Below are 181,921 nucleotides of genomic sequence, written 5' to 3'. Positions count from 1 at the left end.
AAAATCAAATTCTATCGGATACCCGCGACAATGGGTATTTTTTTTGCACGACAAACCATATGTCGTTATAATGTACTCGTCTGACGGAGGATAGGGCAACGCTGGGAAGCGACCCGAGCACCGTTAGACACTCGAAGCACCAGGCGGTGAAAACCACCGCCTTGCTTTCTTTTTTGTACCGTGCTTTGAGGCAAAAGCGATAAATCCCAGCCCGCTTCCAGCGGGTTGTTCTTAACCTAAAGCGTTGCGCTTCAGATTAAAATGCGCCATAAATTACAATTGGCGGGGATTTATGATATTGCAAAAGAATACGAAAAAGGTCTGGAGTTGACATGGCAGTCACTTTCAGAAAAACAAACACCTACCATTTATATTGATTTAATCGATCGTTTGTTGAGAAGAAAAAGTGATGCCGTAAAAGTACGTGAGATTATAGGGCAAATTGATGAAAGTTCAATGATGGATGTCATGAAACCTTTTTATATACGTTGCCGCGGAATTCTTGCGTATTTAGAAGGGGACTATAATTTAGCAAACGATGAACTTCATAAATCATTAATTACTTTTGAAAAAATTCAGAATTCGCCTTTAATCGAAGGAGAAACCAATATAACTAAAGCGTATTATTGTTGCGTTCTTGCTAAATCCGGAAATCTGACTGAAGCAAAGAAGTATTTTGCTCAAGCAAAAAATTATCTTATAGCCGCCGGAGAAAGCAACTTGATGAATGAATGTGTTAATGCAATGAAATAATAAAAAAAACCTCGCTGAAAACGAGGGTTTTTGTTTGCCTGTATTATTTGAGATTGCTTCGTCGTCCCTAAAAAAGGGACTCCTCCCACAAGTGGACTATAGTCGCAATGACAATCATTATTTAAATCAGCGACTTTGCCAAATCGACTGCTGAAGCGGCATCTGCTGAATATCAGATTGCCCTGAAAGGGCATAACATGTTAGCCCAGGGCAACGCCCTGGGTTAAGAGATATTAAAAAAACATAAGCCCTGAAAGGGCGCGATAATCAATGGCGCAATCGCTGGCAAAGATAATCGAAGAATTCAAAACAAGTTCATCAAAATGGGTCAAAACCAAAGGACCATAATACGTATCGTTTTATTGGCAAAATGGGTACGGTGCATTTTCGGTTAGTCAGTCTGACGCAGACCGTGTTGCCAAGTACATCGAAGCACAGGAAGAACATCACCATAAGACCTCGTTTGAAGAGGAATTTCGTGCGTTTTTGGAAAAATATCAAGTTCCTTATGATGAGCGATATGTGTGGAATTAGCGAGTATTTCGCCCTTTCAGGGCTTGATAGGGATGGATGTGCTGTTTCCCCAGGGCTTTGCCCTGGGCTAATATGTTATACCCTTTCAGGGTTGTAAAATAAAAAAACCCTCGCTGAAAAACGAGGGTTTTTGTTTGCCTGATTACTTAAAAGATTCTAACAAAAAGAAATAAACACAGTGTTAATCCGTGTCTCATTAATTATTTTAGAGTTTTTAAATCAGCGACTTTGCCAAATCAACCGCTGAAGCGGCATCCGCAGCGTAACCGTCAGCGCCAATCCTGTCGGCGTAAGCCTGTGTAACGGGCGCTCCGCCAATCATCGTCTTTACAGTCAAGCCCGCTGCTTTAATTGCCTGGATTGTCTTTTCCATCGACGGCATTGTCGTAGTCAGCAATGCGCTCATACCGACAACCTTCGGATTGAGCTCCTTAATCTTATCAACGAATTTCTGCGGCGAAACGTCCACGCCAAGGTCAACAACGTTGAAACCTGCACCCTTTAACATCATAACGACAAGGTTCTTGCCGATATCGTGCAAATCGCCCTGAACTGTTCCAACAGCCGCCTTTGCCAACGGCTGAACGCCGGCTTCAACGAGCTTCGGTTCCAAAACTTCCATCGCTGTCTTCATCGCTCTTGCGGCAATCAAAACTTCCGGAATGTAAACTTCGTTGTTTTTGAAACGAACGCCGATAACGTTCATGCCTGCGATGAGGCCGTCGTTGAGGATTTTAGCCGGTGCCATATTTTCGGCTATCGCGGCTTTGGTGATTTCCAGAGCCTTGTTCTGGTCGCCTTTGATTACAGCTTCGCTTAACGCTTTTAAATCTGCCATTTTTTACCCTTTAATATTATAAGACTAAATACCGATTCCAATTCCAATTTCCACAATTCCGCCGCTAATTAAACCTAATTTGTGTTATTGATTCAAGGAATAAGTCTAAAAAGCGGTTTTTTTAACTAAATGAGTGTACAAAGCAGCAGGATAGTGATAAAAAAGAATTTGTGTCTTATATTTATTTCCTGTCATTTGTGGAAAATGATAGAAGTTTTAAGCGAAACGACTATGAGCGATTATATAGTATTAGTAAAACAGGTTCCCGACATAACGCAGATTACAGACAATGCCTTTAATCTGGAAACCGGTACTCTAATCCGTTCGCGGCTGGCAAGCGTCATCAACGAGCTCGACACGCAGGCTCTTGCGATTGCCAACCGGATGAATCAGTTGAGCGAAAAGCCGGGCAAAGTTATCGCGCTGACGATGGGGCCGCCGGCGGCTGAAGATGTTCTGAAATATTGTCTGGCAAGGTGCTGCCATAGCGCAGTGCTTCTTACGGATAAGGCGCTTGGCGGAGCCGATACCTGGGCGACGGCAAATCCACTTGCGTTCGCAATAAAAAAAATCGCGGCTGAACTTCTCAATAACTCGAAAGATTATTACGTCGTCTGCGGAATGCAATCGGTTGACGGCGACACCGCACAAGTGCCGGCGCAAATTGCTGAAGAATTAAACGTGCCCTGCCTGCCATACATTACCAACGTCGAATATAAAAATAATCATTTTGAATTTACCGGCATCATCAGCGGCGGAAGTCAAATCATCAGCAGTAAAAAAACGCCCGCTGTTATCACGGTTGCCAAATATGAATATCCGCTGTTCGCAACTTTCGACGGAACACGAATGGCGAGCAATTTTAAATTTATCCAGTGGGGTGCAAACGACATCAACGCTACAAATGTCGGAATCGCCGGCTCAAAGACAAGAGTGATTTCCGTTTTCCCGCCGGGCAAGACAACGAGAAAATGTCAGGAACTGAAAACTGCCGACGAACTTGTCAAAGCAATCGCGGAAAATTTCGGCAAAGAAAAACAAAATGGCGAATCAGGCGATAATGGTTATGTTCTACCGGCGAAACGGAAAAATTTCGACCGAAGTTTCGAGGGTACGAAAAAGGAAAGCGAAGATTATGAAATTCTTTCTGATGTTTTAGAGAAACTCGAAATTAAAAATCTCGAAGAGATTACAGAAGAAACAAAAGAAAAAATTCTTGCCGCTGCCGGTGAACATTTTCATAAAAAAGCTCTCGAAGATATGCTCGCCGGTTTGCAGGCTGTTGAACCTGCATATAAAGGCCAGGTTTGGGTTGCCGCAGAACGAGACGAAGACAAAATTCATCCGGCGACATTTGAACTTATCGGTAAAGCGCGACATCTTGCCGACTCCCTCGAAACGCAGGTCGGAGTTGTAATTGCCGGAAATAATTTACAAACGAAAGAACTTATCGAAGCAGGTGCGGATTTTGTTTACGCAATTGAGCATCCGCTGCTTGAAAAATTTGACCCTGTTACGTATCGCAAAGTTTTCGCCGATACGATTGGCAAATACTGGCCGCAGATTGTTCTTTACGCAGCGACGCCACAGGGCAGAATTATGGCGCCAATGATTGGATACAGACTCGGCTGCGGCTTAACGGCTGATTGCACGGGACTGGATATTCGCGACAGCAGCAGAAAAAATCAGGTTGCTGTTTTAATGCAGACACGTCCCGCGCTTGGCGGAAATGTAATGGCGACGATTTGCACGAAAGATTCGCAATGCCAGATGGCGACGGCTCGGCCGGGCGTTATGAAAAGACTGCCAGCAGACCCAACGCGAACAGGAAAAGTTATAAAAGAAACCGCGGATATAAGCGCAACGGATATAAGTCTTGAAATTATCAAAACGGAAAAGGGCCACGGCAAAGTCAATCTCGGTGCAGAAGTTGTCGTCAGCGGCGGCAAAGGAATGCAGAGCAGAGACAATTACGAAACGCTCGTGAACAGTCTCGTTTCAACGTTAAAAAATAAATTACAAACAAGCGTCGAGAAAGGCGCATCTCGTGCGGCTGTCGAGCAGGGATTTATCGACCGTATTCATCAGGTCGGCCAAACCGGCACATCTATCGGGCCTAAACTCTACATCGCACTTGGAATTTCCGGCGCGATACAGCACATGATTGGCGTTGCCAACAGCGATATCATTGTCGCAATCAACAGCGACCCCGCGGCGCCGATTTTCAAACACTGCGATTATTATATAGTTGGAACGATTGAAAAAATTGTACCGCAATTTGTAAATGCACTGGCGGAAAATATATGAACAAGACATCAATATTAATTGTCGGGGCGGGGCCTGCGGGATTGTCGGCGGCGATTACGCTGAAACATCTTTTGCCGCAGACTGAAATTTGCGTAATTGATAAAGCAGCGGAGCCGGGCAATCATAACCTGTCCGGCGCGACGGTCGAGGCTGGCGCGATTGAACTGCTTTTGGATAAAGTCAAACCCGGCTGGACAAATACAGAACAGGCGAAAGAAATTTTCTCTTATCGTGTGGCAAAAGATAATGTGATGTTTTTCGCCGGCAGCAAGCTCGCTTTCAATATTCATCCAATGCTGAAACTCGCGAAACTTTTCAAAATTAATTTCGGACAGATGAATCACGAAGGCGATTATATTTTGTCGGTCAGCAAACTGACAAAATTTCTGTCTCAAATCGCCAAAGAAATGGGCATCGAAATTATTTATGGTTTTGCCGCTGAAGATATAATTTACGATTCGGCGAAAAATATCGCAACTGGTGTTAAACTTGTTGACCAGGGCGTTGATAAGCATGGCAATAAACAGCCGAATTATGTCGCGGGCGAAATTATTAACGCAGACATGATTGTTCTTGCCGAGGGCTGCGACGGTTTGGTTACTGAAAAATTTATTACAAAAGCATCGCTGGAAAGACAAGCCAAACAGCTTTACTCCGTCGGCGTTAAGGAATTGATTCGTGTGAGCGACGAGCAGTTCGCAAAATTCACAACAAGCAGAGCTGTGCACGCAATGGGGTATCCGCTTTGGGCGCCTGTGTTGGGGCCTGCGATGTTCGGCGGCGGAACGATGCATCCGGTAAGTCAAAATCATATCGCGGTTTCTATGATTGTCGGATTGGACTGGAAATACTGCGATTTCAATCCACAGGATGCACTGACGAATTTCAAGAATCATTCTTTTGTGAAAAAATTCATCGAAGGCGGAACTATCGTCGAAGCGGGCGCGAAAATGATTCCAGAAGGCGGATATTTCGCTCTGCCGCGTAATCCGCAGACAAGCGCAATTGGAAAAACAAACGTGCTGATACTCGGCGATTCGGCGGGACTTGTAAATATGATAAAAATCAAAGGCATCCACAACGCAATCAAGTCCGGCATTGCCGCGGGCAAAGCAATTGCTCAATGCACAAACAATTATATCGCAACCGCTTCGAAATATACCGAACTGCTGAACTCGATGGGCGTTATCGCGGAAATGAAACTGGCGTCGCGGTTCAGGCAGAACGTCGCGAAATTAGGGCCGTTGTTCGGTATGCCGCTTTCAGTGCTTGGCCAAACTATTCCGCCTTTCAAAACAGAAGAAGATTATCACGTAATGTCGGCGAAGAATTATAAATACAAGCCGGCGAAAAATTACGACAAGGACACCTTCACCGCAATGGCTGCAACACAGCATCGTGAAGAACAGCCATGTCATTTAATCATCGTAAATAAAAATATCTGCGCGGCAAAATGCGGGCCGGAATTTAATTCGCCCTGCATTTCATTCTGCCCGGCGGGTGTTTATGAAACTGTCGGCGATTACGCAAAGCCGGCAAATCCGTCGAATTGTCTGCACTGCAAGACCTGTCAGCGGAAATGTCCGTTCGATAATATCCGCTGGACGGTTCCAGAAGGCAGCGGCGGACCAAGATATAAAAATATGTGATGCCACAAACATTTTTTAATAGCGAGTTGAACGGTTTGTAAATCATTATGCAGGCTTCGCTAAGCCGCAAATCAAGGTTGCAGTTATTTAAGACCGTTGGTATAATGATATTTTTGAGATGCAGGGATAAAGGGTTCGGCCCTCCTCTGAACCCTCCCTCATCTTGTATTTATTTTGCTAATGCAAAAATTTTCCGCAGAGCTTTGGGATTAATATCACCGTTTTCGCCGATGCTCCATTTTCTTTGGGCTGCGCGTTCAACCACGAGTTCGCAATCCTTCGGCGTGAGATTATATTTTTTCAGCGAAGTCGGCATACCAAGCGAATTGAAAAATTTAATCGTCTTTTCAATCGCTGCATTCGCTTTTTGTTTTTTCGAGCCTTTTTTTACGCCGAAAATATTTTCAGCAAGCATCGCAAGTTTGTCCGCTTTGTTTTTCAATTCATATTTCCACATCGCGGGCAAAACAATCGCCAGAGTTTCAGCGTGAGCCAGTCCGAAGAACGCGGTCATCTCGTGGCCAATGCCGTGAGTGCTCCAGTCCTGCTGAACGCCGCAGGCAATCGTGCCGTTGAGTGCCATCGTCGCACACCACATAAAACTCGCGCGGGCGTCATAATCTTTTTTGACGTTCATTACCGCAGGTGCGATTTCGATAAGCGTTTTGTAAATCGATTCGGCGAATCTATTCTGCAATGGCGTGTTCAAATCTTTTGTCGCGTATTGTTCGCTGACGTGGACAAAAGCATCGACGATGCCGTTGCGCAATTGTTTTTTATCGAGCGAGTATGTTGTCTGCGGGTCGAGTATCGAAAATTTCGGATATGTAAAAGGACTGCCAAAGGCAAGTTTTTCCTTTGTGCTTAATTTCGAAATAACACCAAACGAGTTCATTTCCGAACCTGTCGCGGGAAGCGTTACTACCGTTCCCATCGGAATTGCGGTTTTAATAAGTTCGCCGCCAGAGGTAACAATCCGCCAGGTGTCTTTGCCATTGAAAGGAATTGCCGCGGCGATGAATTTCGAGCCGTCCATAACAGAACCGCCGCCGACGGCGAGAATGAAATCGACTTTTTGCTTTCTGCCAAACGCAACGGCTCTGCTCAAAGTTTCAAAAGTCGGGTTCGGCTCAATACCGCCAAACTCAAAGACACTGCGTTTTTTCAGAGCAGCCTTTACCTGTTTGTAAACGCCGTTTTTCTTAATCGACCCGCCGCCGTAAGTTAACAAAACGCGTGCTTTTGGGTCAATAAGCGTGTTTAATTGCGAGATTGTGTTTTTGCCGAATACGATTTTGACCGGATTGTGAAACGTAAAGTTTTGCATACTTTATATCCTTTAATTCATAAGACCGATATTATTTAACTTATTAAACGGAATATTGCCAATATAAAGAATTTTAAAAATTTTAAAAAAAAGCTCAATTATTTGCTCTCACTATGCCGAGTTGTTTATTAGGCTTTAATAAACAAAATAAAACTAAAATGGCTCGATGTCTCGATAAGAGTCAAGTTTAACTTAAACCGGCTTATTCATCTTGATACGTTTCGTCAGGGCTGATCGTAAAACGGTAGGCATGGCAAAAAGCTAAAACGCAAAAAAGAAAGAGCCATAAAACAAAGGCGGGATTTCGCTTCGATGTCCCGCCACTTTTATGCGCTATTATAACCACAGAGATTTTAATTTTTAAAATATCATATCTATATTATATCTGGTGCTGATGAAAATATCGAGGAACACGGCTGCGTATAAAATGAACATTCTCAAAAGATGCCACGAGAGATTCGAGCCGGCGATAAAATACACCGCGATTACTGAAACCGCGCTCACGCCGTAGAGAGCCGCCGAAATGGGAATCACAGAATGATTGTGCGTTATGAAAACATCCGCAACACTCAACATCAGCAGTATTCCAACGGTTATCACCAGCCATTTACTGTCACCTGCGCCGGCGAGTATAATAGTCTCCAGCCCTGACGCGATAAGCACCGAACATATCAAAACAGGAATCGAAGCCCAAACCACAGGCGGAACATTCAAAACAGGTTTATAAAAAGCGGCGAACAAAGTAATCATAAATAAAAGTATTACGCTGATTCTCCCTGTCTTTATCAGTACGGCAATTCCCATAACTAATCCGGCGATGCAGACGTGATAAAAGCCCGGCGCAAAAACATCAGACTTTTGTCCAATCGGGTCGATAACGCCAAGCATCGCATGCGGTGAAAGATGCGTTTGCACAGGTATCGGATAAAAATATTTTTTCGCAGCGTATTGATACGCAGACAAAATAAAAAGCACCGAAAGAAAAACAAGCAGGCCTGAAATGATTTTCGTGTTCAATCTGTCAAGATTCGTCCAGCGGTAAAAGAAAACAGCCGGTACAAACGTCCACGGAACCATCGCATACACTAACCCAGCGAACGGATGGTAACACAAAAGAGAACAGGCATACGTACCGAAACCGTAAACCGCGCCGCCGGCAAGCGAAGCGAAAAACGACAGCACCCATCTTCGACAAAGAATGAAAACACCTGCCGATGCGATAATTGTTTCCAGCGGAAAAAGACGTTTGTACGAAACAAGGCTCTGCTGATGCGGATAAAAAAGCACAATGGCAAAAACAGTATAGAAAATCACCGCAGCAGGAAAAGAGACAAATAACGGTGGTCTTTTGGTTGTAAACATAATTGTTATTCGTGAAGCGTGAAACGCGAAGCGATACACAATACTAAATACGAGATACACTTCACGAGATACGCTATTTAATTATAACGTTTCCGTTTCCACGTTTGATAGTACCGATTTTATAAACAGTTTCGCCAAACGAACGTAATTTTTTCGCGACAGAAGCCGCAAAGTCCGGCGCAACAACCAGCACATAACCAATACCCATATTAAATACACGGAACATTTCTTCTTCTTCGACTGGTCCGTTTTGCTGCAGGAAATCGAAAATCGGCTCTTTCTTCCAGCTTGATTTGTCAAGCACGGCATCGCAATTATTGGGAAGTACGCGCGGGACATTGCCGGGCAGTCCGCCGCCGGTGATGTGAGCCATAGCGTGAACGATATGCTTGGATTTGTATTGCGATAATAATTTTATAATCGGACGAACGTAAATTTTCGTCGGAGCCAGCAGCGCTTCGCCGATGGTTCTGTTGCCAAGTTCGGCAATTACATCATCAACTTTCAATTTCATTTTCTTAAAGCAGATGTGTCTGGCAAGCGCATAGCCGTTACTGTGCAGGCCGCTTGAGGCAAGGCCAAGAATTACATCGCCGGTCTTTACCTGCGAGCCATTGATTATTTTGTTTTTTTCGACAACGCCGACGGCAAAGCCCGCCATATCGAAATCGTCTTTTCGATAAATGTCCGGCATTTCAGCGGTTTCGCCGCCGATAAGAGCACAATTGGCGAGTCTGCACGCGGCCGAAACGCTTTCGACAAGCTCGGCAACCTTCGCCGGTTCAAGTTTATTAACCGCAAGATAATCAAGGAAGAACAGCGGCTCTGCTCCCATCACAAGCATATCGTTGACATTCATGGCAACAAGGTCAAAGCCGACAGTGTCAAATCGCTGCATATCCCTTGCGACGAGCATTTTTGTGCCGACGCCGTCAGTACAGGCGGCAAGTACAGGGTTCTTATAATTCTTTTTGAAAAGTTTTTCGCTGTAGTCCAGCCGAAACAATCCGGCGAAACCGCCGTGGATGTCTATTACGCGGGGGCCGTACGTACTTTGTACCGATGAGCGAATCCTATCGACCATCACGTCGTTGGCGTCGATGTCAACGCCTGATTTTGCATAAGTCAAATATTCAGTCATTACAGTCCATTAGAAAAATTAAGATTTAAGATTGAATATCGAAAATTTTCAATATTATAACTGCACAGGCTCATCGTCGAAGAGCTGCATTTGATAACGTTCCATCATAAATTTGCTTACAATCGCCGTAACCGGCAGAGGATATTTTCCGCTCCAGCACGCGGTGCAAAAATGATTTTTCGGCAGCGATGCACATGCGAGCATTCCCTCAAGCGAAAGATAGCCGACGCTGTCAACATCAAGGTATTCTTTTATCTGCTGCATATCTCTGTTGTTTGCAAGCAATTCTTCCCTTGTCGGGAAGTCCACGCCGTAGAAACATGGGAATCTAATCGGCGGACAGCTCACACGCATATGTATTTCTTTTGCGCCTGCGTTTCTCAAGGCGGTGATTTTGCCTTTTGTGGTTGTGCCGCGAACGATTGAATCGTCAACGACAATAACTCGTTTGCCTTTTACCACTTCCTTAACGACCGAAAGTTTCAGTTTGACCGCAAGGTCGCGAACGTCTTGGCCGGGAGAAATAAATGTTCTGCCGACGTAATGGCTTCGCACAAATCCCATATCGAACCGGACCTTGCTTTCATCGCTGTAACCGATAGCCGCCGAAGTGCCGGAGTCCGGAACTGGAATAACGACGTCAGCATCGACAGGATGCTCTCTGGCAATTTGTGCCCCGCATCTTCTGCGGACTTCGTGAACGTTCTCACCAAAAATATAACTGCTCTGCTTTGCGAAGTAAATATGTTCAAAAATGCAGTGAGCGGGAGTAATACTTTCCGGCTTGACGAAAAATCTGCTGCGCAGGCCATTTTTATCAAGCGTAACAATTTCACCCGGCTGCACTTCGCGGACATACTCGGCGTCAATCGTATCCAACGCACAAGTTTCACTTGCGAAACAGTAAGCACCGCTTTTGGTTTTGCCAATGCACAAAGGTCTTATGCCATAAGAGTCGCGAGCCGCTTCGATTCTGTCCGGAAACAAAAACAGCAGCGAAAACGCGCCCTGCAAATGCCCCAGAACGTGTCCAAGCGGATCCGGCTTGGCAACATGCGAAGGCTTTGCCAGCAAATGTATAATTATTTCAGTATCGTTCGTCGATTTGAAAATATTTCCGTACGCTTCGTATTCATCGCGAAGCATTGAGGCGTTTATCAGATTTCCATTGTGAGCGACCGCAACCTGCCCGCGCGAATATTCACTCAAAAGAGGCTGCGCATTGCAGATATTTCTCGAACCGCTTGTCGAATAACGGACATGACCGATTGCAATCGGATTTTTGAGCGCTGCCAAAACGTCTTTTCCGCTGCGAAAAACTCGTGTCGTATGTCCCATTCCGACGTGCAATTTGATTTCTTCACCATTGCTTGTCGCTATGCCGGCAGATTCCTGCCCACGATGCTGAAGACTATGCAAAGCATAAAAAGTCTTTTCAGCGGCATCAGGATCTCCGAAAATTCCAAAAAGACCACAATTTTCTTTTTTGTCCATAAATATTATCCAGATAAGTGCTGTAAAAAAAGTTGCCTTTGAAGTATACGGTCAGTTTATCCATAAGCGCGATGCAAGTCAAATTCTTTTATACCCTTTAGGGCAGTAAAATTCCATCGCGATTAGTATAGTAAAATTAGTGTGTTGCAAAAGACATAAATAGTTTGTATTTTATAACACCACAGGTGTTTTTAATAGCGAGTTTGACGGTTTATAAGTCATTATGCCGGCTTCGCTAACCAGCGATGTTCAAACGTAATTTTTTAAGACCGTTGGTATAGTCTTATATGGAGAGGTATTTATGGCAAGGTCAAAGCCGAAAGTAATCGTTTTTGGCAACGTATATATAGATATGGCCATGCGTTGCGAACAATTCCCTGAAAAATCCCAGCCGGTGCACGGCAGCAGTTTCTCATACACCCCAGCAGGATGCGGTCTTAACCAGGCGATTCAGGCGGCCCTTTGCGATTGCGATGTATACCTCGTCGGCAAAGTAGGAAATGACCAGTTCGGCGATATGATTCGTGATAATTTGGCCGATTTCGGCGTTCATTGCGATTTTATCTTCAACGCCGAGGCGAAAAGTACCGGCGTCAGTGTCTCTTTCGTAAACAGTGCCGGTGCGAATCGAACTGTCATCTCCGAAGGCGCAAATAAAGCGATAACTCCTGCGGATATCAGCACTGCCGAGTTTGAGCGGGTGATTTCCAGCACGGACGTGTGCCTGGTGAATGCACAACTGCCGTCTGAATTTGTCATCAGCGCAATACGAGCCGGCAAACTCTCGCACGCAAAAGTAATTCTTGACCCATCGCTTTCCAGCGAACAGTTCCAAACTCAAAGCGGAGAATTACCGCTGGATTACTACACGGCCGACATCATAGTACCGAATTTTACCGAAGCGGCAGAACTTAGTACTTCGCCAAATCATAACATTCACACCGCCAAACTTATCGGTTCGGACCTTATCGCAAGAGGCGTAGGCTGCGCGGTAATAAAACTCGGCAGAAAAGGCGCACTTGTCGTCGATAAAAACGGAACCGAACAGATTCTGCCTTTTGAAGTTCAATTTGCCGACCATACCGCCTGCGGCGACGCATTCGACGGCGCTTTCGCGGCCTGCTGCGCGGTGGAGAACGATGCCAAAAAAGCCGCTAAATTCGCCTGCGCTGCGGGCGCTTTGACGTGTTCGAAATTCGGCGCGCAGGAATCGCTGCCAAAAAGAGAGGAAATTCTTGAGCTTTTGCAGGAACTGCCCTGATAGCTATTGCGTGTTAGCCGGTTGAGCGATAGTTGCAGACACCTGGGCAATTGTGAACCAAAATGTCGAGCCTTGGCCGGGCTGTGATTCGAGGCCGATTGTACCGTTGTGCCGTTCGACAATTTTTCTGCACGTGGCAAGACCAATTCCCGTACCTTCGTATTCTTTGCCATGCAGGCGTTTAAACATTCCAAATACAGAACTGTGATATTCAGGCTTTATGCCAATGCCGTTATCCGTTACTTCTATTTGCACCATGCCGTCAGCGGCAGGTTTTGATGTGATTTTGATTACTGGTCTGTTGCCCTTCTTCTGATATTTTATTCCATTGGCTATAATGTTCTGCATTAGTTGTGTCATCTGTGAAACGTCTCCAACAATGAGCGGCAGAGGTTTTGGTACTTCGAGGATCACATTTTGTTCTTCGATAAGAACAGCCAGCTCGAACTTGCCAATTTGCGAGACTATTTCATTAAGGTCAACTTTCTGGAATGGATGCGGCTGTGTGCTTACTCTTGAATAAACAAGCAGACCGTCAATCATTTTTTTCATCCTCTCGGCGCCGTCAACCATATAATGCAGGTTTTCCGCTTCTGAATGGTCTATCTTGTCTTTGAGAGAATTTTTAAGCATTTCGGCAAAGACCGTTATTTTCCGCAAAGGCTCGCGCAGGTCGTGCGATGCGACATACACGAAATTTTTAAGTTCCGCGTTTGTTTCCTGAAGTTTATCAGAAGCCTTTGTCAATTCGATATTCAGGCAATTTGTCATAAACTGTTTTTCAGCCAATTCTCTCATTCGCTGTTTCAAATGCCCTATCAGCGAATCAAACGAGCGGGCAAGACTTCCAATTTCATCAGTGCGTTCCGTGTATAGTTTTGTGCTAATATTCTCGTTTTTGTCGAGCTCGTTAAAATTAGACGTAAGTGTATCCAGCGGCTTGAGCACTATTATCTGTAAAATATACAGCAGGCTGGCCATAATCAAAAGTGCGATTAATGCCATCGTAAAGATAAAATAATGAATGGTATTTTCGCCGTAGTGGTATATTTTTCTCGGCATATCTATTTGCAAGGTAATATGCTTATCCGTGCCGATGTCATAAACGTTAGTATATCCTGAAATTATATTCTTATCCAATATTTCAACGACATCTTGAGTTTGTGATGCCGCCTTGATTTCTTTTTTTGAGATTTTAACATCCAGGCAGGTATTCTTGCGCAATTTCTCGATAACATTATTATCCAGATAACGGCCCAGTATTAACATTCCATTTATTGGTTTTTTCCGGTTATTATTTGTTATCGGTTGAGCCGCAACCAATACCGGAATATCGGATAGTATCACAATCCCTGTTTTACAGTCTTCAGGCTCTTTAAGATTCGCTAACAGCTTTTTGCTAAGAAGAAGCGCCTCGAGTCCTTCAGGGAGATTGGCGTCAGTTTTATTTACATAATCGACAACTGATGAATGGACAACTTTTCCTTCCTTGTCCAAATAAATCATAAAATTAAGTTCTAAATTTGACAAAACTTCCATTGTAATGTTAGCAGTGACAAAGTCAGACTTCTTGCCGAGTACGTAATCACGTGCATCGTCCCATATCGCCCAATCGCCGCACGTTCTGGCTAAACCATTGATTTCATTGTTGATACTGTGCTGGGCACGTGTAAGATTTGTTTGGACATCCTGCTTCTCAAGTTTTTGGAAACCTGACAGAACTATTGCTTGGGATGCGAATAGAATGAGAGACAGCAACAGGACAAATATCAGTCCTATACAGATAGCAACTTTTCGTACCAGTGATGTCTTAACGTTATCCATTAGTGCTCTTACAAAGTATATATCTTCTTTCGGCTATATTTTAGAGGTGAATTACTAATATGCGTTTTGGAACGATTTAATAATTATTTTAGACTTTGTAATAATTGTTATAGGACTCAGGTATTGACCACTGTGCTCGCCATTGCCGGCACTTGGCCTATTGTAAACCAGAATGTCGAGCCCTGGTCGGGCTGTGATTCGAGGCCGATTTTGCCATTGTGTCTTTCAACAATTTTCTTGCACGTGGCAAGGCCAATTCCCGTACCTTCGTATTCTTTGCCATGCAGGCGTTTAAACATTCCAAATACGGCACTGTGATATTCGGGCTTGATTCCTATTCCGTTATCTGCTACTTCTATTTGCGTCATACCGTCAGCGGCTGATTTGGATGTGATTTTGATTATCGGTTTATTATCTTTCTTCTGATATTTTATTCCGTTGGCGATAAGATTTTGTAAAAGCTGGGTTATCTGCGATTCATCACCCATTATAACCGGAAGTGGTTTTGGTACTTCGAGGATTACATTCTTTTCCTCGATAAGAACAGACAGCTCGAATTTGCTGATCTGGCTTACAATTTCGTTAAGGTCTATTTGCTGGAACGGGTGCGGCTGCATACTTACTCGCGAATAAACAAGAAGCCCGTCAATCATTTTTTTCATTCTCTCTGCGCCGTCAACCATATAATGCAGATTTTCCGCTTCCGAATTGTCAACTTTGTCTTTGAGAGAATTTTTAAGCATTTCCGCAAAGACCGTTATTTTCCGTAACGGCTCACGAAGATCGTGCGATGCAACATACACAAAGTTTTTTAATTCTTGATTTATCATTTCCAATTGTAATGTTCGTTCCGTTACCGCTGATTCCAAATTAGAATGTAAATTCTTAAGATCATTCGCCATTTCCCTAAATGTGAATGAAAGAAGTTCCATTTCCGTTATTTTACTCGGCGTAAACACCGCATTATAATCACCTTTGGAAATTTTACAGCTCGCTTTAACAATAGCCTCAACAGGATAGGCCAGTTCGGATGATATTATAGCCGTGTGCCTAAACAGATAAGCGAAAAACGTCAGATAAAACAATACCATCAGACCTATGGCCAGATATCCAACGATTTCGAAATTTTTTACCAGAGCAATCGCTGGTGCAATAATTATATTTCTGTCGGCGATAATGAACAATTTCCAGCCTGTCTCGTCAACTGTTGTCTGTGTGAGAAAATATGATGCAGCACCTATATTGAGCCTTTCAACGCCTTTCTGTTTGTCCATAAGATTCGTTACCGATTCAGCAATTTCCTTCCGGCTGTTTTTCAGATTAAATTCGTTTGGTTTGAATGTGTCCTGATAAACCTTATTCGTGTAAACGTATTTCTGAAGTTCCTGTAAGCCGAACACTTCAGCTGCTTCCTGTGGCATTGCCATAATGATACCGTTGGAATCAACCAGAAACGCCTTGGCGTTCCACGGAAGATTCAGTGCCAGAATATTTTTTATAAATTCATCTATCGTGATATCGATACCCACTACGCCCTCGAGAAATTCTCCCTTGTAAATCGGAACAATGCACGACATCATCCACCCTTTTCCCGCCGGGTCGAGATACGACTCCGTCCAGACAGGTTTTCGTTCCGGATTGTGAATTGCGTCGGCCAGATAATAAAAATTGTATTCCGGTATATTCATATCTGCCGGATATTGAGAATAACAATCTTCCATGAATGGATAATAACGATTCATCGAATCGTAGGTATTAAGATAAACCGCGACAATATTTCGGTTGCTTTCATAAATATTTCGGTAAATAGGGTCGAGCGATTCGGACCCCACCGCCTTTTCTTTTTCCGCGTCTCTGATCGGATATAGCGATGAATAAAAAAGGCTGCATCCCCCATCATCTTTCAATTTGTAATAAACACCGTTCTTCGCAAACTCATAATTCGCAGTATCTGCTGTTCGCACAAACAAGTCGGGCTTATTAAAAAATAGTTCGGTTTCACGCTGAAGCACGTAAGCCAGCGATGTAACAGAATTAAGTTGTACGTTAATCCTTGAAGCCTGGCCGGTGGTGATTTCCTGCAAATGCGATTTACTGATTTTTTCAAGAGTTTGTTTGGTCTGAAAAGCGTTGTAAGCATTAACCGTAAAATATATTATAACTAATGCCAACTCAATCACCAAAAGCGGAAGCAGAGCGGCTTTGAAGAACCGCTGCGAAATGTAGCGCTTCAGAGGAATTTTATTATTTGATTTCTCAAGCATTTGGCATTTCTCCATTATACCATTAGTATTTCGGCACTTTTTGAATGAGTCTGTATCTATTTCTATTTCAGTAAATACCTGATTTCAAAAAACATTGAATTTCCATTCAATTATTGGACGATATAGTAGAAGTCTGACGTAATCATTGAGGTGTTAAAATAGACAGAAAACCTTTAATTGGAATAGTCATCTTTTTTGCCTGCACCGCAGTTCTTTCTGCCGCACAGGAAACCCAACCGCAAAAGAAACTTGGCGTCACATTCGATGCGACGTATGTAAGCAGATATATATGGAGAGGCTTCGATTGCTATCCTGACAATCACGGCGGATTTCAGCCGAGCATAGATTTGGACCTTTACCAAACAGGCTTTGGCGTTAACATCTGGGCGTCGATGGCAAACCAAAGCGGCTTCGAAGACAGCAAGGAACTGGATTACACCCTATATTATACCGGCAGCTTCTTCAAAGATGATATTTTTGCAACAGATTATAAAATCGGATGGGCATATTATTCCTATCCCGGCATGTCAAGAAAAACAGCCAATATGCAGGAAGTGTTTTCTTCGTTTTCATGGCCGAAGATTTTACCCGGCGGTCTTGTGCCAAGTTATACTTTTGTATATTTATGGCCGGCCGAATCGCATTCGGATGTTCGCGATTACGGCGGCTCGTTTCACATTTTTGGTTTGGGATATACTTTGAACTTTCCGAAAATTCTGCCAAACACAACCTGCCAGCCGGTACAACTCGGCGTTGATGTGGTTTACAACGACGGCGCTTACATTCCTAATACAGGCTATAATTCCGTCGATCACGACTGGTCGCACGCAGTTTTCAAAATAGCATCGCCATTCGAGCTTACAAATAATTTCACCTTCACACCCGGATTCTATTATCAGTCATCGTGGGAAGATTCCGTAAACGAAAATGATGAATATTGGTTCAGCTTAAGTCTCTCTTATAAATTTTAGGCAAACGATTTTCTAAACTTAAAAAAGCAGTTTAATCGCAGCGGCGGCGGCAAGAAACTGCACCGCGATATTGAACCATTTTTGAGGAACTTTTTTGAGGATGAAAATTCCCGCTACTGCGCCGACGGCAATAAGCGGAAGCATCGCAATATCAGCCGCCATCGTCTGCATCGTGATTCTGCCTTCGGTCGCGAAGATTCCCATCTTGAGCCAGTTCAGAATCAGGGCATACAATGCGCCTGTGCCAATAAATTCATACTTGGGCAGTCTCATCGCAAGCAGATAAATTGTCATTATCGGGCCGGCCGCGTTGGCAAGCTGTGTTGTAACGCCCGCCAGAAAACCCATCATAACAGCGAAAAACATACTCTGCGAAAAATCATCTTTCAGATATTTTTCTCTCAAAATATTCATCGCAAGCATCACAAGAACTATAACGCCGATGACAGGCCGAAGCGTCTGGTCGTCAATCAGGCGAATTATAATTGAACCGGCCGCGATGCCAACCACCGCCGCGGGTAGAAGTTTTAAAATTATTTTCCAGTTCGCATGGCGATGATAATAACCAACCGCGAACAAATCCGCCAAAGCAAGAATCGGCAAAAGCAATCCTGTCGAAGCACGCGCTGAAAAAAACGAGGCTATCAGCGGCACCACGACAATGCCCACGCCCGGCAGTGCGGTTTTATTCAGGCCGACAAGAACTGCACACAAGCCAAGTATCAACCATTGAGCATTGCTGAAATCCTGCGGAAGCAAATTTATTAAATTAGACAACATAAAGAGCGGGTATTTTACAGCAGATTCGTGCTGAACGCAAAAAAAATGGCTGTACCGAAAATTCTCCGGCACAGCCATATACATTTTAAACAATCCCAAAACTATTTAGTCTTAGGTGCGTTTGGGTCTGCTGGTTTTTGGCAGGCTTTCGCTTTTTTGCAATTCTTCATACTTTTAGCCTGCATCGCAGGACATTTCGTTTCGCATTTTTCCTTATCTTTCATAGTGCATTTTTGGGGACATTTTGAGCAGTCCTTTGTGCATTTGGATGAGCAGGTCTTGTCGGAGGTTTTTGCATCCTTTTGGCCAAACCACGAAGAGAACCAGCCCTTCTTTTCGCCTTTGCTTGCTGCGTCCTGTTTGCATTTTTCCATGTTTTTACGTTTCGCAGCACATTGCTTTACCGTATTGTTGTCATTAACGTCTTTGCATGCCTTTACGGCCTGGCATTTTTTGTCAGCTTTGCCTTTTTTGTCGCCGGCATAAGCCATCGTCATACTGAACAACAGTATAACAAACAAAGCCAGTATTACTTTAGTATGTTTCATTCTCTATCCTTTCAGAAATAGACCTATTGAGTAGATATACTCTCATGCCGAAACAAATTTCGGAAAATTATACTATACTGCTCGCAATTAAATTTTCGGTCTGTTTCCGAGATATTCAGTTTTCGGCAGTCCGCCGGTAAGCGGAAGTGCATACTCCACAAAGGCTTGTGTTATGCCGTTGCCGTCTTTATTAATATATTCATCAGCAAGCGATTTTGTTTTTTCAGCGACGTTTTTCAGCTCTGTTCTGAACAGTTCAACGCCGTAGTTCTTGCCGCTGCCTATGCGTTTCATCGCGACCGAGCCGTTGAGTTGCGTCATCGCGAATTGAACCGCGTGTCTGCCGCACCATCTTGCTTCAGTTACATCGACAGCCGACTGCAAACCTGCGAAACTTCTCTGCAAATAGCCGAAAGTGTCTGCGCGAACGCGTTTAACTTTCAATTTTGCCTTAATCTGTGATGCGAGGAAATCAGCCAAAGCGCCGGTACCTGAAAGCTGAACGTTGCCGTGCGAGTCGCGCTCGTTTGTTTCGGTAATCTTTTCAGCCCACGTCTTGTGGTCAACATCGCTCATACCTTCGCTAACCGCGATAACACAGCGACCTAATTTTTTGTAAACCGAATCGACATCCGAAAGGAATTTATCCATTGTGATTGGTCTTTCCGGCAGATACACGAGGTGCGGGCCGTCATCGTCTCTCTGTTTGCCAAGGGCCGCTGCCGCTGTCAGGAAGCCTGCGTGGCGTCCCATTATCACATCGATTTTAATGCCCGGCAGTGCCCTGTTATCCAAATCATCGCCCATCAAAGCGCACGATACGAATTTCGCCGCTGTGCCGAAGCCGGGGCAATGGTCTGTTACGAGCAGGTCGTTGTCGATTGTCTTCGGAACGTGGAATGCCCTTAATTCATATTTCGCTTCGATAGCCATAGTATTGATGATATGGCAGGTATTGGCTGAATCGTTGCCGCCGATGTAGAAGAAATAGCGGATGTCGCGTTTCTTGAAGACATCAAGAACCTTCTTGCAATATTCAGCGTCTGGTTTGTCTCTGCTTGAGCCGAGTGCTGATGATGGGCTGGCGGCCGTAACTTCCAGTTCAGCGCCGGATATTTTCATCAGGTCTATGAAATTTTCCTTAACGATACCGCTTACAGCGTGGATAGCACCGTAGAGGTTCTGTATTTCAGGATGTTTCTTTGCTTCTTCAATAACGCCGACCAGTGATGCGTTGATAACGCCTGTTGGGCCGCCGGATTGACTTACGATTGCATTTGCTTTCGGGGCACTTGCCATTTTTATACCTTTCAAAAATCAGATTACTTAAATTTTCGGCGTATTATACATATTTGACGAAAGTTCGACAATATTTTATAATGATAAAATTAGAAAAAGGAACAGCAATGAAAATCGGCATAATTACGGACACGCACGACCATCACGTCAACGTTTTGAAAGCGATAGAGATTTTCAACACCCAGAAGGTTCAATATATCTTCCACGCCGGCGATATTGTCTCGCAATATACGGCTAATGCGTTTAAAGACTGCAAAAACGCGAAATTTATCGCGATTTACGGCAATAACGACGGCGAAAAGTTTGTCCTAAAGAGCGTAGTGGAGAGTTTTGGCGGCGAAATCTATCAGGACCCGTATTCCGGCGAAATCGGCGATAAGAAAATCTTTATGACGCACAAGCCCAGCGTTCTGGAGGAAATTATCGTCAGCCAGAAGTACGACATCATCATTTACGGCCACACACATTTTAGAGACATTCGAACTGTCGGCAGAACATTGATAATCAACCCCGGCGAAGCAACCGACTGGGTCTGCGGTAAAGGAAACCTCGTCATTCTCGACACACACAGTTTAAAAACTGAAGAATTTGCTTTATAGCTTAGTCGTGCGTGAAGACCATTTTTTGAACGTCTGTGCCTTCGATTGCTTTCAATTTCTGCTCGAGTTCTGCGCATTTTTTAGCATCGCCGGCAAGTTCCAAAATCATCAGGCCATTCGGCGAACAGAAATCCTTGCCCGCATCGTGCAGACCGAGACGTGTTTTTACATAGCATCCGAATTCTGTTAAAACCTGCTGAATCTGGCCAACGTGTTTGATTCTGTCTGTGATATGAACGCCGAGAATAATATGTGGGTCTTTAATCATAATTCATTCCTTTAAATAAAATCTGTCAGCGCGGAATTGTATCCGAACAGATGAAAAAAACAATAGGACTGTTTTTGCTATTTCAGGAATGTGCCGATGTGCTGGAGTTTATCTTTAAGTTTAACTCTGGTAATAATTCCGCTGTGTACCTGTGGGGAATACCAATATGTTTTATCAACCGGAAATCCTTTGTCTATCTTCGCCAGATTATTTTCATCAAACTTTGGCCCAATACTGAATACCGCCCATGTAACAGGCGATATTTTAGGGTCTTTGTATGAACGATACGTCTGACCTGCGCTGCACGGATAACCGTCAGCTATCCACAGATATTGAGTCGTAGGCGAACCCGAATAATCGTATCTTTTCCCGACAGCTATATATTTGTATGGAATACCGGGATTGAATTTGTCCTCGATTTTAGAATATGACACGCTGCCTGCTTGTCCGCCGGGCATATATCCGCCTTTGACAAGTTCCTGTGGAAGAGCGTACATATAAGGACGAGCTTCAGGGTTGCAATCCACACGAGTTGGCGGATAATTGCCAAAATTATCAAAAGAATAAGCCTCAAGGCCAAGACCGATGTCGGATAGTTCGGCATTAACTACAACTATTTTTGCTTGTAAACGAGCCTTTGACAATGACGGCAGAAGTACCGCAAGCAGCAAAGCTATTATTGATATAACTACCAATAATTCCGTTAGTGTAAAAGCTCGTTTTAGTTTCATCATTTTTTATTCACATCCACTTAATAAAGGATTGCTGCACTTGAGCCAATCCGCAGACATCATTGCGAAATCTTCAAAGTTCACTACGCAGTCTTTATTAATATCGCCGGCGGCAAATACGCCTGTCAAATCGCATCCGTCACCGAGAATCTGACCATTACCATCATAATTTACAACCCAAAGGCAATAACCTTCCGTATTTGGCTTCGTCCCATCTTCCTGGTCAAAAATAGCGATGATGTCAAACTGTGTGGTCAGGTTATTTGAACCTGCGGTAATTCCCGGCCCAATGCCGAGTTTAACAGGAAATGTTCTGCCCGTACCGTCTTTTACTGTTAATGTTGTATCCGGCGCCCACGAACCAGGATTGACAAAGTTTACATCTTTAACACGAACAAGTCTGCCCTGATAATATTCGCAGCCGGTTGCTCTGGTCTGGTCGAATATAAAGGCATCGCTTGAATTTTTAACCTTATCTAATTCTACAACCTCCGGCTCCGGCAGACCCGCGCCGAGTTCGACAAGTGAAATCGCAACGTCATTATCAGGGTCTGTACTATGTCGTTCGCCGAGATTGATTTTACCGGCATAAAACTTCGCAAGGCCTGTTATTTGAACCTTATCGCCTGGCATAAATCTGTGGCCGGTAACTGGATCGTGATTTAATTGGTTAACAAGAGCTGCCCACTCTTCGTTTGTATATCTGCCATAACCACCGGCATATATCATATTTTGATAATTTTGCCCCATCCACAAAGCAGTGCCCGAGTGGTCTGCTGCAACATCACCCTGAATGTACATCTGCCATTGACCGCCAGGATTACCTGTAATTTCATTATAATTCGGCGTTCCATTCAGCATATATTCCGGTCTGTTCAAAATAGTTCCCTCAACAGCAACTTTCTCCGTACTGGTTACCCACGAGCTTTTTGCTCCGCCCGTAGAATTTGGCTCCTGCAAATTCCAGTTGCTCTCCGCCAAACAAACTGTAGAAAATAACAACATAGTAATTGCCAAACTAAAGAATCTTCTTCTTCCTGCTTCTCTCATGATCTTCTTTTCCCTTTTTGCGCATAAAAAATTAAAATTCGTACTACCAACGCGCATAATAATAAGAAAAATGTATTACCGCGTCAAGGAATTTTTGTCGGTTGTCATTAAATTTTACCGATAATCCGCGGGGACAATCGCATCTCGTGAAACGTATCTCGTATTTCGCTTCACGCTTCACGAGCGACGAGATACATCACAATTGCGGGAATTTACGACCATAAAGGGTATCAAATAATTTGATAAATTTTTAAGTTTAGGTAGAATGTACTAAAAGTTTTTAGGAGGTAACTTGATGACGTTGAAATCGATTGTACAGGAACTGCCGAACAGCACTGAATATCAATCATTGCTTAAGCCGCCGAAAACAAAGGGCTTACATTCAGGCAGGGTTTTTTTGAACCCCGGTTTTGATTGCGGCCTGCACAACACCGGTAGTCAGGAAGAAATGCTGATTTTCCTGTCCGGAAAAGGCCAGGCAGTCATTGAAAAGAAAGTTATCGCCGTTGAAGCAGGACAATTTGCCTATATTCCGCCGAAAACAGAACATAATATTATCAATAATACAGATGAACCTTTAATTTATATTTTTTGTGTTGCCCCTGTAGGGACGACAGGAACGGTTACGGACACGGGAGAAAAAAAATGAGTGACATAGAGCGCATTGGAGTTTCGCTCGAAAGCGATTTGCTCAAGCTTTTCGACAAGGAAATCACGGAAAAGGGATACAAAAATCGTTCGGAAGCAATTCGTGATTTGATCCGCGAACAACTGTCGAAAGAAAAACTCGAACACAAAAGAACTCCCGCAATCGGCGCGATATACCTCGTTTACGATCATCATACTGCACACATTTCGTCAGTATTCAAAAAACTCGGCCATGACAAACCGGTCAAAACAATCTCATCAATCCACGTCTATATAGACAGGAACAACTGTCTTGAGGTTCTTTTGGTCAGGGGAATGGCGTGCGACATTAATACACTTGGCGAAAAAATGATTAGCCTTCGCGGAGTAAAACACGGATATATAAATCTCGTCGCTGTGGAAAAAGAAGAATAAAAACAGCCCGGCCATCAGGCCGTTCTGCAATTTTGATTTTTACATTTTGATTTTTGATTTATTTTATGTGTGTGCCATCATATACGCACGCAGAACTTCGCCCACGCTCCATGCCTGTGCGAAAGCGCCTCCGCAAAGATGCGGCTCGTCGCCGTCAAACACTTCACTTATGCTTCCTATGCATCCGCTGTTTGCGAAATGTTCAAGAAGAGGTTGGAGTCTGTCGATGCTTATTTTTTTGCTCTGCTTACTGTGATTATTGACTTTCAGGTACGCTTCGGTAAATCCGCCGATGAGCCACGGCCATACTGTGCCCTGATGATATGCCCTGTCGCGCTCGCTTGGCCCGCCGCGATATGTGCCGATATATTTAGCGTCGCCCGGCGCAAGAGTCCGCAGCCCGTAAGGCGTTAATAGATTTTCCTCGACACACGCTACGACCGCTTTTTGTTTTTCAATATCCAAAGGCGAGAACGGAAGCGATACCGCGAAAATCTGATTCGGCCGAACGCTTGTGTCTTTGTAATCGTTGTTTACACAATCGTAAAGGTATCGGCCATGCTGATACCAGAAACATCTGGTGAAACCGTCAGAGATTCTTTCGGACAGGTTTTGAAATCTTTCGGTCAGCACCGCGTCTTTGCCGCGATAAAATTCCGCACAATTACAAACCGCGTTGTACCACAGCGCGTTTATTTCCACAGCCTTGCCGTTGCGAGGCGTCATTACTTCACCATTACACTTTGCGTCCATCCACGTCAGTTGAGTATCGAGCGAACCGCCGGTGATTAAGCTGTCGGTGTCGGCTTTGATTCCGAATTTCGTGCCCTGCAGATAAGAATCTATAATCCAGCGAATGACCGGCATCAGTCTTGAACTGAAACCTCTTGTGTCGTTGCTGGCTTTTAGATATTTGAACGCCGCATGAATAAACCATAGCGACGCATCGATACTATTATAGCTTGCGCCGGTCTGGTCGTCGCCGAAGAAATTGGCAATCATACCTTCGTCGGCGTTGTACGCAAAGTTCAGCAGTACCGCGTTGGCATCATCGTACCTACCACAGCAAAGCAGCAGACCTTCGAGCGATATAAACGCGTCTCTGCCCCAATCGGCGAACCATGGGAAGCCGGCGATTATCGATTTTGTTTTAAGTTTTTCAACCTTCTTGTCTATAACGAACTGGTCGCCGGCCAATGCAAGCAGTTGAATAGTGTCGTCTTTTACTTTGAGATTACTTACTAATTGCTTGTGCTGTAATTTCAGGTCGTCGATTATTACATCGATATCCAGACCTATCATTTTAGAACTGAACGTGCTGTTGCCGAAGCCGGACCATAACACAATTCTTACAGGGCCGTCGATAGTTCTTCTAAAATAGCCAGGCGACCACAAATCCTCCGCATAATCGAATCCGCGTTTCTTTTCCACGCGGTAGAAGAAATTGTGCCACCATTGCTTTTCTTCGATGAAAGCCATTTCGTCGGTCGCCATCAGAAGCTGCACTTCCGGCATATCACTGTTTTTTACAATCAGAAAATCTTCTTGCAGTTCAGAGCTGAATTGCTCACTCCTCTTGCCGAGATGATGATAACTTCTCATCGCGGCCAGCGGCCTGACGTTGAATTCGAATTTTTCACGAACTAATGTAAAATTATATTCGATTGCGACAATATCAGCATCGCCTGCCAGATAAATGCTTTTGACAAGGTCGAACTGCGGCGTCGAGTAATTGAAATGCACACCAACGTCTTTACTAAAACCTTTCGGTAATACCGCAGGCTTATCCGTTGAAGGCGGGTCGAACTCGAAATGATTTAGATTGAACCTGTCGCGTTCTGTGATTATTGTTTCAAGACAGTTGGCCAGCGCAACAGTTCTGTTGATGACCGGCTTAATCGCGCCGACAAGCAGACCATGATAACGACGGGTATTTGTTCCGCAAAGACTGCCGCACGCGAAACTGCCCCGCCTGTTGGTCAGCAGCCATTCGGTGTTCACAAGCCTTTCGTACTCGGTCTTATTCGCATGTTGCGGTTTTGATATTTGAAGAGTTTGTTCAGCCACGACTCTTTTAGCTCCTATATATACTGATCACTATTGAATTTTCCCGTTAATCCGCGGGTAAGTGCTTTAAAATATTACCTTACTCTTCCAATCGCGGGAATTTACTACCCTTAAGGGTATATGAATCACTATATTACTACCTGTTCGGTCTCACTGGTTTTCTTGCGGACTTTCGGATGTTTGCCGCATCTCTTTTCGAGATTGCCAATGATGTTCATAAAATTAATATAAGAGTCATAAGGTGAATCATAAGGATTAAAATATTTATGAACATCGCCGTCTGAAAACCACTTGGTGCACATATAATAAAAATGGTCTGACGTCTGCAGCTTGCGCCAGTCAGAAAGCAATTTAACATCGCCTGCCTTTTTAATATTCTGTTCCATACGGTAAATTTCGTGCAGCGCGTTCGACTGCATCGCATTGCCCAGCCATGCCGAGACATCTCGTTCCGTATCCGCCCAGCTTATCAGCGTCGGCACATCTATTGTATCCGTTGCCGGATAAGATGCAATCGCTTCTGAAGGCGTTTTGAAATTATTATCCGGATGCTTTAATACCTCGCCTGGCAAATACCTAAGGAAATCGAATATGCCGGTATCCTCCCATTGATGTTCGCCGAAAGTTTCATAATCCATAAACAGATTGGCTACGTATCCGTTGCCGTTTATCTGATTTACCCAATTTGTGAATTTTTCCGTTTTTAAAGGCCATTCATTCCAGCCTCGGTTCGAGAATCGAAAAGCTATATCATCGCTCAATGCGTAATTTTTGAGCAAAATCTTGATTTTGCCGTCTCCCGGCGGCTTATACAGAAAATTAGGACTCCTGCCCCATAGTATTTTGTCAGCACCTTCTGTAATAACGCCATCAAAAATACCCATAGACTCCAGTTCGGCCGCTAAATCATTACTATATATTAGTTCGGTATTGCGGAAAACCCTCGGCCTTTGCCCAAAAAGCGTTTCAACTGTATCAATATGCTTAAAAATCTGGTCTCTGAACTCGCCGCGCGAGTATAAAAAGCTCAAGCTGTGATAATAAGTCTCGGCCAGAAATTCCACACAGCCGGTTCTTGCCAGCGCATCGAATGTGCTCATCACTTCCGGCGCGTAATCGGCCAGTTGTTCGAGCAAAATGCCGGTGATACTGTATGCCACGCGAAATCTGCCTTCGTGCTGTTTAATCAAATCGAGAATTACTCTGTTGGCGGGCAAATAGCATTTGTTGGCGACTTTTTGACAAATGGATTTGTTTTTGAATTCGTCAAAATATCTGTGGTCGTGATCGAAAACGGTATAGTGCCTCAACCTGAATGGCTGATGTACCTGAAAATAAAAGCAAACTGATGGCATATATATCAATCCCTTGATAACAAAATTAAATATAAAATATAAAAAAATTGGAGTCCCTGCGGGACGACTTCCTTAATTTTTCATTTTACATTTTTATTTTTTATTTTCGGTTAAACGCAGACAGCTTGTTCTATAACCTGTAAATATACCTGTTTGCATTTTTCAGCGGCGTCTTCCCATTTCAACTTCCTGACCTCATAGTTTCCATGTTCTTTGAGTGTCATTTGCAGAGGCGGGTATTTTAATACCGCGACGATTTTATTTGCGATTTCGTTTACGTCCCAAAAATCCGCTTTCAAAACGTGCGTCAGAACTTCTGAAACGCCGCTTTGTTTGCTGATTAATACCGGCACATCGTTATTGAGCGCCTCAAGCGGTGCGATGCCGAAAGGCTCTGATACGCTGGGCATAACATAAAGGTCGGCTCTTTCATAGACTTTGCGGACGTCTTCACCGCGTAAAAAGCCTGTGAACAATACTTTTCCGCCGATACCGAGTTGGGCTGCCAGTTCGATTGTTCGTTTCATCATATCGCCGGAACCTGCCATAACGAAGCGGACATTGTCCATAACTTCGAGAACCTTCTTGGCTGCGCCGAGGAAATATTCCGGGCCTTTCTGCATTGTGATTCTGCCGAGGAACAGCACGATTTTTTCATCTCTGCTGATTCCGATTTTGCCCAGTCCAAAACTGCTGCCGTTCTTTTCGATACCGTTATAAACAACTTCAACTTTGTCGCCGGCTACACCGTAGCGTGACAAAATAATATTTTTTGTAAGATAGCTGACAGCGATAATCCTGTCCGCCGCGTGCATACCTGCCCGCTCAAGATTGTAAATCATTTGATTCACATGTTCGCCGCTGCGGTCGAATTCAGTCGAGTGAACGTGAATTACCAGCGGTTTGCCGCTGATTGCCGCCACTGCGATACCGGCCGAATAAGTCATCCAGTCGTGTGCGTGAATAACATCGAAACTTTCCTGCTGCGCCAGTCTAACTGCTGCCGCGGCGTAACGATGCACTTCAGAATACATATCGCCTGCGTAATGACCGTTGTCCTGCAGATGGTCATTGTCAACAATGCCCGTCATTCTTTCTTTTTTGGTGCGGATAATCTCTTCGATTTCGCTTTGATATGATTCCGGAGTGTCATAAGGCTGCAACGGAGAATCGATGGTCTTAATCCGCAGATTTTTTATCTCTTCGGTTTCCCATTCGAGATGGCCGCCCTTGATGTCGGCTGGTGTTCGGAGATTTATATGGCTGGACATACCTTCGGCACGTACCATTCTTGGCAGAACGAACGTAATTTCCAGACCCAGTTTGCTCATAGCTTTTGTCAAACCATAGCAAGCTGTGCCAAGACCGCCACTAATGAATGGCGGGAATTCCCAACCTAACATAAACACCTTCAAGATTTACAATTCTCCGATTATAAAATAAAATTATGTATAATATGTATAATCGGTTTTTTCCCCATCTATAATTAATAAATTGTTCCTATAAAATCAATTTTCAGTATCGTCAGGCAGGCTTTTGATGGTTATAGGACGTAAAGTTATGGAAAGTCGAAAAAAAGTGTAATAAATGCTTAAAAATACAATCGAGGAAAAATATTATTAAGTTTTTAACAAAAAAAACCGACCACTATTAATTTAAAATATCTTTTTGAGATTTCAAATATTGTAGAGGTCGGTTTCGTTGTTTTCGAATCTGTAACTATTACAGATCTTGCGGCTTCAAAGTGCTGCGTCTGTTAGCCTTTGTTCTTTCGCAAGCGCCATCAAGCATACAATAAATTTTATCGCTTAAAGCGCCAAGAGCATCAGCAGATGTCATCATCTTTTTGCTCTTTACATATGCTTTGACTTTGCTTGCAACAATCAAAGACTCTTTTCCAGCTTTTTTCTTTGCCATGTTAGGATTCCTCCATGCAAATAAAACAACAATTCCTTTTTATTATCGGCTCATTACGACAGAACCGACTTACTGGACGGTATTCTGTGCCTTTATAAGACCTTTTGCAACAAAAAATTTGCGAAAAAGTACAAAATTTTGCATTTATTGGCTGTTTTACTCACTTTTTTACATTATCCGACCCTTGTTTTTGGTCGAAAACACTTTCAGAGACCGTTTTACAGCATCTTTGGACTTACTCGTTTTACGCAGTTAATACGAGCGAGCCTCTGAAAGCGAATTATGAACAGTAACGATGAAAATGTGAATAACCAGAAATCGGCTTTGGAGGACTATGTTACGGTCGCTATCGCCGAGGATGTCGATTTAGCAAATGACTATCGCGACATTCTCATTAAGAATAATATTCCCGCTATAACAGCGACGCAGAAAAGTTATTCGATGGCCGTAATTGGTATAGCGGTGATGGTGCCGGAACATCTGCTCGACCAGGCTCAAAAAATTATCGAGTCGGAGCAGGATTTCGACAATTTCTTAGACGACGCGTTCAATGATTCTGAATGGGACAACCCATACGACAACCAAAATAATTTTAACGATGGAAACGAGATTTAAATGCAAACGACATTAAATGAGGTAATAGAAGTGGAAGAATATAAAGCAGATTTAGATAGTTGTTACGCAAAGGCAAGACAGCAGACCGCTGAAAGACGTGCAAGTGCATCCGATAGAAGAATGAACCTCGACCGCCGCCGCGGCCCCGGCGTAAGACGCTCTGACGATAGGCGCGCAGCCGAAGAAGGCCAGATGACCGATGAACAGTTTACATTTGTAATGGCCGTTAACCAATATAAAAAGCAAAACAACAAACCTTTCCCAAGCTGGACAGAAGTTTTGGAAATCGTCCAAACACTCGGCTATAGAAAAGTCGCAGAGCCATGCTCAATCGGCGATTTGCAAAAACAAGACTCGCAGGAAACCGAAGAATAAATTAAAACGCGCACGTTTTATCGTTCGTAAATCCGGCGATTCAACGGGAAATAAAGACTTATAACGCTTTTTCGCAAAAATCAGAATGCGCAAGTTCTCGCAAAATTTTGATACAATTCAATATCAAAAAGAGAGTTAGCGGAATTTTCATTTTTCCCGTTTTTTTTCAAAATTGCGCGCAATATGCGCACGTTTCAGACAAAACACTCAAAAAACATTTTAAAACATTCACAAAAATCAAAATTTTCTAAAATTCACAAATTTCGCGCAGGTTTCGGCTTGCGCAAAATTTCAGGTACACTATATGTTGTATGCGCAAGTTCTGATTTAACCAAACGTGCGCGACTTTTTCGCAAAATCACGCAAGGCGCAAGTTTTGATGGTAACAAAATGAAACAAAAAGACAGTAAAATGAAGTGAATTAAACTAAATGAGCAATGAAATGCAGTAAAATCGTAAGAAATCGTAAAAGTTGAAAATGGGGTTTTGGAAAACTTGCGTTACTTTTACGCAGCCACTAAGGCACCAAGGCACTAATATTTTTTTCTTAATTTTATTTTTTATCGCTGATTACACTGACAACACGGATTTTGAAACCACGAAAACGCACGAATAGACACGAAGATTTTCTGAACGTCCAACATCGAACACTGAACATCGAACATCCAATTTGGAATTTTGATTTTATTATGTCGTTGATTTCGGCAGAAAAAAAATTTCATGAAAAACATCCATTTGTCTTTCTGCCTTATCAAACCGCTTCAACACATATATTTACGATTTCGTTTGACTTTTTAGAAACTGAAACCCGCTCGCTTACGGTCGCGGCTCTGATTGTAACGAAAATCCAATCTTCCCCGAAGGGGTCTTCGACAATCTTCAATTATTTGATGTGGTTTTTTCTGTCCATCAGCAGAATTGTCTTTGCGAACATATCGGGGCTTAATCTTTCCTTGAGCATTTTTTTCGCTTCAACAATATATGTTCTCTGACTCAAGTGTGTTACAATCACGTGTTGATTGTCAAGTTCGCCAACCATTTTTACAAAATCATCAAGGTGCATGTGTTCGCCGGCAAGCGCCCTGTCGGTATGCTCATCGGCGATGAACGTACACTCGGCAATCAGAAATTTACTCTTGGCGATGAAATCGTATTTTGAAAAATCCACATATCTCGTATCGCCCAGATACGTCGCAATCGGAGTTTCGACCGGATAATCAATCTCGATATTTTTCTTCTTCAGCTCGACAAGCTCGTGGCCGGTAAGACCGAGATATTCTTCCTTTAGCTTTTTCTTTGTTTCAATAACGGTAAAACCCAGTGAACCTTTGCAGTGTTTTGTCGCGAAAGCACGAACGAAAAGATTCGGTTTGATGAAATAGTCCTTGCCGTCTTCCATCGGAACAAGATTGGCCTGTATTCTGCTGCCGTCGAGTCTGCCCCATGTTTTGATTATATCTTCAATACAAGACAGCACATTTTCAGACGCTAAAACAGTGCCCGCTTTTTGTCCGCAGAATTTTCTGTGCGAAAGATAATACGCGATACCAGCCGCGTGGTCGATATGGCCGTGCGTGAGCAAACAATTGTTTATGCTTATAAGCTGGTCGGGCGCTTTGCCGATGTCGAAACAGACATCAAGCTGCGGTATCGACACGACAGTCTCTTCGCCCGCTACCGAGTAGCCGACGATATCGTAGTCTTCGATTTTTATTCGTGCTAAATTGTGACTGGCCATATAACAATATCAAAAATTAAATATCAAATATCAAAATTAATAGAATACTTTAGCATAATTCTATAGCTTTATAAACAAAAAAGCCTCCTGAAAATCAAGAGGCTTTAAAATATTAAATATGAATTTTTAAATCTTAAATTCGTTACGTACCTTCGGTCGGGCTTTGGTCGGCGTTTGGCTGGGCGTCGTTTGCAGCCGGTGCGATTGCTGCCGCCGCCGCGACTGGTTCGACCTTTGGCTTTTCTTCAAATAAGCCTTCGAATTTCAGGTGGTCTTCGTCCTGCACTTCGATTTTGATAACGTTCTTGCCTTTGAATTCGCCGCGGAGAATATTTTCCGAAAGCGTATCTTCAATATAACGTTCAATCGCACGACGCAATGGACGAGCTCCAAATTCAGAATTATATCCCTTCTCAATGAGGAATTCTTTTGCCGCCTGTGCGACTTCCATACGATAACCCTGTTTGGTCAGGCGTTTGAATACCTTATTGAGTTCGTATTCGACGATTGTAGTCAAATCATCCTTTGTAAGAGAATGGAATACAATCATATCATCAAGCCTGTTCAAAAATTCAGGTCTGAAGTGACGTTCGACTTCCTTATTAAGCATATCCTTCATTTTTTCGTAGTTCGCTTCAGCGGTGCGTTTGCCGAAACCGAAACCGGCCTGATTCTTAATCAGGTCTGCGCCGATGTTGCTTGTCATAATCAAAATGACGTTCTTGAAATCGATATGTCTGCCGAAACTGTCTGTCAATCGGCCTTCTTCCATAATCTGAAGAAGCATATTGTAAACATCCGAATGCGCCTTTTCGATTTCATCAAGCAGCAATACCGCATAAGGTCTGCGTCTGATACGTTCGGTAAGCTGGCCGCCTTCTTCGTAACCGACATATCCCGGAGGAGCGCCGACAAGTCTGCTGACATTGTGCTTCTCCATATATTCGCTCATATCGATTTGAATCAGAGCGTCTTCATCGCCGAACATAAATTCAGCAAGCGCTCTTGCGAGCAATGTTTTACCAACGCCGCTTGGGCCAATGAATATAAACGAACCCATCGGACGATTCGGGTCTTTCAAACCGCTTCTGCTCCTGCGAACAGCTTTGGAGATAGCCGTAACAGCCTCATCCTGGCTGACAACTCTTCTATGTAATTCGCCTTCGAGGTCGAGCAGTCTTTGCGCTTCCTGTTTTTCCAAACGCTTGAGCGGCACGCCCGTCATCTTGCTGACAACTTCAGCGATGATTTCAGTATCAACTTCGCCGGCGTTTTCTTTATTCTTATCATACCATTCCTGCTGAACCTGTGCTTTCTTATCTAAAAGTTTTTGGCACTGGTCGCGAAGCGCCGCGGCTTTTTCATAATCCGCAGTCTTCACAGCTTCGTCTTTTTCGAGCTGAATCTTTTCGATTTCCTTCTCAATCTCCGCAAGATTCGGCGGAGTCGTCATATTCTTCAAGCGGACGCACGCGCCCGCTTCATCGATAACATCGATTGCCTTATCAGGCATACATCTGCCTGTGATATATCTGCTGGAAAGCTCAACGGCCTGATAGAGCGCTTCATTGCTGAAGGTTACTCTGTGGTGAGCTTCGTATCTGTCGCGAAGACCTTTGAGAATTTCAAGAGCCTCTTCTTTGCTCGGCGGCTCAACAACGATTGTCTGGAATCTTCTTTCTAAAGCCGCGTCTTTTTCGATATATTTTCTGTACTCGTCGAAAGTCGTCGCACCGATACACTGTACTTCGCCTCTCGAAAGAGCGGGCTTCAAAACATTCGAAGCATCGATAGCGCCTTCTGCGCCGCCTGCTCCGACTAATGTATGAAGTTCATCAATGAACAGCACAACATTTTTCGCGCGTTTGACTTCGTTGATAACAGCTTTGATTCTTTCTTCAAACTGACCTCTGTACTTCGTGCCGGCAACCATCAATGCAAGGTCAAGCGATACGATTCGTTTGTCGCGAAGTATTTCGGGAACCTGCTTATCACAAATTCGCTGCGCGAGTCCTTCGACGATTGCGGTTTTACCAACGCCAGCTTCGCCGATGAGTACAGGATTGTTTTTCGTTCTTCTGCAAAGGATTTGCACAAGTCTTTCAATTTCGATTCTTCTGCCGATAACGGGGTCAAGTTCGCCTTCAGCGGCAAGCTGTGTCAGGTCTCTGCCGAAACTGTCGAGAGCGGGTGTTCTGCTCTTCTGACCGCCGGGTGCGCCTTTAGCTCCGCCGCCCATCGATGGGTCCATTTTCATATCAAGCGAAGGCATACTGTTGTCAACGCCTGCGCCGAGCAGATTCAAAACTTCCTGACGAACGTCTTCGAGTTTCAGGCCGAGATTCATAAGAACCTGTGCGGCTACGCCTTCAGTTTCGCGAAGGAGGCCGAGCAGCAGGTGTTCGGTTCCGATGTAATTATGATTGAGCGACCGAGCTTCTTCGATTGCGAACTCGATAACTTTCTTTGCGCGGGGAGTGTGCGGAAGTTTGCCCATCGTAACCATATCGGGGCCGCTCTTGACGAGCTTTTCAACTTCCAGCCGGAGTTTCTTTATATCGACATCGAGGTTTTTCAGAACATTGGCTCCGACACCCGAACCTTCTTTAACAAGTCCGAGCAGGATGTGTTCCGTGCCGATGTACTCGTGATTGAAACGCTGCGCTTCCTGATTTGCCAGCGCCATTACCTTCCGTGCTCTGTCCGTGAAACGTTCAAACATATTTTACCTCATAAGCTGTGTATTGATTCTAATGACCAATTCTAAATCTTAAGTATTCAATTTTCAATGATAACCTTACTTTATAATGTTTTAATTGCCGTAAGGTTCATTTTATCGGACGACAATCCGACAATAACCACATTTATATTGGTATCAAGTGAGTTATCGACTAAAGAAGACCATCACTGAATGAAAAAAACGCCTTTTTTCGCCATTCTAATCACAAGACATCCCTAATAGATAAATCAAATATCAAAATGCAAAAATCAAAATTTTTGAACGGCTTTTGGCCGGACTTTTTAAATATAGTGCAATGAGCGTACCATTATCGGAAAGATGCGAAAAAACAGGTTTAACCTATGAAATCTTCAATCTACAATCTTCAATCTTCAATTTGTCTGGCAGTAACTGCCAAAATCCCCTGCCGTTATGGCTGTTCCACAATTCAAAATTAAGCATTAAGAATTAAAAATTCTACCTGCGGAAGTTATTTACAGAACACCATTCTCAATGACACGATTAGCAAAAACACGCCGAATATTTTTTTTAGGATATGTTCGGGAATGCCGACGGCGAATTTAGCACCGATAAGGCCGCCAATCAAAAAACCGATGCACATCAAGCCGGCGATTTTTAAATCCACGTAGCCCTTCTGATAATACATCCACGCAGCCAAAATGCCGATAGGCGGAACCATCATCGCCAGCGTAGTGCCCTGCGCGGTGTATTGCGACATTCCAAATAGTAAAACCAGAGCGGGGATAATCAGCGTCGCCCCGCCGATACCGACAAGACCACTCAAAATTCCCGCGCAAAGACCCAAAAGCAGATAAAGACTAATATTGAACATTCCAATTCCTTTCGTAAATCTTTGTAACAATTTAGCCGTATGGTTTTTGTAGGGGCAGACCTGCGTGTCTGCCCAAAAGGGCGAACACATAGGTTCGCCCCTACATTCGGCTAAAGTATTACAAATCTTTTGATTTTATAAAACAGGCGTGTATTATATAGGAAAATCAGCGTCAGGAAAGTAGTAAAAATGTTCGAAAAATTTTATAGGGCGGTGTTCTTTTCCATATTCGCGGCTGTCGGTATATTGGCTGTTTCGCTTGCCGTACTCGGGCCGGAGTGGAAGAATCTCTATAAAATCAAAGCTGCCGCGGCGATTTCCGAGCAGAACAATACCAAAATCACCCGGCTTTTGGCCGACCATCAGGAGCTAATTAGTCTGATAAACACCGACCCGAACGTCTTGCGACGCCTGGCCGCGGTTGAGCTTGGCCGGGATGTCAACGACCCAAACGACATAGCCGCCCAGATTACCGCTGACTTCCTTTCGCAGGCGAAATTTGTCGTCGATGAGGTCGAAAATCCCGATATTGCCGTTCCGCAGACGCCACACTGGCTGATTCGCGCGACGCTTAATTCATCCCGTGTAGTATTATTCGCTTCCGGAGCAGGCCTGATATTAGTTTCGTTCGTCTGCTTCAGCGCACCGGAGCAAAAAAACGCCCGCAAATCGGACAGAGCCTGATGCAGATTGGAAAGTTAAATTTCAAATGGCCGATGCTGCAAGCGGCACTTAGCGGATACACCGACCGCGCAATGCGAGTTCTTGCCCGTCGATTCGGATGCGAACTGACCTTCAGCGGCGTTATGCTCGACAAATCAGCCTGTCATAAATCCGTAATGCGGATGAAAAATTATCAAATCAAAGACGACGACCATCCCATCGGCGGCCAACTTTTAGGCACAGACCCGAAAATTATGGCTCAAGCCGCGCTGAATTTCGTCACGCAGGGTTATGACGTTATCGATTTAAACTTTGCCTGCCCCGCTCCGAAAGTCCTGCGGAGAGGACGAGGCGGCGCAATGATGGGCAATCCAAATTTAGTAATCGAAATTTTCAAAACGGTCAGAGATGTCGTGAAACTTCCGCTGATGATTAAATTGCGAATCGGCATCGACGAAACCGAAGGTGCGCGTGAAGATTTCTGGAAAATATGCGAAAACACTATCGCAGGCGGTGTTGATGCGCTAATCGTCCACGGCAGAACGACCTCGCAGTATTTCAGGGGCAAAGCCGACTGGACGGTTATCGCCGAGCTGAAGAAAAAATATCCGCAGACGACAATCATCGGCAGCGGAGATTTGTTCGAGCCAGTGGACATAATCGCAAAGATGAAAACCACCGGCATTGACGGCGTAGCGATTGCCCGCGGCGTTATCGGCAGGCCGTGGATTTTTAAAGAGATAATCGACCTGCTCGAAGGCAAAACAGAAATTTACAAGCCGGATGTTCAGGAACAGGGACGAATTATTCTCGACCATCTCGATTTGCTCGGCGAACTCTACGAGCCGAAGAAGCGGGTGTGGTATTTCCGAAAATTCCTCGCCCATTACAGCAAATACCACATGGGCGAAAAAAGAAAGCTGAAAATGCAGCTCGTAACCGCCCACGATGAAGAGCAGTTAAGAGCGGTAATCAAAAATTACTATGGCGTTTAATATATGTAAAAAATTTAGTGCCTTTGTGCCTTTGTGGCTATATACTAATGAAATATGGTGAAAGACGATAAAAAACCCAAACACATTCCAAAGATGGAAAACAAAAAAGCTTTTTTCAATTACGAAATAGTTGAAAAAATCGAGGCGGGTATGTCGCTTCAGGGCAGTGAGGTGAAATCGCTCCGCCTTGGTGGCGCAGATTTGATGGGGTCTTTTGCCAGAATAGACAGTATGGAATGCTGGCTTATGGGCTGTAATATCGCGCCGTACAAAGAGGCGAACCTTCGCAATCACGAACCGCTGCGGAAACGAAAACTGCTGCTGCATAAAAAACAAATTCTGAAAATCTCAAACAAGCTCCAGCAGAAAGGCCTGACTTTGGTTCCGCTTCGGATTTATTTTAACGACCACGGTATGGCGAAAATAGAACTTGCGCTGGCGACCGGAAAACGACAATATGATAAGCGTGAAAAACTTAAACAAAGACAGCAAAAAGGCGATATGGATAGAGGCCTGAAAAAATATAAACGATGATGTTAACCACGAATGAACACGAATTGACACGAAATAAAAATTTATTAGGAGTATATTATGGCAGATGAAAAGAAAATTATAGTTGATGAAGACTGGAAGAACAAAGCGCAAAAGGAAAAAGAAACCGCAGCGGAAAAATGCGGATGCGGACAAGACCACGCGGCCGGTCAGCACAAACTTCCGCCGGGCGACATTAACGCTTTAATAAGTTTGCTTGCGACGCAGGCGATGTATTCGCTCGGTCTTATCGCAACTGAAAAAGGTCAGGAACCTGCAAAGGATTTGCAGCTGGCGAAATTCAATATTGATATCCTTGATTCTCTTGAGCAGAAAACAAAAGGCAATCTGACGGAGCAGGAACAGTCCTTTATATCAACAACATTATCGCAGCTAAGAATGGCGTTTGTTGAAATGTCGAAATAATGCCAATTGGCATTTTTTGCTCTCGCGTTTTGAGATTTGTAATTTTTTCGGCAGGCTTCGCTTACCCGCGGAGTATGTGTTAGAATTGATTCGAATCAAATAATATGGCTAATATACTCAAAGAAATAATCGACCACAAACGACAGGAAGTCGCGCAGCAAAAAGTATCTGTTCCAGTTGAGCAGTACAAAGAGCAGATAAAAACTCTGCCCAAATGCCGCAATTTCCATCAGGCCGTTACGAAACAAAATCCGCGAGGCATAAATATTATCGCGGAGGTAAAAAAGGCTTCGCCTTCTGCGGGTCTTATTCGTCCGGACTTCGACCCCGTTGCAATCGCGAAGATTTATGAACGATGCGGCGCAGACGCTATCAGCGTTTTGACGGATGAAAAATATTTTCAGGGCAAACTCGAATATCTGACGCAGGTGAAGAACGCTGTTTCGATTCCTGTGCTGCGAAAAGATTTCGTTATTGACGAGTATCAGATTTATCAGGCGCGTGCGGCGGGCGCCGATGCGATACTGCTGATTGCCGAGGCGTTCGAGCCAACCGAAGGCAAATTTCTCGACCTAATGATTCTCGCGGCCGAGCTTTCACTTACGATTCTGCTTGAGGTTCATTCGGCTGATTCACTTCTCCGAGCAAGGAGTATGATTGGTTTTCCGAAAGCGCATTACAGCGTAATCGGAATAAACAACCGCAATCTTGAAACGATGCAGGTAGATTTGAATACAACGATAAGACTTGCCGAGCTTGCGGATGTGAGCAAAGGACTCGTTACGGAAAGCGGATTTAAAACAAGAGCAGACGTCGAAAAAGTCAAACGCTTCGGCATCTCGGCGATTCTGATTGGCGAAACACTCTGCAAGACTCCCGACATCGCAGTGAAATTCGCCGAGCTTTTCCACTGATATTTACCGAGACGTTACTTTCAGACTGTCATAAGTTGCCTGGGCATCGTTCAGGAAACTCTGAACTTTCTGTTCGTTGACAGGCACATCATCGCCAAATCGTTTTTTCATACTCAACGCGAATTGCGCATCCTGAATCATACTTTTAAGGGCTTTCATCGCCTGCACGCGCGAGTGCGTCGCATCGAGCTGTTTGATTCCCAAATCGATAGACGCGTTCAATTTTTCCAATCTCTGCGATATTCTATCATATAACTCCCGCGCCTTTGCCATTGAATTGTCTGTGATTATTTTTGCGGCTGCCGCGTTACAATCTGCCAGTAAATCCTGTCTGCTGGCATAAATTTTATCCGCCATTCCGCAATCGACGGCGTCTTTAGCCGGCAGAGTCAGCAGTTCGCCTTTTTTCGACCAGGTTTTCACGACAACATCGTTTGGCTTTTTATTTACAGAATCAATAAATGCGCGTTTTCCATTCTCTTTTATTTCCAAGACTTCGATATCTTTATTTTCCATCGCAATCGCGAGATTCGCAGGCCGGTTTTTTTCCGACGCCAGCGAAGCCATATAATTACGCCAAGCCGAACTCATTTTCTCTCCAACAGTATCACCCAACGCCGATTTCATATCAGTCGGCATACCGTTGCTATCAATAGAAATCATCGTCGCTGCGCCGATTACTGTGCCCGGCGCCATATAAATTTTATCGCACGCCATCGCAAGCACCGCCGCGGCCGAATGTGCTCCGCCGTTTTTGCCGCCATTAATATACGTGTAAACATCGCAGTATTTACAATCCTTCACCGCTGCGCACATCCGCTTGCACAAATCAACTCTTCCGCCCGGCGAATCAATCTCCAGCAAAATGAATAACGGCCCTGCCGCGACCGATTTTTTTAGAAATTCTTCAAAGGCGGTGGTTTCCATTCCCGCCATGATGTCGCTGACTTCTATGAGTACAAACGAATTGTTCCTGCCGGTTGCGTTACGTGTGATGGTAAAGTCAGACAGGTTGATTTTTACGATTCCTTTTTCCGTCGTGTTTGCATCGAAAAGGCCTGCGCTTTCCGCACCTGTCAGATAACCGTGATAAGTTTCGCCGGTTTTTTTATCAACTATCGTATCAGCGGAACCAAAAGACGCCGCCAGACAGATAACGATTATCGCGAAATTCATTAATGTTTTCATATTTGCTCCTGTTTGGTATTAATCCGTTGATTTTAACATTCCAGCCTTTATTTTCCAAATATATTTTATGGACAGATTATAGAAATGTTAGATGCGCTATGTCGGAAAACTCCTCGTTTTTGACAAAAAAATCAGATTATCGATGTTACCTGATTGATAGCCTTGATGATTTCGGAAATATCGGACGAATCGGTAAGGCAGAAATCGTAGCCCTTTTTCAGTACCGCCGCGATTTCATTTTCTTTAAGACCCTCGGCGAAAGCGATGACTTTTGTGGTTTGCAGTTCCGAGTTGTTGCGTATGTTTTTGCAGATATGGTCTGCGTCAATGCTGGCCGCTGTAAGATTCACAAGGATAACGTGCGGCTCGAATTTCTGTGCGATGAGGCCGGCATCAAATCCGCTACCTGCGGTTTCAACATCGTACACCGGCATTTTGCGAAGTTCAGCCGCGGTGTTATTGGCAAGTTCCCAGTCGCTGTCAACGATAAGCACTCGGATTTTGTCGTGCTCAAGCTGGTCGGTCGGCATATTATGGCTTTTCATGAAGCGCAGCAGTTCGGATGCGGGGATTCGTCTGTCCCTGCCGCCGGGGATGCGATAGCCCTTTAGCTGGCCGCTGTCGAACCATTTCGTTACTGTTCGCGGCGCAACTTTACAAATCTGGGCAACCTGGCCTGTTGTTAAAATGTCTTTTCGCTTACCGTTCATAATTTTCCATATTCTAAATTCCGCGTGTAAATAGAGCGATTTTAAATACTTATAAACCGCTGATGCCACACGAGGAATGTTATCAAAGTCATTGTCTATTCTTTTTTCGACCTAAAGGGTGCCTAATTTAACACAACTTCTGAAATTTACCATATAAAACTTTGCCTATTTTTCCAGCACTCACATAAACCATTGCCAAGTTACCTCAAACACTTCCTAACTACCTAAAAACCTCCAAAAAGAGGATATTCCTGCTTGACTTTCGGTCTAATGCGATTATAATTATCGGACTTTAACATTTTGCAGCTTTGGAGAAATGCAGAGGAGATTAGTTTACCCTGCTTTTTTGGTATGTAGTTTTGGTTTAAATCAATCACAATGATTTTTCAGGAGAATGCAAGATGAAGATTACAACGATAATGTTGGTGGCAGTAATTTTTATATCAATTGCTGATGCGGCGAGCTGGCAATTGTATTCCACGGTTGACCCGGGCGGCGGAGCAAACTTGCCAAACACGCTAATGGCCCTCAATCCTCAAACCGGCGAACAAACACAGATTGGGCCGCAAGGAGACACGCCGGCAGAGTTTGCACTTGACTTTGATACCGTTTCGGGTTTTTTGTACGGAGTTGCATATACAGATTACCATATTATAAACAAGATAAACATTTCTACGGGACAATCAAGTGTAGCAGCAACGCTCCAAGAAAGTATCCAGGCACTGGCTTTTTCACCAGATGGTACGCTCTATGGCATTTCAGAAAGGAATATTCTTGGGACGATAAATCTCGGAGCCAGTACCTTTTCACAAATAGCAACATTGGACATACCCGGCATGGCAGCAGGAATAGATTTTTCCCCACAAGGCGAACTCTATCTTGTGGACATGTCTGGTTACAATATGTGGTTACGTGTGGTCAACGAAACATCTGGGGAAATCATAAACAGCATCCCCATTACAGGTAATTGGGCTGTTGGTGATATAGATTTTGCTCCTGATGGATATATATATCACACAAATTATAGTTGGTGGCTAATGAAAATTGATACATTAACAGGCATACAAGCAGGAGTTGGTTCTGGAGAACTGGGACCTCTTGGCGGAATTGTTTCACTGCAAAATGGCTGCTCCGGCGGAAATGAAGCATCAATAAATCTTAACGGCGAATACTGGTTTGGCAGTTTAAAGGCAAATACGCTTCCTTTCAGTAAGCAAGGAACTGTAACAATCTCCGGAAATCATTGGGTGCAGCAGTGGGAAGATAATTATGGGAGTCACAGTTTTATAAAAAACTTTACAACAAGTAAGGTTTCGGATGGTTCATATAATATCAATTTCCCGACTGGCACATATAATATCGCATGGAATGGAAATATGATGGTACACACCGATAACACAGCAGACTCTTTCGGATATATGGGCATAGACATAATGATTCGCAAGGCCGAGAATGCCAATATGACCAGCGTGGTCGGCGAATATGGCGTCTTTGGACACTCGCTTGATTATGTAGGCGACTGGGACATTAGCTGGGATGAGGATGCGTGGGGCACGTTCGTTTTGCGTACAGATCACCAGTTATGCGGTACCTCGACAGACAGCAAAGGGGATACCGGCGGGGGCTGTATGAATTGGGACATGAACAGCGTAACTACTATGATAAGAATGTATTCGCCGGATAGTGTAAATTATGCAATGCCGTGCAAAGGCGGGCTCGTACTTGCCGCTACTACTGAACATGACGACGGCGGCGGAATGAGCTATGAATTATTTGTGCGGGAAACCACTAATCCTATTACTTTTGCCGAGATGGCAGGAACTTATCAGGTTCGTTTTCTTGAAACAGGCCCGGGAACAGGCGACGTTTACACATGCAGTCAGGGAAGATGCGTTATCGGAAACGACGGCAGTATGTCTATTGATGCGTATTACTCCGACGGCGAACACGACGTGTTTACCACTGCATATACATTCTTTCCAGGTCAGGCAGTAGATCTCAATGGCGATGGTATTCCTGATGAAACCGCGAGTAATCTAATCTCTCTTGATGACGATGATGTTTCCGATGGAATTATCAGTCCCGACAAAAATTTGATATTGATTCCGGAATACAAATGTTCCGATCCTCGCACAAACGATGATTGGATTGGAGGAATATTGTTGATTCGCGAAATACCGGAAGCCGAAGCGGATTTGAATGGCGATAGCAATGTAGATTTCGGCGACCTCGCTGTTTTTGTGGAACAATGGCTTTGCGAAGAAGTAAATTCGGATTTCTATCAGACAGACCTGCAACATATTGTGAATTTTTTGGATTTCAATGTTCTCGCTAATAATTGGCCAGACAGCACCGGCAAATTGGCTGATTTTGCAGGCGATTGGTTAAAACGTGATGCGTACAATGCCGACATCGCCGGAGGTGATAGCTTCGTTGATTTCCTCGATTTCGCAGCCTTTGCCGAAAACTGGATGAAATAGAAAATTTTCCAAAATCCCCCTTTTGCGGGGATTTTCTAATTGACAAATAGTAACAATTCCTATATAAGATTTATTATTAATTGGATTATGATATGAAACAAAAACTTGAAGATTTCTGTAACCTCTGCAAAGAAAAAGGGTTGAAGGTAACGCCGCAGCGGATTGAGATATATAAAACGCTGCTGGAATCCAAAGAACATCCTTCAGCCGAGATAATTTACGCGGAAATCCACAAGAAATTGCCAAACGTTTCGTTCGACACTGTAAACCGGACACTAAACACACTGGCGGAAATCGGCGCAGCGTTTATTGTCGAGGGCACAGGCGAAGTTCGACGTTTCGATGCCAATTTGGAAAGCCATCAGCATATTAAATGCATAAAATGTAAGAAAATTTTTGACTTTTCGTACAAAAACTTTGAGAATATAAACGTGCCGGAAAATCTCGCAAACAACTTCAAAGTTTTGCGTGCGACTGTTTATATTGAGGGATTGTGTAAATCATGTCAGGAAAATAAAAATAATTAAGGCTTATATATTAGAAAGGTAAAACTATGAATTTAAAAGGAAGCAAAACAGAAAAAAATCTATTAACGGCATTCTCCGGCGAATCACAGGCCCGTAACAGATACACATATTGGGCATCAGCTGCAAAAAAAGAAGGCTTCGAACAAATTTCTGCTATCTTCACTGAAACAGCCGAGCAGGAAAAAGAACATGCAAAAAGACTGTTCAAATTTCTCGAAGGCGGCGAAGTAGAAATCACAGCAGCGTTTCCCGCAGGCGTAATCGGCAAAACAGTTGATAATCTCAAGGCCGCTGCCGAAGGTGAAAATTACGAGACAACAACAATGTATCCTGAATTCGCAAAAATCGCGAAAGAAGAAGGCTTCACAGAAATAGCGGTTGTGTTCAAAAGCATCGCTGTCGCTGAAGCAAGACATCGCGACAGATACCTTGCTCTTGCATCAAACATTGAAAACAATAAAGTTTTCAAACGCGAAAAACCAGTCCGCTGGGTTTGCAGGAACTGTGGTTATGTTCACGAAGGCACATCACCACTGGACAAATGCCCGGCATGTGCTCATCCAATAGCTTATGCGGAAATCGATGCGGAAAATTATTAATCGAGTCTTAAACTTATTTGAGGTGTCTTATGGAAAGAAAAGGTATTGTAACGATGAAGGGCAATCCGATTACGCTTATCGGCAGCGAAGTAAAAGTTGGCGATAAGGCACCGGATTTTGAAGTAACAGCTAACGATTTGTCGAATATTCGTTTAAGTTCGTTCGCCGGGAAAATCTGCGTGATTTGTGCAGTACCTTCTCTTGACACCGGCGTTTGCGACACAATGACGCGTAAGTTTAATCAGGAAGCCGCTTCGCTGGGCGATGACGTCAAAGTTCTGACAATCAGTACGGATTTGCCTTTCGCACAGAAACGCTGGTGCGGCGCGGCCGGCATTAAGAACGTGGTAACATTAAGCGACCACAGGACAGTTTCGTTTGGCCAGGCTTACGGAGTATTGATAAAAGACCTGCGTCTTTTGGCGCGAGCGGTGTTTGTTGTTGACAAAACCGGCGTTATACGGTACGCAGAACTTGTGCCTGAAATCGCGCAGGAGCCAAACTACGCACAGGCTATAAAAACAGTAAAGGAATTAAAATAATGAGATGTGTTACCAAAGATGTATTCGCAGTCGGAGCTATCGACTGGGACAGAAGATTATTCGATGAAATTATTCCGCTGCCGGACGGAACAAGTTACAACGCATATTTAATTAAAGGCAGTGAAAAAACTGCGTTGATTGAAACCGTTGACCCGCCGAAATGCAATGAGCTTTTGACGAATCTTGCTGAACTTGGCGTTAAAAAAATTGATTATGTTATCGCCAATCACGCCGAGCAGGACCATTCCGGTTCGTTGCCGAATATTTTGCAGCTTTTTCCGGATGCCAAACTTGTTACTAATAGCAAATGCAAAGGAATGTTGATTGACCTGCTCGAAATCGAAGAAGATAAATTCTTTGTCGTAGAAGATGGTCAGGAAATTTCGCTCGGCAATAAAACGCTGAAATTTCTTTTAACGCCGTGGGTTCACTGGCCGGAAACAATGTCAACTTATCTACCGGAGGACAAAATTCTGTTCTCGTGCGATTTCTTCGGCTCACATCTTGCGACATCTGAATTGTTCGCAACCGATATGGAAAAAGTTATCGAGTGCAACAAGCGTTACTACGCGGAAATTATGATGCCGTTCAGGAGCATAATCTCGAAAAATATCGAAAAGGTTCAGGCACTTGATTTAAAGATTATCGCACCGAGTCACGGCCCGTTATATAACAATCCGCAATTCATTATCGACGCATACAAAGAGTGGATAGATGACAGCAAGGTAGCAAATAAAGTCATCGTTGCTTATGTCTCAATGCACGAAAGCACAAAACTGATGGTCGAACATCTTGTTGACGCACTTATGAATCGCGGCATCAGCGTTCAGCAGTTTAATCTTGTCGGCGCGGATATTGGCGAATTAGCTATTGAAACTGTTGACGCAGCGGGTATAGTGCTTGCTTCGCCGACGTTTTTGACCGGTTTGCATCCGGCGGCGGCTTACGCGGCGTTTCTGGTAAACGCGCTTCGTCCGAAAACAAAATATCTGGCATTTTTAGGCTCTTTCAGTTGGGGCGGCAAAATTGTCGAACAGTTGAAGCAGATGGTTCCCAACACAAAGGCTGAATTATTCGAGCCTGTGCTGGTAAAAGGGCTGCCAAAAGAACAGGATTTCAAAAAGATCGACGAACTGGCGGAAAAGATTGCTGAAAAACACAAGGAACTGATAAGGAAATAAAACAAAAAATGCTCGAAAGAATCAACAGGGCTTATAAACAGATAGCAAGAGCAACAACTGCGCTCGGACGCAGAGTCAATATAATGGAAGTTTGCGGTACACATACCGTAAGCATTTTTCGGGCAGGGCTTCGGGACGCGTTTCCGGAAGGTTTGAAACTTTTAAGCGGGCCGGGCTGTCCTGTCTGCATCACAGACCACGGCTACATCGACACCGTAATCGAGCTGGCCGACAGAGACGACTGCATTATCGCAACCTACGGCGATATGATTCGTGTGCCCGGCAGAAAAGGTTCGCTTGAGCAGCGAACATCCAAAGGCAATATTAAAGTTATGTTGAGTGCCGAAGATGTACTGAAACTCGCCAAAGAAAACCCGGCTAAAAAAATTGTTTTCGTTGCGGTAGGTTTCGAGACAACCGCACCGGCGACAGCCGTTATCGTAAACGAAGCGCATCAGCAGAACATCAAAAATCTTTTCGTATTCAGCAATCATAAACTTGTAATCCCTGCGATAAGAGCGCTGCTTTCGGAGGTGAACAATAACATCGACGCGTTTCTTTGTCCCGGCCATGTCAGCGTAATAATCGGTTCTGATGCGTATAAGCCGATTGTCGAGGAATATAAAAAGCCGTGCGTTGTCGCGGGTTTTGAACCGATGCAGATAATCGACGGTATCGCGGAAATTTGCAAACAGCTTGCCGATGCCGCGCCAGCAGTTTCATCGGTATATCCTGCCGCGGTAAGCAAACATGGAAACAAAACCGCGCAGAAAATCGTTGACGAAGTGTTCGATGCTGCCGACGGTTACTGGCGGGGACTGGGCGTCATCAAACAAAGCACATTAAAACTCAAAGACAAATTCAGCAGTTTCGACGCTGAAAAACAATTAAACATAAATTGCATACCGGAAGAAGACCTGACAGGATGCAGGTGCGGCGAAGTTCTGTGCGGACTTATCGACCCGCCGCAGTGCGCTATGTTCACAAGCCAATGCACTCCGGACAAACCGGTCGGCCCGTGTATGGTCAGCAGCGAAGGCGCGTGCGCAGCGTGGTTCAAGTACGGCCGAAGGAGAAGGCACAGACAATGAGCGGAGAAAAAATTCTACTTGCTCACGGCGGCGGCGGCAGAATGACCGACGAACTTATCCGCAATGTGATACTTTCCGCTTTTGGAAATTCCACTCTCAATAAACTCACAGATTCAGCCGAACTTCAAACCAATCAAAACAATATTTGCTTCACTACCGACGGCTTCGTAGTCAAACCGCTTTTCTTCAACGGCGGCGATATCGGTAAATTGTCAATCTGCGGCACAATAAACGACCTTGCAGTCAGCGGCGCAAAACCGATTGCGTTGAGTATGTCGCTTATTATCGAAGAAGGATTTGAAATTGAAGTTTTGCGACAGATTATGAATAGTGTCGCCAAAACAATCAAAGAAGAAAACGTGAAAATTGTCTGCGGCGATACAAAAGTAGTCGAAGCAGGCGCGGCTGACAAACTTTTCATTACAACTTCAGGCATCGGATTGAAACTGCCGAAAGCGAAAATGGGTTTTGAAAGAATTTCCGCCGGCGATAAAATTATCGTAAGCGGAACTCTCGGCGATCACGGTATGACGATAATGTCGCACAGAGAAGGAATGAAATTTGAAACGGAAATTCAAAGCGACTGCGGCTCGGTCGCTGAAATTTGTGAAAAGATAATTGACTCACTGGGTGAAAATATAAAATTTATGCGCGACCCGACACGCGGCGGTCTGGCGGCAACACTAAACGAAATCTCCAATCAAACGAACTACGGCATTGAAATAGATGAAAACACTATACCGGTTCATCCATCAACACGCGCGGCAGCGGACATGCTGGGCTTTGATATTTTGGATATCGCAAACGAAGGAAAAGTTGTTATCGTTATTTCGGCCGAGCGGGCTGACGAATGCCTGCAAATCTGCAAACAATGCAAAAATGGAAAAGACGCAGCTATAATCGGACAGGTCATTAAAACTGACGAGCCGATTGTCGAACTGATTACAAAAATCGGAGCAAGAAGAATTGTACAAATGCCGTCAGGCAGAGAATTGCCGAGGATTTGCTGATGCACGAGGCGATGGTTGCGGAAAGTATTATCGATTCGATTCTCTCGCAGGTTCCAAACAAACACGGCAGAGTCATTCGCGTCGTTATAAGCTGCGGACAGATAAACGCGATAAACGACGAGGCTATGAAATTCGCATTTGACATCGCAGCCGAGGAAACAATTTGCAAAGACGCGAAACTAAAAATCAAACACATACCGCTAAAAGCGACCTGCGAAAACTGTAGTAAAAAATTTAATTATGATTTGTATGACCCATGCTGCCCGAAGTGCAGCAAAAACGATATTAAAATCGGCGAAGATGCGCCGCTGTTACTTGAAGAAATTGAGTTCGAGGAAAACTGATGAAAATTAAATTAGCACAAAAAATACTGGCAAAGAATGATGATTACGCCTCGGCGAACAGAAAATTTTTCAAACGAAACAATATTCTGTGCATTAATATGATTTCATCTCCGGGCAGCGGGAAAACAACAATTCTCGAACAGACCGCAAAGGCTCTGAAGAAAAAAATTAAAATAGCGGTCATCGAGGGCGACCTTTACACTGAGCGCGACGCCGAGAGAATCCGCAAGACAGGTTTACAGGCTATTCAGATTGAAACCAAAGGCGCCTGCCACTTAAACGCAGACCAAATCACAAAGGCCGTGCATAAGTTAGATACTGAAAACCTCGATGTGCTGGTAATTGAAAACGTCGGCAATCTCGTGTGCCCGTCGGACTTCGATTTGGGCGAGATTGCGCGCGTGGTCGTGCTCTCGACAACAGAGGGCGACGACAAATGCGTAAAATATCCCGGCTCATTCGCAAAGGCCGATGTTCTGCTGATTAATAAAATCGACCTGGCAAAACATCTGGATTTCAGTATCGCCAAAGCCAAACGCGACGCACGAAAATTAAATAAACATTTGAAAATTTTCGAGATTTCGGCTAAAACATTAGCCGGTTTGGACAAATGGTTTAATTGGCTCATTATGTTTAGCGGCCGCCGCGCGAGGCGGCCTAAATAAGGATTAATATGGATTCTTTTCAGTATAAAAAAGGCAAACTGTTGGCCGAAGATGTTGACGTTGAGAAAATCGCTAAAGCCGTCGGCACACCTGCATACATTTACAGCAAAGCGACAATACTCGACCACTTCAATAAAATCAAAAAAGCGTTCTCCGCTCTCGACACGACGATTTGTTATTCTGTCAAGGCGTGCGGAAATATCAATATTTTGAAAATGCTCGCAAAGGCCGGCAGCGGTTTTGATATCGTCAGCGGCGGCGAACTTTTCCGCGCAAAACAAACTGACGTCAATATGAAAAAAATCGTCTTCGCAGGCGCAGGCAAAACCGATGAGGAAATCACCGCGGCATTGAAAGCCGGCATCGGTTATTTCAATATTGAATCCGAAGCCGAACTGGAAAATCTTATCGGCCTGGCGAAAAAAGTCGGCAAAAAAACAAAGGCCGCTCTGCGTGTCAATCCTGATGTTGACCCGAAGACACATAAATTTATCACAACCGGCAAAAAAGAAACTAAATTCGGCGTGGATATCGAACGTGCTGAAAAAGTTTTCGCGCAATATGGCAAAAATCAATATGTAAACCTTTGCGCAATTCACGTGCATCTGGGCTCCGGTGGAAAAACTATTGACCCATATTGCGAAGCGATTAAAAAAATCCTGCCGCTGATTGATTCGCTGCGCAGCAAAGGTTTTGCAATTGAAATGCTCGACCTGGGCGGCGGATATGGCGCAGCGTATCAAAGCGACAGCGTACCGGGCGCAGCCGATTACGCAAAGGGCATTGTCCCGCTGCTGCGCGGCAAAAACCTTAAACTCGTTCTCGAACCGGGAAAAAGCATTATCGCAAACGCCGCAATTCTGCTTACGAAAGTTTTATATCTCAAACAGGGCGGCAATAAAAAATTCGTTATCGTTGACGCCGGTATGAACGATTTAATCAGACCGTGTCTGTATGATGCGTTCCATTTTATCTGGCCGGCAAAAGTTACAAAAGAATTTACCGCTGTGAAACGTACTGAAAAACTGAATATCAAAAAGCTTGAGTTTGTCGATGTTGTCGGACCGATTTGCGAAGGCGCAGACTTCTTCGCAAAAGACAGGGCATTGCCTCCTGTCAAACGCGGCGATTTAATCGCGGTTTTCACAGCCGGCGCGTACGGCCATACAATGTCGAGCAATTACAACGCCCGGCCGTTATTACCTGAAGTGCTGGTTGACGGCAAAAAATTCACCGTCATCCGCAAACGCCAAAGCTATAAAGATTTGATTGCGTTGGAAAAGTAAATTACCCCTTGACGCAAATCAGGGGAGTTAATCTTGCGACTTTTTTTGCGAGGCCAGCGTTGGCAGTCGCCTCGACAACAGCGCTTACATTCTTATAAGCACCAGGGGCCTCCTCTGCGAGGCCCCGCATTGAGCGGGATTTGATAATGATTTTTCTTTGCGCAAGGTCTTTGACAATCTGATTGCCCTGATATTTTTTTGTTGCCGCTGTTCTGCTCATACTTCGCCCCGCGCCGTGGCAGGCGGAACTGAACGCTAAGTTCTCGCTCTCGGTTGTACCTGCTAATATATATGAAGCCGTTCCCATACTTCCGCCGATAAGAACGGGCTGGCCGAACGGTTTATATCTGGCTGGCAAATCACTGCTTCCGGGTCCGAACGACCGCGTTGCGCCTTTGCGGTGAATCAGCAGTTCTTTCATTTTGCCGTCAACTTCGTGTGCTTCTATTTTAGCAGTGTTATGACTTACATCGTAAAGCATTTTCAATTCTGCCTTCGGAAAAATCTTCGCAAAAGTTTTGCGAACAAGAGCAGTAAGAATTTGTCTGTTTGCAAGCGCGCAATTTATTCCTGCCCGCATCGCGCCCAGATAATCCTGACCAAGCGGACTATTTATCGGCACAGACGCAAGCTCCCTATCCGGCAATTCGATTCCATATTTCGGCGCATCGTTCGCCATTTGCCGCAGATAGTCAGTTCCAATTTGATGACCCAGCCCGCGCGAGCCGCAGTGAATGCTTATAAGCAAATCACCTTTTTTTATTCCGAAACCTTCGGCAATTTGTGTGTCATAAATTTCAGCAACGCGCTGCATTTCGAGATAATGATTTCCGCTGCCGAGCGTTCCCATCTCATCACGCTGCCTGCGTTTTGCATCGGCTGAAACTTTAGCAGGATTCGCGCCTTTGATAACACCGTGTTCTTCGATGTAGTCGAGGTCTTCTTTTGTGCCGAAGCCTCGTTCGACAGCCCACACCGCGCCGCCCGCGAGCATATTATCCATCGCTTCATTTGTCAGCGATATCGTGCCGGTACTTCCGACGCCCGCTGGAATATCGCGGAACAACGCATCGGCAAGTTTTTCTTTATTGCTTTTAATATCGTCGAGTGTCAAACCGGTATGAAATGTCCGCACACCGCAGGAAATATCGAACCCGACGCCGCCGCCTGAAATCACGCCGCCCGCGTCCGGGTCGAACGCCGCGACTCCGCCGATGCAAAAACCATAACCCATGTGCGCATCGGGCATCGCGAACGACGCCTTGACAATGCCCGGCAGCGCAGCGACATTGCAAACCTGCGACATTGTTTTTTCGTCGATGTCGTTTATCAAATTATGGTCGGCGAAAATCACACCCGGCACAGTCATTCTGCCGAAAGGCTCAATCCGCCAGCAATATTCCGAAACACGTTTTAATTCAGGCTTCGCCATATACCACCAAAATTAACCACGAATTAACACGAATATACACAAATTATTTATACATCTATAACGCATTGACAAATCCATTTGCCATTTTCGTTTTTTACGCATAACTGATTGAGAGTTACTGCCTTGGATTCGACAGCAGGAGAGTGCCTTCCGAAATTGACTTTCTCACCCCACGCAACAGCAGAAAGTTTTAAGCTATCGATTTTGACTTCATATTTGCTGAACAGCATTTTGCGAACGTCCATCTCGAAAATAATTTTGCTCATCCACTTGAAAAACAAATCCTCTTCATCTTCGCCGAGACATTCTATATTCACAGACTGCGCAGGGATTACCGCTGAAGGGTCAGTAACGATTGCGGTAAGTCCGACGGCAGCATCTTCAAACGCACCGCCCAAACTGTCGGCCTGTGCTCTTATGCCGATATCGGATTGATGTGCAAAATGTTCCCACATATTAATTAGTAACGATAGCGTTCCGGCTTAAACGGACCATCGACCGGAATGCCGAGATACTTCGCCTGCTCCGGCGTAAGTTTCGTCAGACAAACACTTAATCTGCCAAGGTGCAGTCTTGCGACTTCCTCATCGAGATGCTTGGGCAGCGTATAAACTTTGTTCTCGAGGCCGCCTTTTGCGAGCATTATCTGTGCAAGACTCTGATTTGTGAAGCTGTTGCTCATTACGAAACTCGGATGACCTGTCGCGCAGCCGAGATTTACAAGTCTGCCCTCGGCCAAAACGATAATCGACCTGCCGGACTGAAGCGTCCACTTGTCAACCTGCGGCTTGATAACGTCGCGTTTGCAGTTTTTGTTCTTTTCAAGATATGACATTTCTATTTCGTGGTCGAAGTGTCCGATGTTGCAGACAATCGCTTCGTTTTTCATTTTTTCCATGTGCTCGCCGCGGATAACATTGCAGCAGCCGGTAGCACTTACGAAAATATCGGCCTGCTCGACGACCTGCTCGAGTCTTTTAACTTCGTAACCTTCCATTGATGCCTGCAAAGCGCAAATCGGGTCGATTTCAGTAATGATAACTCTCGCACCAAATCCACGCATCGACTGGGCACAGCCCTTGCCGACGTCACCATAACCGCAAACGACAACGCATTTGCCGGCAACCATAATATCAGTAGCGCGTTTCAAACCATCGGCCAGCGATTCACGACAGCCGTAAAGATTATCGAATTTGGATTTCGTAACGGAGTCATTAACATTGATAGCCGGGAACAAAAGAGAACCGTCGTTCTGCATCTGATAAAGTCTGCCGACGCCGGTGGTTGTTTCTTCGGAAACGCCTTTGATTGCCTTTGCGATTTTTGTCCAGCGCTGCGGCTTTTCAGCAACGCTCGCTTTCAGGCGACTCATAATAATCTGCATTTCGTGATTATCGCTCGGCTGATTCAAAAGTGATGGGGTTTTCTCTACCTTGACGCCCTGATGAACAAACAGTGTTGCATCGCCGCCGTCATCGACGAGTAAATCTGGTCCGTTTCCATCCGGCCAAATCAGTGCCTGTTCGGTGCACCACCAATATTCCTCAAGCGATTCACCCTTCCAGGCGAAAACAGCAGCAAGACCTTCCTTGGCGATAGCTGCCGCCGCGTGGTCTTGTGTACTGAATATATTGCACGATGCCCAGCGGACTTTGGCGCCGAGTTCAACGAGCGTTTCAATCAGCATTGCTGTCTGGATTGTCATATGAAGCGAACCGCTGATTCGCAGCCCTTTGAGCGGTTTTTCTTTGCCGTATTTTTCACGAAGTGCCATCAAACCCGGCATTTCATTACGGGCAAGGTCGAGTTCTTTCCTGCCCCATTCGGCAAGAGCTATATCTGCTACTTTGTACAGTAAAGACGCGTCATATTTCATAATATCCATTTTTTTACTCCATTTTCTGAATTTTATCGGTGTTAATATAAGGAATAACCCTGCTTTTGGCAAGCAAACAAAAAATTTATCATACCTATTGACAAAACCTCGTTGTTCTGGTATTATATATTAAGATTATGACACTTAAACACAAAAATTATTCGTTTGGTTGGTGGCGACTCGTTGAAAATAGCTAACGAGCAGTGAGCATAGTCTAAATATACAGACATTTTAATATTGAATCATTTCACGGCTTGTTGGCAACAACAAGCCGTTTTTTTTTGTCTATATTTTAAAAATTTGGTTGGTGAGAAAAAAAATGAAAGAACTAAACGAACAAATAAGTCAGGCCGTAACAGGCCAGATAATTCCGCTGGTACGGGAAATTGAGATACCCGAACCGGTCGATTTCTTCGCGAAATTGAGCGATTACGGCCGAAAACAGCATTGCTGCCTTTTGGAATCCAAAGACCATCTCGAACAAAACAAAGGCGAACTGACCTTCGGTACCGCCAATCCGGCACTGTACATCAGCGGCAAAGGCAAAGATTTCCAAATAATCGCCCTAAGCTCCGTCGGCAAAAGAATGATAAAGCATTTCCAAACCGTCGCGCGAGACCGATTTGATTTTGGCCGAAAAATAGACTTCCAGCCCGACCGCATCACCGGCACTCTCGATGTATCCGACGATATAATAGATGAACAGTCCCGCCTGAAATCTGTGAACCAAATGAACGTCATCCGCGCAATAAACTTCGCGTTTATCCTTTCGGGTAATCCTTTCCGTATTACGTGCGGAATGCTCGGTGCGATGAGCTACGACTTTATTGACCAGTTCGAAAAACTGCCCGCCAATAAATCAGCTTTGATTGACGTGCCGGATTATGAGCTTTATTTCGCGGACAATATTTTCCTGATGGAGCACAAAACCGGCAAGGCATACATCGTTGTCAATGCCGTCATAACAAACGATGACAAAAAAGAAATCATCGCTGATGCCCAAAAATGTTTCGATTCATATTTTGCCGCGTTGAAAATGCCGATTCCAAAAATTGAAAAATACACCGGCACTCTGCCCGCGCCGAGCACAGATACCCCATTGGCCGAATATGAAAAAATCGTCGAAACCGCAAAAAAGCACATCATCGACGGCAATATTTTCCAGGTCGTGCCCAGCAGAACAATTATTGAGCCGTGTCCCGATGAACCGCTGGACGTTTACAAGAGACTTCGCAAATTAAATCCTTCGCCGTATATGTTCTATATTAATACACCGAACACTGTTCTAACAGGCGCAAGCCCGGAACTGAATCTTCGAGTAAGCGGCACGGAAAATCGTCAGGTTGAGATTCGTCCGATAGCGGGCACAAAACCGCGAGGCAAAATCAAAGGCAAAGTTGACCCCGACACCGATTTCAGATACGAAGCGGAATTGAAACTCGACCGCAAGGAACTCGCAGAGCACATGATGCTCGTCGATTTGGCAAGAAATGATATCGCACGAGTCGCGAAAAAAGGTTCGCGCATTGTTACCGAATTACTCACTGTCGAAAAATACGAATCGGTAATGCACCTTGTCAGCAACGTCAAAGGCACGCTCGACGATAATTATGATGCGCTGATTGCGTACCTTGCGACGATGAATATGGGCACGCTCACCGGCGCACCGAAAATAGAAGCGATGAAAATTATTCGCCAACTCGAAAAAAATAAACGCGGCTACTACGGCGGCGCGGTAATGTACCTGACCGTTGACGGCCAATTCGATAGCTGCATAACTATTCGTTCAATGCAGATAAAAAATCACACCGCTTATATCAGAGCCGGCGGCGGAGTCGTTTACGACAGCGTCCCGAAAACAGAATTCGAAGAAACGCAGCACAAAGCAAATTCCTGCCTCCGTGCAGTGCGAGGTAATTAATTATGAATCCCAAAGTATTATTTATTGATAATTTCGATTCGTTCACATACAACCTTGTTGATGACTTCTGCAAAAGAGACTGCGTCGCGAAAGTATACCGCGCAGATACGCCGCTGGAAAAGCTCAAAAAAATCGAACAGGAATTTGAACCCGATTTGCTCATCATCTCGCCAGGCCCCGGTAATCCGTCCAGCGCAGGCGTTACGCTCGAAGCGATTGATTATTTCAAAGACCGCCTTCCGATTTTCGGAGTATGCCTCGGCCATCAGGCAATCGTGCAGTATTTCGGCGGCATTGTCGGCCACGCACCGGAAGTTATGCACGGCAAATCGTCGCGCGTTACGCACAACGAAAAGGGAATCTTCGAAGGCGTTGAAAATCCTTTGCAGGCCGGCAGGTATCACAGTCTTTGCGCAACTAAAATGCCGGATTGCCTGCAAGTTACCGCTGAATATGAGAACATCGTGATGGGTCTTCAGCACAAAGACAAACCAATTTTCGGCGTTCAGTTTCATCCTGAAAGTATTCTCACGCCGGCCGGCGGCAAAATCATACAAAACCTTTTGAACATTGCGTTAAAGACAAGGAGAACTGCGTTATGACAAAAATTACTGAATATCTTGAAATACTCCTCGAAGGCGGCGACTTAAAATACAATCAGGCAAAAGACCTGCTCGACACGATTTTCAAAGGCGACGTCGCCGAGGTTCAGATTGCCGCATTTCTTGCCGCGATGAGAATGAAAAAAGCAACAGCAGGCGAATTCGCCGGCCTTGCTCAATCGCTGCGAAACCACGCGGTAAAAGTTACAACAAAAATTCCAAATTTAATCGACACGTGCGGAACAGGTGGCGCACCACTCAAGACTTTCAATGTCTCGACTGCCGCTGCGCTGGTTGCCGCAGGTGCCGGCGCGTATGTAGCAAAGCACGGCAACCGCAGCATCACGAGCAAATCAGGTTCGGCCGATGTGCTTGAAGCGCTGGGTGTAAAAATAGATTGCACACCGGAAGTCATCACCGAATGTATCGAACATGCACATATCGGTTTCATGTTCGCGCCGATGCACCATCCTGCGATGAAATTCGTACAGCCGATTAGAAAAAGTCTGGACTTCAGAACTGCGTTTAACATTTTAGGTCCGCTGGCAAATCCCGCCGGTGCACAGGCGCAGGTTATGGGCGTGCCGGATGAATCGCTATTGGAAAGAATCGCCGAAACATTTGAAATCCTCGGCGTAAAACGTGCGATGATTGTCCACAGCCACGGTCTGGACGAAATCAGCGTATCGGCTCCGACTAAAGTTGTGGAAATTAAGGACAAAAAAAGGATATCATATAAAATTGTGCCGGATGAATTCGGAATTCAGTCGCCGAAAATGGCCGAGCTTGTCGGCAGTAACGCAGAATACAACGCCGGAATGATAAAAGATATTCTTTTGGGAAAAAATCGCGGACCGGCAAGAGATATGGTGCTTTTAAACGCCGCAGCCGCTATAATGGTGGCAGACCTTGCCGCCGATTTGCATCAGGGTTTCAAAATAGCCGCGCTGTCCGTTGACAACGGTGCAGCGGCAAAGTGTCTGGAAGACCTAATTGAAATTTCGAATGGGAAAAAGCTATGATGGTTCCAAAAGTAAAAATTTGCGGACTCACAAACTTTGAAGATTCTTTATTGGCCGTCCAGCTCGGCGCAGATTTGCTCGGCTTCAATTTTTATCCCCAAAGCCCGCGCTACATCGAGCCAAAAGCCGCTGCGAAAATCATAAAAAAACTGCCTGCGTATGTTGATACTGTCGGTTTGTTTATCAATGAAAGCACAGATTACATCCGCAATACGGCAAGCGATTTGATGCTCACGTGGGTTCAGCTTCACGGCGATGAAAGTCCGGGCTTTTGCGCTTCGCTTGATAATATGTCCGCGATGGTCATAAAAGCCATTCGAATAAAAGACGGCAATGACATCGAATATGCCAGAAATTTCGCGACCGACGCCCTGCTGCTCGATGCGTATCATCCGACGCTTTATGGCGGAACTGGCGAACGCTTCGACTGGAAACTGCTGCCGCAGCTTACAGGTCATAAATTCGGCAGAACGTTTCTCGCAGGCGGAATCACACCCGAAAATGTCATCGAGGCAATCGGACAGGGCTTCTACGGCATCGACATCTGCAGCGGAATCGAAAGCGAGCCAGGCAAAAAAGATCATAAAAAAATGACAGAGCTTTTCAATAAAATCAGAGCCATTATTACAGGCATAGGTGTACAATGAAACAAAACGGACGATTCGGGCAATTCGGCGGTTTTTACGTTCCTGAAGTTTTGATACCCGCACTTGAGGAAATGGAAACGGCCTTTTATAAATTTTACAAAAATGAAAAATTCGTCAAAGAGCTTGACACATTATATAAGGATTACGCAGGCAGGCCGACGCCGCTTTATTACGCGACGCGGTTCAGTGAGCTTGTCGGCTTCAAGGTTTACATCAAACGTGAAGACCTGCTGCACGGTGGCGCACACAAAGTCAATAACTGTCTCGGTCAGGGCTTGCTCGCCAAATATATGGGCAAGACAAAACTGATTGCCGAAACAGGAGCAGGCCAGCACGGTCTTGCGACATCAATGATTGGCGCACTGTTCGGAATGAATACAAAAATTTTTATGGGCGCGATTGATATTGAACGCCAAAGCGTAAACGTACACAAGATGAGACTCTGCGGCGCGGAAGTCATCTCCGTCAAAGGCGGCACGGAAACTTTAAAAGACGCAATCAACGAAGCGCTCCGCTACTGGACAGCGAACGTTGCTGATACATTTTACCTGTTCGGAACAGCCTGCGGGCCGCATCCGTATCCGGTCATTGTCAGACATTTTCAGTCGTGCATCGGAACAGAATCGCGTCAGCAGTGCCTTGAGAAAATCGGCAAACTGCCGGATATCGTTACCGCATGTGTCGGCGGCGGAAGCAATGCGATTGGAATCTTCAGCGCGTTTCTTGAAGATAAAAAAGTAAAACTCGTCGGCGTCGAACCCGCAGGCAAAGGCATCGAAACCGGCAAACACGCCGCACCGCTCAACGCAGGCAATGTCGGCATTCTGCACGGAACGAAAATGTATCTGATGCAAAACAAGGAAGGCCAGATTCTCGACACCGAATCGGTTTCCGCGGGATTGGATTACCCCGGCGTAGGTCCCGAACATTGTTACTTGAAAGATACCGGCAGAGCAAATTATGTCGCTATGAAAGATGAAGATGTTTTGAAAATTTTTGATATTTTCACAAAGTGTGAAGGAATTTTGCCGGCATTAGAAAGCTCACATTCATTAGCGTGGGTTTATAATCAGAAAGGCAAACTGCCGAAAGACACAACTGTCGTCGTAAATCTTTCCGGTCGCGGCGACAAAGACGTTGACATAGTAGAAAGAAATAAAATTAAATAAATTCTCTGTGGTCTCTGCTGAAGCGGAGCGGAAGCCCCTGTATCTTCAGGATTTTGTTACCTTGAAAACAAAATCAGAAGGGGTGAGCTTTGTGGCTAAAAATAAAAATTAAAACTCTGTGGCAAGGATTTGTTATGAGAACGTACAAACAGGTTTTTACTGAATTAAAACATCCGGCCTTGATACCATTTTTTGTTATTGGTGATCCGGATTTTGATACAAGTTTGGAAATTGTAAAAGCGGCCATTGACGCAGGTGCAGATGTGCTTGAGCTTGGCATCGCGTTTTCAGACCCAATTGCCGACGGCCCGACAATCCAGAAAGCGAACATTCGCGCACTATCCGCCGGCATTACAGTCGAAAGAGCAAAAGAGTTCATCGCGAAGGTAAAAGCGTACAAGGATATTCCGATTGGTTTGCTGATGTACTACAATTTGATTTTCCAATACGGCACAGAAAAGTTTTTCGCCGATTTCGCGAAAGCCGGAACAAACAGTGTGCTGATTGCAGATTTGAGTATTGACGATGTTGATGAAATTTATGAACCTTCTCGCAAAGCGGGACTCGATACGGTTTTCATGGTAACACCAAATACTGAAATCGAACGCGCGAAAAAAATCGCTGAAAAATGCACGGGCTTTATTTACACCGTTTCGCTGCTCGGCGTTACCGGCGGCAGAGATACATTATCAGACATGATTAAGCCGTTGATTAGCAGATTAAAATCTATTACTGATGTGCCGGTTTGCGTGGGTTTTGGCGTAAGCACACCGCAGCACGCAGTTGAGTTGGCAAAAGCCGGCGCTGACGGCGTAATTATCGGCTCAAGAATCGTAAAAATTATCGAAGACAATTTGAGCGATAAAGCCGTTATCGCAAAAGAAGTTATGAAATTTATCAAAGAGGTAAAAGCAGCTCTGTCATAAATTTTCTTGAACAACCCAAACTTGCCGCCGTATAATGCTCCTGTTAGTGGATTATTCCTATCTTTAAGGATATTGATATGTTCAAGCGGATTGCGGCGATCACGTTCATTTTCATTTGCACTTCTATCGCGTGGATAATTCTCTCGATTACCGTATTGGACAGAACACATACGCAGGACAGAAAACTGCGAGAATCCATCAGTAAGATTTGGGGCTCGCAGCATTTGCAGTCTGCCCCTGTGCTTTATAATGATAATCCTGCGTCATCTTCCGCCAACAAACTACCCATTGAATCCAGCGATATTAATGTAAACCTCAATCTCGAACACCGCCAAAAGGGATTGCTGTGGTATTCCACATATAAAGTCAAATTCACAGGTAAATACAAAATTACAAATGATGCCGACCAGACCAAAACATTATATTTTGATTTCCCGCTTCCGGCACAAAACGCTGTTTATGACAATTTCAAATTCGCAATCGGCGGTGATGAACTAAAGGAAATTTCATTTAACAACAACAGTCTGACAAAAGAAATTAAAATCGAATCACATCAGGCAAAGGAAGTTGAAATATCTTATGAATCGCAGGGACTTGATAAATGGTATTACGATTTCGGAAACAATGTTACACAGATTAATAATTTTACTTTGGCCTTAAATACGGATTTCAAGAACATCGACTTTCCAGATGACACAATGGCACCAGAAATTAAAGAGCCGACTGACAACGGCTGGAAACTCGTATGGAAATATGACAAGACGCTGACGGATGTAAAAATCGGTTTGACAATGCCGGAGAAATTAAATCCCGGCCCGTGGGTCGCGAAAGTTACAACTGCCGCGCCAATTTCATTGTTCCTGTATTTCTTTGTTCTCTTTGTTCTCACCACCGTCAAAAAAATAACCATTCACCCAATGAATTATTTCTTTATCGGTACTGCATTTTTCAGTTTTCATCTTCTGCTGGCATATTTGATTGACCATATATCAATTCTCTGTGCGTTCTGGATAAGCTCGGCGGTTGCGGTATTTCTGGTTATTTCATATATGAGGCTCGTTGTCGGCTTGAAATTCGCATTTGTTGAAATCGCGATAACGCAATTGGTTTATCTGATTTTCTTCTCGTATAGCTTTTTCTTCAAAGGCTACACCGGCCTTATGATAACGATTCTGTGTATTTGTACATTATTTATTGTAATGCAATTTACCGGCCGGGTTGACTGGGGCAAACTTTTTGAAAAACAGCAGCCCCCGCCTTTGCCAAAATAACACTTTATGCTAAATGCTGTTCAACAAAGCTGGTATCGACTTTGTTTTGCAGATAACGGTTATGTGAAAGAATTTTCAAACACGCTGGGATTGTCGTTTTAATCGGCCCAATTCTGAATTCGTTCAAAGCGCGTTTCATCGTTATTATCGCTTCTTCTCTTGTCGGCCTGTGAACAATCAGCTTTGCAACCATTGAATCGTAATGTGGCGAAACCATCGCGCCCTGGAACAGATGCGTATCAACACGAACGCCCATACCGCCGGGCAGAATAAATCTGTCAACTTTTCCGGGACACGGCGCAAAATTTCTATCCGGGTCTTCGGCATTAATTCTGCACTCGATAGCAACGCCTCTATGTTCGATATCTTTCTGCTTGAGAGTTAAATTTTGCCCTGCCGCAATTTTCAACTGCCATTTAATCAGGTCAACGCCTGTTACCATTTCCGTAACGGGATGCTCAACCTGAATTCGCGTATTAACTTCGATGAAATAAAATTTCTTGTCGCGGTCGAGCAGAAATTCCACCGTCCCTGCGTTTTCATAATTAGCTTCTTTGATAACCCGCAACGCCGATTTGCACAGCTCTTCACGAGTATGATTATCGAGCACCGGACATGGCGATTCTTCGATTAATTTCTGATGACGTCGCTGAATAGAACAATCGCGTTCGAAGAAATGTAAAGTGTTGCCGGATTTATCAGCCATTACCTGCACTTCGACGTGCCTCGGCTCGATGATATATTTTTCAAGATAAACTGTGCTGTTTTTAAATGCGATTTCCGCTTCAGCCTTTGCGGTTGAAATAGCGTTTCGCAAACTTATATCATTATGTGCGACGCGCATTCCGCGTCCGCCGCCGCCGGCTGCCGCTTTTACAATAACTGGATAACCTATTTTATTCGCAAGTTTGATTGCTTCGTTTTCGTCTTTGATTTGACCTTCAGAACCGGGCACAACAGGAACTTTCGCTTTTTTAGCAATGTCTCTTGCCGCGACTTTATCGCCGAGCATTTGCATCGATTCAGGTCTTGGCCCGATGAACGCGATGTTGCAATCTGCACAAATCTGTGCAAAGTGCGCGTTCTCTGCCAAAAATCCGTAACCCGGATGAATCGCGTCAACGTCCGCGACTTCAGCGGCGCTGATGATTGCCGGGATATTAAGATAGCTCTGCGCGGGACTGGCAGGCCCGATACAAATCGCCTGGTCTGCGAGTTCTATATATGATGCGCCTCTGTCGGCCTCGGAATAAACAACTACCGATTCGACGCCGAGTTCTTTGCACGCGCGAATTATTCTTAACGCTATTTCGCCTCTATTGGCTATGAGTATTCTTGAAAACATAATTTTTATGGAACAAAAGATTATTAAAAAAAGTTTTTTTATAAAACAGTCTCGGCCTTCAGGCCGAATCCGCAATTTTGATTTTTAATCTTTGATTTTTTATTTTCAACTAATCTGGTCTGACTTTGAACAATACCTGACCATACTCAACTGTTTGGCCGTTGGTAATCATCACTTTTTCGACTGTACCGGCAAGTTCCGCTTTGATTTCGTTCATTACCTTCATCGCTTCGATGATACAAACGACGGTATCGGCAGTTACGTGGTCGCCGACTTTGACATAAGCAGGTGAATCTGGACTTGGCGATGAATAGAACGTACCGATGATTGGCGATTTAATGCCGGCCAGTTTATCGTCTGCCGGAGTGCCTGCAGAAGGAGCAGGAGCCGCAACAGCCGGAGCTGAAGCAGGCATCATCATCTGCATGGGAGCCGGAGCCGCGATTGACATTGATGAATTAGGCCTTTTGAGATGGATTTTGCTGTCGCCGTCGACTATTTCCACCTCCACAAGGTCTTTTTCAACCATAAGTTCAATCAATTCCTTAACTTTTTTCAAATCGTTCTTTTTTTCGTCACTCATTCTCGAGTCCTTTTAAGGTTAATTTAACTGGGGTAGTATAGTAAAAATCGTTATTTTTGCAACGGAAAATTAAAACACCTTGGCGTTTGCACTTTCGTAAGGGATGTGTATAATCAAAAAATTACACTTTTCAGGAAGATAATGACAGAAAACCTAACCGAACTATTAAAAAAACAAGTCGTTTTTGGCGATGGAGCTATGGGAACAATGCTCTATACCAAAGGCGTGTTCATAAACACATGTTTTGAGGAGCTGAATCTGACGAATCCTAAACTCGTCGGCCAAATCCACGATTTGTATGTCTCGGCAGGCAGCGACTTTATAGAAACTAACACCTATGGTGCAAACGAACTGCACCTGGCAAGATTCGGCTTGGCAGAAAAAACTGCCCAGATTAACGCCGCCGCCGTAAAAATCGCAAAACAATCGTCCGCAACCAGAGGGTCATCTGTCCTCGTTGCCGGCTCAATCGGTCCGCTCGGAATCAAAATTTCACAGGCCGGCCTGATAAACGAAAAGGATATCTCGTCAGCTTATACAAACCAGATAACCGCCCTTTCAGACGCAGGCGCGGATTTTCTGCTCTTTGAAACTTTCCACAGTCTCAAGGAATTACTGACTGCAATCGAATGCGCAACAAAGGTTTGCAAACTGCCGATTGTCGCGCAAATGGTCATAAACGACCACAACGAAACACTTTACGGCGACAAAATCGATTATGCCCTTGCCAAAGCATCGGACTTTGAGCAGGTTGCCGTTGTCGGCCTGAATTGTTCGATTGGCCCAGCCGCGATGCTTGAGGTTTTGCCGCTGCTAAAGAAAGCGACTTCAAAACCGCTTTCTCTCCAGCCCAACGCCGGCCTGCCGCAAAATGTCGATGGCAGAACCGTTTATATGTGTACGCCGGAGTATATGGCCGAGTACGCCAAACGATTTTACGAAAAAGGCGTCCGAATCATCGGCGGTTGTTGCGGTACAACACCCGAACATATCAAGGAAATGGTAAAAACCGTTCGGCCTTTGCAAAAAGCAGATTTAAGTTCAACTGTAATTGAGGTAAAGCCGCAGACAAAGCAGGTTATCCTGCAAAAACCTGTCGAACTGAAAGACAAATCAAAATTCGGAGCAAAACTCGCTGCCGGCCAAAAAGTTTATTCGGTGGAAATTTCGCCGCCGAAAGGCACGGACGTTTCGAGTCTTATCGAAAAGGTAAAGCTCTGCGAAAAATTTGGAATTGATGCAGTGAATATTCCTGACGGCCCGCGAGCAAGCTCCAGATTGAGCGCGATGATTACAGCGATAAAAGTCCGCCAGCTTTGCGAGAACATTGAAACGATTCTGCATTTCTGCTGCCGCGACCGAAATATTATCGCGATGCAGTCGGATTTGCTTGGTATACAGGCCGTGGATTTGAAAAATGTTTTGATAATCACCGGCGACCCGCCAAAACTCGGCGAGTATCCCGACGCGACAGCCGTTTTCGATTTAGATTCGATTGCGCTGACAAGAGTCGTGAGCCAGTTGAACCGCGGCGTTGATATCGCGGGCAATAATTTGCCGACACAAACAGCTCTCGTTATCGGCGTCGGCGCAAATCCCGTCTCGTCGGATTTGGATAGAGAAGTAGAACGTTACAAAAAGAAAGTCGAGGCAGGCGCAGAATTTTCTATAACGCAACCGGTCTTCGATGAAAAAAGTTTATTTAAGTTCCTTGAACTTACAAAAGATTGTAAGATTCCAGTAATCGCCGGTATTTGGCCGTTCACAAGTTACAAGAACGCAGAGTTTATGGCCAACGAAGTGCCCGGCGTTGTCGTACCGCCTGAAATTTTGCAGCGTATGAGTAAAACAAAAGACCAGCAGGATGGCAAACGCACCGGCGTGCAGATTGCGATGGAATTGATGGATAAGATTAAGGATGTCGTCGCCGGATACGCGATTAGCGCACCGTTTGGAAATGTGAATATGGCTCTTGCCTGTGCCGGCAAAATCGAAATCGATAAAATTTAAAATTAAAAATATTTGTGTCTATTCGTTTTAATTCGTGGTTAATATTTTTATGAACAATCCAATAAAAGTTACATTGCTTTCAATTACTCCTGAACCTCAAAAGCTCATCGAGGAGGCGGGCAGAACGTGTTATTTAAGTTTTGAAAAAATCGGAGCAAACTCCGCAAGCGATTTTATTCAGCGATTGATTAAAATGGGACACGACTCACCGCTGGAACACGCGTGCGCAACTTTCCGCATCGAAAATTGTTCACGTGCGATGACGCACCAGCTCGTCCGTCATAGATTGATGAGCGTCTCACAGCAATCGCAAAGATACGTCGATGAGGAAAATTTTCATTTTGTAATTCCCGAAACTCTGCCGAAAGAACATATCAAAGAATTTGAAAACGATATGGAAACAATCCGCCTGATGTACAAAAAATGGCGTGATAAAGGTTTGAAGCGGGAGGATGCAAGATTTGTTTTACCGAACGCCTGCACAAGTGAAATCGTCGTTACCGCGAATTTCCGCGAATGGCGGCACATCATAAAAATCAGAACAAGCCAGAAAGCTCAATGGGAAATCAGAATCGCATGCACAGAAATTTTGAGAACTCTGAAAAAGCTCGCGCCGGATTGTTTCTGTGATATCGAAATCAATCAGAACATCGCCGCCGAATAAAACGTTTCGCAAATTTAAATTATGAATTAAAGACTAAAAACTATTCGTGCCTTTTGCGTAGTCCCCGATTCTTCTGAATTTTTCTACCTTGAAAAGAAAAATTAGAGGGGATGTCTTGGTGGTCGGAGCAAAGCGGAGACCCCCGAATTTTCAGGATTTTTGCAACCTTGAAAGCAAAAATCAGAGGGGGCTAAAAGTTACGTTCTAAATCTATAATTCTTCTCAAAAACTTCTTCGAAGTCGTAAACGCAATGAAATTCTTCAATTGAATCTTCCGGCCGCGCGTGCATCCATTTATTTTCGACCATCAGGTAAACGATATTTCCAAAATCGTTTGTTGATTTGATACCAAGCTGATTGAGTGTAACTTTCGCCATCCTGCCCCATTTGTCGGACGCCAAATCCGCAAGCCCTTCGCAGAGTTGCCTGCCGGAAATATGATGCAGTTCATCATCGGGTTTGTCAACGCCGTGGAATTTCTTCACCGTGTATTCCAGCCCTTCATGTATGAACTGAAACGCCCGCAACGAATACCGCCCGTCAATTTTTGCGATTTCCTGAATACTTTTCTTCATATCTTTCCTGCCACAGAGTTTTTAACTTTTATTTTTAGCCACAGAGAACACAGAGACCACAGAGATTTTATTTATTATATTATTATATATATGTTTTAAATCCATTTAACTTTTAAATGCCTGTTTTTTTCGCAACCAGATTCTAACATGCAAAATTCTATTCCAAGAAGCATTTCTCTATCAAATGGATAATTTGAATTAGGATGAAGTACCCCATTTACCATAATAGGATACTGACCAAAAGCACATAGTAATAATGCCGAAATAGGATTACGAGCATATTCTATAGTTCCATCTGCTGTCTTTGCGAAACGAATAAATGCCGAATCTCGCAGTTCCGTAGTTAAATATGGTTCGCCTTCCGCACGGCCTTCTTTAACATTGATATCCACTGTTGCTTGAGAAGTCCCCGTCAAAATATCCTCGCATGCAGATTTTCTAAAACAACACGCTCCAGCTCTATGATGCAAAGTTGCTATTGCAATTATACATGGTTGTCCTAATTCAGAACACTGCCGTGTTTTATTACAGAGTTCACCAAGAATATGGTTAGTTAAAAACCTATAATATTGAGGACTGGGCTGTGCAGGATATGACGGGGGTAAAGCACTCTTTTTAGTTGCGATATCTATTGTTATACAAGTAACTTCAACATAAAAATTTCTGCCTTTTTTCGTACAAAGAAAATCTGGGCCACCCTTAGATAAATTTTCATAAGGTTGCACTTCAACATCGTAATTTAGCAGAAGCTCTACAGTCTCTGCTTCGCAAATAGCTGCTTCTGGATCGGCGTTGAGCAAATTCTCCCATTTTCCCAAACGTTGTTTATCAAAATGCTGAAGCCATCGCCGATGTTGTTCAATTGCTTCAATATAACTTATTTTTAGATCATTTCGCAATTCCATTTTTTCTCTCTGTGTTCTCTGTGAGCTCTGTGGCTAAAAAAGTTTTAGTCTCGGTGGCTATCATAAAGAAACCCTTTTAATTCCATTGACTAATCTTTTTTCGCCAAAGTTGATTATCAGGCCTCGTTTCAAGTTTGTGGCTTTTAGATAAGAAAGTGTTTGAGCCAATGCAACTTCCGGCATTTTTGACAAAGATTTTAATTCTATCACTACTTCATTTTCAACAAGTAAATCAAGTTTCTGTCCTTTTATCGTTTTCTCTTTATAGACGATATCACAATCAACTTGCCGTTGAAATTTGATGTTATTCAGAGTAAACTCATGACACAAAGCTTCTTCATAAATGGATTCGAGCAATCCCGGCCCAAGTATTTCGTGCACTTCAATTGCAGCACCAATTATTTTTGCTGTCAGTTCATCACTCATGCCAATTTTACCTCTGTGAACTCTGTGTTCTCTGTGGCCAAAAAGTAATACCTCTGTGGTCTCTGTGAGCTCTGTGGCTAATGGACTCTCTGTCCGGATTTTGCACCGCTGTCAACGCCGAGCATAAACACTTCAGCGCCACCCGGCCCTGCCGCACAAACCATACCTTCGGAAACGCCGAACTTCATTTTGCGAGGCTGCAAATTCGCAACGCAAATTACTAATCTGCCGACAAGTTTTTCCGGCTCATAAGCCTTCGAGATACCCGCGAAAACATTTTTTGTTATGCCGCCGATATCAAGTTCTAAATGCAGCAGTTTATCCGCGCCTTCGACCTTTTCTGCTTTGACAACTTTCGCTACACGCAAATCGATTTTCTTGAAATCGTCAATCGTGCATTCCGCTTCCAATGGTTCATCAAGAGTTGTTACCGGAACCGCAGGCGCAGCAGGTTGCTGTACTGACTCGTTTTTGCTTTCTTCTATCATAGCGTCAACTTTCTGTTTCTCGACTCGTTCTGCGAGTCTGATGTATTCGTTAATCTTTTTATTTTCCAACAATGTCTCGACATCAGCGAACGTCATCGCCTCAATGCCGAGAATTTTTTCAATCTTTTCAACAAACACCGGCAGCACAGGCTTGAGATAAATCGCCAAAACTTTCACTGCGTTCAAAATCACAGTCAGCGTTGTGCGCGTCTTTTCAGCGTCTGTCTTTAGCGTCGCCCACGGCTGATTTACTTCGACATATCTATTCGCGATATCGGCAAGTGCCGTGATTTGTCTGATAACCGAAGCGTAATCTAATTTTTCATAGCAGTCAATAATCTGCTGCTTTGCCGTGACAAGCTGATTAATTAATTCTTTGCCGGTCGCGTCAACACTGCCGAGCATTCCGTCGATTTTACCAAGCATCGGAACAGACCTGCTCGCAAGATTGGCCAGTTTCCCAACAAGGTCGGAATTTACCTTCGCGACAAAATCCTCAAGATTCAAATCAATGTCGTCAACGCCGTCGGTCAATTTACTCGCGTAATAGTATCGCAGATATTCAGGGTCAAGATGTTTTGCGTAAGTAGCGGCCTTAATAAACGTGCCTTTCGATTTGCTCATCTTTACGCCGTTGACCGTCAGGAATCCGTGAACGAAAAGCCTGTTAGCAACTTTGAAACCGCTGCCCATCAGCATCGCCGGCCAGAACAGCGCGTGAAAATACATAATGTCTTTACCGATGAAGTGATAAAGCTCCCAGTCTTTGCCATTCCATACTTCGTTGAAATCGAGACCGTTTTTACTACAGTAATTTTTGCAGCTTGCCATATAACCAATCGGCGCATCGAGCCAGACGTAGAAAAATTTATTTTCTTCGCCCGGAATTTTAAAACCGAAATACGGCCCGTCGCGTGAAATATCCCAATCTTTCAAACCCGCCGAAAACCACTCATCGAGCTTGTTTGCGACGCTTTTGCCTGTATAACCGGCGGCCATTAAATCTTTAAGCTGCTTCTGATAATCCGCCAGCCTGAAGAAATAATGAACGCTTTTTCTTATAACCGGTTTCGTTCCGCACTGCGAACAGACGGGATTAATCAAGTCTGTCGGCTGATATGTCGCTCCGCAGCTATCGCACGAATCGCCGTATTGATTTTCAGATTTGCATTTCGGACATGTACCGCGAATGAATCTGTCCGGCAAAAACATACTGCACTTTTCGCAATACGCCTGCTCAATTTCACCTTTGACAATCGAACCTTTTTCAGACAGCTTTTGAAATATTCCTGCGCTTAGCTGTTTGTTCTCGTCAGAATGTGTTGAATAATAATTATCGAACTGAATATGAAAACCCGCAAAGTCGCGTGTGTGTTCGGCGTAAATTCTTTTTATCATTTCCTCCGGCGCAATGCCTTCTTTGCGTGCGCTAATCATTATCGGCGTGCCGTGTGTGTCGTCCGCGCAGAAGTAAAGGCATTTATTCCCATTCTCTTTTTGAAACCGCACCCAGATATCCGTCTGCAAATATTCAACAAGGTGCCCAATATGAATCGGCCCGTTGGCATAAGGCAGCGCTGAAGTAACAACAATTTTCCTGCTCATTTATTGTTTTCCATCCTGATTGTCAGATTGTTCATTTGATTCTTCGGAATCGACTTCGATATCATCGTGTTCCGGCTCCGGCCTGCCGCTCGGCTGCTGAACGATTTGAACCTCTTCAACCGGCACGGCAAAAATTGTTCCGTCATCACCCCTGATGGAAATAAGCTGCGTCAGAACCTGCGCATCGATTACGATTCCTTCGCCCTGTGAAGTTTTCACGCGAGCTTTTCTTCTCGGCAGCCGTTTTGACAGGTCCCGATATGTATGGTCTTCGTATCGCAGACAGCATTTCAATCTTCCGCAGTAGCCGGAAATTTTCGATGGGTCAAGCGTTGCCTTTTGCAGTTTCGCCATTTTCATATTTACAGGCTTGAGAATTTTCAAAAATCTCTGACAGCAGCACGGCTGTCCGCAAACTTCGATATCCGCCGCGATTTTCGCCGCGTCGCGCGAACCGACCTGCCGCATTTCGATTCGAGTCTGAAATTCTTTCGCTAATCTTTTTACAAGCTCGCGAAAATCGATTCTGGTTTCCGAGGTGAAATAGAAAATAATCCTTTCGCCGCCGAAGATATGTTCGATATCCACAAGTTTCATCGGCAGATTCAGCTCGGCTATGATTTGCTTGCATCGCTTAAGCTCTTCTTTGGCGCCGATTGCGATGTGATGTTCTTCGCTCAAGTCCTGCTCGGTCGCGTAGCGAACGAATTTCCCGCCGGTCGTCACCGGACATTCAGCCTGCGGCACGCCGTAATATTCGACAACCGCTTCTTCGGTTTTCTTAAACGCGCATGATTTATAGCAGAACCGCCCGACAACTTCACCGATTTCAAGGCCGCGCTCGGTTTTTATCATAACCTTGCTGGACGCCTTGAGCATATTTTTTTCCTCGTGCGTAAACCAGCCAGTTGTGCCCATCTTGCCGTAGCGAACAAGCATTTTCTTCTCGACCGGATGATGTGTCGGTTTATTTTTAGGATCTATCGTATCGCTCATAATAACCTTAAAAAGGATAAATTTTGTTTGTTTAGCGGACGCCGGTACGGCGGCCAAAAAAATCTAAACTTTTATTATATCATAATTTGTGCAATTCAGCAACATAAGCTCAAAAACCAGTTTTTCATTAACGGAAGCATCGATAAACCGAACGCTTTCATAGCAAATTTCAACCAAATCCGCACATCCCACCTGCCCGAACCTCTGATTTATGACTTTTATATCCGTAAGCTGGTCGAAGTTAGTCAGCTTATCTTCGCCGCCCAAAGAAACCTTCATCGCATCGGTCAACGCTGATATCAGTACTGAAACGAAGAGTTTTTTAGCCATCCTGCCCAAATCAGCCTTGCTCGAACCGGCTTTCATCTTCAGCCAGGATTCGGTAATCGCACCAGCCTGCGTATTTATCCACTGCGCGAAATCCACTGCATCGGCAAGCTGAAATCGACTGAATTTATTGATGAACTCTTTTTTCAATGTGTAAAACGAAGGCTCAAGTTTAGTCAAAACCGCCGCCTGACCGATACTGCCGTTCGTTAGCCGTGCGAAATATTTCGCTTCGGTTTTATTGATGTCCGGCAGTTTTTCGATGATTTTCTCTTCGCTCAAAGGCCCGAAATGCACAATCTGACTCCGCGACTTCGTTGTTGGAAGTAAATTATCAAGTTTGCTGCACAGTAGAATGATGAAGCTTTTGTTCGGCGGCTCTTCCAAAATTTTCAGAAGCGCGTTTTGACTTGCGATATTTAATTTTTCCGATTCGCTGATAACGTACACTTTGGAAGCCGATAAACTTGGCTTAATCTGCATCTTTTCGATAAGAAACTCACGAATAACATCTATCGGCAAATCAATCGGTTGTTTTTTTCGATTTTGCGCATCGCTGCTGAACTGAACCAGCTCCTTATATATATGATGGAAATCCGGATGATTGTCCGCATCGAGCATTCTGCACGATTCGCATTCCCCGCACGAATCTATATCGTTAGCCCCCTGACCTGTGCAGGGGGTATTGTCCGGCTTTTGGCATAATAATAACTTCGCAAATGCTTTTGCAGTTGTGAATTTTCCGATACCGTCATTTCCGTCGAAGATATATGCGTGCGCCAGCCTGCCGGTTTCAAACGCCCGTCGTAACGAGCTAACCGCCTTACCCTGGCAAAATATATCGGAAAGATTCATTAAATTTTAAAGAATGATGAAATGGTCTTAACTATTTGTTTATGAACAGTTTGAATATCTTTTGTTGCATCGACAACAACGATATTCTTGTGCGTTTTCGCTAATTTCAGAAATCCGTTTCGAACTTTTTTCTGATAGTCTTGTTTCTTCTGTTCCATCCTGTCAAGGCTGCGGTTCATTCGCTGCTTGGATGTTTTGAGGTCAACATCGAGAATGATTGTCAAATCCGGCCAAACTCGTTCGAGCGAATTTTCAGCGATATCTATTACGGTTTGGATACCGACACCACCCGCAAAACCCTGATAAGCGCAGGTGCTGGAAACCCAGCGGTCTAAAAGCACGCAGTTTTTCTTTTTCAGGGCAGGCGCAATACATTCATCCCAGAGTTGTGCCCTGCTTGCCATATATAGGAGTAACTCGGTACGGTCGGAGATATGATTGGCAGGGTCGAGGAGGATATTCCTGATTTTTTCGCCGGTTGCCGTGGAGCCTGGGTCTCGAAAGCAGGCGACTTTAACCTTATTATTGACAAGGAATTGGGCAAGCAAATCCCTTTGCGAGCTTTTGCCGCATCCATCCGGCCCGTCAAGCACTATTAACTTTGATTTTAGATTCTTAATCATCCCCTCACTTTACCTGATAACCCCCTGGCGGTCAAACATTTACAAACCGGGAAAAACCGTTAGCCCCCAGATTCATTCTGGGGGTTCTAAATAAAAAATTCTAATAATTAAAAAGTTCTTTCATCGCGTAGTTTTGCTTTGCGGCAAGATTAATCGCGCGTAGAACCTTGACTCTTGTTTTTTCGGTAAGTTTCCGCCCTTTGCAGGCTCGGGAGACCATTTTATGCGTCAGCTGCTGTTCCGGAGCGGCGACGACAAGGTCGTGCGGCTTCAAATTATGTTTTGCCATCAACTCAATAATCGGTTGCGGCCCCAAATTTCGTTCTGTTTCATTATTCATCTGCGACAGTTTAGCGAAATGATTCTGCTTGTCAAACATTGGTTGGTTTTAAAATCTGCGATTATCGTGTCAAAAGCTCAAACTCTTCCGGGCTTAAAGTTTGGCGCAATTTGCTTAGCGCCTCAAGTTCAATTTGGCGGACGCGCTCTTTTGTAATTTTTAAATCCTCGCCGATTTGCTTCAAAGTTTTAAATTCTTTTTTCACCATCGTGCCGGAAAGCCCGAAGTGATAACGAATTACGTGCTGCTCACGCTCGTTCAAATTCTGTTCAATCGCCTGCATCAAACTCCGATGCGCATTATCAATATCATCGCTGCCGGCGTTTTCAACAGCCGCGATTTGAAATTCCTCTTCCGGCAGTTCCGCCCCCATCATCGCCTGCTCGGCGGGCAAATATCTTGCGAACGCCCTGCTGATAACCCACGATGCGTAAGTGCTGAACCGGAAACCTTTTGTGTAATCGAATTTCTCAACCGCACGCATCATCGCGATATTGCCTTCGCTTACCAAATCGCCCAAATTCGCACCGCTGTGCCGACCGGCAATGCGAACAACAAGTTTCAAATTCGCTTCGATAATCAGATTCTTCAGCCGGTTCGCCTCATCCAAAAATTCCTGTGCCTGGTACGCCGCCTTGCCGCAAAAACTATGTAAGTTTATTCCTTTCATCTTTTCCGCCGCCAGATACTTCAAAAAATTATACCGCCGAAAAAGTTGTAACTCCTGCTCACGATTGAGCATAGGAATCTTCGTTACCGCCTCAATAAACCGCTGCCAATCATTGTGGCTGATTTTAGCCGAAGCATTCTGCAAAATTTTCCTCGGCGTTCGGCGAATCGACGGCAAATCAGAAAGGATTTTTTCCTCCGCGTCCGCCTGCACAAATTCATCGCTCGGAATGTAATCTATCTTTGTGCCAAGCAGTTTCCGCACCCGTCTTTGCGTAATAACACGATAAATGGAACTGCTGCTGTGGCAGTACTTTGCGGCAATTTTTTCCACGTTTTCGCCCGCCTGATACAGCTTGAAAATTTCCGCCGCATCGGCCGACTCAATTTGCGTTCGGCGGTTTAAAAATATCGGTTTCTTCTGACGCTTTTCATACTCAACAACCAACAGCCGAACCGTTTCAACTGCCCGTCCAAACTGCTCGGCGGCTTTTTTCATTATCGCAGTCTTGCTAAGCTCCTGCTGACCCGACAGTTGCGCGACATATTTCAATATCTCGCCTTTGAGTTTTAAATCAATCGTACTGTAACTGGCGGCTGACTCAACAAGCGATTTATTTGCCGTAACAAATTCATCCACAAAGGTTTGCGAAAAACCCGTTTTCAAAACATTGTCCGGAAAAACATACCTTCGGCCAATCAAACCTTTGGTCTGCCAGCGTTCGAGCGTTCTGATTGAAACGTTCAAATGCTCGGCCAATTCCTTGAGGGTGTAGATTTTTTCGCTTTCCTGGTCAGTGCGCAACCGCAGTCGGGCACTTGCTTTATGAATGTATTTCGGCAGGCTTTTTAATAATTCGCCGCCGGAAATTGGAACCGTAGAGGCGGAATTTTTCGGCCGGTAGCCTGTGATTTTGAAACAGATAAATTCGTAAGGATATTCCTGTTCCGGGGAAAGAATTTTATAGAGCGATTCAGCGGCAGCGAGCTGTTTTATCTGCTGGGCACGCGGCACAAAACTCGTCTCCATAAAGAGTTGCGACAAAACAGGATTTTCAATTTTTCTCATTTTTTATGTTAGCCACAGAGTTCACCCCTTCTGATTTTATTTTCGAGGCAACAAAATCCTGAAGATTCAGGGGCTTTCGCTTCGCTTCAGCAGAGATCATAGAGATTTTTTTTATCGCTGATCCCCCGCCTTCGCGAGGACAAGCTTCGCTGAAATTTTTCTAAAAACTATTGTAGTCTTAATGCTATACGAAAGTCAAGCAAACACGTCAAAATTTCGCAAGTAACCAAGTGTCGAGCCTGACATAAAATAAGCACTTATGACCGATTTAGCATAAAATAAGAATGCGCAAGTTTTAATCTAAAATCTTTCTAACTATCTGGCATACAAGAGATTATCGTTTTTTGCAATTTTTCCATTTTTCATCAAAAACACTATCAAAGATGCGCACGTTTGGGACATTTTCCAAAATTTAGGCTCAAAATCCGTTCAAAAACATTCAAAAATCCAATTTCCACAAAATCAGCGCAAGTTTTCGCTTGCGCAAAATTTCAAACATACTACTAATAGTAGTCAGTAACCAGCAGCCAATAGAAATTGCGCATTTCTGTCGCAAGATCGCGCAAGTTGTCCCGCTTTGCGGGATCTTCGCAAGCTTCGACAAGTTTCGCAAACAAAAAAAATCATTAGATCACAGTAAAACGCAGTGAATTAAACTAAATGTGTAATGAAATGAAGTAAAATCATCAAAAATCGTAAAAGTTGAAAATCGGTGCTCGTAAAACTTGCACTTTTTTTAACTGCGGATTTCGCGGATTTTACTTTCATCACCTCCGCCTGCGCGGGGGCAGGCTCCGAAAAGAAGGACACAGAGATACTAAAATTTTAAATTATTTTTAAGACACGGATTAACACAGGATTTGCACGGCTATTTGATTTTAAATTTTTATTGTATGTGGAAACAGAAAGGATAGAATCGAAATTCAGTGAAGAGTTAATTCGTCCCCGTTCGGGGATCTCCGCTACGCTTCGATGAATAACTAATAGTTGTGGAAATTTAAAGCTTTCAAAAAATAGACTTTAGGAGATTATCAATGCGAAAATTCATCGACATAGTTTTCTTATCAATCCTCATTATCAACACCAGTGCATTTGCATTTTTGTTCGGAGAAACAAAAAAAGAATCACGCCCCGTAGCTGCAACCGTAAACGGTGCGAAAATATATGAAGATACATTAGTCAAAATCGCAAAACACCGATACGAAGAAGCAGTAAAACAAAAATCATCTTCAGCCCTTCAGGACATAAGAAAAGATGTGATATCAGACATGATTTTTACGGAAGTCGTTCTTCAGAAAGGGAGAAAAAACTTTTTGTTGGTCGATAACGATGAGGTTCAATTTCAGATCAGCAAATCAGAAGAAGGACCGTATGAAGAACTTAAAAAAAATAAAGACTACAAAGGTGATTTTGAAGAACTCGAAAGACATACACGAGCAGGTATGCTTTATGTAAAATTGCTTACAAAAGAATGTACAAAAAATATTAATCCTACAGAAGAACAGATGAAAAAATACTATGAGGATAACATTCGTAATTTCCAAATCGAAACAAAATACAGTTACATACCAATATGTTTTGTGCCTGACAAAGAAAGCAATGACCCAAATTTTACAAAACTTAAGTGCAAAGAGAGGGCTGAAAGCGTTTTAGAAAAAATTCATAATGGAGCAGACTTTAATGAAATGTACATTCCAGAAGCTGAGGCCATTGCACGAAGGATGCTGGCTAAGCATAGGATTAAACCACATGATCCAAACCAATTAATCAGCAAGAATTTTGTAAGAACGAAGAGAGATGTGGAATTAAGTCCGGAAACAAAGGATGTTCTTTTATCCTTAAAACCAGGCCAAGTTAGTAATGTTATCACCTGTAAAGATTATGATGGGGAAACATATTTTACCATTTTTAAATTGATCAGTAAGAAAGAAGGCTATACTCAAAAGTATGATGAAGTGAAAGATAGATTGCGGGAGTATGTATCTAATGAATTACAAGAAATCGCGGTAAATAATTATAATCAAAAACTCATTACCGAGGCAGATATAAAATTTACAAATTCTGCGGATGATTATAGATTGCAGGATAAAAAAGAAGTAAATAAGCCGAATATAAAAAAGTAAAACTTGTTTTACAAACCACGCCATAGTGATGGCGTGGCTAAGCGATGCGGATTCGATATTTCTGCGGGAAAGTTTTTTTTCGGACAGGTCTGACGATTCTGACTTGTTGGACGGTTCGGATACTGGCCGCCGTGCCGGCGGCCGCTAAACAAGGTATGTGAAATCAAATGGGAATAGATTTAAAAAAATTGCCGAAAGTCAAAATTGTTAGTGTGCTTGATAATGACAAGAAACTTTTTGCCGTTGAATTAAATTCGGCAGAATCCAGTATTGATGGATATGCGTTTATATTCACCACACCTAAAGAATTAATTTATGGTAAGTTTGAATTCAATAATCAAGCAGAAAAAAACAGAGGAACTTTTTTGCCGGACGAATCTGACGATTCTTCGACATTAGAGACAGGCAAAGAATATGACTGTATTGAAAGCTATTGGGGCGAGAGGGCAAAACTTGTCCTTGAAGACGGCGAATGGGTTAAGACGCAATTCAAAACACAAGACGCCTACGGTCAGAGAGATAAAAAAACAGGCCGGCTTACAATCAGTCATCCATCATTTAAACCGGAAGCAAATGATAAGTCATGGGAAATCGTTAAAGGGGCATGGGATCACGAACATTGCGGCATCTGCTGGGAAACTATTTGTGATCACGAATGTCATTCTTCTGCATATTATATCAGAACAAAAGACGAACAATGTGTTTGCGAAAAATGTTTTGACAAGTATGTTTCAAAAAAGAACTGGGATTTTACAGATTTAATTAAAGGCAAGGAAAGCAACAATACTAAATCCGAGAAAACAATTAGTTTGAGGGAAGCAGTAATAACAGGAATTATTATCGACTTCGTATTGCTGCTGCTCGCTTCAATGATAATGGATGGCGGACAATGCTTTCATTTTACGTTTTCCGTATTCGGTGGACATTTGGCAGGGAATTTCATAGTAATGTGCCGCAGATTTTCAAGAATGACCAAAGGCGACAAAGATTTTATTCGATATGGGATGCTGATGCTTATTCCGCTTTCCATTCCCATAGCAATAGTTGCGGCTTGTTATGCTGAATGGCTTTATGCAACATTGCATTTAAACACATTCTACAAATTTATCGGGCTGGAAAAATAAACCTGGCGAATCTTATGTTTGCTTTAAGGCAAAATTGCGAAGCAATATAATTTCAAAAAGATAAGCACGGAGGAAGCTTGTTTACACAGTGATTATTTTAAAAATTATAAAGTGTTCGTTAGAACACGTCTTAAAGCAAAGTAACTTCGTGCCTTCGTGGTGAAAGAAAAAATTAGTTCAGAATGACAGAGAATGATTTGGGCGGCAATACGGTATAGATTCCCCCACAGGGGTTGTAACCGTTTTCACGGGAATGACGCATCACAGTTTCGGCGGCAGCACATTTTTTTTCAGGCAGGGCGGACGATTCAGACGTGTTGGACAATTTAGATTAAAACGAACCCCGTCAAAGTGTTGACGGGGCTAAGCGATGGAGTTTTGTATTAACTTTGCGGGATTAATTTTTCGATAATCATTTGCGCGACGTTTTGCGAAGCGTTCAGGCCGGTGAGCGTTTTTGTAAGTTCGGCAAGTTCGAAACTTAAATCCGTAAGTTTCTTCGGATTGTTCAAAAGCGAATCTGCTGTATTTGCAATCAGAGCGGGCGATTCAAAGTACGGCATAAACTCCGGAACCAATTCTTTCTGCGATAAAATATTTACCAGCGAAAGATATTTTGTTTTCACCAACCTCTTGCCGACAAGATTCCACAGCAGCTTGCTCGACTGGTACATGATAATCATAGGACACGCGGCGGCGGCGACCTGAAGCGTTGCAGAACCGCTGGCGACAAATGTGAAATCAACTTTTTTCGCCGTATCAAAAACGCTATCGACTGAATATGTGCAGCGGAGAGAACGAACTTCGGTTGCGCGGAGACGATTCGCAATCGTTTCATTCGCGGCGACGACGGTAACTTTTATCGCGGGGTGGCGAGCTTTTAATGTTCGCGCGATTTGCTGCATCGCAGGCCAGAGCGAATTAATTTCCGCTTCGCGCGAGCCGGGCATTAATGCGATTCGTGCGGTGGTGATTGCGAAATTACTATAGCTTTTCACGCCGACGGAATTTGAATCAATATCCTCCAGCAGAGGATTGCCGACGAACTTACATTCCATACCCTGCTTTGCGAACCAGTCCGGCTCGAATGGCAGAATCGCAGCCATGCCGGCAGTGCAAAGATTTTTCAATTTCTTGATTCGCCAGGCAGCCCATGCCCAAAGCTGCGGCGCAACGTAGAAAAATGTTTTTATGCCTTGCGCTTTGGCGGCTTTGGCGATGTGAAAATTAAAGCTCGGCGAATCACAAACAACGACTAAATCCGGTTTGGAATCGCTGAAAAATTTTTGAGCCTTTTTGACGGCCTTGTAGAAAAATAAAATCTGGCCGAAGGCTTTGTATGTCATCGCGGCTCTTTCGGTTGTATTAAGTATGATTGAACAGCCGGCATCGGCCATATTGTGGCCGCCGAAACCGGAAAATTCAAAACTATGGCCGGTCTGCTTTAAAGCGGTAATCAGTTTTGCGCAGAGCCTGTCGCCGCTGGGCTCGGCTGCACTGAAAAATATTTTGTAAGTTTTATCAACCATAAACATCCTTAATATACGAAAATGCGGAAAAATTCAAATATTTTAAAGTAAAAAAATCCGCAATTTGTTACCGTGAGTATTCGTCTATCACTATAGTAACAGAAAAAGCAAGATAATACCAATATAACTGATTATTATTTATCTTGTTTTAGCGGTTTTTGGAGTATTTGTTTGATTTTGTTTGTTTGAATCCATATAATAGTATTGAGCAGCCTGAAAGTTTATACGTGTTTCAGAAATATGAATTGTATAAAAACAACATATTTGCACATGGTTGTTGTATTGTGTGCTCTGTGGGTTTGTCAGGCTGTAGGGGAGCCTAATAACGGCAGTTTCGAGCGATTCGTTCACAACGAATCCACAGGTTATAATGACCCCAACGACTGGAGTACTTTAAATGTTGTAACCGTTGTAAACGGATTTTGGCCTGATAATTTCCCCGGTACCAAAAACCGATGGCTGATAGATCTTGATTCAAACTTTCGGGCATTTAAAGGCGAAAATCTTCTGGTGTTAAGTTCCGGTAATTCCGACATTGAATACAGTAAGGCCTGGCGGCAAATATCAATAAGCGAAGGCGATAAATTAATCGGCGTCTATTTCTTCGGCGCGTGCGATTACCTGAATTATAACGATTGGGCTGAAATTAAATTAGTTCCCCTCTACGATTCAAACCTTTCAACTATAATGGTGGCATTTGCAGATATTGCCCTGCTGGGCGATTACGGCTCTTTTGAGGGATGGACAAAATTCGAATATACCTTCAGCGCGGCAGAGGCCGGCGATTATAATTTAGTCCTGTTCGTCAGCGATAAGAACGATAAGCAGTTGGAATCTTATCTGCTTGTGGACAGTATTGTTTTGTGCAAATATAACGAAGAAAATCCTCCGCCGGAAAAAGGCGATTTTAACTGCGATGGCACCGTCGATTTCAGCGATTTTAACCGATTGGCCAACGACTGGCAGTATGACTGTAATAGCGCAACCTACGACCCCAACTGCAGTTGTCTGCTCGGCTCGGATATCGACGGCAGCGGGCCGGTAGATTTCAACGATTTAAGAATCTTTTCCGACAACTGGCTTTGCGGCATACGAGAAGAAGAGTGATTTTAGATTGAAAATTGAAGATAGAAGATTGAAGATTTGTTTGCACATTGAACGTTGTGCTTTGCAGAAAGCATAGTATCCCCAATCCCGACGCTTTTACGACAATGAGCGTCTGTTTCCCCCATCACAAATTGAGGCTGGTAATTAAAGTCCATTTCTGGTATAAGTTGCCATTCTTCAAATAGTCAAAAAAAACAGGATAAAATATGTTTGCTATTATCAGCGATATACACTCGAATCTCGAAGCACTGACGACAGTTCTTGCGGATATCGAACAACGCGGTATCAAAAAGATTTACTGCCTGGGCGATATCGTCGGCTATGGGCCGAATCCCAAGGATTGTCTCGATTTGGTTATCCAAAAGACACAGGCTTGTGTGATGGGCAACCACGACTACGCGATTCTGTATGAGCCGGCGAATTTTAATCTCGGCGCAGAACGCGCAAGCTTCTGGACGAGAAGCCAGCTTGAGGCAGAAGATTCCGTGAAAAAAAGACATAATCGCTGGAACTATCTGGGCAAACAGCAAATGAGATGGACTATGACGGCAGATCTCGACGGTGTGCCGGCAACACTGGATTTTGTGCACGCTTCGCCGAGAAGGCCTATCAATGAATATCTTTTCCCAGACGATGTTTATACCACGCCGGCGAAAATCACGGCGCAGTTCGACCGCGTAAAACATGTCTGCTTTATCGGGCATACTCATCTGCCGGGCGTTTTTCTCGATGACCCTGATTTCTATGCGCCTGATGAGCTTGATTATGTTTATCCAATTGTGCCGGATGAACGCGCAATTATAAATGTCGGCTCGGTCGGGCAGCCGAGAGATAAAGACAGCCGCACCTGTTATGTTTATATTGAAGAAAACAACGTGCATTTCGTTCGACTCGATTACGATTATAAAACCACACAGAAAAAAATTTACGACATTCCTGAATTGGATAACTTCGAGGCCGACAGGTTGGGCGAAGGAAGATAAAACGAATTTAAGATTGAAAATTTAAGATTGAAGATTTAAGATTGAAGATTTATGAAAAAATTAATTAGCGTTTCAGTACTTTGTATCTTCCTTGCAATCAGCGGAGTTGTTAATGCCGAGATCACGGCGGTCAACGGCGAAAGCAAAACATTTACTCTCGGCTCAACCGCGGCCAAAGAACAAAATCCTTATAAACTGGAACTTTCACTGACTACCAAAGGTGCGGGAATAAGCGTCGCAAAATTCCGCGACTACAGCAACCGCGACCGGAAAAATCCGCAGCCGTTTTCGGTTTTGTCGTCAATTGACAATATCAACTCACTGGCGAACAAACGACTGCTGCTGCCGGGAATTGGAAAATCATTTCCATTAGATAAACTCAACTGGGTCAGCGAAGGCGTAAATAAAAACAAAGACGGAAGCGAAACGATAAGCTTCAACGCTGTGATTCTGCAGGACGATTACGAATTTATAAAACTGACGAAAACTTACACACTGCGAAGCGAAGATTATCTTTTAGACTGCAATGTTACCATCACAAATCTCGGCAAAGATGAAGTCAAGGCGGGACTCGAGATGTTCGGGCCGGCAGGGATTACACGCGAAGACCAGAGAATAGATATGCGAACTGTGACAACAGGGTTTGTCAATCCTTACGGTCTGGTTGAGGTAACAAAAAACAGCCCAAAAAATGTTATAAAGGCCGGCGGAAAAGAAAAAGTCTTTCACAAAAACGCCGACTATAAATTTATGTGGACGTCTGTGTCGGACAAATATTTTACTTCCATTATTCGTCCCGTACCGACAGACAACAATCTTTACTGCGACTGGGCCGCGAATAGTTATGCTGTCAGTATCGACCCTGATGCTTATGTCAAAGACAATGAAAATATCGGCGTAATACTCGAAACGCAAACGGCATCAATCGAGGCAGGCAAAGAAGTTACTTATAAATATCAAATCTACATCGGACCGAAAGATAAAAATCTTTTCAACTCCGTGCCGCTTTACACGAAACTGGGATTCATTAACACAATTGATTTTCAGGCGTGCTGCGGCGTTATCGGTTTTAGCTGGTTGAGCTTTTTTATTCTCGACGCGATGGATTGGATGAAACATTTTGTTCCGAACTATGGCATTATCATCATTTTCTTTGTGCTTGTAGTTCGCCTGGTACTGCATCCAATTACCAAGAAGAGCCAGGTATCGATGATGAGAATGGCAAAGCTGGGGCCGATGGCCGAAGAGATTAAGAAGAAATACGGCGACAACAAAGCTGAAATGCAAAAACAGATGGCATCGCTTTATCGCGAACAGGGTCTGGCTCCAATGCTGGGCTGTCTGCCGATGTTCCTGCAAATGCCGATATGGGTGGCGCTTTACAGCGCAATCAACACCGGCATTGAATTCAGAGGCGCATCGTTTCTGCCGTTCTGGATTACCGACCTTTCGCAATCTGACGCGCTGTTTTATTTCCCATCAGCCGTAGAAAATATTCCTTTCATAGGCTCATTCATCGGAACAAGCTTTAACCTTCTGCCTATTCTTTTGGGTGTCGCTATGTTCGCGCAGCAAAAACTTACGCCTTCAACGGCGCCTTCTGCAAATCCGCAGGCTGCTCAACAGCAGAAAATGATGCTGTGGATGATGCCGATTATGATGCTGATGTTCCTGTATCGCGCACCATCGGGATTGAATCTTTATATTATGGCAAGCACGGCTGCAGGCGTCGCCGAACAATATGTAATACGCAAACATATTAAAGAAAAAGAAGCGCTCGAAGCGACAGGACTTGTGGCGACGACAAGCAAACTCGGCGGAAAACTGAAAAAGAAAAAACCAAAGCCACCGATTAAATTCTCATAACAAAAATTAAATATCAAATATAAAAAATCAAAATTGCTGAATCCCGATAAATCGGGATGAAGAATTAATTGTATACAAAATTGTAGAATTATGGCCAATCAGAATTGTGTTTTTTTATTGACACAACGAAAACACAAGAGATAATTATATAGATAATTAAATATTATTGTAGCCGAGATTTGTGCTAATTACACAAATGCGGAGGACCCAAGTTTTTTGGGGCGTATTCCGAAAGGATAGGGTACTTTCAAACCCGAGCCCGTCAGCTAACTTCGCAGGCATTTGAAAGGGCAATGGCGCACCCTTTAGGGTGGTAATTTTCGCGATTGAAATAGCAGTGATTTTTAAAGCGCTCATCCGCGGATTCACTGAAAGGTTCTTTCACGAACGTTACAAACGAACTGCCAACCCGGCAGTTTTTTGTTGCGCACCTTTTGCCCAAAGGTGAAAGGAAAAATGAATACTGTAAAAAACTGGTTTAAGAATTTGACCGTGTTTCAGATTCTCGTTTCCGGGTACGCTCTGATTACAATCATCGGCGCGATATTACTGTCGCTGCCGATTGCGAGCACATCCGGAGAACATCAGCCTTTTCTCGATGCATTATTTATTTCGGCGTCTGGAATAAGCACTTCAGGATTAACAACTGTCGATATCGGCTCCTATTACAGCAAGTTCGGCCAAATCGTGCTGCTGTGCATATTTCAAATCGGCGGCATCGGTTATATGACATTCATCATATCGCTGGCATACATGCTTAAAATGCGGCTGCCAATAATCGCAAAGGCTGTTGCGCAGGAATCCATATCCGGGCCTGATTTCAGAACACTTGGAAGATTTTTTATATCTGTTCTGGCATTTACGTTTTTTTTCGAGTTGGCAGGAGCGATAGCTCTTGCGATGCTCTGGAAAAAAGATTTTCCAACAAGTCACGCAATTTATCTTGGAATTTTTCATTCCATAAGCGCTTTCTGCACGGCAGGATTCGGTCTCTTTTCTGACAGCCTGATGAAATACAAATCAAGCATCACTATGAATATCACCATTGATATTTTGTCCATCATCGGCGGCATTGGCTTTATCGTGCTTTATGATTTTTGCAGCTACATTTCAAAAATGGTCAAACATCAACGGCCGCGAAGATTGTCGATTCATTCAAAGTTAATCATCATCGTTTCAACTTTAATAATGCTGCTGGGAACAATTATAATTCTTTTCGCCGAGGAGTGGCCGAGCGATATGAGTTTCAAAGAAAAACTTATGCTATCGAGTTTTCAGTCGATATCCGCATCCACTACTGACGGATTTAACTCTGTTGATGTCAGCGCAATGAATCCGAGGAGTCTGACGTATATTATGTTTCTTATGTTTGTCGGCGCGTCGCCGGGCAGTACGGGCGGAGGAATAAAAACTTCTACGCTTGGTCTGATTATTGTATTTCTCTGGTCGCATCTGCGAAATACAAAAACAGATATTAGTATTTTCGAACGCAGAATTGTGCCTGAACTTATTTACAGAGCCTTCAGCGTTTTTAGCTGGTTTATTCTTATCATTACCGCTGATGTGATTATATTATCCGCAACTGAAAAAACATCTTATCTGCATACTCTTTTTGAAATTGTTTCCGCTCTGGGCAACACCGGTTTGTCTATGGGCATAACTTCAGGCCTAAGTCCTGTTGGGAAAGTCATACTAACGATAACAATGTTCATCGGACGAATTGGACCTTTGGCAGCAGGCTTTTTCCTGATTGGCAGACAAAGACCTGTTCTCTATGAATATCCGGCAGAAACCGTATTTGTGGGCTAAACAACTTTTATTTTTCTAAAAATTGTGTATAATTTTACTTATGTATGACATAAATGACACAATTATCGCGGTATCGAGCGGAGCGACTCCTTCCATAAAGAAAATCATACGCGTCAGCGGTGATAAAACTTTTGATTTATTAAAGTCATTGGCCGGCTGTGATTTAAGAAAACAAAAAACCATTACGCCGGTTCATATAGATTTCGACGGGTTGGGAGTTGAATGCCTGATTTATTCTTTCGTCTCTCCGCATTCATATACTGGCGAAGACACCGCAGAAATTCACATCTGCGGATGCGATGAAATAATCGAAAAACTCTTCGCGAAATTTCTCGCTTCCGGATGTCGGGCGGCACTTGCGGGCGAGTTCACTTACAGAGCCTACGTCAACGGCAAAATAGATTTGTCACGAGCCGAGGCAATCGCTGAAATCATCGAAAGCTCAAATCAATATCAGCTCGCAGCGGCACAAAAACTTTTCGGCGGCTCAATAGAAAAAAAAGTTTCGCAAATACGAAAAGATATTCTCGAACTGTTAAGCCTTATCGAAGCAGGTTTGGATTTCAGTGCAGACGATATCGAAATCATCAGCAAAGATAAAGCAAAAGAATCCGCAGAAAAAATCCTAACCGACCTTAATGAACTACTCGGCGGCTCAATAACTTTCGAACAAATTTCACAAGCACCAACTGTCGTAATCGCAGGCGCGGCAAACGCGGGCAAGAGCAGTCTTGTAAATGCGCTGCTGGGCGAAAACAGGAGTATTGTTTCCGACCAGAGCGGAACAACACGAGATGTTCTCGAACACTGGCTTGAACTTGACAAGTGTGATTGCGTGCTTGTCGATTGCGCGGGCGTTATTACAAAATCAGACGATACGCTTCAAAATCTCGCAAATGAGGCGGCAAAAAGAGCTGTACAAAATTCCGATGTTTTGATTTTCTGTGTTGATTCATCAAAAGAAGAGTATGCGGAAGATTTGGAAATTATAAAAAACATAGTATGTAGGGGCGAACCTACGTGTTCGCCCACTGGGCAGGCACATAGGTCTGCCCCTACAATATTCCTTGCGACAAAATGCGATTTACCAAGCAACCAAAATAAACTCGAAACAATATTTAAACAAAAATTTTTGCAGACAAGTGTAAAAAACAAAACCGGTCTTGATGAATTAAAGAATGCCATTGAGCAAAATATCATCAGTCAAACCGCGGCGTCATCAGAATCGCACGATAAAACAGCTCTTACGCAAAGACATAAAGCAGCAGTCAGCGATGCGGTAAAAAATATTGAAAACGCAATCACAGAAATTCAAAACGGCAACGAAGAAATCGCGGCGGCTGTTTTGCGGGCGGCTTTACAGAATTTATCAAAGTTAGAAACTGAACATATCGACGAGGCGATTCTCGATAATATTTTTTCACGTTTTTGCATAGGCAAGTAACTTGGCCACAGAGCTCACAGAGAACACAGAGGTTTTTGTTTTATTTTTTTAACCACGAATAACCACGAATTAACACTATTTATTTAAACGCTGATTACACTGATGACACTGTTTTTTTAAACCACATAAATTACCCCTTCTGTTTTGTCCCTTACAAGGATGGAAAAAATCTGAAGATTCAGGGGCTTTCGCTTCGCTTCAGCAAAGTTTTTTCTTGTAATGAAAACCGCTTTTGTTATAATGCAACATTGTTGCAACAATAATATGATGAAATTATCACGAAAAATCGTTGTTTTTATCGCATTAGCGGTCTTTTTGCTTAACGCCGCCAATGTTTTTCTGTATATCCATCTTGCTGAACACTCACACGATGAAGGCGGACACGATGAACATCACTGTCCTATCTGTCAGCAGGCAGCAGTAAATAAACCACAGGCGGTCATCTTAAATGACACCGTCAGCTTCGAACTGCCGCCGATTGTTCATACAAATCTTTGCAAATCAGAAATTTTTATACAAAATTCAGATTTTCGCATTCCATATCTTCGGGCACCTCCGAGCTTAGCATAGAATATCCAATTCAATAACTTAATATCCCGCCCAAAGGCGGGATGACGCGTTGTCGTACCGACAACGGCTAAACAACGTGGATTTCCCTTATAGGGTTTCCGCTATGTTCCAAATTTTATTAAAACCAAATTTATATGGAGATATTTTATGTTAAGAAGAAGTTTTTGCGCAATCATAGTTTCGTTGGCAACCATTCTGTTTGTTTCATCTGCGGCATACTGCCATGAACATATTTTTGTCGGCGCTGATAATAACCAGCTTTTAATTTATGAAGTACCTTCAGTTATCGAACTGATACCGACAGGCGACTATATCGGCGATAAACAAATTTATGTCGCTGAACTCGACTGCTGGCATTCAGCGGAAGAAGATTATCGACTTGATAACAATGATAAAGCAACAACGCCGGGTTGGCTGATTTCTCTTCAGCGAGTCAGTTATTCTGACCCGATAAATTTCTGGATGGAAGACGAATCCACAACACTTGAGATTCTGACTTCAAATGGTTCAACTTACAATTTCGATGCTCCGGCATGGGACGATGAAGAAGGCTGGTATTTTCATAATCATACAGAGTTTCTTGCTCTGGCATCCGGCGCGGGCGAGACGTTTACCGCAACATTTAAATTGTTCGACAACGGAACAACTGATTTCGCTGATTCTGCAGAGTATACGCTGACATTCACAACTATTCCTGAACCGGCAACGCTTACATTGCTCGGCGCAGGTTTGGTTTCCGTTTTGAAACGTCGAAAGAAATAATGACGCGAAAGCATTTCAAAGCATTTACACTGGTAGAACTGCTGGTGGTGATATCGATAATCGCTATCCTGCTGGCAGTTCTAATACCGGCATTAAAGAAAGCCCGTCAACAGGCGCAAAAAATTATCTGCTCGAGTAATATGCGGCAGATGGGTGTTGCGCTGCAATGTTATTTTCAGGACAGCGACACACGTTTGCCGGATAGTTCGTGTCATATAACAGACCCAAATCAATACTGGCTGAAAATTTTATCGAAATATCTCAAACAAAATCTGCTTTTCAAGTGCCCTTCCGACACAGCAAAAGAATTCATCGACTGGAGCAAGCCGCTCGGCGCGCAGGGAAATAAAAGATGGTCGAGCTTTGCACTTAACGGCCTGCTCGATTCAAAATGCAGCAGATACAAAGGTCAATACAACAGAACACGAATGATTCCAAAGCCGCAGTATTGCATTTACGTCGCTGAAAGTCCGTCGAGCTGGACATCCTACGACCACATTCATCCGGAACAGTGGGCTGATATTCGAGAGGCAAAAGGCAAAATCGCTTACGACAGACACAGCAAGAAATCAAATTATCTTTTCGCTGATGGACACGCGGAGATATTAAAACTTGAAGATACATATAGCTGGCCGGGGAATTGTTTCTGGTTTCCGGAATGCGCACCTGTCTGGCCGAAAGATGAATAAAGGAAGATTAAAATGAAAATGATTATTATAATTTTAACTTTGATGTGCAGTATATGCGCAGCTGATTGTTCGCTCGACCATTTTTTAATCGGCTGCAATCCAGATGGTATCAACGGCACAAGCGACGATAATAAATTGTTTGTCAACTGCACGCAAAAATATCGGCACAGCGATCCGGACAACAATGGAGAAGCAACATGGCTGTACTGGCATTATCCGCTGTATTATAACTCACGTTACGACCGGTATCAGATTGGCGAGCCGGGGTTTGATGTTATCGGTGCAACTGACCCGAACAGGCAACTATCCGGAACAGCAAATGTCGATTATCGAATCATTGTCGAATGCGTTTCGATAACACCAGGATTCAAAGCAGTTGATACCGATACAATCGGCATCACACTCGACGAAGCCGGCGATTCATTTAATCACAGTGTGCTTTCGGATACGCATATTCATTTTCAATATCGCGCACCGGCATCAACGGGCGGAACTGAATTGCAGTGGATTACTTTTATTATCTATGACGAACTCGGCAAATACGAAGCATCAGAACCTTTTAGTATTGCTTTCGGGTCTGACCCGCTCGCGGGCGATTTGGTTATTGACGGCAAAGTTGATTTGGAAGATGCCGCAGAGTTCAGCTACTACTGGCTTGAAGAAAATGGCAGCAGAGAAAATGATTATTACGAACGTGCGGACGTGAACAAAGATAGCAAAGTCAATTTTCAGGATTTTGTGTTGCTTGCGGAAAATTATTTAAAATAAAAAACCCCCAGAATCCCCTGCGAGGACTGTAGTAAATCTGGGGGCTAAATATTAATTCATCGCCGTGCCGGCGACGGCTAAACAACATTGTTATTTCTGATCCTTTGCTTCAAATTCAGCGTCGATGACATCGTCGCCGCCTTTGCGGTGGACATTTTCCTGCTGGCCATCGGTTGGTTTAGGACCTTCCGGTGCCGGCTGCTGTTGTGCGCCGCCTGCGGCCTGCTGCTTCTTTGCGGCTTCTTCATAAAGAATCTTGCCAAGTTCCTGCGCTGTGGTGTTTAAATTTTCCATAGCCTTCTTTATCGCATCGCCGTCTTCGCCCTTAACAACTTCCTTCAAATTATTAACGGCAGACTCAATTTTGCCGCGGACATCGCCAGAGACCTTTTCGCCGTGCTCTTTCAAAGTTTTTTCAGTTGAGTAAACCAACTGGTCGGCCTGATTTTTCAGGTCAACAACTTCTCTGCGTTTCTTGTCTTCGGCAGCGTGAGCTTCAGCGTCCTGCTGCATCTTTTTAACTTCTTCGTCGCTCAAGCCGGAGCTTGATTTAATTTGTATCGACTGCTGTTTACCAGTGCCGAGATCTTTCGCTGAAACATTCAAAATACCGTTTGCATCAATATCGAAAGCAACTTCAACCTGCGGCATTCCACGAGGAGCAGGCGGTATATCAGAAAGCTGGAATCTTCCGAGCGTTCTGTTATCGCGTGCGAATTCTCGTTCGCCCTGCAGTACGTGAATATCAACCGTTGTCTGACTATCGGCAGCGGTAGAGAAAACTTCTTTCTTGCTTGTCGGAATAGTCGTGTTGCGTTCAATCAATTTTGTCATAACGCCGCCGAGTGTTTCAACGCCTAACGAAAGCGGAGTAACATCCAGAAGCAGAATATCTTTTACGCCCGCGTCGCCGGCAAGTACTGCGCCCTGTACCGCTGCGCCAATCGCAACAACTTCATCAGGATTCAGACTCTTGTTCGGCTCTTTCTTGAATAAATCGCGAACTATATTTACAACTTTCGGAATTCTTGTTGAACCGCCGACGAGCAGAACTTCCGCAATGTCAGACGGATTCATCTTCGCATCGCTCATCGCTTTTATGCACGGGTTTTTCAATCTCTCGAAAACCGGCTCGGCGAGCGCTTCGAACTTGCTGCGTGTAATAGTAACCTGTAAATGTTTCGGGCCGGAAGCATCGGCTGTGATGAACGGCAGATTTACAGTCGATTCGACCTGGTTCGAAAGTTCACATTTCGCTTTTTCAGCAGCTTCTTTCAGACGCTGATGAGCCATCGGGTCTTTGCGAAGGTCAATGCCTTCAGTTTTCTTGAATTCATCGGCAAGATAATTAATCAACACTTCGTCAAGGTCGTCGCCGCCAAGGTGCGTGTCGCCGTTGGTACTCAATACTTCAAAGACGTTGTCGCCAATGTCAAGAATTGAAATATCGAACGTACCGCCGCCGAAATCGAACACAGCGACTTTTTCGTTTTTCTTTTTCTCAACGCCATAAGCCAAAGCAGCGGCTGTCGGCTCATTAATAATTCTTTCGACCTTCAAACCTGCAATCGTGCCGGCGTCTTTGGTAGCCTGACGCTGGGCATCGTTGAAATAGGCCGGAACGGTAATGACCGCTCTGTCAACCTTTTCGCCGAGGTAATCTTCAGCGGTTTTCTTCAAATCCTGCAGAATCATCGCTGAAACTTCAGGAGGTGTATATTCTTTACCTCTGACGTTGACTTTTACCAGCTCGGCAGCCCCGCCGACAACTTTGTACGGAACAGTCTTTTCTTCAGCGGCAACCTCATTATGACGGCGGCCCATAAACCTTTTTATAGAAAAAACGGTATTTTCAGGGTTCGTTACCTGCTGATGCTTGGCTATCTGGCCAACAAGGCGTTCACCCTTGTCAGTAAAACCTACAACTGACGGAGTAAGCCTGCTGCCGGAGGAGTTAATCAACACTTTCGGTGAAGTGCCTTCCATCACGGATACGACCGAGTTGGTTGTTCCTAAATCTATACCTATTATCTTTGCCATAGTTTGTGTCTCCTTAGACTACCTTTAGACTATTTAATGTTACATCTCTATAAAGTGCAAACTATGTGCCAGCATTGGGAAAATTTGTAACATATTACAAAATAAAGACTTGTAAATTTTGCCGAATTAAGATACAAGTGCCATTTTGGCAGATGTGCCGCAGAGTTTACAGTTAATGTAATGCTGAACGCCCAGAGGCGTCGATAAAGGCTCATTAAAACATTTTTGTACTTTATCAGGATTTTTTATTTTGATATTTTACATTTCCTTATAATATAAGCGAAATAGTTGAATTCTTTTGGCGTGTCAGTTTTATTTGAAAGGAACGGAAAGAGATGCCAAGTATTGTAAATGCTCTTGTAGCGAAACGAATTTTCTTAACCAAAGGTGTCGGACGACACAGATATCAACTTAAATCCTTCGAGGAAGCGCTGCGAGATGCGGGCGTTGCGAACCAGAACCTTGTTCAGGTTTCGTCAATTCTGCCGCCAAAATGCAAAATTATCAGTAAGGATTCAGGCCTGAAAGAACTTGTGCCTGGTTCAATCGCGTTTTGCGTTATGGCAAGATGCGATACAAACGAACACGGCAGATTAGTCGCAACCTCAATTGGTATAGCCGCTCCAAAAGATAAGAATAACTGGGGTTACTTGAGCGAAGTTCACGGCCACGGTATGAACGAACAACAGGCCGGCGATATGGCTGAAGACTTGGCGGCCGAAATGCTCGGTACGACTTTGGGTATGGAAGTTGACCCAAACAAAGCCTGGAGCGAAAAAGAACAGGCATACAAATCCAGCGGACTGTTCATCAGAACATCGAACTGCACACAGGCAGCCAGAGGACAAAAAGGCCTTTGGACAACAACAGTAGCAATCGCTATGTTCATATTTGAGTAATCAACAAATAGCCACAAAGACACCAAGACACGAATAAATTGAAGATTGAATATTGTAGATTGAAGATTGTTGTAAATATCTCGCCGAAGGCGTTCCTTAAATCTTCATTCTTCAATCTTAAATTTTAAATGACTTGGTGCCTTTGTGTCTTAGTGGCAACAATATTTCGGAGAAATAAATGAAGAAATATAATTTCGGCGACCTGCCAAAAGAATACTCAAATTATAAAGACGCGAAAATAGTCGTTCTGCCGGCACCGTTCGACGCGACAAGCACGTGGATTAAAGGCGCAGACAAAGGGCCGGGCGCGATTCTCGAAGCATCGGCGAATATGGAAACCTACGACATCGAAACCGATTCGGAAGTTTACAAGCAGGGAATCTTCACAGACAAACCAATCAAAGAAAAAAAATCCGCTGACAAAATGGTTGCCGAGCTGAAAGCAAGAACGCTCACGCACATTCAAAACAAAAAATATGTCGTAACACTCGGCGGCGAACATTCAATCAGCGCAGCATCAATTCAGGCGCACGTCGAATCATTCAAAGATGTTTCAGTGATTCAGTTCGATGCGCACGCAGACCTTCGCGAAGAGTATCACGGCACAAAATACAATCACGCATGCGTAATGGCTCGCGCTCGTGAAATCGCGCCTATAGTTCAGGTTGGAATCAGAAGCGGTGCTGTCGAAGAAGCAAAAGCGATGAAGCAAAAGAACGTTTTCCTCGCACAGGATATTTATGACAATGACAAATGGTTCAACAAATGTCTGAATATGCTGACGAAAAACGTGTATCTGACTATCGACCTCGATGCGTTCGACCCATCGATACTGCCGTCAACAGGCACGCCGGAGCCGGGCGGTTTGGGATGGTATCAGGTTATGAAATTCCTGCGGCTGCTGATGACAAAGAAAAACGTCGTTGGGTTCGATATCGTCGAGCTTTGCCCGAATCCAACCAACAAAGGCTCTGACTTTTTGACCGCAAAACTAATCTATAAACTGTTGAGCTATAAGTTCGAACTATAAAAATGTCCAGAATTTTCAAAGATTTTTTGCATAAAGGCCGATAATAAAGAAATAGTTCCCCGCTTTCGCGGGGATGACACATTTTTTTATGAAAGGATTTACTATGTGTGCATGCGGAAGTTGCGGATGCGGAAAAAAGAAAGTCGCTAAAAAGAAAGTTGCAAAGAAAAAAGTCGCAAAGAAGAAAAAATAACACCTTTGCTTTCTAAAAAATGAAACGGCCTTTAGGAATTTCCAAAGGCCGTTTTTGTTTGCGCAAAAGAGATTGCTTCGCCAAAAGGCTCGCAATGACAAAAATGTCATTTTGTCAATTCTACAGTCGCTGTTGCTTTAATCGACATCGGCATTGTCATACCCTGCGGCATATCCTGATTAGGTTCCATTTTCATCATACCTGAAAAGTTCATCGTCATATCAGTTTTCTTTGTCATACCGGTTTTTACATCGACTTCGCTTGTACCGTTGATTGTGCCGGCAAGCTGCATTGACATCTTATTGTTCGGGTCAATCACTATCGGCTTGGAAGAGTCGCCCATATCCATTTTCGATACCATATCAATCGTCGCGATGCCGTCCTTAACGCCCTTGAGCATATAAGTAGTATCGATATCAATCGGCATCATAAAATTCATACTCTTTGTATCGTACCAGCTATCGCCAATCGCGACCGGCTCGGCAGGATACATATTCATCATATTGCCGGTAAGTTCCTTGACCTGATCTTCATTGAACATCTTGCTGATAATATCGCCCATCGGCTGCGAGTTAGCATCGCCTTTTATTTTTTTCATCATCTCCGACAGGCCACGGATATCAGATGTTTCGCCGGTTGGTTTGATTTTCATTTGGAATTCACTGCCGACCATAGCTGCGAACATATCAGCCATCATTTTTTCGTGCGGCGGGGTGTTGGCGTCGGCTGATTTAGGCTTTGTCGAGTCGAACTCCATTTTGCCCATCGGGCCTTCCATACTCATTTTCATAGATTTGTATGACATTTTGACATTCATATTGCCGTTGGCATCAACACCGACGCAATCGAGGCCCAGAACCATTTCCTGCGTTTGCTTCATTTTGAATTCCGACCCGTTCATTGTCTGGGACATGTCCTGTACCTGGGTTATCTTCATTTCGTGGGAGTCCCCTGCCTTTAGACGAAGTTTCAGGTCCACCTTATCTGCCGCAGAGCAAACTGTTGCCAGCAGAATCACCACACTTAATACCGAAATCACTCTTTTCATTTTTAGCTCCTTAATAAAAAAGTTGTCTATAATAATATATCCAATAAACTTGATTTTGTTACATAAAATTTATATTAAATTTCGCTTTAAGCAAACACGGCGTAATACCACTACAAATATTAACCAAGCGATAACTATCAAACATATTATCGATAAAGGATTTACATACGGCAGCGTAATATTTTTGCGTGTAGCCGTGAAAAAGGCCATTGTCGCTGCCCAAACTGCCGTGAAAACAATTATTGCCGTAAACATCATAAGCACCGGTATTTTGTGCAATAGTAAACGGAGAGCCATCATAAGCGGTATTATAAACAGAGGAATAAAAAATAACCTTATATCCAATGGATTAAATCGTACCACCTCATTTGACACGGTAAGTGCCGGCATAATCGGAGCAATCAATTTCGTTAATAAAGCCAAACCGGAAGTTAAAAGCATAATAAGTATTGTATCGGCGACTATTACCACAAATAACGCCCAGAACCTTTCTCTTCTGCCGCCATTAATAAGCATCGGCGAATGAATTGGCAGGTACGCTTGGATCATAATTATTCCCGGTATTACAAATAATATATTGCCTATGCCGCGAGACATATAACATATCCCCAACCATATCGACATGGTAATAACAAAAGAAATCGCACCCCATTTTCTCTGCGAGAAAAAAAGAGCGAAGGCTTGATATAAACTGCCCCAGATATATCGTTCAAAGTTAGGGCCGGCATTCGTAATTCGTTTAATAAAAAATGCTTCCAACGCAGGAGAGATTTTCCAGTTATCTTTTTTTGCGGCAATTTTGCTTTCAGTATAAATTTTTATTCTTTGCTTGTTCCACGCATCAAAGAAGCTAAGCCAGAATCTGCCGCAATATTTTCTTGCGATGTCATTTTTATTCCAATGCAGATACGCCAGAACATTGACGAAAACGCCGGCAAAAATAATAGCCAGCCATTCTTTTACAATAATATACTTAATAATTTCCGGAATATTAAATTCTCGCGACAAGCCGGACAAACCTATAAATCCAATTGTAGCAGTCCAACTCGGAAAGCGGAATACAACCCATGCGCCGAGCCAATATAACATTGTACCGGCCATAGTCATAGAAAACGCTGTCGTTAATATATCTGCAAAATTGGGGGCGGGGTAAAACAGAAAAATTATCAGAAACAAAAATTCCACAGCAAAGCAAATGGAAAACAAATACTTCACCGGAATTTTATGATGGCCGGGTAGACAAAACGCGAAAGGTTTTGTAATTATCTCAACCGGTATTGAAGCTGTAAACAATCCGAAGAGATAACACCAGATGAGAACGCCTTCAAATATGCCTGTGCCGCCCTTGATTGCAAATATAATAATTGGAACAAGCGAACCAATAAAGCCGAGCCAAAGCAGGCGAACGTGTATCCGTTGATACAGATGTTTCAAATTAATCGCTAAAATCGACATAGTAAAATCCTTCGTTATCCGCAAACTACGATTTTATATAAATCATCCAAAGGCAGTGTTTTGATTTCTATTTCACAGTTAATATTTTTTGCAGCACTACGCAGTTGTTCTTCCGTATTATCCTGCACAATTATTACGGCTTTGTTACCGTTTCGTTCGCATTGTATGACATTTTTAAAAGGCAATTGGCTCGGCAGAGAACCATTCAAAGATATAAGCGTGAATTTCAGGAACTCTTCGCGCAAACTATCGAAACTGCAATCACGAATAATTTGCCCTTTCTGCATAATGATTGTATGGTCGATAACTTTTTCGACATCGCTTAAAATATGCGAGGAAATTATTATCGTTCTGTTTCCATCCTGAATCAAATGCAATAACAAATCAAGAAACCGGCCTCTTGCCAGCGGGTCGAGAGCGGATGCGGGTTCATCGAGAATTAATAATTCAGGATCGAAACCAATCGCGAGTAATATCGCAAGCTGCTGACGCTGGCCGGGCGACAATGAAGCAACTCTTTTATCCAGCGGAATTTCAAAGTCGGCAACGAATTTTTCTTCAAGTTGATGATTCCAGTTTTTGTAATAAGCGCTGACATATCGAATCAATTGTTCTGAAGTCATCCAGCCGAGAAGCTCGCCTTCCTGATGGACGTATCCGATTTTTCCGAGTTCAATGGGAGAAAGTTTTGCGGCGTCAGTTCCAAAAGTTTCGCACGTGCCTGCATCGGCAAGATACAAACCTATGATATGTCGAAGCAGAGTACTTTTCCCACAGCCGTTTGCGCCGAGCAGTCCGATGATTTGACCGCGAGAAATATCGAGGTTGATGTTGTCGAGTGCATTAATTTTTCCGAACCGTTTGGAAAGGCTGCGTATTTGAACAATGATATTTTCGTTATTCATTTTTATCCCCTTCATTGGCGGAGTTGAACTGACGGAATTGTTTTTTGAAATATTCTGCGGCCTGTTCTTCGGACAAGCCAAGCTGGATAGCGGTAACTGCGGCTTTGTTCATAATGCTCTCGAGCATCTGGTCTTTGATTTGTTCCCTGTTCTCATCCTTAATTTTGGCTGCAAAAAGCCCGATGCCCCGTCGTCTTTCGACGAGACCCTGCGTTTCGAGGAGTGAGTAAGCCTTGCTGATAGTCATAGGATTGACTTTCAGCCGTGTGGCAAGTTCGCGGACGGTTTCGAGTTGGTCGCCCTCTTTCAGGTCGCCAGTCATAATCTGCTGACGGATTTGGCGGACTACCTGCTGGTAAATCGGTACGCCGCTATGATGATCTATTTCCAATAACATGAAATTTAATCCTTTTGTATTACTGTATTACTTAACTAATACACTTATCGAATTTTGTCAATAGAAAAGTTTAAAAAATTTATGAAAACCTGACAAATATGTTAAAAACCCTGTTTTCAGTACTGAAAACGCAGAAAACTAAAGAAATGACTCCTGACACCGTTTTTCCCCTAACAAAAACATTACATTAAATTTACCAATATTTAACTACCTTCCCATAAAACCCTAACATCCTATCTATATTATACCAGCCAGATGTTGAAGAAATGATTTATGAACAATTTTTTGGAGAAAGAAAACATGAAGAAGTTAGTAAGTTTGTTAGTTCTTGTTCTGGCGGTTAACTCAATGGCAACAACAATTCAGATTACCGAATGGATGTACAAAGGTACAAATGGAGAGTTTGTGGAATTCACAAATCTCGGCAGCACAGCAATCGATATGACCGGCTGGAGTTATAGCGATTCCGATGCCGCCGCCGGCGACCTTGACTTGAGCATATTCGGAATAATCGCACCGGGCGAATCGGTAATATTGACAGATGCCGATGCAAGTGCCTTCAGAACCGCATGGGGACTGTCGGCAAGCGTGAAAATTCTCGGCAGCAACACTAACAGCAATCTCGGCAGAGCTGATGAAATTCATCTTTACGATGCCTCCGAAGCTGAAATCGATTTACTTATTTTTAGTGATGCCGCTGGCAAAGGCCCCCGCACAGAAAACAAAAGCTGCACAATACCACAGGCAGATTTCGCATCGACAACGGCTTCAAGCAGTTGGGTTTTGTCTTCAGTCGGTAATAATGGTTCATGGGCAAGTACTAGCGGCGATATAGGTAATCCGGGATACAATAATTACACCATTCCGGAACCTGCAACAATCTTCATCCTCAGTGCCGCAACCATGATTTTAAGATTCAGAAAAAGATAATCATACAGCGAATTGAAAGGCAGTAAGATGAAAAAAGTTTTGATTACACTCGTAATTCTTACAGCAGCAGTAAATGTTTTTGCTGCGGGCGAACTTGTCCTGAACGAATTCAACGCGGTCGGTTCTGAAAAATATCTCAAAACAGATTTATATGCAGATTCTACAAACGTTGATGCGTACTTTCAGGAAATGGCCGATGGTTTGCACTCGGACAAAATGACCGGCACACTGCTCAACGGCAGAATTCAGGGCAACGGCGGAGACTGGCTTGAATTCGTTGTAACGCAGGACCATCTTGATATTCGCGGCTGGCAAATTAGCTGGGCAGAAACCGATACACTCGAAGCCGATGAAGCAGACGGAACAGATATATGGTACGGCAACGGAAATGTCGAGCAGGGAATTTTACAGTTCTCGCAAAGTTCAGTATGGAGCAATCTGCGAGCAGGCACGATTATCACCATCGTTGATGAATCTTATATCTACGTTGATAAAGATAATCAGAACAGAACGTATAATGTCGGACCAAGCACGGGCGATGCGATTATTAATTTGAACACCGATACAAGTTTCGATCCGGACGCAAACGACTGGTGGATAAACGTCAGCACAAAAACAGAAGACGCTTCATCAACACCGCTAATTACGTCCGTACACAATGTTTTGAATCATTCTCAATGTGACTGGGGCTGTGGAAATGACGCATGGCAGGCACAAATCAACGACGCACAAGGCGACCTTGTTTGGGGGCCTGTTGGCGAAAACCTCGGAACTGAATACTGGGGAGGCGGCGGAGTTAATTCAAAAGAAGCAGCAAGAATCGAAACGAATCCTTCATCTGCGATAACAGGTGCGAACTTCGTCGATGCAGACACAAGCTCATTTGGTTTGCCGAACAGATGGAACAGTTCCGAAAGCATACAGGATTTTTCTGTTATTCGTGCATGGTACAACCCGCCTGCCGATTGTGCGGGTGCGATTGCGATGGGATTCAAAAATTATTTCGATGTAAATAATGATTGTTATGTGAACTTTAAAGATTTTGCACAATTCGCTGAAAACTGGATGGATTGCATCAACCCTGCGGATTCATCCTGTTCAAAGCCCTGGCTGCAATAAACGATACTTTAATTTTCTAATTTTGCAACCTGTATGCTGCTCTTCGGAATGGCATACAGGTCTATTTTAAAATGAACTATGACAGGATTAATATGAGAGATAAAAAAAATATTTCACATCACGCATTCACACTTGTTGAACTTCTTGTGGTAATTTCAATTATCGCGGTTCTGCTGGCGGTGATAATGCCGGCGATGAGTAAAGCAAGAGCATTGGCAACCGCGCTGAAAAGTATGTCGAATATGCGGCAGTGGGGAATAGGAGCGATTGCGTTCGCTGAACAAAATAACGGAGTTCTGCCGTGGGAAGGAAACAAGGATGAAAACTTAGGTTCGGTTTTTAAAAACGACGACTGGTGGGCAAACTCAATTCCGAAAATGCTTGGCCAGCAATCATATCGACAAATCAGTGAAGCGGCGATAGCAAATAAAGCAACCGTCCCCCTGCCGCCAAATAAGGATTCTATTTTCGTTGACCCGGCCGCAAAATATCCACAGGGCTTTACAAAAGACGCTGTGATTTTTTATGACAGCAGCGCAAATTATGAATATCAACTGTTCTTCTGTTATGTTTGGAATTCGGAATTAAATAACGGCCCGACGGTGAGTACAAAAGATGATATCGAAAATGTCAAACTCGTAAATATTAAATCATCCGGCCAGACCGTACTAATGCTCGAAATGCGAACGACAAGTGAAGAGCTTAATAAAAAAGATTACGATTATTACAAAACACGGCCGTTACTCGGCAGGCATCGCGGCGACTGGAAACGGTTTGCCAGAAGACATCTCAACGGCGGCCATATGGTATTTTGCGATGGACACGCGGCGAGAGTCAAATACGATTACGCAACTACAAACTCGGACAACTCACGCGATCCAGACTATCGCAGCGGCAACTGGAACAAACCCGGCCTTATCTGGAATGCTTTCGGGCCATCAATAAAATAAATCAAAAACCGTGTTTTCAGTATTGAAAACACAGGAAAACCAAAAAAATGACTCCTGGCACCGTTTTTCCTGTCAGCGCATAAAAAGGCCGAGTGAAGCATCCTTCGCCCGGCCTTTTTTATTTCATATTTTACACTTTTTAAATACCGCCATGAATAATCCAACGGTCAGGGTGCATTTCATCATCGCCACATCGTGCTTTGACAGAACCAAATTTATGTACAATGTTTTTCCCGCTTTCGTCAACTAATTCAATTTGACAACCGACACTAAAGCTATGTTCACCGCATTGGGGAAATGATACCGGATTGTCAACCGAAATAATAGCGATGACATTTAATCGGCCAAAACGTTCTTTCGCTTTTTCTTCTGAAATGCCGGAATATATCAAGCCCGCTTTTTTGTAATTCTTATCAATTAAGGCCTGGAAAAACTGACGGACTGTTTCTGCTGCGGCCTGCTCATCAGTCATACTTCCCTGCGGAATGCCAATGAGCTGACTGAGTTGGTCAACTACTGTGACATCTTTGGGTACTTCATCTTTAAGTGTGAACATTTTTTCGTCTATCCGCACATTATATTCATAAAATTCCCTCGTGGAAAATGGTTCAGAGTTTCCATCATCATAAAGTTCAATAGAAGTAATTAAATTCGTTGCCTGATTTATATAGTAAATTTCTTTCTTCTGTATGTTTCTGTATGTTACAACAATCACAGTTGGTTCCTGCTTGTTTGATGGTGTTGTAGTATTGATGTCAATGACGCCTATTTTTTGTTTTTCGAGAAAGTTTTCCATAACCAATTTAGGCTGAGATTGTTCTATTAGGGTTTTCATCCATTTTTCAATTTTTTTACTTTGGAAAATAAGATGGCTATTCTTCTTTTTGAACCATATCTCTGCTTTTTCCGGTGTCCAGGTAATGAGCTTTGGACCATCTTCTGTTTCTGGCAGGTAATATCTTGCCTTTTCGATACCGCCTTGTTCATTAGATTTAATCCAAAACTCCCAAGGCTCTCCGTTACTATCAGGGTGGTCTTTCCTATATTCTTTCACATGCAAGTAGTGGATATTATTATAAGCTTCAATTATCTGTTCGATTCCTAAAGCTGTTGGTACGGTTCTATCAAAAATACCAATGCTTAATACTGCCGCAACAATTATTATCGCGGCAACTGCAAATTTTGTGATTCTGCTTTTCATAATTATTCTCCATACACTCGGCTGCAAATGAGCCGATTGTGTTTTATGTTTTTCAAATGCTGCCAATGCGTCATTGATAATTTGTTCGTCTTTTTCAAATGGCATAACAGCGGATGATTTTTGTGTTTCAAAAAATTGTTTAATTAGCTTTTCTATTTTTTCTGCAGTACTCATTTTATACCTCACCATCTAACAATGACCGCAGTTTATCTATTCCATACCGGTATCTGCTTTGAATTGTATTGATTGACACATTTTGCGATTCGGCTATTTCTTTGAAGGTCAATCTGCTTTGGAAATACAGGATTATTATCTCTCGCTGTTCATACGGAAGCAGTCCTAAAGCAAAATTAATTTTTCGAACGCGTTCATTATTCATCGCCTGCTGCAGCGGCTGCTTTAAATCCGAATCGGCGATTTCCATTTCATTAATGTCCGCTGCTGATTTGATTTTGTCCCTACAAATATTCCGCACACGATTTGCAACCGATGTTAAAAGATAACTTTTCAGCGAAGTTTTCAACTGGAGTTTTCGACAGCAGCCGGCAAACGAGACGAAACAATCGTGCACAATATCTTCAGCAAGAAATTTATCATTTGAAAGAGTAACCGCCAGTGCCAGCATATTTGTTTTGTACTTTTTATATATGCAGCAAAGAGCATCACTGCTGCCCCGCTTCAATTTCCAAATCAGCCATTTATCTTCGAGCATACGTATCCTGGAAAACTTAAAATTGCGAATCGCTGATAATAAGACACACACGTTTCTAATTTAGTCTATAAAAAAAGCTGATTTTTTTAGAATCAGCTTTAATTTTTTTATTTGGCATTACTCGTTAGTAACGCCGAGCATTTGCGTTATGCTGTCAAATTCATCAAGCGAATAAAACTCGATAATGATTTTCCCCCGCTGTCCATTTTTTTTAGCTTTAATATCTACACGAGTTCCGAGACGTGCGCGAATTTTTTCCTCGAGATCTTTTATGTTCGCAGGCTTTTCAATTATCTGTTTTTGTTTTTTCTCATCGCCTGCGGCAATCGCAAGACGAACAAGCCGTTCAACTTCACGAACACTCAAACGCCCTGCCAGCGCACGATTTGCTAAACGCTTTCGCAAATCATCCGTCGGCAGCGCAAGTATCGCGCGAGCGTGTCCCATATCGAGTGCGCCATCAACAAGCATCTGCTTTACTTCAGCAGGAAGATTCAGCAGACGAATATAATTGGCAAGCACGGATCTGTCCTGGCCGAGTTTTTGTGCAGCCTGTTCCTGCGTAAGATTGAACATCTCCATAAAACTCTGATACGCTTTTGCTTTTTCAATCGGATTCAAATCCGCTCGGTGGACATTTTCAACGATAGCAAGCGCGAGCATTTCTGTGTCATCCGTCTTGCGAACCATCGCAGGTATCTTTTTCAGGCCTGCTAACTGCGATGCCCTAAATCGTCTTTCTCCAGCCACAATCTCGTATTTACCATTATTGGGTCTTACTATAATAGGCTGCAGTACTCCGTTCTCTTTTATAGAGCCGGCAAGATCCTGCAACTGTTCATCGTTCCAGTTATGACGGGGTTGGAATGGGTTTGGAACAATGGTTTCAAACTCCAATTCCACCACATATTTATGTAACTCTTTATCAGCACTAAAGTTAGGTGCGGACTGTGTAACCACATTATCCATATTTTCCTGTACTGTGCTGATAATTGGGCCTAAAAGTGATTCGAGTCCCCTGCCGAGGTGTTTGGGTTTTTCCTTGTTTTTTGGTATCATTATTCGTTCCTTGAATAGAGTTTTTAGTACTCAAGTGTCAATATTTAGCTAACGCCTGAAAGGCTTTTCTAACATCATTTTGGACGGATTTCCAACAAAAAATCGTAAAAAATACCGTTTTTGAGCAATTTTTTGTACAAAATTAGTGTTTATAGAGCATTTTAAGAAATTTGAAAAGAAAGCAGAGGCCAAAAGGCTGTTCTGTGTTCCACGTGAAACAGTTTGACGATTTAAGATTGAAGATTGTCCCAAAGGGATGCCTTCGGCAAAGATTTAAGATTTGGACGGAGTACTTGGACGTCGTTTCCAATTTTAAATATTAAGTTTTACATATTAAATTCGTATTGTTTCACGTGAAACAAAAAAAGTAAAGCCGCAGGAACAAAACAAGATAATACATGATACAAACTTGAAAAATCCCAAACAATGAGGATGGTAAGGCTCTATAATCATAGTTCAATAGACACAAAACACGAAAACATATTTTTTACGTGTATTATATCTGTATTAGTTATTCAAAAAACAAATAAAGCGATTAATTTAACAGTATGTGGTTTAAAATGTAATGATTACGTAAAATAGCAAATCTGACATAGATACCGGCAGTGCGACATAAGTAAAGGGCAATAAATTCTGCAATGACTAATTATAAGGAGCATATCCTTAAAAATTATTAGACCCAAATGGAAACTTTTGTTAAACTGCTCGCTTGAATACCATAGGTATTTTTGCTTGCGATTAACAAATCACTTGGCAAATCCCCAAGGGACGCCGGCGGAATTACATTCGCAGTTTTTAAGACCATTGGTATCAATACTATATTAGTAATTTTTATCGGAGCTAAATATGATTACGCCATTAGAAAAGTATGATCCGCAAATTTATGAACTTCTGCGCCAAGAGGGTGCTCGTCAGAGCGCTTGTATTCGTCTGATACCATCAGAAAATTATGTATCGAAAGCAGTGATGGCAGCAACGGGAAGTTGTCTGACAAATAAATATGCTGAAGGTTATCCGGGCAAACGTTATTATGAAGGTCAGCAAATCACCGACCTTGTCGAGTCAATCGCAATCGAACGCGCAAAAAAACTTTTCAAAGTTGACCATGCGAATGTTCAGTCGCATTCCGGCGCGGTTGCAAATCTTGCGGCATACAGCGCAGTTGCTGCACCGGGCGATACAATAATGGGACTTGCTCTTCCTTACGGCGGACATTTGAGTCATGGCTGGAAAGTAAATTTCACAAGTAAAATTTTTAATTCTGTAAGTTATGAACTCGACCCAACAACAGGGCAGTTTGATTTTAATAAAATTGAAGAGCTCGCTGTAAAGCACAAACCAAAAGTTATTATCAGCGGCGCAAGCGCATATCCGCGAATTATTAATTTTAAAAATTTCAGTGAGATTGCGAAAAAAGTTGGCGCTGTTCATTTGAGCGATATCGCGCACATCAGCGGTCTTGTTGTTGCGGGAATTCATCCGAGTCCTGTTCCTTACGCTGATATAGTTTCGACGACAACGCATAAAACTTTGCGAGGCCCGCGAGGCGGAATGCTGATGTGTAAAGCTGCACTGGCAGAAGCGATTGACAAGGCTGTGTTCCCCGGATTGCAGGGCGGCCCGCATATGCACACAATAAGCGCTCTTGCTGTTGCGCTCCACGAAGCCGATACGCCGGAGTTTGTCGCTTACGCGAAACAGGTTGTCGCAAACGCAAAAGTACTTGCGGAGTCACTGATGGAAAAAGGATTTACTCTTTTCACTGGCGGAACTGACAATCATTTAATTCTTATCGATTTGAGAAGTAAAAATATTCCCGGCAAGAAACTTGCCAAAGCGCTCGACAGGGCACGCATTGAAACGAATTACAATACGATTCCCGGCGACCCAGCCAAGCCGTTTAATCCGAACGGTCTTCGCATTGGAACGCCTGCGATTACGACTCGCGGCATGAAAGAAGAACAGATGAAAATTGTCGCTTCACTAATTGCGAAAGTCGCTGACAATATTGATAATGAAGATGTCATCGCACAGGTCAGCAGAGAATCGCTTATGCTTTGTTCGCAGTTCCCTGTACCGGATCATTTTATTATTCCGGCGAAAAGTTAGCTATAAAAACACGGACGCTGATGGAACAGCTTATAAATACAGGCAAATTGAAAACCGCCTGGCTCGGTCTTAACGTCAGGGCGGCCGGCCTGCTTGAGTCGGCTTGCGCAACGGGTCTGTACGAAGTGGTTTCCATCGCAGACGGTAATCTTGCAAACGCAAATCGAGCCGCGCAGGTTTATAACTGTACCGCGTTCGACGATTATCGGCAGTTTATTTTGCAGAATCAGCCGGATGTTCTCATCGTTGCCGAGCCGTTAACAAAGTGCGCTGAATTTGTAAAGATGGCGATAAATAAAAAATGCCATATTCTTAAACTCATTCCTACTGCGCCGAATTTCGAGCTTGCGTCGGAGTTCATCACGCTGGCGAAAAAAAATAATGTAAAGTATGTTACCGCGGCACCGGTTCGATTTTCGCCGGGCTTTGAACGGCTTGGCGATTATTTGCGAAGCGTTGAACGCCGCGATTTTTATTTTGTGAATATGTGCGCAACTTTCGGCGACGATTTTTTTCAGCCAATCATTTCGTATCCGAAAGCGGAACAAAAATTATCTGGCGGGGGAGCGCTGCTTAATGATTGTTTTGAGCTGTTGAGTCTGCTGGTGGAAAATTTTTCTCTTCCGAATCAGGTTTACGCTCTGCTGACAAATCAGAGCCCCGACAAAAAAGCCAAACAATATTTCGGCGAAGATACCGTTACCGCGTCGCTTGTTTTCAAAGAAGGACTTATCGGCACATTTATGGCCGCACGGCAAACAGGCAACAACAATGTTGCGCCGGTAAGAATTTATGGCTCTAAACAAAATATTATCGCTACGCCGAATCGTCTTGCTATCTATGATGAAAATGACAATCTGTTTTCTGAAAATAAATATCCGCTCAAGGCGGACAAATGCATTACAGAAATGTTTATCGATTTCGGCAGGGCACTGCTGGAACCTGACAAATATAAATTGCGAAACAGTTCCAGGCTCGACCTTGCAACGATGGCACTCATTGAAGCGGCTTACTTGAGCACAAAAACCGGTATGCCTGAATCGCCGGGCAGATTTTTTGAAATTTCTGAAAAAGAAAGATTTCCATTCGTATGATTATAAAACCTCAAGCAGCTTTATTTATCGTTTTAATTTCGGCTTCATTGTTTGTCGGCGGCTGTTCTTCTTTTAAATCAGGAAAAGAAAAATTGGTGAATAAATGTTCCGAGCCGGCCAACGTTTATTCGGCGGGCAGTTCAGTTAAGGGCAAACCAATTAGTTACACAAAACTCGGCAGCGGTTCCAACGTTACATTATTATTCGCATCGATTCACGGCAGCGAAAGGGCGGGAACGCCTTTGCTTAATCATTTCAAAAATTATCTTATGGAAAATTGTGAATTGCTCGACGGCAAAACCGTGATTATCATCCCGGTTGTAAATCCTGACGGCTTCACGAAGAAAACAAGGCATAACGCAAACAACATTGATCTTAACAGGAATTTTCCCGCGGCCAATAGAGAGAACAATAGAACAAATGGAAGTTTTGCGTTGAGTGAAATTGAAAGTTACGAGCTTTACAAAATAATCAACATTTACAAGCCGTCAAAGATTCTTGCGTTTCACGAAGCACTGAATTGTATTGATTACGACGGGCCTGCAGAAGACATAGCAAAGCGTCTGGCAGACAAGTGTAAATTGCCCCTGGAAAAACTTGGTGCGCGTCCCGGTTCACTCGGCTCGTATATCGGGCTGGAACTTAATATGCCGATCATCACCGTCGAGATGGCGAAAGAAGATTCAAAAGCATCCGAAGCGCAGCTCTGGGGCGATTATAAAGATATGCTGATAGAGGCGATTGCATATTAATAAAGCCCGCCCTACAAAAATTATCCGATTTTTCGGGCAGCTTTAATTATTAGCGATTCGTTTGTCGAGCACTTCAAGCATGTGACGGCAGACTTTTTGGACTTCATCCGTCTTCGGCAAATATGAAATAAGTTTTTCAGCAAGTTCGCGTTTTTTAATTTCTTTCAGCGTCGCGACAAAATTTATATCATATATCCATCCCAGCAGACCGAATATCATATCGTTGAGTGTTTTGAATTCTTTGTATGAAATTGTTCTGCCTTCAAGCACCGCCTGCATAATATGCACCGAGCATTCGTCTGTGGCAGGGTAACCGAAAATCGCTAAGCATTTTTCCGGGTCGGCACGCAATTCGTCAACTCTGCTTAGCATAACATAAAAAATGTCCAGCTTGTCAATGTCGCGAATCAATTTCGCGAACGGCTCAATATCCTTATCCAAATTTTTCGGAAAATCTTTTACGCTGTGGAGTTTGACTGCGGTTGTGATAATATCTTTTTCTTTGCTGTCGAAACAATCAAGGACTTTGTTATCCGCCAGAATTTCCAAACCCATCTGGCTGTGGTCTTCTGTTCCGACATCACTGTAAGTCTTGTATTTTCTGTACTGCTCGAATCTGCCGGTGTCGTGCAAAAGCGATATCACCTCGGCAAGCATTGACTGCTCGACACTAAATCCCAACTCCTTTGTAATAATCAGAGTATCTTCCAGCATCCTTCTTGTGTGGTCGTCTTTGAGCTTTATATCATCATTTACCTGTTTATCGCCGCCATAATACCCGGCAACGTAGTCAAAAAACCATTTTTTTAAGCCTTCAAGCTGCTCTTTTGTCATTTTTACTCCAAAACTGAAAGGTAATAATTTACTCTAAAATGGTTCAATGTTCCATATTTTCTTGAAAATCAATCTTCACAGCTTAAAATGTGGAAAATTAGAAATGGAGTCAAAAATGGCAACTATAAAAGATGTTATAGTCAGAAAACCAACCGAAGCGGAGACTAAAGAGTGTAAAAGCTGGCCGATATGGGCGTGCGATAAGAGCAGTTTCGATTGGGATTATACCCAAAAGGAAACCTGCCTTATTCTGGAAGGCAAAGTAACTGTCAAGGACAGGCCGGGCAACGGCAACGTCTCCTTCGGACCCGGCGATTTAGTTATTTTCCCAAACGGACTAAAGTGCACATGGCACGTCAGCGAAGCTGTAAAAAAACATTACAACTTTGAATAGAATACAATAATAGCAAAAAAAGTCGCTCAAAGCAGAATCGGACGCGGTCACAGCACCACTTGCTCTATGTGGAGCAAACTCCGCCAAAAGCGACTGCAAAAAGTATCCGTATTATTCATCGGGTATCTTTGGAAAAACTTCTATAAGATTTTGATGTCAGTGACAACAGTATGTCACTCTGCAATAAAAAAGGCCGAGTAATTTACCCGGCCTTTGAATATTTACCTGCTTAACTTGCCTATTTTACTTCATCGTCAATCCACTGACAGACTTCTTTTACATCCTGCAGTGTAATGTCGCCCATGTGCGCGATTCTGAAAGTCTGATCTTTCAATTTGCTATAACCATTACCGAAAATGGTATTATGCTTTGCCTGAACCGCTTTAATCACATCGCCGATAACAATGCCGCGAGTGTTCTTAACCGTTGTCAGGGTGTTTGAAGCATATTTCTCTTCGCAGAACAGACCAAATTTTTCCTTTGCCCAGCTTCTAACAAAATCGCCCATTTTTTTATGTCTTGCCCAAACATTTTCCATTCCTTCGGCGAGGAATTTTTTGCACTGATAGTTAATCGCCATAATGTGCGGAATCGATGGCGTTGTCGGGGTCTGGTCTTTGACAGCGCTCTTTTCGAATTCCTGGAAGTCGAAATAGTATCCGCGGCCGGTAACTTTCTTGCTCTTTTCCAGCGCACGATTGCTGACAGCGAAAACAGCCATGCCCGGCGGAATCGCAAATGCCTTCTGAACAGAAGCGAAAACAACATCCCAGCCGAGTTTATCAAAATGCAGCGGAAGACCTATCATACCGCTGACAGCATCGACAAGCACAAGAACGTCAGGATATTTTTTCTTCAACATTTCACTGATTTCGTAAACCGGATTTGTAAGGCCGGTACTTGTTTCATTATACACAATCGTAATCGCCGAGTATTTGCCCTCGGACAGTTTCTTGTCAATCATTTCTACAGTTGTCGCTTTGCCCCAGTCAACTTTAAGCTCTTCGACGGTTCTGCCGCACGCTCTGGCAACGTCGGCGAATTTATCGCTGAACGCGCCGCACATTGTGCAAAGAACTGTTTCGTTGTGGTCAACGCAATTTCGAATACTGCCTTCCCAAACGCCTGATGCGGATGATGTACTCAAATAGACGTGCTGTTCAGTGAACAGAATCTTCTTCAGCATATCCACAGTTTCTTTGTGCAGTTGTGCATACTCTTTGCCCCTGTGGCCAAGAGTATATCTGCTCATTTGCTGCAATACGTCAGGCAGGACATGCACAGGCCCGGGTATAAACAGTCTCGGCGGATTTTTCCAGTCAACCATTGTTTGCCTCCAAAAAATTAATTGTTTTTAGCCACTGATTTCACGGATTTATTTAATTACTTTAACCACGAATTAACACGAATAAACACATTTTAAAAATATAAATCAGTGTTCATCTGTGGCTAAAGTTTACAGTTTATTTATTGTTAAACCTGAAAATATTTTCGGATAAAAGAACGTGGACTTCTGCGGCATCTTTTCGTTTTCCGCTGCGACCGCACGTACCTGTTCGACTTTCGTAGGATTCATAAAGAACAGAACCTGCATTTGTTTCTGGTCAACTTTACCGATAGCTTCGTCAACAGCTTCGCCGATATCCTTGATGTATTCAATATTCGATTCGCCGGCAAGCGCTTCATCGCCGATGCCGAGCACGCCTTCGAGAATTAATTTGTGCAGCACAACAACATCAAGCGATTTTGAAGCATCGCTCATCTGTAATGACTTGAGCGCATCTTTGTTGGTCAAAACTATATAATAGAAATCTTCGCCGTCGTAAATTCCAAAAGCGTTTTGTCCCTGCTCAAATGCCCTGGTCATTCTTTTCTGCATCAGAGCCTGTGCTTTTTCTTTCGCTTCTTTAAATTCAAATTGTGTAACTTTGAAATTAGCCTGCAATTTTTTTATCAACTCATCAGTGTTATAATTTTTCAAATTTCCAACAAGCCTATGCGTCGGCAGAACAACAAGTCCTTCGTTGTGCATATTCACAAACGCAATCATCAGCCATTGAGCATTCGGATTTTTTGTCAGATTGTAATAATTCAGCGCGGTTTCATAACGGTGATGGCCGTCAGCGATAAGCCCTTCTTTTTGCGTCATCATATCCGCAATTTGTTTAACTTCATCCTGCGAATCAATTGCAAATATCTGATGCTTCACGCCATCGTCATCGACAAACTCTATCAGGCTTTTTCCCTTGGCAGCCTTTGCGATAATTTTGTCAGCTACCTGCTTGACATCGTCATACAACATAAACACAAGCTCGAACTGCGCGGCTGTTGCCTGCGTAAGTTTCAGTCTGTCTGCCTTTGGGCCATCGAGAGTTTTTTCGTGCGGCTGAACACCAGAACCGAATTGTGCGAGCTTCGACAGGGCGATGAATCCGCTGCGTTTGGTTTTTTTACCGCCGATTTCAAATTCCTGAACGTAGGCGTAAATCGTCTCTTTGTCGTCCTGCTTGAGAGCCTTGTGGGCTATCCAGTCATTAATATGTTTGCCAGCACGAATGTACTGATTGTTTTTGTCATTGTCGCCGGCTTCCTGCTTGCCGAGTATTACCCTGACAATATTGTACGGATTCTGTTTATAAAGTTTATTCTGCTGCGCCGCGTTGATAACATCATAAGGCGGCGTGATACATTTGCCGGTATCGCCGACAACTTCGGAGTTAAATCTATAGGCTTTAAATCCCTTGATTTCCATAGTTTTTGATATTCCTTCACTTCAGTAATTGTAAAGTCTTTTTTAACAAGCGAGAATCTTACCATAAGGCTGTTTATATTTCAATATATAAAAATATAATTCCCTAAAATTTTTATTTCGCGGGTATGTTTCACATATATTTATTAAATATATGTGAATATTATCACAAAATATTAAAATTCCTATTTTCTACATCCTTAATTCTTTACTTCGCCAGTCTCCATCATTAGAATCAGTGCAGATTTAAGGAGACCTCTAAAATGTATTGCCCAAAATGTGGATTGGATAATCTGGAAGACGAAAAATTTTGCAAAGCCTGTTCAGAGCCGCTGCCGGTAATACCGGATTTGCCGCCGGAGATTGCCAAAACAAGCAAGCTGGCGATATGGTCGTTTGTGCTTTCGCTGATGGGATTATTTACATTTATGGTAACAGCACTGCCGGCGATTATCTGCGGAATCATCGGCCTTGTGAAAATCTCTAAAAGCAATGGCCGTCTTCGCGGCAAAGGTTACGCTATTACGGGAATTGTCGTGCCTGTGGCTTATAGTATAATTCTGCCACTGATGCTTGCGATATTGCTGCCCGCACTGGTTCGCACAAGACAGGTAGCAACAAAAATGGTTTGTGCTACAAATCTCAAGACTTTAGGTCTTGCGATGATGACCTATACAGCCGAAAACAACGACACATATCCACCCGCTGGAAACTGGTGCGATTTACTGAAAGATAAAGTAAAGCCGGAAAATTTACGTTGTCCATCAATTCGTAAAGTTGAAGGGCAAACAAGTTACGCCTTGAATATAAATGTCGCGGGAAGAAAAACGTCTGAAATTCCACACGATACCGTCTTACTCTTTGAGACAACACCCGCAGCAAATCCTGCAGGAGGACCAGAATTGTATACTACCAGCAATCATGGCAATGTAGGCTGTAATATTTTGTTTGCGGACGGACATGTCGAATTTGTTTATAAAGAAAATTATTATTCTCTTCGCTGGAAGCCGGAGTAAATTAGTTTTTTACGCCCCCGACACAGGTGCCCTTAGCAGGGTTTCCGTTACACTTCAACGGGGGCTAACAATATTATTTGCTTGTCTGCTGAATTTTTGCCCATTCATCGCGAAGAGTTGCGGTACGATTAAAAATTAATTTGCCGTCCCTGCCCTGAGCAGAGTCGAAGGGTTGGCTGTCCAAATCAACGCAGAAATATCCCATTCTTTCAAATTGCCATCTGCTCAATGCTTTTGCATCTTTCAAATACGGCTCAACTTTGCAATTCGAAAGCGTTGTCAGTGAATTCGGATTAAGATATGCTGTGAAATCTTTTCCCTCTTCAACATCATCCGGATTTTCTTTTGTGAATAAATGGTCGTACATTCTCGCTTCGGCAGTTATCGCGTTCTTTGCGCAGACCCAGTGCAGAGTAGATTTTACTTTTCTGCCGTCCGGAGCATCGCCGCCTTTTGTCGCGGGGTCGTACGTGCAATGAATTTCTGTTATGTTGCCCGCTGCATCTTTTGTTACGCTTGTGCAGGTGATAAAATACGCATAACGCAAACGCACTTCTCGGCCGGGCGTTAAACGGAAGAATTTTTTCGGAGCATCTTCCATAAAATCATCGCGCTCAATATAAATTTCGCGCGAGAACGGAATCTGCCTTGTACCCGCCAATGGGTCTTCGGGATTATTTATCGCTTCGAGTTCTTCAACTTGCTCGGCCGGATAATTATCAATCACAACTTTGACAGGATTGAGAACGGCCAATACACGAGCACTAGATTTATTCAGTTCTTCGCGCAGGCAGTGCTGGAGTAATGAAAAATCGATAGTGCTGTTAAATTTATTAACGCTGATTTTTTCGCAGAAGTTTCTAATCGCTTCCGGCGAAAAACCACGTCGTCTCATTCCGCTGATTGTCGGCATACGCGGGTCGTCCCAGCCGGAAACTAATTTATCCTGCACGAGCTTTAGCAGTTTGCGTTTGCTCATAACTGTATAAGTCAGATTCAAACGCGCGAATTCAATTTGCTGCGGATGATAAATGCCGAGTTGGGTAAGGAACCAATCGTAGAGCGGTCTGTGATTTTCAAATTCGAGTGTGCAAATCGAATGTGTTATTTTTTCGACAGAGTCTTCAAGGCCGTGCGCCCAATCGTACATCGGATACAAACACCACTTGTCGCCTGTGCGGTGATGTGTCGCGTGCACGATACGGTACATAATCGGGTCGCGCAAATTAAAGTTCGGCGATGCCATATCTATTTTAGCGCGGAGCGTTTTTGAGCCGTCTGGAAATTCACCTTTGCGCATTTTTTCAAACAGGTCGAGATTTTCTTCAACGCTTCTGTTTCGGTACGGGCTGTCATTGCCGGCTTGAGTTGGTGTGCCGCGAGTCTGGCGGATTTCTTCGCCGGTCAAATCGCAGACATACGCCTTGCCTTTTTTAATCAGCTCAACTGCCCAATCGTACATCTGCTGGAAATAGTCCGAGGCGAAAAATAAATTCTGTCCCCAGTCCCAGCCGAGCCATTTTACATCTGCCTTTATCGAGTCAACGTATTCCTGCTCTTCCTTTTCGGGATTGGTATCATCGAAACGCAGATGGCATTTGCCGCTGAATTCCTTTGCGATGCCGAAATTAAGACAGATACTCTTTGCGTGGCCGATGTGCAGGTAGCCGTTCGGCTCCGGTGGGAAACGTGTAACAACTCTGCCATCCCATTTTCCGCTTTGGCAGTCATCGGCGACTATTTGACGTACGAAATCCAATTTTTGCTGATTTTCATTTGGCGTTGACATTTTTGTATACCTAAGTCTTTGTTTTTTAGAGTCTTACGAACAAGAAAAGATTATAATCATCGAAAATTTGCAGTCAAGAACATTAAAAAAGGAAAATTTCGTGCAAAATATGTATATTATCTTAAAATGGATTCTCGCCTGCACGGGAATGACAAAGGTATTCTTAAAGGAGCTAAAATATGGCAAAAGGAATTGTTGTTTATTATTCAAGAAGCGGCAATACCAAAAAAATGGCGGAAATTATTGCCAAGTCAATGAATGACAATGGTTTACCAACCGACTGCAAATCTGTGGACAAGACTTCAGTTGAGGATTTGACCGCTGCAAACGCGATCGTGATGGGTTCACCGACTTATTACGGCCAGATGGCACCGCAGTTAATGCAGCTTCTGACTGATTCGGTAAGTAAACATGGGCAACTTGCCGGCAAAATCGGCGGGGCGTTCGCAAGTTCAGCCAACATCGGCGGCGGAAATGAAACCACCATCCTCGGCATTCTCGAAGCAATGCTAATTCACGGAATGGTTGTCCCCGGCGAACCATTAGGCGACCATTATGGGCCGGTGTCTATCAACAGCCCGGACCAACGCGTGGAATCACAATGTGTTAAAGCAGGTAAAAAAATCGCTGAATTGACAAAAAAACTCTTTAAATAGACGAAAGCTTTTATAATAATAGGTTTTTTGCGGTAAAAATGCGGATTTTGGTTTGACAATTGTTTTATCTGCGTATAAAGTTTTATAGAAATAACCATTATTTAGAATGGAGGCTACGATTATGCAGGAATACGAAGAACTCAAAAGACTTGTAGATGAAGCAGACAGCGACATCAAAAAGGCCGAAGGCGGAAATAAAGCAGCCGGCACGAGAGTTCGCAAACAAATGCAGACGATTAAACAGGCCGCTCAAACTGTCAGGAACAAGGTTCTTGAAATGAGAGTAGTCGAATAATACCGACAGGTATATTCACATAACAAAATTAATTCTGCACCGTGCGGGTAAGACTTTCACTCATATCCTTGTTTCTTCAGAGGATGACAGGGGCGTGTTGACTTGTTGAGTTGAAGAATCCATTGCTATGAATTGCTTTAGTACATTTATTATTATATATAATATAAAAGAAAGGTAAATATGCCGCCAGTACAACTTTTTGATCTATCAACAATAGATTTGAACAAGATAGTCTTTGACAAACCAGCCATCGAAGAAGTTAATCCACAGCGATATGAAATGCAGCATCTCGACGGGATTATTTGGTACAACAAAGAGAAATTTCTCGTTCTTGGTTACAAAGATGTTACAGAAAAAGAATTCTGGGTTCGCGGCCATATTCCGGGCAGACCACTGATGCCGGGCGTAATTATGATTGAAGCAGCGGCACAGCTTTCGAGCGTTTTTGTTAAGAAAGTTTACGAACTAAAAGGCTTCATCGGATTTTCAAGCATCGAATCTGCGAACTTCAGACGACCAATCGGGCCGGGAAGCAGGTTATATCTGCTTGGCTATATATCAACATTCAAAAGCCGAAAATACACCGCTGTCGTTCAGGGCATTGTTGACGGCAAAATGGTTTTTGATACGGTAATCTCCGGTATGAATGTGTAATGGACTGCAAACCAGAAACAATTTTTGAAAATTGCTTTCCAGTTGAAAATAACATAAAAGACCTGCCGACATCGGCGGGTCTTATTCTTTTTATAGATTCACAAGATTCACCAATCGCTCTTTTAACCGCTGCAAACATCAGGCGAACCGTTAAAAACAAATTGGCCGAGCAGCAGGATAACACCAAACGCGCTGATTTAAAAAGCATCACCGCGAAAATTTATTATTCCGCTATTCCCTGCAAATTCAGACTGGCAGTCAATCACTACACGACCGTCAGAAAAATATTCGCAGAGAAATACAAAGATTATATTACGCTGGTGTATCCATGGTTTCTTGTTGTTAATTTAAATGACAGGATTCCATTTTTTTATATAACACGCAAACCGACATTCAAGGCCGGCGAAAAAATATTAGGACCGTTTCCCTCGCAAAAATCAGCAGCGACTTTTCAGACAACACTCGAAGATGTTTTTGCGCTTTGCAGAAAACACGAATTTATAAATAACCCGCAAAGCTGTTCCTATTTGCAGATGGATGTCTGCTGCGGAGTATGTGCCGGGAAAATAACCATCGAAGAATATAAAAAAAATATCGCGGACGCTTTCGCTGCCGGCACAGAACCTGATATCGCTATAAATAATTTGCAAAACCAAATGCAAACCGCGGCAAAGGAATTAATTTTTGAAAAGGCAGCGGCGCTGAAGAAAAAAATTGAGAAACTCATAACGCTGAAAAAACCGGCGTATAGATGGACAGGCGATTTACAAAAATTAAAAATTATTCATATCGATAAATCATTTAAAGTAAAACCACAGGATTCGAAAGTTAAAAAACAAACGTATGCTGTTTTTGTGATGGATGTTTTTGATATAACCGACCTCGGCGATTTTATTATAGAAAACACAGATACCATCACAGAGTTAATCGGGCAAACACGCGAGGTTGCTCATACAGTCAACGCCGAAACGCTTGACAGATTCGCGATAGTTACATATTTTCTTTACCGCAGCAAACCTTCGGGAGTTTGGAAAATCGTAAATGAAAAGACCGAATACAAGTCCTTATTTTCCGTCTAAAATTTCACAACGTAAAATAAAGGGTTACGGCGTTTTTTTGAAATTGTGGATACGTTTTTCATTTCAAAAACCAATATCAAAAAATCAAACTTGCTCGAAATTTCACTTAAAAACCAAAGAAATGGCTGATTTTTCGATTTTGTGCGCGAATTTAGCTTAATTCCGCGCACGTTAAAATTGTTCGGCGCAAGTTCGTGAAAAAACGGTTACTAAATGATACTTTTTTCAACAAATTCGCAGTGAATTGTAAGTAAAGTGAATTAAAATCAACCAAAAACGACAAAATACGCAAAAGTTGAAAAGGGCACTTGCGCATTTTTTTTCCAAAATCGCTAACACACCAACAATAATGGTTTTACAATTCAAGACCCGTTTTAAACGCTGATGACGCTGATTTTTTTCTCACCACAGAATCGCGAAGGGCGCAGAGATATTTTTGTTCCAAAACTTTAACCACGAATAACCACGAACCGACACAAATTTTTTAGACGCAGATCCGCCTGCGGCAGACAAGTTTTTTTCACCACGAAGGACAGAAGATACACGAAGTATTTTCCTGTTGAGAATAAAAAAAGGGCAGATAAAATAGTTGTCAGTAGATAGTAAACGTGAGGTTGTAATATTTGAAACGTTGAATGCCAGAGGTATGGAACTTACACCTGCAGATCTATTAAAAAATTATTTATTTTCAAAAATGCAGAGCGAGGCTGATTTGGCGTATATCGAATTAATGCCAGAGGATTTATCAATCGGTCAAATGAATTGGAATTGCTGTTTTTATATCCCCCGCCACACCCTTGTCTTCGACTGCGAGTGCAGGCAGGTGCGGGGGCTAATTGTTGTATGCCGCCTTGTTTTGTGAGATAAACACAACATTGGGCCGGATGGAAAGGTTATCGAATCTGTAAGTGATGGTAAAAAATTATCCGTGCTGCTGGAGAGCGTAAAATAAAATTAAAAATCAAATATCAAAATGCAAAATTGTGGAATTACTGAATTAAGAGGCCTCCGTGCCGGAGGCGGCTAAACACGATTCGGATTTAAGATTTCAGAAAACACATTTACCATTCCATAAAAAAAGGCGAACACGCGCGTTCGCCTTTTTTGTGTTATATTATAAAACCCCGTCATAGTCCCGCAGGGGGGATTAAAATGATGACGGGGTTAAACGTAGGTTATTTTACAAACAGGTAATAAAGTTTACCTTCCTGATAAGTTCTGCCCGCAAGCGAGCCGGCTTTATCGCCCTGACCCATATAGACATCACATCTGCCGGGAGCACGAATTGCACCGCCTGTATCCTGGTCGAGCGCGAAGCCTGCGTATGGGCTGTCAGTAATCACGCCGCCTTTTTCAACAGGTAATACTGTCGAAAGGAAAGCAAGGCAGCCCGGCGGGAAAATCGTTTTGTCCGTAGCGATAGTTCTATATGCCGTTACTTCTTCGTTGATGCTGCCGCGCGGTTCGCCTTTTTCAATCTGGAAAAATACAAAACGCGGATTCGTCTTCGTGTAACTTTCAACTTCATCCGGATGCTGTTTAAAATATTCAATCATCGCTTTCAAACTCATGTGTTCGCCGTTAAATTTGCCGGCTTCAAGCATCGCTTTGGAAACACTCTTATATTCCTGACCGTTGCTGGCGGTATAGCCAACGCCGGTAAGTTTGCCGTTAGACAAACGAATTTTCGCCGAGCCTTGTACGTGCGCGATGTAAACTTCAAATGGGTCGCCGAGCCAAATCAACTCCGAACCTTTTAGCATACCTGATTTTTCAATTTCATCTCGTGGAGGATACGGCACAACGCCCGCTTCTGTTTTACGGCCGAGGATTTCACCCTTGTTACCTTTCACAAGATCTTTTGGCATTTTGTAAAGCGGATACTGAAATTTTTCAGTTCGTGTCATTGAGCCGTCGAATATCGGCGTGTAATAACCGGTATATAATACCGTGCCTCTGTCATCGCAGCCGACGGAAATGTAAACATCAAATTTCTCGCGAATCGCGGTGTTGAGTTTTTCGCCTCTCAAGCCGGACTTCATCAAATCCTTGAACATTTTTAAACTGTCAATCGCCTGTTCGCGCGGAATGTCGCCGTAAGGATAGTACTGCTGTGCCGACGGTTTCTTTAAATAGTTAAGACTTTTATCGATTGCCTTTTCAAGATTTGTCAGGTCATAGCAGGCAAAAGTAAAATCTGGAATGTCCGCAGGGTTCGTGATCTTCCGCAAAGCCAGTTCGCCGGGCGGCAATGGCTTATCATACTGCGGCTTAGCTCTTTCCGGTTCAATTTTTACTGCCTTGTGGCAGCTTGCGGAAAAGAATGCTATAAGTGTTAGTTCTACAATCAGTAAAGTCCGTTTCATAATATACCTCAAATCCATTAAAATAATAATATACGCGAATGGTGGATTATACCTATCTTATCGAAAACGTTAAAGAGATATTTATTATTCAAGGTTGAAAAATATTTGTGTTTCTGGTAGTTTGCAAATTGGATACTTTACAACTCGCGAATTTCATTAGAGAGAAACTATGAAACACAGCAGGGTAAGCAGAATAGTAAGCATCCTGACAACGCTCCAGTCGGGCCAAAAATATACGCCTGCCGACCTCGAAAAACTCTTAGGTATCAGCAAACGCACTGTATTTAGGGACCTGAAAGAGCTGCAAACCATTGGCGTTCCATATAAATACGACAAAGAAGGCGGCTGCTACCAAATCGACCCCAAATTTTTCCTGCCGCCGATTGATTTTAACCTTCAGGAAGCATTGAGCGTCTTAATGCTTGTACACAAGATGCGGCACAATTTACCGCTGCCGTACAAAAACTCGGCCTTGCTGGCGGGAATGAAGATAGAAAACAATCTGCCCGCCGATATCCGGCAATATTGTCAGAGCTCGCTGGCTAAAATCACCGTCGCAAAAGAGCAGCATTCCTCCGTCAAACAACTCGATGTGATTTATCATACGATTCAGCAGGCAATTAGAAAAAAAACAATGCTGCAAATCGATTACGCCTCTTTGTTCGAAAACGGCGGGATTAATACCGTTTTGCACCCATACCATTTACTCTACAAAAACAGAGCCTGGTATGTAATTGGTTTTTCAACATTGCATAACTCTGTACGTACATTCAATTTAGCGAGGATCGAGAAAATTAGTGTTCTTGAAAAATGCTTCGCAGACGGCAATAATTTCGATGTTAATGATTATATCGGCAGGGCATGGTCTTTGATTCCGGAAGGTAAGTTATACGACGTTAAACTACTGTTCACACCGATGGTCGCCAAAAATGTTGCGGAAGTGCAATGGCATCAAACACAGCAGGCACAATGGCACGAAGATGGTTCTGTTACACTTGCCTTTCGTGTGGACGGCATCAACGAAATTAGTTGGTGGGTTTTAAGCTATGGCGACCAGGTTCAGGTCATCTCGCCGGCGACTTTAAGAGATAAAGTTGTTGAGCGAGCAAAAAAAATGATTGAAAATCATAAAAATTTTCAAACCGAGCCTGTGAGTTGCGATGTGCACAACCTGTGAGTTCCACAACAGGTTCTGTGAGTAAGTCGACGGCTTGGCTGTTATCAGTACTGATATGTGAGATGGCGGGTTTTGCCTAACACCCTTCGTAACAAGTTTTCCACAACGGCCGGCGAGCGATATTAAAGCATAAACCATTGCTTACTAAAGGGTTATACCCTGGCATACACCCAGTCGTAACAATTTTATACGCTATAATACTACTAATAATATTTTAATATATTACTATTAGAAGTAATAACGGACAGAGCAGAAAAATATCTGAAAGGTTATAAGAATATATTGGAAAACTTTTTTGCTAAACCTTTTCTTTTCGTGTAAAATAGCGGTTTCAATTTATGGAAGAAAATAATACTTTTTGAGGTATGGACAATGAAAGTAAAGTTTAACAGAGCGGCACTCTCCGAAGCACTTGGCCTGGTAACAACAGTAGTACCCGCACGAACGACTAAACCGATCCTGCAGGGTTTGAAGATACAAGCGGACAAGGATAAAGTCTGTATCAGCGCAACGGATTTTGAAATGGGAATCACCTGTATGCTTTCGCAGGCGGAAGTCGAAAAGGAAGGGCAGGCGGTTGTTCCAGCCGAAAGACTGGCAGCTATCGTTCGGGAATGTGTTGATGAAGTGCTTGTGATGGAAGTTTCAGAAGCTACATGCAGAATTAAGGGCAGCGACAGTCACTTTACGATTTACGGACATCAGCCGGAACAGTATCCGCAGGTGCCGGGCTTTGACGGTGAGGCACAAATTGAAGCTGACCTTGTGAAACTTCAGGAAGCGCTGAAGCATTGTCTGTTCGCAACCGCAAAGGAAAATACCCGATATGCATTGAGCGGCATTTTGTGGGAGCCGTCCGGCAAAAAATTAACACTTGTTGGCACTGACGGCCGAAGACTCGCGAAGTATAAACTTGCCTTGAACGCCGAAGTGGATAAAAAACTCGAAGGCGAAAAGTATATTATTCCCGCCAAAGCTATGGTGCTTTTGGATAAAGTTGGAGCCGGCGAAAAAGATAAAATTTCAGTTCGTTTCGCCGACAGTAAAGCAATATTTGCCTGTGGAAAAGTTGTTATCAGTACAAATCTTGTGGAAGGCACTTTCCCGAAATATGAAGATATTATTCCAGCCGATTACAAAAATAAAGTGCAGTTAAATACAGCCGCGACTTTGAGCGCAGTGAAAAGAGCCGCGCTTTTAACGAATGAAGATTCCAAAGGCGTGAAACTCGCGCTGGGTAAAAAGTCATTAGTGTTTACAAGCAGAGCGCCGGAAATGGGCGATGCGGAAATTGCGATGGAAGTCGATTATAAAGGCGAACCGATGGAAATCGGATTCAATCCGCAATTCCTTGTGGATATGCTGCGGGTTATACACGAAGATTCATTCGAGCTGCAATTAGGGCAGTCCGACAGGCCGGGTATGATAAAAAGCGGAAGCAATTACGTTTATATTGTGATGCCTGTAAGTTTGACATAAGCTGATTGGTATGAATGAAGAATTTATATTAAGTCAGACGAATAAAAAAATACTTGCCAACAGACCTGCCGCCGCAGAACCAATCGGCAGGGATGTTTATAACTGGCTTAGCAAATACACAAAGAACACAAAAAAAAATACGAGCATATTAACATTACTCGAGCAAATAGTCGGCAGTGAAATGATGATCCATTGCAAGGCGGATTCAATTAGAGGCGGTGTATTGAAAATAAAGGTGAGGTCCGGGCCGTATATGTTTCAGATGCGGAATATGAGCGGCGAAATTTTACGGCAGTTGCAAACGGCTTATCCTTCGTCGAATATTAATGAAATTAAAATAATAGCAGGTTAATTTTATACCAATTGGTATTATTGCTCGCGCGTCGTGAAGTTTGTAACTTCGCAACCTGCTTCGCTTTCCCCGCGGAGCACCGCCCGAGAATTTTTTAGAACCAGTATTGTAGATAGGCAGCAAAATCAGTGGAAACAAACAAACCAGAAACAAAAGCGCACAGTTACGACGCAAGCAGTATTAAAATTCTTGCCGGCCTTGAAGCGGTAAGAAAAAGACCGGAGATGTATATCGGCAGTCGACAGCAGGGCGGATTACATCATCTTGTTTATGAAGTTTTGGATAACTCTATCGACGAAGCGATGGCAGGGCGATGCGATTCTATTATCGTTCGCATTCACGTTGACGGGAGCTGTTCGGTTGAAGATAACGGCGGCGGTATTCCCGTCGATATGCACAAAGAAGCGGGTAAAAGTGCGCTGGAAGTTGTTTTAACAACACTTCACGCGGGCGGCAAATTCGACCACGACGCTTATAAAGTTTCCGGCGGTCTGCACGGTGTCGGCGTCAGCGTTGTGAACGCGTTGAGCGAATGGCTCGAAGCGGAAGTTTTCAAGGATGGAAAACATTATCAATTCGGCTGCGAACGCGGCAACGCCAAAGGGCCGGTTAAAGAAATAGGCACCTCCAGCAAACAGGGAACGCTTGTGAGATTTCTGCCGGATGAGCAGATTTTCGGCGATATACATTTCGATTACGAAACGCTGCAGAAACGCATTCGTGAAGTAGCGTATCTCAACGGCGGCGTAAAAATTACTTTTATGGACGACCGCAATGGGAAAAAAGACGTTTTTCATTTTGTGGATGGTTTGAAAGAATTTGTCAAACATTTAAATGAAGGCAAAGAAGCCGTTCACCCGGACGTTATATATTTTCAAAGAGAAGACGCTGAAAGTAAAATGGTTTGCGAAATAGCGATGCAGTACAACACAAGTTATGTTGAAAACACGCTGGCGTTCGCGAACAATATCAGAAATATCGACGGCGGTACGCACTTGAGCGGATTCAGAACCGCGCTTACCAGAACGATGAACGCTTACGCGCGAAAGGCTAATTTTCTCAAAAACGGCCAGGCTCCAACCGGCGAGGATATTCGCGAAGGTTTGACTGCGGTTATCTCGGTGAAATTGCCTGATCCGCATTTCGAGGCGCAGACGAAAGTGCGCTTGAGTAATCCGGAAGTGGATACATTTGTCGAAACGACGGTTAATGAGCAGCTCGGCAATTATCTTGAAGAAAATCCCGGCAATGCGAAAAGAGTTTTAACAAAAACGATTCAGGCGGCAGCGGCGCGCGAGGCTGCAAGAAAGGCTCGTGAGCTGACTCGTCGAAAAGGTGCATTGAGCAGCGGCGGTTTACCGGGCAAACTTTGGGATTGTTCGAGCCGAGAAATTGAAAATACAGAACTGTTCATCGTAGAAGGTGATTCGGCAGGCGGTTCTGCAAAAGGCGGCAGAGACAGAAACATTCAGGCGATTCTTCCGCTGCGAGGCAAAATTCTTAATGTTGAAAAAGCCAGAATTGATAAAATGCTGGCACACGAAGAAATACGAACGCTCATCAGCGCTTACGGAACAGGAATTGGCACAGATGATTTTAATTTTGAAAAAAGACGCTACGGCAAAATCGTACTGATGACTGATGCGGACGTTGACGGCGCTCATATCAGAACACTGCTTTTGACATTTTTCTTTCGTCAGATGCCGATGCTTTTCGAGAAAGAAGTTATATACATTGCGCAGCCGCCGCTTTATCAGGTTTCCGTGAAAGGCAAAAAGAACGACGAATATATTCTCAACGAGCAGGATATGCGAAGGAGAATGATAAACCGCGGTACCGACGGCACGGAACTAATTATCAGCGCAAAGTCGGGGATTAAAAAATTCAACGGCGAGCCTCTGAAAGAACTTATAAAAACGTTGAGCGACCTTGAACGCAACATTTTTGTTCTCGAAAGACGCGGAATCACATTTAAATCGTTTATTGAAACACAATATACTGACGGTAAACTGCCGGAGTATCATATCCGTTTTGAAGGGCAGTCGGAATTTTTCTTCAAACAGGCGGATTATGAAAAACGCCGGGCAGAACTTGACAAATTAGTGGAAGGTGAACAGGTCGAAAACGTCGAAAGATGGTCTGCCGAAGAAATGCACGAAGTTACACGTGCGAATGAAATAAACGCCAAATTAAAAGACAAATTTGGACTTGATTTTCAGGATTTCCTGCTCAAAGCCGAGCGGAAAGTCTCCGGCGAGTCGGTTCCAACCAAATTTAAACTTGTTAACGGCCCGGAAGAGCACGAAGTCGCTTCGCTCGACCAAGTTACTGCCGCAGTTCGCCAAATCGGCGGCAAGGGAATCGAAATTAAACGGTTCAAAGGTCTGGGCGAAATGAATGCCGAACAGTTGTGGGAAACCACAATGGATCCGAGCCAAAGAACTCTGCTGAAGGTTACAATCGATGATGCCGGCGAAGCAGACAGGCTATTTAGTATCCTGATGGGCGACGATGTTGAAAAAAGGCGTGCGTATATTCAGGATCATGCACTTGAAGTGCAAAACCTTGATGTATAGTATAATACCACAGGTATTTTTTAATGTATTTGGTATAAGATTGACATAGACAACGGATTTGTTACACTTAATGGTAGCAAACTTGAAAGGATTGAGAGATGAAAACGATTTTCAATGTCTTAATGATAACGATGATTTGCGTTGTTTTGGGTGGATGTAACAGCAAACAAAAGGTAGCGGCCGGCGAAAAAATTAATGATAAAAAGTTGGCCAGTACGTCCGACAAGCAAAAGCAGCAGTTGGAACGGAAACTCGACAGAAAATATACTGACGCCAAATCGCATTATGAACTTGGCAAAATTTATCACCGTGAAGGCCAATGGGACAAGGCTGAATGGGAATACAGTAAGGCTCTAGCGTTTAATCCTGCTAACTTTGAAGCGCAGGCTTCTATTGTAAAGTTGAGCGCAGACAAAGGTGAAAAGCAGAGAAGCGATGTGCTTGCCGAGCAATATATTAATCAGGCCAGCGTCAGCGCGAAAAATTCATTGCTGCTGGGACGCGCGTTTCAGGACAGGGGCATGGACGAATATGCTTTGCAGTCTTATACACAGGCGCATCGGCTCGCACCGAATTCAGTTGTGATTAATAAACAGCTTGGCTATTTCTACCTGCTTAAAGGCGATAACGCCAACGCCGAAATTTATCTGCGAAGGTCGTTTGAGCTTGACCCGTATCAGCCTGATGTTGCATCCCAGTTGGGCAAACTTGGCGTTCAGGTTGAGATTCCAAAGAAAGCAAAAGGTATAAAGAAGCTCGACAAGAAAAAACAAATCAGCGGTCAGGGCCAGATTGACTAAGCGGATGATTTAAAATAGTTAGATATAAAAAGTAAAAGCCTTCGGATAATTCTGAAGGCTTTTTTTATGGTGTTAAGGAAACTTATAGTAATAATAGTTTTAGTTAAAAAGAGCCGAAAGATTCCAACACACATAGCGGCATAACAGGATAGATTCCACCGAAGTTCCGCTTCGCTCCAACCGCCTGCGCGGGAATGACAGTATCAGTGTATCGGCTCGATTAAACTGAATTTGATATAATTTATTCTTTGCCGCGATAAACAATTACGCCTGTCGGGCATTTTTCCATTGCTGTTTTGAATTGTTCACTTGGTTCATATCTGGCGTAATCTAATTTTGCGAGATTGTTATTTACTGTAAAGGCGTCTGTTTGTTTTGTGCATAATTTACAGCCGATGCAGCCGACTTTGCAGAATGCTTTTGTGTCTTTTCCTGTTTCCTGACTTCTGCACGCGACGGTCATAATTTTATTCTGTGTGAACGGAACCATTTCAATAATTCCTCTCGGACAGGCTTTCACGCAGGCTCCGCAGCCGGTGCATTTGTTGTAATCGATTGTCGAGAGACCGTTTACCATTTGGATAGCGTTAAATTTACACGCTGCCTTGCAGTCGCCAAAACCGAGACAGCCGAATTTGCAGGCCTGAACATTGGCGATTGCGTTGGCTGAAGTGCAGGACTGAATGCCGGCGTAGTTGCCGAAATAGGTTTTATTGTCTTTTGTAGAATGGCAGTGAATGACCGGTCTTTTCAGTGCGCCGCCGGAGCTGATTTTCAGATTAAGGATTTCAGCTATTTTTTGAGATGCCCCCGCTCCGCCGGGCGAACATTTGCCGAGTAGTGTCGGGTCGGCGGCAACTGCCTTTGCGTACGAAGAGCAGCCTGCGTAACCGCATGTGCCGCAGTCGATACGCGGAAGAGCCTGGTAAATGCTTTCGATTTTCGGGTCAACCGCGACCTTAAGTTTTTTGTCCGCTACTAAAAGTATAATAGAAAAAGCCACGGCCAGTGCAAACATTGTCAAGCCTGCCGGCCAGGAGTTATTCCAAAGTGTAATTATATCAGCTAAAATCATCATTAATCCTATTTAATCATTCCTGCAAAACCCATAAATGCCATCGTCATAATACCTGCCGTTATCAAAGTAATCGGAGCGCCTCGCAAAGCCGCCGGCACATCTGAAAAGTTAAGCTGTTCACGAATACCCGCCATAATACAGATTGCCAGAGTGAAGCCGATGCCCGCTCCGAAACTCAAAACAGCCGCCAGCGGAAAGTTATCAACATTCCACACGTTAAGGAATAAACACAAACCCAATATCGCGCAGTTGGTTGTAATCAGCGGCAGAAATATTCCGAAGCTTTCATACAGCGGCGGGAAAAATTTTCGCAAATACATTTCGACAAGCTGCACCGCGCCGGCGATAACCAATATGTAGCAAACATAACGTGTAATTTCCAGTCCGTACGGCACTAATATCAAATGGTCGATGAGCCACGTCAGACAGCCGGCCAGCGTAATCACGAACGTAACAGCCATTCCCATTCCGAACGCCATATCGATTCTGCCCGAAACGCCGAGGTATGGACAGATACCAAGAAATTTGGTGAGTACCAGGTTGTTGACTATCACTATCGATGTGAAAGCCAGTACTAAAACAGAAATTTTATCCATAGTTAAATCCTTTAGGATTTTTTACCGGTTAATAAATTAACAAGACCCAGCATCAGACCGAGTGTGATAAACGCACCGACCGGCAGCGACATCGCGACCCAGGGAACAAAACTTTTCCACATAATCTGAACGCCGAAAATCGTTCCTGCCGAAATCAGCTCTCTGACAGAAGCCAGCAGACACAGAACAATCGTAAAGCCAACGCCCATACTTATCGCGTCAACAGCGCTTATGAATATTCCGTTTTTGCTTGCACACGCTTCTGCGCGGGCGATGATAATGCAGTTTACGATAATCAGGCCGACATACGGGCCGAGCACTTCACTCATCTCCGGCATAAACGCCTTCAAAAATAAATCCGCGATAGTAACAAATGTCGCGATGGTCAATGTGAACATCAAAATCCGCAGATGCGGTTTGAGAAGATTCCGCATAAGACTGACAACGATATTACTGCAAAAGAGCACGAACAAAACGCTCAATCCCATTGTCAAGGCCGGTTTAACTGATGCTGTTACCGCCAGCGTCGGACACATACCGAGCACCAGACGCAGAACCGGAACTTCCGTCCACAATCCGCCGACAACGGCCTGTTTAGCTGTCATTGAATTTGCTGCCATTATTTAATTATTCCTTTTTGCTTGAGCTGTTGTTTTACAGGTTCAATATAATGATTGAAAATAGTTACTACCGCCGTACTGCTGACAGTTGCGCCGCTAATTGCGACGATTTCATTATCAATAATTTTGTCGTCGCCTTTTTTGACGAGATTTAACATTTCAGCCGGTGCGCCTTTGTATTGGTCGTTGTAAAAGCTTTTCGCGATTTTATCGCCGAAGCCCGGCGTTTCACTGCTGGCCAAGACGTTGAAGCCGAGGATTTTTTCAAAAGCCGCGTCAACCGCGATTACCAGTTCAATTTTGTCCGCGAAGCCGGTTCCCTCTGCTTTGAAACAGAAACCGACGGTCTTATCGCCCGCGACAGCTTTGTATATATCTGTCGTAGCGAATTTGCCTTTACTCAATTCGATTTTAACTGCCGGCATTACGACTTCAAATTTGTTCGCGTCTGTTATAAGGGTACTCATAAGTCCGCTAAGTTTGCCGGCTTTGTTTTGCTCTATTTTGCCGGACCACGCCGAGTTCGTCAGCGCAAGCAGCAGCCCGAAAATAAATGCCGAAAAAATCAGCAGCCAGCTTTTCTCGAAATATTCAGTGATAGCCTTAAACATTTGGTTTACCTCCTGCCGGCGTAAGTTTTGTGAAACGGTCGATAAGCGGGCTCACAGAGTTCATCAATAAAACAGCGAACATAATACCTTCCGGATATTCGCCGACGAGTCTGATTAACATTGTCAAAGCGCCGACGCCTGCACCGAAAATCCACATTCCTTTTTTCGTCAGCGGTGCGGTAACAGGGTCTGTCGCGATGAAGAACGCACAAATCAGTAAACCGCCGCTTGCCAAATGCAGCCACGGTGCGACATAATGATGCGGGTCAAGCTCGCAGGCGATAAACGCGCAAATAAATGCCGAGCCGAGAACCGCAACAGGTATAATCCAGTCGATTGTTTTTCTGATAATTAAATAAATTCCGCCAATCAGCAGCGCTATCGTGCTTGTTTCGCCAAGACAGCCTGCCGTTGAGCCGATTAACATATTTTTGAAAATGCCTCTGATTGCCGCGATTTTTTCATCCTGCGGTGCGGATTTATTTTTCAATGCTTCTTTAATTAATCCCAAAGGTGTTGCCTGTGTGATAGCAGCCGGTGCAACTGAAGATGCTCCGACTTTCGGCATATTATTGTCTAATGTCGCAGGCACCGTCCATGAAACCATCATTCCGCCGAAACAGGCCGTCAGGAAACATCTGCCTGCCATCGCGGGATTGAAAATGTTTGCGCCAAGTCCGCCGAAAACCATTTTACCGATCACGATTGCAAAGCCTGAACCAATAATACACGCCCAGAACGGAATTGTCGGCGGAAGTGAGAACGCCAGAATAATGCCCGTAACTACTGCGCTCAAATCACCAAGCGTGTTCTGTTTTTTGCGGATGCAGTTGCATATCACCTCGAAAACCATACACGAGATGATGCAGCTTGCCAGCACGACCACGGCTTTCATTCTGAAAAACACAAACGAAGCAATTGCCGCCGGTACAAGACCAATAACAACATCAAGCATTATGCTCTGCGTCGAGTGATGCTTGTTTATATGCGGTGAAGGTGAAACTGTTAAAATTTGTGCCATTTATTCTTCCTAATCATTTCGGCATAAGTTTTTTCTGTCTTGCGACGAGAATTTTTCCGGTTTTTATATAACCTGTCAGTTCGATATCAGCCGGGCAGATGTAAGTGCAGCAGCCGCATTCGATGCAGGCCGACAAATAATACTGCTGTGCGATGTCGAGCATATTGTTTTTAACCGCGTGCGCGATTTTCGTCGGATTTATATTTATCGGACAGCCTGCGATACATCTTCCGCACCTGATACAGGCCGTTTCTTTTCGTTTGACGATGTCATTTTCTGTAAAGACTGTAACAGCGCCGGAAGTTTTAGTCAGCGGCGTTGATAAATCCGCGACAGCAAAGCCCATCATCGGTCCGCCGAGAATCACTTTAACCGCGTTGTCTTTTAATCCGCCGGCAAGTTCGATAAGTTCGCCGACAGCCATACCGATAGGTGCGTAAAAATTGCCCGGGTTTTTAATTCCGTGTCCGCTGACGGTAACTGCACGATGCGTAAGAGGACTGTTCATCGCAACAGCTTCAGCGATTGCCGCGGCGGTCGCGACGTTACTTACAAGCACGCCAATCATCGGCGGAACTCCGCCTGTCGGAACATTTTTATTTAAAACAGCTTTGATGAGTTGTCTTTCGCCGCCCTGCGGATATTTTGTGTGCAGGGGAGCGATTTTCATACCTACCGCGAACGGAGCAGCTTTAATTGCTTTTTCAAATATTTCAATCGCGTCCGGCTTGTTGCATTCTATACCTATATATATGTTGCCGCAGTTCAGCGTCTTTCCGATTAATGCAGCGCCGGCCAGAATCTGGTACGTCCATTCGATCATCATTCGATAATCGCACGTAATATACGGTTCGCATTCACAGGCGTTGATTATTATATCTTTGATTGGTGCTTGAGGATTCGCCTTGATTTTAACGCTTGTCGGAAAACCCGCGCCGCCCATTCCGACGATGCCGGCGTTTCGCACAGCGTTGAAAATCTGTTCCGCTGAAAATGGAGCGATGTCGAAAGTCGAATCGAACCTTGCCGGGTAAGGCTGTTTGGGCTGATTTTCTGCGCTGGATTCTATTATAATCGCCTGCGCTCTGCCGAGTACCGGATGAGAGCAAAGTGCGATATCCTTAACGATGCCGTTGACAGGCGAGTGAAGCGGTGCGGACACGAACGCATCAGCGTTTGCGATGAGCTGGCCTGCGGTTACAGCGTCTTTCTTGTTCACCAATGGTGTGCAAATAGCGCCGATGTGCTGACTAAGCATTATTGAAAGCTGTTTAGGCACAGGAACTGGTTTTATTGCGCAGTGTGAACTTAATTTTTTGCTGTCTGCCGGATGAACTCCGCCCTTGAACGTCAATTTTCCTGCAATATTAATTTTGTCTTCTCCGAAATTTCAAAAGTTTCAAAGTAAATACATACAATAAAACAATCGCTATCGCCAAAGCGAACGCGATTATATTTACCGCCTTTGCGTTTTTCAGTTTTTCTATTAAAAGTCTTTCACCGACAACGATAGAAAAAATGAAAAGAATCAGCGGCACGAGAAAGGCCAAGATTACTTTAGTCAGAACATTCGGGGCATCAGATTTGCCAAGCTTTTTATAAACTTCCTGGCAATGATCTTTCATTCCGCAGCTCTGACATTGCTGCTGGTCCATTATTGAGCCTGAAATATAGAATAAGCCGCTCTTATAAATTAAAGTGGTCTATTTTGCAAGCCAATTTTTAACAAATCAACGGATTTAAAGGCCGTTCAATACCGTATTATTATGATAAATCAGAAAAAAATTATAAATCACATAAACTATTGTTAATAAATAAGTTATAAAATTATTAAAGAAACGTCCTATAAAATGACGAATTGACAATATATAAATGATGTTGGACAATCATGAAGTGAGGCAGACGATTTTTCCTAAATTCACATTTTTGTCTTGCTTTACATTATAGGACAGTGTAAAATTTGTGACGTATATTAGTTTGGAGTTTGGGAGGTAGAGATAGAAGACATTGGTTCCCATTCCCGAACTCTCGTTAAGTTAATTAAGCCGAACACGTAGCGTACCGAACAGTGAAATTCCAAGTACGCTGAAAAATTAGAGTTTATTTCTGCGCGTATAGTGGAACAGGAAAGAGCACAATTTACGCCAGGGAACGGTTCTGAAATGGGTGATGCGTCAAACACATCAGCGGTGCAGGTATTGCGCCAGCAGTTTGTTGTCGGCACGTCTCCTGCTTTTAGCTCTATTCTCGAAACAATCAGCGCTGTAGCATCAAGACAATGTTCGATGATTATCAGCGGCGAGACAGGAGCAGGCAAGGAAATGGTCGCGCGGAGAATCCACAACTGCAGCGACCGCAAAGATAAAGTCTTTGTACCCGTCGATTGTACGACGCTGACAGGCCAGCTTTTTGAAAGCCAGTTATTCGGCCATGTCCGCGGCGCGTTTACCGGCGCAGTCAGCGATACGCTCGGTTTCTTCAGAGCAGCCGACAGCGGAACAATTTTCCTCGATGAAATCAGTGAAATCCCCCTCGACCTGCAGGCAAAACTTCTGCGCGTTCTTCAGGAATCCAGAGTTACACCTGTCGGCTCGGTGAAATCACATCCGATAGATATCCGCATTCTGTGCGCGACGAACCGCGATTTGAAACAAATGGTCAACGATAATAAATTCCGTGCGGATTTGTATTATCGTTTGAATGTCGTTACGGTTTACGTTCCGCCTCTGCGTGAAAGGCCGGAAGATATTTTAAATCTTGCGGAGCATTTCCTTTCGCGTCAGTCGGAATTATATGATGAGCCTTATAAAATTTTGAGCGATGAGGTGAAGAAGCTTCTGGTCAATTATTCCTGGCCCGGCAACGTGCGTGAACTTGCCAACGTTATGGAAAGGGCGTATGTTCTGACAAATACAGAGACAATAAAGCCCGCCTCGCTGCCGACGGAAATTCTCGTTGCTGTCCCGATGGCAAAAGGCCAGGGACGTCTGCCGACACTCGATGAGGCGCAAAAGAATGTAATTATGCAGGCACTGACAGCCTCCGGCGGAAGAAAAATGGCCGCTGCTAAAATCCTCGGCCTTGAAAGACGAAAATTAAATCGTCTGCTCGAAAGATATAATATTTCTACATCATCCTCTGAAGACTAACCGCTCACTTGTCATTGCGACTATATGTAATTTAGCAAGATTACAAAACCGATACCTATAATAAATGAGAAACAGGCAGAAGCCATAAAGAAAATTGATAGTCTTCGGCCGGTTTTGAGTTATTTGCGAATCTTTGCAATAAATTCTTCGTCAGCCCCAATACGTTTTTTGAAAAGCATTTCAACTCCTTGAGAACCCCGTCATATGATGGCGAGGCTAACCGATTTTGATTACCCCTCGCTTACCCTTGCGCAGGGTCTACGCTCCGCTCCGACGCTTCGCTTCAGCGCTCATGGCAGATGAACGCATCGCCGTGCCGGCGACGGCTAAACTTACGGTTCTGATACGGCAATTTATTCTACAAGTTTTAGATTTTTCAGCCATTGAGTGCAGTTTGGGCTCCAATCGCAATGCCGGCCCTCACGGAAACCCATTCCAAAGCCGTGACCGCCTTTGCTGAATATGTGCATTTCACAATTTTGCACGCCGGCGTTTTTCAACGCAGTAAAAAACATAAGCGTATTTTCGACCGGTACAACATCATCGTCAGCGGCGTGGATGATAAACGTCGGCGGTGTGTTTGCGTTGACCTGCATCTCATTCGAAAACTCATTGACTTGCGCATCGTTTGCATCGCGTCCAATCAGATTATCTCTTGAGCCTTTATGTGTGTATTGCTTCTGGAAAGAAATGACCGGATAGAGCAGAATCATAAAGTCCGGCCTGCACGAAGCATCATTAACAATATCATCAGCATCAGGTTTCTGCCAGTGTGTGCCAATAGACGAAGCAAGATGTCCGCCGGCGGAAAAACCAAGAATGCCGATTTGATTTTGCTTCAGATTATATTTGGCTGCATTTGCGTGAACGAAACTTATCGCTTTTCTGCCATCCTTTATCGGCCAGGGATACAAAACAGTGTTCGGTTCCGGGTCAATATGATAATTCAGGACAAACGCCGTGATGCCGATGGAGTTCAGCCAGTCGGCGACATCATAGCCTTCGTAGGTTTTACAGAGACCGCAATATCCGCCGCCGGGACAGACGATAACACCTGTGCCGTTGCGGTTCGATTTCGGAAGGAAAACTTCCAGTGTAATTTTCGGCTGTGAAGGCCATAAAATTATCGTATCGTCAGGGCTGCGTTCTTCGGCGAATGTTTCGCCGGCTGAAATAGCTGTCATAATGATAATTCCAAATAAAAAACAATTATACCCTTCAGGGTAGTAAATTCCCGCGATTGAAATAGTAATTTGTTATTATCAAAGCACTTACCCACGGATTGGCGGGAAAATTCAATCGCGATCAGTATATAACCAAATTTTTTCATAATTACACCGCCTGCTGTTAAAAAGTCCATTTATGTTAGCCGCAGGGCAACACCTTTTAATAACATCAAATTAACAAGTCATAAATAAATTTAAAAGTAAAAATTTTCCCCTCCCCTTAGGAGGGTTTTCGCTTCGCTCCAATGAATTTTCTTTTCAAGGTCTCCGCAAGGGGCATTGTAAAATAAAATTCCTGAAGACTCGGGGATGGCCTTCGAAAAAAATCAGAACCAAAACGGTAATGGTTTGTTGTTATTCTGATCATATTTTGATTATTGAGACCTCTGAAACAGAAAAACGCGGATTTTAACCGTTTTTTTCGGAAAAATAGACAAAAAAATCCGATTTGCAAGATACTTATTATTCGTATATAATGAAGTGTTCAGATTAATCTATAATTTAGTGTAAAAATGAATAAGAAAAGGCAAAATACAAAGAAAACTATGGCTCCTCCAAAAATACCTCCGGTCAATCGTCCAAAAAAACCGTTTCAGTGGCTTTTATTCCTTCTGGCAGCGCTGGCTGTTGTATCATTACTGCGCGGCAACTATCAGACCTCGGATGAAATCCAAAATGACGACTTCGAGAAATATCTGGCCGAAGGAAAAATCGAAAGCATTGAAATCGGCGATACCGAAATAGTCGGCAAATTCAACGCGGCCGGCATAGCCGCACGGCCAAAAGGTTCGAAAACCTTCCGAACAAGTTACCGCTCTGAAATGTACGACAAATTAAGCGAAAATATCCAGGCTTCGCCGGTGCCGGTGAAGTGGACGTTCTCGCGGCCGCAATGGCTGATGCCGCTGTTGAGCTGGATTGTGCCGCTTGTGATAATGATTGCGTTCTTCTATTTCGTATTCGTCAGGAACGTTCGCAACGGGCCGGGCGGTATGCTGATGAACTTCGGCAGAAGCAAACATAAAATGCACGGCAAAGAACAAATGAAAGTTACGTTCAACGATGTTGCCGGCATCGAAGAAGCGAAAGAAGAAGTCGCGGAAATTATAGAGTTCCTCAAGTATCCGAAAAAATTTCAGAAAATCGGCGGCAGAATTCCGCGAGGCATTCTTCTCGTCGGCCCTCCGGGATGCGGAAAGACTCTGCTGGCAAAAGCTATTGCAGGTCAGGCAAACGTTCCGTTCTTCAGTATTTCCGGCAGTGATTTTGTTGAAATGTTCGTCGGCGTAGGCGCATCGAGAGTGCGCGATTTGTTCCAGTCGGCAAAAGATAATTCGCCGTGCATTATCTTCCTCGACGAAATCGACGCTATCGGCAAGAAACGCGGACCGGGTTTTGTCAGCGGCGGACACGATGAAAGAGAACAAACACTCAACGCAATTCTTGTCGAAATGGACGGCTTCGAGACAAATGATCAGGTAATTGTTATGGCCGCTACGAACCGCGGCGATATTCTTGATAAAGCTCTCACAAGGCCGGGCAGATTTGACAGACAAGTTTTTGTTCCGCTGCCTGATGTGAAAGGCAGAACAGATATTCTTAAAATCCATGCGAAAAAAGTCAAGATGGGGCCGGATGTTGAACTTGAAAGAATCGCACGCGGAACGCCTATGTTCAGCGGTGCAGACCTTGAAGCAATCATCAACGAAGCTGCAATATCAGCAACGATGAACAATAAAGAATTCGTTGAAATGGACGACCTCGAAGAGGCACGTGACAAAGTTCGCTGGGGTCGTCAAAAACGCAGCAGAAAAATCGACGAAGCAGAAAAGAAAGACACCGCTTATCATGAAGCCGGACATACTCTTATTCAGTCGCTGCTTAAAGACGCCGACCCACTGCACAAAGTCAGCATCATACCGCGAGGCCCTTACGGCGGCGCAACTTTTTCACTGCCGGAGAAGGATAGAAATTTTTACACAAAGAAATATTGTATGGCACAGCTTCAGGTTTGTTTCGGCGGAAGAATTGCCGAGGAACTTTTCTGTGACGATATCTCAAGCGGAGCAAGTGCAGATATTCAGATGGCCACCGCAGTCGCAAAAGAAATGGTTCAGGAATGGGGTATGAGCGAAACACTCGGCCCGATAGATTTCAAAAATAAACCACAGGAATATTTTGGCGCGGGTGGACAGGATTATTCGCAAAAGACCGCCGAAGTCATCGACGCTGAAATTAAAAAACTTATCGACTCGGCATACAAACTCGCAAAAGCAGTCATCGAACAGAATCGCGATAAGCTCCAGGCGATAGCCGATGCGCTGCTGAAATATGAATCGCTCGACTCTGTGGAAGTAAAAACAATTCTCGACGGCGGGATATTGAACAAACCTACCGTAGGCGATTTGCTCAAAGCCGAACAGGATAAACAGGCCGCCGCGGCAGTTCCTCCGCCAATACCAACGGAAGAAACAAATAGTACCGAGCAGAACAGCAGCGAGCAAAAGACCGAAAATAATTAACATTATAAAATTCGGATTATGGATTATGGATGATGGAATGAACAGAAAACTGTTTATACCGTTAATAATCGCAGCGTTTTTGCCGACGGTTTTCTGCACGGCGGCTGAACAGGTAAGCGACGAACTTGCGGCAATACAAATTATTCTTCAGCATCCTGCTGTTACGCCCGGCGTAAGCAGCGCAATAGAAATAAAATTAGACGTTGCAAAAGACTGGCATTTTTACGCTGACGGTGAAAACGCACTCAAAATCACCGCACAAGGAAACAAACTATATTTTTCCAAACCTGTGTTTACAAAATCGCATCCATACTTTGACAAATTAACAAATCAAAACATAAATGTTTACAGTGAGACATTCAGCGTTTTCATTCCATTTACTACGGACGCAAACAGTACAACCGCGGATGTGAACATCGTGATTGAAGGCGTGGCGTGCAATAATCAGTTATGCAAGAAAGCAAACTATCAGCTTTCCAAAACAATAACAATCTCCGCGGATGCACAAATGGATTCGCCGGTGTTTGACATTCCTTCGCAAACAATGAAAATTGCACAAAGCCAGAACGTCGTCGCACCGATGACGGCTAAACATATCATTTTACCTTTGGCGATACTTGCCGGTTTGCTTTTGAATGTTATGCCTTGTGTTTGGCCGATATTGCCGATTATCGTAATGCGGTTAGTAACACAGGCACAACGTGGCAAAGCGAAAAGTCTTGCGCTCGGCGTAGCGTTCGGGCTGGGCATAATTTTATTCTTCGCGGTGTTGGCGGCGGTAAATATTATTCTCAAGTTGAGCTTCGGCCTTGTGTTTCAATGGGCAGACCAATTCAGAAATCCTGTTTTCAGAACCGGTATGTCTCTTCTAATTGTTTTACTTGCGCTGTATATGTTTGGACTGTTTAGTTTCGGCATTCCCGCATCAGTCAGCAGCGGCAAACAAAAAGGCGGCTTCATCGGCTCTGTTGGTATGGGCTTTCTCGCCGCGGTTTTGAGTACGCCCTGCAGTTTCGCAATTCTTACTTTTGTTCTCGCCTGGGCACAAACGCAACCAATCCCACTGGCCACAATAACAATACTTCTAATTGGCGTTGGGATGGCGGCGCCTTATGTCATACTCACAATGATTCCAAAACTGCTTAATGAAATTCCAAAGCCTGGCCGATGGATGGAATTATTCAAACACGCCACTGGTTTTATTTTGCTAATTCTTGGTGTGGGGTTTCTAAAATCGTTAGGTGAAGATAAAATTATAAATATTCTTTACTATACAGTTGTACTTACAGTTTGCGTATGGCTGTGGGGAGTATGCGTAAGTTATGACACTCCACAGGCGAAAAAATATTCAATCAGATTCATCGCTGTACTGCTGGCTTTGATTTTTTCGTTTTTTCTTTTGACCGCTCCGCAAAAAAGATCGATTAACTGGCAGCCTTACGACGCCAACATGATAACTCAATCACAAAACTATGGCAAACCCGTTCTAATAAAATTTACTGCTACTTGGTGTTTTTCCTGCAAGATATTAGATAAAACTGTTTATTCCAGTCAAGAGGTGGCTGATTTAATAAAACAGAAAGGCGTTCTTGCAATCATGGCTGATACTACAGATTTTGGCCCGGCAGACACCGCTTTAAAAAACATTTATAATGAACCTGCTATACCAGTTACTATTTTGCTTCTGCCAAAACGTGAACCCGTAAGATTACGAGGAAACCTGATTAAAAACGAGCTTATAACAACATTGAAGAGTCTTACAGATGGCAGAAAAAATGAGTAAAAAAAATACTTTGAAAATAGACAAACAACAAGCTGCTGAACGAGTAAAAGCGATTTTTCCAATATTGAAAAAAACATATCCGAACGCAAAATGCGCGCTGGACCACATAAATCCGCTTGAGCTGCTTGTCGCAACGATTCTTTCGGCGCAGTGTACCGATGTGCGGGTGAACATCGTTACAAAAACGCTTTTCAAAAAATACAAGACCGCTGCCGACTGGGCAAACGCACCGCTTGAGCAAATCGAACAGGATGTAAAAACTACCGGCTTCTACCGCAATAAGGCATTCAATATTAAAAACGCCTGTCAAAAACTCATCGATAACTTCAGCGGCAAAGTTCCATCAACAATGGATGAACTGCTTACGCTCAACGGCGTTGGCAGAAAAACCGCGAATGTGCTGCTGGGCAATGCGTTTGACACGCCGGGCGTTGTGTGCGATACTCACGTAATAAGATTGAGCCGACGGCTGGCGCTTTCGGAAAACAGCGACCCTGTTAAACTCGAATTCGACCTTATGGAAATTGTACCGAAGAAAAACTGGACGCTGTTCAGTCATCTGATTGTTTTTCACGGCAGAAATATCTGTCAGGCAAGAAAACCAAAATGCGATGTCTGCCAGATTGCGAAATACTGCCCTGCGATAGATAATCCGAAATTATTATAAGAAAGGAATCGCTATGAGCGACAAAATAGACAGGTTCGGCGTTGAGGCAGAAGAAACATGGCGCGTGTTCAGAATAATGGCTGAATTCGTCGAAGCGTTTGAAGAGCTTGCGACAATAGGGCCTGCGGTTTCCATATTCGGCTCGGCACGAACAAAAAAGAATGATAAGTATTACAAGCTCACTGTAAAAACAGCGGAGATTCTGGCAAAGGCAGGCTTCGCAATCATCAGCGGCGGCGGCGGCGGTATTATGGAAGCCGCGAACAAAGGCGCTGCTAAAGTCGGCGGGAAAAGCGTCGGCCTGAATATCGATTTGCCGCACGAACAAAAACCAAATCAATATCAAAACCTTTCTCTGCACTTCAAATATTTCTTTTGCAGAAAAGTGATGTTCCTCAAATACGCCAACGGCTTTATCGCCTTTCCGGGCGGATACGGCACAGTTGACGAATTCAGCGAAGCACTGGTTTTGATACAGACATTCAAACAGGCGTATTTTCCGGTAATTCTTATGGGCAGCGAATATTGGGGCGGTCTTGTGGATTGGATGAAAAAGACAATGCTCAAAAAACACAAATATATTGGCCAGAATGATATGGATGTTTTCACCGTCTGCGACGACCCGCAGAAAGCCGCGGACATAATTATCGAATTTCAGCAGTCCGGTAAACAAGGTGGAATACAGGAACCGGCAGGATTGAAAAAGCCTTTGCATCCATTCTGTTATAAAAAATAATTTTTTTCAGGACACACTATGATTCCGCTAATTGTAATTTTGACAATGGTAATTTTGTTTATTGGCTATCGCACTTATGGACGCGTTATTGCCAAACAGATGAATCTTGATGATTCCAGTAAAACCCCGGCTGTGGAAATAAACGACGGCGTTGATTATGTGCCGGCGAAAATGCAGATGCTTCTCGGTCAGCATTTTTCAGCGATTGCCGCGGCGGGGCCGATTGTCGGGCCTGTACTTGCGGGACTTTGGTTCGGCTGGCTGCCTGCGCTTCTTTGGCTTGTTATCGGCGCAATATTCATCGGCGGAGTTCACGATTTTTACAGTCTGGTCGCTTCGGTTCGTCACAAGGCCGCGAGTATCGGCGAAATTGTCAAACAATATACGCCAAAATCAGTTTACATAAGTTTTCTTATCTTTGTGTGGCTTACGCTGATTTATGTTATCATCGCTTTTACAGACATAACCGCCAACACATTTAAAACCACAGTACAAAGCGAAGCGTACGGGCCGGCGGTCGCCGCGTCTTCTATTATGTATCTGCTGCTCGCGATAGCGCTGGGAATTTTACTTTACCGTTTCAAAATCAATCTCACACTGGCAACGATAATTTTTGTTCCGCTGGTTTTATTTATTGTTTGGTATGGGCACAGATGTCCGCAGGTTGTTCTTGATGCGCTGGCGAGTCTTTCTGTTAAGCAATGGGATGTGATTCTGCTGGCGTATTGTTTTGTCGCTTCGGTTATTCCGATGTGGCTGCTGCTTCAGCCGCGAGGTTATCTCGGCGGATGGATGCTCTATGCCGTTATCATTGTCGGATTTATCGGCGCATTCAGCGGAAAATTTCCGGTACAATATCCGGCTGTAAATCTCGATGGTTTCGCAAGCCTTGCAAACGGCAAAATGCTGATACCGACATTATTCATCACTATAGCGTGCGGCGCGTGCTCCGGTTTTCACGGCGTAGTCTCTTCCGGCACAACATCCAAACAACTCGCGAAAGAAAAAGACGCAATGCCGATTGGCTACGGCTCGATGCTTCTGGAAAGTCTTGTCGGAGTACTTGCGCTTATAACAGTTATGATTCTTCCAAAAGGCGATGCGCTTATCAGCGGCGACCCGAATTTGATTTACGCAAACGGAATCGCGCGATATCTCGGCCTTGTCGGCGTAAAATTTCAACTGGCTTTTCCTTTCGCGCTTTTAGTTTTCTCGACATTTGTTTACGACACGCTCGATGTCTGCACAAGACTTGCACGTTATATCTTTCAGGAATTGACGGGTTTGCAGAGCAGAATCGGCGGCGTTATCGCAGCGGTTGCGAGTCTGGTGCTGCCGTTTATTTTTCTGATGCTTGTAAAGGAAAAAGGTTATTTGGTCGCATGGCCGATTTTCGGAAGCAGCAATCAACTGCTGGCGGCGCTTACGCTTTTGGCTGTTTCAATCTGGCTGAAGAAAACCGGAAAGAAAGCGATTTACGCAATTGTGCCAATGATTTTTATGCTCGTAATGACGCTGTGGTCGCTGGTTAATTTAATTACACCGCTGGCCAAATCTCTGCCTGCGATTATGCACGGCCAAACTGTGAAAATAGACATTATCATCGCGGGCGTTTGCGGAACTGTTTTTCTGCTGTTGAGTCTGGTGCTGATTAAGGAAGCCTGCGGAGTACTGTTGTTTAATAAAAAGAAATAATTTTTAATCTATGAGCCATAAAATAGAACTTGTCGCAATGCCTCCGGAGGCAGTTGAAAAATTTCTCGCTGAAGGAATTGCTCACTGTCTGATGTTTGAAATTACAAAAGACCTGCTTCCTGAAGTTGTGGCACAAGATGCAATGTTGCGATATCGCAGCGGACAGGATTGGTTCTGGTGCTTGCCGAGATTTTTCAAAAATTTATCTGACGGAGCAATCGTTGGTTCGGCTTGTTTCAAAAATTCGCCAGACAATGGTCTGGTAGATATCGGTTACGGAATTTTGGATTCATACGGCGGTAAAGGATTTGCTTCGGCAGGTATTGCCGCGATTTTAAATGAAGCCTTCAACAGGCCTGAAGTAAAAGGTGTAACCGCGGAAACATCTGTTGATAATATCGCTTCACAGCGTGTGCTTGAGAAAAACGGTTTCAAAAAAACAGGGACAAGAGAAGACCCGGAAGACGGTTCTCTGATAGTATGGAAATGTATGAGGAAAAAATGAAAACTGCACTTTTGTTAATTGATATTCAAAATGATTATTTTCCCGGCGGCGCACTCGAATTGGAAAATACAGTTGAGGCCGCGAACAATACCGCTAAATTATTGGCCGCAGCAAGAAAAGTAAAATTGCCTGTCATTCATATTCAGCATATAAACAAACGGCCGGGCGCAACTTTTTTTGTCGCCGGCACAAAAGGCGTTGAGATTCATAACTCCGTTGCGCCAATCGCAGGCGAGAAAATCATCGTCAAACATTATCCGAATAGTTTCAGAGATACAGAGCTAAATAAATTTTTACAGGAACATAACATTCATGATCTGATTATTTGCGGAATGATGTCGCACATGTGCGTACACGCGACGGCTCGCGCGGCCTGCGATTTTGGATATGAATGCTTTGTCGCTCACGATGCCTGCGCAACTAAAGCTGTGATGTTTAACAACCACAAGGTTTCGGCGACAGATGTACATGACGCTTTTATGGCCGCTCTGAATGGTTTATATGCACAAATGAAAACTACTGACGAAATTGCCTCCGCTATTGAGGCGAAAATAATTTAGTTTTGCTGCAGATGTTTCAACAAATAATTTTTATCCGGCCCGCCGAGATGCTCCCACGGCAAAGTTTCATCAACTTCAAATTTTCTTGCCGAAAGCTGATGGACATTTAAACCGAAATTCTCAAACGCCTTTTCCCAGATTTCAAAATTGAAACACTCATCCCACAAATCAAATCTCGCGCCGGTCTTATACGCATACTCAATCACATCAGCGATTTTTCTGTCGCCGCGGCCTATCACGGATTCGAGAACACTGCGCTGAATATGATGGAATTTAAAATTCAAAAATCTTGCGCCAAACCTTTTTTTCTCATCAAGAATAATTTCCTTTGCCCGCTGGAAATACTCCGCACTCTGCTGCGGCGCCCAGCTGAAAGGCGTGTGAGGCTTCGGAACAAACCAGCTTACGGCCGCGGTGATACTCGCGGTTCTGTTGCAAACTTTCTTTCGCAATGTCGCAAGCTCAAAACAAAGCTTAACGATATTTTTAATATCATCCTCCGTCTCGCCAGGAAGGCCTGTCATGAAATATAATTTCACAGACTCGAAACCATTTCTATACGCTTCTTCAACCGCAGCGAAAAGATTTTCATCGGTTATCGGCTTATTGATAATTTTTCTCAACCGCTCACTTGCCGCTTCGACCGCGATTGTCAAGCCGCTCTTGCGAACTGATGTCGCCAATTTCGGCAGCAGTTTCAACTGAACATCAACACGCAAACTCGGAAGCGAAATTCCAACTTTCTTCGGCTCAAAATATTCGTTGAGAGAAGCTATCACTTCTTCAAGATATGGATAGTCAGCCGTTGAAAGACTCAACAGACCAATCGTATCAAAGCCTGTGGCGTCGTACACTTTTTTGGCAATCTCCAAAATTCTCTGCGGACTTCTAAAGCGAATCGGTCTGCGGCAGAAACTTGCCTGACAGAAATTACACCGGCCGGGACAGCCTCGCATAACTTCAATACTAATCCGTTCGTGCACCGGCTGCATAAAAGGCACAATCGGTTTTTCTGGGACAACTGAAGTATCCAAATCATCGACAACCGCATCGGAAATTTTTGTTATGCCCGCCTTATAAAAAGGCGGAACATAAATAAAGGAAAATTTATTCGCAACCTCGGCGAGTAAATCTTTTTTCGAGAGATTTTTATTCTCAACCAAAAATTTTGACAACTCAACTATCGCTTCTTCGGCCTGGCCGAGAAGGAACATATCAAAAAACGGCGCAATCGGCTCACAGCAATTCGCCATTCCAGCCCCGCCGAGAATAATCGGGTCATCTTCGCCGCGATCATCGCTGCGCAATGGAATGCCGACAAGGTCGAGTGCGTTCAATACATTTGTATAACATAACTCATTTGTAAGGCTGAACCCGATAACGTCGAAGTCTTTTGCCGCGGCTTTCGATTCGAGCGTATATAGCGGAATGTATTTCTGCTTCATTACATCCTGCGCATCGTGCCAGGGCAGGAAAATCCGCTCTGCTGCAATGTTCGGCTGTCGGTTCAGGGCTTCGTATATAATCGCCAGGCCTGTATGACTTGCGCCGATTTCATATACATCGGGGAAGCAAAGGCCGATTTTCAAATCGCATTTGTCTAAATCTTTTTTTATCTGATTGACTTCGCCGCCGATATAGCGTGACGGCGTGCGCACAAACGGCAGTAACTGCTGCCGGATTAAATCATCCAAAATATTGACTTTTTTATTCTTCATTTTATTATTATAATCTAAAGTATGAAAAATCAGAAATTTAAAATTTTGCCAATCTCGTTAATTGCCATAAGTATTGTTTATCTGCTGATAACCCGTATGCAGCAAGCACCTCGGCTTGTATCCGTCGAAAGCCCAAACAGGCTTGTGATGAACACCATTGCGAAAATCATAGCGGTTGGGCCGGATGAGAAAACCGCACAGGCAAGCATCAACGCCGCGTTTGATGAGGTGTATCGGCTTGAAAAACTAATGAACCGGTTCGACCCTAATTCACAATTATCGCTCGTTAATCGTCAGGGGGCGAAAGAGCCGGTAAAAGTTGACAGGGATTTGTTCGAGATTCTGCAAAAATCAATTTATTACAGCAAACTAACCGATGGCGCGTTTGATATCACAGTTGGGCCGCTTGTGGATATGTGGAGAAAATGTGCAGAGGCAAATTCGATACCGACAGAACAGCAGCTTGCCGATGTGAAAAAAATTATCGGCTGCGACAAAATAATCCTCGACGCTAATGATTATTCCGTAAAATTAGCAGTCGAAGGTATGCGGCTGGATTTGGGTGGAATCGCAAAAGGGTTTGCCGCTGACAAGGCGCAGGCGATAATGGAAAGCCGCGGCGCAACCGGCGGACTCGTTGATTTAGGCGGACAAATCGGATGCTTCGGCACAACTCAAAATGGCGGCAAATGGATTATTGGGATTCGCAATCCGTCGAGAGATGCAGCCGACAATATCATTATGAAACTGGAGCTTTCAGATATGGCCGCTTCGACCAGCGGAAATTACGAACGCTTTTACAAAATCGCCGGCAAAAAATTCAGCCATATCTTCAATCTGCAAACAGAACAAAGCGCCGAGTTAATTTCAAGCGATACGATTATCTGCCCGAACGGTACTCAATCAGATGCACTCTCAACTGCGGTAAATATTATGGGCGCGGCAAAAGGTCTTGAGTTGATTGAAAAAATCGAAAACACAGAAGCGATAATCGTTCCCATTGAAGATAAAAACAAATTGATAAAAAGCAAAGGTGCGGAAAAATTTATCGTTGCAGATTAAATAATTGACCACTGCCGGAAATTGCGAAAAACGCCAGATTATTGTTGAAGCGAAGCGGAAATCCCGCTTGCGGGAAAGCTTTTTAGGTTTAAATATAGGCAATTTGGGTGTTTTCGCGTGTAAATACATGCAATTTGATACTTTTTGAGTGTAATAATACGCAGGTTTGCAAGGATTTTGCGCATTTTTTTGCTGTAAATTTTGAGCATTCACGGTAAACTTTTGGCCTATGGAAGAAATACTTATATCTAACGATTTATCCTGGCTGTCGAAAATTCGGCTCGCTTTGGCTCTGGCTATTGGCGTTATGCTTGTCGGGCTGCTGCCGTGGGAACGTATTCAGCCAACGTACAACGGCGTTTTCGCATTCTTCACCGGAAGTATAAGTCTTTCGGATTTAATGCTTTGCGGTCTACTCGCTTTGGCTGCCGGTTTCGTAGCTTCGGCGGTTTGTACGCCATTGGGTATGCAAATGGGTATTCTGGCAGTACCTGCCGGGATGACATTCTGGTCGCTTAAAAGCTCGGCTATTTCTACTCTTTTCCAGGCTGCTCCTGCCGCAAGTTCAAGGTTGGCAGTATATTACGCACTTCGTTACGAAGGTTTCATTTGGCTTACATTCGCCCTTCTTGGCGTTATCGGCGCGTATGCCGCTGACAAACTTTTCAGAAGAAACACACTCGATTTGCCCGATAGATTCGAGGCAATGGTAAGACTTCAACCCATTGCCCGCATTACAGTTACAGTTATAGGCACTGTCATCGCGGCAACGTATCTGCTCAATATTTTAGCATCGGACATCAGCTATCATGATCAGAAAGCGGGTTTTGTTGTCGGTCAGCCGGCGAATCTGCAAATCGCATTCGGCGTTATCATCGCATTTATGGCCTGCGGCTTTTGCGGCAAGCTATTTTTGGGAGCCGGTTATATCTGGCCGGCAATTGGAACAGCACTTGTAAGCACATTTTCAATAATAACTTACGCTAAGCTATCAACCTTGGAATATATGGCCGGTTCATGGTCGGCAGTATTCTTTACAAAGACGGTTCTGGCTATTTTGCCGGTTCAGATGGTCGCTTTCGGCTTTATCGGGTCGGTTTGGGGCTATTGGCTGGCGGTTCGATACCGCTATTGGCGCGAATTCGAGGCATAATACCAACTATTTTATTTCTGTTTTCCGCAAGTCTTTTCCCGCAAACACTTTAAATTACTCATTTTTTATCTTTTATTTTCAAATTTTTCAGTTATCCCCCTTATTAATCTTGCCGAATAATACTTCGGTATAAGTATTCGGTAAACAGATGTTCTTATATTACGTAATATAAGAAGCAGGAATGGAACCTGAAACCGGAGAAAGGAGTACCGGAAATGTTAGTCTTAAGCAGGCAAAAAAACGAATCGATAATGATTGGCGATGATGTGGAAATCATCATTGTTGACGTCCGCGGCGACAAGGTAAGACTTGGTATCACCGCACCGAAAACTATAAGCGTTCACCGCAAGGAGGTTTACAACGCAATTCAGGCTGAAAAAGCCCAGCAGCAGAACAACGAGCCTGTCAAACCACCGACAGCTTAACAATATTTCTTTTTTCTTCTTCTATCCTCCAAAATAAAAAAGGCCGTTTCATACGGCCTTTTTTGTTATCTATATTAAGCATTTCGCTTTATTTTTTACTTTCCGTTACCGTGTTCGGGTCAGCGGTCTTCTTTTTCTTATCCACTTTCTTTTTTTCCGGTTTCGGATATTTGGGCTTATAATTCTTTGGCTTGACGGCATTTGGGTCAATGAGTGTTTCTTTACGCAGGCTGACGGCACGGTCAATCATATCTTCCTTGACCGGCGGAACGTAAGGCTCAAGTTTGAAATTCCACGCGTATTCATCGATTCTCGTGCGGAACATATCATCGAACATATCGAATGGGAATTTATCTCGCAGCGGACGTGGTAAGTTGCGATGGGTAACGAGGGTTGCGTAATTTTCTTTGGCGATTCTGACGTTGTAATCGCCGTACCATTCGAAGCCGACGGTTACCGGCGAGGTGCCGATTTCCTCATCGTTGAGCAGTACCAGCGCGCCGGCTGGCTCGGTCGTGATTGTGAGCTTGCGCTCAACACAGCCGACCAGAAAACTGGAACTTATGAAAAATCCGATTAAAAACAGCTTCCGTACCATATTATAACTCCGTAATTTTCGAAAATTATCAGCGAATTTCCAATAATTGTCAATTCTATTCCCCAAAATCAGAGGGTCTTTTTAACCGCTATTTTAACCACGAATAAACACGAAACGACACGAAAAAACTTTATCTTAACGTTCAACATCGAACTTCCAATGCGGAACGCTGCGACGAGAAAAATAAAATGTCGCTTGTTGAGAAGAAAAAAGAGAATATAATTAAGTGAAGAGTGAAAAGAGCAAACTTCCATAATTTTATTCCGGATGCCCTGTTTTGAAAGCATAAAACATGAAATGGCCAGAAATTGTAGCAAACAATTGGAAAGATTTTGATAATATCATTACCCAAATGATAGACCATGGCCGTCTTTTAAAAGAAAGGTTTTTCTTTAGGGGCCAATCTGCTGATTGGCCTCTTTTCCCATCGTTCACTAGAATCCTAAACCAGACAGAAGGCTATGGCTTTTTGCTAGCTCCGTTTGAAGCAGTAGTTGTGAAAAAATTCATGTCCACAGCTAGACAGCACCTTCTGGTAAATCTGGTGCCAACTGATGATGATATAGTTGGATGGTGGCAATTGATGCAACACTATAGGGCACCAACACGATTGTTAGACTGGACTAGCTCTCCTTATGTCGCAGCCTATTTTGCAGTCATAGAACACCTTGAGAGGGACGGTTTTATATGGGTAATGAACTATAGTTGCTTGGAAAAAGCTGTGGATGCAGAGATTAAAAAGGAGCGTTGTTCCACTACAGAAAGTGATACTTGGTATGTGCGAAACCTCCCTCAAAGTATAAATTTTATTCGTGCGATTGACAAAAATCACAGCAATCCGAGAGCAGTAGTTCAACAAGCAGAATTAACATACACAATTAATGTTTTTAGTGATCATGGTTTGATTATTCAATCTCTTCTTGATAACAATATTAACAGTACATGGGAAAATAAATCATCGGATGTTCCATTGGTTGAGCGTAAATATTTCAAGATTGTCATACCCAAGGAAAGCAAACGGGATTATTTGGCTCGTCTCCATACTGCTAATATATCAGCTTCTTCATTGTTTCCTGGATTAGACGGAGTAGGAGCAGCAATAAAAGAAGAAATTGACTGGCAAATACACGTTGCAATCAAATCAAATTCGAAACATAAAGATACTTCTAATAATCCGGAAAATTGAGATTGCTTCGTCGTCTTCAAAAAAGGGACTCCTCGCAATGACATCGCCGTGTTGGCGGCAGCTAAACGGCTGGATTCCCCCACAGTGGTTTCCGCCAATGCTCCAACCGCCTTTCGCGAGAATGACACGGAGTGATTCAAGAGAAAACCCTGCCGTAGTGACGGCAGGGCTAACCAGATTTGTATATGCCAAAATGGCATTTTCAAATTCTTCTTTGCAATTATAACTGCCTGTTTTATACTGACTTACAATTCTGCAAGTTTAGGCACAGTCTTTGCTATTTAATGTAGGGGCAGACCTGCGTGTCTGCCAAGTTGGGCGAACACCTCGGTTCGCCCCTACAACGATGTGAAAGGTGGTTTTTATGAAATTTGATAAATTTACATTGAAAACACAGGAAGCACTGGCAACCGCACAGCAAATCGCAATGCAGCAATCAAGCACTCTGCTAACTCCGCTGCATTTACTTGCCGCGATTCTGCGCGATGACGATGGCGTCGCTATCTCTATCCTCAAAACCATCGGCACTACCGTCAACCGCATAAAAGATATAACCGAAAACGAACTCAAACGTCTGCCGAAAGGAAACGTCAACGGACAGATTATGCCAGACCCTGCTCTGAATCAAATAATACTCGACGCGCAGAACCGCGCGGACAAAATGAAAGACGAATACTTGAGCGTCGAACATCTTTTTCTTTCGCTGGCCTCTGTGCCGAGCAACGCAAAAGAAATTCTCGCGCTCAATTCCATAACCGAAACGCAAATCGAAGCAGCGCTGAAACAAATTCGCGGCAGTGGAAAAATTACCGATGAAAATCCGGAAGCGAAATACAAAGCTCTTGAAAAATACGGCATCGACTTAATCGAGCAGGCACGCTCCGGCAAACTCGACCCAGTAATCGGACGCGAAGACGAAATCCGCAGATGTATGCAGGTTCTGAACAGACGAACGAAAAATAATCCTGTGCTCATCGGCGAGCCGGGTGTTGGCAAGACCGCAATCGTCGAAGGGCTTGCGCAGCGAATCGTCGCGGGTGATGTGCCGACAGGTTTGAAAAATAAAAAAGTTATCGCGCTCGATATGGGTGCGCTGATAGCCGGTACGAAATACCGCGGCGAATTCGAAGACAGATTCAAAGCTGTTCTAAAAGAAGTAATATCATCGGCAGGCGAAATTATTCTGTTCATCGATGAACTGCACAATATTGTCGGCGCAGGCAAAGCCGAGGGAGCTGTTGACGCGGGCAATTTGCTAAAACCTTCGCTTGCGCGAGGCGAGCTGCGGTGCATCGGTGCGACGACGCTCAATGAGTATCGTAAATATATCGAAAAAGACGCGGCACTGGAACGAAGATTTCAACCGGTAATGGTTGACCCGCCGAGCGTCGAGGAAACCATCGCGATTTTGCGCGGTTTGAAAAATCGATACGACACCCATCACGGCGTGCGAATTGCCGATGCTGCGATTGTGGCGGCGGCGACTTTGTCAAACAGATATATTTCCGACAGATGGCTGCCAGACAAAGCGATTGATTTGATTGACGAGGCGGCATCGAAACTGCGCATCGAAAATGATTCGCTTCCCGCAGAGCTTGACGATATTCGCCGAAAAGCGATGCAGCTTCAGATTGAAAAAGAGGCGCTGAAAAAAGAAACTGACCATGCGAGCAAGAAAAGATTGGAACATCTTGAAAAGCAGCTCGCAGAATTGCAGAGTCAGGATAGAGCATTGACCGCAAAATGGGAAAGCGAAAAGGCGGATATAAATTCCATTAAGGAGATAAAAGAAAAAATCGACCGCGCGAATAACGAATTTGAAGAAGCGCAGCGTAAAGGCGATTTGGAAAAAGCGGCAAGGCTCAAATACAGTACGATTGCCGATTTGCAAAAACAGGTAAAACAAAAAGAAGAACTGCTTGCGCAAAGCAGCGCAGCGAAAATGATTCGCAACGAAGTTACCGAAGAGCATATCGCGCAGGTTGTTTCGAAATGGACGGGCATACCAATTTCCAAACTGCTTGGCGGCCAGCGTGAACGATTAATGCACATGGAAGATGAACTGCATAAACGTGTCATTGGTCAGGATGAGGCTGTTCGCGCATTGTCCGATGCAGTGCGGAGAAATCGCGCGGGACTCGGCGATGCGGGCAGGCCAATCGGCGTGTTCCTGTTCCTGGGACCGACTGGTGTTGGCAAAACGGAATTGTCGAAGGCGCTTGCGGACTTTTTGTTCAATGACCCAAACGCAATGATTCGTGTGGATATGAGCGAGTTTATGGAGCAGCATAGCGTTGCGCGTTTGATTGGTGCGCCGCCGGGATATGTCGGCTATGAAGAAGGCGGACGATTGACTGAGGCTGTTCGGCGAAAACCGTATTCGGTTGTGCTGCTGGACGAAATTGAAAAGGCGCATCCGGATGTGTTCAATGTTATGCTGCAAGTTTTTGATGAGGGCAGACTCACCGATGGTCAGGGCAGGACTGTCGATTTCAAGAATACTGTGATTATTATGACGAGCAATATCGCGAGCGAACAAATTATAAAACTTACCGAAGAGCAGGGCGCTGAATGGGAAATTGAGGCGCACGTTAAAGAAGTATTGCGAAAATATTTCAAGCCGGAGTTTCTGAATCGAATCGATGAAAGCATCGTGTTCCATACACTGTCGAAGGATAATCTGAAAAACATTATCGATATCCAGCTTAAACGATTGGCGCAGCGTCTTGCGGACAGACACATTAATATTCAATTTACTGACGCGGCTAAAATGCTGCTGATGGATGAAGGATATGATGTATCGTTCGGCGCAAGGCCTTTGAAGAGAACGATTCAGCAAAGGCTGGAAAATACGCTGGCTGGGCAACTGCTCGAAGGTAAATTTGCCGAGGGCGACAGCGTAAAAGTTGACGCGAACTCGCATAATTTTACGTTTGAGAAAATTTAGATTGCGTGAATATTAGGGATATTGAAAGGTACGGATATGGAGCAAAATAAATTTACCGGCGATAAAAAAGCACCGATGAAAACTTTTTTAGCAGCAGCAGAGAGAAAGTTTATCGACAGAAATGTTGCGAAAATTCCAAAAGGGATTGAAACTTATCATTTAACGCTTACGACTCTTCTATGGTCGGCAGGCATGATTGTTTTCGGATATCTGGCGAAAAATAATCTGCACTGGCTGTGGCTTTTATCGCTGATGCTGTTTTTGCAGTGGTTCACGGATGGGTTTGACGGTGCGATTGGCCGGTACAGAGACACAGGGCTGCTGAAGTGGGGGTTCTTTATGGATCACCTGCTGGACTTTGTTTTTATGGTCTGCATCTTCATCGGCTATTCGTTTTTGCTGACTGGGTTTCCTCGCGATATTATTTTTCTGCTAATCGGTGTATTCGGCACGTTTATGGTAAGTTCGTTCCTTTCGTTCGGCGCAACGGGCGAATTTAAAATTACATACCTTGGCACAGGGCCGACGGAAATTCGTATTTGGTTTATTGTACTCAATACGGTTTTGATTTTCTGCGGCACGAAGTGGATTGAAAAATTAATGCTGCCTATCCTGATTATTTCGCTGCTCGTTTTGTTCGTAGTAATTTTCCGCACGCAGAAATATATCTGGCAAATCGATATGCAGGACAAGGCGAATAGGCCGAAATAATTATTCGCCGATGATTTTGACGAGGATGCGTTTTTTGCGCAGGCCATCAAACTCATAATAGAAGATATGCTCCCATGTGCCGAGGTGCAGTTTGCCGTCGGTTATAGCGACGACAGCTTCGCGACCCATTACCTGCCGCTTCATGTGAGCATCGGTGTTGTCCTCCGCACCGTTGTGCTGATATTGCGAATGCGGTTTTTCCGGCGCGAGCTTTTCGAGCCAGACTTCATAATCGTGATGCAGGCCGGACTCGTTATCGTTAATGAAAACCGATGCGGTGATGTGCATCGCGTTGACCAATACAAGGCCGTCCTGAACGCCTGATTCTTTAACCAGCCTTTCAACCTCATTATGAATAGAAACAATCGCACGCCGCCGCGGCACATTCATCCAAAGTTCTTTTGTCAACGTCTTCATAAAACCTCTTACTTATAAATTAAATATCGTTTTCTGATTTTATTAAATTCACTAATCTCTTTTCGCCACTGCTTTCTTAATTCCGCAACCGGCTGCCGCTTCTCGATTGCTTTTCTAATTATATCCGTGCCGCAGAGTCTATCGAAATGTTTTATCTTCCACTCGAAATTTTCAGGATACATACGCGCTATCGTATCTACAATCGCAACGCCTGTGTAAAAAGAGTCCATTTTGTTTCGGTTGGTAATAATGATTTCACAGCCGAAACATTTTTCATCTTTAAACTTCGATGCCGTCGGCGTAAGTTCCTTCGGCACAAATTTCAGGCCTGGTAAATTAATTTTGTTCAACTCCGCTGTCAGCTTCTGCGCGTCAATCCACGGAGCGCCGAAAACCAAAAACGGATTGTCTGTTCCTCTGCCTTCGGAAATGTTTGTGCCCTCAATCAGGCACGTGCCGGTATAGACGGCCGCAGCATCAACGCTCGTCATATTCGGAGAAGGATTGATAAATTTCAAGCCCGTCTGGTCATACCAGTATGAACGCCGGCAATGTGTCATAGGTATAACAATCAACTTCGCCTGGGCGTTATCCTTTAGCCAATGTTCGCCATTGAACATCTTCGCAAGTTCACCTGCCGTCATCGCGTGGCGGGTCGCAATCGGATACAGGCCGACAAAAGTTGAAAAATTTATATCAAGAACATCGCCCTGCACGTTGACAGCATTAATAGGATTGGGTCTATCCAGCACGACGAAAGTTTTGCCGTTGGCCGCCGCCGATTCCATCGACAAAGCCATCGTGGAAATATAAGTATAGTATCTGCTACCGATGTCCTGAATATCGAAAACGAGCACATCGACATTCTCGAGCATTTCCGCAGTCGGTTTATTGTTTTCGCCGTAAAGACTGTAAACCGGAATATTGCCATCAGCCAGACTGTCTTCGATTTTTTTGCCGTCGGCGGCAGTACCTGCAAAACCGTGTTCGGGACCGAACAACGCAGTAACCTTAACGCCGGGCATCTGCCGAAAAACATCCGTGATGAACCTGCCGTTGCTGTCGCAGGCGGTATGATTGGCGATTATGCCAATGCGCTTGCCTTGAAAAATATGCTGATATGAATTGACATTATCCAGACCCGTACGCACGGGCACGCAGCCGCTGATGCCGGCCAGTAATACTATCGTAATATATTTAAATAATCGCACGATTCGTCTCCGGATAATGAATTGTCTTTCAGAAAAGATATACTATAATAGATTTTAGAAAATTGCTATTGATTTTGAGAAAAAAATGAAACTGAAAATAACAGCCGCAATCTGCATAATATGTTTTAATCTCACCGCGTTTGTTTATGCCGCCGATTTGCAAACTCAAATTGCCCAAATCGTCAACGGCGAAATCACCGATGGAAATATTCCCGGCGCGGTTATTTACGCCGGCCAAAATGACAAAGAATTATTCTTCGGTTCGTTTGGTAATATGGTAACAGTTCCGCATACCGAGCCGATGCAGAAAGATACAATTTTCGATATCGCGTCTTTATCCAAACCTGTTTCGACGGCAGTTTGTGTTTTAATTCTCATCGACAGGGATAAAATCAGCCTCGACGATTACGCATCTAAATTCATTCCCGCTTTTGTCGGCTGCGGCAAAGAAAAAATCCAAATCAAACATTTGCTTTCGCACACTTCGGGGCTGCCGGGCTATACAAGCGCCGAGCCGATTCAAAAAAAACACGGCTCACCATGCCCTGATAAAGTTATTGAAAAAATCTGTTCGCTGAAAACGCAATCCGCGCCCGGTGAGAAATCCTGTTACAGTTGTCTGGGTTATATCACACTTGGAAAAATCGTTGAAAAAGTATCAGGGCAAACTTTAGACGTTTTCGCAAAGGAAAACATCTTTGAGCCTTTGAGTATGCACGATACATATTACAATCCGCCTGCCGAGATGAAAGCGAGAATCGCAGCGGCTGAATTAAAAGACGGCAAATTAAATCGCGGCGTTGTACACGACCCGCTGGCAGAATTAATGGGCGGCGTTTCGGGAAACGCAGGCGTTTTTACAACTGCGTCGGATTTGACGATTTACTGCCGAATGATTTTGAACGATGGTAAGGCAAACGGCAAACAAATTTTGAGCAGCCAATCCATATCGCTTCTGACAACGGGAAAATATTTCGGCAGAGCTTTTGGCTTCGATGTCAACAGCAGCAATCATTCGTGGATTAAGGGTAAATGCTTCGGTGCGAAAACATTCTGCCACAGCGGATATACCGGCACATCAATCGTCTGCGACACGGAAAGCAAAAAATTCGTAATCATATTGACCAACAGAGTACATCCAAACGATAAAGGTTCGGTTAGCCAGTTACGAATCCAAATTGCTGATGCGGTATGCAACTACTCCATTAATCACTGATTACGCAGATTGCACTGATTAGAAATTAATTTTTTGTAAACTTCTTCGATTTTATCGACCATTGTTTTCGGCGAGAATTTTTCTTTTACAAATTCTCTGCCACTCATACCTAACTTATTTCTTAAATTTTCATCGGCAATCAATTCCGCACAGACATCAATCAACCGCGATACGTTTTTCGGTTCGACAAGTCGGCCGGTATCTTTATTCACAACTTCCGGCGCACCATCGACATCAAAGCTTACAACCGGTTTGCCGCAGAGCATCGCCTGCGGAAGAACACGAGCAAGCCCCTCACGCAGTGAACAATGAACCAATATATCAGACGAATGAATAACCAGCGGCATTTGTGAAGTCGGCAACAATCCAGTAAATCTAAATCTATCCGCAAGGCCAAGAGCATTTATGTCGTTTTGCAATTTGTCTTTCAAAATTCCATTGCCGACAAAAAGCCAAACGCAGTTATCAAATTTTTTCGCAAGTTCTTTTGTTGATTCAATTATATATTCGTGTCCCTTGAGATGAAACAGTCTCGCTATCGTTACGAGAACAACGGCATTTTCAGAAATATTATATTTTTTGCGGAATTCGTTTCGCTGCTGCGGTATCGCCGGATTGAAATACTGCTCTTCCTCAATCGCTGAATAGGCTGTCGTATATTGCTCCGGCTTTCCGATTCCAACGGCTAAAGATTTTTCCGTCATCGCATCGGCAACACAAATAAACGCATCTGTTTTTTTTGCGGCGATTTTTTCAGCGGTAATATAAAATTTATTGAGCAGCGAATTTTGATATTCGTGGAACGAAAGGCCGTGAACACCGTGAACAATACGAGATTTGAGATTATACGCCGCAAGTCTTCCTAATATGCCGGCTTTGGCCGAGTGTGTATGAACAATGTCCGGCTGAATTTCCGCTAATATTTTTTTCAACTCATAATAAGCTGGAATATCATAAAACGGATTTATCTGCCTGCGGAGTTTGTCAATGATTATCGTTTTGTATTTTTGATTTTTGGTCTGCTCAAACAGTTCGCCTTCGGGGCCGAGTGCAGGGCCTGTAATCAAAGTTACATCATGCCCGCGAGCCGCAAGCTCTTTGCAAGTGATTAAGGTGTTCTCTTGAGCACCACCTAATATTAGTCTTGTTATAATATGCACTATCTTCATAATAAAATTGAAAATTGAAAATTGAAGATTTATGGTCCCGCCTTTGGCGATGTTGTTTTACAAATTTTAAATTTTCATTCTTCATTCTTAAATCAGTATTTAATCCACATAAGGCACAGACCATAGGCCGGTGCGATTGGGCCGGCGGCAGTACGTTTTTTCGCTTCGAGAATTTTATCAACAACTTCCGGCTGCCATCGGCCGCGGCCTACCTCGACCAGCGTGCCGACAATGTTTCTTACCATATTATACAAAAAGCCGTTCGCTTCGACATCAACATATATCCAATCTTTTTCCTGCGTAACATCGCAGCGCAAAACTGTTCTGACTGAACTTGAACGCTTATCGGTTGCGGTCGCGAAAGATTTGAAATCCTTTTCGCCGACGAATTTTTTCGCGGCTTCCTGCATCGGCACGATATCTAATTTGCCCGGCCTGTGCCAGCAATGGTTCACCTGCAACACGGGACGAATTTTGCCGGTGTAAATCGAGTAGCGATACATTTTGGTTTTGGTATCTGTAATCGCGTCAAATTCATCGGGGACATCAACCGCTTCGGTAACGGCAATTTCCTTCGGCAAATGTATGCTTATCGCTTTTGGCATTCTATCCGTTGGAATTGGAGTATCGACTCTGATATTCGCGACCTGGCCAAGCGCGCTTACGCCGGCGTCGGTTCGGCTTGAGCCGTTGATTTTGACGTCTTCGGAGCAGAGAAGATTGCCCAGCGCAGACATTAATTCGGCTTCGATTGTTTTTCGGCCCGGCTGCTTTTGCCAGCCGGAATAACCGCTGCCGTCATATTGAATTGTAAGTTTTATATTTCTAATTGCCATTTTTACCACAAATAAACACTAATTACAAAAAAAGGCTCTGATAATTCAGAGCCTATTGTAATCTAAAAATTATGATAAGTAAACGTTACAATTTTTCCGCGATTTAGACTGTGTTCAAGTCTTAAGAAATGCCAGCAGGTCGGCGTTGAGTTTGTCTTTGTGTGTGTACGCAATACCATGTGGTGCGCCAGCGTATATCTTTAGGGTTGCGTTTTTGACTAACTTCGATGAGCAGAGAGCCGCGGCTGCGATTGGCACAATCTGGTCGTCGTCGCCGTGAATTATCAGAGTCGGTATGTCGAATTTTTTGAGGTCTTCTGTGAAATCTGTTTCGGAAAACGCTTTGATACAGTCGAATGTGTTCTTGTGGCCGGCCTGCATGCCCTGAAGCCAGAATGAGTCTATCATACCCTGCGAGACTTTGGCGCCGGGTCTGTTGGCTCCGAAGAATGGACCGCTTGCAAGGTCTTTGTAGAACTGCGAGCGGTCGGCAGCAGAGCCGAGACGAATTTTGTCAAATGCCTCAATCGGCAGGCCTTCTGGATTGGCCGCCGTTTTCAACATCAGCGGCGGGACGGCAGATATCAGCGCAGCTTTTGCCAGACGTTTCGTACCGTGACGGCCGATATATCTGGAAATTTCGCCGCCGCCTGCGGAGAAACCGATTAGAACAGCACTTTTCAAATCGAGCGTTTCGATAAGCTCCGAAAGGTCGTCGGCATAGGTGTTCATATCGTTGCCGCTCCATGGCTGGCTCGACCGACCATGACCACGACGGTCATGGGCAATACAGCGATAGCCGTTGGATGCCAGAAACATCATCTGTGCTTCCCAGCTATCCGAACTAAGCGGCCAGCCGTGACTAAATACCACAGGCTGCCCTTTACCCCAGTCCTTATAATAAATCTGCGTACCATCTTTAGTTGTAATCGTACTCATTGTTTGTCTCAACGTGAGCACTCCTTAGCAGTTGGTTCATCAATCCAGTATCCCTGGCGATTGTAACATCGATGCAGCTCGGTTTCATAATCACGAGTTAGCAGAGACTCCTCTGTATATTCCGGTGCCTGCTTGATGGTCTTGCGGGAGAGATTTACGAATACTTTCGACTCGCTCCAACTGACACGCTCTATCCATTTCGGCGAAACCAGTACCTTTTTCCCCGGCCACCAGTTCTGTGTATCAATGATTAGATAACGAATCGCCCATGTCTCATCATCGATGATAAAATCATCGACATGGCCAATCTCGCCGTCTGCGGCCTGGATGTGATGGCCGTCCACATCGTGAGTGCTGCGCAAATTCGGATCCCACACTTTCTCACCTTTGGTGGGTTTTCCCCACATTGCACGGTCATGCACAATGTACGGATAAGCTCCCCATGTGTATAGACCGTTCCAATACATCGGGTAGCCATAATACCCGTAGTAGGCATCTTCGAATTGTCGCGAGACGGGCTTGTCACTGTCCAGAGATGGACTGTCCTCAATCTGCTTTTTGGTTAAATCAATAGTGATGTATTGTTCTTCTTTATTCACGGCTACCAGCGAGTACGGAGATATCAACACCTGTCTGCCCGTAAGCCAGTTTCCTGTGTCGGCAACCAGATAGCGAACCATCCAGTGGTGGTCGTCAAAGTAGAATTCTTTGACCTTTCCTATTTCTCCATCGAGGCCGTGTAGTTTGTAACCTTTTAATGTTTTGGCTTTGTTTAGCATAATAGTAATCCTTGCATTATTTGAGTTTAGTTATTGTTTGTTATTTACGCTTGTAAAATACCAATTAATTAGTTTGCGTTTTATCATATACCTTTCTTTTTAAGGTTCGACTCTACCTGTCTTCAGAAAATATTTACTTCCTTTTCTTTATTTCTGTTTCTACTTCTTTTGCCCCCTCGGCATAAAACTTTTCTTCATTGGGGGCAAGTTCGTAGAGCAATCTAAGAAACTCTCCGACATGTACACGTTCCTCGTTCGCTATATCCTTGAGCACTTCCACGGCAAGCTTGTTATTTGTTGACTCCGCAAGCTGCATATACAACTGAATCGCTTCGTACTCTGAAGCCACCGTAAAACGAATTGCTCTGGTAAGCTCATTATCCGTGAGTTTCCTGTCGTTGGCCAATCCTGAAAATGCTGTTCCAAATTCCGGCATGTTTAATTTCCTTTCTGAATTTTTTTTCGCTTGCTATTGTTCAGACTACATTAGCCTAAATTCTCTGCCGCGAAATCCCAATTAATCAGTTTATCCAATACTGCGCTGACATAGTCCGCGCGTCGGTTCTGATAATCTAAATAGTAGGCGTGCTCCCACACATCGATAGTCAATAGCGGCTTCATCCCTTTGGTCAAAGGTAAATCCGCATTGCCTGTCTTGACTACCTTGAGCTTGTCGCCATCAAGTACGAGCCATACCCAGCCGCTGCCGAACTGTGCCATTGCCGCAGTCGCCAACTCCTTTTTGCACGCATCCACAGTACTAAAAGCAGCCTCAATCTTTTTCTTCAACACGGCCGGTGGTTCGCCGCCGCCCTTTAGCTTCAGACTGTGCCAGTAAAATGTATGGTTCCACGTTTGTGCTGCATTGTTGAAGATTGCGGTCTTGTCGGCCTTGCCGGCTGTCTCGGTGATAATTTTCTCCAGCGGCATATCGTCAAACTCTGTTCCTGCTATCAGCTTGTTCAGATTATCGACATATCCCTTGTGGTGCTTGCCGTAGTGAAAGCTAATCGTTTTTGCGGAGATTACCGGTTCCAGCGAGTTATCCGCGTATGGCAGGGTTGGCAGAACATGCGGTGATACAGTTGTGATTGTTTCATTGCTCATAATTTTGACTCCTTTAATTTGACCTAAGTATTATCTTTTATGATTTTGCCTCATTATATTCTAGGTGAGATTCATGTGGCTTGATCGCCGCTTGCCTGGATCGCTTGTCAACGGAATGCTTTTCACACAGGGCGTTTTGTGCCAGTCTTTCCAAGTCTGCATCTGTTACCGTGGGAAGAAAACGCTTTCGATAAAGCTCATCGTGCAAGATATTCACAATGGCAACCAGAGGTGACGCGATCAAAACACCCAGCACACCGAAGGCGGCCACACATAAAAGCATGGAAAATATCACCGCTACCGGATGCAATTTCATATTGCGTGCCATGATGAGGGGAGTGGTCACATTGTTCTCCAAGGCTTGAACTGCAATATAGACGAGCACGACCCATAGCGGGGTCATGCCTCCTTTGCCGACTGCGAGCAGCAGTGCCGGTACTGCGCTGAGGATCGGGCCCAGATAGGGAACAGCTTCCAGGACGCCCGCGATCAACCCCAGAACCAGCGCGTCCATGAATCCGAATATCGGCCACATGAGCAGAAAAACCAGCAGGCCAATCGTCGCCATCCCCAGCAGCGTCGCCAAAGCCCAGCGGGGTACAAATTTTCCAATGCGTTGCAGGATGATCAGCGCTTGATCGTGGTGTTGTGCCGGTAAAAGGGAAAACATTGCCCCAAAGATCGGGCGGGGATTCATTAGTGTAAGGGCCACGCCGAAGAAGACCGTCACCAACACGACCAGTATCTGAGCCGCATTGAACGCCACCGCCGTGAAACTGCCGGCCACGCCATTCAGCATGTTGCTCAAGCTCGAACGAATATATCCCGATTCTTTCGCGGCTTTGGGTGGAGCCGGTTGAGTGGTTCGCTGCGTGACTTCGGGTTTGCCCGCGGTCGTCTCGGTCTGGGCAATTTCAGTGGTAACTTCCGCCTGAAGTTTTTCCTCGGAAAGTACGGCTTTTTGCTCCATTTTAATCAGAGGCTTTTGAAGATGTTCCCAGTAACCGGGCAACTGTTTAGAGATGTTTGTGAACGAGGCCTTCATCGGAGCAAGGAAAGCCCAGCCCGTTAAGACAATGACAGCGACCAATGCCGCCGCGGCCAGCCCTGTTGCGCCTTTTCTTCCACCCGTCACTGCCCGCATCCGGGAGATTACTGGATTGATTGCGAGCGAAATAAGCAGAATGAGCAGAAACGACAACAGAATGGGAGACAGCAGCGAAAATGTTTGGATGAAGGCAAATAACGCTGTGGCCAAGATCACATAGAAAGAAATCGAGTGTGGCATCACCTCTGGTTTGGAGTTGTTTGGCATGTTATTTCTCCCGTTGTCATCTTTCCATCAGACGAACGGGTGGCGATGTTAAGAGACCACCTTCTTTAGAGTCATTGCCACCGTGTCTGATATATAGTTTAACGGAAAAGCTCCAAAGCAATGTCGGAAAGCGCATTGACCACGGGTTGTGCAAATCGACCTGTACGGGAATGATGAGTTCGTGCACCCAGGAGAATTCCCACTCCCAATCCTACTCCTAATGCGATAAGAACTGTCTTACCCGGATTTTTGCTTGTATAACTCTTAGCCTGTTCACAGGTTTTGCATACCGCCTTGGTTGTTTTATCATAAACATCACTCACAGTCTGTTTCGCATGGTCGTAAACTTCAGTGCCGCGTTCCAGTACACTATGAGCAGCAGTAGCAGCGTTGCCTATTCCTTCTTCTATTTGTTGTTTTGGGGTCGTGTGTTTGTCGTTTTTGCTATCCATTTTATTCTCCTAAAAATATTAAATGTTAATTTTTAATTTTGACAACTTTTGATGTATCTGCTTTTGAGTTAATTGTTGACCCACTTTCTGCCGATGGTTGATTCTCCTGGTCACTGCTTGCCGTTGATGTCGAGGTTGCATTGTTTATCCAGTCAGCAACAACCTTCGTTGCGATGCCCAACAGTGTTACCCGGAGTAAGTCTTGCCCGGCGGTTCCGGCATGCAGGCCGCCGAGTGATTCGCGAACTTCCCGCATGATTCGCTCTTTTGGAGTGGCGTGTGTTTGAAACATCTTTGAAACAAGATATCCAAGGCCTGCGGCAGCCCCAATCGCTATGTATGGAGATTCCCTGACATATCCTCGCCAATCCAGTTTCTCCTTGAGACGCTCGCTGATTTGCCCGACTGTTTGGGAAATGTTCTCTTCTCCTTTCGCTATATCCTGACGTATAACTTTGGCGCTGCGCTCAACATCCGCTTTCCTTTTATTACTTAGATATTCTTTTTCAGCCATTTTTTGTTATCCTTTCAGCGTTTGCGTTGTTTTCTATTTTTTTATAAACTGATTTCTTCAATCGCCTGCAGCCTATGAAGGCAATGGCAACACCGATTAAAGCAAGCGCTGCTCCAGTAACAATCGCGGCAAAGACAGGCGCCATATAGGAAGTGAGTCCGATGATTAATGCGGCACAAAAAGACATAAATGCAGCAAAACTGATGAGCGTTCCTATCGCAACCGTTAGTGCTCCGTTTCGAACACCTCTCACCTTTTCCCGAACCCCCTGAATTGCAAGCTCAATTTCATCCTGAACCACGGCGGCTGAATTTTTGGCAAGCCGTTCCAACAGTTCAGTGAGGGATTCGCGTTGTGTTGCAGGGTCTTTGTTTGTCTCTTTGCCGTTCATTGTAAAAAAATCTCCTGACTTACCTGCGTCGAAAAATAGCCCCGATAATCAGGCCAACGGTTCCTGCTATCAATAGACTGCGTCCCGGGCTCTGCCTTACATATTCTCTGACATCGGCATCTGCCTGCTTATAATCGAATTGCCGAATGTACTCCGCTGAATGATCCAACCACTCCGATGCCTGCTTTCCATATTGAGCTGCGCCGGATTGCTCATCCATGTCTGCCGCTTTTTCGCCTATAATATCAGCAACATTATGCAGTTTATCAGCAATAATATTTTTGACATTTTCGAAACCGGTTGACTTGCCTGACCCTTTTGACTCCGCCGTGGTTTCTTCAGATTTATCAACTGTCTTACTGTTTACTTCCATAGTTTACCTCATAAAAAGTTAAAGTTTAATCTCGGTTCATTACTTGCATCCCTGTAAGACTTTATTGATTATGAATGCTTATGTTCGAATTATCGACAGGCTAATTAATAATCAACGGCGAACCAAGAGCACAATCACTATGATAAGAATAATAAGTCCTCCTCCGCCGCCCCAGTAGATGTACGGGCCTCTGGCGAGAACAGGTGTAAGAACATTTGCTATAACAGTAAACACGATAAGACTCCTAATCTGGGATTTCCCCGTATAACCCGATATGTCACATATTAAACACTTGGCTGCACAACCAAATCTTCCAATTTTGCATCAATATCAAAACCTGTCTTAGCCCAACTAAATTATATTTAAATTGTTTCATATTTTATTTCAGGGTCCCTTTAGCCCAAAAGGCAAGCTGCGACCCCATCAGCTTATCATCATCTGAAATAACAGATGCTTGAGTGAATCTAAAGATTCAAATTTTTTAACAATTTATATTCTTTTCTTCTTCTGCCGCAATACTGCGTGTAGAGGAAATTCTTAACAGGATGATAACATAAGTTCAAACTGTGTAAATCAGTGCAGAGCCCGACTTTAATGTAGGACAAACAGTCTTGCCATTGTCAGTAAAATTCCCCACACTGGAGCAATGTAATATGAAATGATGGAAATATGAGCAGTCAAATCGGCTGGAATGCAACCGTTTTGCGGTGGTACTATGTCAAAGCTAAATTAAGGAAATTGAATTGTAAGTTTTATATTTCTTTTCATAGGGCATAGGGTACAGGGAACAGGGTACAGAAACTATACCCTATACCCTGTCCCCTGTTTTGTTATAATTTTTCCGCAATTTGGACTGCGTTCAAGGCGGCGCCTTTGCGAATCTGGTCGCCTGAAACCCAAAGATTAATGCCCTTATTGTCCGGCAAAGACTCATCCTGACGAATTCTGCCGACGTAAACATCGTCATTATCAGCAGCATCGAGCGGCATTGGGAAGCGATTGCTCTTCTGGTCGTCGATAAGCGAAACGCCAGGCGCGTGCTCTAAAAGTTTGCGAACATCGTCAGGCGTAATGGAATCGGTGAATTCCAGATTAATACTCTCGCAATGGCATCTCGGAACAGGAACGCGAATACAAGTACAGGTAATCGCAATATCATCGCAATGGAAAATCTTGTGCGTCTCTTTTACCATCTTCATTTCTTCTTCGTTGTAGCCATTGGGGCCGACAGCCGAATCGTGGCTGAAGAGGTTGAACGCAATTTGATATTTGAATTTGTTTATAGTCGGATTTTTGCCTTCGAGAATTTCTTTTGTCTGGTCAAAAAGCTCGGTCATACCGGCCTGGCCTGCGCCGCTGACGGCCTGATAAGTGCTGACAACCATCCTTTTAATAGGATTGGCTTTGTGCAGCGGCCAAATCGGAACGTTGGCGATAATCGTCGAGCAGTTCGGGTTGGCGATAATGCCTTTGTGTTTTTTGATGTCTTCCGGATTAACTTCCGGCACAACCAGCGGAATTTCAGGAACCATTCTGAACGCACTGGAGTTATCAACAACAACCGCACCGGCTTTAACGGCAGCGTCTGCAAATTCACGGCTGCGCGATGCGCCTGCGCTGAAAAGTGCGATATCAATACCTGCGAAACAGGTTTGGGTCAGCTCTTCAACAGGGTAGTCCTTGCCCTTAAATTTTTGTGTCTTGCCGAGTGAGCGCGCTGAAGCGAGCATTTTTATAGACTTAACAGGGAAATCTCTCTGTTCAAGAATTCTGATAAACTCCTGGCCCACCGCGCCAGTTACACCTACGATTGCTACATTTTTCGACATTTTATTCCTTTCACCACAGAGACACAAAGAAAATTGAGATATAACTTACTGTGTTCAGCCTATGGATAACAATAGCTTATTGAATGTTTATTAATTTAAGCCGAGACATACTATATAGATATGCACCAAAAGTCAAGTAAAGATGGGTAATTTATGGCAAAAATCAGTTTTTCTGTTGTATCCTATTAATATTAGTTATATAATTAGTAGCTTATGAGTAACCAGACAACAAATATCGTATTCAATTCAGCAGCGATTATCGCTCTCGCTCTTATTTTGCGCCAATAGGCGCATACACTAATCTCTCCTATCTCCCATATTTATTATTGTTTATTGAAATTTAAAGCATTTTATTGCATAATCTTTGGATTCTCAATTTGTGAGACCACAGGACTTATAAAGGAGACAAGATATGTCTACTGAAGAAAAGATAATAGTATTCGATACAACGTTAAGAGACGGCGAACAGGCGGCTGGCACGAGGCTCGGTGTGCGCGAAAAATTAGAACTCGCAACCCAGCTCGCGCGGCTCGGCGTTGATGTTATCGAAGCGGGATTCCCGATTTCTTCGCCGCTGGACTTCGAGGCTGTGCAGCTTATCGCGCAGGAAGTTACCGGCCCGACGATTTGTGGGCTTTCACGCGCAGTCGATAAGGATATCGACTCGGCAGGCGCGGCACTGAAAAAAGCAAAGAAATCCAGAATACATACCGGCCTGGGCATCAGCGATATTCACATCGCAAGCAAATTCAAGGACGACAAATACGGCAAAACGCTCGAAGAGAAAAAAGCTAAAGCTATCGAAATGGGCGTTAAGGCCGTCAAACGCGCAAAGCAATATACCGACGATGTCGAGTTCTACTGCGAAGACTCCGGCAGAGCCGACAAAGATTATCTGTACAAAATGGTCGAAGCGGTCATCGCCGCCGGTGCGACAACGGTTAATATCCCCGACACTACCGGCTATGCGATTCCTGAACAGTGGGGAATGTTGATTGCCGGCATAATTAATAATGTGCCGAACTCAAAGAAAGCTATTTTCAGCGTTCACTGCCACGACGATCTCGGAATGTCGGTCGCGAATACGCTGGCAGGCGTTGCGCACGGCGCAAGACAGATTGAATGCACGATTAACGGCGTCGGCGAACGAGCCGGCAACGCATCGCTTGAAGAATCTGTAATGGCGATTAGAACCAGAAAAGATTTTTTCAAGTGCGATACGGGAATTAACTCGAAGGAACTTTACAAGACAAGCAGAATGGTTTCCGAAATGCTCGGCATTTTTGTTCCTGCGAATAAATCAATCGTCGGTGCAAACGCATTCGCGCACAGCAGCGGCATTCACGTTGACGGTTTTCTGAAAAATCCGCTGACGTATGAAATTATGCGGCCGGAAGATGTCGGTCAGCCCAAGAGCGCAGTTGTATTGACCGCGCGAACCGGAAGGCACGGCCTGAAACACAGACTCGCCGAGCTTGGATATGAAGTTTCAGATGCTGAACTTGAAACGCTGTACCAGAGATTTCTCAATATCGCGGACAAAAAGACAGAAGTCTTCGATGAAGATATCGCGGCTCTTGTCGGCGATGAAAGACGAACAACAGAGCAGGTATATGAACTTCAATATTTGCACGTCGCATGCGGAACGGGAACTCTTCCGACAGCAAGCGTGAAAATGAAAGTGAACGGTAAAGCAGATGTCGTTACCGCGGCGGCATGTGGTGACGGACCTGTCGATGCGGCCTATGAAGCGATAAGAATCGCAACGGGACAATCGCCAAAGGTTGACCTGTATTCGATTAAAGCCGTTACCGGCGGGAAAGAAGCACTCGGCGAAGCGACGGTTAAAGTAATCGACAACGAAGGAATAAGATTCACCGGCAGAGGTGTTTCTACGGATATTATAGAAGCATCGGCAAAAGCGTTCGTCGATGCGTTAAATAGAATGGTTTCAAAGAAATAGGGAAGTAAGAAACAAGGATGTAGGGAACGGCAATGCCGGTTTCCTTACTTCGTTAATTCTTTACATCCTTACCTCTAAATAAAAAACTTTTTTAGGAATATTTGAACTATGGGAATGACAATAACGGAAAAGATACTTGCCGCGTCGGCAGGTAAAAAAAATGTAGAACCGGGCGATTTAATCGATGCGAAAATCGATTGCATAATGTGCCACGATGTAACAACGCCGGCAGCGATATCAATGCTCAAGGAAAAAGGTATCGATAAGGTTTTCGACAATAAGAAAATTGTCGTAACGCCAGACCATTTCCAGCCGGCAAAGGATATCAAATCGGCGGAACTGCACAAAAGACTCGACGACTGGGCAAGAGCCAAGAAAATTAAAAATTATTATCCGCTCGGCAAAGCGGGCGTTTGCCACGCGCTGCTTCCCGAACAGGGACATATTAAGCCGGGCGAAGTAATCATCGGCGGCGACAGCCACACGTGTACTTACGGCGCGTTCGCTGCTTTTTCAACAGGTATCGGCTCAACGGATTTAGCTGCGGCTATCGCGACCGGCACACTTTGGTTCAGAGTGCCATCATCGATAAAATTTGTTCTTAACGGCAAATTATCGAAAGGCGTTTACAGCAAAGATGTAATTCTCGATGTAATCGCGAAAATCGGAACTGACGGCGCACTGTACAAGGCGATGGAGTTTGTCGGCCCCGCGCTGAAGAGTATGTCGATGGAAGCGAGAATGACCATTACGAATATGGCAATCGAGGCTGGCGGCAAAAACGGCATTATCGGCTTCGATGATGTTACGAAAAAATATCTCGACGAACATCTGAAAGACAAAAAGGCGTACAAGGTTTACGAATCGGACGCGGATGCGAAATATGAACAGACGATTGAAATCAATTGCTCGAAGCTCGAACCGATGGTTGCGTTCCCGCATCTGCCAAGCGGCGGAAAAGAAATCGGCGACTGCAAAGGTCTGGCGATGAATCAGGCTTATATCGGAAGCTGCACGAACGGCCGCATTGAAGATTTACGAATCGTCGCGAAGATTATGAAAGGCAAAACCGTAAAGATTAGAACGATTATTGTGCCGGCAACGCCTGTAATATGGAAACAGGCGATGGACGAAAAACTGTTCGACATCTTCTACGCTGCCGGATGCGTAGTTAGCGCACCGACTTGCGGAGCGTGCCTTGGCGGATTTATGGGAATTCTCGCCGCGGGCGAAAAATGCATAAGTACAACGAACCGCAATTTTGTCGGCAGAATGGGAAGCCCAAAGAGCGAAGTTTATCTTGCTTCTCCGGCAACAGCAGCAGCAAGCGCGATTGAAGGAAAATTAGTAGATTGTAGAAAATATTTATAAAGGGTATAGGGTACAGTTCTATCCCCTAAACCCCAAAAGGAGTTTAAAATGGCGAAAGCACATGTTTATAAACGAGATCATATAAATACCGACGAGATTATTCCGGCACGGTATTTGAATACTGATAATGTTGCGGAACTGGCGACGCATTGTATGGAAGACCTTGACACAGGTTTTATAAAGAAATGCAAGCCGGGCGACTGCATCGTTGCCGGCGACGATTTCGGCTGCGGCTCATCAAGAGAACACGCTGTCTGGGCGCTTCAGGGCGCAAAGGTCGGCGCGGTTATCGCAAATAATTTCGCGAGAATTTTTTATCGCAACTGCATTAACTGCGGGTTCTATCCAATTGAACTTACTGACGCGACATCAAAAATCAAAGACGGCGATGAAGTTGAAATCGATTACAAAAAAGGCGTGATTACTAATAAAACGCAGAAAAAAGAAATTACGTTCAAACCGCTGCCCGATTTCGCGATTGAGATAATCAACGACGGCGGATTGCTTGAACACATTAAAAAGGGAACCGCGGATTAACGCGGATTTACACGGATTTTTTAGGTATAAAATGAATTTTTTTGAAAAAAGACGCTGGGCAAAATTACTAAAAGGATGTCGTTACGATTTTGTTGCCGAAAAATTAGAGACAGCATTAAATGGAAGTTTTATTCCAAAGGAACTCGCTAGTCTTTTAGATGCTTATTGTTCAAGGCCTTGCCTTGAAACAGCAGTAGAATTGATAAAATATGATTTGCATAATCAAAAAGAAAATGTAGAAGACACAACTTTTCTTAATCTTTTTTTGAGTGGTAGTAATGCAGGACGAGAAGAATTTTATAAGTTTTTTAAAAAGGCTATCTTTTCTCCAGAAGAAAAGGAGAGCAAAGATTTAATTAGCCAGGGTGAATTTGAAAGTTAAAAATGGCTGAAACTGATTTATTGCATAATGAGCTGACACGAGAAATAATTGGAGCTGCTATGGAAGTACATACAACTCTCGGCAGCGGATTTCTTGAGAATGTATATGAAGAAGCTTTGGCTATTGAGTTTGATATCCGGAAAATACCTTATGAAAGACAAAAAGGGATTGATGTCTTTTACAAAGGATTGTTGGCAAAACAGTTTATTTGTGATTTATTGGTCGGCGGAAAAGTTTTGGTTGAACTTAAAGCATTGAAAGCTATCTCCAATGTCGAAGAAGCTCAAATTTTAAATTATATGAAAGCAACAGGTCTTGAAGTTGGCCTGTTAATAAATTTCGGTGAACAGTCTTTAAAATACAAAAGGTTTATACTTCAAAAAAACCGCGGATTAACGCGGGATTGCGCGGATTAAAAATGAAATCCCTAATTTATAAAATTAGAGAACTGATAAATAAGTCCATCTTAAATAGCTTATTATCAAAAGACCATAAAAGGTGGAACCTTATGTGCGGAAGTCTTGATACTGTTGAGTCCGCTCAAATGGCTATAGATTCGTATAATTGTCTAAACAAAGAAAATATCAAAGATATTGGACAAAAACTAATAATCTATGGTCTTTTTCAGGCACTTTACATTCAACAGGATGCCGTATTAAACCTGTGTAAATCAATAGGTATTCCTTTACCTGAAAATGAGAAAGATTTTAAGAAAAAATATCCAGAAGTTTATGAAATTAGACAATTACGCAATAAAGGCATTGGGCATCCATCCAAAGAAGGAAATACAAACAGTACCCATGGTATGTTGATAGATAATGATTCTATCGAACTATTTAGTTATACTGAAACAGGACAATTTAGTTACAGTGAATATAAGATTTCAGATTGTATTAAAAAGCAGAACCAATCGCTTTGTGGAATTATTCAGGAAGTGATAAAAAAAATGGAATCGATTGAAAAAGAACATAAAGATAAGTATAAGCAAAACAAATTAAGAGATTGTTTTCCGACTGATCCTCAATATTGTATCGGCAAAGTATTTGAAGCCATAAATCTTATAGATGTTCAAAACCAAGGTGAGACAACACCGCAAAGAATTGGAAGAGAAGGCAGAATAAGTTTAGCATCTTCCAATACCAATGATTTAATTAAATCTATTGATAAATTGAACAAAGAATTAATAGAAAGAGAGGTGCAAGATGTTTTCGTTAGTCTTGACATTGAACATTCCAAATATCCTCTTGAAAAACTAAAAAAATATTTTGAAGATGTTTCAAAAAGTTCGCTTAATTCGCAAGATGCCCGTGTGTACGCGGACTCTGCAAATGTACATATATTAGATTTAATAAAAAGTGCTAACAAACTTGATGACGAGTATGCAAAAACAACTTAAATCGGAATAAGATACAAATTTTATTAAAAAATTATATAATCCGTGAAAATCCGCGTAATCCGCGGTTGAAAAAGAAAGGAACACATGAAAAGTTATAATATCGCAGTTATGGGCGGCGACGGCACAGGGCCGGAAGTTATCGCAGAAGCTGTAAAAGTTTTGAAGACCGCAGCAGACAAATGCAAATTCAAAGTTAATCTGACAAACTTTGATTTCGGCGGCGAAAGATATATGAGAACCGGCGAAACACTGCCGGACAGCGCAATCGAAGAATTTCGCAAGTTCGACGCGATTTTGCTGGGCGCTATCGGTCATCCGGATGTAAAGCCGGGCATTCTTGAAAAGGGAATTTTGCTCAAGGCACGTTTCGCGCTTGACCAATATATCAACCTGCGTCCTGTAAGACTTTATCCGGGTGTTGAATGTCCGCTGAAAGACAAAGGGCCGAAAGAAATAGATTACGTCGTTGTTCGCGAAAATTCAGGCGACGCATATACCGGCACGGGCGGCATTACATTAAAAGGAACGCCAAACGAAGTGGCAGTTCAATCAATGGTTTACAACAGGTTCCAGGTTGACAGATGTTTGAAGTACGCATTTGAATATGCAAAGAAGCACGGCAAAAAAGCCCGCGGCGTCGGCAAAGAAAATACGCTCGGTCTGGTCGGCAAGACAAACGTGCTGACATTCGTTTACGACCTGTGGGAACGCGCGTTCCACGAAATGGGACAGAAGGAATATACAGACATCCGCAGAGATTATTATCACGTTGACGCGACATGTATGTGGATGGTTAAGAGTCCGGAATGGTTTGATGTTCTTGTTACCGGCAACTTGTTCGGCGACATCATCACAGACCTCGGCGCAATAACACAGGGCGGAATGGGTATCGCAGCAGGCGGAAATATTAATCCGAACGGCGTTTCAATGTTCGAGCCTATCGGCGGAAGCGCACCGAAATATACCGGCATGGGCGTTATCAATCCATTGGCCGCGATTTGCGCAGCTCAAATGATGCTCGAAACACTCGGCGAAGAAGCAGCGGCAAAGAAAATCGATACCGCAGTTCGATTCATAACAGCGAATAAGATGAAGAGTATGGCCGCAGGTAAAATGGGCTACTCAACATCACAGGTTGGCGATTTGGTAGCAAACGAAGTCGCAAAATAAAATATAAGAAAATTATCCAGCACCTAAAATATTTTTAGGTGCTGGGTTCATTAATTTTTATTTTTGATATTTGATTTTTAATTATGGAATGTAAGAAAAAAGAAAATTTGAGCTTTTGCACCTGTTCATATCCCGGCTGCGATAACAAAGGAATATGCTGTCAGTGCCTGCAATATCATTTAGCATCTAAACAATTGCCCGGCTGCTGCTTTCCAAAAGACGTTGAAAGAACTTACGACCGCAGCTTCAAATCATTCGCAAAAGCATGGAAACTGTAACGATTTAAGATTGAAGATTGAATAATGAAGAATAAAAGATTCGCCGAAGGCGTTTCCACAAATCTTCAATCTTCTATCTTCCATTTCCAAATGCTTGAATATCTTTAATAATTTTCTCTATGACTTCTTCGTGGCTAAGATTTTCACAATTAATTTTTACCTCGCCCCATTTTTTATAAAGCGGGGTTCGTTTTACATACAAATCGTCGAGCGTTTGATTTTTGCTCATTACCACGCCGCGGATATTTAAATCTGTCAAACGCTTTTTAATCATTTCAAGCGGCAAATCAAGATAAACGATTATGCCGCTGGTTTTCAAATGCTGCATTGCCGCATCGCTGTAAACCGCGCTGCCGCCTGTTGCGATAACACAATCTGTCTTATCGATACACCCAATATGTTCAGCTTCAATTTTGCAAAATGCCTCCAGTCCCTGCTGGTCGATTATCTGCTGTAAAGTTTTGCCGACAATCGCCTGAATAAAAATATCCGTATCGAGAAAATATCTGCCGAGCCGTTTAGCAAGCAAGACACCAATAGTGCTTTTGCCTACCGCCGGCATACCTATTAAAACAATATTTCGTTTATTTTCCATTTGCATCCTTCGAACATCTATTCAAAAGCCATTGAACATTCGTATTATTCGGTTCGCTTTGCAGTACCTTGCGATACTCTTGGGCAGCCTGCGCGTTTAATCCTTTTTTCTCAAGCAGAATTCCGAGATTGCGGCGCATTTGCACATCGTTCGGCCTTTTATTCACAACATATTTTATTTCTTCTATCGCTTCTTCAATTCGCCCAACACCCGACAGTGCCATTCCGCGATAACCGTGCAGGAACACATTTTCCGGTGCGATTCGCAGCGCTTTATCGCAGGCCTCAACCGTCTCGGCGAATCTCTGCAAATCATTAAGCGTTGCCGCCAGCTTTACATACGCCTCGATATAATCCGGTTTACAGTCAATCGCCTTCTGAAAAAATATCACAGCCTTCTCGAAATTATTAAATTCGCTGACCGCAATTCCAAGATTATAATACGCCTGTGGAAAATCAGGTTTGTATTTCAGAGCAAGCCGAAACTCATCGATTGCCTCATCGTTTTTCCCGACATTTAGCAGTGAACAGCCGAGGCTGTTATGATTTTCCGGCGAGTTTGGTCGCATTTCGATAAGTTCGCGCGAATATGTGATTGCGTCTTCGTACCGGCCGGCGTCATTGAGACTGGCCGCGTAATTAGTCATAATAATATAATTCTTTTTGGTTACCTGCAATGTGTGCTTGAATAATGTCAGACTGTCCTTCCAGTATTTCACCTGACCGGCGGCGACAACTCCCCACACAATCAAAATCGCAACTCCCAAAACCGCCAGCACCTTCACATGCTTTTGAAATAACTGCCTTGCGCCGAAAACGATAATGAGAAATATCCCTGTCAGCGGCACATAAGTGTATCGGTCGGCAATTGTGTGCGCTCCGACCTGAACGAAGCCGACGACCGGCACAAGCGTACCGAGATACCAAAGCCAGCCGAATATTAAAAATTTATGTCTTCGACCGAACCATATCACAATAACACAAATCAGCAGCAGCACCAAAACGCTTATTATAAATTTAATCAACGGAAAACTGCCTGCCAGATAAGGATAAAGAACCGCCAACTTCGCAGGCCATATCATTTTCCATAGATATTCAGCGTAAGAAATAATGATACTCGCCACTCTGTTCTTGAAGCCGTAGGCCGCGATTCCCGTTACAGCGCCGCCTTTCTGCTGACAAATATAAGTAATAACGCAGGACAGAAACGAGAATATAAAAAATGGAATTTTCTCAACAACTAAAGATTTATTTAACTTTCTCTCAAGCGGCCAGTAATCAAGCAATAATAAAACAAACGGCAGCGTTACAAGCATCGGCTTGGACATCAAGCCGAGAACAAACAAAGTCAGCGTTGTGGAATACCACTTAATTTGTAGATCCTTCGCGTAGTTCATATACGCCAACATTGTCAGCAGCCAAAAGAACGTGCTCAACACATCTTTTCGCTCGGCAATCCACGCGACAGATTCGACGTGCAGCGGATGCAGTGCAAAAGCCGCAGCGACAAAAAACGCCGGCCACAACAATGACGTTACTTTCTTAAAAAAGTAAAACAGAAGAATCGTATTGGCGATATGAAATAAAACATTAGTGATATGATGTCCGCCCGCGTGCCACTTAAAAATCCGGTAATCGAGCGTATGAGACATCCATGTCAAAGGATGCCAGTTGCTTGCCTGTCTGGTTGTAAACGTCCACTTCAGATTTTCCCAGGTGTAACCGGACTGAATATTTTTATTGTCAGTTACATAAGCATCGTCGTCGTATTTTACAAAATCATATTTATACACCGGCCAATACACGGCAACAATCGCAGCGGCAAGGCAAATACTGATTAAAATAAATTTTTTGTTCATTTATTTTCTTTCATTTTATTCATCGCGTCATCGATAATACCGAGCAGATTCCCGTCATTCGGATAATATCGCAGCCCCATGCGCGCAGCATCCGCAGCTTTTTCAGCGTCGCCAAGTTCCAGCAGCGCAACTGCAAGATTAACGCTGGCGGCAATATATTTCGGTTTGCTCTCCAGCGCCTTGCGATAAAACTCGACCGATTCGGACAATTTATTCTGACTCTGCATCGCCACGCCGAGATTAAAATTCGCCAGTGAATCGGCGGGGTTGTATTTCAAGGCCGTTTTAAAATATTCCATCGCTTCCGACAGCCTGCCGGTTTGCGCTAAAGCAATCCCCATATTGTTGAGCATTTCGGTAGATTCTGGTTTCACTTCCAAAAATTCCGGAGTCATTTCAATCACACGATTAAATTCGCCGATTTCATTCAGACATATTAAATAGTTGCCGAGAATATTATAATTATATTTAGTTACCGATAAAGTCCTTTCGTAAAGCGTGATACTGTTCTGCCAGTACCGTACCTGTCGGCCCGCGGCAAACGCCCAGCACACAAGCAGCAGCATCGAAAGAAAAACACAGTTCCGTTTTGAAAGATATTGTACGCTGCCGAACGTCATTATTACAAAAATGCCGATTAGCGGAATGTAAGTATATCTGTCTGCGTAAGCCTGTGAGCCGACCTGCACAAGCCCAATTACCGGAACAAGCGTTCCGACATACCACAGCCATCCGACGGGCAAAAATTTGTATCGCTTTCCAAATCGAATCACAAGAATTGTAATCAGAACAAGCAGTACCGCGCAGCCGATAACTTTAGTAATCGCAATCCCACTCGCCGGATACGGATAAAGAACCGCCAGTTCCGCCGGCCATATCATTTTCCAAATATAAACCGTGTATGAAACAATAACATTATACAACCGAAGTTTTAAACTGATTTTCTCAATATCCGCAACCGCGCCACTGTTCTGCTGAACGAGAAAAGTTACAACGCAGGATAAAAACGAAAGAACAAAAAACGGGATTTTTTCGATAAGCAGATGCTTATTAAATTTCCTCTCTAACGGCCAGTAATCAAGCAATAATAAAACAACCGGCAGCGTTACGAGCATCGGCTTACTCATCAGGCCGAGTACAAATAACACGATTGCGGATAAATACCATTTTATATTTTTGTCTTTGACGAATTTCGCATACGCAAGCATCGTCAAAAACCAAAACATCGTACTCAAAACATCTTTGCGTTCTGAAACCCAGGCAACAGATTCTACGTGCAGCGGATGAACAGCGAAAGCCGCGGCGATAAACGCACTTGGCCAAATAGCGTTTGTCAGATACTTAAAAAGATAAAACAACAGCAGCGTATTTATAACATGATAAAAAACGTTAACTACGTGGAAGCCGCCGGCGTGATTTTTGAAAAGCTGATAATCAAACGCGAGTGAAAGCCACGTCAGCGGATGCCAGTTGCCCACATGACCGGTTGTAAACGCCCACCGGATGCTGTCGAAGTTCAAGCCTGTTTTTATATTATCGTTATTTATTACATAAGACTCATCGTCGTAGCTTACAAATTCAAATTTATACACCGGCCAATACACGGCAACGACCGCCGCGACAAGAGCAACGCATATTATTAAGGATGTTTTATTTCGTTCCATTTTTTTCTAATGCAAGTTTAAGCTGCCGCTGGAGCACTTCATTGTTCGGCTCGATTCGCAGACCAACTCTGCAAATTTCCGCCGCTTCGTCGGCCCGATTTAAATTGTTTAGTGTTATCGCAAGACAAATATAAGCATCCATATAATCAGGCTTTGTTTCTATCGCCTGCCGGAAATATTTGATAGCCGCGTCGGTATTTTTCTTGTAACTTGCGACAAGGCCGAGATTCAAATATCCCTGCGCAAGGCCGGGATTATATTTTACAGCCAGCGCAAAGTGTTTTTCCGCCTCATCGAATTTGTTTTTCTGAATTAGAATTACGCCGAGATTGCAGTGCGCCTGATATGAATCAGGTTTAAATTTCAGCAGTTCATCCGTTTTCGCTACCGCCTCATCTATTCTGTTTTTACTAATCAGATAATTTATGTAATTGCCGAGAATAACATCGTTATTTTTTGTGTTCCGCAAAGTATTTGTAAACAGCGTTTCGTCGTTTTGCCAGTATCGTACCTGCCGACCGGAAACAACCGCCCAGCACGCCAGCAGCAGCATCGACAGAAAAACGCAGTTCCGCTTTGAAAGATATTGCACGCTGCTGAACGTCATTATCATAAAAACGCCGATTAGCGGAATATAAGTGTACCTGTCGGCGTAAGCCTGTGCGCCAACCTGCACAAGACCAATTACAGGCAAAAGCGTAACAAAATACCAAAGCCAGCCGACTGTAAAAAATTTATATTTTCGCAGAAAAATAATACAAACAAAAATCACGACAAGCAGCAGCACGCTGAAGGCGATTTGATATTTGCTCAACTCATCTCCGGGATGAGGGTACAGCATCGCCAGTTCTGCCGGCCAAATAGTTTTCCACAAATATACAGAATACGAAACTATCGCATTGCATATTCTCGTTTTTAATCCAACCGTCTCGCCGAACGACATTGAACCAAAGTCACGCTGAACAATGAAAGTTACGCCGCAGGAAGCAAGTGAAAGCAAAAAGAACGGAATTTTTTCAATGAACAATCGAAACGAAACTTTTCTTTCCAACGGCCAGTAATCCATCAGCAGCAAAACCACCGGCAGCGTTACGAGCATCGGCTTGGACATCAAACCGAGAATAAATAATGTTATCGCAGCAAGATACCACTTTGTAGGGGCAGACCTGTGTGTCTGCCCTGAATTGGGCGAATACATCGGTTCGCCCCTACATTGTTTTGTATAGCTTACATACGCAAGCGTCGTCAAAAACCAAAACATCGTGCTCAAAACATCTTTGCGTTCTGCGACCCAGGCAACAGACTCGACGTGCAAAGGATGCAGTGCGAATGCCGCGGCGATAAACGCACTGGGCCAAATCGTATTCGTCAGATATTTAAAAAGATAAAACAACAGCAGCGTATTTATAATATGATACAGAACGTTGACAACATGGAAGCCGCCGGCGTGAATTTTGAAAAGCTGATAATCCGTCGCAAGTGAAAGCCATGTCAGCGGATGCCAGTTGGCTGCTGTTGTTGCGGTAAATGCCCAGCGTGCGGTTTGAATAAGCCCAGCGCGGATGTGAACATTCTGCACAACATAAGTATTGTCGTCGAAGCTGGTAAAATCGTATTTATACACCGGCGCATAAACAGCGATTACAGCCGCGGCAAGACATACGCTTATTATCACAGCGGTTTTTTTACTCGAATATTCCTGCTGTTTGATTTTAAAACTCATAATTTCTAATGACCGGTTTGCGTTTTCAAATCTTCTTCAAGAAGCTGACGCAAATTCTCATTATTCGGCTCAACTTGCAGCCCCGCACGATATGCCTCAATAGCGTCTGCGATATTACCCTTGCGTTCAAGAAAGATTCCCAAATTGCGATACATCATTACATCCTTCGGCCTGGCTTTCAAAACAAAACGAACATCATTTATCGCTTCGTCGATTTTTCCAATCGCATTAAATGCCAGACTCCGCCGCCCGTAAGCGTCAATATTTTCAGAGTCAAGTTTTATCGCCTTGTCGAATGCACCAATCGCCAGTTCGTATTTTTGCAAATCGAAAAATATTCGCCCGAATCTTGTATATGTTTCCGAAGTCATCTCCGGCAGTTTTGCGGCCTGGGTCAAAACATCATTAATTTCCTCCGGCTTGTTCTGCCGTTTCAGATTGTTCGCGAGATTTATATATGGGTGAATGAAATTCGGGTCGTTTTTAATTGCAAGCCTGAAATACGTTTCGGCATTTTTAAAATTACCGATCTCCTGCAGTGCACAGCCGAGATTATTATTCGCCATCGGAGATTCCGGATAAATCTCCTGCGATTGTTTAAAACATTTAATTGCGTCTCTGGCCTTGCCCTGCTCGACCAGAATACTTCCGTAATTATCGAGCATCATATAATTATTTTTTGTAACTTCAATTGCCCGCCCAAACAGCGACTGACTGTTCTTCCAGTATTGCAGCTGGGCTATTGAATCGACAGTAAGAGAAACCAAAACCAGACCCGCAGCCGCCGCGGCAAGTTTATAATTCTTCGCCGGCACAAATTCTTTCACGCTCCAGACTATCATTATAAACAGCCCCGTCAGCGTCATATAAGTATATCTGTCAGCCATCGCCTGTGCGCCGACCTGAACGATACCGATAACCGGAACCAATGTGCCGAGATACCAAAGCCAACCGCTGATAAGAAATTTCCGTTTGCGTCCGAAATAAAGAACCGCTGCCGTAATGCAAATCAGCACAATCGCACATATCACTGCTTTAGCAGCAGAAATATTATCGCCCGGATGCGGATAAAGAATCGCGAGGTTTTCCGGATAAAACATTTTCCAGATGTAATCGACATAACTGACGAACACATTTTTGATGCGTATGCTTAAACTGAATTGCCGAAACAGCGAAACCGAACCGCCGCTTTTCTGAACGATGTAAGTTACGACACAGACCGCAAACGCACAGATAAAAAAAGGAATCTTTTCAGCAAGCAGCCTGACCGAAAATTTTCTTTCTAACGGCCAATAATCAAACAGCAGCAGAACAAACGGCAGCGTAACAAGCATCGGCTTGGAAATCAGCCCCAGCACAAAAAGCACCAGCGTAATTAAATACCGTACCGCATTTTGCTTCTCGACATACCAGACATACGTCAGCATCGTCAAAAGCCAGAACATCGTACTCAACAAATCTTTCCGCTCGGAAATCCACGCGACAGATTCAACGTGCAGCGGATGCAGCGCAAACAGAGCCGCGACCAATGCCGCCGGCCAAACCGCTTTCGCCGCCCGCAGCAAAACATAGAACAAAAGAATTGTATTGGCGAAATGAAACCAGACGTTGACTAAATGATAGCCGCCCGCCCAATTTTTGAAAAGCTGATAATCGAGCGCGTGCGACAGCCACGTCAGCGGATGCCAGTTGCTCGCGAGGCTGCTCGTGAACGCCCAGCGAATCGTCTCCCAGTTCAGACCTGACCGGATATGTACGTTCCGCGTAATGTAATCGCCGTCGTCAAAGCGAATGAAATCAAAACTGTACACCTGCCAATAGACCGCGAAAATCGCGACGGCAAGACAGATACTAATTAAAATCCGAAGCTTGAAATCCGAAATCCGAACGTCTCTGTTGGATTGTTGAGGCATATCCGTTAGCTCTTAAATGTAAATTTTTTGCCTGTAAGCTGTTCGTAGGCCTCGATATATTTGGCGCTCGTTTTCTCGCAGACGTCCGCCGGCAGCTCAATGCCTTTGCCGGACTTGTCGAAATTAATACTCTCAAGATAATTGCGAACGAACTGCTTGTCGTAGCTTTCCTGGTCTCTGCCGGCCTGATACTTATCCGCAGGCCAGAACCTCGACGAATCAGGTGTGAGTACTTCATCAATCAAAATTATCTTATCGCCAACTACGCCCCATTCGAATTTCGTATCCGCAAGGATAATGCCCTTCGTCTCGGCGTAAGCTGTTGCCCGTTTGAAAATTTCGATACTCTTATCGCGTAAATAACAGGCGTTTTTCTCGCCGACGATTTTCACACATCTGTCGAAATCGATATTCTCATCGTGCCTGCCGAGTTCTTCCTTCGTTGAAGGCGTAAATATCGGCTCCGGCAGTTTTTGACATTGTTTTAATCCCGCCGGCAGCTTGTGGCCGCATACGGTTTGAGTTTTCTGATATTCCTTCCAGCCGGAACCAGCCAGATAGCCGCGAACAACGCACTCGACCGGCAGCACTTTGGTTTTCTTAACCAGCATACTCCTGCCGACAAGCTGACGAGCGTTATCGCAGAACGGAGCGGGAAAAGTCTTAACATCATCGCTGATTAGATGACTTTCGACAGTACCTGCCAGAAACTCGAACCAGAACTTCGAAATCTGCGTCAGAACGATACCTTTATATTGAATCCCGTTGGCCATTATAACGTCGAACGCGCTGATTCTGTCCGAGGCGGCTATAATCAGCCTGTCGCCAAGGTCGTAAATATCGCGAACTTTGCCGTGTTTCGGATTCGTGCCGGGAATATTGGTTTTTAGAATTACGTCAGCCATTTTAACTCCTAATATAGTTAAGATTAGTCCCGGCATAATAATTCATAACGACAGTATTGTCAAGAATTTGTAATTGTAGCCACGAAGACACAAAGGCATTAAAAAATTGTATATTGTATTTGGCTTTAGTCGCTGGTTGTTAGGTAATAGTTTTTAGTTGATAGTTGGTAAAATCTCATTTAAGAAAATTAGTATGTTAACACTATATTTTGTTTGGATTTTGATCAAAAAAAACGAAGCGGTTATGGATAGTTAACCGCTTCGTCGAGTTAGGATGCTCACTCTCTATAATTAATATATACAGAGCGCTATGCTCAAGAATTAGGTGTTAGGTTGTTTGATTGCGTGTATTCCGTAACATAGTTTTTGCAAGGTCCTCTCCATGTCCCATCACACTTCCTGCTATCTCTGACCGGCAAACTTCCGGAAGGAACTCTCTTGATCCGCCTTCAACATGTATTAACATTCTATTGGCATCCACCAGAAAGTTATTACTGGCCAGAGCAAAAGAAGAAAAATCCGCTGTTAAATTACTCGACTGATCACTTTCAATGTTTATTAGATTGTGAGTAATATGCGGTACATTAATTTCAAATCTGTTTTCCTCGTTAATTTCGAAATCTACCATTAACGGACCGGTGTCTTGACTGCCGATATTTTTTATCTGTATAAAAATTATCTTCCTGGTGATAGTCCATACAAAGGCCAACTTTGTCAGGGATATTTCTGACAGCGTGTTTGGGAAAAATGTTGCCAACAACGTTTGCATATAAAAATCCTCTGGGAAAAAGACATCTCAAAGTTGCAAGGCAAGCTGATTAATTTTGGTTCATCCGGTTAATGCGTAGGTGGCCTTGTGCAGATGCAGGATTCGGAGCTTTAGATATTCATCATCTCGGTAGCCGCAGGCTTGTCGCTGAAGCATGCCAATCTTGCGATTCATCACCTCCAGTTTGCCAGTGCTGAT

At 43.9% G+C, this 181,921-nt stretch carries 169 protein-coding genes; 87 read left to right on the top strand and 82 right to left on the bottom strand.

All coding sequences use genetic code 11. The annotated features are described in order from the left end of the window. Nucleotides 1-261: 261 nt before the first annotated feature. Nucleotides 262-753: a hypothetical protein gene (locus tag LLF92_02205; GenBank protein MCE5339930.1), complete on the top strand. Its 492-nt coding sequence runs from the start codon at nt 262-264 to the stop codon at nt 751-753. A 748-nt stretch (nt 754-1,501) separates the two neighbouring features. Here LLF92_02205 and LLF92_02200 read toward each other — a convergent pair. After that, nucleotides 1,502-2,125, bottom strand: a complete 624-nt coding sequence (locus LLF92_02200) for a corrinoid protein (protein ID MCE5339929.1) — start codon at nt 2,123-2,125, stop codon at nt 1,502-1,504. Between the two features lie 204 nt (nt 2,126-2,329). Here LLF92_02200 and LLF92_02195 point away from each other — a divergent pair, with 204 nt between their 5' ends. After that, entirely contained in the window at nt 2,330-4,432 is a 2,103-nt protein-coding gene (locus LLF92_02195; GenBank protein ID MCE5339928.1) for an FAD-binding protein, read from the top strand. Then, nucleotides 4,429-6,081 carry an electron transfer flavoprotein-ubiquinone oxidoreductase gene (locus LLF92_02190; protein MCE5339927.1) on the top strand — a complete coding sequence of 551 codons (1,653 nt, stop codon included), beginning with the start codon at nt 4,429-4,431 and terminating at the stop codon, nt 6,079-6,081. Before LLF92_02195 ends, LLF92_02190 begins: the two co-directional genes overlap by 4 nt. 169 nt (nt 6,082-6,250) lie before the next feature. On the opposite strand, the gene LLF92_02185 is transcribed toward LLF92_02190, so the two are convergent. From LLF92_02185 to purF, 4 genes are all read right to left on the bottom strand, one after another. Then, complete coding sequence (locus tag LLF92_02185; GenBank protein MCE5339926.1) at nt 6,251-7,408, bottom strand: iron-containing alcohol dehydrogenase; 1,158 nt, start codon at nt 7,406-7,408, stop codon at nt 6,251-6,253. 360 nt (nt 7,409-7,768) lie between these two features. Then, nucleotides 7,769-8,770 carry a hypothetical protein gene (locus LLF92_02180; protein ID MCE5339925.1) on the bottom strand — a complete coding sequence of 334 codons (1,002 nt, stop codon included), beginning with the start codon at nt 8,768-8,770 and terminating at the stop codon, nt 7,769-7,771. A gap of 73 nt (nt 8,771-8,843) precedes the next feature. Beyond that, the gene (gene purM / locus LLF92_02175) at nt 8,844-9,911 is read right to left on the bottom strand and encodes a phosphoribosylformylglycinamidine cyclo-ligase (protein MCE5339924.1); all 1,068 of its coding nucleotides are present in this window, start codon (nt 9,909-9,911) and stop codon (nt 8,844-8,846) included. 54 nt (nt 9,912-9,965) lie between these two features. Beyond that, nucleotides 9,966-11,405 carry an amidophosphoribosyltransferase gene (gene purF / locus LLF92_02170; GenBank protein MCE5339923.1) on the bottom strand — a complete coding sequence of 480 codons (1,440 nt, stop codon included), beginning with the start codon at nt 11,403-11,405 and terminating at the stop codon, nt 9,966-9,968. 301 nt (nt 11,406-11,706) lie between these two features. On the opposite strand from purF, the gene LLF92_02165 reads away from it, so the two are divergent. Beyond that, nucleotides 11,707-12,666 carry a PfkB family carbohydrate kinase gene (locus LLF92_02165; protein ID MCE5339922.1) on the top strand — a complete coding sequence of 320 codons (960 nt, stop codon included), beginning with the start codon at nt 11,707-11,709 and terminating at the stop codon, nt 12,664-12,666. A 3-nt stretch (nt 12,667-12,669) separates the two neighbouring features. Here the strand turns inward: LLF92_02165 and LLF92_02160 are convergent, their stop codons facing one another. Together LLF92_02160 and LLF92_02155 are read right to left on the bottom strand one after the other, a co-directional pair. Further along, complete coding sequence (locus LLF92_02160; GenBank protein MCE5339921.1) at nt 12,670-14,490, bottom strand: HAMP domain-containing protein; 1,821 nt, start codon at nt 14,488-14,490, stop codon at nt 12,670-12,672. Nucleotides 14,491-14,606: 116 nt separating this feature from the next. After that, complete coding sequence (locus LLF92_02155) at nt 14,607-16,754, bottom strand: hypothetical protein (protein MCE5339920.1); 2,148 nt, start codon at nt 16,752-16,754, stop codon at nt 14,607-14,609. A gap of 347 nt (nt 16,755-17,101) precedes the next feature. Here LLF92_02155 and LLF92_02150 point away from each other — a divergent pair, with 347 nt between their 5' ends. Further along, nucleotides 17,102-17,725 (top strand): hypothetical protein, encoded by a 624-nt coding sequence (locus tag LLF92_02150; GenBank protein ID MCE5339919.1) that lies wholly within the window; start codon nt 17,102-17,104, stop codon nt 17,723-17,725. 18 nt (nt 17,726-17,743) lie between these two features. Here the strand turns inward: LLF92_02150 and LLF92_02145 are convergent, their stop codons facing one another. From LLF92_02145 to LLF92_02135, 3 genes are all read right to left on the bottom strand, one after another. Beyond that, nucleotides 17,744-18,505, bottom strand: coding sequence for a sulfite exporter TauE/SafE family protein (locus LLF92_02145; GenBank protein ID MCE5339918.1), 762 nt, complete (start codon nt 18,503-18,505; stop codon nt 17,744-17,746). 101 nt (nt 18,506-18,606) lie between these two features. Further along, nucleotides 18,607-19,053 carry a hypothetical protein gene (locus LLF92_02140; GenBank protein MCE5339917.1) on the bottom strand — a complete coding sequence of 149 codons (447 nt, stop codon included), beginning with the start codon at nt 19,051-19,053 and terminating at the stop codon, nt 18,607-18,609. Between the two features lie 87 nt (nt 19,054-19,140). Next, on the bottom strand, nt 19,141-20,352 hold the full coding sequence (locus LLF92_02135; GenBank protein ID MCE5339916.1) for a 6-phosphofructokinase: 1,212 nt from the start codon (nt 20,350-20,352) through the stop codon (nt 19,141-19,143). 107 nt (nt 20,353-20,459) lie between these two features. On the opposite strand from LLF92_02135, the gene LLF92_02130 reads away from it, so the two are divergent. Continuing rightward, entirely contained in the window at nt 20,460-20,951 is a 492-nt protein-coding gene (locus tag LLF92_02130; GenBank protein ID MCE5339915.1) for a metallophosphoesterase, read from the top strand. 1 nt (nt 20,952) lies between these two features. Here LLF92_02130 and LLF92_02125 read toward each other — a convergent pair whose 3' ends face one another. The 3 genes from LLF92_02125 to LLF92_02115 all read right to left on the bottom strand — a co-directional run bounded on the left by LLF92_02125 (nt 20,953) and on the right by LLF92_02115 (nt 23,000). Further along, nucleotides 20,953-21,219 carry a hypothetical protein gene (locus LLF92_02125; protein ID MCE5339914.1) on the bottom strand — a complete coding sequence of 89 codons (267 nt, stop codon included), beginning with the start codon at nt 21,217-21,219 and terminating at the stop codon, nt 20,953-20,955. A gap of 77 nt (nt 21,220-21,296) precedes the next feature. Continuing rightward, nucleotides 21,297-21,953: a type II secretion system GspH family protein gene (locus tag LLF92_02120; protein ID MCE5339913.1), complete on the bottom strand. Its 657-nt coding sequence runs from the start codon at nt 21,951-21,953 to the stop codon at nt 21,297-21,299. 3 nt (nt 21,954-21,956) lie between these two features. Next, complete coding sequence (locus tag LLF92_02115; GenBank protein ID MCE5339912.1) at nt 21,957-23,000, bottom strand: hypothetical protein; 1,044 nt, start codon at nt 22,998-23,000, stop codon at nt 21,957-21,959. Nucleotides 23,001-23,295: 295 nt separating this feature from the next. On the opposite strand from LLF92_02115, the gene LLF92_02110 reads away from it, so the two are divergent. Both LLF92_02110 and nikR read left to right on the top strand, forming a co-directional pair. Then, nucleotides 23,296-23,649, top strand: coding sequence for a cupin domain-containing protein (locus tag LLF92_02110; GenBank protein MCE5339911.1), 354 nt, complete (start codon nt 23,296-23,298; stop codon nt 23,647-23,649). After that, nucleotides 23,646-24,062 carry a nickel-responsive transcriptional regulator NikR gene (nikR, locus tag LLF92_02105; GenBank protein MCE5339910.1) on the top strand — a complete coding sequence of 139 codons (417 nt, stop codon included), beginning with the start codon at nt 23,646-23,648 and terminating at the stop codon, nt 24,060-24,062. The genes LLF92_02110 and nikR overlap by 4 nt, the downstream gene beginning before the upstream one ends. A 63-nt stretch (nt 24,063-24,125) precedes the next feature. Here nikR and LLF92_02100 read toward each other — a convergent pair whose 3' ends face one another. From LLF92_02100 to LLF92_02085, 4 genes are all read right to left on the bottom strand, one after another. Beyond that, on the bottom strand, nt 24,126-26,129 hold the full coding sequence (locus LLF92_02100) for an amylo-alpha-1,6-glucosidase (protein ID MCE5339909.1): 2,004 nt from the start codon (nt 26,127-26,129) through the stop codon (nt 24,126-24,128). 128 nt (nt 26,130-26,257) lie between these two features. Continuing rightward, a complete protein-coding gene (locus tag LLF92_02095) occupies nt 26,258-27,484 on the bottom strand; it encodes a glycoside hydrolase family 57 protein (protein MCE5339908.1) in 1,227 nt (408 codons plus the stop codon). 110 nt (nt 27,485-27,594) lie between these two features. Further along, nucleotides 27,595-28,887, bottom strand: a complete 1,293-nt coding sequence (locus LLF92_02090) for a glycosyltransferase family 4 protein (protein MCE5339907.1) — start codon at nt 28,885-28,887, stop codon at nt 27,595-27,597. A gap of 319 nt (nt 28,888-29,206) precedes the next feature. Continuing rightward, nucleotides 29,207-29,401, bottom strand: a complete 195-nt coding sequence (locus tag LLF92_02085; GenBank protein MCE5339906.1) for a hypothetical protein — start codon at nt 29,399-29,401, stop codon at nt 29,207-29,209. Between the two features lie 282 nt (nt 29,402-29,683). On the opposite strand from LLF92_02085, the gene LLF92_02080 reads away from it, so the two are divergent. After that, entirely contained in the window at nt 29,684-30,016 is a 333-nt protein-coding gene (locus LLF92_02080) for a hypothetical protein (GenBank protein MCE5339905.1), read from the top strand. Further along, on the top strand, nt 30,017-30,391 hold the full coding sequence (locus tag LLF92_02075) for a hypothetical protein (protein MCE5339904.1): 375 nt from the start codon (nt 30,017-30,019) through the stop codon (nt 30,389-30,391). 883 nt (nt 30,392-31,274) lie between these two features. Here LLF92_02075 and LLF92_02070 read toward each other — a convergent pair. From LLF92_02070 to LLF92_02060, 3 genes are all read right to left on the bottom strand, one after another. Continuing rightward, the gene (locus tag LLF92_02070) at nt 31,275-32,129 is read right to left on the bottom strand and encodes a hypothetical protein (GenBank protein MCE5339903.1); all 855 of its coding nucleotides are present in this window, start codon (nt 32,127-32,129) and stop codon (nt 31,275-31,277) included. A 142-nt stretch (nt 32,130-32,271) separates the two neighbouring features. Continuing rightward, nucleotides 32,272-34,851, bottom strand: coding sequence for an ATP-dependent Clp protease ATP-binding subunit (locus tag LLF92_02065; GenBank protein MCE5339902.1), 2,580 nt, complete (start codon nt 34,849-34,851; stop codon nt 32,272-32,274). A gap of 487 nt (nt 34,852-35,338) precedes the next feature. Further along, on the bottom strand, nt 35,339-35,701 hold the full coding sequence (locus LLF92_02060) for a sulfite exporter TauE/SafE family protein (protein MCE5339901.1): 363 nt from the start codon (nt 35,699-35,701) through the stop codon (nt 35,339-35,341). 189 nt (nt 35,702-35,890) lie between these two features. Here LLF92_02060 and LLF92_02055 point away from each other — a divergent pair, with 189 nt between their 5' ends. The 5 genes from LLF92_02055 to trpC all read left to right on the top strand — a co-directional run bounded on the left by LLF92_02055 (nt 35,891) and on the right by trpC (nt 39,230). Further along, nucleotides 35,891-36,385, top strand: a complete 495-nt coding sequence (locus tag LLF92_02055; protein ID MCE5339900.1) for a hypothetical protein — start codon at nt 35,891-35,893, stop codon at nt 36,383-36,385. Continuing rightward, a complete protein-coding gene (locus LLF92_02050) occupies nt 36,385-37,359 on the top strand; it encodes a tRNA-dihydrouridine synthase family protein (GenBank protein MCE5339899.1) in 975 nt (324 codons plus the stop codon). The genes LLF92_02055 and LLF92_02050 overlap by 1 nt, the downstream gene beginning before the upstream one ends. A 54-nt stretch (nt 37,360-37,413) precedes the next feature. Further along, entirely contained in the window at nt 37,414-37,893 is a 480-nt protein-coding gene (smpB, locus tag LLF92_02045; GenBank protein ID MCE5339898.1) for an SsrA-binding protein SmpB, read from the top strand. A 57-nt stretch (nt 37,894-37,950) separates the two neighbouring features. Next, nucleotides 37,951-38,316 (top strand): DUF1844 domain-containing protein, encoded by a 366-nt coding sequence (locus LLF92_02040; protein ID MCE5339897.1) that lies wholly within the window; start codon nt 37,951-37,953, stop codon nt 38,314-38,316. A gap of 104 nt (nt 38,317-38,420) precedes the next feature. Next, nucleotides 38,421-39,230: an indole-3-glycerol phosphate synthase TrpC gene (gene trpC, locus LLF92_02035; protein MCE5339896.1), complete on the top strand. Its 810-nt coding sequence runs from the start codon at nt 38,421-38,423 to the stop codon at nt 39,228-39,230. Nucleotides 39,231-39,233: 3 nt separating this feature from the next. Here trpC and LLF92_02030 read toward each other — a convergent pair whose 3' ends face one another. Beyond that, nucleotides 39,234-40,418: a hypothetical protein gene (locus LLF92_02030; GenBank protein MCE5339895.1), complete on the bottom strand. Its 1,185-nt coding sequence runs from the start codon at nt 40,416-40,418 to the stop codon at nt 39,234-39,236. A 131-nt stretch (nt 40,419-40,549) separates the two neighbouring features. Further along, entirely contained in the window at nt 40,550-41,128 is a 579-nt protein-coding gene (locus LLF92_02025; GenBank protein MCE5339894.1) for a helix-turn-helix domain-containing protein, read from the bottom strand. A 401-nt stretch (nt 41,129-41,529) separates the two neighbouring features. On the opposite strand from LLF92_02025, the gene LLF92_02020 reads away from it, so the two are divergent. The 10 genes from LLF92_02020 (at nt 41,530) to lysA (ending at nt 50,853) form a co-directional block, all read left to right on the top strand. Then, the gene (locus tag LLF92_02020) at nt 41,530-43,608 is read left to right on the top strand and encodes a hypothetical protein (protein ID MCE5339893.1); all 2,079 of its coding nucleotides are present in this window, start codon (nt 41,530-41,532) and stop codon (nt 43,606-43,608) included. A gap of 92 nt (nt 43,609-43,700) precedes the next feature. Then, complete coding sequence (locus LLF92_02015) at nt 43,701-44,135, top strand: transcriptional repressor (GenBank protein MCE5339892.1); 435 nt, start codon at nt 43,701-43,703, stop codon at nt 44,133-44,135. A 26-nt stretch (nt 44,136-44,161) separates the two neighbouring features. Then, the gene (locus tag LLF92_02010) at nt 44,162-44,734 is read left to right on the top strand and encodes a rubrerythrin family protein (GenBank protein MCE5339891.1); all 573 of its coding nucleotides are present in this window, start codon (nt 44,162-44,164) and stop codon (nt 44,732-44,734) included. Nucleotides 44,735-44,763: 29 nt separating this feature from the next. Beyond that, nucleotides 44,764-45,276: a thiol peroxidase gene (gene tpx / locus LLF92_02005; GenBank protein MCE5339890.1), complete on the top strand. Its 513-nt coding sequence runs from the start codon at nt 44,764-44,766 to the stop codon at nt 45,274-45,276. Then, a complete protein-coding gene (locus tag LLF92_02000) occupies nt 45,276-46,457 on the top strand; it encodes an FprA family A-type flavoprotein (GenBank protein ID MCE5339889.1) in 1,182 nt (393 codons plus the stop codon). The genes tpx and LLF92_02000 overlap by 1 nt, the downstream gene beginning before the upstream one ends. 8 nt (nt 46,458-46,465) lie before the next feature. Further along, a complete protein-coding gene (gene hypD / locus LLF92_01995; protein MCE5339888.1) occupies nt 46,466-47,548 on the top strand; it encodes a hydrogenase formation protein HypD in 1,083 nt (360 codons plus the stop codon). Next, complete coding sequence (hypE, locus tag LLF92_01990) at nt 47,545-48,558, top strand: hydrogenase expression/formation protein HypE (protein ID MCE5339887.1); 1,014 nt, start codon at nt 47,545-47,547, stop codon at nt 48,556-48,558. Before hypD ends, hypE begins: the two co-directional genes overlap by 4 nt. Next, nucleotides 48,558-48,902: a hydrogenase maturation nickel metallochaperone HypA gene (locus LLF92_01985; protein ID MCE5339886.1), complete on the top strand. Its 345-nt coding sequence runs from the start codon at nt 48,558-48,560 to the stop codon at nt 48,900-48,902. The genes hypE and LLF92_01985 overlap by 1 nt, the downstream gene beginning before the upstream one ends. After that, a complete protein-coding gene (gene hypB / locus LLF92_01980) occupies nt 48,902-49,567 on the top strand; it encodes a hydrogenase nickel incorporation protein HypB (protein ID MCE5339885.1) in 666 nt (221 codons plus the stop codon). Before LLF92_01985 ends, hypB begins: the two co-directional genes overlap by 1 nt. Nucleotides 49,568-49,575: 8 nt before the next feature. Then, nucleotides 49,576-50,853 (top strand): diaminopimelate decarboxylase, encoded by a 1,278-nt coding sequence (lysA, locus tag LLF92_01975; GenBank protein ID MCE5339884.1) that lies wholly within the window; start codon nt 49,576-49,578, stop codon nt 50,851-50,853. Between the two features lies 1 nt (nt 50,854). Here the strand turns inward: lysA and LLF92_01970 are convergent, their stop codons facing one another. Genes LLF92_01970 through ahcY form a run of 3 tightly spaced genes read right to left on the bottom strand, consistent with a single transcriptional unit; the run spans nt 50,855 to nt 54,170 of the window. Beyond that, complete coding sequence (locus LLF92_01970; GenBank protein ID MCE5339883.1) at nt 50,855-52,285, bottom strand: RtcB family protein; 1,431 nt, start codon at nt 52,283-52,285, stop codon at nt 50,855-50,857. Between the two features lie 47 nt (nt 52,286-52,332). Next, nucleotides 52,333-52,740 carry an archease gene (locus LLF92_01965; protein MCE5339882.1) on the bottom strand — a complete coding sequence of 136 codons (408 nt, stop codon included), beginning with the start codon at nt 52,738-52,740 and terminating at the stop codon, nt 52,333-52,335. Between the two features lie 5 nt (nt 52,741-52,745). Then, complete coding sequence (ahcY, locus tag LLF92_01960) at nt 52,746-54,170, bottom strand: adenosylhomocysteinase (GenBank protein ID MCE5339881.1); 1,425 nt, start codon at nt 54,168-54,170, stop codon at nt 52,746-52,748. Nucleotides 54,171-54,480: 310 nt separating this feature from the next. Here ahcY and LLF92_01955 point away from each other — a divergent pair, with 310 nt between their 5' ends. The 7 genes from LLF92_01955 (at nt 54,481) to LLF92_01925 (ending at nt 61,719) form a co-directional block, all read left to right on the top strand. Continuing rightward, nucleotides 54,481-56,082 (top strand): anthranilate synthase component 1, encoded by a 1,602-nt coding sequence (locus LLF92_01955; GenBank protein MCE5339880.1) that lies wholly within the window; start codon nt 54,481-54,483, stop codon nt 56,080-56,082. 2 nt (nt 56,083-56,084) lie between these two features. Beyond that, nucleotides 56,085-56,684 (top strand): aminodeoxychorismate/anthranilate synthase component II, encoded by a 600-nt coding sequence (locus tag LLF92_01950; protein ID MCE5339879.1) that lies wholly within the window; start codon nt 56,085-56,087, stop codon nt 56,682-56,684. Next, nucleotides 56,681-57,706 (top strand): anthranilate phosphoribosyltransferase, encoded by a 1,026-nt coding sequence (gene trpD / locus LLF92_01945; GenBank protein MCE5339878.1) that lies wholly within the window; start codon nt 56,681-56,683, stop codon nt 57,704-57,706. The genes LLF92_01950 and trpD overlap by 4 nt, the downstream gene beginning before the upstream one ends. After that, nucleotides 57,703-58,353, top strand: a complete 651-nt coding sequence (locus LLF92_01940; GenBank protein MCE5339877.1) for a phosphoribosylanthranilate isomerase — start codon at nt 57,703-57,705, stop codon at nt 58,351-58,353. Before trpD ends, LLF92_01940 begins: the two co-directional genes overlap by 4 nt. Continuing rightward, nucleotides 58,350-59,522 (top strand): tryptophan synthase subunit beta, encoded by a 1,173-nt coding sequence (gene trpB, locus LLF92_01935; GenBank protein ID MCE5339876.1) that lies wholly within the window; start codon nt 58,350-58,352, stop codon nt 59,520-59,522. The genes LLF92_01940 and trpB overlap by 4 nt, the downstream gene beginning before the upstream one ends. A 134-nt stretch (nt 59,523-59,656) precedes the next feature. Next, complete coding sequence (trpA, locus tag LLF92_01930) at nt 59,657-60,448, top strand: tryptophan synthase subunit alpha (protein ID MCE5339875.1); 792 nt, start codon at nt 59,657-59,659, stop codon at nt 60,446-60,448. Nucleotides 60,449-60,525: 77 nt separating this feature from the next. Continuing rightward, nucleotides 60,526-61,719, top strand: coding sequence for a cell envelope integrity protein CreD (locus tag LLF92_01925; protein ID MCE5339874.1), 1,194 nt, complete (start codon nt 60,526-60,528; stop codon nt 61,717-61,719). Between the two features lie 4 nt (nt 61,720-61,723). On the opposite strand, the gene accC is transcribed toward LLF92_01925, so the two are convergent. After that, nucleotides 61,724-63,064, bottom strand: coding sequence for an acetyl-CoA carboxylase biotin carboxylase subunit (accC, locus tag LLF92_01920; GenBank protein MCE5339873.1), 1,341 nt, complete (start codon nt 63,062-63,064; stop codon nt 61,724-61,726). A gap of 109 nt (nt 63,065-63,173) precedes the next feature. After that, entirely contained in the window at nt 63,174-63,647 is a 474-nt protein-coding gene (gene accB, locus LLF92_01915; GenBank protein ID MCE5339872.1) for an acetyl-CoA carboxylase biotin carboxyl carrier protein, read from the bottom strand. A 141-nt stretch (nt 63,648-63,788) separates the two neighbouring features. On the opposite strand from accB, the gene LLF92_01910 reads away from it, so the two are divergent. Beyond that, on the top strand, nt 63,789-65,657 hold the full coding sequence (locus LLF92_01910; GenBank protein ID MCE5339871.1) for a bifunctional homocysteine S-methyltransferase/methylenetetrahydrofolate reductase: 1,869 nt from the start codon (nt 63,789-63,791) through the stop codon (nt 65,655-65,657). A 49-nt stretch (nt 65,658-65,706) separates the two neighbouring features. Continuing rightward, on the top strand, nt 65,707-66,321 hold the full coding sequence (gene thyX / locus LLF92_01905; GenBank protein ID MCE5339870.1) for an FAD-dependent thymidylate synthase: 615 nt from the start codon (nt 65,707-65,709) through the stop codon (nt 66,319-66,321). 197 nt (nt 66,322-66,518) lie between these two features. On the opposite strand, the gene LLF92_01900 is transcribed toward thyX, so the two are convergent. The 9 genes from LLF92_01900 to LLF92_01860 form a co-directional block, all read right to left on the bottom strand. Further along, nucleotides 66,519-66,896 (bottom strand): hypothetical protein, encoded by a 378-nt coding sequence (locus tag LLF92_01900; protein ID MCE5339869.1) that lies wholly within the window; start codon nt 66,894-66,896, stop codon nt 66,519-66,521. Between the two features lie 95 nt (nt 66,897-66,991). Further along, entirely contained in the window at nt 66,992-67,801 is an 810-nt protein-coding gene (locus LLF92_01895; protein ID MCE5339868.1) for a hypothetical protein, read from the bottom strand. A 60-nt stretch (nt 67,802-67,861) separates the two neighbouring features. Then, on the bottom strand, nt 67,862-68,227 hold the full coding sequence (locus tag LLF92_01890) for a GxxExxY protein (protein MCE5339867.1): 366 nt from the start codon (nt 68,225-68,227) through the stop codon (nt 67,862-67,864). Nucleotides 68,228-68,304: 77 nt separating this feature from the next. Next, on the bottom strand, nt 68,305-70,320 hold the full coding sequence (metG, locus tag LLF92_01885; protein MCE5339866.1) for a methionine--tRNA ligase: 2,016 nt from the start codon (nt 70,318-70,320) through the stop codon (nt 68,305-68,307). Next, nucleotides 70,321-71,316 (bottom strand): signal peptidase, encoded by a 996-nt coding sequence (locus LLF92_01880; GenBank protein MCE5339865.1) that lies wholly within the window; start codon nt 71,314-71,316, stop codon nt 70,321-70,323. A 63-nt stretch (nt 71,317-71,379) separates the two neighbouring features. Continuing rightward, nucleotides 71,380-72,498, bottom strand: coding sequence for a DNA polymerase III subunit delta' (locus LLF92_01875; protein ID MCE5339864.1), 1,119 nt, complete (start codon nt 72,496-72,498; stop codon nt 71,380-71,382). Further along, complete coding sequence (gene tmk, locus LLF92_01870; GenBank protein ID MCE5339863.1) at nt 72,498-73,121, bottom strand: dTMP kinase; 624 nt, start codon at nt 73,119-73,121, stop codon at nt 72,498-72,500. Before tmk ends, LLF92_01875 begins: the two co-directional genes overlap by 1 nt. A 100-nt stretch (nt 73,122-73,221) precedes the next feature. Further along, nucleotides 73,222-73,500 carry a hypothetical protein gene (locus tag LLF92_01865; GenBank protein MCE5339862.1) on the bottom strand — a complete coding sequence of 93 codons (279 nt, stop codon included), beginning with the start codon at nt 73,498-73,500 and terminating at the stop codon, nt 73,222-73,224. A gap of 22 nt (nt 73,501-73,522) precedes the next feature. Next, complete coding sequence (locus LLF92_01860) at nt 73,523-75,199, bottom strand: sigma-70 family RNA polymerase sigma factor (protein ID MCE5339861.1); 1,677 nt, start codon at nt 75,197-75,199, stop codon at nt 73,523-73,525. Nucleotides 75,200-76,233: 1,034 nt separating this feature from the next. On the opposite strand from LLF92_01860, the gene LLF92_01855 reads away from it, so the two are divergent. Continuing rightward, nucleotides 76,234-77,322, top strand: a complete 1,089-nt coding sequence (locus tag LLF92_01855; protein MCE5339860.1) for a peptidyl-prolyl cis-trans isomerase — start codon at nt 76,234-76,236, stop codon at nt 77,320-77,322. Nucleotides 77,323-77,489: 167 nt separating this feature from the next. Beyond that, nucleotides 77,490-78,446, top strand: coding sequence for a hypothetical protein (locus LLF92_01850; protein ID MCE5339859.1), 957 nt, complete (start codon nt 77,490-77,492; stop codon nt 78,444-78,446). A 383-nt stretch (nt 78,447-78,829) separates the two neighbouring features. Here the strand turns inward: LLF92_01850 and lpxB are convergent, their stop codons facing one another. Beyond that, nucleotides 78,830-79,975 carry a lipid-A-disaccharide synthase gene (lpxB, locus tag LLF92_01845; GenBank protein MCE5339858.1) on the bottom strand — a complete coding sequence of 382 codons (1,146 nt, stop codon included), beginning with the start codon at nt 79,973-79,975 and terminating at the stop codon, nt 78,830-78,832. 240 nt (nt 79,976-80,215) lie between these two features. Between lpxB and LLF92_01840 the strand changes: the two genes are divergently transcribed. The 9 genes from LLF92_01840 to LLF92_01800 all read left to right on the top strand — a co-directional run bounded on the left by LLF92_01840 (nt 80,216) and on the right by LLF92_01800 (nt 89,973). After that, entirely contained in the window at nt 80,216-81,082 is an 867-nt protein-coding gene (locus LLF92_01840; GenBank protein ID MCE5339857.1) for a hypothetical protein, read from the top strand. A gap of 206 nt (nt 81,083-81,288) precedes the next feature. Further along, entirely contained in the window at nt 81,289-82,065 is a 777-nt protein-coding gene (locus LLF92_01835; GenBank protein MCE5339856.1) for a metallophosphatase family protein, read from the top strand. 51 nt (nt 82,066-82,116) lie between these two features. Beyond that, nucleotides 82,117-83,931, top strand: coding sequence for a membrane protein insertase YidC (gene yidC, locus LLF92_01830; GenBank protein MCE5339855.1), 1,815 nt, complete (start codon nt 82,117-82,119; stop codon nt 83,929-83,931). A 456-nt stretch (nt 83,932-84,387) separates the two neighbouring features. Beyond that, nucleotides 84,388-85,740: a hypothetical protein gene (locus LLF92_01825; protein ID MCE5339854.1), complete on the top strand. Its 1,353-nt coding sequence runs from the start codon at nt 84,388-84,390 to the stop codon at nt 85,738-85,740. A 40-nt stretch (nt 85,741-85,780) separates the two neighbouring features. Beyond that, nucleotides 85,781-87,184, top strand: coding sequence for a tRNA uridine-5-carboxymethylaminomethyl(34) synthesis GTPase MnmE (mnmE, locus tag LLF92_01820; GenBank protein ID MCE5339853.1), 1,404 nt, complete (start codon nt 85,781-85,783; stop codon nt 87,182-87,184). Nucleotides 87,185-87,448: 264 nt separating this feature from the next. Continuing rightward, entirely contained in the window at nt 87,449-87,754 is a 306-nt protein-coding gene (locus LLF92_01815; GenBank protein MCE5339852.1) for a hypothetical protein, read from the top strand. A 147-nt stretch (nt 87,755-87,901) separates the two neighbouring features. Further along, nucleotides 87,902-88,516 carry a PEP-CTERM sorting domain-containing protein gene (locus LLF92_01810; GenBank protein MCE5339851.1) on the top strand — a complete coding sequence of 205 codons (615 nt, stop codon included), beginning with the start codon at nt 87,902-87,904 and terminating at the stop codon, nt 88,514-88,516. Next, nucleotides 88,516-89,205 carry a prepilin-type N-terminal cleavage/methylation domain-containing protein gene (locus LLF92_01805; GenBank protein ID MCE5339850.1) on the top strand — a complete coding sequence of 230 codons (690 nt, stop codon included), beginning with the start codon at nt 88,516-88,518 and terminating at the stop codon, nt 89,203-89,205. The genes LLF92_01810 and LLF92_01805 overlap by 1 nt, the downstream gene beginning before the upstream one ends. 12 nt (nt 89,206-89,217) lie before the next feature. Continuing rightward, nucleotides 89,218-89,973, top strand: a complete 756-nt coding sequence (locus LLF92_01800) for a dockerin type I domain-containing protein (protein ID MCE5339849.1) — start codon at nt 89,218-89,220, stop codon at nt 89,971-89,973. Between the two features lie 90 nt (nt 89,974-90,063). Here LLF92_01800 and dnaK read toward each other — a convergent pair whose 3' ends face one another. Then, on the bottom strand, nt 90,064-92,013 hold the full coding sequence (gene dnaK / locus LLF92_01795; GenBank protein MCE5339848.1) for a molecular chaperone DnaK: 1,950 nt from the start codon (nt 92,011-92,013) through the stop codon (nt 90,064-90,066). 335 nt (nt 92,014-92,348) lie between these two features. Between dnaK and LLF92_01790 the strand changes: the two genes are divergently transcribed. Continuing rightward, complete coding sequence (locus LLF92_01790) at nt 92,349-92,912, top strand: arginine decarboxylase, pyruvoyl-dependent (GenBank protein MCE5339847.1); 564 nt, start codon at nt 92,349-92,351, stop codon at nt 92,910-92,912. 178 nt (nt 92,913-93,090) lie between these two features. Beyond that, nucleotides 93,091-93,942 carry an agmatinase gene (gene speB / locus LLF92_01785; protein ID MCE5339846.1) on the top strand — a complete coding sequence of 284 codons (852 nt, stop codon included), beginning with the start codon at nt 93,091-93,093 and terminating at the stop codon, nt 93,940-93,942. A 299-nt stretch (nt 93,943-94,241) separates the two neighbouring features. Here the strand turns inward: speB and LLF92_01780 are convergent, their stop codons facing one another. The 4 genes from LLF92_01780 to LLF92_01765 form a co-directional block, all read right to left on the bottom strand. After that, a complete protein-coding gene (locus tag LLF92_01780; GenBank protein MCE5339845.1) occupies nt 94,242-95,183 on the bottom strand; it encodes a DUF6263 family protein in 942 nt (313 codons plus the stop codon). A gap of 69 nt (nt 95,184-95,252) precedes the next feature. Next, on the bottom strand, nt 95,253-96,638 hold the full coding sequence (locus LLF92_01775) for a hypothetical protein (protein ID MCE5339844.1): 1,386 nt from the start codon (nt 96,636-96,638) through the stop codon (nt 95,253-95,255). Nucleotides 96,639-96,652: 14 nt separating this feature from the next. Beyond that, on the bottom strand, nt 96,653-97,543 hold the full coding sequence (locus LLF92_01770) for an ABC transporter ATP-binding protein (GenBank protein MCE5339843.1): 891 nt from the start codon (nt 97,541-97,543) through the stop codon (nt 96,653-96,655). Further along, nucleotides 97,536-97,940, bottom strand: a complete 405-nt coding sequence (locus LLF92_01765; GenBank protein MCE5339842.1) for a GntR family transcriptional regulator — start codon at nt 97,938-97,940, stop codon at nt 97,536-97,538. The genes LLF92_01770 and LLF92_01765 overlap by 8 nt, the downstream gene beginning before the upstream one ends. 300 nt (nt 97,941-98,240) lie before the next feature. Here LLF92_01765 and LLF92_01760 point away from each other — a divergent pair, with 300 nt between their 5' ends. From LLF92_01760 to LLF92_01750, 3 genes are all read left to right on the top strand, one after another. Then, nucleotides 98,241-98,870, top strand: a complete 630-nt coding sequence (locus tag LLF92_01760; protein ID MCE5339841.1) for a lamin tail domain-containing protein — start codon at nt 98,241-98,243, stop codon at nt 98,868-98,870. 27 nt (nt 98,871-98,897) lie between these two features. Further along, nucleotides 98,898-99,989: a hypothetical protein gene (locus LLF92_01755; GenBank protein ID MCE5339840.1), complete on the top strand. Its 1,092-nt coding sequence runs from the start codon at nt 98,898-98,900 to the stop codon at nt 99,987-99,989. A 92-nt stretch (nt 99,990-100,081) separates the two neighbouring features. Further along, nucleotides 100,082-100,939, top strand: a complete 858-nt coding sequence (locus LLF92_01750; GenBank protein MCE5339839.1) for a type II secretion system GspH family protein — start codon at nt 100,082-100,084, stop codon at nt 100,937-100,939. Nucleotides 100,940-101,078: 139 nt separating this feature from the next. On the opposite strand, the gene LLF92_01745 is transcribed toward LLF92_01750, so the two are convergent. The 3 genes from LLF92_01745 to LLF92_01735 all read right to left on the bottom strand — a co-directional run bounded on the left by LLF92_01745 (nt 101,079) and on the right by LLF92_01735 (nt 103,911). Further along, complete coding sequence (locus LLF92_01745) at nt 101,079-102,314, bottom strand: hypothetical protein (GenBank protein MCE5339838.1); 1,236 nt, start codon at nt 102,312-102,314, stop codon at nt 101,079-101,081. A gap of 1 nt (nt 102,315) precedes the next feature. Further along, entirely contained in the window at nt 102,316-102,852 is a 537-nt protein-coding gene (locus tag LLF92_01740) for a sigma-70 family RNA polymerase sigma factor (GenBank protein ID MCE5339837.1), read from the bottom strand. A gap of 117 nt (nt 102,853-102,969) precedes the next feature. Next, nucleotides 102,970-103,911, bottom strand: coding sequence for a ParB/RepB/Spo0J family partition protein (locus LLF92_01735; protein ID MCE5339836.1), 942 nt, complete (start codon nt 103,909-103,911; stop codon nt 102,970-102,972). A gap of 846 nt (nt 103,912-104,757) precedes the next feature. Here LLF92_01735 and LLF92_01730 point away from each other — a divergent pair. From LLF92_01730 to LLF92_01720, 3 genes are read left to right on the top strand one after another with little or no spacing between them, the layout of a single operon-like run. Beyond that, nucleotides 104,758-106,020 (top strand): serine hydroxymethyltransferase, encoded by a 1,263-nt coding sequence (locus tag LLF92_01730; protein ID MCE5339835.1) that lies wholly within the window; start codon nt 104,758-104,760, stop codon nt 106,018-106,020. 20 nt (nt 106,021-106,040) lie between these two features. Next, nucleotides 106,041-107,114 (top strand): Gfo/Idh/MocA family oxidoreductase, encoded by a 1,074-nt coding sequence (locus LLF92_01725; GenBank protein ID MCE5339834.1) that lies wholly within the window; start codon nt 106,041-106,043, stop codon nt 107,112-107,114. Beyond that, a complete protein-coding gene (locus LLF92_01720) occupies nt 107,111-107,866 on the top strand; it encodes a DUF2817 domain-containing protein (protein ID MCE5339833.1) in 756 nt (251 codons plus the stop codon). The genes LLF92_01725 and LLF92_01720 overlap by 4 nt, the downstream gene beginning before the upstream one ends. 42 nt (nt 107,867-107,908) lie before the next feature. On the opposite strand, the gene LLF92_01715 is transcribed toward LLF92_01720, so the two are convergent. Further along, nucleotides 107,909-108,700, bottom strand: coding sequence for an HD domain-containing protein (locus LLF92_01715; protein MCE5339832.1), 792 nt, complete (start codon nt 108,698-108,700; stop codon nt 107,909-107,911). A gap of 115 nt (nt 108,701-108,815) precedes the next feature. On the opposite strand from LLF92_01715, the gene LLF92_01710 reads away from it, so the two are divergent. Continuing rightward, complete coding sequence (locus LLF92_01710) at nt 108,816-109,094, top strand: cupin domain-containing protein (GenBank protein ID MCE5339831.1); 279 nt, start codon at nt 108,816-108,818, stop codon at nt 109,092-109,094. A 238-nt stretch (nt 109,095-109,332) separates the two neighbouring features. On the opposite strand, the gene LLF92_01705 is transcribed toward LLF92_01710, so the two are convergent. Both LLF92_01705 and LLF92_01700 read right to left on the bottom strand, forming a co-directional pair. Beyond that, nucleotides 109,333-110,421 carry an alanine--glyoxylate aminotransferase family protein gene (locus tag LLF92_01705; protein MCE5339830.1) on the bottom strand — a complete coding sequence of 363 codons (1,089 nt, stop codon included), beginning with the start codon at nt 110,419-110,421 and terminating at the stop codon, nt 109,333-109,335. 129 nt (nt 110,422-110,550) lie between these two features. Continuing rightward, nucleotides 110,551-111,846 carry a DUF1015 domain-containing protein gene (locus LLF92_01700; GenBank protein ID MCE5339829.1) on the bottom strand — a complete coding sequence of 432 codons (1,296 nt, stop codon included), beginning with the start codon at nt 111,844-111,846 and terminating at the stop codon, nt 110,551-110,553. Between the two features lie 260 nt (nt 111,847-112,106). Here LLF92_01700 and LLF92_01695 point away from each other — a divergent pair, with 260 nt between their 5' ends. Next, nucleotides 112,107-112,859 (top strand): DUF4190 domain-containing protein, encoded by a 753-nt coding sequence (locus LLF92_01695; protein MCE5339828.1) that lies wholly within the window; start codon nt 112,107-112,109, stop codon nt 112,857-112,859. Nucleotides 112,860-112,932: 73 nt separating this feature from the next. Here the strand turns inward: LLF92_01695 and LLF92_01690 are convergent, their stop codons facing one another. Continuing rightward, nucleotides 112,933-114,648, bottom strand: a complete 1,716-nt coding sequence (locus LLF92_01690) for a glutamine--tRNA ligase/YqeY domain fusion protein (GenBank protein ID MCE5339827.1) — start codon at nt 114,646-114,648, stop codon at nt 112,933-112,935. A gap of 179 nt (nt 114,649-114,827) precedes the next feature. Here LLF92_01690 and LLF92_01685 point away from each other — a divergent pair, with 179 nt between their 5' ends. From LLF92_01685 to LLF92_01670, 4 genes are all read left to right on the top strand, one after another. Beyond that, nucleotides 114,828-115,304, top strand: coding sequence for an NAD(P)H-dependent oxidoreductase (locus LLF92_01685; protein ID MCE5339826.1), 477 nt, complete (start codon nt 114,828-114,830; stop codon nt 115,302-115,304). 121 nt (nt 115,305-115,425) lie between these two features. Further along, nucleotides 115,426-115,599, top strand: a complete 174-nt coding sequence (locus LLF92_01680; GenBank protein ID MCE5339825.1) for a hypothetical protein — start codon at nt 115,426-115,428, stop codon at nt 115,597-115,599. A 180-nt stretch (nt 115,600-115,779) separates the two neighbouring features. Then, nucleotides 115,780-116,253, top strand: coding sequence for a beta-hydroxyacyl-ACP dehydratase (locus tag LLF92_01675; protein ID MCE5339824.1), 474 nt, complete (start codon nt 115,780-115,782; stop codon nt 116,251-116,253). Further along, the gene (locus tag LLF92_01670) at nt 116,253-117,332 is read left to right on the top strand and encodes a hypothetical protein (GenBank protein ID MCE5339823.1); all 1,080 of its coding nucleotides are present in this window, start codon (nt 116,253-116,255) and stop codon (nt 117,330-117,332) included. Before LLF92_01675 ends, LLF92_01670 begins: the two co-directional genes overlap by 1 nt. A 1,175-nt stretch (nt 117,333-118,507) precedes the next feature. On the opposite strand, the gene LLF92_01665 is transcribed toward LLF92_01670, so the two are convergent. Next, nucleotides 118,508-119,698 (bottom strand): MltA domain-containing protein, encoded by a 1,191-nt coding sequence (locus tag LLF92_01665; protein MCE5339822.1) that lies wholly within the window; start codon nt 119,696-119,698, stop codon nt 118,508-118,510. A gap of 169 nt (nt 119,699-119,867) precedes the next feature. On the opposite strand from LLF92_01665, the gene LLF92_01660 reads away from it, so the two are divergent. From LLF92_01660 to LLF92_01640, 5 genes are all read left to right on the top strand, one after another. After that, nucleotides 119,868-120,875: a WYL domain-containing transcriptional regulator gene (locus LLF92_01660; protein ID MCE5339821.1), complete on the top strand. Its 1,008-nt coding sequence runs from the start codon at nt 119,868-119,870 to the stop codon at nt 120,873-120,875. A gap of 372 nt (nt 120,876-121,247) precedes the next feature. Beyond that, complete coding sequence (gene dnaN / locus LLF92_01655; protein MCE5339820.1) at nt 121,248-122,354, top strand: DNA polymerase III subunit beta; 1,107 nt, start codon at nt 121,248-121,250, stop codon at nt 122,352-122,354. A 10-nt stretch (nt 122,355-122,364) separates the two neighbouring features. Next, a complete protein-coding gene (locus LLF92_01650; GenBank protein ID MCE5339819.1) occupies nt 122,365-122,706 on the top strand; it encodes a DUF721 domain-containing protein in 342 nt (113 codons plus the stop codon). Nucleotides 122,707-122,834: 128 nt separating this feature from the next. Continuing rightward, complete coding sequence (gene gyrB, locus LLF92_01645; protein MCE5339818.1) at nt 122,835-125,282, top strand: DNA topoisomerase (ATP-hydrolyzing) subunit B; 2,448 nt, start codon at nt 122,835-122,837, stop codon at nt 125,280-125,282. A gap of 98 nt (nt 125,283-125,380) precedes the next feature. After that, nucleotides 125,381-126,082, top strand: a complete 702-nt coding sequence (locus LLF92_01640; protein ID MCE5339817.1) for a tetratricopeptide repeat protein — start codon at nt 125,381-125,383, stop codon at nt 126,080-126,082. 241 nt (nt 126,083-126,323) lie between these two features. On the opposite strand, the gene LLF92_01635 is transcribed toward LLF92_01640, so the two are convergent. Genes LLF92_01635 through LLF92_01605 form a run of 7 tightly spaced genes read right to left on the bottom strand, consistent with a single transcriptional unit; the run spans nt 126,324 to nt 131,663 of the window. Next, nucleotides 126,324-127,160: an RnfABCDGE type electron transport complex subunit B gene (locus LLF92_01635; GenBank protein MCE5339816.1), complete on the bottom strand. Its 837-nt coding sequence runs from the start codon at nt 127,158-127,160 to the stop codon at nt 126,324-126,326. 5 nt (nt 127,161-127,165) lie between these two features. Continuing rightward, nucleotides 127,166-127,756: an RnfABCDGE type electron transport complex subunit A gene (locus LLF92_01630; GenBank protein MCE5339815.1), complete on the bottom strand. Its 591-nt coding sequence runs from the start codon at nt 127,754-127,756 to the stop codon at nt 127,166-127,168. An 11-nt stretch (nt 127,757-127,767) separates the two neighbouring features. Then, nucleotides 127,768-128,376 carry an electron transport complex subunit RsxE gene (gene rsxE / locus LLF92_01625; GenBank protein MCE5339814.1) on the bottom strand — a complete coding sequence of 203 codons (609 nt, stop codon included), beginning with the start codon at nt 128,374-128,376 and terminating at the stop codon, nt 127,768-127,770. Further along, nucleotides 128,376-128,987, bottom strand: coding sequence for an FMN-binding protein (locus LLF92_01620; GenBank protein MCE5339813.1), 612 nt, complete (start codon nt 128,985-128,987; stop codon nt 128,376-128,378). Before LLF92_01620 ends, rsxE begins: the two co-directional genes overlap by 1 nt. Then, entirely contained in the window at nt 128,980-130,008 is a 1,029-nt protein-coding gene (locus LLF92_01615; GenBank protein ID MCE5339812.1) for an RnfABCDGE type electron transport complex subunit D, read from the bottom strand. The genes LLF92_01620 and LLF92_01615 overlap by 8 nt, the downstream gene beginning before the upstream one ends. A gap of 13 nt (nt 130,009-130,021) precedes the next feature. Further along, nucleotides 130,022-131,362, bottom strand: a complete 1,341-nt coding sequence (gene rsxC, locus LLF92_01610) for an electron transport complex subunit RsxC (GenBank protein ID MCE5339811.1) — start codon at nt 131,360-131,362, stop codon at nt 130,022-130,024. 13 nt (nt 131,363-131,375) lie between these two features. Then, nucleotides 131,376-131,663, bottom strand: a complete 288-nt coding sequence (locus LLF92_01605) for a SoxR reducing system RseC family protein (protein MCE5339810.1) — start codon at nt 131,661-131,663, stop codon at nt 131,376-131,378. 507 nt (nt 131,664-132,170) lie between these two features. On the opposite strand from LLF92_01605, the gene LLF92_01600 reads away from it, so the two are divergent. Further along, nucleotides 132,171-133,157 carry a sigma-54 dependent transcriptional regulator gene (locus tag LLF92_01600; protein MCE5339809.1) on the top strand — a complete coding sequence of 329 codons (987 nt, stop codon included), beginning with the start codon at nt 132,171-132,173 and terminating at the stop codon, nt 133,155-133,157. 353 nt (nt 133,158-133,510) lie between these two features. Here LLF92_01600 and LLF92_01595 read toward each other — a convergent pair whose 3' ends face one another. Next, nucleotides 133,511-134,341: an alpha/beta hydrolase gene (locus LLF92_01595; protein MCE5339808.1), complete on the bottom strand. Its 831-nt coding sequence runs from the start codon at nt 134,339-134,341 to the stop codon at nt 133,511-133,513. A gap of 587 nt (nt 134,342-134,928) precedes the next feature. On the opposite strand from LLF92_01595, the gene ftsH reads away from it, so the two are divergent. Genes ftsH through LLF92_01560 form a run of 7 tightly spaced genes read left to right on the top strand, consistent with a single transcriptional unit; the run spans nt 134,929 to nt 142,851 of the window. Then, on the top strand, nt 134,929-136,905 hold the full coding sequence (ftsH, locus tag LLF92_01590) for an ATP-dependent zinc metalloprotease FtsH (protein MCE5339807.1): 1,977 nt from the start codon (nt 134,929-134,931) through the stop codon (nt 136,903-136,905). 25 nt (nt 136,906-136,930) lie between these two features. After that, nucleotides 136,931-138,688, top strand: coding sequence for a thioredoxin family protein (locus LLF92_01585; GenBank protein ID MCE5339806.1), 1,758 nt, complete (start codon nt 136,931-136,933; stop codon nt 138,686-138,688). Continuing rightward, the gene (gene nth, locus LLF92_01580) at nt 138,681-139,355 is read left to right on the top strand and encodes an endonuclease III (protein ID MCE5339805.1); all 675 of its coding nucleotides are present in this window, start codon (nt 138,681-138,683) and stop codon (nt 139,353-139,355) included. Before LLF92_01585 ends, nth begins: the two co-directional genes overlap by 8 nt. A gap of 13 nt (nt 139,356-139,368) precedes the next feature. Continuing rightward, entirely contained in the window at nt 139,369-140,091 is a 723-nt protein-coding gene (locus LLF92_01575) for a TIGR00730 family Rossman fold protein (protein MCE5339804.1), read from the top strand. Nucleotides 140,092-140,109: 18 nt separating this feature from the next. Then, nucleotides 140,110-141,786 carry a carbon starvation protein A gene (locus LLF92_01570; protein ID MCE5339803.1) on the top strand — a complete coding sequence of 559 codons (1,677 nt, stop codon included), beginning with the start codon at nt 140,110-140,112 and terminating at the stop codon, nt 141,784-141,786. 10 nt (nt 141,787-141,796) lie between these two features. After that, nucleotides 141,797-142,291: a GNAT family N-acetyltransferase gene (locus tag LLF92_01565; protein ID MCE5339802.1), complete on the top strand. Its 495-nt coding sequence runs from the start codon at nt 141,797-141,799 to the stop codon at nt 142,289-142,291. Continuing rightward, the gene (locus tag LLF92_01560; GenBank protein ID MCE5339801.1) at nt 142,288-142,851 is read left to right on the top strand and encodes a cysteine hydrolase; all 564 of its coding nucleotides are present in this window, start codon (nt 142,288-142,290) and stop codon (nt 142,849-142,851) included. Before LLF92_01565 ends, LLF92_01560 begins: the two co-directional genes overlap by 4 nt. On the opposite strand, the gene LLF92_01555 is transcribed toward LLF92_01560, so the two are convergent. Continuing rightward, nucleotides 142,848-144,569 carry a TIGR03960 family B12-binding radical SAM protein gene (locus tag LLF92_01555; GenBank protein ID MCE5339800.1) on the bottom strand — a complete coding sequence of 574 codons (1,722 nt, stop codon included), beginning with the start codon at nt 144,567-144,569 and terminating at the stop codon, nt 142,848-142,850. The genes LLF92_01560 and LLF92_01555 overlap by 4 nt on opposite strands. Nucleotides 144,570-144,665: 96 nt before the next feature. Here LLF92_01555 and LLF92_01550 point away from each other — a divergent pair, with 96 nt between their 5' ends. From LLF92_01550 to csrA, 3 genes are all read left to right on the top strand, one after another. After that, complete coding sequence (locus LLF92_01550) at nt 144,666-145,631, top strand: FAD:protein FMN transferase (protein ID MCE5339799.1); 966 nt, start codon at nt 144,666-144,668, stop codon at nt 145,629-145,631. Between the two features lie 229 nt (nt 145,632-145,860). Further along, nucleotides 145,861-146,784 carry a hypothetical protein gene (locus LLF92_01545; GenBank protein MCE5339798.1) on the top strand — a complete coding sequence of 308 codons (924 nt, stop codon included), beginning with the start codon at nt 145,861-145,863 and terminating at the stop codon, nt 146,782-146,784. A 215-nt stretch (nt 146,785-146,999) separates the two neighbouring features. Continuing rightward, nucleotides 147,000-147,209, top strand: a complete 210-nt coding sequence (gene csrA / locus LLF92_01540; GenBank protein MCE5339797.1) for a carbon storage regulator CsrA — start codon at nt 147,000-147,002, stop codon at nt 147,207-147,209. A gap of 88 nt (nt 147,210-147,297) precedes the next feature. Here csrA and LLF92_01535 read toward each other — a convergent pair whose 3' ends face one another. Next, on the bottom strand, nt 147,298-147,807 hold the full coding sequence (locus tag LLF92_01535; protein ID MCE5339796.1) for a PEGA domain-containing protein: 510 nt from the start codon (nt 147,805-147,807) through the stop codon (nt 147,298-147,300). Nucleotides 147,808-148,099: 292 nt separating this feature from the next. Between LLF92_01535 and LLF92_01530 the strand changes: the two genes are divergently transcribed. The 3 genes from LLF92_01530 to LLF92_01520 all read left to right on the top strand — a co-directional run bounded on the left by LLF92_01530 (nt 148,100) and on the right by LLF92_01520 (nt 152,651). Then, the gene (locus tag LLF92_01530) at nt 148,100-148,993 is read left to right on the top strand and encodes an FRG domain-containing protein (GenBank protein ID MCE5339795.1); all 894 of its coding nucleotides are present in this window, start codon (nt 148,100-148,102) and stop codon (nt 148,991-148,993) included. 364 nt (nt 148,994-149,357) lie between these two features. Next, nucleotides 149,358-151,940 carry an ATP-dependent chaperone ClpB gene (clpB, locus tag LLF92_01525; protein MCE5339794.1) on the top strand — a complete coding sequence of 861 codons (2,583 nt, stop codon included), beginning with the start codon at nt 149,358-149,360 and terminating at the stop codon, nt 151,938-151,940. Between the two features lie 36 nt (nt 151,941-151,976). Beyond that, nucleotides 151,977-152,651 carry a hypothetical protein gene (locus tag LLF92_01520; GenBank protein ID MCE5339793.1) on the top strand — a complete coding sequence of 225 codons (675 nt, stop codon included), beginning with the start codon at nt 151,977-151,979 and terminating at the stop codon, nt 152,649-152,651. Here the strand turns inward: LLF92_01520 and LLF92_01515 are convergent, their stop codons facing one another. Both LLF92_01515 and LLF92_01510 read right to left on the bottom strand, forming a co-directional pair. Then, nucleotides 152,652-153,068: a secondary thiamine-phosphate synthase enzyme YjbQ gene (locus LLF92_01515; protein ID MCE5339792.1), complete on the bottom strand. Its 417-nt coding sequence runs from the start codon at nt 153,066-153,068 to the stop codon at nt 152,652-152,654. Between the two features lie 8 nt (nt 153,069-153,076). Continuing rightward, nucleotides 153,077-154,279, bottom strand: coding sequence for a DUF1343 domain-containing protein (locus tag LLF92_01510; GenBank protein MCE5339791.1), 1,203 nt, complete (start codon nt 154,277-154,279; stop codon nt 153,077-153,079). An 85-nt stretch (nt 154,280-154,364) separates the two neighbouring features. Between LLF92_01510 and LLF92_01505 the strand changes: the two genes are divergently transcribed. Next, the gene (locus tag LLF92_01505; protein MCE5339790.1) at nt 154,365-155,495 is read left to right on the top strand and encodes a beta-lactamase family protein; all 1,131 of its coding nucleotides are present in this window, start codon (nt 154,365-154,367) and stop codon (nt 155,493-155,495) included. Here LLF92_01505 and LLF92_01500 read toward each other — a convergent pair. From LLF92_01500 to LLF92_01445, 12 genes are all read right to left on the bottom strand, one after another. After that, complete coding sequence (locus tag LLF92_01500; GenBank protein MCE5339789.1) at nt 155,489-156,664, bottom strand: glycosyltransferase family 4 protein; 1,176 nt, start codon at nt 156,662-156,664, stop codon at nt 155,489-155,491. The two genes, LLF92_01505 and LLF92_01500, sit on opposite strands and share 7 nt — an antisense overlap. A 92-nt stretch (nt 156,665-156,756) precedes the next feature. Next, entirely contained in the window at nt 156,757-157,500 is a 744-nt protein-coding gene (gene truA, locus LLF92_01495) for a tRNA pseudouridine(38-40) synthase TruA (GenBank protein ID MCE5339788.1), read from the bottom strand. 114 nt (nt 157,501-157,614) lie between these two features. Next, nucleotides 157,615-158,439: an alpha/beta hydrolase gene (locus LLF92_01490; GenBank protein MCE5339787.1), complete on the bottom strand. Its 825-nt coding sequence runs from the start codon at nt 158,437-158,439 to the stop codon at nt 157,615-157,617. 8 nt (nt 158,440-158,447) lie between these two features. Beyond that, entirely contained in the window at nt 158,448-159,218 is a 771-nt protein-coding gene (locus tag LLF92_01485; protein ID MCE5339786.1) for a PRC-barrel domain-containing protein, read from the bottom strand. Between the two features lie 133 nt (nt 159,219-159,351). Beyond that, on the bottom strand, nt 159,352-159,654 hold the full coding sequence (locus LLF92_01480) for a hypothetical protein (GenBank protein ID MCE5339785.1): 303 nt from the start codon (nt 159,652-159,654) through the stop codon (nt 159,352-159,354). 50 nt (nt 159,655-159,704) lie between these two features. Continuing rightward, a complete protein-coding gene (locus LLF92_01475; GenBank protein ID MCE5339784.1) occupies nt 159,705-160,325 on the bottom strand; it encodes a superoxide dismutase in 621 nt (206 codons plus the stop codon). Nucleotides 160,326-160,362: 37 nt separating this feature from the next. Beyond that, nucleotides 160,363-161,640: an AI-2E family transporter gene (locus LLF92_01470; protein MCE5339783.1), complete on the bottom strand. Its 1,278-nt coding sequence runs from the start codon at nt 161,638-161,640 to the stop codon at nt 160,363-160,365. Between the two features lie 98 nt (nt 161,641-161,738). Then, the gene (locus LLF92_01465; GenBank protein MCE5339782.1) at nt 161,739-162,092 is read right to left on the bottom strand and encodes a hypothetical protein; all 354 of its coding nucleotides are present in this window, start codon (nt 162,090-162,092) and stop codon (nt 161,739-161,741) included. Between the two features lie 25 nt (nt 162,093-162,117). Then, nucleotides 162,118-162,606, bottom strand: a complete 489-nt coding sequence (locus LLF92_01460) for a hypothetical protein (protein MCE5339781.1) — start codon at nt 162,604-162,606, stop codon at nt 162,118-162,120. After that, complete coding sequence (locus LLF92_01455; protein MCE5339780.1) at nt 162,599-162,997, bottom strand: phage holin family protein; 399 nt, start codon at nt 162,995-162,997, stop codon at nt 162,599-162,601. The genes LLF92_01460 and LLF92_01455 overlap by 8 nt, the downstream gene beginning before the upstream one ends. Before the next feature lie 19 nt (nt 162,998-163,016). Continuing rightward, nucleotides 163,017-163,370, bottom strand: a complete 354-nt coding sequence (locus tag LLF92_01450) for a DUF883 C-terminal domain-containing protein (GenBank protein ID MCE5339779.1) — start codon at nt 163,368-163,370, stop codon at nt 163,017-163,019. 830 nt (nt 163,371-164,200) lie between these two features. Then, nucleotides 164,201-165,199, bottom strand: coding sequence for an aspartate-semialdehyde dehydrogenase (locus tag LLF92_01445; protein ID MCE5339778.1), 999 nt, complete (start codon nt 165,197-165,199; stop codon nt 164,201-164,203). A gap of 412 nt (nt 165,200-165,611) precedes the next feature. On the opposite strand from LLF92_01445, the gene LLF92_01440 reads away from it, so the two are divergent. The 8 genes from LLF92_01440 (at nt 165,612) to LLF92_01405 (ending at nt 172,296) form a co-directional block, all read left to right on the top strand. Further along, the gene (locus LLF92_01440; protein MCE5339777.1) at nt 165,612-167,162 is read left to right on the top strand and encodes a 2-isopropylmalate synthase; all 1,551 of its coding nucleotides are present in this window, start codon (nt 165,612-165,614) and stop codon (nt 167,160-167,162) included. 108 nt (nt 167,163-167,270) lie between these two features. Then, nucleotides 167,271-168,533, top strand: a complete 1,263-nt coding sequence (locus tag LLF92_01435) for a 3-isopropylmalate dehydratase large subunit (protein MCE5339776.1) — start codon at nt 167,271-167,273, stop codon at nt 168,531-168,533. A gap of 48 nt (nt 168,534-168,581) precedes the next feature. Further along, a complete protein-coding gene (locus LLF92_01430) occupies nt 168,582-169,070 on the top strand; it encodes a 3-isopropylmalate dehydratase small subunit (protein MCE5339775.1) in 489 nt (162 codons plus the stop codon). A 31-nt stretch (nt 169,071-169,101) separates the two neighbouring features. After that, nucleotides 169,102-169,452 (top strand): hypothetical protein, encoded by a 351-nt coding sequence (locus tag LLF92_01425; protein MCE5339774.1) that lies wholly within the window; start codon nt 169,102-169,104, stop codon nt 169,450-169,452. A gap of 2 nt (nt 169,453-169,454) precedes the next feature. After that, complete coding sequence (locus LLF92_01420; GenBank protein ID MCE5339773.1) at nt 169,455-169,868, top strand: GxxExxY protein; 414 nt, start codon at nt 169,455-169,457, stop codon at nt 169,866-169,868. A 92-nt stretch (nt 169,869-169,960) separates the two neighbouring features. After that, nucleotides 169,961-170,848 carry a hypothetical protein gene (locus LLF92_01415; protein ID MCE5339772.1) on the top strand — a complete coding sequence of 296 codons (888 nt, stop codon included), beginning with the start codon at nt 169,961-169,963 and terminating at the stop codon, nt 170,846-170,848. Nucleotides 170,849-170,932: 84 nt separating this feature from the next. Further along, nucleotides 170,933-172,018 carry a 3-isopropylmalate dehydrogenase gene (locus LLF92_01410; protein MCE5339771.1) on the top strand — a complete coding sequence of 362 codons (1,086 nt, stop codon included), beginning with the start codon at nt 170,933-170,935 and terminating at the stop codon, nt 172,016-172,018. Nucleotides 172,019-172,101: 83 nt separating this feature from the next. Next, on the top strand, nt 172,102-172,296 hold the full coding sequence (locus LLF92_01405) for a DUF6485 family protein (protein MCE5339770.1): 195 nt from the start codon (nt 172,102-172,104) through the stop codon (nt 172,294-172,296). Between the two features lie 73 nt (nt 172,297-172,369). Here LLF92_01405 and LLF92_01400 read toward each other — a convergent pair whose 3' ends face one another. The 8 genes from LLF92_01400 to LLF92_01365 all read right to left on the bottom strand — a co-directional run bounded on the left by LLF92_01400 (nt 172,370) and on the right by LLF92_01365 (nt 181,906). Further along, complete coding sequence (locus LLF92_01400; protein MCE5339769.1) at nt 172,370-172,891, bottom strand: shikimate kinase; 522 nt, start codon at nt 172,889-172,891, stop codon at nt 172,370-172,372. Next, nucleotides 172,881-174,749 carry a tetratricopeptide repeat protein gene (locus LLF92_01395; protein MCE5339768.1) on the bottom strand — a complete coding sequence of 623 codons (1,869 nt, stop codon included), beginning with the start codon at nt 174,747-174,749 and terminating at the stop codon, nt 172,881-172,883. Before LLF92_01395 ends, LLF92_01400 begins: the two co-directional genes overlap by 11 nt. Then, nucleotides 174,746-176,413: a tetratricopeptide repeat protein gene (locus LLF92_01390; protein MCE5339767.1), complete on the bottom strand. Its 1,668-nt coding sequence runs from the start codon at nt 176,411-176,413 to the stop codon at nt 174,746-174,748. Before LLF92_01390 ends, LLF92_01395 begins: the two co-directional genes overlap by 4 nt. Next, nucleotides 176,400-178,136: a tetratricopeptide repeat protein gene (locus LLF92_01385; GenBank protein ID MCE5339766.1), complete on the bottom strand. Its 1,737-nt coding sequence runs from the start codon at nt 178,134-178,136 to the stop codon at nt 176,400-176,402. Before LLF92_01385 ends, LLF92_01390 begins: the two co-directional genes overlap by 14 nt. Nucleotides 178,137-178,141: 5 nt before the next feature. Further along, nucleotides 178,142-180,049: a tetratricopeptide repeat protein gene (locus tag LLF92_01380; protein MCE5339765.1), complete on the bottom strand. Its 1,908-nt coding sequence runs from the start codon at nt 180,047-180,049 to the stop codon at nt 178,142-178,144. Between the two features lie 5 nt (nt 180,050-180,054). After that, nucleotides 180,055-180,954 (bottom strand): phosphoribosylaminoimidazolesuccinocarboxamide synthase, encoded by a 900-nt coding sequence (locus tag LLF92_01375; GenBank protein MCE5339764.1) that lies wholly within the window; start codon nt 180,952-180,954, stop codon nt 180,055-180,057. Nucleotides 180,955-181,282: 328 nt separating this feature from the next. Next, complete coding sequence (locus LLF92_01370; protein ID MCE5339763.1) at nt 181,283-181,723, bottom strand: hypothetical protein; 441 nt, start codon at nt 181,721-181,723, stop codon at nt 181,283-181,285. A 60-nt stretch (nt 181,724-181,783) separates the two neighbouring features. Beyond that, nucleotides 181,784-181,906, bottom strand: coding sequence for a hypothetical protein (locus tag LLF92_01365; protein MCE5339762.1), 123 nt, complete (start codon nt 181,904-181,906; stop codon nt 181,784-181,786). Between the last annotated feature and the right edge of the window lie 15 nt (nt 181,907-181,921).

It is taken from the genome of Planctomycetaceae bacterium (genome assembly GCA_021371795.1).
GTDB lineage: Bacteria > Planctomycetota > Phycisphaerae > Sedimentisphaerales > UBA12454 > UBA12454.
This window is presented reverse-complemented; position numbering and strand designations above follow the sequence as displayed.

Excerpts from the sequence above, each read along its gene's own strand:
- LLF92_02205 (MCE5339930.1), top strand. The coding sequence starts at position 262 with ATGCGCCATAAATTACAATTGGCGGGGATTTATGATATTGCAAAAGAA.
- LLF92_02200 (MCE5339929.1), bottom strand. The coding sequence starts at position 2,125 with ATGGCAGATTTAAAAGCGTTAAGCGAAGCTGTAATCAAAGGCGACCAG.
- LLF92_02195 (MCE5339928.1), top strand. The coding sequence starts at position 2,330 with ATGATAGAAGTTTTAAGCGAAACGACTATGAGCGATTATATAGTATTA.
- LLF92_02190 (MCE5339927.1), top strand. The coding sequence starts at position 4,429 with ATGAACAAGACATCAATATTAATTGTCGGGGCGGGGCCTGCGGGATTG.
- LLF92_02185 (MCE5339926.1), bottom strand. The coding sequence starts at position 7,408 with ATGCAAAACTTTACGTTTCACAATCCGGTCAAAATCGTATTCGGCAAA.
- LLF92_02180 (MCE5339925.1), bottom strand. The coding sequence starts at position 8,770 with ATGTTTACAACCAAAAGACCACCGTTATTTGTCTCTTTTCCTGCTGCG.
- purM (MCE5339924.1), bottom strand. The coding sequence starts at position 9,911 with ATGACTGAATATTTGACTTATGCAAAATCAGGCGTTGACATCGACGCC.
- purF (MCE5339923.1), bottom strand. The coding sequence starts at position 11,405 with ATGGACAAAAAAGAAAATTGTGGTCTTTTTGGAATTTTCGGAGATCCT.
- LLF92_02165 (MCE5339922.1), top strand. The coding sequence starts at position 11,707 with ATGGCAAGGTCAAAGCCGAAAGTAATCGTTTTTGGCAACGTATATATA.
- LLF92_02160 (MCE5339921.1), bottom strand. The coding sequence starts at position 14,490 with ATGGATAACGTTAAGACATCACTGGTACGAAAAGTTGCTATCTGTATA.
- LLF92_02155 (MCE5339920.1), bottom strand. The coding sequence starts at position 16,754 with ATGCTTGAGAAATCAAATAATAAAATTCCTCTGAAGCGCTACATTTCG.
- LLF92_02145 (MCE5339918.1), bottom strand. The coding sequence starts at position 18,505 with ATGTTGTCTAATTTAATAAATTTGCTTCCGCAGGATTTCAGCAATGCT.
- LLF92_02140 (MCE5339917.1), bottom strand. The coding sequence starts at position 19,053 with ATGAAACATACTAAAGTAATACTGGCTTTGTTTGTTATACTGTTGTTC.
- LLF92_02135 (MCE5339916.1), bottom strand. The coding sequence starts at position 20,352 with ATGGCAAGTGCCCCGAAAGCAAATGCAATCGTAAGTCAATCCGGCGGC.
- LLF92_02130 (MCE5339915.1), top strand. The coding sequence starts at position 20,460 with ATGAAAATCGGCATAATTACGGACACGCACGACCATCACGTCAACGTT.
- LLF92_02125 (MCE5339914.1), bottom strand. The coding sequence starts at position 21,219 with ATGATTAAAGACCCACATATTATTCTCGGCGTTCATATCACAGACAGA.
- LLF92_02120 (MCE5339913.1), bottom strand. The coding sequence starts at position 21,953 with ATGATGAAACTAAAACGAGCTTTTACACTAACGGAATTATTGGTAGTT.
- LLF92_02115 (MCE5339912.1), bottom strand. The coding sequence starts at position 23,000 with ATGAGAGAAGCAGGAAGAAGAAGATTCTTTAGTTTGGCAATTACTATG.
- LLF92_02110 (MCE5339911.1), top strand. The coding sequence starts at position 23,296 with ATGACGTTGAAATCGATTGTACAGGAACTGCCGAACAGCACTGAATAT.
- nikR (MCE5339910.1), top strand. The coding sequence starts at position 23,646 with ATGAGTGACATAGAGCGCATTGGAGTTTCGCTCGAAAGCGATTTGCTC.
- LLF92_02095 (MCE5339908.1), bottom strand. The coding sequence starts at position 27,484 with ATGCCATCAGTTTGCTTTTATTTTCAGGTACATCAGCCATTCAGGTTG.
- LLF92_02090 (MCE5339907.1), bottom strand. The coding sequence starts at position 28,887 with ATGTTAGGTTGGGAATTCCCGCCATTCATTAGTGGCGGTCTTGGCACA.
- LLF92_02085 (MCE5339906.1), bottom strand. The coding sequence starts at position 29,401 with ATGGCAAAGAAAAAAGCTGGAAAAGAGTCTTTGATTGTTGCAAGCAAA.
- LLF92_02080 (MCE5339905.1), top strand. The coding sequence starts at position 29,684 with ATGAACAGTAACGATGAAAATGTGAATAACCAGAAATCGGCTTTGGAG.
- LLF92_02075 (MCE5339904.1), top strand. The coding sequence starts at position 30,017 with ATGCAAACGACATTAAATGAGGTAATAGAAGTGGAAGAATATAAAGCA.
- LLF92_02070 (MCE5339903.1), bottom strand. The coding sequence starts at position 32,129 with ATGGCCAGTCACAATTTAGCACGAATAAAAATCGAAGACTACGATATC.
- LLF92_02065 (MCE5339902.1), bottom strand. The coding sequence starts at position 34,851 with ATGTTTGAACGTTTCACGGACAGAGCACGGAAGGTAATGGCGCTGGCA.
- LLF92_02060 (MCE5339901.1), bottom strand. The coding sequence starts at position 35,701 with ATGTTCAATATTAGTCTTTATCTGCTTTTGGGTCTTTGCGCGGGAATT.
- LLF92_02055 (MCE5339900.1), top strand. The coding sequence starts at position 35,891 with ATGTTCGAAAAATTTTATAGGGCGGTGTTCTTTTCCATATTCGCGGCT.
- LLF92_02050 (MCE5339899.1), top strand. The coding sequence starts at position 36,385 with ATGCAGATTGGAAAGTTAAATTTCAAATGGCCGATGCTGCAAGCGGCA.
- smpB (MCE5339898.1), top strand. The coding sequence starts at position 37,414 with ATGGTGAAAGACGATAAAAAACCCAAACACATTCCAAAGATGGAAAAC.
- LLF92_02040 (MCE5339897.1), top strand. The coding sequence starts at position 37,951 with ATGGCAGATGAAAAGAAAATTATAGTTGATGAAGACTGGAAGAACAAA.
- trpC (MCE5339896.1), top strand. The coding sequence starts at position 38,421 with ATGGCTAATATACTCAAAGAAATAATCGACCACAAACGACAGGAAGTC.
- LLF92_02030 (MCE5339895.1), bottom strand. The coding sequence starts at position 40,418 with ATGAAAACATTAATGAATTTCGCGATAATCGTTATCTGTCTGGCGGCG.
- LLF92_02025 (MCE5339894.1), bottom strand. The coding sequence starts at position 41,128 with ATGAACGGTAAGCGAAAAGACATTTTAACAACAGGCCAGGTTGCCCAG.
- LLF92_02020 (MCE5339893.1), top strand. The coding sequence starts at position 41,530 with ATGAAGATTACAACGATAATGTTGGTGGCAGTAATTTTTATATCAATT.
- LLF92_02015 (MCE5339892.1), top strand. The coding sequence starts at position 43,701 with ATGAAACAAAAACTTGAAGATTTCTGTAACCTCTGCAAAGAAAAAGGG.
- LLF92_02010 (MCE5339891.1), top strand. The coding sequence starts at position 44,162 with ATGAATTTAAAAGGAAGCAAAACAGAAAAAAATCTATTAACGGCATTC.
- tpx (MCE5339890.1), top strand. The coding sequence starts at position 44,764 with ATGGAAAGAAAAGGTATTGTAACGATGAAGGGCAATCCGATTACGCTT.
- LLF92_02000 (MCE5339889.1), top strand. The coding sequence starts at position 45,276 with ATGAGATGTGTTACCAAAGATGTATTCGCAGTCGGAGCTATCGACTGG.
- hypD (MCE5339888.1), top strand. The coding sequence starts at position 46,466 with ATGCTCGAAAGAATCAACAGGGCTTATAAACAGATAGCAAGAGCAACA.
- hypE (MCE5339887.1), top strand. The coding sequence starts at position 47,545 with ATGAGCGGAGAAAAAATTCTACTTGCTCACGGCGGCGGCGGCAGAATG.
- LLF92_01985 (MCE5339886.1), top strand. The coding sequence starts at position 48,558 with ATGCACGAGGCGATGGTTGCGGAAAGTATTATCGATTCGATTCTCTCG.
- hypB (MCE5339885.1), top strand. The coding sequence starts at position 48,902 with ATGAAAATTAAATTAGCACAAAAAATACTGGCAAAGAATGATGATTAC.
- lysA (MCE5339884.1), top strand. The coding sequence starts at position 49,576 with ATGGATTCTTTTCAGTATAAAAAAGGCAAACTGTTGGCCGAAGATGTT.
- LLF92_01970 (MCE5339883.1), bottom strand. The coding sequence starts at position 52,285 with ATGGCGAAGCCTGAATTAAAACGTGTTTCGGAATATTGCTGGCGGATT.
- LLF92_01965 (MCE5339882.1), bottom strand. The coding sequence starts at position 52,740 with ATGTGGGAACATTTTGCACATCAATCCGATATCGGCATAAGAGCACAG.
- ahcY (MCE5339881.1), bottom strand. The coding sequence starts at position 54,170 with ATGGATATTATGAAATATGACGCGTCTTTACTGTACAAAGTAGCAGAT.
- LLF92_01955 (MCE5339880.1), top strand. The coding sequence starts at position 54,481 with ATGAAAGAACTAAACGAACAAATAAGTCAGGCCGTAACAGGCCAGATA.
- LLF92_01950 (MCE5339879.1), top strand. The coding sequence starts at position 56,085 with ATGAATCCCAAAGTATTATTTATTGATAATTTCGATTCGTTCACATAC.
- trpD (MCE5339878.1), top strand. The coding sequence starts at position 56,681 with ATGACAAAAATTACTGAATATCTTGAAATACTCCTCGAAGGCGGCGAC.
- LLF92_01940 (MCE5339877.1), top strand. The coding sequence starts at position 57,703 with ATGATGGTTCCAAAAGTAAAAATTTGCGGACTCACAAACTTTGAAGAT.
- trpB (MCE5339876.1), top strand. The coding sequence starts at position 58,350 with ATGAAACAAAACGGACGATTCGGGCAATTCGGCGGTTTTTACGTTCCT.
- trpA (MCE5339875.1), top strand. The coding sequence starts at position 59,657 with ATGAGAACGTACAAACAGGTTTTTACTGAATTAAAACATCCGGCCTTG.
- LLF92_01925 (MCE5339874.1), top strand. The coding sequence starts at position 60,526 with ATGTTCAAGCGGATTGCGGCGATCACGTTCATTTTCATTTGCACTTCT.
- accC (MCE5339873.1), bottom strand. The coding sequence starts at position 63,064 with ATGTTTTCAAGAATACTCATAGCCAATAGAGGCGAAATAGCGTTAAGA.
- accB (MCE5339872.1), bottom strand. The coding sequence starts at position 63,647 with ATGAGTGACGAAAAAAAGAACGATTTGAAAAAAGTTAAGGAATTGATT.
- LLF92_01910 (MCE5339871.1), top strand. The coding sequence starts at position 63,789 with ATGACAGAAAACCTAACCGAACTATTAAAAAAACAAGTCGTTTTTGGC.
- thyX (MCE5339870.1), top strand. The coding sequence starts at position 65,707 with ATGAACAATCCAATAAAAGTTACATTGCTTTCAATTACTCCTGAACCT.
- LLF92_01900 (MCE5339869.1), bottom strand. The coding sequence starts at position 66,896 with ATGAAGAAAAGTATTCAGGAAATCGCAAAAATTGACGGGCGGTATTCG.
- LLF92_01895 (MCE5339868.1), bottom strand. The coding sequence starts at position 67,801 with ATGGAATTGCGAAATGATCTAAAAATAAGTTATATTGAAGCAATTGAA.
- LLF92_01890 (MCE5339867.1), bottom strand. The coding sequence starts at position 68,227 with ATGAGTGATGAACTGACAGCAAAAATAATTGGTGCTGCAATTGAAGTG.
- metG (MCE5339866.1), bottom strand. The coding sequence starts at position 70,320 with ATGAGCAGGAAAATTGTTGTTACTTCAGCGCTGCCTTATGCCAACGGG.
- LLF92_01880 (MCE5339865.1), bottom strand. The coding sequence starts at position 71,316 with ATGAGCGATACGATAGATCCTAAAAATAAACCGACACATCATCCGGTC.
- LLF92_01875 (MCE5339864.1), bottom strand. The coding sequence starts at position 72,498 with ATGAATCTTTCCGATATATTTTGCCAGGGTAAGGCGGTTAGCTCGTTA.
- tmk (MCE5339863.1), bottom strand. The coding sequence starts at position 73,121 with ATGATTAAGAATCTAAAATCAAAGTTAATAGTGCTTGACGGGCCGGAT.
- LLF92_01865 (MCE5339862.1), bottom strand. The coding sequence starts at position 73,500 with ATGTTTGACAAGCAGAATCATTTCGCTAAACTGTCGCAGATGAATAAT.
- LLF92_01860 (MCE5339861.1), bottom strand. The coding sequence starts at position 75,199 with ATGAGAAAAATTGAAAATCCTGTTTTGTCGCAACTCTTTATGGAGACG.
- LLF92_01855 (MCE5339860.1), top strand. The coding sequence starts at position 76,234 with ATGCGAAAATTCATCGACATAGTTTTCTTATCAATCCTCATTATCAAC.
- LLF92_01850 (MCE5339859.1), top strand. The coding sequence starts at position 77,490 with ATGGGAATAGATTTAAAAAAATTGCCGAAAGTCAAAATTGTTAGTGTG.
- lpxB (MCE5339858.1), bottom strand. The coding sequence starts at position 79,975 with ATGGTTGATAAAACTTACAAAATATTTTTCAGTGCAGCCGAGCCCAGC.
- LLF92_01840 (MCE5339857.1), top strand. The coding sequence starts at position 80,216 with ATGAATTGTATAAAAACAACATATTTGCACATGGTTGTTGTATTGTGT.
- LLF92_01835 (MCE5339856.1), top strand. The coding sequence starts at position 81,289 with ATGTTTGCTATTATCAGCGATATACACTCGAATCTCGAAGCACTGACG.
- yidC (MCE5339855.1), top strand. The coding sequence starts at position 82,117 with ATGAAAAAATTAATTAGCGTTTCAGTACTTTGTATCTTCCTTGCAATC.
- LLF92_01825 (MCE5339854.1), top strand. The coding sequence starts at position 84,388 with ATGAATACTGTAAAAAACTGGTTTAAGAATTTGACCGTGTTTCAGATT.
- mnmE (MCE5339853.1), top strand. The coding sequence starts at position 85,781 with ATGTATGACATAAATGACACAATTATCGCGGTATCGAGCGGAGCGACT.
- LLF92_01815 (MCE5339852.1), top strand. The coding sequence starts at position 87,449 with ATGATGAAATTATCACGAAAAATCGTTGTTTTTATCGCATTAGCGGTC.
- LLF92_01810 (MCE5339851.1), top strand. The coding sequence starts at position 87,902 with ATGTTAAGAAGAAGTTTTTGCGCAATCATAGTTTCGTTGGCAACCATT.
- LLF92_01805 (MCE5339850.1), top strand. The coding sequence starts at position 88,516 with ATGACGCGAAAGCATTTCAAAGCATTTACACTGGTAGAACTGCTGGTG.
- LLF92_01800 (MCE5339849.1), top strand. The coding sequence starts at position 89,218 with ATGAAAATGATTATTATAATTTTAACTTTGATGTGCAGTATATGCGCA.
- dnaK (MCE5339848.1), bottom strand. The coding sequence starts at position 92,013 with ATGGCAAAGATAATAGGTATAGATTTAGGAACAACCAACTCGGTCGTA.
- LLF92_01790 (MCE5339847.1), top strand. The coding sequence starts at position 92,349 with ATGCCAAGTATTGTAAATGCTCTTGTAGCGAAACGAATTTTCTTAACC.
- speB (MCE5339846.1), top strand. The coding sequence starts at position 93,091 with ATGAAGAAATATAATTTCGGCGACCTGCCAAAAGAATACTCAAATTAT.
- LLF92_01780 (MCE5339845.1), bottom strand. The coding sequence starts at position 95,183 with ATGAAAAGAGTGATTTCGGTATTAAGTGTGGTGATTCTGCTGGCAACA.
- LLF92_01775 (MCE5339844.1), bottom strand. The coding sequence starts at position 96,638 with ATGTCGATTTTAGCGATTAATTTGAAACATCTGTATCAACGGATACAC.
- LLF92_01770 (MCE5339843.1), bottom strand. The coding sequence starts at position 97,543 with ATGAATAACGAAAATATCATTGTTCAAATACGCAGCCTTTCCAAACGG.
- LLF92_01765 (MCE5339842.1), bottom strand. The coding sequence starts at position 97,940 with ATGTTATTGGAAATAGATCATCATAGCGGCGTACCGATTTACCAGCAG.
- LLF92_01760 (MCE5339841.1), top strand. The coding sequence starts at position 98,241 with ATGAAGAAGTTAGTAAGTTTGTTAGTTCTTGTTCTGGCGGTTAACTCA.
- LLF92_01755 (MCE5339840.1), top strand. The coding sequence starts at position 98,898 with ATGAAAAAAGTTTTGATTACACTCGTAATTCTTACAGCAGCAGTAAAT.
- LLF92_01750 (MCE5339839.1), top strand. The coding sequence starts at position 100,082 with ATGAGAGATAAAAAAAATATTTCACATCACGCATTCACACTTGTTGAA.
- LLF92_01745 (MCE5339838.1), bottom strand. The coding sequence starts at position 102,314 with ATGAGTACTGCAGAAAAAATAGAAAAGCTAATTAAACAATTTTTTGAA.
- LLF92_01740 (MCE5339837.1), bottom strand. The coding sequence starts at position 102,852 with ATGCTCGAAGATAAATGGCTGATTTGGAAATTGAAGCGGGGCAGCAGT.
- LLF92_01735 (MCE5339836.1), bottom strand. The coding sequence starts at position 103,911 with ATGATACCAAAAAACAAGGAAAAACCCAAACACCTCGGCAGGGGACTC.
- LLF92_01730 (MCE5339835.1), top strand. The coding sequence starts at position 104,758 with ATGATTACGCCATTAGAAAAGTATGATCCGCAAATTTATGAACTTCTG.
- LLF92_01725 (MCE5339834.1), top strand. The coding sequence starts at position 106,041 with ATGGAACAGCTTATAAATACAGGCAAATTGAAAACCGCCTGGCTCGGT.
- LLF92_01720 (MCE5339833.1), top strand. The coding sequence starts at position 107,111 with ATGATTATAAAACCTCAAGCAGCTTTATTTATCGTTTTAATTTCGGCT.
- LLF92_01715 (MCE5339832.1), bottom strand. The coding sequence starts at position 108,700 with ATGACAAAAGAGCAGCTTGAAGGCTTAAAAAAATGGTTTTTTGACTAC.
- LLF92_01710 (MCE5339831.1), top strand. The coding sequence starts at position 108,816 with ATGGCAACTATAAAAGATGTTATAGTCAGAAAACCAACCGAAGCGGAG.
- LLF92_01705 (MCE5339830.1), bottom strand. The coding sequence starts at position 110,421 with ATGGTTGACTGGAAAAATCCGCCGAGACTGTTTATACCCGGGCCTGTG.
- LLF92_01700 (MCE5339829.1), bottom strand. The coding sequence starts at position 111,846 with ATGGAAATCAAGGGATTTAAAGCCTATAGATTTAACTCCGAAGTTGTC.
- LLF92_01695 (MCE5339828.1), top strand. The coding sequence starts at position 112,107 with ATGTATTGCCCAAAATGTGGATTGGATAATCTGGAAGACGAAAAATTT.
- LLF92_01690 (MCE5339827.1), bottom strand. The coding sequence starts at position 114,648 with ATGTCAACGCCAAATGAAAATCAGCAAAAATTGGATTTCGTACGTCAA.
- LLF92_01685 (MCE5339826.1), top strand. The coding sequence starts at position 114,828 with ATGGCAAAAGGAATTGTTGTTTATTATTCAAGAAGCGGCAATACCAAA.
- LLF92_01680 (MCE5339825.1), top strand. The coding sequence starts at position 115,426 with ATGCAGGAATACGAAGAACTCAAAAGACTTGTAGATGAAGCAGACAGC.
- LLF92_01675 (MCE5339824.1), top strand. The coding sequence starts at position 115,780 with ATGCCGCCAGTACAACTTTTTGATCTATCAACAATAGATTTGAACAAG.
- LLF92_01670 (MCE5339823.1), top strand. The coding sequence starts at position 116,253 with ATGGACTGCAAACCAGAAACAATTTTTGAAAATTGCTTTCCAGTTGAA.
- LLF92_01665 (MCE5339822.1), bottom strand. The coding sequence starts at position 119,698 with ATGAAACGGACTTTACTGATTGTAGAACTAACACTTATAGCATTCTTT.
- LLF92_01660 (MCE5339821.1), top strand. The coding sequence starts at position 119,868 with ATGAAACACAGCAGGGTAAGCAGAATAGTAAGCATCCTGACAACGCTC.
- dnaN (MCE5339820.1), top strand. The coding sequence starts at position 121,248 with ATGAAAGTAAAGTTTAACAGAGCGGCACTCTCCGAAGCACTTGGCCTG.
- LLF92_01650 (MCE5339819.1), top strand. The coding sequence starts at position 122,365 with ATGAATGAAGAATTTATATTAAGTCAGACGAATAAAAAAATACTTGCC.
- LLF92_01640 (MCE5339817.1), top strand. The coding sequence starts at position 125,381 with ATGAAAACGATTTTCAATGTCTTAATGATAACGATGATTTGCGTTGTT.
- LLF92_01635 (MCE5339816.1), bottom strand. The coding sequence starts at position 127,160 with ATGATGATTTTAGCTGATATAATTACACTTTGGAATAACTCCTGGCCG.
- LLF92_01630 (MCE5339815.1), bottom strand. The coding sequence starts at position 127,756 with ATGGATAAAATTTCTGTTTTAGTACTGGCTTTCACATCGATAGTGATA.
- rsxE (MCE5339814.1), bottom strand. The coding sequence starts at position 128,376 with ATGGCAGCAAATTCAATGACAGCTAAACAGGCCGTTGTCGGCGGATTG.
- LLF92_01620 (MCE5339813.1), bottom strand. The coding sequence starts at position 128,987 with ATGTTTAAGGCTATCACTGAATATTTCGAGAAAAGCTGGCTGCTGATT.
- LLF92_01615 (MCE5339812.1), bottom strand. The coding sequence starts at position 130,008 with ATGGCACAAATTTTAACAGTTTCACCTTCACCGCATATAAACAAGCAT.
- LLF92_01605 (MCE5339810.1), bottom strand. The coding sequence starts at position 131,663 with ATGGACCAGCAGCAATGTCAGAGCTGCGGAATGAAAGATCATTGCCAG.
- LLF92_01600 (MCE5339809.1), top strand. The coding sequence starts at position 132,171 with ATGGGTGATGCGTCAAACACATCAGCGGTGCAGGTATTGCGCCAGCAG.
- LLF92_01595 (MCE5339808.1), bottom strand. The coding sequence starts at position 134,341 with ATGACAGCTATTTCAGCCGGCGAAACATTCGCCGAAGAACGCAGCCCT.
- ftsH (MCE5339807.1), top strand. The coding sequence starts at position 134,929 with ATGGCTCCTCCAAAAATACCTCCGGTCAATCGTCCAAAAAAACCGTTT.
- LLF92_01585 (MCE5339806.1), top strand. The coding sequence starts at position 136,931 with ATGGATGATGGAATGAACAGAAAACTGTTTATACCGTTAATAATCGCA.
- nth (MCE5339805.1), top strand. The coding sequence starts at position 138,681 with ATGAGTAAAAAAAATACTTTGAAAATAGACAAACAACAAGCTGCTGAA.
- LLF92_01575 (MCE5339804.1), top strand. The coding sequence starts at position 139,369 with ATGAGCGACAAAATAGACAGGTTCGGCGTTGAGGCAGAAGAAACATGG.
- LLF92_01570 (MCE5339803.1), top strand. The coding sequence starts at position 140,110 with ATGATTCCGCTAATTGTAATTTTGACAATGGTAATTTTGTTTATTGGC.
- LLF92_01565 (MCE5339802.1), top strand. The coding sequence starts at position 141,797 with ATGAGCCATAAAATAGAACTTGTCGCAATGCCTCCGGAGGCAGTTGAA.
- LLF92_01560 (MCE5339801.1), top strand. The coding sequence starts at position 142,288 with ATGAAAACTGCACTTTTGTTAATTGATATTCAAAATGATTATTTTCCC.
- LLF92_01555 (MCE5339800.1), bottom strand. The coding sequence starts at position 144,569 with ATGAAGAATAAAAAAGTCAATATTTTGGATGATTTAATCCGGCAGCAG.
- LLF92_01550 (MCE5339799.1), top strand. The coding sequence starts at position 144,666 with ATGCAGCAAGCACCTCGGCTTGTATCCGTCGAAAGCCCAAACAGGCTT.
- LLF92_01545 (MCE5339798.1), top strand. The coding sequence starts at position 145,861 with ATGGAAGAAATACTTATATCTAACGATTTATCCTGGCTGTCGAAAATT.
- csrA (MCE5339797.1), top strand. The coding sequence starts at position 147,000 with ATGTTAGTCTTAAGCAGGCAAAAAAACGAATCGATAATGATTGGCGAT.
- LLF92_01535 (MCE5339796.1), bottom strand. The coding sequence starts at position 147,807 with ATGGTACGGAAGCTGTTTTTAATCGGATTTTTCATAAGTTCCAGTTTT.
- LLF92_01530 (MCE5339795.1), top strand. The coding sequence starts at position 148,100 with ATGAAATGGCCAGAAATTGTAGCAAACAATTGGAAAGATTTTGATAAT.
- clpB (MCE5339794.1), top strand. The coding sequence starts at position 149,358 with ATGAAATTTGATAAATTTACATTGAAAACACAGGAAGCACTGGCAACC.
- LLF92_01520 (MCE5339793.1), top strand. The coding sequence starts at position 151,977 with ATGGAGCAAAATAAATTTACCGGCGATAAAAAAGCACCGATGAAAACT.
- LLF92_01515 (MCE5339792.1), bottom strand. The coding sequence starts at position 153,068 with ATGAAGACGTTGACAAAAGAACTTTGGATGAATGTGCCGCGGCGGCGT.
- LLF92_01505 (MCE5339790.1), top strand. The coding sequence starts at position 154,365 with ATGAAACTGAAAATAACAGCCGCAATCTGCATAATATGTTTTAATCTC.
- LLF92_01500 (MCE5339789.1), bottom strand. The coding sequence starts at position 156,664 with ATGAAGATAGTGCATATTATAACAAGACTAATATTAGGTGGTGCTCAA.
- truA (MCE5339788.1), bottom strand. The coding sequence starts at position 157,500 with ATGGCAATTAGAAATATAAAACTTACAATTCAATATGACGGCAGCGGT.
- LLF92_01490 (MCE5339787.1), bottom strand. The coding sequence starts at position 158,439 with ATGAGTACGATTACAACTAAAGATGGTACGCAGATTTATTATAAGGAC.
- LLF92_01485 (MCE5339786.1), bottom strand. The coding sequence starts at position 159,218 with ATGCTAAACAAAGCCAAAACATTAAAAGGTTACAAACTACACGGCCTC.
- LLF92_01480 (MCE5339785.1), bottom strand. The coding sequence starts at position 159,654 with ATGCCGGAATTTGGAACAGCATTTTCAGGATTGGCCAACGACAGGAAA.
- LLF92_01475 (MCE5339784.1), bottom strand. The coding sequence starts at position 160,325 with ATGAGCAATGAAACAATCACAACTGTATCACCGCATGTTCTGCCAACC.
- LLF92_01470 (MCE5339783.1), bottom strand. The coding sequence starts at position 161,640 with ATGCCAAACAACTCCAAACCAGAGGTGATGCCACACTCGATTTCTTTC.
- LLF92_01465 (MCE5339782.1), bottom strand. The coding sequence starts at position 162,092 with ATGGATAGCAAAAACGACAAACACACGACCCCAAAACAACAAATAGAA.
- LLF92_01460 (MCE5339781.1), bottom strand. The coding sequence starts at position 162,606 with ATGGCTGAAAAAGAATATCTAAGTAATAAAAGGAAAGCGGATGTTGAG.
- LLF92_01455 (MCE5339780.1), bottom strand. The coding sequence starts at position 162,997 with ATGAACGGCAAAGAGACAAACAAAGACCCTGCAACACAACGCGAATCC.
- LLF92_01450 (MCE5339779.1), bottom strand. The coding sequence starts at position 163,370 with ATGGAAGTAAACAGTAAGACAGTTGATAAATCTGAAGAAACCACGGCG.
- LLF92_01445 (MCE5339778.1), bottom strand. The coding sequence starts at position 165,199 with ATGTCGAAAAATGTAGCAATCGTAGGTGTAACTGGCGCGGTGGGCCAG.
- LLF92_01440 (MCE5339777.1), top strand. The coding sequence starts at position 165,612 with ATGTCTACTGAAGAAAAGATAATAGTATTCGATACAACGTTAAGAGAC.
- LLF92_01435 (MCE5339776.1), top strand. The coding sequence starts at position 167,271 with ATGGGAATGACAATAACGGAAAAGATACTTGCCGCGTCGGCAGGTAAA.
- LLF92_01430 (MCE5339775.1), top strand. The coding sequence starts at position 168,582 with ATGGCGAAAGCACATGTTTATAAACGAGATCATATAAATACCGACGAG.
- LLF92_01425 (MCE5339774.1), top strand. The coding sequence starts at position 169,102 with ATGAATTTTTTTGAAAAAAGACGCTGGGCAAAATTACTAAAAGGATGT.
- LLF92_01420 (MCE5339773.1), top strand. The coding sequence starts at position 169,455 with ATGGCTGAAACTGATTTATTGCATAATGAGCTGACACGAGAAATAATT.
- LLF92_01415 (MCE5339772.1), top strand. The coding sequence starts at position 169,961 with ATGTGCGGAAGTCTTGATACTGTTGAGTCCGCTCAAATGGCTATAGAT.
- LLF92_01410 (MCE5339771.1), top strand. The coding sequence starts at position 170,933 with ATGAAAAGTTATAATATCGCAGTTATGGGCGGCGACGGCACAGGGCCG.
- LLF92_01405 (MCE5339770.1), top strand. The coding sequence starts at position 172,102 with ATGGAATGTAAGAAAAAAGAAAATTTGAGCTTTTGCACCTGTTCATAT.
- LLF92_01400 (MCE5339769.1), bottom strand. The coding sequence starts at position 172,891 with ATGGAAAATAAACGAAATATTGTTTTAATAGGTATGCCGGCGGTAGGC.
- LLF92_01395 (MCE5339768.1), bottom strand. The coding sequence starts at position 174,749 with ATGAACAAAAAATTTATTTTAATCAGTATTTGCCTTGCCGCTGCGATT.
- LLF92_01390 (MCE5339767.1), bottom strand. The coding sequence starts at position 176,413 with ATGGAACGAAATAAAACATCCTTAATAATATGCGTTGCTCTTGTCGCG.
- LLF92_01385 (MCE5339766.1), bottom strand. The coding sequence starts at position 178,136 with ATGAGTTTTAAAATCAAACAGCAGGAATATTCGAGTAAAAAAACCGCT.
- LLF92_01380 (MCE5339765.1), bottom strand. The coding sequence starts at position 180,049 with ATGCCTCAACAATCCAACAGAGACGTTCGGATTTCGGATTTCAAGCTT.
- LLF92_01375 (MCE5339764.1), bottom strand. The coding sequence starts at position 180,954 with ATGGCTGACGTAATTCTAAAAACCAATATTCCCGGCACGAATCCGAAA.
- LLF92_01370 (MCE5339763.1), bottom strand. The coding sequence starts at position 181,723 with ATGCAAACGTTGTTGGCAACATTTTTCCCAAACACGCTGTCAGAAATA.